General features: G+C 63.0%; 212 protein-coding genes (2 of these 212 cut by a window edge). 103 read left to right on the forward strand and 109 right to left on the reverse strand.

Going from position 1 to position 226,482, the window contains the following annotated elements:
• The 3 genes in view from ABDB84_RS01620 to ABDB84_RS01630 are tightly spaced (at most 28 nt apart) and all read left to right on the forward strand, a layout consistent with a single transcriptional unit that may run on beyond the window.
• Positions 1 to 293, forward strand: the 3' portion of a protein-coding gene (locus ABDB84_RS01620; protein ID WP_345917923.1) for a NusG domain II-containing protein. It extends 91 nt beyond the left edge of the window; the window shows 293 of its 384 coding nt (coding positions 92–384); its start codon lies beyond the left edge, outside the window; its stop codon occupies positions 291 to 293.
• Between the two features lie 2 nt (positions 294 to 295).
• The gene (locus ABDB84_RS01625; RefSeq protein ID WP_345917924.1) at positions 296 to 829 is read left to right on the forward strand and encodes a Gx transporter family protein; all 534 of its coding nucleotides are present in this window, start codon (positions 296 to 298) and stop codon (positions 827 to 829) included.
• A 28-nt stretch (positions 830 to 857) separates the two neighbouring features.
• Complete coding sequence (locus ABDB84_RS01630; RefSeq protein WP_345917925.1) at positions 858 to 1,472, forward strand: flavin prenyltransferase UbiX; 615 nt, start codon at positions 858 to 860, stop codon at positions 1,470 to 1,472.
• Between the two features lie 71 nt (positions 1,473 to 1,543).
• Here the strand turns inward: ABDB84_RS01630 and ABDB84_RS01635 are convergent, their stop codons facing one another.
• Positions 1,544 to 2,461 carry a hypothetical protein gene (locus tag ABDB84_RS01635; RefSeq protein ID WP_345917926.1) on the reverse strand — a complete coding sequence of 306 codons (918 nt, stop codon included), beginning with the start codon at positions 2,459 to 2,461 and terminating at the stop codon, positions 1,544 to 1,546.
• A gap of 315 nt (positions 2,462 to 2,776) precedes the next feature.
• On the opposite strand from ABDB84_RS01635, the gene ABDB84_RS01640 reads away from it, so the two are divergent.
• Positions 2,777 to 4,396: an ABC-F family ATPase gene (locus tag ABDB84_RS01640; protein WP_345917927.1), complete on the forward strand. Its 1,620-nt coding sequence runs from the start codon at positions 2,777 to 2,779 to the stop codon at positions 4,394 to 4,396.
• Positions 4,397 to 4,479: 83 nt separating this feature from the next.
• On the opposite strand, the gene ABDB84_RS01645 is transcribed toward ABDB84_RS01640, so the two are convergent.
• Positions 4,480 to 6,348 (reverse strand): glycosyl hydrolase family 28 protein, encoded by a 1,869-nt coding sequence (locus ABDB84_RS01645; RefSeq protein ID WP_345917928.1) that lies wholly within the window; start codon positions 6,346 to 6,348, stop codon positions 4,480 to 4,482.
• Between the two features lie 127 nt (positions 6,349 to 6,475).
• On the opposite strand from ABDB84_RS01645, the gene ABDB84_RS01650 reads away from it, so the two are divergent.
• The 4 genes from ABDB84_RS01650 (at position 6,476) to ABDB84_RS01665 (ending at position 16,726) form a co-directional block, all read left to right on the forward strand.
• Positions 6,476 to 7,186: a class I SAM-dependent methyltransferase gene (locus ABDB84_RS01650; protein WP_345917929.1), complete on the forward strand. Its 711-nt coding sequence runs from the start codon at positions 6,476 to 6,478 to the stop codon at positions 7,184 to 7,186.
• A gap of 54 nt (positions 7,187 to 7,240) precedes the next feature.
• A complete protein-coding gene (locus tag ABDB84_RS01655) occupies positions 7,241 to 13,165 on the forward strand; it encodes an alpha-2-macroglobulin family protein (protein WP_345917930.1) in 5,925 nt (1,974 codons plus the stop codon).
• Positions 13,166 to 13,183: 18 nt separating this feature from the next.
• Entirely contained in the window at positions 13,184 to 15,346 is a 2,163-nt protein-coding gene (pbpC, locus tag ABDB84_RS01660; protein WP_345917931.1) for a penicillin-binding protein 1C, read from the forward strand.
• Between the two features lie 129 nt (positions 15,347 to 15,475).
• On the forward strand, positions 15,476 to 16,726 hold the full coding sequence (locus ABDB84_RS01665) for a TIGR03862 family flavoprotein (protein WP_345917932.1): 1,251 nt from the start codon (positions 15,476 to 15,478) through the stop codon (positions 16,724 to 16,726).
• A gap of 5 nt (positions 16,727 to 16,731) precedes the next feature.
• Here the strand turns inward: ABDB84_RS01665 and ABDB84_RS01670 are convergent, their stop codons facing one another.
• Positions 16,732 to 17,316, reverse strand: coding sequence for a DUF3568 family protein (locus ABDB84_RS01670; RefSeq protein WP_345917933.1), 585 nt, complete (start codon positions 17,314 to 17,316; stop codon positions 16,732 to 16,734).
• Positions 17,317 to 17,613: 297 nt separating this feature from the next.
• Between ABDB84_RS01670 and ABDB84_RS01675 the strand changes: the two genes are divergently transcribed.
• The 5 genes from ABDB84_RS01675 to ABDB84_RS01695 all read left to right on the forward strand — a co-directional run bounded on the left by ABDB84_RS01675 (position 17,614) and on the right by ABDB84_RS01695 (position 21,825).
• Positions 17,614 to 17,952, forward strand: a complete 339-nt coding sequence (locus ABDB84_RS01675; protein WP_345917934.1) for an ArsR/SmtB family transcription factor — start codon at positions 17,614 to 17,616, stop codon at positions 17,950 to 17,952.
• On the forward strand, positions 17,949 to 18,467 hold the full coding sequence (locus tag ABDB84_RS01680) for an ArsI/CadI family heavy metal resistance metalloenzyme (protein WP_345917935.1): 519 nt from the start codon (positions 17,949 to 17,951) through the stop codon (positions 18,465 to 18,467). Before ABDB84_RS01675 ends, ABDB84_RS01680 begins: the two co-directional genes overlap by 4 nt.
• Before the next feature lie 21 nt (positions 18,468 to 18,488).
• On the forward strand, positions 18,489 to 18,992 hold the full coding sequence (locus ABDB84_RS01685) for an arsenate reductase ArsC (RefSeq protein ID WP_345917936.1): 504 nt from the start codon (positions 18,489 to 18,491) through the stop codon (positions 18,990 to 18,992).
• The gene (arsB, locus tag ABDB84_RS01690; protein ID WP_345917937.1) at positions 18,989 to 20,056 is read left to right on the forward strand and encodes an ACR3 family arsenite efflux transporter; all 1,068 of its coding nucleotides are present in this window, start codon (positions 18,989 to 18,991) and stop codon (positions 20,054 to 20,056) included. The genes ABDB84_RS01685 and arsB overlap by 4 nt, the downstream gene beginning before the upstream one ends.
• 158 nt (positions 20,057 to 20,214) lie before the next feature.
• Positions 20,215 to 21,825, forward strand: coding sequence for an EAL domain-containing protein (locus tag ABDB84_RS01695; RefSeq protein ID WP_345917938.1), 1,611 nt, complete (start codon positions 20,215 to 20,217; stop codon positions 21,823 to 21,825).
• A gap of 3 nt (positions 21,826 to 21,828) precedes the next feature.
• On the opposite strand, the gene ABDB84_RS01700 is transcribed toward ABDB84_RS01695, so the two are convergent.
• Positions 21,829 to 22,401 carry a GNAT family N-acetyltransferase gene (locus ABDB84_RS01700; RefSeq protein WP_345917939.1) on the reverse strand — a complete coding sequence of 191 codons (573 nt, stop codon included), beginning with the start codon at positions 22,399 to 22,401 and terminating at the stop codon, positions 21,829 to 21,831.
• 174 nt (positions 22,402 to 22,575) lie between these two features.
• Here ABDB84_RS01700 and metX point away from each other — a divergent pair, with 174 nt between their 5' ends.
• From metX to ABDB84_RS01715, 3 genes are read left to right on the forward strand one after another with little or no spacing between them, the layout of a single operon-like run.
• The gene (gene metX / locus ABDB84_RS01705; RefSeq protein WP_345917940.1) at positions 22,576 to 23,718 is read left to right on the forward strand and encodes a homoserine O-succinyltransferase MetX; all 1,143 of its coding nucleotides are present in this window, start codon (positions 22,576 to 22,578) and stop codon (positions 23,716 to 23,718) included.
• Between the two features lie 3 nt (positions 23,719 to 23,721).
• Positions 23,722 to 24,321 carry a methionine biosynthesis protein MetW gene (gene metW / locus ABDB84_RS01710; protein ID WP_345917941.1) on the forward strand — a complete coding sequence of 200 codons (600 nt, stop codon included), beginning with the start codon at positions 23,722 to 23,724 and terminating at the stop codon, positions 24,319 to 24,321.
• Positions 24,322 to 24,333: 12 nt separating this feature from the next.
• A complete protein-coding gene (locus tag ABDB84_RS01715) occupies positions 24,334 to 24,780 on the forward strand; it encodes a hypothetical protein (protein ID WP_345917942.1) in 447 nt (148 codons plus the stop codon).
• A 355-nt stretch (positions 24,781 to 25,135) separates the two neighbouring features.
• Here ABDB84_RS01715 and ABDB84_RS01720 read toward each other — a convergent pair whose 3' ends face one another.
• Both ABDB84_RS01720 and relB read right to left on the reverse strand, forming a co-directional pair.
• A complete protein-coding gene (locus ABDB84_RS01720; RefSeq protein WP_345917943.1) occupies positions 25,136 to 25,405 on the reverse strand; it encodes a type II toxin-antitoxin system RelE family toxin in 270 nt (89 codons plus the stop codon).
• The gene (gene relB / locus ABDB84_RS01725; RefSeq protein WP_345917944.1) at positions 25,389 to 25,616 is read right to left on the reverse strand and encodes a type II toxin-antitoxin system RelB family antitoxin; all 228 of its coding nucleotides are present in this window, start codon (positions 25,614 to 25,616) and stop codon (positions 25,389 to 25,391) included. The genes ABDB84_RS01720 and relB overlap by 17 nt, the downstream gene beginning before the upstream one ends.
• Before the next feature lie 406 nt (positions 25,617 to 26,022).
• On the opposite strand from relB, the gene ABDB84_RS01730 reads away from it, so the two are divergent.
• The 3 genes from ABDB84_RS01730 to ABDB84_RS01740 are packed head-to-tail and all read left to right on the forward strand — an operon-like array spanning position 26,023 to position 26,838.
• Positions 26,023 to 26,268, forward strand: coding sequence for an addiction module protein (locus ABDB84_RS01730; RefSeq protein WP_345917945.1), 246 nt, complete (start codon positions 26,023 to 26,025; stop codon positions 26,266 to 26,268).
• The gene (locus ABDB84_RS01735; protein ID WP_345917946.1) at positions 26,265 to 26,555 is read left to right on the forward strand and encodes a type II toxin-antitoxin system RelE/ParE family toxin; all 291 of its coding nucleotides are present in this window, start codon (positions 26,265 to 26,267) and stop codon (positions 26,553 to 26,555) included. Before ABDB84_RS01730 ends, ABDB84_RS01735 begins: the two co-directional genes overlap by 4 nt.
• 40 nt (positions 26,556 to 26,595) lie before the next feature.
• Positions 26,596 to 26,838, forward strand: a complete 243-nt coding sequence (locus ABDB84_RS01740; RefSeq protein WP_345917947.1) for an addiction module protein — start codon at positions 26,596 to 26,598, stop codon at positions 26,836 to 26,838.
• A 1,323-nt stretch (positions 26,839 to 28,161) separates the two neighbouring features.
• On the opposite strand, the gene ABDB84_RS01745 is transcribed toward ABDB84_RS01740, so the two are convergent.
• Positions 28,162 to 33,033: an AAA family ATPase gene (locus tag ABDB84_RS01745; RefSeq protein ID WP_345917948.1), complete on the reverse strand. Its 4,872-nt coding sequence runs from the start codon at positions 33,031 to 33,033 to the stop codon at positions 28,162 to 28,164.
• Positions 33,034 to 33,725: 692 nt separating this feature from the next.
• Between ABDB84_RS01745 and ABDB84_RS01750 the strand changes: the two genes are divergently transcribed.
• Genes ABDB84_RS01750 through ypfH form a run of 6 tightly spaced genes read left to right on the forward strand, consistent with a single transcriptional unit; the run spans position 33,726 to position 38,281 of the window.
• Complete coding sequence (locus ABDB84_RS01750; RefSeq protein WP_345917949.1) at positions 33,726 to 34,544, forward strand: DUF3025 domain-containing protein; 819 nt, start codon at positions 33,726 to 33,728, stop codon at positions 34,542 to 34,544.
• A 39-nt stretch (positions 34,545 to 34,583) separates the two neighbouring features.
• Positions 34,584 to 35,864 (forward strand): AmpG family muropeptide MFS transporter, encoded by a 1,281-nt coding sequence (locus ABDB84_RS01755; RefSeq protein ID WP_345917950.1) that lies wholly within the window; start codon positions 34,584 to 34,586, stop codon positions 35,862 to 35,864.
• Positions 35,861 to 36,340 carry a RidA family protein gene (locus tag ABDB84_RS01760; protein ID WP_345917951.1) on the forward strand — a complete coding sequence of 160 codons (480 nt, stop codon included), beginning with the start codon at positions 35,861 to 35,863 and terminating at the stop codon, positions 36,338 to 36,340. Before ABDB84_RS01755 ends, ABDB84_RS01760 begins: the two co-directional genes overlap by 4 nt.
• A gap of 11 nt (positions 36,341 to 36,351) precedes the next feature.
• Positions 36,352 to 37,077 carry a uracil-DNA glycosylase family protein gene (locus ABDB84_RS01765; RefSeq protein WP_345917952.1) on the forward strand — a complete coding sequence of 242 codons (726 nt, stop codon included), beginning with the start codon at positions 36,352 to 36,354 and terminating at the stop codon, positions 37,075 to 37,077.
• Positions 37,078 to 37,081: 4 nt separating this feature from the next.
• Positions 37,082 to 37,627, forward strand: a complete 546-nt coding sequence (locus ABDB84_RS01770) for an NUDIX hydrolase (RefSeq protein ID WP_345917953.1) — start codon at positions 37,082 to 37,084, stop codon at positions 37,625 to 37,627.
• A gap of 27 nt (positions 37,628 to 37,654) precedes the next feature.
• Positions 37,655 to 38,281 carry an esterase gene (gene ypfH, locus ABDB84_RS01775; protein ID WP_345917954.1) on the forward strand — a complete coding sequence of 209 codons (627 nt, stop codon included), beginning with the start codon at positions 37,655 to 37,657 and terminating at the stop codon, positions 38,279 to 38,281.
• Between the two features lie 132 nt (positions 38,282 to 38,413).
• Here ypfH and ABDB84_RS01780 read toward each other — a convergent pair whose 3' ends face one another.
• Positions 38,414 to 39,400 (reverse strand): LLM class flavin-dependent oxidoreductase, encoded by a 987-nt coding sequence (locus ABDB84_RS01780; RefSeq protein ID WP_345917955.1) that lies wholly within the window; start codon positions 39,398 to 39,400, stop codon positions 38,414 to 38,416.
• A gap of 215 nt (positions 39,401 to 39,615) precedes the next feature.
• Between ABDB84_RS01780 and ABDB84_RS01785 the strand changes: the two genes are divergently transcribed.
• On the forward strand, positions 39,616 to 40,887 hold the full coding sequence (locus tag ABDB84_RS01785) for an O-acetylhomoserine aminocarboxypropyltransferase/cysteine synthase family protein (protein WP_345917956.1): 1,272 nt from the start codon (positions 39,616 to 39,618) through the stop codon (positions 40,885 to 40,887).
• Positions 40,888 to 40,954: 67 nt separating this feature from the next.
• Here ABDB84_RS01785 and ABDB84_RS01790 read toward each other — a convergent pair whose 3' ends face one another.
• The 4 genes from ABDB84_RS01790 to ABDB84_RS01805 all read right to left on the reverse strand — a co-directional run bounded on the left by ABDB84_RS01790 (position 40,955) and on the right by ABDB84_RS01805 (position 45,233).
• Positions 40,955 to 42,442, reverse strand: a complete 1,488-nt coding sequence (locus ABDB84_RS01790) for an MFS transporter (RefSeq protein WP_345917957.1) — start codon at positions 42,440 to 42,442, stop codon at positions 40,955 to 40,957.
• A gap of 73 nt (positions 42,443 to 42,515) precedes the next feature.
• Positions 42,516 to 43,022, reverse strand: coding sequence for a ferritin-like domain-containing protein (locus ABDB84_RS01795; protein ID WP_345917958.1), 507 nt, complete (start codon positions 43,020 to 43,022; stop codon positions 42,516 to 42,518).
• Positions 43,023 to 43,097: 75 nt separating this feature from the next.
• On the reverse strand, positions 43,098 to 43,775 hold the full coding sequence (locus ABDB84_RS01800; protein WP_345917959.1) for a type 1 glutamine amidotransferase domain-containing protein: 678 nt from the start codon (positions 43,773 to 43,775) through the stop codon (positions 43,098 to 43,100).
• Between the two features lie 39 nt (positions 43,776 to 43,814).
• Complete coding sequence (locus tag ABDB84_RS01805; protein ID WP_345917960.1) at positions 43,815 to 45,233, reverse strand: coniferyl aldehyde dehydrogenase; 1,419 nt, start codon at positions 45,231 to 45,233, stop codon at positions 43,815 to 43,817.
• A gap of 265 nt (positions 45,234 to 45,498) precedes the next feature.
• Between ABDB84_RS01805 and ABDB84_RS01810 the strand changes: the two genes are divergently transcribed.
• The 3 genes from ABDB84_RS01810 to ABDB84_RS01820 all read left to right on the forward strand — a co-directional run bounded on the left by ABDB84_RS01810 (position 45,499) and on the right by ABDB84_RS01820 (position 48,604).
• Entirely contained in the window at positions 45,499 to 46,383 is an 885-nt protein-coding gene (locus tag ABDB84_RS01810) for a LysR family transcriptional regulator (protein ID WP_345917961.1), read from the forward strand.
• Between the two features lie 240 nt (positions 46,384 to 46,623).
• Positions 46,624 to 47,100, forward strand: a complete 477-nt coding sequence (locus ABDB84_RS01815; RefSeq protein WP_345917962.1) for a hypothetical protein — start codon at positions 46,624 to 46,626, stop codon at positions 47,098 to 47,100.
• A 109-nt stretch (positions 47,101 to 47,209) separates the two neighbouring features.
• Positions 47,210 to 48,604, forward strand: a complete 1,395-nt coding sequence (locus ABDB84_RS01820; protein WP_345917963.1) for an esterase-like activity of phytase family protein — start codon at positions 47,210 to 47,212, stop codon at positions 48,602 to 48,604.
• Between the two features lie 51 nt (positions 48,605 to 48,655).
• Here ABDB84_RS01820 and ABDB84_RS01825 read toward each other — a convergent pair whose 3' ends face one another.
• From ABDB84_RS01825 to ABDB84_RS01845, 5 genes are all read right to left on the reverse strand, one after another.
• Positions 48,656 to 49,129: a nuclear transport factor 2 family protein gene (locus ABDB84_RS01825; RefSeq protein ID WP_345917964.1), complete on the reverse strand. Its 474-nt coding sequence runs from the start codon at positions 49,127 to 49,129 to the stop codon at positions 48,656 to 48,658.
• A 445-nt stretch (positions 49,130 to 49,574) separates the two neighbouring features.
• Entirely contained in the window at positions 49,575 to 50,018 is a 444-nt protein-coding gene (gene cynS, locus ABDB84_RS01830; protein ID WP_345917965.1) for a cyanase, read from the reverse strand.
• 30 nt (positions 50,019 to 50,048) lie between these two features.
• On the reverse strand, positions 50,049 to 50,903 hold the full coding sequence (locus ABDB84_RS01835) for an ABC transporter ATP-binding protein (protein WP_345917966.1): 855 nt from the start codon (positions 50,901 to 50,903) through the stop codon (positions 50,049 to 50,051).
• A 26-nt stretch (positions 50,904 to 50,929) separates the two neighbouring features.
• Positions 50,930 to 51,769, reverse strand: coding sequence for a nitrate ABC transporter permease (gene ntrB, locus ABDB84_RS01840; RefSeq protein ID WP_345917967.1), 840 nt, complete (start codon positions 51,767 to 51,769; stop codon positions 50,930 to 50,932).
• 72 nt (positions 51,770 to 51,841) lie between these two features.
• Positions 51,842 to 53,218, reverse strand: a complete 1,377-nt coding sequence (locus ABDB84_RS01845) for a CmpA/NrtA family ABC transporter substrate-binding protein (protein WP_345917968.1) — start codon at positions 53,216 to 53,218, stop codon at positions 51,842 to 51,844.
• A gap of 192 nt (positions 53,219 to 53,410) precedes the next feature.
• Here ABDB84_RS01845 and ABDB84_RS01850 point away from each other — a divergent pair, with 192 nt between their 5' ends.
• The 4 genes from ABDB84_RS01850 to ABDB84_RS01865 all read left to right on the forward strand — a co-directional run bounded on the left by ABDB84_RS01850 (position 53,411) and on the right by ABDB84_RS01865 (position 57,475).
• Positions 53,411 to 55,168, forward strand: coding sequence for a DUF4037 domain-containing protein (locus ABDB84_RS01850; RefSeq protein WP_345917969.1), 1,758 nt, complete (start codon positions 53,411 to 53,413; stop codon positions 55,166 to 55,168).
• Complete coding sequence (locus ABDB84_RS01855; protein WP_345917970.1) at positions 55,165 to 55,785, forward strand: DUF4125 family protein; 621 nt, start codon at positions 55,165 to 55,167, stop codon at positions 55,783 to 55,785. Before ABDB84_RS01850 ends, ABDB84_RS01855 begins: the two co-directional genes overlap by 4 nt.
• 59 nt (positions 55,786 to 55,844) lie before the next feature.
• Positions 55,845 to 56,081 carry a DUF1653 domain-containing protein gene (locus tag ABDB84_RS01860; RefSeq protein WP_345917971.1) on the forward strand — a complete coding sequence of 79 codons (237 nt, stop codon included), beginning with the start codon at positions 55,845 to 55,847 and terminating at the stop codon, positions 56,079 to 56,081.
• 437 nt (positions 56,082 to 56,518) lie between these two features.
• A complete protein-coding gene (locus ABDB84_RS01865) occupies positions 56,519 to 57,475 on the forward strand; it encodes a class I SAM-dependent DNA methyltransferase (RefSeq protein WP_345917972.1) in 957 nt (318 codons plus the stop codon).
• Between the two features lie 12 nt (positions 57,476 to 57,487).
• Here the strand turns inward: ABDB84_RS01865 and ABDB84_RS01870 are convergent, their stop codons facing one another.
• From ABDB84_RS01870 to ABDB84_RS01880, 3 genes are read right to left on the reverse strand one after another with little or no spacing between them, the layout of a single operon-like run.
• Complete coding sequence (locus tag ABDB84_RS01870; protein ID WP_345917973.1) at positions 57,488 to 58,129, reverse strand: response regulator; 642 nt, start codon at positions 58,127 to 58,129, stop codon at positions 57,488 to 57,490.
• Positions 58,126 to 59,289, reverse strand: a complete 1,164-nt coding sequence (locus tag ABDB84_RS01875; RefSeq protein ID WP_345917974.1) for a PAS domain-containing sensor histidine kinase — start codon at positions 59,287 to 59,289, stop codon at positions 58,126 to 58,128. The genes ABDB84_RS01870 and ABDB84_RS01875 overlap by 4 nt, the downstream gene beginning before the upstream one ends.
• 13 nt (positions 59,290 to 59,302) lie before the next feature.
• Positions 59,303 to 60,907, reverse strand: a complete 1,605-nt coding sequence (locus ABDB84_RS01880) for a gamma-glutamyltransferase family protein (protein WP_345917975.1) — start codon at positions 60,905 to 60,907, stop codon at positions 59,303 to 59,305.
• Positions 60,908 to 60,964: 57 nt separating this feature from the next.
• On the opposite strand from ABDB84_RS01880, the gene ABDB84_RS01885 reads away from it, so the two are divergent.
• Genes ABDB84_RS01885 through ABDB84_RS01895 form a run of 3 tightly spaced genes read left to right on the forward strand, consistent with a single transcriptional unit; the run spans position 60,965 to position 63,547 of the window.
• Positions 60,965 to 61,378, forward strand: a complete 414-nt coding sequence (locus ABDB84_RS01885) for a nuclear transport factor 2 family protein (RefSeq protein WP_345917976.1) — start codon at positions 60,965 to 60,967, stop codon at positions 61,376 to 61,378.
• On the forward strand, positions 61,375 to 62,280 hold the full coding sequence (locus ABDB84_RS01890) for a polysaccharide deacetylase family protein (protein WP_345917977.1): 906 nt from the start codon (positions 61,375 to 61,377) through the stop codon (positions 62,278 to 62,280). Before ABDB84_RS01885 ends, ABDB84_RS01890 begins: the two co-directional genes overlap by 4 nt.
• Positions 62,281 to 62,296: 16 nt before the next feature.
• A complete protein-coding gene (locus tag ABDB84_RS01895; protein ID WP_345917978.1) occupies positions 62,297 to 63,547 on the forward strand; it encodes a nucleoside recognition domain-containing protein in 1,251 nt (416 codons plus the stop codon).
• 3 nt (positions 63,548 to 63,550) lie between these two features.
• On the opposite strand, the gene ABDB84_RS01900 is transcribed toward ABDB84_RS01895, so the two are convergent.
• On the reverse strand, positions 63,551 to 64,036 hold the full coding sequence (locus ABDB84_RS01900) for a hypothetical protein (protein ID WP_345917979.1): 486 nt from the start codon (positions 64,034 to 64,036) through the stop codon (positions 63,551 to 63,553).
• A gap of 166 nt (positions 64,037 to 64,202) precedes the next feature.
• Between ABDB84_RS01900 and ABDB84_RS01905 the strand changes: the two genes are divergently transcribed.
• From ABDB84_RS01905 to ABDB84_RS01915, 3 genes are all read left to right on the forward strand, one after another.
• Positions 64,203 to 64,529, forward strand: coding sequence for a hypothetical protein (locus ABDB84_RS01905; RefSeq protein WP_345917980.1), 327 nt, complete (start codon positions 64,203 to 64,205; stop codon positions 64,527 to 64,529).
• A 132-nt stretch (positions 64,530 to 64,661) separates the two neighbouring features.
• Positions 64,662 to 65,498: a hypothetical protein gene (locus ABDB84_RS01910; RefSeq protein ID WP_345917981.1), complete on the forward strand. Its 837-nt coding sequence runs from the start codon at positions 64,662 to 64,664 to the stop codon at positions 65,496 to 65,498.
• A gap of 2 nt (positions 65,499 to 65,500) precedes the next feature.
• Positions 65,501 to 66,319, forward strand: a complete 819-nt coding sequence (locus tag ABDB84_RS01915; RefSeq protein WP_345917982.1) for a peptidoglycan recognition protein family protein — start codon at positions 65,501 to 65,503, stop codon at positions 66,317 to 66,319.
• Between the two features lie 69 nt (positions 66,320 to 66,388).
• On the opposite strand, the gene ABDB84_RS01920 is transcribed toward ABDB84_RS01915, so the two are convergent.
• The 4 genes from ABDB84_RS01920 to ABDB84_RS01935 all read right to left on the reverse strand — a co-directional run bounded on the left by ABDB84_RS01920 (position 66,389) and on the right by ABDB84_RS01935 (position 72,942).
• On the reverse strand, positions 66,389 to 68,734 hold the full coding sequence (locus ABDB84_RS01920) for a pectate lyase family protein (RefSeq protein WP_345917983.1): 2,346 nt from the start codon (positions 68,732 to 68,734) through the stop codon (positions 66,389 to 66,391).
• Positions 68,735 to 68,897: 163 nt separating this feature from the next.
• Complete coding sequence (gene murB, locus ABDB84_RS01925) at positions 68,898 to 69,932, reverse strand: UDP-N-acetylmuramate dehydrogenase (protein WP_345917984.1); 1,035 nt, start codon at positions 69,930 to 69,932, stop codon at positions 68,898 to 68,900.
• 2 nt (positions 69,933 to 69,934) lie between these two features.
• Positions 69,935 to 70,897: a complex I NDUFA9 subunit family protein gene (locus tag ABDB84_RS01930; protein ID WP_345917985.1), complete on the reverse strand. Its 963-nt coding sequence runs from the start codon at positions 70,895 to 70,897 to the stop codon at positions 69,935 to 69,937.
• A gap of 74 nt (positions 70,898 to 70,971) precedes the next feature.
• A complete protein-coding gene (locus ABDB84_RS01935; protein WP_345917986.1) occupies positions 70,972 to 72,942 on the reverse strand; it encodes a lytic transglycosylase domain-containing protein in 1,971 nt (656 codons plus the stop codon).
• A 71-nt stretch (positions 72,943 to 73,013) separates the two neighbouring features.
• On the opposite strand from ABDB84_RS01935, the gene ABDB84_RS01940 reads away from it, so the two are divergent.
• On the forward strand, positions 73,014 to 73,589 hold the full coding sequence (locus tag ABDB84_RS01940; protein ID WP_345917987.1) for a 5-formyltetrahydrofolate cyclo-ligase: 576 nt from the start codon (positions 73,014 to 73,016) through the stop codon (positions 73,587 to 73,589).
• 80 nt (positions 73,590 to 73,669) lie between these two features.
• On the opposite strand, the gene ABDB84_RS01945 is transcribed toward ABDB84_RS01940, so the two are convergent.
• Both ABDB84_RS01945 and ABDB84_RS01950 read right to left on the reverse strand, forming a co-directional pair.
• Positions 73,670 to 74,833 (reverse strand): porin, encoded by a 1,164-nt coding sequence (locus tag ABDB84_RS01945; RefSeq protein WP_345917988.1) that lies wholly within the window; start codon positions 74,831 to 74,833, stop codon positions 73,670 to 73,672.
• Positions 74,834 to 75,118: 285 nt separating this feature from the next.
• Entirely contained in the window at positions 75,119 to 76,240 is a 1,122-nt protein-coding gene (locus ABDB84_RS01950; protein WP_345917989.1) for an AraC family transcriptional regulator, read from the reverse strand.
• 202 nt (positions 76,241 to 76,442) lie between these two features.
• On the opposite strand from ABDB84_RS01950, the gene ABDB84_RS01955 reads away from it, so the two are divergent.
• On the forward strand, positions 76,443 to 78,677 hold the full coding sequence (locus ABDB84_RS01955) for an alpha,alpha-trehalose-phosphate synthase (UDP-forming) (protein WP_345917990.1): 2,235 nt from the start codon (positions 76,443 to 76,445) through the stop codon (positions 78,675 to 78,677).
• A gap of 1 nt (position 78,678) precedes the next feature.
• A complete protein-coding gene (otsB, locus tag ABDB84_RS01960) occupies positions 78,679 to 79,449 on the forward strand; it encodes a trehalose-phosphatase (protein ID WP_345917991.1) in 771 nt (256 codons plus the stop codon).
• 19 nt (positions 79,450 to 79,468) lie between these two features.
• Here the strand turns inward: otsB and ilvA are convergent, their stop codons facing one another.
• From ilvA to ABDB84_RS01980, 4 genes are all read right to left on the reverse strand, one after another.
• The gene (gene ilvA / locus ABDB84_RS01965; RefSeq protein WP_345917992.1) at positions 79,469 to 81,001 is read right to left on the reverse strand and encodes a threonine ammonia-lyase, biosynthetic; all 1,533 of its coding nucleotides are present in this window, start codon (positions 80,999 to 81,001) and stop codon (positions 79,469 to 79,471) included.
• 161 nt (positions 81,002 to 81,162) lie between these two features.
• Entirely contained in the window at positions 81,163 to 82,644 is a 1,482-nt protein-coding gene (amt, locus tag ABDB84_RS01970) for an ammonium transporter (RefSeq protein WP_345917993.1), read from the reverse strand.
• A 20-nt stretch (positions 82,645 to 82,664) separates the two neighbouring features.
• Complete coding sequence (gene glnK / locus ABDB84_RS01975) at positions 82,665 to 83,003, reverse strand: P-II family nitrogen regulator (RefSeq protein WP_345917994.1); 339 nt, start codon at positions 83,001 to 83,003, stop codon at positions 82,665 to 82,667.
• A gap of 55 nt (positions 83,004 to 83,058) precedes the next feature.
• Positions 83,059 to 83,826, reverse strand: a complete 768-nt coding sequence (locus ABDB84_RS01980; RefSeq protein ID WP_345917995.1) for a TorF family putative porin — start codon at positions 83,824 to 83,826, stop codon at positions 83,059 to 83,061.
• Between the two features lie 272 nt (positions 83,827 to 84,098).
• Here ABDB84_RS01980 and ABDB84_RS01985 point away from each other — a divergent pair, with 272 nt between their 5' ends.
• From ABDB84_RS01985 to ABDB84_RS01995, 3 genes are all read left to right on the forward strand, one after another.
• Entirely contained in the window at positions 84,099 to 84,335 is a 237-nt protein-coding gene (locus tag ABDB84_RS01985; RefSeq protein ID WP_345917996.1) for an accessory factor UbiK family protein, read from the forward strand.
• 82 nt (positions 84,336 to 84,417) lie between these two features.
• On the forward strand, positions 84,418 to 85,914 hold the full coding sequence (locus ABDB84_RS01990; RefSeq protein ID WP_345917997.1) for a YifB family Mg chelatase-like AAA ATPase: 1,497 nt from the start codon (positions 84,418 to 84,420) through the stop codon (positions 85,912 to 85,914).
• 86 nt (positions 85,915 to 86,000) lie between these two features.
• Positions 86,001 to 86,402: a hypothetical protein gene (locus ABDB84_RS01995; RefSeq protein WP_345917998.1), complete on the forward strand. Its 402-nt coding sequence runs from the start codon at positions 86,001 to 86,003 to the stop codon at positions 86,400 to 86,402.
• A gap of 5 nt (positions 86,403 to 86,407) precedes the next feature.
• Here the strand turns inward: ABDB84_RS01995 and ABDB84_RS02000 are convergent, their stop codons facing one another.
• The gene (locus tag ABDB84_RS02000) at positions 86,408 to 87,208 is read right to left on the reverse strand and encodes an alpha/beta hydrolase (protein WP_345917999.1); all 801 of its coding nucleotides are present in this window, start codon (positions 87,206 to 87,208) and stop codon (positions 86,408 to 86,410) included.
• Positions 87,209 to 87,228: 20 nt separating this feature from the next.
• Positions 87,229 to 88,149, reverse strand: coding sequence for a TRAP transporter substrate-binding protein DctP (gene dctP, locus ABDB84_RS02005; RefSeq protein ID WP_345918000.1), 921 nt, complete (start codon positions 88,147 to 88,149; stop codon positions 87,229 to 87,231).
• Positions 88,150 to 88,403: 254 nt separating this feature from the next.
• On the opposite strand from dctP, the gene ABDB84_RS02010 reads away from it, so the two are divergent.
• The gene (locus tag ABDB84_RS02010) at positions 88,404 to 88,751 is read left to right on the forward strand and encodes an FKBP-type peptidyl-prolyl cis-trans isomerase (protein ID WP_345918001.1); all 348 of its coding nucleotides are present in this window, start codon (positions 88,404 to 88,406) and stop codon (positions 88,749 to 88,751) included.
• A gap of 1 nt (position 88,752) precedes the next feature.
• Positions 88,753 to 89,235, forward strand: coding sequence for a Cys-tRNA(Pro) deacylase (gene ybaK / locus ABDB84_RS02015; RefSeq protein ID WP_345918002.1), 483 nt, complete (start codon positions 88,753 to 88,755; stop codon positions 89,233 to 89,235).
• Positions 89,236 to 89,255: 20 nt separating this feature from the next.
• Here ybaK and zwf read toward each other — a convergent pair whose 3' ends face one another.
• Both zwf and ABDB84_RS02025 read right to left on the reverse strand, forming a co-directional pair.
• Entirely contained in the window at positions 89,256 to 90,740 is a 1,485-nt protein-coding gene (gene zwf / locus ABDB84_RS02020) for a glucose-6-phosphate dehydrogenase (protein WP_345918003.1), read from the reverse strand.
• 128 nt (positions 90,741 to 90,868) lie between these two features.
• Positions 90,869 to 92,860, reverse strand: coding sequence for a UvrD-helicase domain-containing protein (locus ABDB84_RS02025; protein ID WP_345918004.1), 1,992 nt, complete (start codon positions 92,858 to 92,860; stop codon positions 90,869 to 90,871).
• A 111-nt stretch (positions 92,861 to 92,971) separates the two neighbouring features.
• On the opposite strand from ABDB84_RS02025, the gene ABDB84_RS02030 reads away from it, so the two are divergent.
• From ABDB84_RS02030 to ABDB84_RS02040, 3 genes are all read left to right on the forward strand, one after another.
• A complete protein-coding gene (locus ABDB84_RS02030) occupies positions 92,972 to 94,312 on the forward strand; it encodes a sensor domain-containing phosphodiesterase (protein ID WP_345918005.1) in 1,341 nt (446 codons plus the stop codon).
• Between the two features lie 226 nt (positions 94,313 to 94,538).
• On the forward strand, positions 94,539 to 95,465 hold the full coding sequence (ttcA, locus tag ABDB84_RS02035; protein WP_345918006.1) for a tRNA 2-thiocytidine(32) synthetase TtcA: 927 nt from the start codon (positions 94,539 to 94,541) through the stop codon (positions 95,463 to 95,465).
• Positions 95,466 to 96,461, forward strand: coding sequence for an FHA domain-containing protein (locus ABDB84_RS02040; RefSeq protein ID WP_345918007.1), 996 nt, complete (start codon positions 95,466 to 95,468; stop codon positions 96,459 to 96,461).
• A 52-nt stretch (positions 96,462 to 96,513) separates the two neighbouring features.
• Here ABDB84_RS02040 and hprK read toward each other — a convergent pair whose 3' ends face one another.
• From hprK to recA, 7 genes are all read right to left on the reverse strand, one after another.
• On the reverse strand, positions 96,514 to 97,458 hold the full coding sequence (gene hprK / locus ABDB84_RS02045; protein WP_345918008.1) for an HPr(Ser) kinase/phosphatase: 945 nt from the start codon (positions 97,456 to 97,458) through the stop codon (positions 96,514 to 96,516).
• Complete coding sequence (locus ABDB84_RS02050) at positions 97,427 to 97,912, reverse strand: PTS sugar transporter subunit IIA (RefSeq protein ID WP_345918009.1); 486 nt, start codon at positions 97,910 to 97,912, stop codon at positions 97,427 to 97,429. Before ABDB84_RS02050 ends, hprK begins: the two co-directional genes overlap by 32 nt.
• A 206-nt stretch (positions 97,913 to 98,118) precedes the next feature.
• Complete coding sequence (gene hpf / locus ABDB84_RS02055; protein WP_345918010.1) at positions 98,119 to 98,448, reverse strand: ribosome hibernation-promoting factor, HPF/YfiA family; 330 nt, start codon at positions 98,446 to 98,448, stop codon at positions 98,119 to 98,121.
• Between the two features lie 11 nt (positions 98,449 to 98,459).
• Positions 98,460 to 99,962 carry an RNA polymerase factor sigma-54 gene (locus ABDB84_RS02060; protein ID WP_345918011.1) on the reverse strand — a complete coding sequence of 501 codons (1,503 nt, stop codon included), beginning with the start codon at positions 99,960 to 99,962 and terminating at the stop codon, positions 98,460 to 98,462.
• A 17-nt stretch (positions 99,963 to 99,979) separates the two neighbouring features.
• Positions 99,980 to 100,702: an LPS export ABC transporter ATP-binding protein gene (gene lptB, locus ABDB84_RS02065; protein ID WP_345918012.1), complete on the reverse strand. Its 723-nt coding sequence runs from the start codon at positions 100,700 to 100,702 to the stop codon at positions 99,980 to 99,982.
• Complete coding sequence (gene recX / locus ABDB84_RS02070) at positions 100,683 to 101,150, reverse strand: recombination regulator RecX (protein ID WP_345918013.1); 468 nt, start codon at positions 101,148 to 101,150, stop codon at positions 100,683 to 100,685. Before recX ends, lptB begins: the two co-directional genes overlap by 20 nt.
• Before the next feature lie 12 nt (positions 101,151 to 101,162).
• Entirely contained in the window at positions 101,163 to 102,176 is a 1,014-nt protein-coding gene (gene recA, locus ABDB84_RS02075) for a recombinase RecA (RefSeq protein WP_345918014.1), read from the reverse strand.
• Positions 102,177 to 102,457: 281 nt separating this feature from the next.
• On the opposite strand from recA, the gene ABDB84_RS02080 reads away from it, so the two are divergent.
• The 15 genes from ABDB84_RS02080 (at position 102,458) to ABDB84_RS02150 (ending at position 118,163) form a co-directional block, all read left to right on the forward strand.
• The gene (locus ABDB84_RS02080; protein WP_345918015.1) at positions 102,458 to 103,717 is read left to right on the forward strand and encodes an efflux RND transporter periplasmic adaptor subunit; all 1,260 of its coding nucleotides are present in this window, start codon (positions 102,458 to 102,460) and stop codon (positions 103,715 to 103,717) included.
• Positions 103,714 to 106,812, forward strand: a complete 3,099-nt coding sequence (locus ABDB84_RS02085) for an efflux RND transporter permease subunit (RefSeq protein WP_345918016.1) — start codon at positions 103,714 to 103,716, stop codon at positions 106,810 to 106,812. The genes ABDB84_RS02080 and ABDB84_RS02085 overlap by 4 nt, the downstream gene beginning before the upstream one ends.
• Positions 106,813 to 106,822: 10 nt before the next feature.
• Positions 106,823 to 107,965: a glycosyltransferase family 9 protein gene (locus tag ABDB84_RS02090; RefSeq protein ID WP_345918017.1), complete on the forward strand. Its 1,143-nt coding sequence runs from the start codon at positions 106,823 to 106,825 to the stop codon at positions 107,963 to 107,965.
• A gap of 180 nt (positions 107,966 to 108,145) precedes the next feature.
• On the forward strand, positions 108,146 to 108,499 hold the full coding sequence (locus ABDB84_RS02095; RefSeq protein WP_345918018.1) for an ATP synthase subunit I: 354 nt from the start codon (positions 108,146 to 108,148) through the stop codon (positions 108,497 to 108,499).
• Position 108,500: 1 nt separating this feature from the next.
• Positions 108,501 to 109,376, forward strand: a complete 876-nt coding sequence (atpB, locus tag ABDB84_RS02100; RefSeq protein ID WP_345918019.1) for a F0F1 ATP synthase subunit A — start codon at positions 108,501 to 108,503, stop codon at positions 109,374 to 109,376.
• Between the two features lie 91 nt (positions 109,377 to 109,467).
• Complete coding sequence (gene atpE / locus ABDB84_RS02105) at positions 109,468 to 109,716, forward strand: F0F1 ATP synthase subunit C (RefSeq protein WP_345918020.1); 249 nt, start codon at positions 109,468 to 109,470, stop codon at positions 109,714 to 109,716.
• Between the two features lie 42 nt (positions 109,717 to 109,758).
• The gene (locus ABDB84_RS02110) at positions 109,759 to 110,232 is read left to right on the forward strand and encodes a F0F1 ATP synthase subunit B (protein ID WP_345918021.1); all 474 of its coding nucleotides are present in this window, start codon (positions 109,759 to 109,761) and stop codon (positions 110,230 to 110,232) included.
• Positions 110,233 to 110,769 carry a F0F1 ATP synthase subunit delta gene (locus ABDB84_RS02115; protein ID WP_345918022.1) on the forward strand — a complete coding sequence of 179 codons (537 nt, stop codon included), beginning with the start codon at positions 110,233 to 110,235 and terminating at the stop codon, positions 110,767 to 110,769.
• Positions 110,770 to 110,780: 11 nt separating this feature from the next.
• Positions 110,781 to 112,319 carry a F0F1 ATP synthase subunit alpha gene (atpA, locus tag ABDB84_RS02120; protein WP_345918023.1) on the forward strand — a complete coding sequence of 513 codons (1,539 nt, stop codon included), beginning with the start codon at positions 110,781 to 110,783 and terminating at the stop codon, positions 112,317 to 112,319.
• A gap of 18 nt (positions 112,320 to 112,337) precedes the next feature.
• Entirely contained in the window at positions 112,338 to 113,207 is an 870-nt protein-coding gene (gene atpG, locus ABDB84_RS02125; RefSeq protein ID WP_345918024.1) for a F0F1 ATP synthase subunit gamma, read from the forward strand.
• Between the two features lie 23 nt (positions 113,208 to 113,230).
• Entirely contained in the window at positions 113,231 to 114,655 is a 1,425-nt protein-coding gene (gene atpD / locus ABDB84_RS02130) for a F0F1 ATP synthase subunit beta (protein WP_345918025.1), read from the forward strand.
• Positions 114,656 to 114,776: 121 nt separating this feature from the next.
• Positions 114,777 to 115,202, forward strand: a complete 426-nt coding sequence (locus ABDB84_RS02135; RefSeq protein WP_345918026.1) for a F0F1 ATP synthase subunit epsilon — start codon at positions 114,777 to 114,779, stop codon at positions 115,200 to 115,202.
• Between the two features lie 342 nt (positions 115,203 to 115,544).
• Positions 115,545 to 116,519, forward strand: coding sequence for an ABC transporter substrate-binding protein (locus ABDB84_RS02140; protein ID WP_345918027.1), 975 nt, complete (start codon positions 115,545 to 115,547; stop codon positions 116,517 to 116,519).
• Positions 116,520 to 116,605: 86 nt separating this feature from the next.
• Complete coding sequence (locus tag ABDB84_RS02145; protein WP_345918028.1) at positions 116,606 to 117,385, forward strand: ABC transporter ATP-binding protein; 780 nt, start codon at positions 116,606 to 116,608, stop codon at positions 117,383 to 117,385.
• 1 nt (position 117,386) lies between these two features.
• Positions 117,387 to 118,163, forward strand: coding sequence for an ABC transporter permease (locus ABDB84_RS02150; protein ID WP_345918029.1), 777 nt, complete (start codon positions 117,387 to 117,389; stop codon positions 118,161 to 118,163).
• A gap of 82 nt (positions 118,164 to 118,245) precedes the next feature.
• On the opposite strand, the gene guaD is transcribed toward ABDB84_RS02150, so the two are convergent.
• The 9 genes from guaD to ABDB84_RS02195 all read right to left on the reverse strand — a co-directional run bounded on the left by guaD (position 118,246) and on the right by ABDB84_RS02195 (position 130,208).
• A complete protein-coding gene (gene guaD / locus ABDB84_RS02155) occupies positions 118,246 to 119,574 on the reverse strand; it encodes a guanine deaminase (RefSeq protein WP_345918030.1) in 1,329 nt (442 codons plus the stop codon).
• 49 nt (positions 119,575 to 119,623) lie between these two features.
• Complete coding sequence (locus ABDB84_RS02160) at positions 119,624 to 120,985, reverse strand: 8-oxoguanine deaminase (protein WP_345918031.1); 1,362 nt, start codon at positions 120,983 to 120,985, stop codon at positions 119,624 to 119,626.
• A gap of 102 nt (positions 120,986 to 121,087) precedes the next feature.
• Positions 121,088 to 122,014: an ABC transporter permease gene (locus ABDB84_RS02165; RefSeq protein ID WP_345918032.1), complete on the reverse strand. Its 927-nt coding sequence runs from the start codon at positions 122,012 to 122,014 to the stop codon at positions 121,088 to 121,090.
• The gene (locus tag ABDB84_RS02170) at positions 122,011 to 123,054 is read right to left on the reverse strand and encodes an ABC transporter permease (RefSeq protein ID WP_428715059.1); all 1,044 of its coding nucleotides are present in this window, start codon (positions 123,052 to 123,054) and stop codon (positions 122,011 to 122,013) included. The genes ABDB84_RS02165 and ABDB84_RS02170 overlap by 4 nt, the downstream gene beginning before the upstream one ends.
• Positions 123,055 to 123,151: 97 nt before the next feature.
• Positions 123,152 to 124,702, reverse strand: a complete 1,551-nt coding sequence (locus tag ABDB84_RS02175; RefSeq protein ID WP_345918034.1) for an ABC transporter ATP-binding protein — start codon at positions 124,700 to 124,702, stop codon at positions 123,152 to 123,154.
• Entirely contained in the window at positions 124,680 to 125,819 is a 1,140-nt protein-coding gene (gene xdhC / locus ABDB84_RS02180) for a xanthine dehydrogenase accessory protein XdhC (protein WP_345918035.1), read from the reverse strand. The genes ABDB84_RS02175 and xdhC overlap by 23 nt, the downstream gene beginning before the upstream one ends.
• The gene (gene xdhB / locus ABDB84_RS02185; protein WP_345918036.1) at positions 125,819 to 128,146 is read right to left on the reverse strand and encodes a xanthine dehydrogenase molybdopterin binding subunit; all 2,328 of its coding nucleotides are present in this window, start codon (positions 128,144 to 128,146) and stop codon (positions 125,819 to 125,821) included. Before xdhB ends, xdhC begins: the two co-directional genes overlap by 1 nt.
• Positions 128,143 to 129,600 (reverse strand): xanthine dehydrogenase small subunit, encoded by a 1,458-nt coding sequence (gene xdhA, locus ABDB84_RS02190; protein WP_345918037.1) that lies wholly within the window; start codon positions 129,598 to 129,600, stop codon positions 128,143 to 128,145. Before xdhA ends, xdhB begins: the two co-directional genes overlap by 4 nt.
• Positions 129,601 to 129,716: 116 nt before the next feature.
• On the reverse strand, positions 129,717 to 130,208 hold the full coding sequence (locus tag ABDB84_RS02195) for a nucleoside deaminase (protein ID WP_345918038.1): 492 nt from the start codon (positions 130,206 to 130,208) through the stop codon (positions 129,717 to 129,719).
• Positions 130,209 to 130,439: 231 nt separating this feature from the next.
• On the opposite strand from ABDB84_RS02195, the gene ABDB84_RS02200 reads away from it, so the two are divergent.
• The 3 genes from ABDB84_RS02200 to ABDB84_RS02210 all read left to right on the forward strand — a co-directional run bounded on the left by ABDB84_RS02200 (position 130,440) and on the right by ABDB84_RS02210 (position 134,865).
• Positions 130,440 to 131,462 carry a BMP family ABC transporter substrate-binding protein gene (locus ABDB84_RS02200; RefSeq protein ID WP_345918039.1) on the forward strand — a complete coding sequence of 341 codons (1,023 nt, stop codon included), beginning with the start codon at positions 130,440 to 130,442 and terminating at the stop codon, positions 131,460 to 131,462.
• 190 nt (positions 131,463 to 131,652) lie between these two features.
• Positions 131,653 to 132,660, forward strand: coding sequence for an adenosine deaminase (locus tag ABDB84_RS02205; RefSeq protein ID WP_345918040.1), 1,008 nt, complete (start codon positions 131,653 to 131,655; stop codon positions 132,658 to 132,660).
• A 78-nt stretch (positions 132,661 to 132,738) separates the two neighbouring features.
• Positions 132,739 to 134,865, forward strand: a complete 2,127-nt coding sequence (locus tag ABDB84_RS02210; RefSeq protein WP_345918041.1) for a hypothetical protein — start codon at positions 132,739 to 132,741, stop codon at positions 134,863 to 134,865.
• Between the two features lie 44 nt (positions 134,866 to 134,909).
• On the opposite strand, the gene ABDB84_RS02215 is transcribed toward ABDB84_RS02210, so the two are convergent.
• Complete coding sequence (locus ABDB84_RS02215) at positions 134,910 to 135,818, reverse strand: LysR family transcriptional regulator (RefSeq protein WP_345918042.1); 909 nt, start codon at positions 135,816 to 135,818, stop codon at positions 134,910 to 134,912.
• Between the two features lie 130 nt (positions 135,819 to 135,948).
• On the opposite strand from ABDB84_RS02215, the gene ABDB84_RS02220 reads away from it, so the two are divergent.
• On the forward strand, positions 135,949 to 136,917 hold the full coding sequence (locus ABDB84_RS02220) for a sodium-dependent bicarbonate transport family permease (protein WP_345918043.1): 969 nt from the start codon (positions 135,949 to 135,951) through the stop codon (positions 136,915 to 136,917).
• Here the strand turns inward: ABDB84_RS02220 and ABDB84_RS02225 are convergent.
• The 8 genes from ABDB84_RS02225 to ABDB84_RS02260 all read right to left on the reverse strand — a co-directional run bounded on the left by ABDB84_RS02225 (position 136,914) and on the right by ABDB84_RS02260 (position 145,432).
• A complete protein-coding gene (locus tag ABDB84_RS02225) occupies positions 136,914 to 137,864 on the reverse strand; it encodes a PDR/VanB family oxidoreductase (protein ID WP_345918044.1) in 951 nt (316 codons plus the stop codon). The two genes, ABDB84_RS02220 and ABDB84_RS02225, sit on opposite strands and share 4 nt — an antisense overlap.
• Positions 137,861 to 139,288 carry an amidohydrolase family protein gene (locus ABDB84_RS02230; RefSeq protein WP_345918045.1) on the reverse strand — a complete coding sequence of 476 codons (1,428 nt, stop codon included), beginning with the start codon at positions 139,286 to 139,288 and terminating at the stop codon, positions 137,861 to 137,863. The genes ABDB84_RS02225 and ABDB84_RS02230 overlap by 4 nt, the downstream gene beginning before the upstream one ends.
• Positions 139,289 to 139,495: 207 nt before the next feature.
• Entirely contained in the window at positions 139,496 to 140,290 is a 795-nt protein-coding gene (locus ABDB84_RS02235; protein WP_345918046.1) for an ABC transporter permease, read from the reverse strand.
• Positions 140,291 to 140,300: 10 nt separating this feature from the next.
• The gene (locus ABDB84_RS02240; RefSeq protein WP_345918047.1) at positions 140,301 to 141,128 is read right to left on the reverse strand and encodes an ABC transporter ATP-binding protein; all 828 of its coding nucleotides are present in this window, start codon (positions 141,126 to 141,128) and stop codon (positions 140,301 to 140,303) included.
• Positions 141,129 to 141,140: 12 nt separating this feature from the next.
• Complete coding sequence (locus ABDB84_RS02245) at positions 141,141 to 142,160, reverse strand: aromatic ring-hydroxylating dioxygenase subunit alpha (RefSeq protein WP_345918048.1); 1,020 nt, start codon at positions 142,158 to 142,160, stop codon at positions 141,141 to 141,143.
• 128 nt (positions 142,161 to 142,288) lie between these two features.
• Positions 142,289 to 143,335 (reverse strand): aromatic ring-hydroxylating dioxygenase subunit alpha, encoded by a 1,047-nt coding sequence (locus ABDB84_RS02250; protein ID WP_345918049.1) that lies wholly within the window; start codon positions 143,333 to 143,335, stop codon positions 142,289 to 142,291.
• Positions 143,336 to 143,441: 106 nt separating this feature from the next.
• Complete coding sequence (locus tag ABDB84_RS02255) at positions 143,442 to 144,419, reverse strand: isopenicillin N synthase family dioxygenase (protein ID WP_345918050.1); 978 nt, start codon at positions 144,417 to 144,419, stop codon at positions 143,442 to 143,444.
• A gap of 26 nt (positions 144,420 to 144,445) precedes the next feature.
• On the reverse strand, positions 144,446 to 145,432 hold the full coding sequence (locus ABDB84_RS02260) for an ABC transporter substrate-binding protein (protein WP_345918051.1): 987 nt from the start codon (positions 145,430 to 145,432) through the stop codon (positions 144,446 to 144,448).
• Between the two features lie 446 nt (positions 145,433 to 145,878).
• Between ABDB84_RS02260 and ABDB84_RS02265 the strand changes: the two genes are divergently transcribed.
• Positions 145,879 to 146,511, forward strand: coding sequence for a flavin reductase family protein (locus ABDB84_RS02265; protein ID WP_345918052.1), 633 nt, complete (start codon positions 145,879 to 145,881; stop codon positions 146,509 to 146,511).
• 72 nt (positions 146,512 to 146,583) lie between these two features.
• Here ABDB84_RS02265 and ABDB84_RS02270 read toward each other — a convergent pair whose 3' ends face one another.
• Positions 146,584 to 147,450: a hypothetical protein gene (locus ABDB84_RS02270; RefSeq protein ID WP_345918053.1), complete on the reverse strand. Its 867-nt coding sequence runs from the start codon at positions 147,448 to 147,450 to the stop codon at positions 146,584 to 146,586.
• Positions 147,451 to 147,949: 499 nt separating this feature from the next.
• Complete coding sequence (locus tag ABDB84_RS02275; RefSeq protein WP_345918054.1) at positions 147,950 to 148,735, reverse strand: SDR family NAD(P)-dependent oxidoreductase; 786 nt, start codon at positions 148,733 to 148,735, stop codon at positions 147,950 to 147,952.
• Between the two features lie 131 nt (positions 148,736 to 148,866).
• On the opposite strand from ABDB84_RS02275, the gene ABDB84_RS02280 reads away from it, so the two are divergent.
• On the forward strand, positions 148,867 to 149,778 hold the full coding sequence (locus tag ABDB84_RS02280) for a LysR family transcriptional regulator (RefSeq protein WP_345918055.1): 912 nt from the start codon (positions 148,867 to 148,869) through the stop codon (positions 149,776 to 149,778).
• On the opposite strand, the gene ABDB84_RS02285 is transcribed toward ABDB84_RS02280, so the two are convergent.
• The 6 genes from ABDB84_RS02285 to alc form a co-directional block, all read right to left on the reverse strand.
• Entirely contained in the window at positions 149,775 to 150,527 is a 753-nt protein-coding gene (locus tag ABDB84_RS02285; RefSeq protein WP_345918056.1) for a SprT-like domain-containing protein, read from the reverse strand. The two genes, ABDB84_RS02280 and ABDB84_RS02285, sit on opposite strands and share 4 nt — an antisense overlap.
• A 130-nt stretch (positions 150,528 to 150,657) precedes the next feature.
• Positions 150,658 to 152,229, reverse strand: coding sequence for a hypothetical protein (locus ABDB84_RS02290; RefSeq protein WP_345918057.1), 1,572 nt, complete (start codon positions 152,227 to 152,229; stop codon positions 150,658 to 150,660).
• Positions 152,230 to 152,303: 74 nt separating this feature from the next.
• A complete protein-coding gene (locus ABDB84_RS02295) occupies positions 152,304 to 152,972 on the reverse strand; it encodes a cysteine hydrolase family protein (RefSeq protein WP_345918058.1) in 669 nt (222 codons plus the stop codon).
• Positions 152,973 to 153,193: 221 nt separating this feature from the next.
• On the reverse strand, positions 153,194 to 153,829 hold the full coding sequence (trhA, locus tag ABDB84_RS02300) for a PAQR family membrane homeostasis protein TrhA (RefSeq protein ID WP_345918059.1): 636 nt from the start codon (positions 153,827 to 153,829) through the stop codon (positions 153,194 to 153,196).
• A gap of 82 nt (positions 153,830 to 153,911) precedes the next feature.
• Positions 153,912 to 154,409 carry an ureidoglycolate lyase gene (locus tag ABDB84_RS02305; protein WP_345918060.1) on the reverse strand — a complete coding sequence of 166 codons (498 nt, stop codon included), beginning with the start codon at positions 154,407 to 154,409 and terminating at the stop codon, positions 153,912 to 153,914.
• Position 154,410: 1 nt separating this feature from the next.
• The gene (alc, locus tag ABDB84_RS02310) at positions 154,411 to 155,418 is read right to left on the reverse strand and encodes an allantoicase (RefSeq protein WP_345918061.1); all 1,008 of its coding nucleotides are present in this window, start codon (positions 155,416 to 155,418) and stop codon (positions 154,411 to 154,413) included.
• A gap of 200 nt (positions 155,419 to 155,618) precedes the next feature.
• Between alc and ABDB84_RS02315 the strand changes: the two genes are divergently transcribed.
• From ABDB84_RS02315 to ABDB84_RS02330, 4 genes are all read left to right on the forward strand, one after another.
• Positions 155,619 to 156,152, forward strand: coding sequence for a hypothetical protein (locus ABDB84_RS02315; protein ID WP_345918062.1), 534 nt, complete (start codon positions 155,619 to 155,621; stop codon positions 156,150 to 156,152).
• A gap of 5 nt (positions 156,153 to 156,157) precedes the next feature.
• On the forward strand, positions 156,158 to 156,961 hold the full coding sequence (locus tag ABDB84_RS02320) for a response regulator (protein WP_345918063.1): 804 nt from the start codon (positions 156,158 to 156,160) through the stop codon (positions 156,959 to 156,961).
• On the forward strand, positions 156,958 to 158,250 hold the full coding sequence (locus tag ABDB84_RS02325; protein WP_345918064.1) for a HAMP domain-containing sensor histidine kinase: 1,293 nt from the start codon (positions 156,958 to 156,960) through the stop codon (positions 158,248 to 158,250). The genes ABDB84_RS02320 and ABDB84_RS02325 overlap by 4 nt, the downstream gene beginning before the upstream one ends.
• A 141-nt stretch (positions 158,251 to 158,391) precedes the next feature.
• Positions 158,392 to 160,338 carry a PhoX family protein gene (locus ABDB84_RS02330; protein WP_345918065.1) on the forward strand — a complete coding sequence of 649 codons (1,947 nt, stop codon included), beginning with the start codon at positions 158,392 to 158,394 and terminating at the stop codon, positions 160,336 to 160,338.
• Positions 160,339 to 160,504: 166 nt separating this feature from the next.
• Here ABDB84_RS02330 and fusA read toward each other — a convergent pair whose 3' ends face one another.
• The 4 genes from fusA to ABDB84_RS02350 all read right to left on the reverse strand — a co-directional run bounded on the left by fusA (position 160,505) and on the right by ABDB84_RS02350 (position 166,157).
• On the reverse strand, positions 160,505 to 162,634 hold the full coding sequence (gene fusA / locus ABDB84_RS02335) for an elongation factor G (protein WP_345918066.1): 2,130 nt from the start codon (positions 162,632 to 162,634) through the stop codon (positions 160,505 to 160,507).
• A 346-nt stretch (positions 162,635 to 162,980) separates the two neighbouring features.
• Positions 162,981 to 163,742, reverse strand: a complete 762-nt coding sequence (locus ABDB84_RS02340) for an ABC transporter permease (RefSeq protein ID WP_345918067.1) — start codon at positions 163,740 to 163,742, stop codon at positions 162,981 to 162,983.
• Entirely contained in the window at positions 163,739 to 164,665 is a 927-nt protein-coding gene (locus ABDB84_RS02345) for an ABC transporter ATP-binding protein (RefSeq protein WP_345918068.1), read from the reverse strand. The genes ABDB84_RS02340 and ABDB84_RS02345 overlap by 4 nt, the downstream gene beginning before the upstream one ends.
• A 193-nt stretch (positions 164,666 to 164,858) precedes the next feature.
• Complete coding sequence (locus ABDB84_RS02350) at positions 164,859 to 166,157, reverse strand: MFS transporter (protein WP_345918069.1); 1,299 nt, start codon at positions 166,155 to 166,157, stop codon at positions 164,859 to 164,861.
• A gap of 129 nt (positions 166,158 to 166,286) precedes the next feature.
• Between ABDB84_RS02350 and ABDB84_RS02355 the strand changes: the two genes are divergently transcribed.
• Together ABDB84_RS02355 and ABDB84_RS02360 are read left to right on the forward strand one after the other, a co-directional pair.
• Positions 166,287 to 166,949, forward strand: coding sequence for a TetR/AcrR family transcriptional regulator (locus ABDB84_RS02355; RefSeq protein ID WP_345918070.1), 663 nt, complete (start codon positions 166,287 to 166,289; stop codon positions 166,947 to 166,949).
• On the forward strand, positions 166,946 to 167,353 hold the full coding sequence (locus ABDB84_RS02360; RefSeq protein WP_345918071.1) for a VOC family protein: 408 nt from the start codon (positions 166,946 to 166,948) through the stop codon (positions 167,351 to 167,353). The genes ABDB84_RS02355 and ABDB84_RS02360 overlap by 4 nt, the downstream gene beginning before the upstream one ends.
• Before the next feature lie 9 nt (positions 167,354 to 167,362).
• Here the strand turns inward: ABDB84_RS02360 and ABDB84_RS02365 are convergent, their stop codons facing one another.
• Genes ABDB84_RS02365 through ABDB84_RS02380 form a run of 4 tightly spaced genes read right to left on the reverse strand, consistent with a single transcriptional unit; the run spans position 167,363 to position 171,943 of the window.
• On the reverse strand, positions 167,363 to 168,280 hold the full coding sequence (locus tag ABDB84_RS02365; RefSeq protein ID WP_345918072.1) for an ABC transporter permease: 918 nt from the start codon (positions 168,278 to 168,280) through the stop codon (positions 167,363 to 167,365).
• Positions 168,277 to 169,371: an ABC transporter permease gene (locus ABDB84_RS02370; RefSeq protein ID WP_345918073.1), complete on the reverse strand. Its 1,095-nt coding sequence runs from the start codon at positions 169,369 to 169,371 to the stop codon at positions 168,277 to 168,279. Before ABDB84_RS02370 ends, ABDB84_RS02365 begins: the two co-directional genes overlap by 4 nt.
• Positions 169,368 to 170,939, reverse strand: a complete 1,572-nt coding sequence (locus ABDB84_RS02375) for an ABC transporter ATP-binding protein (protein WP_345918074.1) — start codon at positions 170,937 to 170,939, stop codon at positions 169,368 to 169,370. Before ABDB84_RS02375 ends, ABDB84_RS02370 begins: the two co-directional genes overlap by 4 nt.
• Positions 170,940 to 170,965: 26 nt before the next feature.
• A complete protein-coding gene (locus ABDB84_RS02380; RefSeq protein ID WP_345918075.1) occupies positions 170,966 to 171,943 on the reverse strand; it encodes a BMP family protein in 978 nt (325 codons plus the stop codon).
• A 270-nt stretch (positions 171,944 to 172,213) separates the two neighbouring features.
• Here ABDB84_RS02380 and ABDB84_RS02385 point away from each other — a divergent pair, with 270 nt between their 5' ends.
• From ABDB84_RS02385 to ABDB84_RS02420, 8 genes are all read left to right on the forward strand, one after another.
• Positions 172,214 to 172,996, forward strand: coding sequence for a cysteine hydrolase family protein (locus tag ABDB84_RS02385; RefSeq protein WP_345918076.1), 783 nt, complete (start codon positions 172,214 to 172,216; stop codon positions 172,994 to 172,996).
• Positions 172,993 to 174,183 (forward strand): amidase, encoded by a 1,191-nt coding sequence (locus ABDB84_RS02390; RefSeq protein ID WP_345918077.1) that lies wholly within the window; start codon positions 172,993 to 172,995, stop codon positions 174,181 to 174,183. Before ABDB84_RS02385 ends, ABDB84_RS02390 begins: the two co-directional genes overlap by 4 nt.
• Positions 174,170 to 174,901: a TetR/AcrR family transcriptional regulator gene (locus ABDB84_RS02395; protein ID WP_345918078.1), complete on the forward strand. Its 732-nt coding sequence runs from the start codon at positions 174,170 to 174,172 to the stop codon at positions 174,899 to 174,901. Before ABDB84_RS02390 ends, ABDB84_RS02395 begins: the two co-directional genes overlap by 14 nt.
• 69 nt (positions 174,902 to 174,970) lie before the next feature.
• Positions 174,971 to 175,393: a DUF1924 domain-containing protein gene (locus ABDB84_RS02400; RefSeq protein ID WP_345918079.1), complete on the forward strand. Its 423-nt coding sequence runs from the start codon at positions 174,971 to 174,973 to the stop codon at positions 175,391 to 175,393.
• 10 nt (positions 175,394 to 175,403) lie between these two features.
• Positions 175,404 to 175,865 carry a diheme cytochrome c gene (locus ABDB84_RS02405; RefSeq protein ID WP_345918080.1) on the forward strand — a complete coding sequence of 154 codons (462 nt, stop codon included), beginning with the start codon at positions 175,404 to 175,406 and terminating at the stop codon, positions 175,863 to 175,865.
• An 11-nt stretch (positions 175,866 to 175,876) separates the two neighbouring features.
• Positions 175,877 to 176,557: a cytochrome b/b6 domain-containing protein gene (locus ABDB84_RS02410; RefSeq protein ID WP_345918081.1), complete on the forward strand. Its 681-nt coding sequence runs from the start codon at positions 175,877 to 175,879 to the stop codon at positions 176,555 to 176,557.
• 55 nt (positions 176,558 to 176,612) lie between these two features.
• Positions 176,613 to 177,296, forward strand: coding sequence for a response regulator (locus tag ABDB84_RS02415; protein WP_345918082.1), 684 nt, complete (start codon positions 176,613 to 176,615; stop codon positions 177,294 to 177,296).
• Positions 177,289 to 178,650 carry an ATP-binding protein gene (locus tag ABDB84_RS02420; RefSeq protein ID WP_345918083.1) on the forward strand — a complete coding sequence of 454 codons (1,362 nt, stop codon included), beginning with the start codon at positions 177,289 to 177,291 and terminating at the stop codon, positions 178,648 to 178,650. Before ABDB84_RS02415 ends, ABDB84_RS02420 begins: the two co-directional genes overlap by 8 nt.
• Here the strand turns inward: ABDB84_RS02420 and ABDB84_RS02425 are convergent.
• The 6 genes from ABDB84_RS02425 to ABDB84_RS02450 form a co-directional block, all read right to left on the reverse strand.
• Complete coding sequence (locus tag ABDB84_RS02425) at positions 178,647 to 179,381, reverse strand: amino acid ABC transporter ATP-binding protein (protein WP_345918084.1); 735 nt, start codon at positions 179,379 to 179,381, stop codon at positions 178,647 to 178,649. The two genes, ABDB84_RS02420 and ABDB84_RS02425, sit on opposite strands and share 4 nt — an antisense overlap.
• Positions 179,356 to 180,024, reverse strand: coding sequence for an amino acid ABC transporter permease (locus ABDB84_RS02430; RefSeq protein ID WP_428715060.1), 669 nt, complete (start codon positions 180,022 to 180,024; stop codon positions 179,356 to 179,358). Before ABDB84_RS02430 ends, ABDB84_RS02425 begins: the two co-directional genes overlap by 26 nt.
• A complete protein-coding gene (locus ABDB84_RS02435; protein ID WP_345918085.1) occupies positions 180,021 to 180,692 on the reverse strand; it encodes an amino acid ABC transporter permease in 672 nt (223 codons plus the stop codon). Before ABDB84_RS02435 ends, ABDB84_RS02430 begins: the two co-directional genes overlap by 4 nt.
• A 59-nt stretch (positions 180,693 to 180,751) precedes the next feature.
• Positions 180,752 to 181,543 (reverse strand): transporter substrate-binding domain-containing protein, encoded by a 792-nt coding sequence (locus tag ABDB84_RS02440; protein ID WP_345918086.1) that lies wholly within the window; start codon positions 181,541 to 181,543, stop codon positions 180,752 to 180,754.
• Between the two features lie 20 nt (positions 181,544 to 181,563).
• On the reverse strand, positions 181,564 to 182,301 hold the full coding sequence (locus tag ABDB84_RS02445) for a FadR/GntR family transcriptional regulator (RefSeq protein ID WP_345918087.1): 738 nt from the start codon (positions 182,299 to 182,301) through the stop codon (positions 181,564 to 181,566).
• Positions 182,302 to 182,514: 213 nt separating this feature from the next.
• Positions 182,515 to 183,366, reverse strand: coding sequence for a sulfurtransferase (locus ABDB84_RS02450; protein ID WP_345918088.1), 852 nt, complete (start codon positions 183,364 to 183,366; stop codon positions 182,515 to 182,517).
• Positions 183,367 to 183,519: 153 nt separating this feature from the next.
• Between ABDB84_RS02450 and ABDB84_RS02455 the strand changes: the two genes are divergently transcribed.
• Positions 183,520 to 183,873, forward strand: a complete 354-nt coding sequence (locus ABDB84_RS02455) for a FlxA-like family protein (protein WP_345918089.1) — start codon at positions 183,520 to 183,522, stop codon at positions 183,871 to 183,873.
• 113 nt (positions 183,874 to 183,986) lie between these two features.
• Complete coding sequence (locus tag ABDB84_RS02460) at positions 183,987 to 184,604, forward strand: phosphatase PAP2 family protein (protein ID WP_345918090.1); 618 nt, start codon at positions 183,987 to 183,989, stop codon at positions 184,602 to 184,604.
• Between the two features lie 7 nt (positions 184,605 to 184,611).
• Here ABDB84_RS02460 and ABDB84_RS02465 read toward each other — a convergent pair whose 3' ends face one another.
• Together ABDB84_RS02465 and ABDB84_RS02470 are read right to left on the reverse strand one after the other, a co-directional pair.
• Positions 184,612 to 185,925, reverse strand: a complete 1,314-nt coding sequence (locus ABDB84_RS02465) for a sensor histidine kinase (protein ID WP_345918091.1) — start codon at positions 185,923 to 185,925, stop codon at positions 184,612 to 184,614.
• Positions 185,922 to 186,608: a response regulator transcription factor gene (locus ABDB84_RS02470; RefSeq protein WP_345918092.1), complete on the reverse strand. Its 687-nt coding sequence runs from the start codon at positions 186,606 to 186,608 to the stop codon at positions 185,922 to 185,924. The genes ABDB84_RS02465 and ABDB84_RS02470 overlap by 4 nt, the downstream gene beginning before the upstream one ends.
• A 192-nt stretch (positions 186,609 to 186,800) precedes the next feature.
• Between ABDB84_RS02470 and ABDB84_RS02475 the strand changes: the two genes are divergently transcribed.
• From ABDB84_RS02475 to ABDB84_RS02485, 3 genes are read left to right on the forward strand one after another with little or no spacing between them, the layout of a single operon-like run.
• A complete protein-coding gene (locus ABDB84_RS02475; RefSeq protein ID WP_345918093.1) occupies positions 186,801 to 188,009 on the forward strand; it encodes an efflux RND transporter periplasmic adaptor subunit in 1,209 nt (402 codons plus the stop codon).
• 15 nt (positions 188,010 to 188,024) lie between these two features.
• The gene (locus tag ABDB84_RS02480; RefSeq protein WP_345918094.1) at positions 188,025 to 189,986 is read left to right on the forward strand and encodes a MacB family efflux pump subunit; all 1,962 of its coding nucleotides are present in this window, start codon (positions 188,025 to 188,027) and stop codon (positions 189,984 to 189,986) included.
• Positions 189,987 to 189,988: 2 nt separating this feature from the next.
• Complete coding sequence (locus ABDB84_RS02485) at positions 189,989 to 191,380, forward strand: efflux transporter outer membrane subunit (RefSeq protein WP_345918095.1); 1,392 nt, start codon at positions 189,989 to 189,991, stop codon at positions 191,378 to 191,380.
• A gap of 3 nt (positions 191,381 to 191,383) precedes the next feature.
• Here ABDB84_RS02485 and puuE read toward each other — a convergent pair whose 3' ends face one another.
• The 9 genes from puuE to ABDB84_RS02530 form a co-directional block, all read right to left on the reverse strand.
• Entirely contained in the window at positions 191,384 to 192,313 is a 930-nt protein-coding gene (gene puuE, locus ABDB84_RS02490; protein ID WP_345918096.1) for an allantoinase PuuE, read from the reverse strand.
• A 66-nt stretch (positions 192,314 to 192,379) separates the two neighbouring features.
• Positions 192,380 to 193,567 (reverse strand): urate hydroxylase PuuD, encoded by a 1,188-nt coding sequence (locus ABDB84_RS02495; RefSeq protein WP_345918097.1) that lies wholly within the window; start codon positions 193,565 to 193,567, stop codon positions 192,380 to 192,382.
• A gap of 148 nt (positions 193,568 to 193,715) precedes the next feature.
• Positions 193,716 to 194,063: a hydroxyisourate hydrolase gene (uraH, locus tag ABDB84_RS02500; protein ID WP_345918098.1), complete on the reverse strand. Its 348-nt coding sequence runs from the start codon at positions 194,061 to 194,063 to the stop codon at positions 193,716 to 193,718.
• A 95-nt stretch (positions 194,064 to 194,158) separates the two neighbouring features.
• On the reverse strand, positions 194,159 to 194,881 hold the full coding sequence (locus ABDB84_RS02505; RefSeq protein ID WP_345918099.1) for an aspartate/glutamate racemase family protein: 723 nt from the start codon (positions 194,879 to 194,881) through the stop codon (positions 194,159 to 194,161).
• A 6-nt stretch (positions 194,882 to 194,887) separates the two neighbouring features.
• On the reverse strand, positions 194,888 to 195,583 hold the full coding sequence (locus ABDB84_RS02510) for a GntR family transcriptional regulator (protein WP_345918100.1): 696 nt from the start codon (positions 195,581 to 195,583) through the stop codon (positions 194,888 to 194,890).
• Entirely contained in the window at positions 195,580 to 196,470 is an 891-nt protein-coding gene (locus tag ABDB84_RS02515) for an ABC transporter permease (RefSeq protein ID WP_345918101.1), read from the reverse strand. The genes ABDB84_RS02510 and ABDB84_RS02515 overlap by 4 nt, the downstream gene beginning before the upstream one ends.
• On the reverse strand, positions 196,470 to 197,363 hold the full coding sequence (locus ABDB84_RS02520) for an ABC transporter permease (RefSeq protein WP_345918102.1): 894 nt from the start codon (positions 197,361 to 197,363) through the stop codon (positions 196,470 to 196,472). Before ABDB84_RS02520 ends, ABDB84_RS02515 begins: the two co-directional genes overlap by 1 nt.
• A 75-nt stretch (positions 197,364 to 197,438) precedes the next feature.
• Positions 197,439 to 198,728 (reverse strand): ABC transporter substrate-binding protein, encoded by a 1,290-nt coding sequence (locus ABDB84_RS02525; RefSeq protein WP_345918103.1) that lies wholly within the window; start codon positions 198,726 to 198,728, stop codon positions 197,439 to 197,441.
• A 76-nt stretch (positions 198,729 to 198,804) separates the two neighbouring features.
• Entirely contained in the window at positions 198,805 to 199,788 is a 984-nt protein-coding gene (locus ABDB84_RS02530) for an ABC transporter ATP-binding protein (protein WP_345918104.1), read from the reverse strand.
• Positions 199,789 to 200,107: 319 nt separating this feature from the next.
• On the opposite strand from ABDB84_RS02530, the gene uraD reads away from it, so the two are divergent.
• The gene (gene uraD / locus ABDB84_RS02535; RefSeq protein ID WP_345918105.1) at positions 200,108 to 200,620 is read left to right on the forward strand and encodes a 2-oxo-4-hydroxy-4-carboxy-5-ureidoimidazoline decarboxylase; all 513 of its coding nucleotides are present in this window, start codon (positions 200,108 to 200,110) and stop codon (positions 200,618 to 200,620) included.
• Between the two features lie 33 nt (positions 200,621 to 200,653).
• Here the strand turns inward: uraD and ABDB84_RS02540 are convergent, their stop codons facing one another.
• The 4 genes from ABDB84_RS02540 to ubiE form a co-directional block, all read right to left on the reverse strand.
• Complete coding sequence (locus ABDB84_RS02540) at positions 200,654 to 201,643, reverse strand: LysR substrate-binding domain-containing protein (RefSeq protein ID WP_345918106.1); 990 nt, start codon at positions 201,641 to 201,643, stop codon at positions 200,654 to 200,656.
• A 48-nt stretch (positions 201,644 to 201,691) separates the two neighbouring features.
• Positions 201,692 to 202,267 carry a ubiquinone biosynthesis accessory factor UbiJ gene (locus ABDB84_RS02545; RefSeq protein ID WP_345918107.1) on the reverse strand — a complete coding sequence of 192 codons (576 nt, stop codon included), beginning with the start codon at positions 202,265 to 202,267 and terminating at the stop codon, positions 201,692 to 201,694.
• A 65-nt stretch (positions 202,268 to 202,332) separates the two neighbouring features.
• On the reverse strand, positions 202,333 to 203,202 hold the full coding sequence (locus ABDB84_RS02550) for a Tim44 domain-containing protein (protein ID WP_345918108.1): 870 nt from the start codon (positions 203,200 to 203,202) through the stop codon (positions 202,333 to 202,335).
• A 116-nt stretch (positions 203,203 to 203,318) separates the two neighbouring features.
• Positions 203,319 to 204,056, reverse strand: a complete 738-nt coding sequence (gene ubiE, locus ABDB84_RS02555) for a bifunctional demethylmenaquinone methyltransferase/2-methoxy-6-polyprenyl-1,4-benzoquinol methylase UbiE (protein ID WP_345918109.1) — start codon at positions 204,054 to 204,056, stop codon at positions 203,319 to 203,321.
• Positions 204,057 to 204,165: 109 nt separating this feature from the next.
• On the opposite strand from ubiE, the gene ABDB84_RS02560 reads away from it, so the two are divergent.
• Positions 204,166 to 204,474 (forward strand): hypothetical protein, encoded by a 309-nt coding sequence (locus ABDB84_RS02560; protein ID WP_345918110.1) that lies wholly within the window; start codon positions 204,166 to 204,168, stop codon positions 204,472 to 204,474.
• Positions 204,475 to 204,530: 56 nt separating this feature from the next.
• Here ABDB84_RS02560 and pta read toward each other — a convergent pair whose 3' ends face one another.
• Positions 204,531 to 206,576, reverse strand: coding sequence for a phosphate acetyltransferase (gene pta, locus ABDB84_RS02565; protein WP_345918111.1), 2,046 nt, complete (start codon positions 206,574 to 206,576; stop codon positions 204,531 to 204,533).
• A 307-nt stretch (positions 206,577 to 206,883) separates the two neighbouring features.
• Here pta and ABDB84_RS02570 point away from each other — a divergent pair, with 307 nt between their 5' ends.
• The gene (locus tag ABDB84_RS02570; protein WP_345918112.1) at positions 206,884 to 208,920 is read left to right on the forward strand and encodes a fused MFS/spermidine synthase; all 2,037 of its coding nucleotides are present in this window, start codon (positions 206,884 to 206,886) and stop codon (positions 208,918 to 208,920) included.
• Positions 208,921 to 208,954: 34 nt separating this feature from the next.
• Here the strand turns inward: ABDB84_RS02570 and ABDB84_RS02575 are convergent, their stop codons facing one another.
• Positions 208,955 to 209,608 carry a hypothetical protein gene (locus tag ABDB84_RS02575; RefSeq protein ID WP_345918113.1) on the reverse strand — a complete coding sequence of 218 codons (654 nt, stop codon included), beginning with the start codon at positions 209,606 to 209,608 and terminating at the stop codon, positions 208,955 to 208,957.
• A 75-nt stretch (positions 209,609 to 209,683) separates the two neighbouring features.
• On the opposite strand from ABDB84_RS02575, the gene ABDB84_RS02580 reads away from it, so the two are divergent.
• Positions 209,684 to 210,358 carry a ParA family protein gene (locus ABDB84_RS02580; RefSeq protein ID WP_345918114.1) on the forward strand — a complete coding sequence of 225 codons (675 nt, stop codon included), beginning with the start codon at positions 209,684 to 209,686 and terminating at the stop codon, positions 210,356 to 210,358.
• Between the two features lie 4 nt (positions 210,359 to 210,362).
• Here the strand turns inward: ABDB84_RS02580 and ABDB84_RS02585 are convergent, their stop codons facing one another.
• From ABDB84_RS02585 to ABDB84_RS02630, 10 genes are all read right to left on the reverse strand, one after another.
• A complete protein-coding gene (locus ABDB84_RS02585) occupies positions 210,363 to 210,575 on the reverse strand; it encodes a DUF3820 family protein (protein ID WP_345918115.1) in 213 nt (70 codons plus the stop codon).
• Positions 210,556 to 212,511 (reverse strand): B12-binding domain-containing radical SAM protein, encoded by a 1,956-nt coding sequence (locus ABDB84_RS02590; protein ID WP_345918116.1) that lies wholly within the window; start codon positions 212,509 to 212,511, stop codon positions 210,556 to 210,558. The genes ABDB84_RS02585 and ABDB84_RS02590 overlap by 20 nt, the downstream gene beginning before the upstream one ends.
• A gap of 125 nt (positions 212,512 to 212,636) precedes the next feature.
• Positions 212,637 to 213,617, reverse strand: coding sequence for a bile acid:sodium symporter family protein (locus ABDB84_RS02595; protein WP_345918117.1), 981 nt, complete (start codon positions 213,615 to 213,617; stop codon positions 212,637 to 212,639).
• Between the two features lie 83 nt (positions 213,618 to 213,700).
• Entirely contained in the window at positions 213,701 to 214,558 is an 858-nt protein-coding gene (gene modD / locus ABDB84_RS02600; protein ID WP_345918118.1) for a ModD protein, read from the reverse strand.
• 72 nt (positions 214,559 to 214,630) lie between these two features.
• Positions 214,631 to 215,113, reverse strand: coding sequence for an SRPBCC family protein (locus ABDB84_RS02605; RefSeq protein ID WP_345918119.1), 483 nt, complete (start codon positions 215,111 to 215,113; stop codon positions 214,631 to 214,633).
• A gap of 67 nt (positions 215,114 to 215,180) precedes the next feature.
• A complete protein-coding gene (locus ABDB84_RS02610; protein WP_345918120.1) occupies positions 215,181 to 216,608 on the reverse strand; it encodes a DHA2 family efflux MFS transporter permease subunit in 1,428 nt (475 codons plus the stop codon).
• Positions 216,609 to 216,894: 286 nt separating this feature from the next.
• Positions 216,895 to 217,326, reverse strand: a complete 432-nt coding sequence (locus ABDB84_RS02615) for a VOC family protein (protein ID WP_345918121.1) — start codon at positions 217,324 to 217,326, stop codon at positions 216,895 to 216,897.
• A 34-nt stretch (positions 217,327 to 217,360) separates the two neighbouring features.
• Positions 217,361 to 217,768, reverse strand: a complete 408-nt coding sequence (locus tag ABDB84_RS02620; RefSeq protein ID WP_345918122.1) for an SRPBCC domain-containing protein — start codon at positions 217,766 to 217,768, stop codon at positions 217,361 to 217,363.
• A 63-nt stretch (positions 217,769 to 217,831) separates the two neighbouring features.
• Positions 217,832 to 218,179: a GFA family protein gene (locus tag ABDB84_RS02625; RefSeq protein ID WP_461168460.1), complete on the reverse strand. Its 348-nt coding sequence runs from the start codon at positions 218,177 to 218,179 to the stop codon at positions 217,832 to 217,834.
• A 328-nt stretch (positions 218,180 to 218,507) separates the two neighbouring features.
• The gene (locus ABDB84_RS02630; RefSeq protein ID WP_345918124.1) at positions 218,508 to 218,846 is read right to left on the reverse strand and encodes an ArsR/SmtB family transcription factor; all 339 of its coding nucleotides are present in this window, start codon (positions 218,844 to 218,846) and stop codon (positions 218,508 to 218,510) included.
• Positions 218,847 to 218,977: 131 nt separating this feature from the next.
• Here ABDB84_RS02630 and ABDB84_RS02635 point away from each other — a divergent pair, with 131 nt between their 5' ends.
• The 9 genes from ABDB84_RS02635 to zigA all read left to right on the forward strand — a co-directional run.
• Positions 218,978 to 219,406: a Fur family transcriptional regulator gene (locus ABDB84_RS02635; protein WP_345918125.1), complete on the forward strand. Its 429-nt coding sequence runs from the start codon at positions 218,978 to 218,980 to the stop codon at positions 219,404 to 219,406.
• A 66-nt stretch (positions 219,407 to 219,472) separates the two neighbouring features.
• Positions 219,473 to 220,288: a ZIP family metal transporter gene (locus ABDB84_RS02640; RefSeq protein WP_345918126.1), complete on the forward strand. Its 816-nt coding sequence runs from the start codon at positions 219,473 to 219,475 to the stop codon at positions 220,286 to 220,288.
• Between the two features lie 11 nt (positions 220,289 to 220,299).
• Positions 220,300 to 221,376: a CobW family GTP-binding protein gene (locus ABDB84_RS02645; protein ID WP_345918127.1), complete on the forward strand. Its 1,077-nt coding sequence runs from the start codon at positions 220,300 to 220,302 to the stop codon at positions 221,374 to 221,376.
• Positions 221,377 to 221,398: 22 nt separating this feature from the next.
• Positions 221,399 to 221,944 carry a DUF2796 domain-containing protein gene (locus ABDB84_RS02650; protein WP_345918128.1) on the forward strand — a complete coding sequence of 182 codons (546 nt, stop codon included), beginning with the start codon at positions 221,399 to 221,401 and terminating at the stop codon, positions 221,942 to 221,944.
• A gap of 4 nt (positions 221,945 to 221,948) precedes the next feature.
• Complete coding sequence (locus ABDB84_RS02655) at positions 221,949 to 222,677, forward strand: ATP-binding cassette domain-containing protein (RefSeq protein ID WP_345918129.1); 729 nt, start codon at positions 221,949 to 221,951, stop codon at positions 222,675 to 222,677.
• The gene (locus tag ABDB84_RS02660) at positions 222,674 to 223,936 is read left to right on the forward strand and encodes an ABC transporter permease (protein ID WP_345918130.1); all 1,263 of its coding nucleotides are present in this window, start codon (positions 222,674 to 222,676) and stop codon (positions 223,934 to 223,936) included. The genes ABDB84_RS02655 and ABDB84_RS02660 overlap by 4 nt, the downstream gene beginning before the upstream one ends.
• A 298-nt stretch (positions 223,937 to 224,234) precedes the next feature.
• Complete coding sequence (locus ABDB84_RS02665) at positions 224,235 to 224,834, forward strand: DUF3299 domain-containing protein (RefSeq protein ID WP_345918131.1); 600 nt, start codon at positions 224,235 to 224,237, stop codon at positions 224,832 to 224,834.
• 101 nt (positions 224,835 to 224,935) lie between these two features.
• A complete protein-coding gene (locus ABDB84_RS02670) occupies positions 224,936 to 225,982 on the forward strand; it encodes a CobW family GTP-binding protein (protein ID WP_345918132.1) in 1,047 nt (348 codons plus the stop codon).
• Positions 225,983 to 225,993: 11 nt separating this feature from the next.
• Positions 225,994 to 226,482, forward strand: partial view of a zinc metallochaperone GTPase ZigA gene (zigA, locus tag ABDB84_RS02675; protein WP_345918133.1) — the 5' portion only. The gene runs 744 nt beyond the window's last position; 489 of the gene's 1,233 nt are visible here — the first part of the coding sequence; the start codon lies at positions 225,994 to 225,996; its stop codon lies beyond the right edge, outside the window.

Raw genomic sequence — 226,482 nt, forward strand, 5'->3', positions numbered from 1 at the left:
ACTTCTGGTCGAGCGAGCGGCCCAGCCTGGTGGTGGTGCGCGCCAAGGGCAAGACGGTTGCCAGCTTGCCGCTTGATCGCGCCGCCAAGCTTGAAGTCCGCGGCCCGCTGGGTATCACCCATGTCGAGGTCGAACCCGGCCGCGCCCGCGTGGCTGCCGATCCGGGCCCGCGCCAGTACTGCGTCAAGCAAGGCTGGCTGACACGCGCCGGCGCCATCGCCATCTGCGCGCCGAATGAAGTGAGCGTCGCCCTCGAAGGCGGGCAGAGTCGCTACGACTCGATGAGCTACTGAAGATGAAACTCAGCGCCAATGCCGCCGATTACCGCGTCGCGCGTTTTGCCACCGCCGCCATCGTGCTGGCCGTCGCCGAGGCAGCCATTCCGACGCCCTTGCCGGGCCTCAAGCCAGGTCTGGCCAATATCGTCGTACTCATCGTGCTGCTGCGCCATGGCTGGCGCGAAGCGGCCTGGGTCGCCGTGCTGCGCGTGCTGATCGCCAATCTGCTGCTGGGCCAGCTGCTGGCGCCGGGCTTCTTCCTCAGCGCCGCCGGCAGCGCCGCCAGCCTGTTGATGCTGATGCTCGCGCAGCGCCTGCCACCACGCTGGTTCGGCGCCGTCAGCCTGAGCCTGCTGGCCGCCTTTGCCCACATCGGCGCGCAGCTGGTGCTGGCGCGCCTGTGGCTGGTGCCGCATGAGGGCATCTGGCTGCTCAGCCCGGTCTTTGCCAGCGCCGCCCTGGTCTTTGGCAGCATCAATGGTCTGATCACCGCGCGGCTGCTGCGCGAGTTGCCGCCGCCCGAGCCCACCGAGCCGGCCGCACTCGGCTAGCATCCGCGCCATCACAGCAGGAGTCATCATGCGCAAAACCATCGCCGTCGCCCTCACCGGCGCCTCCGGCATGCCTTACGGCATCCGCCTCATCGAATGCCTGCTCGCCGCCGGTTGTCGGGTGCAATTGCTGTATTCGCAAGTGGCGCAGATCGTCGCGCGGCAGGAGATGGATCTCGCTTTGCCAGCCCGCGCCAGCGAAGCTGAAGCCTGGTTCTCGGCGCAATTCAAGGCCGAACCCGGTCAGCTGCAGGTGTATGGGCGCGAAGAATGGTTCGCGCCCGTGGCGTCCGGCTCCAATCCGCCCGATGCGATGGTGGTCTGCCCCTGCAGCATGGGCAGCCTGGCCTCGATTGCGGCCGGACTGTCGTCCAACCTCATCGAGCGCGCCGCCGATGTCTGCCTCAAAGAGCGCCGCCCGCTGATCCTGGTGCCGCGCGAAACGCCCTTCTCCACCCTGCATCTGGAGAACATGCTGCGCCTCTCGCGCATGGGCGTCGTCATCCTGCCGCCCAACCCCGGCTTCTACCAGCACCCGCAAAGCATTGCCGAGATGGTCGACTTCGTCGTCGCACGCATCATGGATCAGCTGGCGGTGCCACATGAGTTGATGCGGAGATGGGGCGAGTCTGCAAGCAACTAGTCGCAAGCTCAGTGTCGTCGGAAGGCAAAAAAAAGCCCCGTCATGCTGACGGGGCTTTTCCACTAGATCACTTATTGAACACGCTGGATCTGCGTGATGTTGATGCCACCCGAAGCGTTGCCACCATTAGAAATATCATTCTCGCGACTATAGAAAATCTTCACATGGGTCTGAGTGTGCCCAGCGACGCCAGAATAGCTGATGGTGTCACCATTGGCCGAAGCGGCTGTCGTGCTAATACCAGCATCCTTGGCAACCAACACGATGTTATCGCTACCCACCAGAGCTACCTTACCCAAAGTCGCAGTACCCGAAGTCTGCTTGTAACTCACAGTCACCGTGAAGGCAGTGCCTGACGTCACCGGAACCGCAATGTAGGTACGCACCGTACCTGCGGTCGTACCAGCAGTCACCAAAGATCCAACTGCACCGAGCGTCGCCGGATTCGTCGTAAAAAAGGAGCCATTCGTGTTCCAGATGCTGCTGCTCGTCGCATTATTGGTCGAGCCTGCAGGACGATAACGCAACACAGCGGATGTGGTGCTGTTGAAGAAAATCAGGTTATCAACAGTTTTCTCAGTGGCGATCTGGGCGATCGAATTGTCTCCGGTCGCCGTGTAAGTAGCTGAAAAGAAGCTGCTCGCATTTTGGTAGGCTGTGTCACTAAAGCCCCAGGTCGTCGTCACTGCAGCGGCGGAGGAAGCTGCCGACGACGCAGTAGAAGAGGCTGCGGAAGATGCCGCCGACGAAGCAACGGACGAGGCCGCTGAGGACGCCACTGAAGAAGCAGCAGACGAAGCGACCGAAGAAGCCACAGATGAAGCGGCAGACGAGGCCGCCGAAGAGGCTACGGACGATGCAGCCGAGGACGTGCTGCTGCTGGCAGCAGCCGTAGTGGTGGTCGTGGGGTTGTCATCGCTGCCACCGCAAGCGGCGACGATGAGGCTGAACAGCAGCGCGCTGGCTGCCGCTTTCACGGAATGATGCATCTTTGTCTCCTTGCGAGAGGCGGCCTGGGGCTGCGCTCTCCTGTCTCATTTATACGCGGCTGATCGCCGTGCTCTTTTGCCCTTGCCTGTATGACAGCACAAGGATCTGCCGTCATGCTACTGAAAATCATGCGCGACGAGAACAGTTTTTGTTACCGGTATCGTAATTTTTTTGAACTAAGTCACCAGGCACCCTGAAAAGCGCTCATGCGGCACTGCAAACATCTGAGCTATCGGGCTTTTTTGCTCTGCGGTAAAATGCCGGCCTAGCTCGCCCCGGCGGTTCCGGGGCTCAGGTTTTTTCGGGATTCCGCCGTGCTTATCGCCAATAACATCACCATGCAGTTCGGGGCCAAGCCCCTGTTTGAAAACGTTTCGGTCAAATTCGGCGATGGCAATCGCTACGGCCTGATCGGCGCCAATGGCGCGGGTAAATCCACCTTCATGAAGATCATCGCCGGCGTGCTGGAGCCTTCGGCCGGCAATATCGCGCTGGACTCCGGCGAGCGCATGGCCTTCCTGCGCCAGGACCAGTTCGGCCATGAAGAGAAGCGCGTCATCGACGTGGTGATGCAGGGCCATGCCGAGATGTGGTCGGCGATGATCGAGAAGGACGCCATCTACGCCAACCCCGAGGCGACTGAAGACGACTACATGCACGCCGCCGAACTCGAAGGCAAATTCGCCGAGTACGACGGCTACACGGCCGAAGCGCGCGCCGGCGAGCTGCTGCTGGGCGTGGGCATTCCCACCGCGCAACACACCGGCCCGATGAGCGAGATCGCGCCGGGCTGGAAGCTGCGCGTGCTGCTCTGTCAGGCGCTGTTCGCGAATCCCGAAATCCTGCTGCTCGACGAGCCGACCAACAACCTCGACATCAACACCATCCGCTGGCTGGAAAACGTGCTCAACGGCCGCAACAGCACGATGATCATCATCAGCCATGACCGTCACTTCCTGAACCAGGTGTGTACGCACATGGCCGACCTGGATTACGGCCGCATCCAGATTTACCCCGGCAACTACGACGACTACATGGAAGCGGCGCAGCAGGCGCGCGAACAGCAAGCCAAGGACAATGCCCGCGCCAAGGAAAAGGTCGCCGAGCTGCAGGAGTTCGTGCGCCGCTTCTCGGCCAACAAGTCCAAGGCGCGCCAGGCAACCAGCCGCGCCAAGCAGATCGAGAAGATCAAGATCGAGGACTTCAAGCCTTCGAGCCGCCAATACCCGTGGATCCGCTTCGATTACGACGAGAAGGAAAAGCTGCACCGCCAGGCCGTCGAGATCGAGAACCTCACGTTCGGTTATGAAGCCGACAAGCCCGTCATCCAGAAGCTCACGCTGAGCATCGACGCGGGCGACAAGGTGGCCATCATCGGTGAGAACGGCGTCGGCAAGACCACCCTGCTCAAGCTGCTGATGGGCCAGCTCACGCCGCAGAAGGGCACGATCAAGTGGGCCGAGAAAGCCAAGCTTGGCTACTACGCGCAAGACCACTCGGACGATTTCGCCAGTGACGAGAGCCTGACCGACTGGATCTCGGGCTATGTGCGCGAAGGCGGTTACGACGGCGACGACGCGGTGACGCTGATCCGCGGCACCCTGGGCCGCCTGCTGTTCAAGGGCGACGAGGTGAAGAAGTCGGTCAAGGTGATCTCGGGCGGCGAGCAAGGCCGCATGCTGTTCGGCCGCCTGATGCTGCAGCGCAAGAATGTGCTGCTGCTCGATGAGCCGACCAACCACCTGGACATGGAATCGATCGAGTCGCTCAACACCGGCGTCGCAGATTTCTCCGGCACGCTGTTGTTCGTCTCGCATGACCGCGAGTTCGTCTCGTCCATTGCCACGCGCATCATCGAAATCAAGACCGATGGCACGATTGTCGATTACCGCGGCAACTACGAGGAATACCTGTCCAGCCAGGGCCTCGAATAAGCACTAATGCAGTCAAGCCGGGCCGCCAGCGACGCATCCGCGATGCGCCTGGCGGCCTTTGTTTTGCTGGCCGCGCAGCGCCCTCAGCGCGGGGCCGGCTGCAGGCGGATGTCCTGCATGCGCGTGCCCGGCGCATGGCTGAGCTCCCAGGGCTGTCCTCCGCCCCGCCAGGCGCGGAAGGTCACGCCGCTGAGCAAGCCATTGCGCAAGCCATCAATCCTGATCGGCGCAGCGCCAATCAGCAGCAAGTCCTCGAACGCCACGTTCTCGTGGTAAATGCGGTTCTTCACATCACCCAGCACCAGGATGGCGTTGAAGTCCACCGTCTTCAACACGCCCCCTTGCATCACTGGCGTGGGCTGCCAGCGCGCTGAATACTCGACGCTGTTGCGCTGCACGCTGAAGTCTTCAAAGTGGCCAGTCTGGCGTGCGGGCGCGTAATCGATCAGCGCGTTCGGATCGGAATACTCGGTGGTCAGCACAAAGGGCTCGCGCTGCAGGTCGCGATGCGCGTTGTCGCGATAGAGCACGCGCCGTGCGCCGCCGCCATTGAGGTTATTGGTCTTGGCGCGCAAGCCGCTCCAGGTGAGATTGATCACATTGTCTTCGGCCACCACGTCTTCGATCCAGGCGCCGGTATGGCTGCCCAGCACCACGGCGCCATGCCCCTTGCGCATGAAGTTGTTGAAGATCCAGGCATCGCGCTGTGGCGGCTGCTGCTCGGCCGCCAGGCCGGTGCCCGCAGCAAAGTTCACGCAATCGTCTCCGGTATCGAAGAAACTGTTGAAAACCATCACGTGGGCGCTGTTGCCAAATTCCACGCCATCGCCATTGTTGACGTCGAAGGTCTGCACGCTGAGCCCGTTGACGGTCGCATTCTCGCTCTCCAGCACCATCACGCCGTGAAAAGCGGGATTCATCAAGGTGAGGCCAGCGATGTAGAGATTCTCTACGCCGCGCAAAGTGATCAGGCTGGAGCGGTACTGGCCATAGGCGGTGCCTGCCGCCACGCCATTCTTCACGGCGGCGGCGACCTGGTCGGCCGCGAGGATGCCATCGTCCAGCACCTTGCGATTATTGCTGGCGACATAGACCGGCAAGCTGATCCCGGCCTCGCCGATGATGCTGGCCGGCTCGGCACGCTTGAAGCCATTGCCGTCAATGCGGCCACGGCCAAGGATGCGGATGTTGCGGAAGCTACCGGCACTGCGCGCATGCTCATCGAGCGCGTTGATCAGCGAAGGCGGGCGCCGCGTCGTCGAATACTCATACAGCGTGTAACCACGCGCCAGCGGGTAATCGGCGGCCGATTCCGAGCCGAGCAAGGTGCCGCCTTCGGCCACTTCCAGCGTCATATTGCTTTTGAGGAAGATCGCACCGCTCTTGAACACGCCGGCCGGCACCCGCACCGTGCCGCCCTGCGGGCAGGCATTGATGGTGTCCTGGATGGCGCCGGTATTGAGCGTCTTGCCGTCGCCGACCGCGCCGTGCTGGCGGATGTCGCAGACCGGCGCAAGCGCTGGCGTGGTGAGCTGCAGGCGCGGGCTGTGCGCGGAATAACGGCCATCGCGCAGCACCGCACGCACCGTGAAGCTGTAGCGCGTGCGCGGTTTGAGTCCGCTGACATTGAAGACATGCGGTTGCACGCGCACATGCACGCCCTCGCGATCTTCGGCATAGAAGGCATCGACCCAGGGTTGCGCTGGCGAGGACTGGCGCGCATTCTCCTGCGCGCTGCCGAGCAGCTTGCCATTCATGAACACCTGGTAATCCTTGATCTCGGCATAGCCTTCGGGCTTGCTCCAGACCAGCACACCGCTGTGCGCATCAAAGGATTGCGGCGGCGCCAACAGCTTCGCCGGTACATAGCCTGCCGCCCACGCCGCCGGCATCAACAGCGCCAGCAGGAAGCCGCAAGGCAAACCGAATTTCCATCGCAGCACAGATGTCATGTCTCACTCCCAGGGCGACTCGATGCCGCCTCGATCAGATCTGCCTCAAAGGCAATGCGCACAGATTGTGCCACGGCGGCGGGCCTGCATTATCCTTCCTGTCCCGCGAAACGGAACCTTCCTTCTCATGAACAAGCTGATTTCGCCTTTTGTCGAAGAAACCCGCTTCGGCAACTGGTTCCTCCGCTCCGGCATCTGGAAAGAGCATGTCATCACGCGTGCGCTGGACTTGCTGCAGCCGATGCTGCCGCAGCCTGAACGCCGCTTCGCGCGCATTCTCGACATCGGCTGCGGCTTCGGCCATTCCTTCGCCCTGCTTGCCGAGCGCTTCCGCCCGGACGAGATTGTCGCCCTCGATGCCGACCCCGAACTCGAACAACGCGCCAGCGCAGCCGCCGCCCGCTGCGCCTGCAAGGTTCGCCTGTACGCCGCCAATGCCGCCCGCATCGATCTGCCGGACCAGAGCTTCGACATGGTGTTCTGCCACCAGAGCTTCCACCACATCATCGAGCAGGAAGCGGCGATGGCCGAATTCTTCCGCGTGCTCAAACCCGGTGGCGTGCTGCTGTTTGCCGAATCGACGCGGCGCTACATCCACTCGCTGATCATCCGCACCCTGTTCCGCCACCCGATGGACGTGCAGAAAAGCGCCGAGGAATACATCGCGATCATCCGCCAGGCCGGTTTCGAGCTACCCGCGTCGCGCATCAACTTCCCCTACCTGTGGTGGAGCCGTGAAGATCTCGGCTTCTTCGAGACCATCGGCCTGCTCAAGCCACCCCCCATTGGCCAGCGCGAAGAAACCCTGGTCAATGCCGTTTGCATCAAGCCCGCTTAAGGCCGTAACATCCATGGGCTAGAAGCTTCCTGTCACGGCAGACCCGGGGATTCCATGAAACTGCGCAGCGCAGCACACCTTGCCCTCACACTTGTCCTCGCCTGCGCCGGTCTCTGCCAGGCCCAATCCACCGCAAGTGCTCGCGTCGAAGCCTTTGCACCGCAAGGCGAGATCAAGGATGTGCGCCAGGTCACGGCGCGCTTCTCGGCACCCATGGTGGCGTTTGGTGATCCGCGCCTGCCGCCGCCCTTCGACATCCAGTGCGCCACGCCAGGCAGCGGCCACTGGGTCGATGCGCGCAACTGGGTGTATGACTTCGAGCGCGACCTGCCCGGCGGCCAGCAATGCAGCTTCAGCACGCGCAAAGCGCTGCAGACCCAGGCCGGCCAGCCGCTGGCGCCCGCCAGCTTCAGCTTCAACACCGGTGGCCCGGGCATTCGCGCCAGCTGGCCGGAAGAAGGCAGCGAATTCATCGATGAACAACAGGTCTTCATGCTCGGCCTCGACGCGCCGGCCGATCTGGCCAGCGTGCGAGAGCGCGCCTATTGCAGCATTGCCGGCATCGGCGAGCGCGTAGCGCTGCAGCTTATCGAGGGGGCGGAACGCAGCAAGCTGCTTGCCGAACAGGCCGGGCGTGCGCAGCAGTTCTTCGCCGTGCTCGGCAAGGGTGGCGCGCAGGGGCTGCTGGCGGTCAAGGATGATCGCCTGAAAGACGCGCCACTGCTGCTCGCCCGCTGCGCACGCACCCTGCCCGCGGGCGCCGAGCTGAAGCTGGTGTGGGACGCCGGCATCCGCAGCGCCGGCAGTGGCATCGCCACACGCCAACAACAAACCCTGCCGTTTCGCGTGCGACCGGCGTTCGAGATCAAGCAAAGCTGCGAACGCGTCAAGCCCGATGCCGGCTGCGTGCCGGTGCTGCCGATCACGCTGAATTTTTCAGCCCCCGTCGAGGCCGCCCTCGCCGCCCGCATCGAGCTGCTCAAGGCCGATGGCAAAACCGTGCGACCGACACTCGACGCACAGGCCAAGGCGGTGGAGAGCGTGCGCTTCAACGGCCCGTTCAGCGCGCACAGCGAGGTACGCATCAAGCTGCCGGCAGGCTTCCGCGACGACGCTGGCCGCAGCGCCGACAACGCGGCGGATTTTCCACTGTCAGTACGCATCGACGACGACCCGCCCTTGCTGAAGTTCGGCGCCCATTTCGGCATCCTCGAAGCGGGCGCGCAGGCGGCCCTGCCGGTCAGCGTGCGCAATGTCGAGGCCAGCCTCAAGCATCTGCCGCAGCCGCCAGCCAAGACCTCAGCCGGCCCCGGCACGCTGGCGCGCATCGATACCGACAGTGACGAGAACATCGCCCGCTGGCTCGCCCGCGTCTGGCTGCCGCCGCACGACAACGAAGTCACCCAGAGCGCCTTCCTGAAGCAGCATCAGCGCTATCCGCGCGAAGGCGAAATCTCCCTGCTGTCTGGCACACGGCCGGACAAGAGCTTCAAAGCCACGCCGCTGAGCCTGCCGCGCATTGAAGGCGAACGCACGCTGGAGCTGGTCGGCATTCCGCTACCCAAGCCCGGCTTTTACGTCGTCGAATTCGCCAGCAATCGCCTGGGCGCCGCCCTGCATAACGAAGCCAAACCCTACTACGTCTATTCCAGTGCGCTGGTCACCCGGATGGCCGTGCACTTCAAGCACGGTCGCGAATCTTCGCTGGCCTGGGTGACCACGCTGGACAACGCGCGTCCCGTCGCCAATGCCCGCGTCAGCGTGAATACCTGCGAAGGCCAGCCGCTGTGGAGCGGCAACACCGATGCCAACGGAATCGCCCGCATCGATGCCCAGCTGGAGCCCGGCAACAACTGGCGCTGTCAGGGCCTGCTGGTGGTGGCGCGCAAGGACGGCGACGTCTCCTTCATGCGCAGCAGCTGGAACCAGGGCATTTCGACCTGGGAATTCAATCTCGGCGGCGGCGCCAGCGCCACGCCCATCGCCACCCATACCGTACTCGACCGGCCGCTGTTCCGCGCTGGTGAAACCGTCTCGATGAAGCACTTCGTGCGCCTGCGCACCGGCCAGGGCTTTGCCGAGCCGCCCACGCCGGGCGGCACGGTGATCATCAGCCACGAAGGCAGCGGCCAGCGCTATGAAGTCCCCGCCCGCTGGCAGGCCGGCAACGGCACGTCGAGCTGGAGCATCCCCAAGGAAGCCAAGCTCGGCACCTACACCATCAGCCTGCGCGTCGATGGCCAGCAGCAGGAATCAGGCCGCCTGCGCGTCGAGCAATACCGCGTGCCGCTGATGAAGGCGGTGCTCAAGACGCCCACCACGCCTGCCGTGCGCGCCCGCCGCATCGACATCGACGCGCAGCTCTCCTATCTGGCGGGCGGCGTGGCCGCCGGCGCGCCGGTCCGGGTCCGCAGTCGCCTGCTGCCCTACCCGCAGCAGTTCCCGGCGTACGAGGACTTCAGCTTCGGCGGCAAGATTCCGCAGGAAGGCCTGTCGGCAATCGAGCCATATCGCTACGACCCCTCGGGCGACGAGGAAACGCCCAGCGAAGCCACAGCGGCCGGTGGCAGCGTGGGCGGCTATGCGGCGCGCAGTCGCAATCTGAGCCTCGATGGCAATGGCGGTGCGCGGCTCAGCTTTGACGGCATTCCGCAATCAGACGAGCCACGCGCCCTCGAAGTCGAAATGGAGTACAGCGATCCGAACGGCCAGCTGCTCACCGCCGCCACGCGTGCCCTGGTACTGCCTTCGGCCGTGGTGCTGGGCCTGCGCCGTGAGGGCTGGTATGCCACGCGGGAGCATCTGTCGTTCCGCGTCCTGGCGCTGGACCCGCGCGGCAAGCTGCGCATCGGCCAGAAAGTCAGCGTGGAAGCCTATTCGCGCAAAACCTATGCATATCGCAAACGCCTGCTCGGCGGCTTTTACGCCTACGAAGAGACCGCCGAGGTCAAGCGCCTGGGCGAAGTCTGCAGCGGCAAGACCGATCAGCGCGGCATGCTGCTATGTGATGGCCCCGCGCCCGACAGCGGCAACCTGATTCTGCTGGCGCGCAGTCAGGACGAACAGGGCCATGCCGCCATCGCCAGCACCGAGCTCTACGTGGCGGGCGAAGAGAACTGGTTCCCCGCCTCGCAGAGCGATCGCATCGACGTGCTGCCGGACAAGCGCAGCTACCAGCCCGGCGAAACCGCGCACTTCGAGGTGCGCATGCCATTCCGCGAGGCCACCGCCCTGGTCACCGTCGAGCGCGAAGGCGTGCTCGCCGCGATGGTCTTGCCGATCAGCGCCAGCAAGCCGATGGTCGACGTGCCGATCAAGGCCAGCTACGGGCCCAATGCCTATGTTTCGGTCATGGTCGTGCGCGGCCGCGTCGATCCCGAAGTGCCGGGCCGCTTCGCCTGGCTGCGCCAGATGGTCTATCGCATCGGCATGTTCCTCGGCCTGGTGAAAGAAATGCCACAGGAGCGCGATACGCGACCGACGGCCCTCGTCGATCTCAGCAAACCGGCGTTCCGCCTGGGCATGGCGCAGATCAAGGTCGGCTGGCAGCAATACGCGCTGCAGCTCAAGGTGGAGGCCGACCGCGAGCACTACACGGCACGCGAACATGCGCGCGTGAAGATCAGCGTGGCCGATGCCTATGGCAAACCCGCCGCCAACGCTGAAGTAGCCATTGCTGCGGTCGACGAAGGTCTGCTGGCGCTGGCCGCGCCGACATCCTGGGAACTGCTGGACGCCATGATGCAGCGCCGCCCGGCCGAGGTGCAGACCTCAACCGCGCAATCGCAGGTGATCGGCAAGCGCCACTTCGGCAAGAAAGCCGCCGCGCCCGGCGGTGGTGGTGGCGAAGGCGCCAATGCGCGCGAGCTGTTCGACACCCTGCTGCTGTGGCGCCCCGCCGTGCAGCTCGATGCGCGTGGCGAAGCCTATATCGACGTGCCGCTGAACGACTCGCTGACATCTTTCCGCATCGCGGCCATCGCCCATGCCGGCACGATGCAGTTCGGCACCGCCAGCACACGCATCCGCAGCACGCAGGAAGTCATGCTGTTCGCCGGCCTGCCGCCCTTCGTGCGCGAGGGCGACCAGTTCGCCGCCATGCTCACCGTGCGCAATGGTGCGGATCGCGCCTTGACGCTGGATGTCAGCGCCAGTGCCGATGCCGGCAGCGGCGCCAAAGCGGTCGGCAGCCAGCGCATCAGCCTCAAGGCCGGCGAAGCCAGCACTCTGAGCTTCCCGGCCAACGCGCCCTTCGACGCCAGACAACTCAAGTGGCTCTTTGCCGCTCAGGAAATCAGCCAGGGCAAACCCGGCGCGAGCGATGCACTCAAGTTCACGCAGAACATTGGTGCGGCCTATCCCGTGCGCCTCTACCAGCAGACGCTCGAACAGCTCGAAGCCGGCAAGCCGCTGAGCTTTCCCGTGCAGCGCCCGGCCGGCGCCGTGCCGGGCCGTGGTGGCATCGACGTGCGCCTGGCCAACTCCTTGGGTGGCGAACTCAGCGGGCTGCGCGAATGGATGCAGCGCTATCCCTACAGCTGCCTGGAGCAACGCGCCTCGGTCGCCATCGCGCTGGAAGACGAGTCGCGCTGGCAGGCAACGATGAACAGCCTGCCCAATTACCTCGACCGCGACGGCCTCGCCCGCTACTTCGCGATGGACGCCCTGCAAGGCGATGACACGCTCACCAGCTATCTGCTAAGCATCAGCCATGAAGCGGGCTGGCGCGTCCCCGATGCGCCGCGCGAGCGCATGCTCAAGGGCCTCGAAGACTTCGTCGCCGGCCGCATCCAGCGCTACGGCAACTTGCAGACCGCTGACCTGGTGCTGCGCAAGCTCGCCGCCATCGACGCCCTCGCCCGCTACGGCCGTGCACGCGCCGAGATGCTGCAGCCGCTGGAGATCGCACCCAATCTGTGGCCCAGCTCCGGCCTCATCGACTGGGTGTCGCTGCTGACGCGCATGAAAGACATCCCCGAGCGCGAACGCAAGCTCGACGAAGCGCGCCAGATCCTGCGCTCACGCCTGACGTTTACCGGCACGACGATGAATTTCTCGACCGAGAAGAGCGACTACCTGTGGTGGCTGATGGTCTCGCCCGACCTCAATGCCGTGCGCATGCTGCGCCTGATCGCCGACGAGCCCGGCTTCAGCGCCGCCGACGCCGGCCGCCTGGCACGCGGCGCCCTCGGGCGTCAGCAGCAGGGGCGCTGGCAGACAACCGTGGCCAACGCCTGGGGCGTCATCGCGCTGCGCCACTTCCGGCAGCGCTTCGAGCGCGACGCAGTGGCCGGCAACACGCAGCTGAGCCTTGGCGACACGCAGCAAAACCTCGACTGGCGCACGGCGCAAACGCGTGACAGCGGCGACCCGACACAAGGCACAGCGCTTGGCGAAGGCCTCGCCGCGCACTTCGACTGGCCCGGCGCGGGCGCCGCACGTCCTGCCGCCACCCTGGCGCTGCAACACCAGGGCAGCGGCAAGCCCTGGGCCTTCATCGCCTCACGCGCCAGTCTACCGCTCGACAAACCGCTATTCGCCGGCTACCGCATCAAGCGCACGATCAGCCCCATCGAACAGAAAAAGGCCGGCCTCTGGCAGCGCGGCGACAGCTACCGCGTGACGCTGGAGATCGACGCCCAAGCCGACATGAGCTGGGTGGTGGTCAATGATCCGGTGCCGGCCGGCGCAACCGTGCTTGGCAGCGGCCTCGGCGGCGATTCGGCGCAGCTTGCCTCGACGGCCACATCCGCCAACCCGCAAAGCTGGCAAGGCCCGGCGTTTGAGGAGCGCGCCTTCGATGGCTTCCGCGCCTATTACCGCTACCTGCCCAAGGGCAAGCTCCGCCTGGAATACAGCGTGCGCCTCAACAACCCCGGCCACTTCGAAATGCCCGCCACACGCGTCGAAGCGATGTACGCGCCGGAGATCTTCGGCGAGCTGCCGGTGGCGAAGATGGAAGTCAAGGCGGCGCCATGACGCCTACACACTACGCGCATGTGGCGCCCGTCTAGAACGCTGACACGGCGCGTCCTCCCCGGCATTGCGCTGGGCGGCCTGCTCCTGCTGGCGCTGCGGGTGCTCACTGCGCCGGTGCCGGATTTCGCGCAGGTGCGTGCCGACACGCCCAGCTCGGAAGCGACACTGCGCGACCGTCATGGCGCGGTGATCGAGCGCCTGCGCCTGGACAGGACGCGGCGCATGCTGGACTGGGTGCCGCTCGATGCGATCTCGCCGCAGCTGCTGCGTGCCGTGGTGGCCTCGGAAGACCGACGTTTCTGGTGGCATCCGGGCATCGACCCGATTGGCATCGGCTCGGCGCTCATCGACAATCTGCACCGGCAGCGGCCACGCGGCGCGAGCACGATCAGCATGCAGCTGGCCGGCTTGCTGGCCGAGCCGCCGCTGCCGCGGAACTGGCGCGGCAAGCTGCAGCAAATGCGCATGGCCTTGGCGCTGGAGTTGCGCTGGAGCAAGCGCGAGATTCTCGAAGCCTGGCTCAACCGCCTGCCCTTCCGTGGCGAGCTGGTCGGCATTGACGCCGCGGCGCGCGGCTTGCTCGCCAAGGGGCCGGACGGGCTCGATGCAGCGGATGCCGCCGTGCTCGCCGCGCTGATTCGCGCGCCCTCGGCAAACCGTGCCACGCTGGCGCGCCGCGCGTGCGCCAGCTTGCGTGCGCTGCAAGCCGATGCGGCCTGTGCGCAGAGCGATTACCTGGCGCTCGGCTTGCCCGCACGCCCCTATCCGCTGCCCGGCGTGGACGACGCGCCGCATCTGGCGCGGCGCCTGCTGCGCAAGAGCGGCGAAGTGCTGCAAACGAGTGTAGACGGCGCGCTACAGCGCTTTGCCAGCGAGAGCTTGCGCACGCATCTGGCCGAGCTGGCCGAGCGCAATGTCGAAGATGGCGCGGTGATCGTGCTCGACAATCGCAGCGGCGAAGTGCTGGCCTACGTCGGCTCCAGCGGCGAGCTCAGCGGCGCAGCGGCGGTCGATGGCGTGGCGGCGCAGCGCCAGCCGGGCTCGACGCTCAAGCCCCTGCTCTATGGCCTGGCCATTGACCGCGACCTGCTCAGCGCCAGCTCGGTGCTCGATGATTCGCCCCTGGCCTTGAACACGCCATCCGGCCTCTATATCCCGCAGGATTACGACCGCGATTTTCGCGGCGCGGTGAGTCTGCGCACGGCGCTGGGCGCCTCGCTCAATGTGCCGGCGGTGCGCGCGCTGAGCCTGCTCGGCGTGCCGCGTTTCTTAAGCGGACTGCGCGAGTTCGGTCTCGTCAGCATGCAGCGCGATGCCGACCACTACGGCTTTGGCCTGGCGCTGGGCGCTGCCGAAACCAATCTGCTGGAGCTCGCCAACGCCTACCGTGCGCTGGCCAATGGCGGGCGCTGGAGCGCACCGCGCTTCACGCCGGCCGCTGCCGATACGCAGCCCGCACAGCGCCAGGTGCTGGGCGCCGCGGCCAGTTTCATCATTGCCGACATCCTCGCCGACCCGGTGGCGCGTGCGCCGACCTTCGGCTTTTCCAGCCCGCTGTCCACGCATGGCTGGGCGGCAGTGAAGACCGGCACCAGCAAGGGCATGCGTGACAACTGGGCGATTGGCTTCACTGATCGCTATACCGTCGGCGTGTGGGTCGGCAATTTCTCCGGCGCCGCGATGTGGGATGTCTCGGGCATCACCGGCGCTGCACCGGTCTGGCGCGACATTGTCGAACACCTGCATGCCGGCCAGGCCTCACGGGCGCCGCGCCCGCCTGCGGGTGTGCAGCAGCGTCAGGTGATTTTCCAGCCGGCCATCGAGGCGACGCGGCAGGAGTGGTTCAGCGCCGCGCAAGCCGGCGTCGGGCCGCTACAGGTGCGCCTGCTCGATGAGGCGCGGGCGCAGCTGATCATGCCGCCCGACGCGGCAACCATAGCGCCGGATCCTGACATTCCGCAAGCGCGCCAGTCCCTGCTGCTGCAGGCGAGCGGCGCCGGCAAGCTGTGTTTGTTCCTCGACAATAAAGCGGTGGCGCCTTGCGGTACCCTGCAGCAGATGCAAGCCCTGCCCGCGCCGGGCCGCCACCAGCTGGAACTGCGCGATCGCCACGGCCATGTGCTCGATGTACATCGTTTCGAGGTCCGCGCCCTGCAAACAGCAGCCGCCGCCACCCGATAGCCTGGCACAATGGTTCAGCTTGCCAACCATGCCCGCATTCAATACGCTCTGAACTTCCCGGCGTCTTGATCCCGACTGCGGGTTCCCGCTCCGTTCTCCACCGCACGCGCCATCCCGCGCGCTTTCGTGATGACACATCCTCCTGCCCGTATCGCCGTGATCGGTGGTGGCCCTGCCGGCCTGATGGCTGCTGAGGTGCTCGCCAGCGCCGGGCACGCCGTCGAAGTCTTTGACGCCATGCCTTCGCTGGGCCGCAAATTCCTGATGGCCGGCAAGGGCGGCATGAACATCACCCACTCGGAAGCGACCGAAGCCTTCATCGCCCGCTACGCCGAGCGCTCCGCCCGCCTCGCGCCGATGCTGCAGCGCTTCGGCCCCGGCGCGCTGCGCGACTGGATTCACGGTCTGGGCATCGAGACCTTCATCGGCAGCTCTGGCCGCGTCTTCCCGACCGACATGAAAGCGGCGCCCCTGCTGCGCGCCTGGCTGCACCGCCTGCGCGAGCAGGGCGTGAAGTTCCATGTGCGCCATCGCTGGAACGGGGGTCTCGAACCGACCGCGCAGGGCCAGCGCGCACTGCGCTTCCTCAGCCCGAGTGGCGAAATCTCCTTTGTTGCCGATGCAGTGGTGCTGGCACTCGGCGGCGGCAGCTGGCAAAGGCTGGGTTCGGACGGCGCCTGGGTGCCCTGGCTGGCCGCGCGCGGCGTCGCCATCAGCCCCTTGCGGCCGGCCAACTGCGGCTTCAACGTGGCCTGGAGCGCGCACCTGCGCACACGCCATGCTGGCGAAGCGCTCAAGGCGGTGATGGCGCGCTGCGTCGATACCAGCGGCCTCACCTACAGCCGCCAGGGCGATTGCGTGATCAGCGATTACGGCATCGAGGGTGGGCTGATCTATTCGCTCTCGGCGGTACTGCGCGAATCGATTGCCGAACAGGGTCAGGCCACGCTGAGTCTGGACTTGCAGCCCGACCGCGACCTCGCCTGGCTGAGCCGCGAAATCGCCCATCCGCGTGGCGCGCGCTCGCTGTCCAGCCATCTGCATAGCCGCATCGGCCTGCACGGCCTCAAGGCAACCTTGCTGCGCGAATGTCTGGCGCCGGAAGTCTTCCAGGACCCGGCGCGCCTGGCGGCCGGCATCAAGGCCCTGCCGATCAGCCTGCTCTCGGCGCGGCCGCTGGACGAGGCGATCAGCAGCGCTGGCGGCGTGCGTTTTGAGTCACTGGATGAGGGCCTGATGCTCAGCCCGCTACCGGGCGTGTTCTGCGCCGGCGAAATGCTCGACTGGGAAGCGCCCACCGGCGGCTACCTGCTCACCGCCTGCTTTGCCAGCGGACACACCGCCGGGCACGGCGCACTGGCGTATCTGCAGCAGCGCTGAGCGGATCAGATCGTACGCTTGCGCTTGCTGCTGGTCGGCGTCGCCTTGCGACTGGGCGGAGCCGGTTCGCTGCTGGGGCTGCTGTACTGCACCGGCACTAAAGCGTCTTCACGCGTGGCCAGCTCGACCGGCGCCGACTCCACGCTGAGCATGGCGCGCTCGATCTGCACCACGATCTCCTGGGCGGTCGCGCCGTCGAGCAGGAACAGGTTCTTGCGCGCCGTCACACTGACCCGCGTCAGCGTCGGCGAGAGGGATTCGAGCTCCAGGCTCAGATCCATGTCACTGAGCCGCGCCCGCGTCAGCTGGCCTTTGTCGAGCGGCACCTGCTCATCGACTTGCAGCAGCAGTTTTTTCGCCGCGATCTGCGTGGCGCTGGCGACCTTGTCCATCGGCGCGCTGAAGGTGCGCGAAGCAGTGCCATTGATCTGATGCGAAAAGCCGGCGCCCGCGCCGGCGCCGGCCAGACTCACCGCCAGCGCCGCGCAACCGCTGCACAGCAGTGGCGCGAGCAGGCACAGGCCCAGCGTAAGCACACGCCGCAGAGCGGCAAAGGAAGCAGGACGGGAAGCGGGCGTGCTGGGCGACATGAGAACACCTGTTTTGAAGACTTGCGCGAGACTTCGCGCCTGACTCCTTCAAGCAGTGCGCATGCCCGCCCGTGCCGCGCCAGACGCTGCCTGACAGATGCGCGCAGCCGCCGTGCGAACGGTCGCCACGCGGGCAGCAACGGTCAGCCGCGAACATCCACCGCCGATACGCGGCCTGCCAAGCAGCTCGCCCCCTGCCCGAATACGTCAGCCCGCTGGCCAGATTGGGCAGCACACCGGCGGCACGATCTGGCCAAGCGGCTTGACAGCGCCAATCATTTCGATAATCATTGAAATATGGAAACGAACACCGCCGTCAGCGCGCTCGCCGCGCTCGCCCAAGCCTCTCGCCTGCAGATCTTCCGTGCCCTGGTGCAAGCCGGCAGCGCCGGGCTGGCGGCTGGGCGGATCAGCGAGCTGACCGGCATCGCACCCTCCTCGCTGTCCTTCCACCTCAAGGAACTGAGCCATGCGGCGCTGGTGACATCGGTACAGAGCGGCCGCTTCGTGATCTACAGCGCCAACTTCAGCGCCATGAACGCGCTGCTCGCCTTCCTCACCGAAAACTGCTGCGGCGGCGCGCCCTGCGGCCCGGCCGTGCCGAGCTGCTGCCCTCCCGGAGATACCCCCACATGAAACGCATGCATATCCACATTGCTGTCGCTGATCTGCCGCAGAGCATCGCCTTTTACTCCGCGCTGTTCGCGGCGCAGCCCAGCGTCAGCAAACCCGATTACGCCAAGTGGATGCTCGACGATCCCCGCGTGAACTTCGCCATCTCACAACGCGGCGTAGCACCGGGACTCGACCATCTGGGCATCCAGGTGGAATCCGCCGAAGAACTGGCCGAGCTGCAGACGCGCCAGACACAGCTGGACGCCCCACAGCTGAGCCAGACCGGCACCGCCTGCTGCTACGCACAGTCGGACAAGCACTGGATCCGCGATCCACAAGGCATCGCCTGGGAGAGTTTCCACACCCTGGCCGATGTACCGATGTTTGGTGCCGAGCAAGTAGCCGCCGGCAGCGCCTGCTGCGCCCCGACGCCGGTGAGCGTGAGCCTGGGCATGCCGACCCGCAAGAAAAGCGTAGCAAGCGACAGCAACAATGGAGCCCCCGACAGCACTGCCAAGCCCGGCAGCTGTTGCTGACACTTTTGGAGAACCCGCACGATGAATGACAAGACATGGAACGTACTGGTGCTGTGCACCGGCAACTCGGCGCGCAGCGTGATGGCTGAAGCGCTGTTCAACATCCTCGGCAAGGGGCGCTTCCGCGCCTTCAGCGCCGGCAGCCACCCGAACGGTCGCGTCAATCCCTTTGCCATCGAGAAACTGGAGAGCATCGGCTACGACGTGAGCGGCCTGCGCAGCAAGAGCTGGGACGAATTCGCCACGCCCGACGCGCCGCAAATGGATTTTGTGATCACCGTCTGCGACAACGCCGCCGGCGAAGTCTGCCCGATCTGGCCCGGCGTGCCGATGACTGCGCACTGGGGCTTTGAAGATCCCGGCGTGAGCGGCAGCGACGAAGAAAAACGCGCCTCCTTCCACAAGGTATTCGAGCAGATCCGCAACCGCGTCGCGCTGTTCGCCGCCTTGCCGCTGGATACGCTGGACCGACTGGCGATCAAGCACGAGATGGACAAAATCGGCCACACCCCGGTCCAATCATGAGCGCGCCGACTTCCAGCATCGCAGCGATGAGCGTTTTCGAGCGTTATCTGAGCCTCTGGGTGCTGCTCTGCATCCTCGTCGGCATCGCACTCGGCCAGCTCTTCCCGGCGGCCTTCCAGGCCATCGGCGGGCTGGAAGTCGCACGGGTCAATGTGCCGGTCGGTCTGCTGATCTGGGTGATGATCATCCCGATGCTGATCAAGATCGACTTTGCCGCGCTGCATCAGGTCAAGGCGCACTGGCGCGGCATCGGCATTACCCTGTTCGTGAACTGGGCCGTCAAGCCTTTCTCGATGGCCTTGCTCGGCTGGATCTTCGTGCGCCACGTCTTCGCGCCCTGGCTGCCGGCCGACCAGCTCGACAGCTACATCGCCGGCCTGATCCTGCTGGCCGCCGCGCCCTGCACGGCGATGGTCTTCGTGTGGAGCCGGCTGACCCAAGGCGACCCCTACTTCACGCTGTCGCAAGTGGCGCTCAACGACACCATCATGGTGTTCGCCTTCGCGCCCCTGGTTGGCCTGCTGCTGGGCATCTCGGCGATCAGCGTGCCATGGGCCACGCTGGTCAGTTCGGTGGCGCTCTACATCGTCATCCCGCTGCTGCTCGCCCAGTGGCTGCGCAAGCGCCTGCTGCGCGGCGGCCCCGCCCACTTCGAAGCGGTGCTCGCGCGCAGCGGACCGTGGTCGATCAGCGCCCTGCTGCTGACCCTGGTGCTGCTGTTCGCGTTTCAGGGCGAAGCCATCCTCAGCCAGCCGCTGGTCATCGCCATGCTGGCCGTGCCGATCCTGCTGCAAGTGGTGTTCAACGCCGGCCTGGCTTACTGGCTCAACCGCGCAGCGGGTGAGCAGCACCAGATCGCCTGCCCCTCGGCGCTGATCGGCGCCAGCAACTTCTTCGAGCTGGCGGTGGCGGCAGCGATCAGCTTGTTCGGCTTCCAGTCCGGCGCCGCGCTGGCCACCGTGGTCGGCGTGCTGATCGAAGTACCGCTGATGCTGGTCGTGGTGCGCTGTGTGCTACGCAGCCGCAGCTGGTATGAAGCGGGACGCCGCCAGCATGTTGTCTAGCACAAACGCTGCACTGCCCGATTCGCATACGCCACATGTCGGCGCCTCAATTCTGCAGGGCGAAACATATGTTATAAAAGCCGGATGAACGATCACTGAGCCAGACGCGGTGCAAGGCGTCGTTCCTAGGCCTCTTATAACTGCCCGAGACGCTGCGTTTGAATATCCTCACCGAATTCCTTGCCAAGCTGCCCACCCCGCTGGACTGGCCCTACTCACTGTTGTTCATTGCGCTGGCATTCCTGCTGATCCATGTGGCGCACAGCTTGTTTGCCGCCGCAGCGGTATCAATGGAACCCGGCGAGCGCAGCGCCAGCGCCGCACGTTATGGATCCGCCGTTGGATGCATGTGCTGGGCGCTGGACCTCGCCGGCCTGTTCCTCAACCCGCAGTTGCCCAAGCAGATCACGCTGCACTACGTGCTGTTCGCCCTGATCGTGATGAACATCAGCACGCGCCTGACCATGCCTCCGCTGATCGCCACCCACTCACCCAGGCGGGTAGTACTGCAAGCCTCACTGATCCTCGCTATCGGCATGACGCTCGGGCATCTGCTGCTGGCCTCATCCTTCGGCACGCTACCCAGTTCCCTGCAAACGCTACCGACGCTGGGCGCCATCGCGCTGGCCACCGGGGTGTGCGCGGTGCTGTCCCTGCGCCACCGTAACGCACGCCTGCGTGCACAGACAGCCTCGCCAATCACCCTGCCGTTCTACGTCAAGCTGGCAGCGGCGTGCTGCATTCTCTATCTGCATACCTGCCTGGTCGCCATCACCGGTATCCAGGGCACACATCAAGACATCACCACCAGCAGCCTGTTGTCGATTGCCGCCCTGCTGAGCCTGGCGGTCTACGTATCGCTTGATCATCTGATGCTGATGCGCCGGGACTGCGCACGCAACCAGCAGATGAACAGCTCGCTGGCGCTGATGCACACCATGCATCCCGAACCAAACTCGCACGCCCAGCAGCGCATTTCACTGATTGCCGAGCGCCTGCCCAGCCTGCTCAACGCGCAGAGCCTGCAGCTGCACTTCCAGCCGATCCAGTCGATCGGAGCAGGCGCCACATCGGTACGCCTCGAAGCCCTGCTACGCGTCCATACACTGGATCTGGGCCGGGTCAGCCCGGAGAGTTTTTTCATCGCCTGCGACCGCATGCAGCTGGCCACACGTGCCGACCGCATCATCATCGAACAAGCGCTGAGCCTCTCGCGACCCTGGTCGGCGCATGCGCACTGCAAGGGCATCTCGGTCAACGTCGGGCCGCAAACCCTGCTCGAAGCCTGCTTTGCCGACTGGCTGGCGAGCCGCTACGAGCGTAACGACTGGCCGACCGACTGGCTGCAGCTGGAACTCACCGAGCACGCCATGATCGCCAAGCCCAAGGCCATCGCCAGCGCCATCCAGCGCCTCGCCGCGCAGGGTGTGCCGGTGGTGATGGATGACTTCGGCGCCGGCTATTCCTCGCTGGGCCTGCTCGTCGAACTGCCGATCACCGGCATCAAATGCGACCGCGCCTTCGTCAGCACCTTGCAGCAAGACCCGGCACGCCAGGCGCTGCTGCAGCACATCTGCAACATGGCGCATGCGCTGGAGCTCTCGGTGACGGTTGAAGGCGTGGAGACGGAACACGATCTGGCGCTGATCCGCAGCCTGGGCGCCGATGCGATCCAGGGCTATGTGCTGGCCAAACCGATGTCTTCCGCCGACATGGACCTCTGGCTGTCGCACTCACCCCGGCAGGCCCTTACTTGGGCGGCCGCCTGAGGCTCAAAAGCACTTCTGCAGGAACACCGCCTGCCCCACTGCCGGGTCCAGCGCGTAGCCAACGAAGCCGAAACGGCGGTACGCCGCCTGCGCCGCCGTATTACCGCTGAGCACTTCCAGCGTCAGCTTGCAGCAGCCGCGCTCACGCGCCAGCGTCTCGGCCGCCGCCAGCAGGCGATGACTGATGCCCTGGCCGCGCCAGTCGCGATGCACCACGATGTCATGCACATTGAGCAGCGGGCGCGCAGCAAACGTCGAAAAGCCCTCGAAGCAATTGATCAGGCCCACCGGCGTAGCGCCAGCCAGCGCCAGAAAAGCGAAGTAGTCGCTGCGCGCGCGCAGCGCCGCCGGCAGACGCGCCATCGCCTCGGCAGACAAGGGCGCACCGCCACCCATCGGATCGCGCGCGTAGTGGTCGAGCAGACTCAGCAGCGCCGCTTCATGCGCCGGCTGCTGCAGCGCGAGGGAAAGAATCTGGATCATGCCCGCATTGTAAAACGCCGCCACCAGGCGCGGAAAACCACGCCGGCACGCCGCGCAGCAGCGAGCAGGCACGCCTTGGACCAGATCAAACAAGCGGCGCGCCAGCCACGGCTTGGTTTGACATTCGCCGCCCCAAGCGCTAACTTGGGCCTGCGCCCATTTGACTCAGCTTGCTGGCGCTTTATAAATCAGGCTAAAGCGAGCGGGAGCAGTCGATACAGCAGCCCGGTCGCGCAGCCGCCGACTGGGCTTTTGTTTTTCCGGATCATGAACGCAACCACTGCTTCTCCTGCGGGCACTGTTGGTATCGTCGCCCCGCAGCGCGCGCAATTCGACACGCCGCTGGCCCTGCGCAGCGGCGGCAGCTTGCCCGCCTACCAACTCGTCTTTGAGACCTACGGCACGCTCAATGCCGACGCCAGCAATGCCGTGCTGGTCTGCCATGCGCTGTCGGGCTCGCACCACGTCGCCGGCGTCTATGCCGATCAGCCCAAGAGCCGTGGCTGGTGGGACAACCTCGTCGGCCCCGGCAAACCGCTCGATACCCACAAATTCTTCGTCATCGGCGTCAACAACCTCGGCGGCTGTTACGGCAGCACCGGGCCGATGTCAATCAACCCGGCGACTGGCAAGCCCTGGGGCTCGGCCTTCCCCTTCGTCACCGTCGAAGACTGGGTCGATTCGCAAGCGCGCCTGGCCGACCAGCTCGGCATCCGCCAGTTCGCCGCCGTGCTCGGCGGCAGCCTCGGCGGCATGCAGGCGCTGGACTGGACCCTGCGCTACCCGGATCGCGTACGTCACGGCATGGTCATCGCCGCCGCGCCCAAGCTGTCGACCGAGAACATCGCCTTCAACGAAGTCGCCCGTCAGGCGATCCTCAGCGATCCGCAATTTCACGGCGGCGACTACTATGAACATGGCATCGTGCCAACCAATGGCCTGCGCCTAGCGCGCATGCTCGGCCACATCACCTATCTGTCAGACGACGCGATGGGCGAGAAATTCGGCCGCCGCCTGCGCCACGGCGAGCACAAGTTCCACTTCGACGTGGACTTCGAGATCGAATCCTATCTGCATTACCAGGGCGACAAATTCGCCGGCTTCTTCGACGCCAACACCTACCTGCTGACCACCAAAGCGCTCGACTACTTCGACCCGGCCTACAGCTTCGACGGCGACCTGCGCGCCGCCTTCGCACGCGCCAAGGCCAAGTTCTTCATCGCCTCCTTCACCACCGACTGGCGCTTCTCGCCAGCGCGCTCGCGCGAACTGGTATTCGCCCTGCTGCACAACGGTCTGGACGTCAGCTATGCCGAACTCGAAAGCACCGCCGGCCACGACTCCTTCCTGCTCGACGACCCGCACTACCACGCGGCGATGCGCGCCTACTTCGCCGACATCGAGGTCTGAACCATGGTGAACCTGACCCACGACAGCCGCTTCGACTACAACATCATCACCCGCTGGATCAGCGCCGGCGAGCGCGTGCTCGACCTCGGCTGCGGCGACGGCCAGCTGCTCGCCCACCTCGCCAGCGAGCGCCAGGTCAAAGGCTATGGCATCGAACGCGACGTGCAACACGTTATCAACTGCATCGCCAATGGCATCAACGTGCTGCAGATCGACCTCGAACAAGGCCTCGCCGGCTTCGAAGACGCGCAGTTCGACCACGTCATCATGAGCCTCTCGCTGCAGGCCGTGCACAATACCGATGGCATCCTCAGCGAAATGCTGCGCGTCGGCCGCGAAGCCGTCGTCAGCTTCCCCAACTTCGGCTACTGGCGCCACCGCGTCTCGATTGCCGAAGGCCACATGCCGGTCTCCGACATCCTGCCCTACGAGTGGTACAACACCCCCAACGTCCGCTTCTTCACCATGGCCGACTTCGAACTGCTATGCCAGAAACGCGGCATCAAAGTCCTCGAACGCGTCGCCTTCGACGAAGACCGCGAAATCACCACCGACCCGAACAACTACGCGAGCGTGGCGATTTATCGGCTGGGGCGGGGTTGAACGCGCATCAGCATGAGCGCCGTAAAATTCGACGACCTGCTCAGCGGCTTTGAATTCTCCAGCGCAGACGGAGGCGAGGAATACTGCGCCTACGTGTGCCGAGCAAGCGGCAAAATCTGGCTCGAATCAGACCCTCTGCTGGGAGACGATTTCGGCGATGAGCTCAATGATCAAGCACTGCCCGAAGACCTTCACGATACCGCGCTTTACGTCCCCATTCCACATAAACGCGAGCTTGATCTTGGCCGAGCGCTGGTGATGCGTTTTGTCGCTGAGAAGCTCCCCGCGCAATCTGCTGCGGTCCGCGCCCTGTTCCAGAAACGCGGCGCCTACTCAGCCTTCAAATCACTGCTTGAACGGCACCACGCACTACAAACCTGGTTCGACTACGAAAAGGCAGAAACAGAATTGGCATTGCGCAACTGGTGCATGGAGAACGACATACCACTGTCAGACTGATCACGGCCTGCCCGCGACGCCTGCGCAGGTTCTCCGCAAAGGCTTGCTCCAGGTGAATCAGTTCGGGCTGAGGCGGGAAATAGCTTCAGTGCTGCCGAGTGGAAAGGGCAATTTGAGTCGCCCTGATCGTCTGCGTAGCGCATCGCGTTGTAGCGCCCTCTCTCTCACCCCGGATACTGAACCCTCGCGCGCTAAGTTGGCTGCAAGGCGCTTCATGTGATTTTCCTGCGCGTAGGCGCGGCGTTCAACGCGCCTACAACCGGCAAGTCGAAGAAGACCGTCATGCGCATGTAAAGCCTCGTGTCTTGTCCCAAGACGCACTCCCGAAGCAGCGTCTGCCCAAATCGGTCAATCTTCAGCGATACACCTCGCGGCGGTGACCGACCTCAATGACGAGAATGAGCAGCCTGCCGTCCTGAATCTCGCACAGGATGCGGTAATCCCCCACCCGGTAGCGCCAGTATTCGCCCAGTTGCGGCCCGGTGAGCGCCTTTCCGGTGCTGCGCGGGTCTTCCAGCGTGGCAAGACGCTGGCGCAAAAAATTCGTGATGCGCTTTGCCTCAGCTTTATCCAGTTTGCCGAGCTGTTTGACGGCGCTTGCCGTCAGCTCAATCTGCCAGACCAAGCTGGCGCTCCGCGTCATCCAGGCTCATGACAGGCTCTTCCCCCTTGCGCACACGCTCCATAGTGGCCGCAGCAAGGTAAAAATCCTCCAAGTCTTCCAGCCCCCGTGCGACCAGCTCGCGCAGGTAAAACGCTTTGGTACGGCCAGTCTGGCTGGCGAGATAGTCCAGCCTTTGTTCGGTGGCGGGGTCGAGGCGGATGGAGGTGGCCATGGTTTTGCTCCGTATGGATACGTGTATTCAGTGTATTCAGTGTATTCACACAGAGCAAGGAGCTGTCACGCCAAGCCGTGCTTTCCGCAGCGGTGGATGTGTAAAACCGCAGATCAGCCCTCCACCACCATGCCACCACCGCCCCCAACAACTATGCGAGCGTGGCGATTTATCGCTTGGGGCGGGGCTGAGGTGCATCAGCATGAGCGCCGTAAAATTCGACCATCCACGCAATGGATTCCTATTTCCCAACGGTGTTTGCGATGAATACTGCGCCAGCGTGTTTCCGCTCTCCGCAAAGGCTTGCTCCAGTGCTGCAGGACGGCAAGGGCCATTGACTCACGCGCTTCGGGCATAGTCGGACTGCTATGATGCAGCGTAAAGGACCGTATTGAAGGAGCCCACGATGAGCCTGCCCGTGCAAACACTGTTGGCCGAAGCCCAGCACCTGCCGCGCCATGAGCTTGACGAGCTGATTTCCGGCCTGCTCGCGCGACGCGATGCGGATGACACACCGGAAGCCGTTGCGGCAGCGTGGGACGAAGAGATTGCCCGCCGACTCACTGAAATTGATCGCGGTGAGGTGGAGTGGATTCCCGGCGAACAGGTTTTCGCCGAGATCAACGGACTGCTAGGCAAAGCCGGCAAATGATCCGCTGGCATCCCCGCGCACGCGAAGAGTTCCGGGAAGCCATCGACTACCTGATCACAGAAGCCAGCCAGGCCATCGCCGGGGATTTCGCGGCGTGTGTGCAAGCGAGCTTACAACTTATCGAACGCCATCCCTCCATCGGCACGCCCCTCGCAGGCAAGGCACGGCGCCTCACCGTGCGCCACTTTACTTACGCCTTGATCTACCGCGTGCATGACGATGGCCTCCAGATTGTGGCACTAGCCCACCAACACCGCCGCCCGGGATATTGGGCGAAGCGGCGTTGATTCGCTACGATGAAATCCGTGTCTCTGCAAAGGATCACTCATGCCCGCCCCCCATCTTGAAGCCATCGAAACGACGCTCATGCAGCTCCCGCATCAGGATCGTGTGCATCTGGCCGAACGCCTGCTCGCCAGTCTCGACGAAGAAGATGAAATTCTCGCCGAGTGGGCTGCTGAGGCAGAGCACCGCGCCGATGCTTACGAGCGTGGCGAAGTGGAAGCGATCAGCCTTGAAGATGCGATGGCCCAACTACGCGCCGGACAGTCCGGAAACGCTGCGGCATGAAGCGGATGCGACTTGCCACAGAAATCGTAAGCTGCAATAGGCGAAGGGCATTGCACCGAAATCCATCGCCCAGCATGTGAGCCCAGCCCAGCCGGATTGACAGAAAGACCACCGGGAGACCAGATACGCAGCGTGCTCGGCATCGGTCAGGATTGGCGGCGCGAAATCCGGTGCAATGCCCTTCGGTTATTGCAACCTACGGACCTTTAAGTGATCAGCTGACGATCAGGCTGCAGCGGTCCGACGCATTGCACCCTGGCCGGGTGCTTTGCATCCGCATCACTAGGATAGCGGCCGATTGATCAACTCTGGCGCCTTAGCCGAAGCGGTCAGTCAGCACAAAGCGAATTAATGACGACTTTCGACCCGGAGCGGTCACTCGGGAAATCGAGAAGCGGGCATTCAGGAGTAGCGCAGATTAGCCACAGGCGTAACCCGCGCAGAACAAGTGCGATCCGCCAGTGAAAGAGGTTGTCAGCAAAGGTCAATGACGCGCCCTATAAGGCTAGGTCGCGACTAGGCTTGGCGCAGGCCAGCTGACGCCCAACGCCGCAAGCAACGTCCCTCCGGGAATTAGATATCGGAGCGCATCGTACGTTAGGCCAACATGAGGGTTTTTAGGCTCCAGCAGTTGAATTGCGCGATCAAACTCCCATTGCAGCCGAGGCAAATCCGCTGCAGCAATCGCCGCATCAAGAGCGCGCGACTGAGGAAGAACAACCGTCTCATAATGGCTCTCTCGGATCTCCCTGAGTTCGCCTCTGTTGAGCCCACAAACCTCGATTGTTTCGTTCCCAAGAAGACTTCCATTTCGAGGTCGCGCCCACCAATTGCGGACTGCGCCGGCGCGGTCAATGCTTTTGTACACGAACTCTATATGCTCCACGGGATTGAGTGCCGAACTCGGATCAATTAATAGAGGACGCTCCTTTCCCGGCGGCAAGCGCTCAGGCATGAGCGATTGGCAGCCAGCATCAAGCGGAAACTTCGTATTCTTATGCGTGCGATTGCAGCTTGGGCATGCGAACAAAAGGTTATCCCAGTTGAACGCCAACCACCAATATCCATGATTACTAGCGCATCCAGGTCGCCGATCAGCTGCAGCCTTCGGTCTGTAGTGTTCGACATCGTTATACCCTTCTGGAATACGAGCCTCGCAATAGCAGCACTTGTAGTGTTGCGCCCTCCAAAGTTCCTTGGCAACAATACGATAGCCATCGACTTCCTTTGATGTAGGGTCGCGTCCAAGCGCGCGAAGCGCAGTCAACTGAGCGACGCGCACGACCGCTAGTTTCGCTGGCTCAGGACCCCGTTGGACTCTAATCATGTGCCACCACCGGAGCCCTCCCTCTTGCCCTTCCTGCGCGCTGCAGGTCTATTCGGTGGCAACTCATCCTGATATCTCGGGACCACGTCCCATCCTGGGTCGATCCCGGCAGCTGCCAGTGTTCGCCTGACATCCTCAAGTTCAGCTTCTTCCGCGTCACTTCGCATTGCATATCCCGAAAGATAGCCGAAACGCTGCAGTAGCCTTCCGAACTGATTTGGAAAAATTTCGGATATGCCAAAATACTTCTGATAGATTTGACCGCCGGTTAGCAGCATTGGAGTATCTATTCCCGCAGTCGCACTGACCGTCCCGGAACTTCGGTCCAAAATCCATACCTCCTCAGCCTTTGCGCCGACCAACGTCAGTGGGTTGTGCGTCGTCACTACAAAAGACATCTTCGGCAGAAGGGCTTTAGTGCGAGAAATTATCTCGATCTGCCAACGAGGGTGAAGGTGAAGATCAATCTCATCGATGAGAACCAATCCGCGCATTTCAGCTAAGAAGTTCTCGCCTATCTCCAATTCATTCCGTTCAGCTAGCGTGATCCATCGGGCCACCAAATCCAGAAACCATCCGGCGTTAGTCAAGTAGCCATCACTCAGGCAACCAAATGGAATTTTGGCACCACCACTCTCAGATACGATTACTCGCTGGTTATATACCTCTATTGATTCCAAATTCATCAGCTTCTTCATCGCGCTGATGACATTTTCAAATATCGTCTTACTCTTCGTATTCTTAGTCGTATCACCCTCCAGTGCGATTAGCCATGTCTCGGCTTGGATGAGATCAGCACCTTCGTCAAAGAGCGTCGCAATTTCAGGCCCATCATCATCATTCAAGTTGACCTGCCGCGCCGTCCCGCCAAGCGCTGATCCACGGCGACATCCGTACGCAAATATCGGGAAAAGGCGCGGCCGATCTTGCTCTGGCAACTGTGTAATACTGATAGATGTGTTCGGTCGAATCAACGTCCGGTGTTCCACCCCATCTCCGAGGCTTACTACGATCTGGGAACTTAAAACGGACTCTTGGCCCTTCGCCGGAATTCGCTGCCACGATCCGCTAAACGCTCCCTTAGGCCAGATTGAAGGGTGCTTGACACTTCGCAGCGCTAACGCGAGGCTCCGCAGCAATGTAGTCTTGCCGGACCCATTTGGGCCGATGATTACTATCCATTGGCCCGTACCTTCGCTTGGCGGGGTTAAGTCGAGAGCGAGTTTTTCAATCCCACCGATGTCTTGAACTTCAAGTCTGCTTATACGTACGGGATTTGTCGGAATGCCGCCTTCCAATTTGGCTTGCAAAGGCAGGCTTGGATATGGCAATGGCAGCGCAAGTTTGTCCCAGGTTGTCCGAGAATCAAGGTCGGAAGTACGCTTCTGAAGGGCATCACGGATTTCCTTGATTGCGTAATGCGCCTCAGTATGACTCGCACCTAGAGTCGCGTAGATTTCGCTCAGGAGAGAATTAATTCGACTACGAGGTAGGCTGCTAATTTTCAGAGCGCCGAGTAGATTTGACCATATATTCGGATCGCTCTCGGAAGCAGCCAATACATCTGCGAGCAATTCAGAATCTTGCGACGAAGGATGCGATCCCGCAAAGCACCGCAATATCGCAATGTCGCCACGGGCAGCTGGAGTCATCGCGACGGTAACATCCACTTCAGATACGGCCTCGCGGGCTTTTTCTAGCAGCGCTCCCTCCTGGAAGCGATAGTGGTCGGCATAAATTCCGACAGTGTGCGCAGCAAGCTTCAGTAGTACTGGATGATTTGGAATCAAAAGTAGCGAACTGAAGATGCCCTCAGCGTCGAGAAGCCACAGATGACTCGATTTCGCGTCGCACAAATCAAGCAAAGACTTCCATTCTTGGGCCGTCATCGCCTTCGGACGCGGTACCAGTAGCGAGGCGGCGCCAGGAGCAGACTCGACCCAGGATTTAGGATTCAGACCGACGCGATTGGCTTTGATCGGAAGACCGCGCCAGATGACCAAGCAAATTTCGGCAAGTCGCTGCCTCAAAGCGGATGACTGACTCTTTAAGTAGAGTTCATTGGCGCGATGAAGCACTTCAACCGGCTGAGCCTTTTTAGATCGCGGACCAAAGTGACCAATGAGGAACCAACCGGCTACGGCAAAGAGTGGCGGACCAACTGCAATAGATTCCAAAGTCCAGGGCACTGCTTCCTCAACGACACCGAGAACTGAAACGATGTCCAGGCGGTCTTTCCATTGGCGTTCAGCCTTAGCCCAGTCCTTTTCATCTCCCAGTAGACCACTTCGGATCATGTCCGCTTGCTTCAGAAAATCTGCGGGCTCGTCGGCACAACTTATGCACGCAGCAAGTGGCCAGGAGGCTTGCCATTTCAATCGCGTCCAATAGTCCATCGGACACTTCGCCAGTTCTTCGACTGCTGTTATCAGATTTGCGGCGGTTGGCGTGCAGTCAAATTTTGCTGCGGCAATCCATGCCCGCCACGAATCAGATACGGGAATGCCGTAGTCCGGAGGGGTACTATCACTTATCAAAGCGCGACTGTTGGCGATAGGAATGAAGCCAATGCGGTTTCGATGGCGCCAACTCGCATGGGAGCCGTAGGCTGACGTCAGCCATGAAGTCCAGGTGCTAGGGGTGTTACGGTCGACACGTTGTGGTTGCGCATCGAGAAAGATGTCCGGTCGTACCTCATGCGCAATGGACTCCAAGCTTCTGCTGATCCATTCGCCCAGCGGTACATGCGAACGTGCCAAGGCCTCAAACAATGTCTGAGAAGCAGAATCAGGGGACCAGTATCGACCTCCCAGTTCAATTGCCCACGTTTCGTTTCGGTTCGTCGCATCAACTATGCAGGCCCATGCTGATGCTCGACAGAATGAAGCATCAGGAGTCGACGAGCCGAGTCCTCGGTCGATTGCCAGGCGGAGGACGGGATACGTATCTTCGTTGGCGGCGCGCACCAATCTGATGTGTTCCTGTCCCGGTGGAAGCGCTAAGAGTCCCACAGCCTTTGCCATGAGGGCCCGCGCACGCTTGGGCTGCGAGAGGGCAGCTCCCTCTTCAAGGGTTTCTAGTGCTAGGAGGGACCCTGCGCGTGAAGCCCGTGACAGTTCATCTGACTTGTCCTCATCAAGACTGCCGCATATCCGATCTGCCAACGTATCGCGCAGTGGCGAGCCTTCACTAAACAGCCGACTTGAGATAAACAGCGCGACATTTCTAAACATCGGCGCTTTGGATACCTGGTAAAGCCTTGCTTCAATCTCGGAGTCTCGGCCAGCCGTAAGTGCCCAGGCAGCCATGAACTCTTGAAGTGAACGAATCTCAAACCCAAACTTCCCCGGCTCCGGTTCAACAAGAAAGACCAGTCTATTCTCGGCGGCAGATGCTATCTCGTGGACTAGCTCGTTGCGCTGTTCTTTTGCTACCTCGTCTTCGGCTAGTACCTCAGATATCACCTCTTCAAGTCTCGCCTTTGTCATTCGTGCAGCGGCGCCGCCATCTCGCTCGGCCTCAACTTGAAGAAGTAGCGCAACTCGTGCATGAATGCGTTCAATGTGTGAACGATGTTCAGCCAGAAGTGCGGATGCGTAAGTGCCTCGTTCAATCTCGCGGTCGAACGTGTAGGCGAAGTACCTAGAGAAGAGATTCCACCGTTCCCTTGGGGCCCTTCCAAGTTGCTGCACTAGGGCAGTGAGAATGGTGACCTGCAGGGGTGTGGTGAGAAGTCTCTCTGTTGCTGGCTCAGCCGCTGCCTCATGAATCTGGCGAAGTGCTTTGGCCTGTTGGTCTGCACCGGAGATCTTTGCTTGTATGAGCTTCTTTGCATATTCAAGGGCTTCATCACGCGTCAATGGTGCCAAGAAAACCTTCTGAAACTTCACGCCCACCTGCGATAGCTCGTCGGCATAACCCTGAGGTCTAGTTGTGGCTAGGATTTGTGAAGAGGCGGACCTTTCGGAGAGTGCAGTCAGGAGCTCGCGCGCAGCCACAACAATTCGCATGCGATCCTGTGTAGCTCCGACTTCATCAAACCCGTCAAGGACGAGTAGTGAAGGCAGCACGCAGACAAGGCTAAACAGCTTCGCTGCGTCAAGTCCTACTTCTCTTGCACTTGGTAGATCTGCCAGAAATTGCAGAAGGCTTGGGGTGTGGCCAGGCATCTTGGTTAGCGTCGAACTGGCCGCCCATGCAGCGAAGTCGGGCAAAGTGACTTGCAAGGGGAGTAGTGGGCCGTTTGGCAGCCCGAGCTTGTTCGCGTCTTTCTTGCTCTTTGATTCCTTGACAGAGGGAATGAACGAGTTGACTAGTTCCCGCTGTACCGTCGTAAGCTCGTTTGCAGCCGGATGAATTAGCGCAGCTCTATGGAGCTGGCAAGCAAGCTGCCCAAGAGTTGATTTCCCTTGGCCTGGTCCTCCTATAAGTAGTGTCGCCCCCCAGCGAGACCGTAGATGTTCGTGTTCAATGGCGCTATCAAATAGCTCAGCGTTTTTCTCCTCATCCTCTTCCTTTTCCTTCTTTGCGTGCGACGCGGCGCCCAAATCGGACCGCGCCTTGAAGGTGTTTCGGAGATCCAGTGGGCCCGCGGCGAGCATGCTAGACAGGAAGAGAGTTCTATCCTCTCTTTGCATCGAGGCACTTGCGTTGGATGCAATAGGCAGGTCCACGAAGACTTGACGCAGCGGAACCTGAGTGTTTGTATGACCGCCCTGTCCAAGCTTTGCATACTCTTGGGCGACGAGCTGGTCCGCAAGCCAAATTCGAATCGCGCGAAGGTCGTCTGCCGAGATTTCTGCCTTGGCCGCCGCTTTAGCTAAAACGTCGGAACCAGTTGGAGGCGTGCTTCTTGTTTTCGTGCTCATCTATTGGGTCCTAAGGATAGGAATTTCAACCGCATGGCGCCAAGTATAGTGTCTCGACCCCGCTCGTAGGTCTCATGAAACCCCCTTGAATCGCCACCGGCCCGCTAAGTCCGCCACGAAATGGGCTACTCGATCGCGTAATTTCCGATACGTCGCACACTTCGAGCGCAAGACTAACCGGCAGCATGTATGAATCGCCGCTTCGCCCTATCACCTCGAGCGATCACCAACCAACACGCTGATCGACATTACAGTCCGATGCGGATTGCGCGACACCGCGTACGGCGTACTCTGAACAATCCGGCGCAATTCGCTTCGCTCATTGTTCCCTGCGGCGCCCTACGAATGCCCGCTTCCGGTTCGTACCAACGACGGTCTGCTCATGGCCGGCACCAGCCATTCTAGCCCCCTGGCATCAACATCAACCAAGGCGAAACAACACAAAATTAATTCCTAAGCTGCATAACGGCTCAACGCGAAAGGCAACCGCAATGGCCGCGTGGGACAAAATGTCGCGGGTCGGCCAACACTCCCCAACCGTAAAACCCGCCGTTGAAGTAAAGCGCGGTTCTAAGACTCGCGGATTGCGCTTCCGCAAAAGGGCTGTCAGGATCAGCGCCTGTCTCGCCCCACTCCGAATCGCCAAAGCGACGCTCGCTGCGGCCCCAAGATTGCCTCACAGCCCTCCCGCCATGCATCCCTTCACCGCATCGCTCGATCTGCGCAAACCCTGGCTCGCCGCCATCTCCGAAGCCGCCGGGGCAGTTCTGGCGCAGGACGACTGGCGCGCGGCCTTGCAGGCGCGGTGTGCGGCGCTAGGGCTTGTGAATCATCGTGGTTTGGCGCTCGCCTTTGCCTCACAAGACGAATTGCCCGAAGGCGTGGCGTATGAATCTTTCATCAGTGACACGGGGCGGGTGCCGACGCGTGACAATCTGCATGATCTCTTCAATGCGCTGGTGTGGTTGAGTTTTCCGCGCACGAAGTGCCAGCTCAATGCCTTGCAGGCGGCGCAGATTGCGCAGGCGGGTGTGGGGGCGGTGCGCGGGCGGACGCGCGATGCGATTACCTTGTTCGATGAGAACGCGGCGCTGCTGGTGCTGCGCGATGTGCCGGCGGGGCGGGCGCTGGTGGAGGCGCTGCGGGCGCATGCCTGGCCGCAGTTCTTCGTCGAGGGGCGTGCAGCGCTGGCTGAGCATGCCGAGGTGTGGCTGTTCGGTCATGCCTTGATGGAGAAACTTTGCGCGCCCTACAAGGGCATTACCGCGCATGCCTGGGTGCTGATGGCGCCGGAGGAATTCTTTGCCCTCGCGCATGCGGCGCGGCGCGCCTGGCTGGACCAGCAGCTGGCCGCCGAGTTGGCGCGGCGCACGCCTGCGCAGCTGACGCCAGCCTGCTTTACGCCGCTGCCGGTGCTGGGCTGGCCGGGCTGGTGGCCGGGGCAGGACGCGGCCTTTTACGCCGATGCGACGGTGTTCCGCCCGCCGCGCGCACGTCGAAATCCTGCCTGAGCTGCGGTCAGCGTGGCCGTTCGCTGCGATAATCGCGGCATGACCACGCCCTCCAATGCATCCTTGCTCGCCGCCCTGCGCTCACCACGCCTGGCGATCTGCATCTTCACCGGCTTCTCTTCAGGGCTGCCGCTGTACCTGATCCTGCAGCTCTTGCCGGCCTGGCTGAAGACCGAGGGGCTGAGCCTGAAGGCGATTGGCGCGTTTGCGCTGATCCAGTTCCCTTACACCTGGAAATTCCTCTGGTCGCCCTTCATCGACCGCTTTGCCCTGCCCTGGCTGGGGCGGCGGCGTGGCTGGATGGCGCTGTGCCATGTCTGCCTGCTGGCGGTGATCGCCTGGCTGGGCACGCTGTCGCCGAAGAATGATCTGGGCCTGGTGGTGGCGCTGACGGTGCTGATGGCCTTTTTGTCGGCGAGCCTGGATATCGTGCTCGATGCCTTCCGCCGTGAATTGCTCAGCGATGCCGAGCTGGGCCTGGGCAGCGCAATTCACGTCAATGCCTACAAGCTCGCCGGCCTGGTGCCGGGCTCGCTGGCACTGATTCTGGCCGATCATCTGGCCTGGTCGCAGGTGTTTGTGGTGACCGCGCTGTTCATGCTGCCGGGGCTGATCATGACCCTGGTGGTGCGCGAGCCGGGCACGGCGATCCGCGCACCGCGCACGCTGCGCGAGGCGGTGGTCGAGCCCTTCCGCGAATTCATCACCCGCAATGGCTGGCGCGAGGCAGTGTGGGTGCTGGCCTTCATCCTCTGCTACAAGATCGGCGATTACCTGTGCACGGCGCTGGCCTCGCCCTTCTATCTGGAAATGGGTTTCTCCAAGACCGAGATCGGTCTGGTGGCGAAGAACGCCGGCCTGTGGCCCAACGTCATCGGCGGCTTGCTTGGCGGGCTGTGGATGATGCGTACCGGCATCAATCGCGCGCTGTGGCTGTTTGGCGCGATCCAGATGCTGTCCATCCTCGGCTTTGCCTGGCTGGCCTGGCTCGGCCCGGGCGAGACCGACAGCACGCGGCTCGCCGTGCTGGCCTTCGTGATCGGCTTTGAAGCGCTGGGCGTGGGCCTCGGCACCGCCGCCTCGGTCGCCTTCATCGCGCGCAGCACGCATCCGGCATACGCCGCCACGCAGCTGGCGCTGTGCACCAGCCTGATGGCGGTGCCGCGCACCCTGCTCGGCGCCAGCGTGGGCTGGCTGGTGGACTGGCTGGGCTGGTTCGACTTTTTCCTGCTCTGCTTCGCCCTCGCCTTTCCGGGCATGCTGCTCCTTTTACGCGTCGCCCCCTGGGGGGATGACCCCAAGTCGGAATTCAGCTCATGAGCAATACTTCGCGCGACGCCCTCTTTGAAAAAACTGCAGCTGCGCTGGGTTACAGCTTCGATGGCGAGCTGCTGGTCGGTGGCAAGTACGTGCCGCTGCTCGCGCATGGCAAGGAGCTCTACATCAGCGGCCAGATTCCGCGCGTGGGCAACACCATCGTCGTGACCGGCAGCGTCGGCGCCAACATCGATCTGGCGCAGGGCCAGCTGGCTGCGAAGATCTGCGTGATGCGCGCGCTGGCGCTGCTGCGTCGCCAGCTCGGCAGCCTTGACCAGGTCGCGAAGATTTTGCGCATCACGGTCTTCGTGCATAGCGCGGCCGACTTCACGCAGCAAAGCGAAGTGGCCGATGGCGCCTCCGAAATACTGCACGCGATTTTTGCCGAAGCGGGTGTGCACACGCGCACCTCGGTCGGCGTAAGCCAGCTCCCCAAGAACGCGGCGGTCGAGCTCGACATGATCGCCGTCTCACTCTGAACCAGAACACCATGACTCTTGCAGACCAGCTCATCACCATCGCACGCAAACTCTCGGCCGAAGTCGAGGCCATGCAGTTTGCTGCGCCGATCACGCATACCTACAACCCGCTCGCCTACGCCTGGGCGCCGCACGAGGAATACCTGCGTCGCTTTGGCAACAGCCCGAAGCGCGTGATTTTCGTCGGCATGAATCCCGGCCCCTTCGGCATGGTGCAAGTTGGCGTGCCTTTCGGTGAAGTGGCTGCCGTGCGTGACTGGATGGGCATCGTGGCAGAGGTGAAAAAGCCCGCCGCGCAGAATCCCAAGCGCCCCATCGAAGGCTTCGAGTGCGAACGCAGCGAGGTGAGCGGCCGACGTCTGTGGGGCCTGTTCTCGCAGCGCTTCGGCACCGCCGAGCAATTCTTCGCGCAACACTTTGTCGCCAACTATTGCCCGCTCGCTTTCTTCGAAGAAGGCCGCAACGCCACGCCCGACAAGCTGCCTGTCGCCGAACAGGCCCCACTGCTCGCCGTATGCGATGCGCATTTGCGTAGCATGGTCGAGATTTTGAAAGCCGAGTGGGTGATCGGTGTCGGTGCCTGGGCCGAGGAACGCGCCAAACTGGCTTGCGCAGGACTGCCTGTGAAGTTCGGCCGCGTGCTGCACCCCAGCCCCGCGAGTCCGGCGGCCAATCGCGGCTGGTCAGAAGCGGCGACCAAGCAAATGCTCGCACAAGGCGTCTGGCAGGAAGGCTAGAGCGATGAAGTTCAATAACCGCGCGAACGAATGTGTGACGACCAGCGACGGTCGCGAGATCTGGGTGTCGCGCAGCGTCACGACGGCGGTGTGCATCCTGCTCGAATGCAAGGGGCAGCCTTATATCCTCGTCAATCAGCGCGGCACCGGCGTGCCCGACTTTGCCGGCTACTGGAATCTGCCCTGCGGCTACCTCGACTACGACGAAACCACCGCTGAGGCAGCGATGCGCGAAGTCTGGGAAGAATGCGGTGTGAATACGCTGGAGCTGCTCAAGATCGCCCACTGCGAATTCTTCAGCTATCCCTGGGACATCAATTCAACACCGCATGGCAAGCGCCAGAACGTGACGATTCATCACGGCCTGTACGCCAAGCTGGAGGCGCTGCCCGCCGTGAGCAATGCGCACAACGAGCCGAACGAAACGGCCGACATCCGCTGGTTGCCCTTGGCCGAGCTGGACACGCTGAGCTTCGCCTTCAACCACCGCCAGCGCATCGCGGACTTCCTCGCCCATCTCGCGAAAGTCAGCGGTGTCTCTTATGCGTAAAGCACAACACGTCAACAGGAGTGCTGCATGAACGAAGCACTGATCATCCAGCAGCCTGCCGGACAAGCGCAGCAACTGTTCCTGCTGTTCCACGGCGTGGGCGCCACGCCCGAGGGGCTGGTGCCGCTGGGGCAGGCGCTGGCGGCGGCGTATCCGCACGCCTTCGTCGCCTGCGTGCGTGCGCCGCATGTCTCGGATCTGGGGCGCGGCTTTCAGTGGTTTTCGGTCGCTGGCATCAGCGAAGAAAACCGCCCGCCGCGCATCGCCGAAGGCATGCCGCTGTTTGTCGCCACGGTGCAGCACTGGCAGCAGCTGAGCGGGGTTGCGCCGGCGCAGACGACCCTGCTCGGCTTCTCGCAAGGCGCGATCATGTCGCTGGAAGCGAGCCAGCTGAGCACGCCGCCGGCTGCGCGCATCGTGGCCTTGTCGGGACGCTTTGCCGAGCCTGCACGTCGTGCATCAGAGGGTATGCGCTGGCACCTCATTCATGGCGAGCAAGACGGTGTCATGCCTTACAGCTTCGCCCAGGCCGCGCAGGCGCAACTGCAGGCGCTGGGTGCCAAGGTGACGCTGGACCTGATTCCCGGGCTCGGCCACAGCATCGATCAGCGTGTGCTCGATGCGCTGCTGGCGCGCCTCGCGAGCGCAGATTGATCTTTGTGAAGCACACAGCGTTCGGGCCGAATGCCGCGCAGCGGTGTATCGAGGCCTGCGCACATTCCGGCCAGCCCCTCGATACAGTCGCTGCGCGACCACTCGGGGCGAACGGCTGAAGCAGGCCCATGCTTACAAACCCCGGCTTGCCTCGGCAGCGATCTCGAAGGAGCGCAGACGCGCATCGTGGTCGAACATCGCACAGGTGAGCATCACTTCATCTGCGCCGGTCTGCGCGATGAAGTCCGCCAGCGCGCTGCGCACCATGTCGCCGGTACCGCTGACCGAGCATTGGCGCGATGACTCCAGCATGGCGCGATACGGTGGCGGCAGCTGCTTCATGTAGTCCTTCACCGGCGGCGGCAAGCGCGTCGGATGGCCACTGCGCAGATTGACGAAAGCTTGCTGCATCGAGGTGGCCAAGAGCTCTGCTTCGTCGACATCGTCCGCCGCAAAAACGCTGTAGGCGAGCATGACATACGGCTTATCCAGGCGCTTCGAGGGGCGGAACTGTGCGCGGTAGAGCGCGATGGCTTCCATCATCTGCGCCGGCGCAAAGTGCGATGCAAAGGCGTAGGGCAAACCGAGCGCCGCCGCCAGCTGCGCACCGAACAGGCTGGAGCCGAGAATCCACACCGGCACATCGAGCCCCTCACCGGGCACGGCACGTACGGTCTGACTGGGCAGGGCGGGCTCGAAGTATTGCAGCAGCTCGACCACATCCTGCGGGAAGGCATCGCCACTGCTGAGGCTGCGGCGCATGGCGCGCGCGGTCGCCTGGTCCGAGCCCGGCGCGCGGCCCAGGCCCAGATCGATACGCCCCGGAAACAGCGAGGCCAAAGTGCCGAACTGCTCGGCAATCACCAGCGGCGAATGATTGGGCAGCATCACGCCGCCCGCGCCGACACGAATCCTTGAAGTACCCGCTGCGACATGGCCGATGACCACCGCGGTGGCCGCACTGGCAATGCCGGGCATGCTGTGATGCTCGGCCAGCCAGTAACGCGTGTAGCCCCAGCGCTCGGCGTGTTGTGCGAGGTCCAGGGTATTGCGCAGGGACTGGGCGGCATCGCTGCCTTCAGTGACGGGGGATAGATCAAGTACGGAGAAGGCAGTCATCTTGGGCAGGTGGGGCCATCGGCAGGAACATCAAGTCTTTGTAGCAGCTCTGCAGAAAATGTTCCGCAAACATGTCTTGACCCATCGCAAACCTTGCATACAAGCCAGCAAGATTTTGTCGCTAAGCATATCGCCTTTGCTTCGAAGCGCGGCCGCAAGGCTCGCTTATACTCGCCGCCTGATCACAATCCGAATAACCTGAATCAGGAGGCACTATGAAATTCGAAACCCTCGCCGTCCATGCGGGCTATACGCCTGATCCGACCACACATGCCGTGGCCGTGCCGATCTATCAGACCGTCGCCTACTCGTTCGACGATACCCAGCACGGCGCCGACCTGTTCGACCTGAAGGTGCCAGGCAATATCTACACCCGCATCATGAACCCGACGCAGAACGTGCTCGAACAGCGCGTAGCCGCGCTCGAAGGCGGGCTCGCTGCGCTGGCGCTGGCCTCGGGCCAGGCCGCGATCACCTATTCGATCCTGACCATTGCCGAAGCCGGTGACAACATCGTCTCCTCGGCCACACTCTACGGCGGCACCTACAACCTGTTTGCCCACACCCTGCCGCAGTACGGCATCAATGTGCGCTTTGCCGATTACCGCGATCCTTCGTCCTTCGACGCACTGATCGACGACAAGACCAAGGCCATCTTTGCCGAGACCATCGGCAATCCGCTCGGCAACATCACCGACATCGAAGTGCTGGCCGAAATCGCACATCGCCATGGTATTCCGCTGATCGTCGACAACACCGTCGCGACACCCTATCTGCTGCGCCCCATCGAGTTCGGCGCCGACATCGTGGTGCACTCGCTGACCAAGTACCTCGGCGGCCACGGCACCAGCCTGGGCGGCGCCATCGTCGACTCCGGCAAGTTCCCCTGGGCCGAGCACAAGGCGCGCTTCCGCCGCCTCAACGAGCCGGATGTGTCGTACCACGGCGTGGTCTACACCGAAGCCCTCGGACCGGCAGCCTACATCGGCCGCGCACGTGTGGTGCCGCTGCGCAACACCGGCGCGGCGATCAGCCCCTTCAATGCCTTCCAGATCCTGCAAGGCATTGAAACGGTCGGCCTGCGTGTGGACCGCATCACCGAAAACACCATCAAGGTCGCGCGCTTCCTGCAAAAGCACGCCAAGGTCAACTGGGTCAATTACGCAGGCCTTGAGGATCACCGCGATCACGCGCTGGCGCAGAAGTACCTCGGCGGCAAGCCCTCCGGCATCCTCACCTTCGGCGTGCAAGGTGGCCGTGAAGGCGGCGCGCGCTTCCAGGACGCGCTCAAGCTGTTCACGCGCCTGGTGAACATCGGCGACAGCAAGTCCCTCGCCACCCATCCGGCATCGACCACGCACCGCCAGCTGGGCCCGGACGAGCTGGTCAAGGCCGGCGTCACCGAGGACACGGTGCGTCTGTCGATTGGTATCGAGCATATCGACGACCTGCTGGCGGATCTGGAACAGGCACTCGCCGCGGTGTGATGAAGGACGCGGGCGGGTCGCGCAAGGCGCCCCAGCCCGCACAGCATGACTGCTGGGACAGACGGCACTAGCGCAGCCGCTTCTGCCTCAGCACAAGCAAGACTGCCAGCACGCAGATGAATGCCAGAATGACAAGCGACTCCTGTCCGACACGGATCGTCATCTGCGCCTGCAATGCATGGCCGGAACTCGCATCGAGCGGCGCTTGGCCAAAGCTGCCCCGGCACTCCAGCAGATTCTCCTTGCAACGGCTGATGCTGATCAGCCAATACTGACTGAGCAAGCCTGCAGAGAATGAACTGGAGATCAGACGCACGATGTTCTTCAGCGCGTAGGCATGCGAAAAATCTTCGTGCGGTACTTCGGTGTAAGTCAGCCCCGCGATCTGGATCACGCCGAGAATCGGGAACAAAGCCTTGAGCGCCATCGGGCCCAGCAGGCTTTGCCAGGACGCCTGATGGCCGACAGCAAAACATAACCAGAGCAGGCCCGCACCCGCGCAGCTGAAGCCCAGCGCAATCAATCGCCTGCGATCACCGAGTTTGGAGGCGAAACGGAAGGACAGCGGCAGGCACAGCACGGTTACTGCAGCGGAGAAGGACTGCAAGGCGCCAGTCGTCGCCAGTCCGAGGCCCAGGGCCTGATCGAACAGGCGTGGATAAAGGTAGCTGGTCGCGCCATTGACGAGGTAGTACAGGCCGTAGAAACCGAGGCCTACCAGATAGCGCCGTCCGCCCAGCACGCTCAGCCGCAACAGTGGATCAGGGTGCCGGTGCGAACGCCAGGCGGCGAAGCCAAGACAGGCCAGCGCCAGGCTGATGACAAACAGTTGTCGCGCATCGAAGCGGCTTACTTCCAGCCCCTCCAAGCCATGCAGCAAGAGCATCATGCCGAGGGCGAAGCTCAAGCTCATCGGCCAGTCGAGCGAACCCAGGGAGCGCGGCGTGTGGCGCTCGGCACGCAGCCGCCACAGCACGAGCAGCAACACAAGGCACGCGAAAGTCGCTTGCAGCAGGAAGCTGGCGCGCCAGCCATAGGCTTGCACCAGCACCGCAGTCAGCCAGGGCAGCGGTGCTACCCCGCCCAGCAGACCGATGATATAGGCGCGCAGCCGAGGCGGGCGCTCGGCCTGCGGCGTGACCAGTTGCAGGTAGACGCGGGACATCGTGAACAGCCCGCCACCGCCGATACCCTGCACAAGACGGGCGGGGATCATCAGCCAGAGGGTGCTGCTCATCGCTGCCAGCACGGCCCCCAGCAAGTAGAGCGCAATGCCACAGGCCATCAGATTGCGATAGTGCCAACGCCGGCTGGCGCGCTCGATCAAAGGCAGGGTGGCGATCCCGGCGCCGGCATAGATGGTCAGCAGCCAGAGGAATTGCGCAGGCGTCGCGCGCAGCCCGGCCTGGATGTCTTCAGCCGCCAGCAACACGCTGAGCGATGACCAGAAGTCCACCGCGGTGACCAGGCCCAGCACATAGCCCAGGCCGCGCGGCAAATGCGCCGCGGGCAAGGGCTGATGCGATATCGAGTCGGCTACGTGTGCGCTGGGCATCGTGGGCGCTTTCATCTCGGGTTTGATCAATTTGCGTGGCGGAAAAATTGCCTGAGCCGGAGGCGCGATGCGCTCAGGCCGCGGCAGCCGCGCTGCTGCCGACGCGCAGGGATAGATACAGCGCTTCGCCCATGCGATCAAGCAAGCTCAGCTCGTTCCTGAGCCAGGAGAGGTGCGCTTCTTCGCCCACCAGGACGTCCTCGATGAGCCTGCGTGTGCTGGCATCGCGTTGCGCGGCCAGCACTTCAACCGCAGCATTGAGCACGGGAAGGCCCGCCTCCTGAACCTGCAGATCGGCCTCCAGAATCTCCCGCAGCGTGTGGCCGATAGTCGGCTGCGCAAGCTTGAAGGAAGGCACGCCGCCGATGTCCAGCAGGCGGTCGGTGAGCGTCTTCAGCGTCAGCGGTTCGTCGCTGATGTGCGCCTGCATCTGGCTGGCCAGGCTGGCCAGACCAAGGGCATTGATCATCGCGAGATGTGTTTGATGCTGGACGCTCGCCGTCCAGAAGGCGCCGATCAACTCGTTGAGAAGTTGCTGGACGGGCGTCGGTACAGTGTCGCTTGTATCGGTACGGTTCATGTGAATGTTCTCGTTTGCGTTGTGAGCTAGACATACTGCAGAGGCGCGCACACGGCGCGGCCTCTGCAGGCCGGGTCAAGCCAGCAGTGCGAGCAGCGCTTGCGCCACCGCTTCGGAACTGGCGGGGTTCTGCCCGGTCACCAGCTTCTGGTCGGTGACGATGTAGGGCGCCCAGTCCGGACCCTTTTCGTAGAGGCCGCCCAGCGCCTTGAATTCATCTTCGATCAGGAAAGGCACGACGGCGCTGAGTTCGACGGCATCTTCTTCACTATTGGTGAAGCCGGTGACGCGGCGGCCCTTGATCAGCGGCTCGCCATTGGCAGCCTTGACGTGACGCAGTGCAGCCGGCGCGTGGCACACCAGACCAACCGGCTTGCCGGCGCGCTCGAAGCTTTCGATCAGCGCAATCGACACGGCCGACTCGGCCAGATCCCACATCGGGCCGTGACCACCAGGATAGAAGACGGTGTCATAGTCTGCGGCCTGGATGGTGTCGAGCTTGAGGGTGCTGGCCAGGCGCTGCTGGGCGACCGGATCGGCCTTGAAGCGATGCGTCAGCTCGGTCTGGAATTCCGGTAGATCGCTCTTCGGGTCGAGCGGCGGCTGGCCGCCGGCCGGCGAGGCGAGGACGATCTCGGCGCCCGCATCGAGGAAGGTGTAATACGGCGCAGCAAACTCTTCCAGCCAGAAGCCGGTCTTCTTGCCGGTGTTGCCCAGTTGATCGTGGGAGGTCAGTACCATCAGAACTTTCATGATTTTTCCTTGAGTTGTAATCAGATATCGCGAGTCGAATCAAGCCGACAGTGCAGCTTCGAGCTTGGGCAGTTTGTCGGCGTAAGGCGCGCGCAGACGCAGATTGGAGGCGCCGTCCGGGCTTTGCACGACCACCGCCTTGTTGTGGGTGAAACGCATGAAGCCGTGGATGCCGTGGTAGGCACCGATACCGGACGCCCCCACCCCGCCGAACGGCAGCGTCTCAATCGACACATGACTCATGATGTCGTTGATCACCAGCGCGCCCGAGGTCGTGCGTGCGGAAAATTGCTGCTGCGCCTGCGGCGTGTTGCCGAAGTAGTAGGCCGCCAGCGGACGCGGGTGTGCGTTGATGTAGGCAATCGCTTCTTCATCTGTGCTGCAGACCATTACCGGCAAGAGCGGGCCGAAGATTTCTTCCTGCATGATCTTCATCTCGTCCGTCACGTTCAGCACCAGATGCGGCGCGATCTTGCGCGACACCGGGTCGTAGTCCGGCTCGCCCAGCGGCGCCAGGCTGATGACGCGGGCTCCGCGCTGCTGTGCATCGTCCAGCAGGCCGAGCAAGCGCTCGTAATGCCGCGGGGTAATGATCGAGGTGTAGTCCGGATTGCCCTGGATCGAGGGGAAGGCCTTGCTCATGAAGTCATGCGCGGCCGAGACCAGTTCGATTTGTCGCGCCGCGGGGATCATCATGTAATCCGGCGCCAGACAGATCTGCCCGGCATTGAAGGTCTTGACCGTCAGCGTGCGTGCCACCGCTACCGCGATGTCCGCATCCTGGCTGACGAAGACCGGCGACTTGCCGCCCAGCTCCAGCGTCACCGGCACCAGGTTTTCAGCCGCAGCGCGCATCACATGGCGACCGACCGTGGTGCTGCCGGTAAACACCAGATGGTCAAACGGCAGACCGCTGAAGGCGGCGCCGATAGCGGCATCGCCGAGCACCACGCCCAGTTCCATCGGGTCGAAGTAACGTGCGATCAGCTCGGCCAGCAATTCGGAGGTGCGCGGCGTCAGCTCCGAGGGCTTGAGCAAGGCGGCATTGCCGGCAGCCAAAACGCCGGCGAGCGGACCGAAGGCGAGATTGATGGGGAAGTTCCACGGGCTGATGATGCCGACCACACCCAGGGGCTGGCGTTCGATCCGCGCGATCACGCCGGGCGCCGGTTCGGCCAGGGTTTCCGTCTGCATCCACTCCTGCACGTGTGCCGCCGAGTAGCTGAGCATGTTCAGCGTCGTCGCGATGTCAGCCGCCAGGGACTGATACACGCTGCGCTGGCCGAAATCCGCGTTCATCGCCTGCACCAGCTCATCGCGATGCTCGCGCAGCAAACGCGCGGCGCGCAGCAGGCGATCCTGGCGCAGGGCGGCATCGGCCGGCCCGGCCGCAGTGTGACGCTGCTGCATGGCCTTGAGAATGGACTTCAGATCTTCAACTTGTTGCTGGGTACTCATGTTTTTCTTCTCCGCTGAAAATGTGTGATCAGACTTGTCTGTCGGGGGAGTGAATCAATGCACGCTCAGTCGTGGGCGATACCGCGTCGTCCGGGGCGCCACGCGCGGCGCTGGGGACAGCAAGGCGGCCTTCTCCGCCAGGTGTTTCCACGCTGATGTGCTCGAAACAGCATTGCTGCATGGCCAGTGCATCTTAGGAGAAGGGGCGGCTTGCCCGCCAACTAGGCTATTTGGGGGCTGCCATAAATAATGTTATGGTCAGGCCATGTCACTCATCCGCCTGCGCACCTTCATCGAGGTCTACCGCCAGCGCTCGATCAGCGCCGCGGCGCGCAACCTCAATCTGACCCAACCGGCCGTCTCGCAGCACATTGCGGGGCTGGAAGTCGCCATCGGGCGGCCGCTGTTCGAGCGCCAGGTGCGCGGCGTCAGCCCGACCACGGCAGCGGATGAGCTGGCCTCCGACATCGGTAACAAGCTCGACGAAGTCGAAGCCGCCATGTCATCGGCGCGCTCACGCTCGGCCGAACTGGCCGGCGCCCTGCAGATCATCGGCCATGCGGACTTTCTGGCCGAGGTCGTATCCGCGCATCTACTCCCCTTGCTGGAAGTCGGCATCCGCGTGCGCTTGCAGACGGGAAGCAGTGATTTCGTCTGCCAGATGGTCATCGAAGGGCTCTGCGACCTCGGCATCACCGCCTTTCCGAGCAGCGACAAACGCCTGCACTGCGAACTGATCCGCAGCGAGCGTGTCCTCGCCGTCGCAGCGCCTGGCGTGGTCGAGCGCATCAGCAAAGCAGCCTCGCTCGAACAAGCGCTGAGCAAAGAACCCCTGCTCGCCTACAACCTCGAAATCCCCCTGATTGACGCCTGGGCTGCCAAGAACAAGCTGAACCTGGGCCCGCTGGTGCCCGCCCTGATCGGCCAGGACCTGCGCGCCTTGCGCAGCTTGCTGTGCCGTGGCTTCGGCTGGACCGTGATGCCCGAGTATCTGTGCACCGATCACATCAAACGCGGCGAACTGCAGGAAATCGCCGCCCCGTCCGGCCCAGGCCAGCTCAGCTACTACCTCGTATGGACGCCCAGCGCGCTCCGGCAAGCACGCGTCGCCCATGCCCGGCAGGCGCTGCTGTGGCATTTGAAAGCGTGACGGGCATCGCTCGTCAAAATGCTCGCGATCTCGGAGCCCATTGCGACTCTTTGATTCCGCTGACGGCAGACTGAGGCAAACACACCCCCTATTGCCCTTCCGTCCGTACGCTTGAAAGGCGAATGCCGACACACCGCAGGTATGCTCTCCGCAAATCAGTCAGCACATGCGGGGAATCCAAACGTGCGACAAAAATGACATCCACCTCGAACACACAACATCAGAGCCATCGAGACCCCAATGAAAATCGCCATCCGCATCGTCATCTTCTTCGCTGTACTCGCCATCGGCATGGCCCTCGGCGTCGCGCTAATCTTCAACAGAATGCTGGAACGTGAGCGCGCCTTCGATGGTATGGAACTTGAGTACTACACAAGCTTCGAGTCGCTGCTGATGCGCAAGGGTACGGAGGCGACGCAGGAGGCCACGCTACGCGCGCATCTGGCGCTGATGGAGAAACGCCAGGACCATGCGGGCTTTTTGCTCAAGAGCAATCAGAGCAATCTGTTAGCCAGCGACGCTGCGTTGAGCTACGCGCGCCTGTCAAACCTGGCAGCACGGCGGAATGCCAATGATGAAGCCAAGCAACTGCTCGACAAGGCCGTCTCGTACTGCCCGCAAATGGGCTGGGTAGAGTGCAATGCCACGCAGATCACCAGAGCGGTCGATGAACTCAAGCAAATCGATGCCTCCAGCTTTGTCCTGCAAGCTCGCTAGTCGCGGCCCTTTCACCACGACTCGATAGCTGAGGCCAGATAAGGCCCGCCTTCACGCCCCTGTCACGCCAGACAATTAGGCTGCGCGTTTTTGCAACGCGGAGTCTTTCATGTCAGCTGTCCCGTTTTCTCTGGCGCGTCTGCGCCCCGTTTGTCTGTCGCTGGCTCTGGCCGGCTTGATGCATGTCGCCCAGGCGCAGCAAGCCGTCAGCGCCGTGCTGGCAGGCCACGCCGCCCTGCCCACAGATAGCACGGTCAGCGCCCCCAAGGACGCTGGCGCCTTCTTTGCAACAGCCGGCAAGTTTGCAAATGCCGCGCGCCAGCGCAATGAAAAGCTGGGCAGCGAGCTGTCTTACACCAATGTCGGTGGCTCCAAGCCGCGCGCCACGGGCGGCGCGCTGCCGGTCAAGGGTCAGGCGGTGCAGGGTTTCTCGGGCATCGTCTCGCTGGATCGCGAGAATTACCTGGTCATCAGCGATAACGGCTTTGGCAACAAGATCAATTCGCAAGATGCGCTGTTGATGGTGCATGCGATGCATGTGGACTGGAAGAGCGGCAAGGTGACGCGCAAGAACACCAGCTTCCTGCACGATCCGGATCGCAAGGTGCCCTTCGCCATCCAGAACGAAGCCCAGGCGCAGCGCTATCTGACCGGCGTGGATTTCGACATCGAGTCGATCCAGAAAGTCGGCAATGAACTGTGGGTCGGCGACGAGTTCGGCCCCTACCTGCTGCGCACCGACCTCAAGGGCAAGGTGCTCGGCGTGGTCGAAACCGTGGTCGAGGGCAAGAGCTATCGCTCACCGGACCACTACCTGCTCGGCCGCCTGCCCAATCTGCCCAATGAGGCCATGCCGCAGTGGGAGGTGAAGCGCTCCGGCGGCTTCGAGCCGATGGCCAAGTCGCCCGATGGCAAGAAACTCTACCCGGCCTTCGAATGGCCGCTGTACGACGCGCAGACCAAGGACTTCGAGAAGTTCAACGGCAAACCCTATACGCATATTCTGGAATTCGACGTGGCGAGCCAGCGCTACAGCGGCAAGCAATGGAAGTACGCCTTCGAAGAGGCCGGCAATGTGATGGCCGACTTCCAGATGCTCGACGCAACGACCGGACTTGTCATCGAGCGTGACGACGCTTCGGAAGGCGTGGCGCCGGCCTGCCCCGGCGAAGAGCGCACGGACTGCTTCACACGCCCGGCGAAATTCAAGCGCGTCTACAAGATCGACCTGTCGAACGTCGATGCCAATGGCTTTGTGCGCAAGGTGGCTTACATCGATCTGCTGAAGATCGCCAATCCGCAGCGCCTGGCCAAGCGCGGCCCGAACGAGGAAGTGTTCAGCCTGCCGCATCTGGGCCCTGAGGGTCTGGCGATTGTCGATGCGCATCACATCGTGGTGGTGAACGACAACAACTATCCGGGCTCGTCTGGCCGCACCCTGGGCAAGCCGGATGATGACGAGATCACCCTGCTCGACATCCAGGCTTTGATCGACGCGAAGTAAGCTGGCCCGCGCTGCCTGCCCTGGCGACTTTCGTTTCGCCAGGGCAGCGGCTCACAAGCCGAGCTCGCTCAAGCCCGGATGATCATCGGGCCGTCGGCCCTGTGGCCAGTGGAACAGGCGCTCGTCTGCGCTGATCGGCAGATCGTTGATGCTGGCGATGCGCCGGCGCATCAGGCCCAGTTCATCGAACTCCCAGTTCTCGTTGCCGTAGGCGCGGAACCAGCGGCCGGCATCGTCATGCCATTCGTAGGCGAATCGCGCGGCAATGCGATTGTCCTGCCAGGCCCAGACTTCCTTGATCAGCCGGTACTCCAGCTCGCGCGCCCATTTACGCGTGAGAAATTCAACTATCGCCTCGCGCCCGCGCAGAAACTCGGCACGGTTGCGCCACACGCTGTCAGCCGTGTAGGCCAGCGACACCTTCACGGGATCGCGTGAGTTCCAGGCGTCTTCGGCCATGCGCGCTTTTTGCACGGCGGTTTCGAAAGTGAAGGGCGGCAGCGGAGGACGGGCGGAAGTGTTCATCAAGGCAGCCTTTTGGTTTTGAAAATGGAGGGTAAAACCCGAACCACGGGGCAACTACGGTTTTGTTAGAGCGTGTGCAGTTTTTAAACGATGGACTTTCGACGCAAAGGGCGCAAAGAAAGACAGAGAAGGTCCGCAAAGGGAAAAGAGAATCGATTTTCTTTGCGGAGCTCTGCTTTTTTGTGCTGCCCTTCTTGCCAAAACACTGGCAAAAAATGCAATTTGCCTAAATTAACTACTATAGGGACCAAGACCCTAAATAACGTTCAGTTAGGCTATGTACATGTTTGATGCGCTGGCTTTCGATGCAAAGGACGCAAAGTAAAACGATTTTTGGGTTTCCTTTGTGGGCCTTATGTCTTTCTTCGCGCCCTTTGCGTCAAAAATCCGTCGTCCCAAAACTGAATATTTCTTAACTGAGCAGCATGAGGCCAAGGCCCCGTGTTTAGTAAGTCTTGTACGGAAGAAACTTCCCGCTCATGGTGATGCTCACGCGGTCACCCATCGGATTCGGCTCGCGCTGCAGATCCATCTTGAAGTCGATGGCGCTCATGATGCCGTCGCCAAACTCTTCATGGATCAGCTCCTTGAAGGTGGTGCCATACACATTGACCAGTTCGTAGAAACGGTAGATCAGCGGATCGGTCGGCACGGAGGTCGGCAAGGAACCCTTGTAAGGCACGACCTGCAGCAGGTTGATGGCCTCCTCGGGCAGCTCGAACAGCGCGCCGACTTTTTGCGCCTGTTCTTCGGTAAGCGTCATCTGACCGAGCAGCGCGGCGGTGGTCCATTCCTTGGACAAGCCGATGACTTCAGCGACTTGCGACCACTTGAGTTTCTTCTGGATCTTCTTCGAGACGATGAGTTCGGTGACGTCGTAGCGGTTCATGGTGTAGCTCCTTGCTGGCTAAGGTGGAATTCAGTTGGTGAGGCAGGCGGGCAGCTGTTGCGCCGCGGCGAGACCCGGGCGCACCAGCAGCGGCTCGGCCGGCGGCAAGCCGGCGTACTGCTGCGAACGACTGACGAGAAAATCAACGAGGTGATTGCGAATCGGGTAGTACTGCGGATCATGATGCAGGCCGGCGCGCGTTCGTGTGCGCGGCAGGGTGTTGACGACGATCTCGGCGATGCGCGCACGCGGCCCGTTGCTCATCAGCAGGATCTTGTCGGCGAGCAGGATGGCTTCGTCCACGTCATGCGTGATCATGAACACGGTCTGCTGCGTGGCCTGCACGATCTTCAGGAGTTCGTCCTGGATGGTGCCGCGCGTGAGCGCGTCGAGCGCACCGAAGGGCTCGTCGAGCAGCAGCATCTTGGGCTGGATGGCGAAAGCGCGCGCAATGCCGACGCGCTGCTTCATGCCACCGGAGAGTTCGGCAGGTTTCTTCTTCAGCGCCGCACCCAGGCCGACCATTTCAAGAAACTGTGTCGCATGCGCTTCGATCTCGCTGCGCGACTTGTCTGGCCAGCGCGAGCGCACGGCAAAGCAGACGTTCTCCAGCACGCTGAACCAGGGCATCAGTGCGTGGCTCTGGAACACCACGCCACGATCGAGGCCCGGGCCGACGACCTCACGGCCATCGACGATCAAGGTACCGGCCGAGGGCGCCTCCAGCCCGGCCAGCGCATTGAGAATGGTGGTCTTGCCGCAGCCCGAGTGGCCGATGACGACAACGAATTCGCCACGCTCGATGCCGAAGCTGACGCCTTCGAACACCGGCTCGGCGCCGCGCACGTAGGTCTTGGAGAGTTGATCGACTTGCAGGTAAGGCATGTGAGCGTTCCGTATGAATGGGCGCCCTACTCGGCGTAGGTGACGAACTTTTGCAGCGCTGCGAAAATGCGGTCGAGCAGCATGCCGACCACGCCAATCATGACAATCGCAAAGATCACATTCGGCAGCGCGAGGTTGTTCCACTCGTTCCACACGAAGTAGCCGATGCCTGTGCCGCCGACCAGCATCTCGGCCGCAACGATCACCAGCCAGGCAATGCCCATCGAGATGCGCGCGCCAGTAACGATGGTCGGCGCGGCGGCCGGCAGGATCACCGTCAGTGCCAGACGCACCGGCTTGACCTCCAGGGTGCGTGCCACATTGAGCCAGTCGCGCCGCACACCGGCCACACCGAAGGCGGTGTTGATGAGCATCGGCCACAGCGAGCAGATGAAGATCACGAAGATGCCGGAGACATTGCTGTCCTTGATGGTGTAGAGCGCCAGCGGCATCCAGGCCAGCGGCGAAATAGGCTTGAGCACCTGGATGAAGGGATCAAGCGCGCGATAGAGCAAGGGCGACATGCCGATGGCGAACCCAAGCGGAATCGCCACCAGCGCAGCCAGCAGAAAGCCGACGGCGACGCGCGCCAGCGAGTGGCCCAGCTGGATGGCAATGCCCTTGTCGTTAGGGCCGTGATCGTAGAACGGGTCGGCCAGATAGTTGACGATGGCACGCCCCACTTCGGCCGGCGGCGGAAAGCCGGTCTGCTTGGCCGAGGCCTTGCCCAGCAGCGCCGCGTATTCGTCATTGGCCGCGCTCTGCGCGCTGGGCGCCTTGGGCAGGGTCGCCAGATGCCACACGCCAATGCAGAAGACGAAGATCAGCACGGACAGCAGGGCGGATTTCCAGGTGTCGGGTTTCATGTTTTTAACGGCTTATGTTCGGTGCGCGGGTTTTTGATTCCCCTCTCCCGTTTCACGGGAGAGGGAACATCGTCACGTCCGCTTGATCGCAAAGCTCTCCAGATACGCCTCCGGCTTCATCGGGTCGAACTCCTTGCCGAGCACCTTGAACTTGGCGTAGTTGTCCTTGGGCGCGGCGATGCCGACTTCGGCCATGCGCTTCCTCGCATCGGTGAGCAGGTACACCTTTTCGGCGATGTCCTTGTACTGCACCTCGCCCTTCACATAGCCCCAGCGCTTCATCTGGGTGAGGATCCACACTGCCATCGAATACCAGGGGAAGGGGTCGAAGTCGGCGCGTGTCGGCACGTTCTGCACCTGGCCCAGACCATCGGCGAAGCGGCCGGTGAGCACCTGCTCCAGCACCGTCTTGGGCTGGTTGAGGTAATTGGCGGGCGACAGCACCTCGGCCATGATCGGCCGGTTCTTCGGATCGCGCGCCATCTTCGAGGCCGTCAGCACGGCGCGATACAGCGCGGCAAAGGTGTTGGGGTTCTGCTTGACGAACTCGGCCGGCGCAGCGAAGGAACAACAGGGGTGACCATCCCAGATATCTTTCGACAAAATGTGGATGAAGCCCACTTCGTCATACACCGCGCGCTGGTTGAAGGGGTCCGGGCCGAGGAAGCCGTCGATATTGCCGGCACGCAGATTGGCCACCATCTCGGGCGGTGGCACGACGCGGATCTGGATGTCCTTGTCCGGGTCCAGACCATGCTCGGCAACGTAGTAGCGCAGCAGGAAGTTGTGCATCGAGTAGTCGAAGGGCACGGCGAACTTGAAGCCCTTCCACAGCTTCGGATCGCGCTTGTCCTTGTGCTTCATCGCCAGCGTGATGGCCTGGCCATTGGTGTTCTGGATTGTCGCCACATTCACCGCCAGCGGGTTCGAGCCCACACCCAGCGACATCGCGATGGGCATCGGCGCCAGCATGTGCGAGGCGTCGTATTCCTTGTTGATGACCTTGTCGCGGATCAGCGCCCAGCTTGCCGTTTTGACCACCTGCACATCCAGGCCTTGGGCGCGATAGAAGCCCAGCGGATCAGCCATCACGATGGGGCTGGAACAGGTGATCGGGATGAAGCCGATCTTCAGGCTGGTCTTCTCCAGCGGCGCTTTCTCGGCGGCCATGGCCTCCAGCGCGCCAAACGGGAATACTGAGGAAATCGCCGCCAGCGCCGTCGAACGGCCGACGGCCTGCAAGAAGCGGCGGCGTTTGGCATCGTCTGGAAACACAGCGCGCATCACCGCCGACTCGATGACGCGCTGGTTCATTGCCTCATCCGAAGCGTCGGCCGCCAGATCGAGCGCGGCGGCGTCATGCTCGGCCTGCGAATGGTGGCGGCCGCAGCTGCAGCTGCCGGCGCCAAGCTGGTTGCGATGATCGAATGGATCCTTGAATGCAGACATGTCAGCGTCCTCTCCTGAAAGCTTGAGCAAGCTTAGGGTGCAGGCCGCCGGGCGGCTATCAAGACGGCGATGATTGTCGTGTAGTGGAATCACTACAGCGCCGGGCGCACAAGCTGCACAAGCCTTGATCCAGTACGCAATCGGCACATGCAGCGCCTGCTAGGCTGGGCTTGGATCAAGAGAGGATGAGTCATGAATGTGCAGGACACGCTGCAGACCCTTGACGGTCTGTTCCGGCGCGGCGAGTACGACAAGGTCGAGCCCTTCATGCTGGAGCATCTGGCACGCGCCGAGGCTGAGGGCGACAAGGGCTCGGCGCTCAGCATCCTCAACGAGCTGATGGGCTATTACCGCAGCCAGAGCCGTTTTCGCGATGCGCTCGCGCTGGGCGACAAGGCGCTGGGCCTGCTCGATGCGATGGGCCTCAAGGGCAGCATCCACTACGCCACGACCCTGCTCAATATCGCCACCGCCTACCGCGCAGACGGTCAGACGCGCAAGGCGATCAGCTTGTTTGAAGAGGTCGGCCAGCGCTTTCTCGCCTTGCAGGTACAGGACACCTACCTGGTCGCCTCGCTGTACAACAATCTCGCCCTGGCCTGGCAGGAAGCCGGCGACCATGCCAAGGCCATCGCCTTCCTCGATGCGGCCTTGCCGCTGATCCGCACGCGCCAGGGTGGCGAGGTCGACGTCGCGGTGTCGCTGACCAATCTGGCACTCTCACGCACCCGCCTGGGCCAGCTTGCCGAGTCGCGCGCCGCCTTGCAGGAAGCGCTGCGGCTATTCGAATCGCAAACCCGCATCAGTGGTCACTACAGCGCAGCGCTGGCCGCCTTCGCCGAACTCAACTACAAGGAAGGGCGGCTGCAGGAAGCCGTTGCCTTGTACGAGCGAGCGCTGGCCGAGATCGTGCCACGCTTTGGCAAGAACACGCAGTACGCGATCACCCTGGAGAGTCTGGCACTGGCGCTCGACCGTCTTGATCCGGCGCGCAGCGCAGCCCTGCTGGCCGAGGCGCGGCAGATCCTGCATGTCGAGAAGGCCGAGCCGGCAGCGATGTCGGGGCTGGAGCTGGCACGCAGCTATTACCAGGCGGTGCGCGGCGAATTGCTGGCCAGCTTCGCGCCGGTGGCCCAGCGCATTGCCTTTGGCCTGGTCGGCCATGGTTCGGAATGCTTCGGCTTTGACGACGCCTTGTCGCGTGACCACGACTTCGGCCCCGGCTTCTGCATCTGGCTCACTGACGAAGATTACGCGCTGTTCGGCGCACGCCTGCAAACCGAGTACGCCCAGCTGCCACGCGAATTCGCCGGCTTCGCGGCGCGCCAGGTCAGCCCGCGCAGCGAGCAGCGCGTCGGCGTGTTCCGCATCAGTGATTTCTACGCGCAGTTTCTCGGCGCACCCAACTTGCCTGTCAGCGATGCCGACTGGCTGCAGATTCCAGAAGAGCTGCTGGCTTGCGCCTGCAATGGCGAAGTGTTTGCCGACCCGCTGGGCGAATTCAGCCGCTTGCGTGCACAGCTGCAGGCTTACTACCCGGATGGCATCATCCGCCGCAAGCTCGCGCAGGCCGTCGCCAAGATGGCGCAAAGCGGCCAATACAATCTGCCGCGCGCCCTGCAACGCGGCGAGCTGGTCACGGCGCAGCTGGCGCGTGCCGAGTTCATGCGCCATGCCTGTTGCGCTGCGTTTGTCCTCAACCGTCGTTACGCACCGGTTTACAAATGGCTGCATCGCGGCCTGCGCACGCTGCCCAAGCTAGGCGATCTGCATGGCGTGCTCGATGCACTGGCGCGCGCACCAATCGACGCCAGCCAGGAACTCGTCGCGCAGATCTGCCAGACGGTGCTGGACGAACTGATCGCGCAAGACTTCAGCACAGCCGGCGACAGCTTTCTCGAAACGCATGTCGACACCATTCTCGGACGCAAGCGGAGCAGCCCAGCATGAACATCATTGAAGCCATCATCAGCCTTGAGTGGCAGGCCTTCGACGCGGTGCAGAACGAAGGCGGCCGCGCCAGCTGTCAGGACGATCACGAAACCTTCGAGATCATGCGCAAGAGCCAGTTCCTGTGCTGGGACGAAGCCACGCAACTGGCCTATCTGGACGATCTGCAACGCGCCAAGCGCGCCGGCCGCAACCTCGTGCAGGAAAAATACGCACGCATGATGGCCTCCACCGCGCCCGCGCGCTATGCCGAATTCGCCCACCTGCTGCCGGTGCTGGAGGCCGCACAAATTGCACGCATCGAAGCCGTCGTCGCCGTCGAAGTAGCCTGGCGCGAAGCCTTCGCACGCGAGTATCCGCACATGTCGGACAAGGCGCGCCTGATCCGCACGACGCAGGACACGCCCTACTCCACATCGTTCGAAACCTATCTGCGCGGCGAGCTCTACACCTACTCGCCGAACACGCTAGTTCTCTACTGCAAGCTGGTCGACCGCTACCGCAGCGAAGACCGCAACCTCAGCACCGAGACCATGGAGCACACCGCCCGCCTCTACGGCTACACCAGCCTGGCCGCCGCCGAGCGCAAGCTGGAAGCCGGCTCGCAAGCGGTGTAGAGGCCACGTCCGCCGCACTGCGCGCTACCATGGCAAGCTGCCAATATCAGGAAGCCAGCATGAGCAGCGACGACCTCGCCCCCCTGCCCAGCATCGCGCCGGGCCGCTACCGCCACTACAAGGGCGGCGAATACGAAGTGCTGGGCGTCGTCCGCCACAGCGAGAGCCTTGAGCCAATGGTGCTCTACCGCCCGCTCTATAACGACAGCGGCAGCTGGGTGCGCCCCTTTGCGATGTTTCTCGAAGAGCTGGAGATCGACGGCCAGCGCGTGCCGCGCTTCGCGCCCCTGGGCTAGGGCGTGTTCGCAGTAGGCGAGGGGATTGCGTTGAGGACTATGGCTTGCGGGACAAGGCGTGCGACGCGGTGCGGGGTGGCTCCCACGCACAAGGAGCGCAACGCAGTAGCGCAGGCCATAGTCCTCAACCCGAAGGGCTCGGACGAAATGGGCGCATGGCTGCGTTGCGGCGACTCGCCAGGAGACTACCCTGCCAGCGTCGCCGCGCCTTGCCCTGCACCCATTGCGTGCGAGCGCAAGCCCTCGCCTACTGCGAACACGCCCTAGGACCGCGCATGCCGCCAAATTAAGGTTCAAATACGCATCTACTTCCGCAAGGACAAGGCTCAGCCAAGACAGATAATGGCAAGCACGGCCTTGGTACTTCGGGCTCAGTGAGCAACGCGCCCCAAGCCCGCGTGAGGGCGCTCCGCCGCAAACCTCTCAGACAAGCTGCCATGTCAAACACACCGGTCAAAACTGAAGCCGAGATCTACACACTGTGCCAGCAGGTGCTGTCTGGCAGCGTCAATATCAGCGCGCTGATCAATGTCCTGATCAACGACTTGCGCAGCACCCTCAGCGAAGACCGGGCTCTGGTGCCGGCGATGAAGCGTCGCGTGGCGGTCCATCTGGGCGTGGAGGACTTCGATGAACTGCTGATCCCCTTGCTGGCCAGCATCGCGGACGACAATCTCAGATACCAGTACGCCAACCACTTCGCCGCCATCGCGCTCCACACCGGAGAACACGCGCTGGCCCTGCGCTATTTCGCGCTGGCGCTCAGCCCTGAGCGTCGCACCGAACACACCGAGTCGGTCGCCATCGTCGCCGCCGAGCAGGAAAGTTACGATGACAACGCCTTGCACATCGATCTGGCGGTCCGCGTGGTCGTCTCTGCCGCGCCGGAGCTCGCCCGCCTGCACCAGCGCGGCAAGCTGCGCATCCTCGACCTGTGCTGCGGCACCGGACTCAGCGCCCTGCCGCTGATCGGCTTTGGCGACCATATCGAAGGCGTGGACCTCGATGTCAGCGGCGTCCGCCGCGCCGGCCGCGAAGTCCTCTACGCGCAGCTGCACGAGGGCGATGCCATCGGCGTGCTGCAAAATCTGTCAGGCCCCTTCGACCTGATCCAGTGCATCGGCGCGATCTACCATTTCCCGCAAGCGGACTGGCTGTTTGAACAGGCCGAGCGCCTGCTCGCCCCCGGCGGCCTGCTGCTGTTCAACAACTGGCCCTGCCCCGACAGCGCTGACACCCTGGTCACCTGCAGCGGCAACCTCCGCCACTGCCACAGCGAGCGCTACCTCAACCAGCTCGCCCAGCGCCATCAACTGATCCCCGCCGGCAAGACCTGGCACACCATCTACGGCAACCTGCCGAACTGGTTCATGAAGTACAGCAAGGCAAGCTAAGGCGGAGTCGACTCACACCAGCTGATGCCGCAGCGCGTAGTTCGCCAGCTCGATGTTGTTGGCCAGCTGCAGCTTTTGCAGGATGCGTGCGCGGTAGGTGCTGATGGTGTTGGCGGAGAGCGAGAGCTGGCGCCCGATGTCGTTGATGGCGTGACCCTGGGCGAGCAGCTGCAGCACCTGGAACTCGCGGTTGGAGAGCGCTTCGTGCGGCGCGCGCGCATGGTCGCGGCGGATGTCCTGCGTCATCAGCTCGGCGATCTCGGGCGTAACATAGGTGCCGCCTTCCGCCGCGCGCACAATGGCGGCGAGCAAGATGTCGGGCGCACAGCCTTTGTTGAGGTAGCCATTGGCACCGCTGCGGATCGCGCGCAGTGCGAATTGCGATTCCGGATAGACCGACAGCATGATCACACCGATGCGCGGAAATTCGCTGCGCACGCTGCCCAGCACATCGAGCCCGTCGCGATCACCGAGCGCGATGTCGAGCAGCACCACGTCGATACGGCCAGCGCGCAGGCTGCGCAGTGCGGCAGGGCCGTCAGCGGCTTCCTCGATCTGGCCGATACGCGCATCTTCGGCGAGGATCTGGCGCAGGCCGCGGCGGATGATCATGTGGTCATCGACCAGCAGGATATTGATGCCTGCGGCGCTCATGCGAAGACTCCACCGAGGATGAGCTTCACCGTGGTGCCAGCGCCGGGCGCGCTGTCGATGAGGAGTTCAGCGCCGAGTGCGCGGGCCCGCTCGTGCATGCCGAGCAGGCCGAAGCTGGTGGCTTGCGTGGGGATCTGCATGCCGCGCCCGTTGTCACGCACGCTGAGCACCAGGCGATCGGCCTCGGCGCTGGCCTGCAGCAGCACTTCACTGGCCTCGGCATGGCGGGCGATATTGGTCAGCACTTCCTGCACGATGCGGTAGAGCGCAACTTCAGCCTCGCGCCCCAGGCGACAACGCTCGACGAGGCTGGCGCAACGGTATTCGCACTGCAGACCGCTGCGCGTGCGAAAGTCCTGCAGCAACCATTCCAGCGCCGCCCACAGGCCCAGATGTTCGAGCACGCCAGGGCGCAAATCGGTGAGGATGCGGCGCAACGCCTCCATTGCCGTACCGGCAATATCGAGCATGCCCTCTACCTTGCCACGCAGCGCCGGCTGCTCACTCAGGCGCTGGCCCAGCCAGTTGAGTTCGAGCTGCAAGGCGGTGAGCGAGGCGCCCAGATCGTCGTGAATGTCGCGCGCGATGTGGCGCCGCTCCTCCTCGCGCACACGCTCCAGATGGGACGACAGCGCCTGCAGCGCGCTGTGCGACTGCTGCAGCTGGGCATGGGCGGCAGACAAATCTGCGGTGCGCTGAATCACGCGCTGCTCCAGCTCATCGTGCGCACGCTGCAAGGCGCGCTCGGCCGCCTTGCGTACGCTGATGTCATTGAAGGTCACAACCGCACCAACGACCTTGTCGCCATCGAGTATCGGATAGCTGGCGTATTCGGCCGGGAAGGATGAGCCATCGCGCCGCCACAGCACTTCGTCCTCGACGCGCACGCCCTGGCCTTGCTGGTAAGCGCGGAAGATGCGGCAGTCCTGCACCGGCATCAGCTGACCATCGGCATGCGAGTGGTGCATCAGGTAGTGCATGTTGCGGCCGAGTACTTCGTCCGGGCTGAAACCCAGCATCGCCGCGCCTGCCTGGTTGATGAAGATGCAGCGCCCGCGCAAGTCGATGCCGTAGATGCCCTCGCCGGTCGATTCGAGCAGGGCTTCAAGCTGGCGGCGCCAGGCGTGGTGGTGCGAGAGGTCGTGGAGATTGGCGAACATTTCGCCATCCTACTCAGGCCGCGACGGCACCGCCATCGGCACGCGGATCATGGGCACCAAGCATGCTGCCATCAGCAGCGAGGCTCACTGCGCCGGCGTGGCCCATGCTGTCCTCGAATTCGCCGAGCACTTGCACGGCGTGGCCTGCTGCGCGCAGCTGCTCGACCAGGGCCGGGTCGAAACGGGATTCGAGCTTGAGCGTCGTCGAGTCCTCGCCCCAGGTGCGCCCGAGCAGCCAGCGCGGCGCGCTGATCGCCGCCTGCAAGTCCTGCCCGCCCAGCACATGGCGCGTGAACACCGCCGCCTGGGTTTGCGGCTGACCCTCGCCACCCATGGTGCCGTAGGCGATGACACGACCGTCCTTGAGCTGGGCCAGCGCCGGGTTGAGGGTGTGAAAAGGCAGGCGCCCGCCCGCCAGCTGATTCGGCCCGGCCTGCAAGCTGAAACTGGCGCCACGGTTCTGCCATTGCACGCCGGATTCGGCCAGCACCAGACCACTGCCGAATTCCCAATACACGCTCTGGATGTAGCTCACCACGCGCCCCTGCGCATCGGCCGCGCCCATCCAGATGGTGTCGCCGGGCTGGGCGATCTCGGGCCAGGGCGCGGCGCGCAGCAGGTCGATTTGCGCCGCCTCGTGGGCCAGCGAGCCCGGCGCGAGGAAAGCCGCCGGATCGGCGCGCATGCAGGCCGGGTCACCGACATGCGCGTTACGCCAGCGAAAGGCGCGCTTGGTCGCTTCGACGAGGCCGTGCACATGGTCGAAGCCCTCGTCACTCACCACACCCAGCTGCTCGAAGATGCCGAGGATCGCCAGCGCACTGACGCCCTGGGTCGGCGGCGGATGGTTGAAAACGCGGCCGACGGCCAGATCGACCGACAAGGGCGAGAGCGCCTGTGCGCAGAAGGCTTCGAAGTCGGCCAGACGCAGCGGGCTGCCGACAGCGGCCAGATCGGCCGCCATGCTGCGCGCCAGATCGCCACGGTAGAAATCATCGAAGCCCGCGCGCTGCAGCTGCTCCAGGCTGGCGGCCAGACGTGGCTGCACTTGCAGCTCGCCCAGCTGCGGCAAATGGCCCTCGGCATGGCGCGGCGCAAAGCATTCGGCAAAGCCCGGCACAGCCTGCAGCTCATGCCACTTGGCCGCCGTCAGCGCAGCTTGCGAGCGCGTCACCGCAACGCCTGCACGCGCGTAGAGAACGGCGTCGTGCAGCAGCATCGCGCGGGGCAAGGCACTGCCCCACTGGGCGGCGTGCTGCAAGGCGAGATCCCAGCCGGCCAGCGCACCCGCGACAGTCAGCGCCGCACGCGGGCCGCGGGTCGGGATCTGCGTGTCGCCCTGCGCGGCGTAGAACTCGGGCGTGGCCAAGGCTGCGGCCGGGCCGCAGGCGCGGATCGCAACAGGCGGCTTGCCGGGTTCGGCAATCAGCCAGAAGCCATCGCCACCAATACCGTTCATATGCGGATAGACGACGGCAATCGTTGCCGCCGCCGCTACCATTGCTTCCACGGCATTGCCGCCTTCGCGCAGCACCGCCGCGCCGGTTTCGGCAGCAAGCTGGTGTGGCGCACAAAGCATGCCTTTGCGGCCACGCTGCGCGGTGTTGGCGGCGGGCATCAGCAAGCCCCGGGCGCTGTGATGACAGATTGATAACTGGCCATTGGAGAGACTCCCGTGAATGATGGTGTGGATATAAGCAAGGACCCTGCCGCGCGGGTCGAGGAATTCCTGCGCCTGATCATGATCCCTGATCCGGATGCGGCGCGCCGCTTTGTCGCGCCGAACGTCGATATCCACTTTACCGGCGCGCGTGCCATGTCCGACATCGCCGAATGCAGCGCGTTCAACGCCACGCGCTACGCCTGGGTGAAGAAGCGCATCGAGCGCAGCGAGGTGGTGGTTGGTAGCGATGCCCGCTCCGCCGTGGTCTACAACCTGGGCACGCTCTACGGCGCCTGGCCGGATGGCACGCCCTTCGAGGGCAATCGCTACGTGGATCGCTACGAATTGCGCGACGGCCTGATCGTGAAAATGGACGTCTGGAACGACAGTGCCGAATGGCTGCTGCTGCGCGCAGGTCTGGTATGAGTGGTCCTGCGCACGACAAGCTGCCCGAGCACGGCCGCTTCGACTACTCGGCGATCACCCAGCGCCCTGATTACTGCTGGCCCAATGGCGCGCGGCTGGCGGTCTATATCGGCTTCAACATCGAGCACTTTGCCTTTGGCAGCGGCCTCGGGGCGAAGATCGGCCCGAGTTCGCCCGAGCCCGATGTACTCAATTACAGCTGGCGCGAATACGGCAATCGCGTCGGCGTATGGCGCTGCCTGGAGCTCTTCGATCAGCTCGCGCTGCCGACCGGCGCGCTGATCAATACCGCACTCTATGATCACTGCCCGGAAGTCGTCGCCGCGCTGCTGGCACGCGGTGACGAGCTGATCGCCCACGGCCACAGCAATGCCATGCGCCACAGCGATCTGGACCAAACCGGCGAAGCCGCCCTGCTCGCCGCCTGCCGCGCACGCATTGCCGAGGAAAGCGGGCAAACGCCGCAGGGCTGGCTGTCGCCGTGGATTGCCGAGAGCTTGGCCACGCCCGACCTGCTCGCCGAAGCGGGCTACGCCTACACGCTCAACTGGTGTCACGACGATCAGCCGATTGCCCTACGCACGCGTAGCGGCAAGCCGCTGTGGGCGATTCCCTACCCGCAGGAAGTCAATGACATTCCAATGATTGTCGCGCGCCAGATGGACGGCAAAGATTTCGCCGAGCTCATCATCGACAACTTCGAGGAGATGCGCGAGCAGGCGCAGCGCCAGCCGCTGGTGATGGGCATTGCGCTGCATCCTTACCTCGTCGGCCAGCCCTATCGCCTGCGCCACCTGCGCCGCGCGCTCACGCAGATTGCCGCTGCGCGCGATGCCGGCGAAATCTGGCTATGCACGCCGGGCGCAATCTGCGCGCACATGCAATCGTTAACGCCGGGCTGAGAGGTACACTGCCAGCATGGTCCTCAATTTCATCTGGCTGTTCTTCTTTTTCGGCGCCTTCGCCAGCTGCCTCTACCAGTGGCTGGTGCTGGGCGATGCGGGAGTCTTCAACAAGGTCGTGCAGGACGCCTTTGCGATGTCGAAAACCTCGTTCGAGATCGGCCTGGGCCTCACCGGCATCCTCGCCTTCTGGCTGGGCATCATGAAAATCGGCGAACGCGCCGGCGCCGTGCAGATGCTCGCGCGCCTCGTCGATCCGCTGTTCCGCCGCCTGTTTCCGGGTATTCCGGCCGGCCACCCGGCCAGCGGCGAGATGCTGATGAACATCAGCGCCAATATGCTGGGGCTCGATAACGCCGCAACGCCGATGGGCCTCAAGGCGATGCAATCGTTGCACGCGCTGCACGTCGAAAACGGCGGCGCGGCCGACACCGCTTCGGACGCGCAGATCCTATTCCTGGTGCTCAATGCCAGCGGCCTGACCCTGATCCCGGTGAGCATCATGACCTACCGCGCCCAGCTCGGCGCCGCCAACCCGGCCGATGTTTTCCTGCCGATCTTGCTGGCGACTTTTTTCGCCACACTGGTCGGCCTCATCGCAACGAGCTTCTTCCAGAAGATCGAGCTGCGCCATCCGGTGGTGATTGCCTGGTTGGTCGGGCTGAGCACCGCCGTGCTCGGCAGCCTGTGGTATTTCGCGCGCCTGGGCGCGGCGGCGCTGAGCCAGCAGAGCGCGCTGATCAGCGGCATCGTGCTGCTCGGGCTGATCTTGGGCTTCATGGCGCTCGCTGTGTGGCGGCGCCTGAATGCCTTCGAGACCTTCATCGAAGGCGCGCGAGAAGGATTTGCCACCGCCATCAATGTGGTGCCGTATCTGGTGGCCATGCTGGTCGGCATCGCCGTGTTCCGCGCCAGCGGCGCGATGGATCTGATCATGCAAGGCCTGGGCGCCCTGCTCGTCGCCTGCGGCCTATCGGCCGACGTGGTGCCGGCCTTGCCGACCGCGCTGATGAAGCCGCTGTCGGGCAGCGGCGCGCGCGGCATGATGATCGACGCGATGAACACTTATGGCGTGGACAGCTTTGCCGGGCGCCTGAGCTGCCTGCTGCAAGGCGCGACCGACACCACCTTCTACATCGTCGCGGTGTACTTCGGCGCCGTCGGCGTGCGCAAGACGCGCCACACCGTCACCTGCTGCCTGATTGCCGATGTGGCCGGCGTGATCGCCGCCATCGCCATGGCCTACCTGTTCTTCCCGCCAAGCTAAGCTTCAGCCCGCAGCAATCATGCGACCGCAGAAGCCGCGCTGGCGGCGCAGGAAGAACAAAGTCGCGCGGCCGAAAATGCGCACCGCGAGGTAGTAGAGCAAGCTGGCCGAGAATTCGTCGCGCAGCAGGATCTCCTGAAAGATGCGGTCGGCCGTGACACGGTCGACGGGCAAGCCGGTGTCGAGAAACTGGTACAGCGCGTCATGCACCAGCGAGGCGTAATAGGCGCGCGGCAGCTGCGTGACGGGGCTGATGCCGCCATCGGGCATGCCGATGACGCGGCCGAAGAGGCGCAGCTTGGGCGTGCAGCCATCCCAGGCGTAGCCCTTGAGCACACGCAGCGTGCCGTCCGCATCGAGTTCCAGCCAGCGCCGGCCGAAGCCGTCCTCGAATGCGCAGGCGCGAAAATCGGCGGGCAGATGCGGGCGGATGTTGAGGGCGTAATCCGCCGGCAAGACGTAGATCCACTTCACGAACAAAGGCTGCATGAGGACTCCCTGCTTGCGCGCGGCGCTCGATGCGGCGCCTGTGCTGTCTGCACGCCATGCTAAAACGCTTTGGCGCGCCAGGCACGATTTTGTCGCGTGCCGCCCGAACGGGCAGCGCACGGAGCGCGCGGTACGGATCGCTATAATCCCTGTTATGGACCACGCCTTGCACAGCCCTCAGCTTCGTCAAGACTCGCGCCGCCTGCGCCTGCTGGCGGGCTTTGTGCTGTGTGTAGTGATCGCCACCCTGGTCAGCGCCCTCAACGAACGCGACCCCGACCCCGCCAACATCCCGGCCACGCCCAAGCCTGAAGGCACTGCACCTGCGACGCTCGCCGTGCAGCTGGGTGATCGCAATATCGCGCGCCTGCAACGCCGGGAAGGCAAGGAGTCCCTCGCCACCGACACGCAGCTCAGTGACACGGCCCTGGCACTCGACATCCCGCCCACGCATCACACTCCGAGCGGCGTCCGCCCCCGCCGCGAGCACTGATCAAAAAGCTGCCCTGAAGTACAGCTGGGTACTTTGTGCTTGGCATTTGCCACCTGCAAGCTTATCGTTTTCCCGCTACACAGCAGATCAGACCTGAACATGATCGGGCGCGACGCCCACGGGGAGAGAACTTTGGCAAACATCAGAGTGGGCTTGCTCGCCTTGCTGGCGCTCGCCGCCGGCTTGTCCTTTGCACAACAGGCCAATCTGCTGCTCAGCTGGCTCTTGCTGCTGGCGCTGATCATCGGCGTCGCCGCAACGGCCGGTCAGGCCATCACCGGCCTGTGGCGCGGCGCCCTGATCGATGATCGCAACGTCATGTCGCTGTCACGCATGCAGCTCCTGCTGTGGACCTGCGTGGTGCTCTCCGGTTACATGACCTATGCGCTGGCGCGCATCATCCAGGGCCTGGAACATCCGCTGGACATCGCGCTGGAACCGAGTCTGTGGGCGCTGATGGGGATCAGCACCGGCAGCCTGGTTGGCTCGCCACTGATCCTCGAAGGCAAGAAGCGCATCGCCGCCAGCCTGCAACAACTCGAAGCGAGCAAGGCTGCGCTGGGCGAGCAACAAGAGGCCGATCCGGAAGACTTCACCCATCAGGGACAGCTGGCAACCAATCGCAGCATCAGCAGCGCACGCTGGTCGGACATGATCACTGGCGAAGAGCTCGATACCGCGCCGCACCTCGACATCGCACGGCTGCAAATGCTGTTCTTCACCCTGATCAGCGTGGCGAGCTTTGCCGTCGGACTCGGTCATTTCTTCCTCGTCAACGCACCCGGCATATACGGGGCACAGGCACTATTCCCCAGCCCGGACGAGAGCCTGGTCGCGCTGATCGGCATCAGCCACGGTGGCTACCTCACGGCCAAGGCCGTGCGCCGCAGCCCGGCCACCCCGAGCCTGGACAGCAAACCCGCTGAAGCGACTGCTGTTGAAGACGAACACGTTCAAGCGGTGGGCTGATCATGGCGAGCGAATTTCCGCAGAAATACAGCATCAGTGCCGACTATCTGCCGGCAGGCAGCAAGCGCCGCTCGGGTTTGCCGATGCGGCCGACGGTCAAATTCATCGTCGCGCACGACACCGGCAATCCGGGCTCGACGGCAGCCGGCAATGTCAGTTACTACAAACGCAGCTGCAACGACGAGAGCGCCTCGGCGCACATCTTCGTCGATGATCGCAGCATCATCGAATGCATCCCGGCGCTGACCGCTGCGCCCGAAAAAGCCTGGCATGTGCTCTACAAGCTGGAGACGGACAACCATCTCTACGGTTACAACGCCAACGATGCGGCGGTTGGCGTCGAATACTGCTTCGGGCCGAATATCGATGCCGACGAAGCCTACCGCCGCTATGTGTGGGTAATGGCCAATATCTGCGCGCGCTTCGATCTGGACCCGGCCACCGCCATCGTCGGCCACTTCTTCCTCGACCCCGCGCGCAAGAGCGACCCGGTCACCGGCCTGGCGCGCAGCCGCCGCACCTACGAGCAACTGCTGCGCGACGTGGTGACCGAATTCAAACAAGGCACGGCGGGCGGCGACACACATGGCGCACCAGCTCCGGTGTCGCAAACAGGCCAGCTGACGGCAAACACCACGCTCAATGTGCGCAAGGGCGCGCCCAATCGCCTCGCCCCGCTCGCTGATGTGGTGCGCGCCGGCCAGACGCTCAACTACGTGGGCTGGACCGAACAGGGGGAAGCCGTCAACGGCAACCCGAAGTGGTACCTCACAGCCGAGGGCAACTACTTCTGGTCCGGCGCCGTGCGCACGTTGGGCTGAGCCAACACGGCGCGTAAAAAAAGGCGGTGATCCTGCGATCACCGCCTTTTTATTGGTGCCGCCCGGCGCTTAGCTGCAGCTGAACGTGAAGCTGTTGATGAACACCGAGGTACTCGACTCGGTACGCAGCATGATGAAGGAGCCGGTGCTACCGCTCCAGGCTGCGTCGTTGAGCGTCCAGTTGATATTCGTGGTGCCCGCAACGATGTTCGTCGCCGGAGCGGCAAAAACGCGAGAGCCTGAACCATGCGGCGAAGCGCTTGAGCTGGTCGTGTTGTTGTCGACATAGACCTGGAAGTTGCCAGTCCCGGTCCCAGCCGCCGAAGCATTGATGACCAGGGAGCAAGACTTGCCGATCACGTTGAAGATGCCGCCCGGTGTGGAGCTCGCCGTGGTGGCATTGGTGCTCGTATCCGAGGCCAGCGCACCGATCACCAAGCGTCCGCCGGTCAGCGTGAGCACCCCGCTGCTGACCGTCGCCGTGCCGCTGACCTTGATGTAGGCCGGCTTGCTGGCATCGCTCGGCAAGCTCGCGTAGCTGGTGGTGAACAAGGTCGCATCGGTCGCGCTGTCGAAGGTCTCGGACCAGCTGGTGCTCAGCGTGCTGCCGCTGGAGGCGCTCGAAGATGTGCTGCTACTCGTGCTGCTGCTCGCACTTGAAGTGCTGCTGGCCGCACTGCTCGCGGCGCTGCTACTCACGCTGCTGGCGACGCTGGAACTGCTGCTCGACGAAGTGCTGTTGTACACCGAGTCGCGGTTCGTGCCAGCCGTATTGAACAGGCCGATCTTGCCCGGCCCGCTATTGGCGCGGATGGTGGCATAGGCAACATCGGCGGACACCGCCGTATAGCTGTAGGGCGGCAGCCAGGCGTCGGCAGTGGCCGGCGCGGCCAGGGTCTCGCTGGCGCAGCTCAGATCGATGCTGATCGGCCCCGTGAAGACCGTCGCCCAGGCTTTGCCGTTGTCATCCTTGTCGCTGATGAACAGATGCGTGCCAAGGCTGCGGTAGCCCAGCGCACTCTTGGTGGTGCCACCCGACACCAGCTTGCCGCAGACTTCTTTGGGCTTGAGGCCGGTAAAGCTGTAGTAGTTGCTCTCCAGAATCACATTGGACATGTAGCGCACATCGGTGCCGCTCTCGTATTTGAGGTCGGCATTGCTGGTCGTCGTGCTGCCTTCAATGTAATTGTTGAACAAGTGCGCCTGACCGAAGCGGATCAGCGGCAGACGCGAACTGGTCCCTGCCCACCACATGCCGGTGAAAGTGGTGTGCAGGCGCCCCTGGTCACTCCAGGCACGGCCCGAGTCACCGTTGCCAACCAGCGTCGTCTTGTGGTGCTTCTCGATATAGCTATTGGACAGGGTCACGTAGTCCGAGCCGCGCACGATGTCGATGGCGCCATCATGACGGGTATCGCTGGCCAGCGAATCCGGCGTGTCGCCATCGCTGATCGAGATGTGATCGACCCACAGGTTCTGCGTGCGCGAGATGGTCACGCCATCAGCATAGGCATTGGCCGAATCCTCGGGATTGACGTCCCAGGGCGTGTCGATGCGCAGATTGCGGATGATCACGTTGCGCGTCCAGGTCGGGTACTGGTCACCGTCCTTGCCGGCCTTGATCCAGTTCTCGAAATCCACCTGCGGATCGCTGCCGCCATTGGTCAGCTCGCCACCGATCAGTATCGTGGTGCCGGTAATGCGCGCCGGGTTGCCACTGGCATCGTTGATGCCGACCAGGGTGGTGTTCGACGGAATGCTGATCGAGCCGCCCATCTTCTGGTCGAGGTAGCTCGTGTATTCCTCGAAGATGGTGTTGTTGTTGCGCCAGCGCATGTCGATGTGGCCGACGACGCGGATGATCTTCGGTGCGAGCCCGGCCGCGTTGATCGCCGCCACCAGCTGCTGACCGTTATAAACGGTGTAGATATGGTCGCGCGTAGCGTTGCGTCCGCCGGTTACGACGACCTTGCCATGCGTGATCGTGCTCGCCGTGCCGCTGGTGCGCGTATAGCTGTGCCAGCCGGTATCCGGCGCAACATCGCATTCGAGGGCACTGAGCGCGCCGCCGGTGGGATCGCTGGTGGCAAATTGCCAGGTCGGCAGCACCGGTGCCTTGAGGTAGTTCTTCGGATCATGCAGGCCGGAGACCAGCACCGGCGCGGAGTAATCGCGTATGCCGTAGAGCGCGGTCTGCAAGGGGGTTGCAGCGCCGGTGAGCGTCTGTGCGTCGGTGCCGCTCAGGCTGATCGCCGGGCAGGTGCTGCTTGCCACAGTCAAACTTGATGAAGCGCTGGAGGCCGAACTGCTTGCCACCGCACTGCTGCTGTCAGTACTCCCGCTATTGCCACCACAGGCCACCAGAATACCGGTGGCCAGCGCGACGGCCGCCATCCCTGCGTAACGCACGTGCATCGTTGTGTCTCCTCGCCGATTCGTCAGCTGCTTGGTGCAGCTACGTATTCACCCTGCCGGTGGCGGGCTTTGTTTTGTCCGGCAACTATATAGACTTTTCAATACGCCGTACGCATGCGCGTCAAATGTTTTATGTGCCGCAGCGCAGCAGATCGGGGGAGGTTCAGACGCGCGCCAACAGTACCGGCTCGCGCTCCAGCGTGACACCGAATTTGCTGTGCACGGCTTCGATCACCAGGCGCTGCAGGCGCAGCACATCATCCCCCGTGGCACCGCCATGGTTGACCAGCACCAAGGCCTGGCGTTCGTACATGCCGACCGGCCCGAGGCGCTGACCTTTCCAGCCGGCCTGCTCGATCAGCCAACCGGCCGCCAGCTTGACACTGCCGTCCTGCTGCGGGTGATGTGGCAGCTGCGGCCATTGCGCCAGCAAGCGCTGGAACTGCTCGGCGCTGACCACCGGATTCTTGAAGAAGCTACCAGCATTGGGCAGCAGCGCCGGATCGGGCAGCTTGCGCGTGCGGATCGCCGTCACCACGCGCTCAATATCCTGTGCGCTGGGTGAGTCGATCTGCTGCAAGGCCAGCTCGCGCGCCACATCGGCATAGCCGGTCACTGGCTGCCAGGCCTTGGGCAGGCGGAAGCTGACCGAGGTGATGACGAAGCGGCCACTGGCCTCGGGCTGCTTGAACAAGCTGTCACGATAGGCGAACTGGCAGCTGGCTTTGTCGAAACTCAGCACATGACCGCTTTTCAGATCGACCGCTTCGAGCGAGAAGAAACGATCCGCCACCTCGACACCATAAGCGCCGATGTTCTGGATCGGCGCGGCGCCGACGGTACCGGGAATCAGCGACAGGTTCTCCAGCCCGCCCCAGCCTTGCGCCACGGTCCAGCTGACGAAGTCCTGCCAGCGCTCGCCAGCCCCGGCGCGCACGATCCAGGCGTCATCGAGCTCGTCGACGAGAACTCGCCCCGGTACGCGAACATGTAGCACAAAGGCATCCAGATCGCCTTGCAGCACCACATTGCTGCCCCCGCCGAGCACCACCACGCGCTGCCCGGCCAGATCACCGCGCTGAACCAGCTTGATCAGCTGCTCGGCCGAATGGATTTCGGCATAGCGCGCGGCGCGTGCGGGCAGGCGCAGGGTGTTGAGATCGGTCAGCGGCGTATTTTCGAAAATCGGCAGATACATGGTCAGTTGCGGCGCGCCCCCTGGCGCAAGCGGTTGAAACGGCCGCGCACCGCCGTCGGCGCGCCGAGCCACTGCGGCGCCACCTGCTCCAGCACGGTGGGCTGCAGGCCAAAGGGCAGCGCAGCGCCGCTGGCGAAGTTATCACGACGCATCGAGAGCACATTGTCGCGGCTCATCAGGGGGCCGGGCAGGCACTCCAGACAAGCGGCCTGCAGCATGGCCAAGGGCTCGGGCAGCGGCACCACGAGGCTGCAGCGCCCGCTCAGGCGCGCCACATAGCGCACCAGCTCAGCCAAGGTGTAACGGCGCGGACCGGCGAGCTCCAGCACCTCGCCAATGCCCTCATGCTTGAACAGGGCGTGGCAGATAGCCTCGACCACATCATCGACGAACACCGGCTGGAAACCTGCCTGCGCGCCGCCAAGCGGAAACACCGGCGCGAATGGCAGCAGGCGGGCAAACAGATTGAGGAACTGGTCGTGCGGCCCGAACACCACCGAGGGGCGGAAAATGGTCCAGTCCAGATCGACGCCAGCGGTGCGGATCACTGCTTCGCCAGCCGCCTTGGACCGCTGGTAGGCCGAGGGCGCGCCAGCATCGGCACCGAGGGCGCTGATGTGGATCAGGCGCTTGAGTCCTGCTGCGCGCGCGGCGGCGACCAGCTGGCGCGGCAGCTCGACATGGGCGCGGGCGAAAGCCGGGCCGTAGGGATCACCGGCCGGCGAGTGCAGCACGCCGACCAGATTGACCAGCGCATCGGCGCGGGCGCACACGGCGGTCAGCTGCGCGGCGTCCAGCACATCGGCTTCGATCAATTCCACCTGGGGCAAGAGACGCAACTCGGCAGCGTGTCGCGCATGACGGGTGAGGATCAGTACCCGCACATCGAGACTCGCCAGGCGCTGCGCGAGCCGTGAGCCGATGAAACCACTGCCACCCACCAGAACTACCGTACGCACTGTCATGCTTGCCGCCTTGTCTGCTCAAACTTGCTGAAAACCTGCTCCGGGCGCGCCGCGAAAACGCGCTGCGCCGGCCCTCAAGGCAGGGGGTCGCCCGCCGGCTCGCCGGTGCTGGCCGGGATGCTGCCCATGAAGCGCGTCAGCGACATCGGGCGGCCATCCAGCAATACAGCATAGGCAATCGTATTGGCCAGCACCTTCTTGACGTAATCACGGGTCTCGGTGATCGGAATCGTTTCGGCATAGATCGCCGCTTCCAGCGGCCGCGTGTCACGCCAGCGGCGCGCACGCCCCGGCCCCGCATTGTAGGCCGCGGTAGCCATCACCGGCGAATTGGAAAGACTATCGAGCACGTTGCGCAGATAGGCCGCACCCAGCTGCACGTTCAAGCCGGTCTCGGCCAGATCGCGCTGGGCATAGTCGCTCACGCCGATCTGCCGCGCCACCATGCGTCCGGTCGCCGGCATGATCTGCATCAGGCCTTGCGCGCCAACCGAGGAGCGTGCGGTAATCACGAAGCGACTCTCTTGCCGCGTCAAACCATACAGCCAGTGCAGATCGAGCTGGCGCACGCGCGCCTCGCGTGCAAACACATCGTAGTAAGGTGCCAGGTAACGCAGGCTGTAATCGTGCTGGCTGCGCGTGCGGTCTGCGGCGGCGATGGCGCGGTCGTAGTAACCGAGGCGGCGCGCAAACTCGGCGCAGGCCAGCAGCCAGCGGTCATCGCCATTGCGCAGCGCCCAGGCCCATTCGCGCTGGCCCTCGGTGCGCATGTTCAAGCGCAACAGCGCAGCCGCACGTTGCACGTCACCAGTCGCTTCGACACGCTGCATCTCCTGCACACTGGGTGGCTGTGCCGGCTGCGGCCACAGTAAACTGCGCCCCAGCGCTTCGGCGGCCAGGATGCCGTAGAAATTCGGCTGGCCAGCGTGGCGCTCGTAGAGTGCCTGCGCTTCGGCCGTACGCCCCTGTACCTGCAGCGCGCGAGCGCGCCAGTAAGTCCATTCGGGCAGCCCTCGCTGCGCCTCGCCCATGCGCTCGATGCTCGCCTGCACGCCGGCCCAGTCGCCAACGCGCAGCGCCGCACGGACCTGCCAGGCCGCCTGCTCATCACTCATCGGCAAGCGCGGGCTGAGCGCGCGGGCACGCGCAAACCAGTCATTGGCGTCGGGCAGCAAGGCAATCGCCGCGCCCCAGCCGATCTGCGCCAGCGCGTAGGCACGCTCGGCGGCACTGTAGCGGCTGTCGTCGAGCTGGCGCCAGCGCGCCATCGCCGTGCGCGGATCGCCACGCATGCGCGCCAGCGCGGCCAGTACCAGCTCGCGTGCGCCACGACTGCCGCCATTCTGCGCGGCGGCACTGGCCAGGTAACGATCCGGGTTCTCGAACACGCGTCCCAGGCCGATGGCGTCCGGCGCGTCATCCAGCAGGGGCAGCATCTGCCGTGCACCGGTGAGACGGTTGGCCTCGACCAGACGACGCAGTCGCCAGTCGCCGTCCTCGCGGCTGCGCCGGCCGCTTTCGAGCAGGGATTGCAGCGGCGCCATGCAGCTCTCGGGCGTATCCATCAGGCTCAGCCATTGCGCATCGAGTGCCTGCAAGGCCGTTGCCGCCGTCAGATTGCCGGCGCGGATGGCGAAGCACTGCAGCTCGATATCCGGTTGCTGCAGCTTGGCGTATTCCTCATTGAAGGCGCTCCACGGACCTTCGCGGCCAATGCGCTTGAGCCAGTCGCTGCGCAGACGCTCGGCCAGATAGCTGCCGTCATTAGCGTCGAGCCAGGCGCGCATCGCCGGCAGCTGCGTGGCATCGAGGCCGCGCGCCAAGCGCGCCGCATGCAGCCAGTAGCCGATGTAGGGCTCCAGCGGATGCGTCGAGGGCGTCGCCAGCAGTTGTTCCAGGCGCGCCGCATCGCCGCGCGTGGCCGCATCGCGCGCAGTCAGGATGCGCCGATCCGCCAGATCGACCGGATCCACGTCGGCACGGGCCATGCCGCTGAGCGCCACGCAGGACAGCAGCAGCCAGACGCGGCACAAAGCCTTTCCCATCACGTAACATCTTCCCGCCACAACCCTCTTCCTCACGGCAAATCATCTGAAATCGCGTCGGAGCATAGCACGTGCAAACTTCATATCCGGACCGCAAAGCCCTGCGCGAAGCACTGATCCGCGCGCGCGAGGCGCTGCCGCCCGCCGAGCATGCCGCACGCGAAGCCAACCTGCTTGCCCGACTGCAGGCGCTGCTGGAGACGCGCAGCGAGCGCACCCTCGGCTTCTGCTGGCCACATCGCCGTGAAGCAGATGTGCGCAGCGCCGTGCTGCACTGGCTGGCCGGCGCCAGCGAGCGCCAGGCCGCGCTGCCAGTGGTGGTCGCCCGCCAGCAGCCGCTGCAGTTCCGCGCCTGGTCGGCCGACGCGGAGATGGTCCAGGGCGACTACGACATCCCGATCCCGGCCAGCGGCCCCTGGCTGCAGCCGCAGATCCTGCTGATCCCGCTCAATGGCTTTGATGCGCGCGGCTACCGCCTCGGCTATGGCGGCGGCTATTTCGACCGCACGCTCGCCGAACTGCAGCCCGCGCCAGTGACGATTGGCTATGGCTTCGAACTTGGGCGTTTGACACGTATCGATGAAAACGAGTTCGATCAGCCGCTCGACTGGATTGTCACTGAACAGGCATGCATGCGCATAGCCTGAGCCAGCGCGAATTCAGAAAAAAGGCCCGCACAAGGCGGGCCCAAATTACTACATGAGGGAAATCTGCGAGCGCTGCTGGCTCAGAACTCCTTGACGATACCGACGCGGGTCAGCGCAGCATCAGACTTGGAGATGTTGCCGATGAAGCCGGTGGCCGTACCGTCGTACTTGCCGCCGGAGATCGTGCCCTGGTTGCGCTCGAAGCTGGTCTTGCTGCGAGCGACATACACGAAGGTGTTCTTGGTCAGGAAGTACGACGCGCCCGCCATCCAGGCCTTACCGCTGTTGCGATTGGCGCCGAGGTCATTGAGGTGCGAGATTGCCAGACCCAGCTCCAGCTTGCTGTTCCAGTTGTAAGCGGCCACGAAGTTGGTGTTCTTTTCCTGGAAGGCGCCACCTTCAACCGCGTTGTAACCGCGGTAGGTATTGAACGAAGCCGCTAGCTTGAGGCCGGTCAGCGGCTTCACATTCACAAAGGTGTGGGTCCAGATCATGCCGTTGCGGGCCGCAGCAACCGAAGTGCTCTGACGCTGGTTGTAGTCCGAACCCAGGCTGAACATGTTGCCGACTTTCAGTTCCAGACCAGCGGCACGGACATCACCCGCACTGACGCTAGAAACATTGCTGGTACCGGAAGCACGACCATCACCAATCGCGTAGGTTGTGTGGAACAGCGCGGTCACCGGGCCAACCGTGATCGGGTTGGTGAACAGCGTGGTGTTACGGCTGGTCAGCGAGGATTCACGCAGTTGCGAAACGCCGAACTTGACGATTTCCAGATCCTTCGGAGCGATCATGTAGGGCTTTTCGGTCACGCCAAAATATTGTTGCCCACCCAAGTTACCCACGCCCCACAACGCATTGATGATCGGCGAGCGCAGAATCAGAACGCGCTTGTCCGAGGTCGTCAGACCGGTCTTGCCTTGCTCGTAGCCACCCGAGAAACGCAGATCCATATTGACTTCAGCCGACATCCCCGAACCCAGATCTTCCTTGGCAACGAAGGTGACGCGGGAAGAGGTCGCCGAACCGTCAGTCATCGTTTCAGTGGTGCCGCCGCCGTTAGCGCCGCCAGCAGCCGAATCGGCAGCCGTGGTGCGAGCGAATTGGTAACCCACATCAACCTTACCGCCGATGGTGACGGAAGTTTGTGCGAAAGCGGCGCCAGACAGCAGGCCACCGACCAGCAGGGCCAGGCATTTGATTTGCAGCGGTGCGGAGTGCTGAAGAGAATTCTTGATCACGGGTAGTTCCTCCTATTATTAAAGGCCCCCGCCGATCACGTCCATTGACTGCTGAGTGCAATAGGACCTGAGAAAAATGTGACCGTTTGTGCGCGGGGTCAGCGCATTTGTACAAACATGGACGCCCCCCCTCAATTTCATTTTCCCCGCGCGTTGTTTGTGTTTTTTCAACACAAATGCAAAATGCATTCTCCTCAAAAACAAAATGGGGAAAGACGGAATCAAAACGCATGCTCAGCCCGCGGCACGCTCAACTTCGCACGCTGCGGCGCACAATTGTGTTCTTCAAATCGTCTCACCGACCTGCCCCTTGAGAAACTCGCCAGGCGTACAGCCAAGCTCACGCTTGAACACCACGTGCATGTATTGCTGGGTACGGAAGCCACAGCGTTCAGCGACCTCGGCAACGCTCAAGTGGCGATTGCTGAGCAGCTGCTTGGCCAGCGCAAGGCGCGTCTGCAGGATCTCATCATGGATCGTACGGCCAAGCCTGGCCTCAAAAGAGCGTTCGAGCGCCGAGCGTGACATGCCCACGTGATGCGCCACCTGCTCGGCCTTGATCCCTTCGCCCACGTGCGCAGCGATATAAGCGATGGCCTTGTTAAGCATATCGGCGATCCGCGTATGGCGACTGGTTTTGGCCAGTTGCAAACCACTCGGCTGGACCGCAACACAGCGCTCGGACAAAGCCTGCTGACGCATGCGGCGATGCAGCAATTCAGCGGCCTTGCGCCCGATCTCGCGCGCCCCCTGGATAACCGATGAAATAGGGGTCGGCGTCAGGGCGTCGACCAAGGGGTCATTGTCGATGCCCACGATGGTCAGATCGTCGGGCACTTCGCGCTGCAAACTGTTGCATACGTGCAACAAATCCCGTGCGGTCGAATCATTGACCGCCACGATGCCGGTTCTCGGCGGCAAGTTGGCGACCCAGTCGTGCAGCATGCGCCGCTCGTCCTCGTCGCTGGCCGCATCCGCCGCATAGACGACAGGATCAATCGCCACCGAGGCCGCCTGCTGCACAAACGCCGCCAGGCGCTCACGCGCCCACACGCGCCCGGCGTACTTGGACTTGCCACAGAAGGCCAGCTGGCGTACCCCGACATCGTGCAGATGACACAGCGCCAGGGCGATGAGCGCAGCGTTATCGGAACACACCAGCGGAACGCCGACGGGGCAAGGCGTGCTCGCAGCACTGCCCACGCACACCAGCATGCGCCCCGCAGCCACACCAGCCAGCGCCTCGGCATGTGCATCGGCATCGACGATCAAGGCCGGCATCACCGCACCCGGCGCAATATCCCGTTCCAGGCTCAGGATCCAGTTCAGACTGCGTTCGCGCACATACGCGCCGACACCGGCGATGATCTCGCGATGAAAAGTCTGGCTAGTACCCAGAACCAACATGACCTGAGGGGCCTCCAAGCGTCTCGCTCCCATTTTATTATCCCGTGCATTCGATGATGACCGAGCGTGGAGTGTAGTAGCAGCCTGCCGCTTGCGCCACGCAGCCGGACACACCGGGCAGTGCAGCGAGCTTTTTGGCGGCGGATCTGCCAAGCTTGCCGCGCACATCGCGCCCCCTCGGTCCCGCTCCTGACTCCTTGCCATGCGATTTCTCAAACTGCAGCTGCGTTTCCTGGTGCCGCTGATCATCACCCTGATCATCGGCAGTGTTGTGGTACTCGGCGTCATGGACCGCCTCGCGCTGCGCTGGTTTTCGCGCGATCTGCACATGCGCGGCTCTCTGCTGGCCAGTGCTTTTTCCGACTCCATCGCCGACTCGCTGGCAACCGGGCAGCGCTACCGGCTTGAGCACCTGTTCGAGCGCACGGTCAAGGACGAGCGCCTGGTTGCCGTCGCCTTGTGCTTGCCGGCTGATGTGCTGGGCTTGCACAGCAGTGCCTACCCTGCTGAACTGAGCTGCAAGCAGGCCACCGTCATCGCTGCGCAAACCGACCCCTCCTGGCAGTCCGAGAGCGGGCCTGTGCATATCGGCGTGTATCCGGTCAGCTCCGATAGCGGGCTACTGGGCAAGCTGGTACTGCTGCATGATCTGAAGTTCGTCGAGCGCCGCACCGGTGACGCGCGCCGTCAGCTGTTGATGTTCGTGCTGGGACTAGGCTTTGCCATCCTGCTGATCACCATGGTGGTGGCACAGATGAGCTGGCGCGGCTGGATTTCCAGCGTGCGTGGCATTCTCCACCGCGACGGTCACGATGCGCTGCCAGGCTCCACGCGGCGCGAACTCGAACCCTTCATTGCCGATCTGCGCCTGCGCCTGCGTGACCTCGAAGATGAATACCGCCTCGCCCAGGGCAGCGATGCACGCTGGACGGCCGAGCGCCTGCGCACCCTGCTGCGCACACAACTGAGCGGCGATGAAATCATCGTCGTCTCCAATCGCGAGCCCTATATCCACGAATGGCAGGGCGAACAAACCATCGTCCGCCGCCCGGCAAGCGGCCTGGTCACCGCCGTGGAGCCGGTGATGCGCGCCTGCTCTGGCACCTGGATCGCACACGGCAGCGGCAGCGCCGACCGCGAGTTCGTCGATGCGCATGACCGTCTGATGCTGCCACCCGGGCACAAGGATTACGCACTGCGCCGCATCTGGCTGTCCGACGAAGAAGTGCGCGGCTACTACAATGGTTTTGCCAATGAAGGGCTGTGGCCGCTATGCCATATGGTTCACATCCGGCCAACTTTCCGCGAGTCGGATTGGGAGACCTACCGCGCGGTGAACCGGCGCTTCGCCGATGCCGTGGTGGCCGAAGCACACAGCGAAGATCCGGTCATTCTCGTACAGGACTACCACTTCGCGCTGCTGCCAGCGATGATCCGCGAGCGTCTGCCGCGGGCAACGATTCTCGCTTTCTGGCACATCCCCTGGCCCAATCCCGAATCCTTCGGCATCTGCCCCTGGCGACGCGAAATCCTGCAAGGCATGCTGGGCAGCACCATCCTCGGCTTCCAGACACGCAACCACAGCCAGAACTTCATCGAGACCGTCGACCGCTATCTCGAAGCACGCGTCGAACACGAACACTCGACGATCTCCTTCCGTGGCGAGACCAGCTTCGTCGAAAGCTATCCTATTTCGATCGAGTGGCCGGGCTCTGCCGCCAGCGCCGACTGGCCCAGCCCTCAGAACTGTCGCGATGAAGTCTTCAGCCAGCTGGGGCTGCGCGCCGGACAACGCATCATTCTCGGCGTGGACCGCTTCGATTACACCAAGGGCATCATCGAGCGCCTGCAAGCCTTTGAACACCTGCTGCAGCACAATCCACAGTGGATTGGCGAAGTCAGCCTGCTGCAGATCGCCGCGCCCACGCGCAGCGCGCTGGCTGACTATCAAGGACTACACGCCAAAGTGCATGACATGGTTGCAGCGCTGAATGCGCGCTTCGGTCGCGCAGGCTACACGCCCGTCATCCTGCAGAATGTGCAGCATGATCAGCGCTGGCTGGCCAGGCTCTACCGCGCCGCCGCCGTCTGCGTGGTCAGCAGCCTGCACGACGGCATGAATCTGGTCAGCAAGGAATTTGTCGCAGCGCGCGATGATGAACAAGGCGTCCTGATCCTGAGCCGTTTCACGGGCGCTGCACGCGAACTCAGCGAAGCGCTGCTGGTCAATCCATACCACGTCGAAGATGTGGCGCAGGCCATGCAGCGTGCGCTACTGATGCCAGCCGACGAACAGCGCGAGCGTCTGGCCAGCATGCGCATGACCGTGCAGGAATTCAATGTCTTCCGCTGGGCGGGCCACATTCTCTCGGACGCCAGCCGCTGGCGCCTGCGCGAGCGGATCGAGGCGCGCGTGCGCCGGCGCCGGGAGGACTGAGGTGGAACACATTCTCTCCGCCCAGGGTCTGCAGGTGCTACGCAACTACATGCAACAACGCCCGCTGCTGGCTTTCGACTTCGACGGCACCCTGGCCCCCATCGTCGCCAAACCCGCCGAGGCGAGCATTCCCTCCGCATCACTGAGCACGCTTCAGCAGCTAAGCGAGCGCTGCGCAGTCGCCATCCTGACCGGCCGCAGCATCCGCGACGCGCAATCCAGGCTGGGTTTCGAACCGCGCGGAATTGTCGGTCAGCACGGCGCGGAGTCGCTGGTCGAAGGTGAATATCGTGTCGTCGGCGCCTCCCAGGCGCTGGCCGGGCTGCGTCAAAAGATTGCCGAACATGCCGATGAACTGCGCGCAGCGGGCGTCAGCGTCGAGGACAAGCAGCAATCCTTCGCGCTGCATTACCGACAGGCGGACGATCATCCGCGCGCGCGCCAGTGCATTGCCCGCCTGCTGCAGGACTTGCCCGCGCAGCTGCAACAATCGGCGGGCAAGTGCGTGGTCAATATCGTCGCTGGCGACTCGCCGGACAAAGCCGGCGCCTTGTCCGCCCTGCTCGATCGCCTGCAGCTGGCCACGGTGATCTTCCTCGGCGACGACGAAAATGACGAGCCAGTGTTCCGCTACGCGATGACGCGCAGCCACTGCCTGTCGATCAAGGTCGGTGCCCATGAAGCGAGCTCAGCGCAGTATTACCTGCACGACGATAGCGAAGTGCAGACCCTGTTGATGCACATGCTGCAAGCGCTGGCGCCGCACGCCTGAGTCCCGGTGCGGCCAGGTTTCAGCCGCCCAGGAACAGCTTGTAGGCCATGCTTGAAGTCTCTTCCACCCAGTCATAGCCGAGGCGCTGCAAGAAGCCATCAAAGGCCTCGGCGTCTTGCGGCGGCACCTGGATGCCCACCAGCACACGGCCAAAATCTGCACCGTGGTTGCGGTAGTGGAACAGGCTGATGTTCCAGCCCGAGTGCAGATTCTCAAGGAATTTAAACAGCGCGCCCGGCCGCTCGGGGAAGACGAAGCGGTACAAGCGCTCATTGGTCGCCAGCGTGGCGCGACCACCGACCATGTGGCGGATGTGCGACTTGGCCATCTCGTCGTCAGTCAGGTCGATTGCCGGCAAGCCTTGCTGCCCAAGCGCCGCAACTAGCTCGCTCGCCTCGTGGCGCGCGCGGATGGCCAGGCCGACGAAGACATGCGCCTGATGGGCATCGCTGAAGCGATAGTTGAATTCGGTGATGTTGCGCCCGCCAAGCTGAGCGCAGAAGGCCTTGAAGCTGCCCGGTTGCTCGGGAATGGTGACGGCCAGGATCGCTTCACGCTGCTCGCCCAGCTCGGCGCGCTCGGCGACAAAACGCAGGCGATCAAAGTTCATGTTGGCGCCGCTGGCGACCGCCACCACTTCCAGCCCCTGCGCCTGCTCGCGCTTGAGCCAGGCCTTGGCGCCGGCCACGGCGAGCGCACCGGCAGGTTCCAGAATCGAGCGGGTATCTTCGAAGACATCCTTGATCGCCGCACAGATTGCATCGTTGTCGACGCAGATGATCTCGTCGACATATCTCTGGCATAGCCGGAAGGTTTCCTCGCCAACCAGCTTGACTGCCGCACCGTCGGCAAACAGGCCGACCTGGGCAAGCTGCACGCGCCGGCCTGCCGCCATCGACTGCGCCATGGCATCGGCATCGACGGCTTCCACGCCGATCAGTCGCGTCTGCGGCCGCAGGCGCTTGATGTAGGCCGCCACGCCGGCGAGCAAGCCACCGCCGCCCACGCAGCAGAAGACGACATCGATATGCCGCGGATGCTGACGCAGGATCTCCATGCCGATGGTGCCCTGCCCGGCGATCACATCCGGATCGTCAAAGGGATGCACGAAGCACAGTCCCTGCTCGGCCTCCAGGGTACGAGCATGAGCATAGGCTTCGTCGTAGGACTCGCCATGCAGCACCACCTCGGCGCCACGTGCGCGCACCGCATCGACCTTGATCGAAGGTGTCGCCAGCGGCATCACGATCACCGCACGCATACCCAGCTTCTGCGCCGACAAGGCCACGCCCTGCGCGTGGTTGCCTGCCGATGCGCAGATCACCCCGCGTGCAGCCTGCTCGCGGGAGAGCTTGACCATCTTGTTGTAGGCGCCGCGCAGCTTGAAGGAGAACACCGGCTGCAAGTCTTCGCGCTTGAAATAGATGCGGTTGCCGGTGCGTTGCGAGAGATTGCTGGCCAGGTCCAGCGGCGTCTCGATGGCCGCCTCATACACCTGGGCATTGAGGATGCGTTCGAGGTAGTCGTCGCTGGGGCAGACTGTTTGGGGCATGGCATCAGGAAGTGAAAAGACAAGAGCCTCGATTATCGCCCCGAAGTCGCGACAAGACTCAAGCGGAGCATGGCCTCAGCAGGCAAATGCGCCCGCACGTAGACAAAAAAGGGCGCCCCGAAGGGCGCCCGAAGAATCCGCTTGCGCAGACCCTGATCACATCAATAGTGGTAGGCCGACTCACCGTGGCTGGTGACATCCAGACCTTCACGTTCTTCATCTTCCGGCACACGCAGGCCGATGAAGATATCCACGATCTTGTAGGCGATGAACGCCACAACACCCGACCAGACAATGGTCACACCCACGCCAGTGGCTTGGATGATGACTTGCGAGGTGATCGAGTAATCAGGCGCCACGGCATTGGTGACGTAGTCCCAGATGCCCGAACCGCCCAGCGAAGGCGCAGCAAACACACCCGTCAGCAGCGCGCCGAGGATACCGCCCACGCCGTGCACACCGAACACGTCGAGTGCGTCATCAGCACCGAGCAGACGCTTCAGGCCATTGACACCCCACAGGCAGACGACACCTGCCAGCAGACCGATGACGATGCCACCGACCACACCGACGAAGCCAGCAGCCGGGGTGATGGCCACCAGACCTGCCACAGCACCCGAAGCGGCACCCAGCAGCGAAGGCTTGCCCTTGATCAGCCATTCAGCCAGCAGCCAGGACAGCGCAGCCGCCGCAGTAGCAACCCAGGTATTGACGAAGGCCAGACCTGCCACGCCGTTGGCTTCGAGTGCCGAACCCGCATTGAAACCAAACCAACCCACCCACAGCAGGGAGGCGCCGATCAGCGTCAGCGTCAGGCTATGCGGAGCGAAGGACTCCTTGCCCAGACCCACGCGCTTGCCAACCAGGAAGGCACCGACCAGACCCGCAACAGCGGCGTTGATGTGCACCACGGTACCGCCGGCGAAGTCGAGCGCGCCCTTCTGGAACAGGTAACCCGCCGTCGCGCCAGCTGCCGAAGCTGCATCAGCCGAGGTGTAGGCATCCGGACCCGCCCAGTACCAGACCATGTGCGCCATCGGCAGGTAGGAGAAGGTGAACCAGATCACCGAGAACACCAGCACGGCCGAGAACTTGATGCGTTCTGCGAAGGCGCCGAGGATCAGGGCCACGGTAATGGCAGCAAAGGCGCCCTGGAAGGCCACGTAGATCAGCTCGGAGATGCCGACACCCTTGGTGAAGGTTGCCGCGATCGAATCCGGCGTCACGCCAGCCAGGAACAGCTTGCTCAGCCCACCGAAGAATTCATTGCCCTCGGTGAACGCCAGCGAGTAGCCATAGACCACCCACAGCACGCTGATCAGCGAGAACACAACGAAGACCTGGATCAGCACCGAGAGCGCATTCTTGGTACGCACCAAACCGCCGTAGAACAGCGCCAGACCCGGCACCGACATCAGGATGACCAGCGCCGTGGCAACGATCAGCCAAGCATTGTCACCCTTGTTGATCGTGACGACCGGTGCCGCAGCAGCGGGTGCCGATGCATCAGCAGCAGCAGGAGCCTCTGCAGCCGGTGCGGCCACCGAAGCGGCCTCAGCGGGTGCACTCGCGTCCTCGGCAAAAGCGCCGCCGGACAGCGTGACAGCAAGCGCTGTCAGCACAATGGCGAAGAGTTTTTTCATTTTCTCGTCTCTCTCAAAAATTACAGAGCATCGCCGCCGGTTTCACCGGTACGGATGCGGATAGCTTGTTGAAGATCGAAAACAAAGATCTTGCCGTCGCCAATCTTGCCGGTGTTGGCGGCCTTCTCGATGGCCTCGATGACCTGATCGAGCAGGTCGTCCGAGATCGCCACTTCGATTTTCACCTTGGGCAGGAAATCAACCACATATTCCGCGCCGCGATACAGCTCGGTGTGGCCCTTTTGACGACCGAAACCCTTGACTTCGGTGACGGTCACGCCCTGCACGCCGATGGCCGAAAGTGCTTCACGCACTTCGTCGAGCTTGAAGGGTTTGATGATGGCTGTTACGAATTTCATGGCAGCTCCTTGTGCAGACGCGACATCGGAGATGCCGCGCCTGGTTAAATGAAAATCAGAAGGTCTTGCCGACCGTGGCCACGATACGGTCCGAACCCAGATCGCGGTTCAGCACGCTGCGATAGAAGTCGCCGGTAGAAGCCCGGGCGCTGGTACCGATGTAAGCCAGACCGACCGCCCAACCCTTCACATCCTTGGTCACGCCAGCCTTCCAGTCGTTGTAGGAAGCACCCGGGAAGTTGGCCACCAGCTGACGGCCGACGTGCAGGTTCAGCGTGAAGCCACCGCCCAGATCCGGATTGGCCGACAGGTCAAAGTACTGGCTGCCTTCGGACTTCTTCAGCGAACCATTCAGCTGGGTCGATTGAGCACCGAACAGGTTGGTCAGCGAGTAGGAATACTTGAACGTTGCGAACTCATAGCTGGCAGCGCCATAAACCTCCAGCGTGTCAGGACTGGCGAAACCAGTAGGGTAAGTACCCGGGTAGTAGTACTTCAGAACGCCGAAGTCCAGGCCAACCGGACCGACCGGAAACTTGATACCGCCGTAGAAGTCCCATTCCATCGGAGCGCTTACACCCGGCGCGGAGTCGGAGAGCCAGCTGATGCTGGAGGCCCAGGTGCCCGCGTAGAGGCCGAAAGGACCCGCATAATCAAGACCGCCCTGCACGGCCGGCTTGCGGTTGGTTTGAGCGATGCCGCGATAAACGTACTCTGATGCGATGGTGAAGTTGCCGGTCACCGGAGACGGTGCATCTTCAGCGAAAGCCGGGGCAACGCTCAGGACAGCCAGCACGGATGCAGCGATCAGGGTAAGGCGCATTTAGTCACTCCTTGAAAATTGAACAGTAAAAAGGCACGACCACTAAGCGGGATTCGTGCCAATACTTTTCAAGCAGCACAAGGCACGGTATTCATGGGCTTTTTTCCTTGCAAGCGCGAGACTGGTGCATCGAGCCACGAGCCTGCACGACGCCGATGCACGCATCTGGTGCATTCAATCATAGCCTGTGTGGTAAGTGCTGCACACTGCACAGGCTTTACCCAAAAAGCAGATTCGGTACACACTGTCTGCCTCGTTCCGGAGATTCCATCATGATCAATACCAAGCTACTCGACGAATTCGGCAACCGTTTTTCGGAACTGCTGTCCCACAGCCCCGCACGCGACATGGAAAAGAACGCCCGCGCCTTGTTTGCGAGCCTTGTATCGCGCCTGGATCTGGTCTCGCGGGAAGACTTCGAACTGCAGCGCGAAGCCCTGCAACGCACCCGCGAACAACTTAGCCAGCTCGAAGCGCGCATTGCCGAGCTCGAAGCACGCAAGAGCTGAGCAGCGCATCCAGGCCGGCGGCCGTCTTGTCCTGAAGGGCAGGCCTGCCAGCTGAAAGATGCCGCTTTGCTAGGCTTGCGGCATGACACTGGCCCTGATCAAAAGTCGGGCGCTCGCCGGCATGGACGCGCCTGAAGTCACCGTCGAAGTCCATCTGGGCAGCGGCTTGCCCTGTGTTTCACTGGTAGGCCTGCCCGACACCGAGGTCAAGGAAGCACGTGATCGCGTGCGTGCTGCCCTCGCCACCTGCCAGTTCGAATTCCCCAACCGGCGCATCACCGTCAACCTCGCCCCCGCTGACCTGCCCAAGGAGAGCGGGCGTTTCGACTTGCCGATTGCCGTCGGCATTCTCGCCGCCAGCGATCAAGTCAAGAATGCCCAGCTGGCCGACTATGAAATGGTTGGCGAACTCTCGCTCAGCGGCGAGCTACGACCGGTGCGTGGCGCCCTGGCAATGGCCTGGCGCGCCGCCCGCTCGGGACGCCGGCTGATCCTGCCCGCTGACAATGCAGCCGAGGCCGCGCTGGTGAAGAACGTGCAGATCCTGCCCGCGCGCAGCTTGCTCGAAGTGGTGGCCCACCTGAACGGCTTGTCCGAGCTACGGGCGTTCAGCGCTGCAGCGCAGGGCTGCGAGCCGCACTACCCCGACCTGGCCGATGTGCGCGGTCAGGCGCCGGCGCGGCGCATGCTGGAGGTCGCCGCAGCAGGCATGCATTCAGCCCTGCTCTACGGCCCGCCGGGCACCGGCAAATCGATGCTGGCCAGCCGCCTGCCCGGCTTGCTGCCACTGCTGGACGAAGAACAGGCGCTCGAAGCGGCGGCCCTGCAATCGCTGGATGGGCCATTCGATACGGCACGCTGGCGGCAGCGCCCATTCCGCGCGCCGCACCATTCGGCCAGCCCGGCTGCGCTCAGCGGCGGCGGCGCCAATCCACGCCCTGGCGAGATCTCGCTGGCCCACCATGGCGTGCTGTTTCTCGATGAGCTGCCCGAATTCGACCGCCGTGTGCTGGAAACCCTGCGCGAACCGCTGGAAACCGGCCACATCACCATCTCGCGCGCGGCACAGCGGGTGGACTTCCCGGCGCGCTTCCAGCTGATCGCCGCAATGAATCCCTGCCCCTGCGGCTACCTGGGTCACCCGCAACGCGCCTGTCGCTGCACGCCGGACCAGATTGCACGCTACCTCGGCAAGCTCTCCGGGCCGCTGCTGGATCGCATCGATCTGACGCTGGAAGTCGGCGCACTCGATGCCGCCAGTCTGCAGCACGCGCCCGCCGGTGAAACGACGGCGGCGGTGCGCCAGCGCGTCATCGCCGCCCATGCCCGGCAACACGCACGCCAGGGCTGCAGCAACGCGCACCTCGATAGCGCGGGCGTCATGCACCATTGTGTGGCAGACGAGCGTGCGCTCAAACTGCTTGCCCAAGCCACCGACAAACTCGGGCTCTCGGCGCGCGCCTACCACCGCTGCCTCAAAGTGGCGCGCACGATTGCCGATCTGGCCGATGCGCCGCAGATTGGCGCGCCACACCTCGCCGAAGCCCTGCAATACCGTCGCGCCCTGTCCGCGCGCTGATTGGCCTGCGCTGCAGCATCTGCAACAGATTGCCTGTAAACTGCGCCGCAATCAGCATTCAAATCCGCACTCAGACCGGGGCCTTCATGTCATCCACTGCATCCTCACACCAGTCGGGCAAGATTCTCCTCTTTGGCCTGGCCGCCCTGCTCCTGCTCATCGCACTCTGCGCAGCGTACCTGTGGGTGGTGCTGAACTGGAGCTACTCGGATGGCGAGCGCGCCGGCTACGTGCAGAAGCTCTCGCGCAAGGGCTGGCTGTGCAAGACCTGGGAGGGGGAGCTGGCGATGGTCAATCTGCCGGGTCAGCCGGCCGAGGTTTTCCCATTCTCCGTACGTGACGATGCGGTCGCCGAGCAGATCAACCAGCTGGTCGGCAAGCGCGTCGCGCTGCACTACGACCAGCACATCGGCATTCCCAGCAGCTGCTTTGGCGAAACCAGCTACTTCGTCAACAACGTGCGGGCGGTTGAAACGCCCGCCAATTAAAGCAGCTACAGCCCCTCGGCGAGCAGCCAGTCGGCAATCCGCTGAGCGGGTTGCTGCCAGGTCTCTTCGAGCATCATGCCGTGGCCCATGGCAGGCAGGATCTGCACCGGCAAGTCATAGATGCGGGCGGTGCGCTCGACCTCGGCGGCCGGCACCAGACGATCCTCGGCCGCGCCGAGAATCAGCATTGGCGGGCGCTGCATGCTCGCCAGGCGCGGCAGGTTGAACAGCGTCATGTCCCACAGCACGCGCATCGATTCGGGCTGGCAGCGTTCAAACACGTCTTTCAGGCGCTGCGGCGAGACGGGCTGGTGGAACAGGGCTTCACGCAGGGTTTCCAGATGGGGCGAGCCGCCGCCCATGATCTTGTTGAGCTCCATCAGCAAACGCGGCTTTTGCATCATCAGTCCCAGCGTCGCGCTGAACAGGCCGTCCGGCGGTACCGAGGCGAGCAGCACGGCAGCGCTGGCGCGGTGTTGCTCCAGATACTTCTGCACCACCATGCCGCCCATCGAATGGCCGATCAGCACTGGCGGCGCAGGCAGCTGCGCGACCACCCGCGCCACATCGGCGACGTAATCATCGAGCGAGAAGGCGTCGAGCGTGGCATGGCCATCGCTGCCGCCATGGCCAGACAGCGACAGCGCCCACACCGGCCAGCCGCGTGCAGCAAAAAACGGCATGAAGTGCTCTTGCCACACCCAGGCGCCGACATAAGCACCATGGATGAAGAGGATAGGCGTACGTGCAGCGCCCTGTGCCGGCAGGCTCAGCAGTTCAAGTTCAGGGGGCTCGCGAAATGCCATGGGGCGCAGCCTGTCCCGTGCTAGTTGCTGGTCATGATGCGCAGCATCAGCTCGGTCGCCTGCTGGTTCTTGACGACCGGTGCGTAGGTGTCTTTCATGCGCGCCACGAAGTTGTCCGAGCCTTTGAGCGTGCTGAACTTCACACCATCTCGCTTTTCAAGGCGGGCGCGCACCGTGCTCTCCAGCTGGGCGCGCTGCTGGCGCATGTAGAGCGCCGACTTGACCGCGTCCTGCCGCGCCAGCGCCTTGTCCGCCTCGCTCAGCGCGGCCCAGCGCTGCGTCGACACGACCAGCGCTTCAGGCAACACATTGTGGTGACTGAAGACGAAATACGGCGCGTACTTGTAATGCTCGGAGAGCTCGTAAGAGATGAGGTCGTTCTCGGCAGCGTCGAGTTCGCCGTTCTTGAGTGCATCAGCGACCTTGTCGAAAGCGATGGTGCTGGGCTCGCCATGCAGGGACTTGACCATATTGATCATCGTCTCGCGGTTGGCCACGCGCATGCGCAGCTTGTCAAAATCGGTCGAATAGCGCAGCGCCTTGTTGCGCGAATAGAAGGAACGCGAGCCGCCGTTATACCAGGCCAGCACGATGAAGCCTTTGCTGGCCAGCTGCTTCTCCAGCCCTTTGCCGATGTCGCCATCGAGCACGCGCAGCATGTGTTCCTGGTCGCGGAACAGGAAGGGCAGCGACAGCACCTCCATCTCGGACACCGCATCGGTCAGCGCAGCATTGCTCAGCACCGCAAAATCCAGCTCACCTTGTTTGAATTTGGGCAGGATGTCTTTCTGCGCGCCCAGATCCTGGCGCCACAGCACCTTGCCTTCAAAACGCCCCTGGGTGTCCTGTTTGAACAGCTCGAAGAAACGCACCAAACCCTGATGATTGGGATAGTCCGCGTTCTCCAGTACCCAGCCTTTGAGCGGCACAGGTGCCGCCACGGCGCACTGCATCGCGAGTAAGAGGCCAATGACCCAAAGTCTTCGCATAGTGATGTGTCTCCAGAGTCCCTGCCAGAGAGATCCATGAAATATTAAAAGCCCGGCAATTTTGCGCTGCTTGCTATGAACATGACAATGCACGATTGTGTGCCCTAAGTGGCAGGATTTGCGAAAATCCCGTCCAGCGGCTCGCGTCGCGCAATTCCGCGCCACGCGTCAGTACCGTCTGGATGTATCTCACGTTAGGAAAACTCATGGCAGACCCCATCACCACGGCCAGCGGCCTCATCATCGAAGACCTGATCGTCGGTAACGGCGCCGAAGCGCAAGCCGGCCAGCACGTCATCGTGCACTACACCGGCTGGCTGACCGATGGCAGCAAGTTCGATTCGAGCAAGGACCGCAACGATCCTTTCTCCTTCCCGCTCGGCGGCCGTCGCGTCATTGCCGGCTGGGACGAAGGCGTGCAAGGCATGAAGATCGGCGGCACCCGCAAGCTGACCATTCCGCCGCAACTGGGCTATGGCGCACGCGGCGCCGGCGGCGTGATCCCGCCGAATGCCACCCTGGTGTTCGAAGTGGAACTGCTCGATATCGCCTGACATGGCGCAGGAGAAGACTCCGGTCACCGCAGCCGTCCGCGTGCTGCGCCAGCACAAGGCCGAGTACAGCGACCACCTTTACGCCTATGAGGAAAAAGGTGGCACCGCTGTGAGCAGCCGCGAGCTGGGCGTCGATGAGCATGCGGTGATCAAGACCCTGATCATGGAAGACGAGCAGCACCGTCCGCTGATCGTGCTGATGCACGGTGACCGCGAGGTATCGACCAAGAACCTCGCGCGTCATCTGGGCGTCAAGACGATCAGCCCCTGCGCCCCGGCCACGGCAGACCGTCACTCGGGCTACCAGGTCGGCGGCACCAGCCCCTTCGGCACGCGCAAGGCGATGCCGGTCTATATGCAGGCGAGCATCGCCGCGCTGCCGAAGATCTACATCAATGGCGGCAAGCGCGGCTATCTGGTCGGTCTGTCACCGCAAGTGGTGATCGACATTCTCAAGCCCGAGCTGGTGGACGCGGCGGCCTGAGCCGCGCGGCCACCGGCCGCTTACTCGGAATCTTCGAACCAGGTGCGGCCGTCGCGCTCGATCAGCGCCACGGCGGCCGACGGCCCCCAGGTGCCGGCGGCATAGCCGTGCACGCGCTGGTCGTTATTGGCCCAGGCGGCATAGATCGGATCAACCCACTGCCAGGCCGCCGCCACTTCGTCGGAACGCATGAACAGGGTCTGATTGCCGCGAATCACGTCCATCAGCAGACGTTCGTAAGCGTCCGGATTGGCCACACCGAAAGTCTCGGCAAAGCTCATGTCGAGCGGAATGCGGCGCAAGCGCATGCCGCCGGGGCCCGGGTCCTTGATGGTCACTTCCAGAGTCACGCCTTCGTCCGGCTGCAGCCGGAGGATCAGGCGGTTCTGGCTGACGCGTCCAGCGGTCGCATCGAAAATGTTGTGCGAGATCGGGCGGAAGTTCACCACGATCTCCGAAGTGCGCTTGGTCAGGCGCTTGCCGGTGCGCAGGAAGAACGGCACCCCCGCCCAGCGCCAGTTGGCGATCTCGGCACGAATGGCGACGAAGGTCTCGGTCTTGCTGTCCTCGCCCAGCTCGTCGAGATAGCCGGCTGCCGGCTTGCCGCCAGCCGAACCTGCGCGGTACTGGGCGCGCACCGTCATCTGTTCGGCATTGCGGTCATCGATGCGCTTCAAAGCCTTGAGCACCTTGAGCTTTTCGTCGCGCACGGCGTCGGCTTCAAAGGCATCTGGCGGTTCCATGGCGGTCAGACAGAGCAACTGCATGATGTGGTTCTGCAGCATGTCGCGCATCGCGCCCGAGGTGTTGTAGTAACCACTGCGGTCGCCGACGCCGATGTCTTCGGCCACGGTGATCTGCACATGGTCGATGTGGGTGCTGTTCCACAGCGGCTCGAACAGGCGGTTGGCAAAGCGCAGCGCCATCAGGTTCTGCACCGTCTCCTTGCCCAGGTAATGGTCGATGCGGAATACTTGGCTTTCGGCGAACACCTCGGCCACCGCGTCATTGACGGCACGAGCGCTGGCGCCATCCTTGCCGAGCGGCTTTTCAAGCACCACGCGGCTCTCCGGCGTGACCAGGCCGAACTGGCGGATGCGCTGCGAGAGCGGCGCGAAAAGATCCGGCGAGACGGCAAAGTAGAAGGCGCGCACGCGCTCCGAACCACTGTTCAGCAAGCTGGCCAGATCGCCCCAGCCGGCCTCGCTGGAGGCATCAGCCGGCAGGTAATGGATGCGTGCGACGAAGCGGTCGACCGCTTCGGGCGTCTTGTCGGCGGTCTTGACGAATTGGTCCAGCGCGGCGCGCACCACGTCGACATAGGCTTCGCGCGAGAGCGGGCGGCGCGACACGCCGATGATCCGCGCATCGTCCGGAATCTGTCCGGCAGCATCACGATGGAACAGCGCGGGGAGCAGTTTGCGGGCGGCCAGATCGCCGGTACCGCCGAAAACAACGAGGTCGAAAGGACTGACTTGGATGGTGCGCGAGGAGGATGAACTCATGCCGGACTCCGGAAACACTGAAGGGTGCACCGGCAGTCTAACCCTTCAATGCGTCCAGCGACCAGTTCGCCGGTCAACATGGCCGCCATGCGGATCCCTGAATGTCGGCGCGTCGCGGGCGGATGCTGTCAGGTCTTCGGCGGGGTGCTGAACATGGCCTGCAGCTTGGCCAGCTTGGCCAGTGCATCTTCCTGCGACACCGGCTCGGCCTTCTTGCCGCCGCTGTGCTTGAGCCCATCGCCAAGCTCGGCGATGAAGCGCGACGGCTCGACGGTGCGGATCTCCTTGCCGGACTTGCGCCGCTCGCAATAACTGATGGTCAGACTGCGCTGCGCGCGGGTCACGCCGACATACATCAGGCGGCGTTCTTCCTCGATGGTGTCCGTGTCGATGCTGCTCTGGTGCGGCAACATGCCCTCCTCGACGCCGACCAGGAACACATGCGGGAACTCCAGCCCCTTGGAGGCATGCAAGGTAGCCAGCTGCACCGCATCCGTCGCCTCGTCTCCCTTGTTGAGCATCGAGATGAGGGCCACGGTCTGCGCCAGTTCGAGCAGGTTCTTGCCGTCAGCCTCGCCCTTCTTGCCCAGCCATTCGACGAAGTCGCGCACGTTCGACCATTTGCTCTCCGCCTCGCGCAGCTCGCAGCTCTCGAAGAGGTGCGCCTCGTAGCCGATGGCGCGCAGCAGGTCTTCAAGCACCTGCGCGGCCGGCTCACGCAAGGCGCGATATTCAAGCTTGTTGATGAAGTTGCAGAACTCGCGCACGCTCTCCAACTGGCGGCTGGCCACATGCTCGCCGGCGCCTTCCTCAAAAGCCGCGGTGAACAGCCCGATGTGGCGCTGCCCGGCATAGCTGCCCAGCGCTTCCAGGGTCGCCGCGCCGATGCCGCGACGCGGCGTGGTGATCGAGCGGATGAAGGCCAGATCATCATCGGCATTGAGCATCAGGCGCAGGTAGCTGGTGATGTCCTTGATCTCGGCGCGATCAAAGAAGCTCTGCCCGCCCGAGATCACATAGGGAATCTTGTGATTGCGTAATTGCTGCTCGAACAAGCGCGCCTGGTGGTTGCCGCGATAAAGAATGGCGTAATCGGCGAAATTGGCGCGATGCTCGAAGCGATGGCTGGAGATCTTCATCGCCACCATCTCGGCCTCCTGCTCGGCGTCACGCGCGGCCACGATGTGGATCGCCTCGCCCATGCCGTGCTCGGACCACAGCTTTTTCTCGAACAGCTTGTCGTTGTTGGCGATCAGGGTATTGGCCGCATTGAGGATGCGGTTGGAGGAACGGTAGTTCTGTTCCAGCTTGATCAGCTTGAGCTTGGGGTAATCGGTTTGCAGGGCGTACAGATTCTTCACGTCGGCGCCGCGCCAGGCATAGATCGCCTGGTCGTCGTCGCCCACCGCAGTGAAGGCGCCACGCACGCCGGCCAGCTGCTTGAGCAGCTTGTACTGCGCGCCATTGGTGTCCTGGTATTCGTCGATCAGCAGATAGCGCAAGCGGTTCTGCCAGCGCTCCAGCGCCTCTGGATGCTCGTCGAACAGGCGTACCGGCAGCGCGATCAGATCATCGAAATCCACCGCCTGGTAGGCGCGCAGGGTCTTTTCGTAAGCCGGGTAGAGCTTGGCGGCCAGCGCCGTGGACTCGTCGGTAACCAGCTTGACGGCCTCGTCCGGCGTGATCAGCGCGTTCTTCCACGAGGAAATCGCCCACTGCACGGCCTTGACCACGCCCTTGTCCTTGTTGCCGGCGACATCGGCGACGATCTGCATCACGTCCGAGGAATCGAGAATCGAGAACTGCGGCTTGAGCCCGGCAAGCTTCGCCTCCTGACGCACGATGCGCACCCCCAAAGCGTGAAAGGTGCACACCGTCAGCCCCTTGGCCTGACCGCCTTCGAGCAGCTTGCCGACGCGCTCTTCCATTTCGCGCGCAGCCTTGTTGGTGAAGGTGATGGCGGCGATATTGCGCGCCTCCATGCCGCATTCACGCACCATGTAGGCGATCTTGCTGGTGATCACGCGGGTCTTGCCGCTGCCGGCACCAGCCAGCACCAGGCAGGGGCCGTCCAGGTACATCGCCGCTTCGCGCTGAGGGGGATTGAGTTTTGACAACATGTTGTGGGTTTATCGGATTCCGATGGTAAGGGGAAACAATTAATTCTCCGCTTGGCCTCAAGTTTGGACTAATACTTCCGATCTAGGGGTTAACACGAAGCCCGACCCAGCATGATGAACCATCCACAGACCCCGCCATTTCTCCCGCAGGAACTACTCGACGCCCTGCCGGAGGCCACCCTGAACAATGGCCGCATGGGTCTGCGCTGGCGCGATCTGGAGCTCTCCAGCGTGTTCCAGCCCATCGTCAGCTTCTGCCACAGTCGCGTCATCGGCCATGAAGGCCTGGTTCGCGTGCACGACAAGACCGGCACGACGATCAGCCCGCTGGACTTCTTCAAGATGGCCGAAGCGGCCAATGAGCTGCTCGCTGCCGACCGCGATTGTCGCCTGATGCACGCCTGGAATGCACGCAACAGTTCTGGCTACATCTTCTTCAACCTGCATCCGGCGATGTTCGGTCGCCTCGACCCGGACAACAGCCGCCACATCGTCACCACGCTGACTACGGCCCTGGGCGCCGAGCCACATCGCGCGATGATCGAGGTGGTCGAGGAAGCGGTCACCGATCTGGTCCGTCTCGAAGAAGGCGCGGCCGCCTTGCGCGCGCTGGGCGTCGGCCTGGCGCTCGATGATTTCGGCGCCGGCCATTCCAATTTCGACCGTGTCTGGCGCATCCAGCCCGACGTGGTCAAGCTCGACCGCTCCTTTGCGCTGCGCATCGTGCACGATCAATCTGCGCGGCGCATGTTGCCACGCCTGGTGAGCATGCTGCACGAGACCGGCGCCCTGGTCCTGCTCGAAGGGGTCGAAACCCTGGAGCAGGCGCTGATCGCCATGGATGCCGACATCGACTTCGGTCAGGGCTGGTTCTTTGCCCGCCCCAGCATTGACCCGCTGTCCGATTCCGAGCCGATCCGCCCGGCACTGGAGAGCCTGTGGGAGCGCTACCAGCAATTCAACGCCGAACAGCGCCAGGTGCACCACGAACGCATCGCCCCGTACCTCAATGCCATCGGCTACGCCAGCGCCCTGCTGTCGAGCGGTAACCGGGTTGAGGATGTGGCGCCGGCCTTCTTTGACAGCCTGCCCGCCGCCGAATGCTTCTACCTGCTCGATGCCGACGGCCGTCAGGTGGGCGTCAACGTCAGTTCCGGCAGCCAGCGCGGCAAGCAGGTGCTGCGCGAACTCGGCGCCATGCCCGGCGCACGCTGGTCCTGTCGCTCCTACTTCCGGCGCGCCATGCAACACCCCGGCAAACCGCAGGTCACCCGCCCCTATGTCTCGATGAGCAGCGGCAAAACCTGTCTGACGGTCTCGGCCCACGTACGCATCCACGGGGCCGACCACGTCATCTGCGGAGACGTCGACTGGGAGCTTTTGATGGGTGACCGCAATGAGTTGCCTCATCAGCAGAGCAGCGCTCAAGAAGCTGCCCAGCGCCGCCGTTGATAAGCATATGGGGTAATCGCGCCGGGCTTTGATCTGCCGACGCGCCGAGCAGCATTTTGCCTCCCGTCCGAAAAAACCGCGCTACAGCCGAGAAAAGCGAAGAAATGCAGCGAGCCGTGACAAAATCCTGACCAGGCGAACACGCAGCACCGACAAATTCGCCTGGTGCATTGCAACAACCTATAATAAAAGCGCCGTTCGTCCGAATTCAAACTTCCCGCACACCATGGAAACCGTGCTCGCCACTCCTGCCACGCCCACGCCTGCTGACGCCTTGTCCAATACCGCCGTCCGCCTGCAAAAGCGCCTGACGCGCGCAGTGGGGCAAGCCATTGCCGATTACAACATGATCGAAGAGGGCGATACCGTCCTGGTGTGTTGCTCCGGCGGCAAAGACTCCTACGCCATGCTGACCGTGCTGATGGCCCTGCGTGAGCGCGCACCGGTGAATTTCCGCCTGATCGCCATGAATCTCGATCAGAAGCAGCCCGGCTTTCCTGCCGAGGTGCTGCCGCGCTATTTCGAATCCATCGGCGTCGACTATCACATCGCCACCGAAGACACCTATTCCATCGTGACGGACAAGATTCCGGCGGGCAAAACCACCTGTTCGCTGTGTTCGCGCCTGCGTCGCGGCATCATCTACCGTGTCGCGCGCGAGCTCGGTGCCAACAAGATCGCGCTGGGCCACCACCGCGAAGACATGATCGAGACCCTGTTCCTCAACATGTTCTTCGGCGGCAAACTCAAGGCGATGCCTCCCAAGCTCAGCAGCGACAATGGCGAGCACATCGTCATCCGCCCGATGGCGTATTGCGCCGAGGCCGATATCGCCAAATTCGCACGCGCCATGGATTACCCGATCATTCCCTGCAACCTCTGTGGTTCGCAGGAAAACGCCCAGCGCAAACAGATCAAGGCCATGCTGCAGGAATGGGACAAAGTCCACCCCGGACGCATCGAATCGATCAGCACTGCCCTTCAGAACGTAGTGCCAAGCCATCTTGCCGATGGCATGCTCTACGACTTCAAGGGCCTGCAACGCGGCCTCACCGAGTCCGGTGGTGATCTGTTGTTTGATGAAGCCGAGCCGACGACATCACCTGTCGGCGCCGAAACTGCTGTGCGCTGGATGGACTGGAAGGCGCAGTAAATGAGCGTGGAGCCTGACAACATGATGCGCGAAGCGATTGCCGAAGCCAGCTTGCTGGTCGCCGAAGTCACCGGCGCCGGCAGCTTGTCCGAAAAACTGGGCGCTGCCGAGGGCGCACGCGCAGTCGAACGCGCTCTGGCACGCGCTGAGCGCTCGGTCCATGCCTACCAAGGCAGCCGTGTCGGCGATACCACCGGCCGCCTGGCCGCCTCCTTCGCACGTGGCGATGGCGCCGCCCTGGCCGCCAACGACATGATCAAGCGCATCAACCAGCTGCCACCAGTGTCCGGCATCAGCCTGTCGGTGCGCGTCGTGCTCCATACCGGACGCTGCCTGGCCGACGGCAGCATTGATCCCGAAAGCATCGCGCAGTCCTTCAATCTGCTGTCCTTCGCCACGCCGGGCAAGATCCTGGTGTCGAACGAAGCAGTCGGCAAACTCTCTGAAGGCATGCGTGCCAACCTCGTCAGCGCCCCACAGATGTCGGTACACACCGGCACTCAGGACGTACCCTTGCTGGAACTGCAATCAGGCAATCTGATCGCCGGCCACTCCCAGGGCCCGCTGACGGTGCCGCCGCCGCAGCCGACCATCATGCCATCCGCCACGCCGCTGCCGCCACGCAGCGCAAGTGCCGCTGAAGGTTTGGCGCAAACGCGCCTGCTGCTGCGCTATCACGGTGCCAGCCTGCTGGTCTCCGAATTCAAGACCAGCCTGATGGCGGGCCGTGAAGAGAGCAATGATCTGGTCATTTCGGATCGCCGCGCCTCACGCCAGCATGCCCGCATCGAATGGCGCGACGGCCGCTTCCTCTTGGTCGACCACAGCACCAATGGCACCTATCTGCTGGACGATCATGGCGTCGAGATCCTGTTGCGCCATGGCGAGTGCGAACTGCCGCCGCACGGCCGCATCGGCTGCGGCTACTCGCCTCTGGAAGCAGGCTGTGAGCCGATGGTGTTCGACATTGGCGAACGCCAGCAATCTGCCGCCTGAAATCGCCCGCACGACATGAAAAAGCCCGTCACCTGAACGGGCTTTTTCATGTCTAGCCGCGCTCGAATGGGTCCTGCTGTTCGAGCGCCCGCTGCTGGCGATCGACAAACTCCTGCGTCGAATCGATGCCACGCAGCTGCAGGATGGTGTTGCGCACCGCGGCCTCCAGCAGGACCGCCAGATTGCGGCCGGCGGCCACCGGCAGCACGATGCGCTTGACGCCCACGCCCAGCACATCCTGCTCTTCGTCCTCCAGCGAGAGGCGCAAAGGCTCGTCCTGCCCCATACGGCGCTGCAGGTGCACCATGAGGCGCAGACGCATCTTGCGCCGGCAAGCCGTCTCGCCAAAGATCGTGCGGATGTTGAGAATGCCCAGGCCGCGCACTTCAAGGAAGTCCTTGAGCATTTCCGGGCAACGCCCTTCGAGCACACCCGAGGCAATGCGCGAAATCTCGACGACGTCATCGGCCACCAGGCCGTGGCCACGCGAGATCAGCTCCAGCGCCAGCTCCGACTTGCCAGCGCCCGAGTCACCGGTGATCAGCACGCCCAGCCCCAGCACATCCATGAACACGCCGTGCAGGGACACGCGCTCGGCCAGGCGCCGCGCCAAGAAAGAGCGCAGTACTTCGATGACGCGCGCAGACTCCAGCGGCGAGGCCAGCACCGGCACGCCGATGTCCTCGCAGTTGCGGCGGATGATATCCGGCACCTCGCAATCGTCGGCGACGATGATGGCCGGCGGCGGCGCGGCGAGGATCGCCAGCAGATGATGTTCAAGCCTGTCCCGCGCCTGCTTGCGTGCCCAGGCGAACTCGGTTTCACCGATCACCTGCAGGCGTGTGGGATGGATCAGATTAAGGTGCCCGACCAGATCGGCCGCCCACACGCGATCGTCGTGGACGGTGATGTAGGAATCCAGGCGCCCGGCGACGTGGCGCAGGCGCAGAGCTTCCCGATTGGCCTCAAACAGCTGGGCGACGCTGGTTCGCCGCATGCGGATCCCATTGCACAAAGAGTTGGTGGAGTGCGGCTGCATCGGGCGCGCTTGCCAGCGCTTCGCGGAAATCGCGGTCGCTGAACATGGTGGCCAGTTCGGAGAGCAGCTGCAAATGACTTTCGTTGGCCTGCTCGGGCACCAGCATGACGAAGATCAGGCCGACCGGCTTGCCGTCGGGCGCGTCAAAGGGAATCGGCTGGGCCATGCGCACGAAGGCGCCCAGAGGCTCCTTGAGTCCCTTGATGCGGCCATGAGGAATCGCAACACCCTGGCCGAGGCCAGTGGAACAGAGCTTTTCGCGCTGCAAGAGCGCATCACCAACGCGCTTGGCGGCGATGCCGGCGCGCGTTTCAAACATCCGGGCAGCGGCTGTGAACACAGCGGCTTTGTCAGACACCGGACTGTCGAGCACAACACTGTCCGGGATCAGGATCTTGGAAATCAGATTCATGGGGCGAGGTCGGCCACGTGCGCTGCGCAAAAATACGAAGTGTGATCAAACCCGATACGCCATGCCTTGGGAGCGATTGTTAAGCCCGCATGACGCCGCTTTGACGCGCAGATTATATGCCTGGGATTTTCGGCTGGTCGAGAATATCTTTCCCGCTGCGCGGAAAAGTTTGCAGCCCCTCCGCGCGCGGCGGAGGGGCGCGGGAATCAGCTCTCTACAGCGGGCTGATGGTACTTGACGGCCTCACGGCCATGATCGGAGGTCTTTTCCTTGTGCTTGACGACTTGCCGGTCAAGCTTGTCGGTCACACTGTCGATGGCGGCGTAGAGGTCTTCGTCAACGCTTTCAACGAAGATCGTGCGGCCACGTACATGCACCGTCACTTCCGCTTTCTGCCTGAGCTTGTCCACAGAGAGGATCACGTGGGTGGCCGTGACATGCTCAAAGTGGCGAATCACCTTGTCCAGCTTGGCTGTGACGTAATCGCGAATGGACTCGGTCAATTCGAGATGATGGCCGGTGATATTGAGATTCATGAAGTGCTCCTTCAGATCGACTTGCGCTGACTGACCGGCGGGATATTGAGCGACTCACGGTATTTCGCAATCGTTCTGCGAGCCACCACAATGCCCTGCTGGCCCAACATTTCAGCAATCTTGGCGTCAGACAGCGGTTTTTTGCTGTCCTCACCTGCCACCATCTGACGAATCAGCGCGCGAATCGCCGTGGCGGAGCAGGCACCACCCGTGTCGGTAGACACATGACTGCCGAAAAAATACTTCAATTCAAAAATCCCGCGCGTTGACGCCAGGTACTTCTGCGTCGTCACGCGTGACACCGTCGATTCATGCAGTTCCAGCTCTTCGGCAATCTCGCGCAAGGTCAAGGGGCGCATGGCGACCTCGCCGTGATCGAAGAATTGCCTTTGTCTCTCCACGATAGCTTGTGACACGCGCAATATCGTGTCAAATCGTTGCTGAACGTTTTTGATCATCCATTTCGCTTCTTGCAGCTGCGTCGACAGCGATCCGTTGATGCCGCGGTTCTGTTGAAGAATATCGGCATAGACCCGATGAATCCTGAGCCTCGGCATCGCTTCGGGGTTCAGATTAGCGGTCCAGGCGCCACGGAATTTGCGCACGATCACATCCGGCACGATATAGCGCGCGTCCAGCGGCGCGAAGGCCGCGCCCGGATGCGGGTTGAGGCTACAGATGAGTTCGTGCGCGGCACGCAGCTGGTCGTCGTCACAGGACAGGCGGCGGCGGATCTTGACGAAATCGCGCGCACCCAGCAGTTCAAGACATTGTTCAACGATGTCGATGGCCAACTCGCGGGTCGGCGTCTTTTCGCGCGCCTTGAGCTGCAGCGCCAGGCACTCCTGCAAGCTGCGCGCGCCGATGCCGACCGGGTCGAAGTGCTGGACGTGGCGCAAGGCGGTGACCAGTTCTTCGAGCTCGACTTCCCACTCTTCGGGAATCAGCGGCAGCAGCTCTTCCAGCCCTTGCAGAAGCATGCCGTCTTCTTCGAGCGCCTCGATGATCAGGCGGACCAGGGCGCGGTCGCGATCCGGCAGGGGCATCAGCGCAAGCTGGCCTTCCAGATGGTCGCGCAGCGAGGTGGTCGCAGCCTGGAATTCCTGGAAGTCGGAGTCGTCGTCACCATCGTTGTTGCGCGTACCACTCGCTTCCGAACGCCACTCGGCGGCTTCGCCGATGTCGTCATCCGAGACCGAATCATAGGCTTCGGTGATGGTGTCGGGCATTTCGACCGTGGTCGCCGGCTCGAAATCCTGATCGCCATTGGCCAGATGCTCGCTGGTCTCGAAGGCCGCCGCAACGGCTTCGGCGGTCGGCATTTCGAGCACCGCCGGCGCGTCCCCGCCTTCCTCATCCGCACCTTCGCGTTCAAGCAAGGGGTTTTCGAGCAGCATGCGCTCGATCTCGACATTGAGTTCCAGCGTGGAGAGCTGCAACAGCTTGATCGATTGCTGAAGCTGCGGCGTCAGCGCGAGTTGCTGGGAAAGGCGGAGCTGGAGTGAGGGCTTCATCGGGTGCGTATCAACAACTACAGTCGGAAATGTTCGCCGAGATAAATCTGGCGCACCTGGTTATTTTGCACAATTTCCTGCGGCCGGCCACCGGCCAGCACCTCGCCGGCATTGATGATCCAGGCGTGGTCACAGATCCCCAATGTCTCACGCACATTGTGGTCGGTAATCAGCACACCGATGCCACGCGCCTTGAGAAAACCGATGATCTTCTGGATGTCGATCACGGCAATCGGGTCCACGCCGGCAAAGGGTTCGTCGAGGAGAATCAGTTTGGGTTGCGAGGCCAGCGCACGGGCGATCTCCACCCGCCGCCGCTCGCCGCCGGACAATGCGATGGAGTCGGCGTTCTTCAGATGGCCGATGTTCAGCTCGTGCAGCAGGGAATCGAGGCGCGCCTCCTGCTCCTTGCGCGAGAGCTTTTGCAGCTCCAGCACGGCGAGGATGTTCTCGGCCACGGTGAGCTTGCGGAAAACCGAGTTTTCCTGCGGCAAATAAGACAAACCCATCTGTGCACGGCGGTGCATGGGCAGATGGGTGATTTCGGTGGCGTCCAGATAGATATGGCCGCCGTCGGCCTTGACCAGGCCGACGATGGTGTAGAAGCAAGTCGTCTTGCCCGCACCATTGGGACCCAGCAAGCCTACCACCTCGCCGCTGCCGACCTGGAAGGACACGTCCTTCACCACGGTACGCGATTTGTACCGTTTGCGTACGCTCTCAACCCTCAGCAGACTCATCAACAGGATCTCTCAACAACGTGCGGACAATGTCCGCGGAAAAACCACGCGATTGCAGGAAGCGGGCTTGTCTGGCCCACTCCTTTGCATCGCCGGGCACCTGCCCGAACTTTTTCTGCCAGACGCCACGCGCACGGCTGAGCTCATCGTGCTCGAGCACTTCATCGAGCGCGGCGCGCACCTGCTCGCCGGCAACGCCACGCTCCTCAAGCTCGCGGCGGATGCGTGCAGCGCCCAGACGCGCCGCCTTGCTCCGTACATAGCTTTCGGCAAAGCGCTGATCCGACTGAAGCCCGGTCTCGGACATGCGTTCAAGCACGGCGTCGACATCGTCGCCCTCACTGGCTCGGGCCTCCAGCTTGCGTCTGAGTTCCAGGCGCGAATGCTCGCGCGTGGCCAGCAGACGCAAGGCTGTCGATTTGAGCGATTGGGCGGCGGGCTTCTTCACTGCGCAAAACTTTTACTCGCCCTTGACCTGCATGGCGGCCACACCAACGGCTTCGCGGATCTTGTTCTCGATCTCGCGGGCCACCTCGGGGTGTTCGCGCAGGAATTCGCGGGCGTTGTCCTTGCCCTGGCCGATCTTCTCGCCGTTGTAGGCGTACCAGGCGCCGGACTTGTCGACGAATTTGTGCTCGACGCCCATGTCGACGATTTCGCCTTCGCGCGAGATGCCTTCGCCGTAGAGGATGTCGAAATGCGCTTCCTTGAACGGCGGCGAAACCTTGTTCTTGACCACCTTGACCTTGGTTTCCGAACCGACGACTTCGTCGCCCTTCTTGATCGTGCCGGTACGGCGGATATCCAGACGCACCGAGGCGTAGAACTTCAGCGCATTACCGCCGGTGGTGGTTTCCGGGCTGCCAAACATCACGCCGATCTTCATGCGGATCTGGTTGATGAAGATGACCAGAGTGTTGGTGCGCTTGATGTTGGCGGTCAGCTTGCGCAGCGCTTGCGACATCAGGCGCGCTTGCAAACCGGGCAGCTGGTCGCCCATCTCGCCCTCGATTTCGGCGCGCGGCGTCAGCGCGGCGACCGAGTCGATGACCACCAGATCGACGCCGCCGGAACGCACCAGCATGTCGGCGATTTCCAGTGCCTGCTCGCCGGTGTCCGGTTGCGAAATCAACAGTTCGCCAACATTGACCCCCAGCTTTTGCGCATAGGTGATGTCCAGCGCGTGTTCGGCATCGATGAAGGCCGCTGTGCCGCCCAGCTTTTGCAGCTCGGCCGTGACCTGCAGGGTCAGGGTCGTTTTACCGGAAGATTCCGGACCGTAGATTTCCACCACGCGTCCGCGCGGCAAGCCACCAATGCCCAAGGCGATGTCCAGACCCAGCGAGCCGGTCGATACGGCCTGGATGTCAGAGACGACCTCACCATCGCCCAGGCGCATGATGGAGCCCTTGCCGAATTGTTTCTCGATCTGCGCCAATGCAGCGTTCAATGCCTTTGCCTTGTTGTCGTCCATGCAAGCTCCTGGTTCGTGTCGCGTTGAGTCGACCAAATTATGGCACAGAGCTTGCGTGCTGGCCGCAGCAATCTTGCACCTCTCAACTTACATGCCAAGGCCACATGGCAAAGCCATCCCGCCCTGCCCCGCTCGTGCCGCGAAGCCTGTCTTCATTGTGATAACTTGCATCCGGCAACATATTTTCGTGTCGTCTTGAAAGAAATCACTGATAGATTGGCGAGCTGTTGAAAACGGACCGATCAACATGGCGGCGCTACGGCAACGTTGCGCTGGAAACGATGCTGCACATAACAAAAATCAGCACAGCGCTGATCCTCGGCAGCCTGCTGGCCGCCTGCCACCCCAAAGAAGCTTCCAAAGAGACGGGTAACAAGGAACACAGCACGGCGAGCGCAGCCGGAAGCAGCGCCAATGCCAGCGCCGCCCGGCCGCAGCCAGTCACCACAGTGCTCTCGCGCATCGATACCGTGCCCATCGTGCTGTCTGCGCAGGGCAATGTGTTATCGCTTGACGAAGTCGATATCCGTCCGCAGAAAACCGGCATGATCAGCAAGATCCACTTCACCGAAGGCGACGAGGTCAAGCGCGGTCAATTGCTGTTCTCGCTCGATGATCGCGAAGATCAGGCCAATGTCAAAAAGGCCGAGGCCACCCTGGCTGGCACGCAGTCGCAGATCGTCATCGCGCAACGCGAACTGACGCGCAACACCGATCTGTTCAATCAGAAGTTCGTCTCCAGCGCGACGGTGGACACCTCGCGCAGCAAGCTCGAAACCTTGCAATCGACACTCGACCAGAACAAGGCAGCGCTGGATCAGGCGCGTGCGGTACTGTCCTACTCATCCATCCGCGCGCCCTTCAACGGTCGTGCCGGTCGCATCGACGTGCGCCCGGGGTCGCTGGTGCTGGCCAACACGACCATCTCCCTGGTCAAGATCACGCGCATGGACCCGATCGGCGTCAGCTTCAATCTTGCCGAGCGCGACCTGGTCCGCTTGCGTGCCGCCCAGCGCAATGGGCCGGTCAGCGTCCAGGTCGACGTGCCCGGCCAGCGCGACGAAGCGGTCAAGGGCAAGGTCGTCTTCATCGAGAGCACGGTCGACAAGGTCTCCGGCACCATCGGTGTGAAAGCCGAAATAGACAATGCCCAGCGCAAGCTGTGGCCAGGGCAATACGTCACCGTCCGCGTCAATGCGGGCCAGATCAACGACGCCCTGGTGTTGCCGCCGCAAGCCATTGTGAACGGCCCGAACAACCGCTTTGTCTACATCGTCAAACCCGACATGACGGTCGCCCAGCAGCCCATCGAGCTGGTGCGCATCGCCGGCCGCAACGCCATCGTCACCGGCATCGAGCCGAACCAGAAGGTGGTGCTTGAAGGCGCATCGAATCTGCGCCCGGGCAGCACGGTCGTCGAAGTACCGGCGGGCGGCCGCAATGGCAAGGGCGGCAAGGCTGAACAGTCGGCCCCCGCGTCCGAGTCGGCACCTCAGGCGGGCGAGAAGAATGGCGCCAAAGCTGCGGGTAGCACACAATGAAACTGGCCGAACACGCGATTGACCGGCCCGTCGCGACAACCCTGTTGTGGCTGGCGATCATCCTCGGCGGTTTCGCGGCGGTATTCCGCCTGCCGATTGCCGCCCTGCCCTCGTTCAACCAGCCGACCATCAACGTCAACGCGCAGCTCTCCGGCGCCAGCCCGGAGACCATGGCCTCCTCGGTGGCGATGATTCTGGAGCGACAGTTCTCGACCATCTCGGGGCTGCGCACGATGACCTCCAGCAATACGCTGGGCAGCACCAATCTGACCCTGGAATTCGAGCCCTCTCGCAATATCGATGCGGCCGCGGTGGACGTGCAGGCGGCGCTGTTCCGCGCATCACGCCAGCTGCCAACCGAAATGACGACGCAGCCGACCTATCGCAAGGTCAATCCGGCTGACGATCCGATCCTGTTCATCTCGATCAGCTCGCCCTCGATGTCGCTGGACCAGCTCAATGCCTTCGCCGACAACATCATCTCGCCGACCCTGTCGACACTCGATGGCGTCGCCCAGGTCAGCATCAACGGCCAGAAACGCTTTTCGGTGCGCGTCAAAGCCGATCCGGAAAAGCTCGCCGCGCATGATCTGACGCTCGCCGAAGTGGCCAGCGCACTCAAGGCGACCAATGCCAATACGCCGGTCGGCACCCTGGAAGGCCCGCGCCAGACCCTGATCATCAACGCCAATGATTCGCTCAAGTCGGCGGCCGAATTCTCGCGTGCGGTAATCGCCAGCAAGAACGGCATCTCCATCCGCCTCTCCGATATCGCCCAGGTCGAGGACAGCGTCGAGAACCTGCGCAATGCCAGCTGGGTCGATGGCGAACGCGCCATCACCTTGTCGGTACAGCGCCAACCGGACGCCAACACCGTCGCCGTGGTCAATGCCGTCAAGGCGGCACTGCCCGGTCTGCGCGAGCAACTACCGGCCTCGGTCGAGATCAAACCACTCAATGACCGTGCCGTCGCCATCAGCGACTCGATCCATGACGTGGCGCTGACCATGGGCCTGACCATCGGCCTGGTGGTGCTGGTGATCCTGCTGTTCCTGCGCCGGCTGTCGGCAACCCTGATTCCCTCGGTCTCGGTGCCAGCCTCACTGCTGGCCACTTTCGGCGTAATGCTGTGGGCCGGCTACTCGCTCAACAATATCTCCCTGATGGGCTTGACGATTGCCGTGGGCCTGGTCGTCGATGATGCCATCGTCGTGCTGGAGAACATCGTCCGCTACGTCGAGCAAGGCATCAAGCCTTATCAGGCGGCAGTGCGCGGCGCACGGGAAGTGGGCTTCACGGTAATCTCGATCTCGATCTCGCTGGTTGCGGTGTTCATCCCGATCTTCTTCATGCCGGGCACCATCGGCCTGTTGTTCCACGAGTTTGCGGCCGTCGTCTCGATTTCCATTCTCGTCTCGGCAGCCGTAGCACTGACCCTGATCCCGATGCTGGCGGCACGCTTTGTCTCGCATCATGACGAGAGCAAACCCGACCCGCTGTGGAGCCGGCTCTTCGAGCGCGGCTTCAACGCCGTGCTGTCAGCCTATCGCCGCACGCTGATGGCTTCGCTCAAGCTGCGCTGGCTGATGCTGCTGATCGCTGCCGCCACCTTCGCCGGCACAGCGGTGCTCTACATCACGCTGCCCAAGGGCTTCTTTCCGGAAGAAGACATTGGCCAGGTGCGGGTGAACATCCAGGCCAGCGCCGACATCTCCTGGCAAGCCATGCGCGAGGTGCACGAAAAGGTGCAGGCGCGCGTGCTCAAGAGCGACTACGTGGCGCAGTCGGTCTCCAACTCCGGCGGCGGTTTCGGCGCATCCAATAATCGCAGCTCGATGTTCCTCACCCTCAAGCCACAGAACCAGCGCCCGCCGATGAAGGACGTACTGGAGAGCTTGCGCAAAGCCACCAGCGGTATCCCTGGCGTGCAAGTCACCTTCACTGCAATCCAGAATTTGCGCATCGGCGGCCGCAGTTCGAATGCGCGCTTCCAATACACCCTGCAATCGGTGGACTTCGACAAGCTCAGCGACTGGGCCGATCGGCTGCAGCGCAAAATGCGCGAATCGCCCTTGCTCAAGGACATCAATAGCGATGCTGATCGGCGTGGCCTGCAAGCACGCGTCGTGGTTGACCGCGACCGCGCGCAGAACATGGGCGTGGACATGCAGACCATCCGCGAGGCGTTCTACAGCGCTTTCGGTGAACGTCAGGCCGCCAGCATCTACCTGCCCGAAGACACCTTCTACGTCATCCTGCAGCTGAGCGACGAAGTGCGCGCCAATGAAACGGGCCTGGAACGCATCAAGGTACGCGCCAAGAACGGCACCCTCGTACCGCTTTCTGCGGTCGCCACGGTTGAGCGCCGCGCCGTCAATACTGCCGTCAACCACCAGGGGCAATTGCCTGCGGTGACCCTGTCATTCAACCTTGCGCCGAATGTCACGCTGTCACAAGCCATCGACGAAGTGCGCGCGCTCAAGGCCTCGCTCAACATGCCGCAGGGCGTGTTCGGCGACTTCGCTGGCGACGCTGCGGTCTACCAGTCCTCGCAAGGCACCCAACTGTGGCTGATCCTGGTCGCGATTGCGGTCATCTACGTGGTGCTCGGTGTGCTGTATGAAAGCTGGATTCATCCGATCACCATTCTGGCCGGCATCCCCTCGGCCGCCGTTGGTGCCCTGCTGGCGCTGAAGCTCGTCGGTCTGGAGCTCTCCTTCATCGCGCTGATCGGCATCCTGCTACTCATCGGCATCGTCAAGAAAAACGCCATCATGATGATCGACTTTGCACTCGAAGCTGAGCGCAAACACGGACGCTCACCGCGTGAGGCCATTGTCGAAGCCTGCACGCTGCGCTTCCGTCCGATCATCATGACCACGCTTGCCGCTGTGATGGGTGCGCTGCCGATTGCACTGGGTCTGGGCGCGGGCGCCGAACTGCGCCAACCGCTGGGCGTTGCCGTGGTCGGTGGTCTGTTGTTCTCGCAGCTGATCACGCTATACATCACCCCTGCCCTGTATCTTTCCTTCGACTGGCTACAGCACAAGCTGGGAATCGGGCAGGCGCCCGGTCACCATCGCGTGCGTCACTGAGCCGCAGCACATGAGCCAGACGCAAGTCCAGGCCTTGTTGCAGCAAGTCCAGCTCGACGCCGCGCTGGACCTGCTGAATGAATGGCTGCAGCGCGAGCCCCAGTCAACACTCGCGCTGCAGTACCAAGGCCTCACCCGGCTCTGGCTGGGCGATGCCGTGGCAGCCGAAGCCAGCTTTCGCGCCGCACTCGCCCTCGATCCCACGCTGCCGCGCAACCAGGCCAATCTGGGCATCAGCCTGCTCGCCCAGCAGCGTTATGCCGAAGGCCTGCCGCTTTACGAAGCACGCGATCAGGTCGACGGCCCGCGCTTTCCGGGGCTGACGGCGCAGCGCCGTTGGCAAGGTGAAGCACTGGCCGGGCGGCGCCTGCTACTGGTGCGGGAACAGGGCTTTGGCGACCAGATCCAGTTCATCCGCTTCGCAGCCGAACTCAAAGCATTGAGCGCTGGCGCCGTCATCGCCTCCGTCTCGCCGGGCCTGGGCAGCCTGCTCGCCAGCGCGCCCGGAGTGGACGCGCTGAGCGAAGGCGACATCCCCAGCGAGGCCTACGATCTGTGGTGCCCGCTGATGTCCCTGCCCTGCCTGCTGGGCATCGCTGCACCGCCTGCGCCAGCCCGCCTGCCCTATCTGCACGCACCCGCCGCGCAGCACCAGCACTGGCAACAGCGCATCGATGCATGGGCTGGTGACAAGCCACGCATCGGCGTCGTTTGGGCCGGCAGCGCGCAGAGCGCAATCGACACCCGCCGCACCCTGCCTGCCGCACTGATGCTGGAAATCCTGCACGCGCGCGGCCAGGCCGTGGCCTTTTCACTGCAACTGGGAGACGCAGCGCTGACGCTGATCGATCAGCAAATCGCCGCCGGCCTGATTCCCCTGTTCGATTTGCTGCAGGATTTTGCCGATACCGCCGCAGTCATCGAACAGCTTGACCTGGTGATCAGCGTCGATACCGCTGTCGCCCACCTCGCTGCTGCGCTGGGCAAGCCCGTCTGGCTGCTGCTGCCGGTTGGCGCGGACTGGCGCTGGGGACAAAGCGGCGAGCAAACGCCGTGGTATCCGAGCATGCGCATCTTCCGGCAAACACAGTACGGCAACTGGCGCGACGTCGCACTCAGCGTCGCCGGCGAGCTGCAACGCGGTCTCGCCTGATCGTCCACGCCCCACTTTTGCACCGACACGGCATCTATTCGCCCAAGCCTTCCCTGTTGCGGTGCAGGACGATTGACGTGCCCTGCGCCCTCCTTTAAGATCGCCCGGTCTTTGACAGCACGCAAACTTTGCCTTGCTGATAAAAAAATGAAGGCAAATTTGCAAAGGCACCAGCCTGCGATGTTCACGCCCTTCCTCAAGCCTGTAGCGCTCCAGATTGCAGCCATGCTGCTCGGTGCGGCGCTGGGAGCGGTGCTGTTCGGTAGTCGCGGCGCTTTGAGTGCCCTGCTCGGAGGACTTTCGATCACGCTGCCGACGGCCTTTTTTGCCTGGCGCCTGATTCAGGTAGCACGGCGCCCCGGCGCCTCGCATGTGAATGCCTTCTTTATTGGCGAGGCCATAAAGATCGCTTCCGTTGCTGGAATCCTTGTCCTTGTGCGGCTTTTGTTTCCCGAAGCGCACTGGGGCGCAGTCGTGATGGGTTTGATCATCACGCTGCAAGCGAATTTTTTTGCATTATTGGTGAAACATTGACATGGCAACTGAAGCTGCAGCGCACGCCCCAAGTGCGAGTGAATACATCGTCCACCATCTGACCCACTTCAACACGCTGGGCGAAAAACAGTCCGTTATCGTGGACTGGAATACCGTCAATATTGACACCCTGTTCTACTCGATCACCCTTGGCGTCGTCGGCATGCTGCTGCTGTGGCTGGCTGCGCGCAAGGCGACTTCGGGCGTGCCCGGCCGCTTCCAGGCTGCAGTCGAACTGCTGGTTGAAATGGTCGCCGACCAGGCCAAGGGTCTTATTCACAGCCCCGAATCGCGCAAGCTCGTTTCTCCGCTGGCACTGACCGTCTTCGTCTGGGTGTTCCTGATGAACGCCATGGACTTCCTGCCGCTCGACGTGATCCCCAATATCTGGGCCAGCATCTACGGTTCGATGGGCCACGACCCACACCACGCCTATATGCGCGTCGTGCCGACCGCTGACCTCAACGGCACCCTCGGCCTGTCGATTGGCGTGCTGCTGGTCTGCCTGTTCTACAACGTCAAGATCAAGGGCGTCAGCGGCTGGGTGCATGAGCTCTTCACCGCGCCGTTTGGCAGCCATCCGGTGCTCTACCCGGTCAATTTCGCGATGCAGATCATCGAATTCCTCGCCAAGACCGTCTCGCACGGCATGCGGCTGTTCGGCAACATGTTCGCCGGCGAACTGCTGTTCATGCTGATCGCCCTGATGGGTGCCGCCTGGACCGGCTGGAACGCCACCAGCATCTCGCTGTGGATCGGTCAGGTGCTGGCCGGTTCGGTGTGGGCGATCTTCCACATCCTGATCGTGCTGCTGCAAGCCTTCATCTTCATGATGCTGACCCTCGTCTATGTCGGTCAGGCGCATGAAAGCCACTAAGGGTCTTCTGGCACAAACCGGTTTCTAGTTTCACGTTTTATTTTCAACCCCGCTTTTCAAAGCTCATTCATTTCAACCAATAGGAGTAGTCATGGAACACGTTCTCGGCCTCGTCGCACTGGCTTGCGGTCTGATCATCGGTCTCGGCGCAATCGGTGCCTGTATCGGCATTGGCCTGATGGGTGGCAAGTATCTGGAAGCAGCTGCACGCCAACCTGAACTGATGAACACCCTGCAAACCAAGATGTTCCTGCTGGCCGGTCTGATCGACGCTGCATTCCTGATCGGTGTCGGTATCGCCATGCTGTTCGCCTTCGCCAGCCCGTTCGTCCTGAGCTGATCCGGCCCGACTCTCCATCCAACTTAAGACGGGAGTTAAGCCGTGAATCTGAACGCAACGCTATGGGCTCAGCTCGTCGTGTTCGCGGTGCTGGTCGGTTTCACGATGAAATTCGTGTGGCCCCCCATCATCAAGGCACTCGACGAACGCGCCAGCAAGATAGCTGACGGGCTCGCTGCTGCAGACAAGGCCAAGACCGATCTCGCACTCGCCGAGAAGAAGGTCGTTGAAGAATTGCGCAAGGCGCGTGAATCCGGCGCAGAAGTGCGCAGCGGTGCTGAAAAGCAAGCTGCCCTGCTGCTCGAAGAAGCGCGTGCCGAAGCGAACCGTATCGTTGCCGCAGCACGCGAGGCCGCTCAGGCCGAAGCCAGTGCTGAAGCACAACGGATCAAGGAAGCACTGCGTGACCAGGTCGCCCAATTGGCGGTCGCGGGCGCAGAACGCATCCTGCGCAAGGAAATCAACGCCCAGGTCCATGCCGAGCTGCTCGCAAACCTGAAACAGGAACTCATCTAAATGGCCGAGAACGTCACCCTTGCGCGTCCGTACGCCGAGGCGGTGTTCGCCCTGGCGCGCGACGCCGGTACGCTGGACACATGGTCCGGCGTGCTGTCGCGTCTGGCGCAGGTGGCGGCCGATGCGGATGTACGCGATTGCCTCGCCAACCCGAGCCTGTCGCCGGAACGTCTGGTACAGCTGCTGGCCGAATCGGCCGGTGGCGCACTGGGCGCCGAACAGCAAGCCTTCGTCGCGCTGCTCGTGCAAAACGAACGCGCTGCGCTGCTGCCGGAAATCAGCACGATGTTCCACCAGCTCAAGAACGTGCACGAAGGTGTGCGTGACGCTGTCGTGACCTCGGCATTTCCGCTCGATGCAGCCGCACAGGCCCAGCTGGTCGGCGACCTGCAATCCCGTTTCGGTACCCGCCTGAACGTATCGGTGGCGGTCGATCCTGAACTCATCGGTGGTGTACGCATCGCCGTCGGGGACGCCGTGATCGACGCTTCGGTGCGCGGCAAGCTCGCCGCTATGGCCGCAGCCCTACAGAATTAGGAGCATTCAAAATGCAACTCAATCCCTCTGAAATCAGCGATCTCATCAAGAGCCGCATTCAGAACCTGCAACTGGCTGCAACGTCCCGCAATGAGGGTACGGTGGTGTCGGTGACTGACGGTATCGTCCGTATCCACGGCCTGACCGAAGTCATGCAGGGCGAAATGCTGGAATTTCCCGGCAACACTTTCGGCCTCGCGCTGAACCTCGAACGTGATTCCGTCGGCGCCGTGGTGCTGGGTGAATACGAGCACATCTCGGAAGGCGATACGGTCAAGACCACCGGCCGCATTCTCGAAGTGCCGGTCGGCCCCGAACTGCTCGGCCGCGTCGTCAATGCACTGGGCCAGCCGATCGACGGCAAGGGTCCGATCAATGCCGCGATGACTGACAAGATCGAAAAGGTTGCGCCGGGCGTGATCGCACGTCGCTCCGTGTCGCAGCCGGTGCAAACCGGTCTGAAGTCGATCGACTCGATGGTGCCGGTCGGCCGTGGCCAGCGCGAGCTGATCATCGGTGACCGCCAAACCGGTAAGACTGCAGTTGCAGTCGACGCGATCATCAACCAGAAGGGTCAGAACATGACCTGCATCTACGTGGCTATCGGTCAGAAGGCATCGACCATCGCCAACGTGGTACGCAAGCTGGAAGAGCACGGCGCACTGTCCTACACCATCATCGTTGCTGCTTCGGCTTCTGATTCGGCCGCGATGCAGTTCATCGCACCGTACGCCGGTTGCACGATGGGCGAATACTTCCGTGACCGCGGTCAGGACGCGCTGGTGGTCTATGACGACTTGACCAAGCAAGCTTGGGCTTACCGTCAGATCTCCCTGCTGCTACGCCGTCCGCCGGGCCGTGAAGCTTACCCGGGCGACGTGTTCTACCTGCACAGCCGCCTGCTCGAACGCGCCGCACGCGTCAATGAAGAGTACGTCGAGAAGTTCACCAATGGTGAAGTCAAGGGCAAGACCGGTTCGCTGACCGCTCTGCCGGTGATCGAAACGCAAGCTGGTGACGTGTCTGCCTTCGTGCCGACCAACGTGATCTCGATTACCGACGGCCAGATCTTCCTGGAAACCGACCTCTTCAACGCCGGTATCCGCCCCGCTATCAACGCCGGTATCTCGGTGTCGCGCGTCGGTGGTGCTGCACAGACCAAGGTCATCAAGAAGCTCGGCGGCGGTGTCCGTCTGGCACTGGCCCAGTACCGCGAACTGGCGGCTTTTGCCCAATTCGCCTCGGACCTCGACGAAGCAACGCGCAAGCAGCTCGAACGTGGCCGTCTGGTGACCGAGCTGATGAAGCAGGCGCAGTACGCACCGCTGTCCGTCGCGGAAATGGCCATCACCCTCTTCTCGGTGAACAAGGGTTATTTCGACGGCGTCGAGATCAAGCGCGTGCTGGCCTTTGAATCGGCCCTGCACCAGTTCGTGAAGTCCAGCAACGCCGCGCTGGTCGACAAGATCGAGACTTCCAAGGATCTGGATGCGGAGGCAGAGAAGGAACTGACCGCCGCTGTCGAGTCTTTCAAGAAGAGCTGGGTCTAAGGCGCGGGAGACATCGACATGGCAAGCGGAAAGGAAATCCGTACCAAGATCAAGAGCGTGCAAAACACGAAGAAGATCACCAAGGCCATGGAGATGGTTGCTGCTTCGAAGATGCGCAAGGCACAGGATCGCATGCGGGCGGCTCGCCCGTATGCTGAAAAGATCCGTCGCCTTGCCGCCAATCTCTCGCAAGCCTCGATCATCGACTACAAGCATCCGTTCCTGACCGAGCGTGCTTCCGTCACGCGCGTCGGCCTGATCCTCGTCACGACTGACAAGGGTCTGTGTGGTGGTCTCAACACCAACGCGCTGCGTCTGGCTGTCAACAACATGCGTGACTGGCAAGCCGCTGGTGTCACCGATGTGCAGGTTGCCGCCATCGGCAACAAGGGCCTCGGTTTCATGCAGCGCATGGGCGCCAAGGTGGTGTCCAACGCCGTCGGTCTGGGCGATACGCCGCACATGGAAAAGCTGATCGGCCCGGTCAAGGTGCTGATCGATGCCTATCTTGCAGGCGAGCTGGACAGGGTTTATCTGGTCTACACCGACTTCATCAACACGATGAGGCAGGAAGCAAAGCTGGAACAACTGCTGCCGCTCACCGGTGAGCGCATGGGTGCGTCTTCGGAAAGCTGGGACTACATCTACGAGCCGGATCCGCAGATCGTCATCGACGAATTGCTGGTGCGTTACGTCGAAGCGCTGGTCTACCAGGCCGTCGCCGAAAACATGGCTTCGGAACAGTCTGCCCGCATGGTGGCCATGAAGGCCGCTTCGGACAACGCCGGTACGGTTATCAAGGAATTGCAGCTGGTCTACAACAAGACCCGTCAAGCCGCGATCACGAAAGAAATTTCGGAAATCGTCAGCGGCGCAGCAGCAGTCTAGTTTATAAAATTGGGGAAATGACAATGAGTCAAGGATCCGTTGTTCAGTGTATCGGCGCCGTGGTGGACATCCAGTTCCCGCGCGATGCGATGCCGAAGATTTACGAAGCATTGAAGCTCGATGCCTCGGAAGAAAACGCGCTGGTCGAAAAAGGTCTGACCTTTGAAGTCCAGCAACAGCTCGGCGACGGCGTCGTGCGTACCATTGCCATGGGCTCCTCCGACGGCATCCGCCGCGGCATGAAGGTCAATGGCACGGGCGCCGGCATCTCGGTGCCGGTCGGTCACGGCACGCTGGGCCGCATCATGGATGTGCTGGGTCGTCCGATCGACGAACTGGGCCCCATCGAAGGCGACGAAGTGCGTGAAATCCACCAGGCTGCACCGAAGTTCGACGAGCTGTCGCCTTCGGTCGACCTGCTCGAAACCGGCATCAAGGTGATCGACCTGGTCTGCCCGTTCGCCAAGGGCGGTAAGGTCGGCCTGTTCGGCGGCGCCGGCGTGGGCAAGACGGTGAACATGCTGGAACTCATCAACAACATCGCCAAGCAGCACAGCGGTTTGTCGGTGTTCGCTGGTGTGGGTGAGCGTACCCGTGAAGGGAACGACTTCTATCACGAAATGGCAGAAGCCGGCGTCATCCAGCTCGACAACATGAAAGAGTCGAAGGTGGCGATGGTCTTCGGTCAGATGAACGAGCCCCCGGGCAACCGTCTGCGCGTGGCGCTGACCGGTCTGACCATGGCCGAGAAGTTCCGTGACGAAGGCCGTGACATCCTGTTCTTCGTCGACAACATCTACCGTTACACCCTGGCCGGTACCGAAGTGTCCGCGCTGCTGGGCCGTATGCCTTCCGCCGTGGGTTACCAACCGACGCTGGCTGAAGAAATGGGCAAGCTGCAAGAGCGCATCACCTCGACCAAGGTTGGCTCGATCACCTCGATCCAGGCCGTGTATGTGCCTGCCGATGACTTGACCGACCCCTCGCCTGCAACGACCTTCCTGCACTTGGACTCGACCGTCGTGCTGTCGCGTGACATCGCCGCCCTGGGTATCTACCCGGCCGTGGATCCGCTCGACTCGACGAGCCGCCAGCTTGATCCGCTGGTTGTGGGTGAAGAGCACTACAGCGTGGCCCGTGGCGTGCAGCAAACCCTGCAACGCTACAAGGAACTGCGCGACATCATCGCCATTCTGGGCATGGACGAGCTCGCACCGGAAGACAAGCTGATCGTGGCGCGCGCGCGCAAGATCCAGCGCTTCCTGTCGCAGCCCTTCCACGTTGCAGAAGTGTTCACGGGTTCGCCGGGCAAGTACGTGCCGCTCAAGGAAACCATCCGTGGCTTCAAGGGCATCGTGGCCGGTGAATACGACCACCTGCCGGAACAAGCCTTCTACATGGTTGGCGGCATCGACGAAGCCGTCGAAAAAGCGAAGACGCTGCAGTGAGGGATAAGGGGCTAGGGGCTAGAGGCGAGGGTTAAATTTGCGGCCGACAAAGTCGGCCGCTTACTAAACCCTAGTCCGGAGTCCCGAGTCCCTAGTCCCTCACTCCGAAAGGAGTAACAAAATGGCAATGACCGTACACGTCGACGTCGTCAGCGCGGAAGAGCAACTCTTCTCCGGGCTGGCTGAAATCGTGTCGCTGCCGGGCGAGTCGGGCGAACTGGGCATCCTGCCCGGCCACACGCCGCTGCTCACCCGCATCAAGCCGGGTACCGTGCGCATCAAGCTGCCCAATGTCGCCGAAGAAGAAGTGATCTTCGTCGCCGGTGGTCTGCTTGAGATTCAGCCCGGTCTGGTGACGGTGCTGGCCGACACGGCAATTCGCGGCAAGGATCTGGACGAAGCCAAGGCACTCGATGCCAAGCGTCGCGCCGAAGAACTGCTGGCCAATCGCGAAGGCAGTATCGATCTGGCCAAGGCACAGGCCGAACTGGCTGCCGCCATCGGTCAGCTCTCGGCAATCGAAAAGCTGCGCGCACTCAAGCACTGAGGCGCAAAGTACTGCTCACAACAAAGGCGTCCTGCGAGGCGCCTTTGTCTTTTTTAGAGTTCCGAAATGAGGCATAAGCATTATTCGATTTGTCTCAGCCGGTGCCCACTCAAGCTGCCATAGTGCAGCCCTATGCTTCATACAGGGGCCATTTTCGCTCTGGTCAGACCAGACATTCCCCGATTTAGCGCATTCCTGCCGTCCCCTCCCCCCATCCACGCCCCAAAGCCGTGGCACGCGGATTGCTGCTAGGACTCATCTTTGTTCAACCAGGGGAGTCCCATGTTCAAGCCCGGCAGACGTGCGCTGTGTTCCGCAATCGGTGGTGTGATTTTTGGATTGATGTGTTCGGTCCCTGCACAAGCGCAGGAACTGACCAAGCTGAAATTCACGCTTGACTGGCGTTTCGAAGGCCCGTCAGCGCCTTTCCTGCTTGCCAAGGCCAAGGGTTATTTCGCCGCCGAAGGTCTGGATGTCACCGTCGATGCAGGCACCGGCTCCGGTGCAGCGGTGACCCGCGTAGCGACCGGCGCCTATGAAATGGGCTTTGCCGACTTCAATGCGCTGGTCGAATACGACGCGCAAAACCCCGGCTCCAAGCTGCAAGCGGTCTACATGGTCTACAACTTCAGCCCGGCGGCCGTCGTCTCGCTGAAGAAGTCCAACATCACCAAGCCGCTTGATCTGGTCGGCAAGACGCTCGCCGCGCCGGTCTTCGATGCCGGCCGCAAGGCGTTCCCCGCCTTCGCCAAGTCCAACAAGCTCGATCCGGCCAGCGTGAAGTGGCAGTCGGTTGATCCGGCACTGCGCGAAACCCTGCTGGCGCGCGGCGAAGTGGATGCCATCACCGGCTTCTCCTTCACCAGCATCCTCAGCCTGGAAGCGCGCGGCGTGAAGGAATCGGACCTCAACGTGATGCTCTACAACGATTACGCTGTCGAGCTGTATGGCAATGCCATCATCGCTTCGCCCAAGCTGATCGCTGAAAAGCCCAAGGCCGTTGAAGGCTTCCTGCGTGCCTACAACAAGGCGCTCAAGGAAACCATCGCCAATCCGGACGCTGCCGCGACCTACGTCAAGGCGGCCGATGCACTGGCTGATCTGGCGCTGGAAACGCGCCGTCTGAAGATGGCGATCAACTCGGTCATCGCCACCCCGGAAGCCAAGGCCAACGGTCTGGGCGGCATCACCGACGACCGCATGCAACGCTCCATCGCGGAAACCGCTGCAGCGTACAACCTCAAGTCCGTACCCAGTGGTAAAGAGCTTTTCAATTCGACTTTCCTGCCTGCCAAGGCAGATCGTCTGATCAAGTAAAAAAAGTTCTGCGCAGTGCGGAGGGGCGCAGAACATGCGCCCTCCGCCGTTCAACGCCAGCACACTGGCCGCTAGCAGGAGCCCCCATGAGTTTTGTACGTTTCGAAGATGTCAGCCTCGCCTATTCCGAGGGCGGCAACCTCGCCATTCAGGACATCAACCTGGAAGTGCGCGAGGGCGAATTTGTCTCCGTCGTCGGCCCTTCGGGCTGCGGCAAATCGACGCTGATGAAGCTGATCTCGGGCCTGCGCCCGCCCTCCAACGGCTATGTCTATGTCAATGGTCGCCAGGTTGGCGGCCCGCTCAACATCATCGGCATGGCCTTCCAGGCGTCCAACTTGCTGCCCTGGCGCACGACGCTGCAAAACGTCATGCTGCCGATGGAAATCGTCGAACCCTACCGCAGCCAGCGCAAGCAAAAACGCGCTGAGTTCGAGGAAATGGCGCGCGCCCAGCTGGCCCGCGTCGGCCTCGCTGGTTATGAAGACAAGTTCCCCTGGGAGCTCTCCGGCGGCATGCAGCAACGCGCCTCGATCTGCCGCGCGCTGATCCACAAGCCGCGCCTCTTGATGCTCGACGAGCCCTTCGGCGCGCTCGACGCCTTCACCCGCGAGGAGCTGTGGTGCATGCTGCGCGATCTGTGGCAGCAGCAGCCTTTCACCGTCATCCTGGTCACCCACGATTTACGCGAAGCGGTGTTCCTCGCCGACACCGTTTATGTCATGAGCAAGCGCCCGGGGCGCATCCTCGTCAAACGCGAGATCGACCTGCCGCGTCCGCGCGATCTTGAAATCACCTACACCGATGCCTTCGCCTCGCACGTCCACGTGCTGCGCGAAGCCATTGGCCGCGTCCGGGAGAGCTGAAATGCATTTATCGCAAAAGACCCTCGGCCGTCTGGCGCCCTGGCTGCTGAGCTTGTTCCTGCTAATCATCTGGGAAGCTGTGTGTCGCGGCTTTGAAATCAAGCCCTTCCTGTTCCCGGCGCCCAGTCTGGTGTGGACCACCGGCGTGGAGCTGGCCAAGCCGATTTTCGAGCACTCCATCCATACCTTCCTCACCACCATGGCGGGCTTTGCCATCGCCGTCGTGGTCGGTGGCCTGCTGGGCATGATTGTTGGCTCATCTCCCATCGTCTATCGCGCGCTCTACCCGATGCTGGTGGGCTTCAACAGCGTGCCCAAAGTGGCGTTCGTACCGGTGCTGGTGGTGTGGTTCGGCATCGGCACGATTCCGGCCATCATCACCGCCTTCCTGATCTCCTTCTTCCCGGTGGTGGTGAACGTGGCGACCGGCTTGTCGACCCTGGAGCCGGAACTTGAAGACGTGCTGCGCTCCCTCGGCGCCTCGCGCCTGGACATCCTGTTCAAGGTCGGCCTGCCGCGCTCGATGCCCTACTTCTTTGCCTCGCTCAAGGTCGCCATCACACTGGCCTTCGTCGGCTCGGTGATTTCGGAGACGGTCGCCTCCAATCTGGGGATCGGCTACCTGATGATGAGCGCCAGCGCGTCGATGAACATGCCCCTGGTGTTCGCCGGTCTGGTCGTCATCGGCGCCATGGGTGTGGTGATGTACGAACTCTTCGCCTGGCTCGAACGCCGCATCACTGGCTGGGCCGTGCGCGGACAGAACGCGCCGGGCTGATCCGGACACATCACGCCTCGCAAAAAAACAAGGCCCGCCGGACAGATCCAGTCCGGCGGGCCTTGTCTTTGCGCGGGTGAAATCAGCTCAGCGCTTTGTGCACGCACTCGCCCAGCACATGCGTGGCATGCACGCTGCGATCATCGCCCAGCGCCATCAGTGCGAACAGGCGCTCGTCGATGCGCGTGGTGTATTCGGCGCGGAATTGCAGCTCGGCCGGGCTCTGCAAGCTCAGCACCACGAAGTCCGCTTCCTTGCCCTCGGCAAAATTGCCGATGCGGTCTTCCAGCGCCAGCGCTTTGGCACCGCCGAGCGTCGCCAGATACCAAGCGCGCCAGGGCGACAGCACCTGGCCGAGCGACTGGCCGACTTCGTAGGCGGCGCCCAGGGTGCGTAGCAGGGACAAGCTGGTGCCGCCGCCGACATCGCTGGCCAGACCGACCTTGACGCCTGCGGCGGTGCTGGCCGGGTAATCGAACAAGCCGCTGCCGAGAAAGCGGTTGGAGGTCGGACAGAAGGCAATCGCCGATTCGGTTTCGGCCATGCGCGCGCGTTCGGCCTCGCTCATGTGGATGCCGTGACCGTAAATCGCGCCACGGCCGAGCATGCCGAAGCGGTCGTAGACGTCGAGATAGCCCTTGCTGTCGGGGAAGAGCTGCTGCACGAAACGGATCTCGTCGAGGTTCTCGGAGAGGTGCGTCTGCAAGTGCATGTCCGGCCGGCTGCGGAACAGCTCGCCGGCCACCTGCAGCTGCTCGGGCGTCGAGGTGATCGCGAAGCGCGGCGTCACGCTGTAGCGCAGTCGGTCCTTGCCGTGCCAGCGCTCGATCAGGGCGCTGCAGTCCTCCAGGCTGGTCGCGGCCGTGTCGCGCAAGCCGGTCGGGCAATTACGATCCATCATCACCTTGCCGCACAGCATGCGCAGCTTGCGCGCCTGGGCGGCACGGAAAAACGCATCGACCGAATGCGCATGCACGGTGCCATACACCGAGGCGGTGGTGGTGCCATTGGCGAGCAGGCGGTCGAGGAAGAAAGATGCCGTGGCATCGGCGACGCGCGGATCGGCGAAGCTCTCCTCGGCCGGGAAGGTGTGTTCGTTGAGCCAGTCCAGCAACTGGCGGCCGAAAGCGCCCATGACGCGCATCTGCGGGTAGTGCACATGGGTGTCGATGAGGCCGGGCATGATCAGCTTGCCGTGGTAGTCGAACAGGCGCGCGGTGTAGCGCGTGGTGTTCGGCAGATCGCGCAGCACCGCGTCCCAGGTGCCGCAGCGCCGGATCAAGCCGTTTTCGATCAGCAGGGCACCGTCTTCGAAATACTGCCAGCAGGCTGGATCGTCGCCCTCGCCCGGATCGGCGAGAAAGTGCAGGACCGGCCCGCGAACCAGGATGCTGTGATTTTGGGGATTCATGAGAGATACCTCCTGAGCCGTGCCTTGATCACCCGGCACGGCGAACAATCTAGTGAGCGGCGTTGGCCAGGCTACGCGCCAGCGCATTATGCCGTTGCAGCACGGCGGGAAGATCGAGGGTGCCCAAGTGGCCATCGCGCACCACCACGCGGCCATTGATGATCGACCAGTTCACGCGCAAGGAGGCGCAGAACACCAGCGCCGCCACCGCGTCATGCACGGCGCCGCCAGCCATAGCCACGTCGTCAAGCTTGAAAGCCACGCAATCAGCGCTCATGCCCGGCGCCAGCGCGCCGATGTCGTCCCGCCCGAGCACGCGTGCGCCGCCCAGCGTAGCGATCTCCAGCGCATCGCGCGCACTCAGCGCCGCCGGACCGAAGCCGACGCGCGCCAGCAGCATTGCCTGACGCGCCTCGCCGAGCATGTGCGCGCCATCGTTCGAGGCCGAACCATCGACGCCGAGCCCCACCGGCACGCCGGCCTTGCGCATCGCCGGTACTGGCGCGATGCCGGACGCCAGGCGCATATTGGAGCACGGGCAGTGCGCCACGCCGGTACCGGTGCGCGCGAACAAGGCGATGCCGGCTTCGTCGAGCTGCACGCAGTGCGCATGCCAGACATCGTGGCCGGTCCAGCCCAGCGATTCGGCGTATTCAGCAGGCGTCATGCCGAACTGCTCGCGACTGTAGGCGATGTCCTTGAAGTTCTCCGCCAGGTGGGTGTGCAGGCGCACGCCGTAACTGCGCGCCAGCTGTGCCGATTCGCGCATCAAGTCGCGGCTGACCGAGAACGGCGAACAAGGCGCGACGGCAATCTGCAGCATGCTGTGGCGCGAGGCATCGTGATACTGCTCGATGAGGCGGCGTGTGTCGCGCAGAATGTCCGCCTCCTGCTCGACCACCCGATCCGGCGGCAAACCGCCCTGCGACTGCCCCACGCTCATGCTGCCGCGGCTGGCCGTGAAGCGCATGCCGATTTGCTGCGCGGCTTCGATGCTGTCATCGAGGCGGCAGCCGTTCGGGTAGATGTAGAGATGGTCCGACGAGGTGGTACAGCCCGAGAGGATCAGCTCGGCCATCGCGGTGAGCGTGGACACGCGGATCATCTCCGGCGTCAGCCCGGCCCAGATCGGGTACAGCGCGGAGAGCCAGTCGAACAGCTCGGCGTCCTGCGCGGCGGGAATCGCCCGCGTCAGGCTCTGATACATATGGTGATGCGTATTGATCAGGCCGGGCAGCAAGACGTGACCGGCCATATCGATGACTTCGTCGGCCTCGGCCGGCAGATCCGGCGTAGTGCCGACAAGCTCGATCACGCCATCACGGATGAACAGACCGCCGCCGGCGATCTCGCGGCGCGTGGCGTCCATGGTGACCAGCACATCGGCATTTTTCAACAACAGGGTAGACATGAAGAAGGAGCTCAGCTGTTTGGACAACTCGTGACAAGTCAGGATAGGACATTTTCAGCCCTACCCTGACTCAAGGGAAATACGGACAGAACCTGTGTGCGATCAGCCGCCCGCGATGAAGGACTTGCCCAGCGAAGCCGGCAGATTCAGCTGCAGCAGCTTGCGATCACGCGAGATCAGCACCAGCACGACAATGGTCGCGATATACGGCAGCGCCGACAGGAAGTGCGAAGAGATCGGAATACCGAGGCCTTGCGCGTGCAGCTGCAGAATCGTCACGCCACCGAAGAGGTAGGCGCCGAGCATCAGACGGCCCGGCTTCCAGGTCGCGAAGACCACCAGAGCCACGGCAATCCAGCCGCGACCGGCAGTCATGTTCTGCACCCACAGCGGCGTGTAGACCACCGACAGGTAGGCGCCGGCGATGCCCGCCATGGCGCCACCAAACAGCACCGCACCGTAGCGGATCGCCATCACTGGATAACCGATGGCATGCGCCGATTCGGGCGACTCGCCGACCGCTCGCAGCACCAGGCCGATCCGCGTCTTGGCCAGCACCCAGGACAAGACCGCAAAGGTCGCGAAGGAGAGATAGACGACGATGTCCTGGTGGAACAGCACCGGCCCGATCACCGGAATATCGGAGAGGATGGGAATCGCCAGCGGCTTCACCCCCGGCAGGCTGTAGCTGACGAAGCTCTGGCCGATGAAGGCCGACAAACCGACGCCGAAAATCGTCGTCGCCAGACCCGAAGCCGCCTGATTGGCCCCCAGCGAAAGGGTGAGGATGGCAAACGGCAGCGCGGCCAGGGCGCCCGCCAGCGCGCCGATGGAAAGCCCCACCACCAGATTGCCATCAGTCGCCACCGCCGCAGCAAAGGCCGCAATGGCACCGATCAGCATCATGCCCTCGACGCCCAGATTGATGACGCCGCTTTTCTCGGCCACCAGCTCGCCCAGACCTGCGAACACCAGCGGAGTGGCGGCACCCAGGGTGCCGACCAGAATCGGAGTGATGTGCTCGATCATGCTGCCACCTTGTTCAGTTGAACGACTTTGCGTCGTTTGATGCGGTAATTGACGAAGGCATCGGCACCGAGCAGGAAAAACAGCAACATGCCCTGGAACAGCCCGGTGATCGCCGAGGGCAACTGCAGCGAGACCTGGCCGGCGTCACCGCCGATATAGATCATCGCCATCAGGAAACCCGACAGCACGATGCCCAGCGGATGCAAACGGCCGACCCATGCCACGATGATGGCCGCATAGCCGTAGCCGGGCGACAGCGACAAGGTCAGCTGACCAATCGGCCCCGCCACCTCGCCCGCACCGGCGATACCGGCGGTCAGGCCCGAGATGATGAGGCTCAGCCACACCGCCTTGCGTGCCGAGAAACCGGCATAGCGCGCCGCAGCCGGCGCCTGCCCGCCGACCGCCAGCTGGAAGGCGGTGAAACTGCGCGAGACGAAGATCTGGAAAATCACCACCGCCGCAATCGTGATGTACACCGAGGTATTGATGCGCAAGCCCTCGAACAGCGGCGTAAACAAGGCGGCATCACCGAACATGATCGACTGCGGGAAATTGGAGCCGCCCGGATCGCGCCAGGGCACGCTGACCAGCCAGGACAAAAAGAAGGTCGCGACATAGGTGAGCATCAAGGTGGTCAGCGTCTCCTCGGCATTGAAGTGTGTCTTCAGCCAGGCCGGCAGCGCGCCCCACAGACCACCGCCGAGGGCACCGGCCAGCACCATCGCCGGCAGAACCCACCATGCCGTGCTGCCATCGGTCCAGATCGCCACCGCACTGGCGAAGATCGCGCCCATCAGCAGCTGACCTTCAGCGCCGATGTTGTAGATGCGCGCCCGGAAGCCCAGCGCCAGACCTTGCGCGATGAGGATCAGCGGCGATGCCTTGAGCACCAGCTCGCTCCAGCCATTGCTGGTCTCCAGCGGTTCAATGAAGAACACGTAGAACGCCTTGGGCGGACTGACGCCAAGGCTCCAGAAAAGCACGGCGCCGACCACCAGCGTGAGACAGATCGCAATCGGCGGAGCGGCCCATTGCATGAGCTTCGAGGGCGTCGCGCGGGGTTCTAGAAGTTGCATGATGAATGGGCTTTTGTAAGGACGTTGAACGATGCGGACAAGGCGAGGACAGGGGCGCTCATGCCGCCTCCTGCTCGGTGTTGCGGACCATCAGCAAGCCGATGCGCTCGACGTCGGTCTGCTCCTTGGGCACGGCTTCCGACAGCCGCCCGCCGGCCAGCACGGCGATGCGGTCGCTGATCTCGAACAGCTCGTCGAGCTCTTCGGAAATCACCAGCACGCCAACACCGCTGCGCGAAATATCGAGAATCGTCTGGCGCAGGAAGGCCGAGGCACCGACATCCACGCCCCAGGTTGGCTGGGCGATGACCATCACCTTGGGCGCCTGCATGATCTCGCGACCGACGATGAACTTCTGCAGATTGCCGCCGGACAGGCTGCGCGCCACCGACTGCTCGCCATTGCAGCGCACGTCGAAGCGCTCGATGCAGCGCTTGGCAAAGTCGCGCGCGGCGGCAAAGTCGAGCAGGGTGTATTTGCGCATCTCCGGCTGGCGGTGCGCAGTGAGCATCGCGTTCCACGACAAAGGCATGTTCGGCACGGCGCCGCGCCCCAGGCGTTCCTCGGGCACAAAGCCCAGGCCCTTGTCGCGGCGCTGGCCGGCATTGAGTTGGCCGACATCGACGCCATCGAGCAGGATCGCGCCCTTGCCCACCGTCTGTTCGCCCGACAGGGCGGCCAGCAGCTCGGCCTGGCCATTGCCCGAAATGCCGGCAATACCGACCACTTCGCCGCGCGCCACGCGCAGATTCACATCCTTGAGCGAGACGCCAAAGGGGTCCGGCGACTCCAGCGAGAGATTGCGCACCTCCAGCGAGGTGCCGACGCTACCGGTGTATTCCGGCGCCACGCAGACCGGCAGATCGCGCCCGATCATCATCCGCGCCATGCTCGCCGGGGACTCCTCGGCCGGCTTGCAGTGGCCGGTGACGCGGCCACCGCGCATCACCGTGGCGCTGTCGCAGAGTTCCTGGATCTCGTGCAGCTTGTGGCTGATGTAGAGCAGGGACACGCCTTCGCTAGCGAGCTGGCGCAAGGTTTCGAAGAGCTTCCTGACGGCTTGCGGCGTGAGCACCGAAGTCGGCTCATCGAGGATCAAGAGCTGCGGGTCCTGCAACAGGCAGCGCACGATTTCGACGCGCTGACGCTCGCCCACCGACAGACTATGCACCAGACGGTGCGGGTCCAGCGGCAGACCGTATTTCTCGGAGACGATCTTGACGCGCTCGGCGAGCGCAGCCAGATCGAAGGGTTCATCAAGCGCCAGCGCGATGTTCTCGGTGACCGTCAGCGTCTCGAACAGCGAGAAATGCTGGAACACCATACCGATACCCAGCTTGCGTGCCGCGGCCGGATTAGGGATGACGATCTGGCGGCCATTCCACTGGATTTCGCCTTCATCTGCCTGGATCGAACCATAGATGACCTTCATCAGGGTGCTCTTGCCCGCCCCGTTTTCGCCCAGCACGGCATGAATCTCACCTGGCATCACCGTCAGGCTGACATCGGCATTGGCCACCACACCCGGATAACGCTTGGTGATATTGGACAAGGACAAGCGCGGCTCGCCCGGCGGAGCCGGATGATTATGCGGCGGGGGTATCAGCATCGACGTTCACCTCGGATGGAATGGAAGCTTGTGCCTCACGCACTTGCAAGAGTTGCGCCACCACCGCGATGGCCAGCACCTGCGGCGACTTGTCGCGGATGCCGGGCACACCGATCGGACAACACATGCGCGCGGTATCGAGCCCGAGCGCCTGCAGGCGATGCTCGAAACGCGCACGCTTGGTTTTTGAACCGATGAGGCCGAACCAGGCAAAATCGTCGCGGCGCAGGATCTGCTCGCACAAGGCCAGGTCCAGGGCATGGCTATGCGTGAGCACAAGGAAAAAACTGCCCGGCGGCGCCGAGGCAACGGCTTCCTCCGGCGCGTCGCTGACGATGCATTCAACCTTATCACGGGCGCGGCCAAACAGATCGTCACGCGGATCAACCCAGCGAATCTGCGCATCGAGTGTTGCCAGCAGCTCGACAACGGCGGCGCCGACATGGCCGGCACCGAAGATTGTGATGGGGAAAGGCGTGGCTTGAAGGATATGCGAGAGTCGCCATATTTCAGGCATTGCCCCTCTCCCGGTGCTTTGCACCACCCTCCCCCGAGGGGGAGGGCACGGCAACGCCTTGCAGCCATTCGGACCAGTACCTAATTGCGTGAAGCTGTTTGCAGTCCCCTCCCCCTCGGGGGAGGGTGGCCCGTCAGGGCCGGGAGAGGGGAAAGGGATCATGTCGAGACAAGCCCCCTGACTCCACTGCCCCGCATTCAGGCTACTCCAATGAGACTGTGCATCCAACGACACAAGCGTGCGCTGCAAGCCTATGCCACGTTCAAGCTGCTGCACGCGCTCATACCATTCAACACGTGACGCCTGTCCAATCCGCTCGAACACCAGCCACACCACGCCACCGCAGCACTGACCCAGACTCGCGCCGAGCGACAAACGCTGCATCGCAGGCGTGGCGGAAGGCTGCAGCAGCATCGCCCGTGCCTGCGCCATCGCCTCCCATTCCAGATGGCCGCCGCCGATGGTATCGACCGTGCCATGGAGCGTCACCAGCATGCTCGTGCCCGCTTCGCGCGGTGCCGAACCCTGGGTTGCGGCCACCGTGACGAGCACCACATCGCCCTGCGCGAGTTGCTCGGGCAGGGCACGCCACCAGGGCATCAGGCCAGACCTCCGATAGCGCGCAGCATCGCCTCGGCCGTCGCCGGCGCATTGAGCGGCGCAGCGCTGCCGCGTGCCGCCGAGCAGGCGTCGCGCAGTGCGAAGAACACGGCGAAAGCCAGCATCAAGGGCGGTTCGCCGACAGCCTTGGAGCGATGAATGCTGTCTTCGACATTGGCATTGTCGAACAGCTTCACATTGAGGATCGCCGGGCAATCACTGGCCGCCGGAATCTTGTAGGTCGAGGGCGCGTGGGTCATGTTGCGCCCCTTCTGCGAACCATCGGGGCGGAACCACAGCTCCTCGCTGGTCAGCCAGCCCATGCCCTGAATGAAGCCACCTTCGATCTGGCCGATGTCGATATCCGGATTGATGGACTTGCCTACGTCATGCAGGATATCAACACGCAGCACACTCGACTCACCAGTCAGCGTATCCACCGCCACCTCGGCACAGGCCGCGCCGTAAGCGTAGTAGAAGAACGGCTTGCCCTGCATGGTGTCCTTGTTCCAGTGGATTTTCGGCGTGGCGTAAAAGCCGGCATCCCACAGCTGCACGCGGGCGCGGTAAGCAGCAATCACCACCTCGCCAAAGGCCTGCTGGATATCGCCAGAGATCAGCTTGCCATCGGCAAACACCACGCTCTCCGCCGCCACGCCGTGCTGCTGGGCGAAGAAGGCCGCCAGGCGCGCCTTGATCTTCAGCGCCGCATCCTGCGAGGCCTTGCCGTTCAGATCGGTGCCGCTCGACGCGGCGGTGGCCGAGGTATTCGGCACGCGGCTGGTGTCGGTCGCCGCCATGCGCACGGCATCCGCCGGCAAGCCGAACTCGTTGGCGACGATCTGGCGGATCTTGGTGTAGAGCCCCTGCCCCATCTCGGTCCCGCCTTGCGTGACCATCACTGTGCCATCGGCATACACATGAACCACCGAACCGGCCTGGTTGTACATCGTGGCATTGAAAGAGATGCCGAACTTCAGCGGGGTCAGTGCGATGCCGCGCTTGACCACCGGGCTGCTGGCATTGAAGGCCGCAACCGCAGCACGACGCGCCCGGTAATCGCTGCTCGCGACCAGCTCTTCAACCAGGGCCGGTGCCACGTTGTCTTCAATCTTCGTGCCGTAGGGCGTGGTGATGCGTGCGTCGCCACTCGACGGGCCGTAGAAATTCACACGCCGCACATCGAGCGGATCGACTCCAAGGAAGCGCGCAATGTCATCGATGATGTACTCGATGGCGAACATGCCTTGCGGGCCGCCGAAACCCCGGAACGCGGTGTTCGACACGGTATGCGTCTTGCAGCGCAGATTCCGCACATCGACCGAATCGAGGTAGTAGCAATTGTCGAAGTGGCACAGCGCGCGGTCATTCACCGGACCGGAGAGGTCGGCGGAGAAACCGCAGCGCGAAGCCATCAGCAGCTTGAGGCCCAGAATCTGCCCCGTAGCATCGAAGCCGACCTCCCACTCGAATTCAAAATCGTGGCGCTTGCCGGTGATGCTCATATCATCATCGCGATCGAGCCGCAGCTTGACCGGGCGGCCAGTTTTCCAGGCGGCCAGCGCGGCGGCACAGGCGATTTGCGCCGATTGCGATTCCTTGCCGCCGAAGGCGCCGCCCATGCGCCGGCATTCAACGCTGACCTGGTGGCTGTGCCAGCCGAACATGTGCGCGACGGCGTGCTGCATCTCGGTCGGATGCTGGGTCGAGCTGTAGACGTGCATGCTGTCCTGCTCGCCGGGGCGCGCGTAAGCGATCTGCCCTTCGAGATAGAAATGCTCCTGGCCACCGTGCGCTGCGCGTCCGCTCAAACGATGCGGGGCGGCCGCCAGCACAGCCTGCGTGTCGGGGCCGCGCTGCATGTGCACCGGCGGCAAGACCCAGGATTCGGCCGCAGCGGCTTCTGCAGCGGTGAGGAAAGCCGGCAGCGTCTCGTATTCAACGATTGCCTTGCGCGCCGCACGCCGCGCCGCCTCGTGCGTCTCGGCGACGACCAGAAACATCGCCTGGCCATAGAACTGCACCAGGCCATCGGCCAGGATCGGATCGTCGTGGATGATCGGGCCAACGTCATTGAGTCCCGGAATATCCTTGGCCGTCAGCACAGCGACCACGCCGGGCGCCTTGCGTACCGGCTCCAGATCCAGCTTGGTGATGCGCCCATGGGCACAGGTGGACATGCCGAAAGCCGCGTGCAGGGTGCCCTGGATTTCGAGCATGTCGTCGATGTAGGTGGCGCGCCCGGCCACATGCAGCGGGCCGCTCTCGTGCCCCAGCGACTGCCCGACAGCGGGCAGCGCGGGTGCAGTGGATTCCATGCGTTTCATGCTGTTACCTCCTGCGCACGCAAAACCCCGGCGCCGGAGTGATCCAGCCACCAGCGCCACAACAGATTCTGCGCAACCTGCATGCGATACGCCGCCGTGGCGCGCATATCGTCGAGCGGCTGATAGTCCTGCGCCAGCGCCTGCATGGCTGCGCGCACCGTCGCCGCATCCAGCAGCTTGCCCTGCAGCGCCGCCTCGGCCTGCGCCGCGCGCTTGGGCGTGGCCGCCATGCCGCCGTAGGCGATGCGCGCCTCTGTCACCACGCCCGCCGTATCGATGCTCAGGGCGATGGCCGCACAGACGGCGGAGATGTCCTGATCCATGCGCTTGGAGACTTTCCAGGTACGGAAGTGCGTGCCTTCGCGGCGCAGAGGAATGCGCAGCGCTCGGACGAACTCGCCCGGCTCGCGCGCCGTTTTCTGGTAAGCCAGGTAGAAGTCTTCGAGCGGCATTTCGCGAACGCGCTCGCCCTTCTGCAGAATGATGCGCGTGCCGACGGCGATCAGGCCGGGCATCGAGTCGCCGATCGGCGAACCATTGGCGACATTGCCACCGAGCGTGCCGGCATTGCGGATCGGCGTCGATGCGAAGCGCTGCGCCAGCTCGGTCCACGCCGGCTCGTCAGTCACCAGTGCAGCAAAGGCATCGCTGAGGCTGACGCCGGCGCCAATCACCAGGGCATCGGCCTCGCGCTGGATGCTCTTCAGTTCGGCAACGGCGCCCAGATAGATGATGTTGCCCAGCTCACGCAGCTGCTTGGTCACCCACAGGCCAACGTCGGTCGAGCCGGCAAGGATGCGCGCGCCGGGCAGCGCCTCGCAGCGCTGCGCCAATTCAGCCAGGCTGCGCGGGGCGTAGAAGTGCTGACCAGCGAATTCGTACTCCAGCGATGACAGGGCGGCCAGCTCGTCCAGCGCAGCGCGCAGCGGCGAGCGGTCGATCTTGACCACCGGTTTGTCCCAGGCCGCGCGGGCAGCATCGACGATGGGGCGATAGCCCGTGCAGCGGCACAGATTGCCCGACAGGCATTGATTGACTTCATCGCGCGTCGGCGCGGCCTCACGTTTTTCGTAGTCGGCCCACAGCGACATCACGATGCCCGGCGTACAGAAACCACATTGCGAACCGTGGTGTTCAACCATCGCCTGCTGCACCGGGTGCAGGGCTTCGGCAGTGGCCAGATCTTCGATGGCGAACAGCGCCTTGCCGTCGAGCGTCGGCAGGAACTGGATACAGCTATTGACGGCTTCGAGCCGCACGCCGCCGGGGGCGGCATCGTCACGCGTACCGATCACCACGGTACAGGCGCCGCAGTCACCCTCGCCGCAGCCTTCCTTGGTACCCACACAATGTTCGTCTTCGCGCAGCCATTGCAGCACCGTGCGCTGCGGCGACAGGCCGCTGGCCTGCACGATGCGGCCGCGATGCCAGAACTGGATGGGGCGTTGCGTCATGGCATTCCTCTCAGATTTGATCCGAATCAAACTAGCACGCCCTATGCCGGAGCTGGCACGCTCCCGGCAATAGAGTTTATGCCTCGGACCTCAGTTTAAATAAAAGCTTGCTGCGCCTAAACCGGCGTCCAGAAACCCTGATGGGCGACGGCGGCCTCGTCTTCGAGCAGGGGGCCGAAGACTTCAATCGGGCGCTGACCGCGCGTGAACACTTCGCGACAGGGCAGCGACAGGGTCGGGTTCTCCGGATCGTTGCCGGTCACGCCAAGCAGATTGACTTCCGACATGCCGTACACCACGCGGCCGATGCCACACCAGTAGATCGCCCCGGCACACATCGCACAGGGCTCGGCATTGGTGTAGAGCGTACTCTGCGCCAGCTCGGCCGGCGTCAGGCGCCGTGCAGCCTGCGCTGCGGCGACGCGTTCGGCATGGCGCGTCGGGTCGCCCTGTGGCAGGCGCGAATCATTGAAGCACTCAACGACGATCTGCCCATCCGGCCCGACCACCAGTGCCGCAAAGGGGTGACGCCCCTGCACACGACTCTCCATCGCCAGTGCGAAACTGTGGCGCAACCAGTGCAAATCCTTTTCTTCAAGCACGGACATGACTATTCTCCCAAGCTAAGATTGTTACCATGTTGCCCGCATTCGGTGCATCCCGCACTTATATGTCTCATCAGTACCCAGCGATGGAATCGCCGGGCGCTGAGGATTACAGTCTGACCATCGATCACCCGTAGGGCCGTGTCGCGGCCCTGCTTCACGAAGGAGAGCAAGATGTCTTCAATGTTGCAAAAATGTGCGCGTATGGCGGCCCTGACCGTCTCGATGCTTGCCATGACGATGGCAAACGCGGCAGACCCGGTCAAAGCTGCTTTCGTGTACATCGGCCCGACCGGCGACCACGGCTGGACCTACGCACATGATCAGGGCCGCAAGGCGACCGAAGCGGCACTGGCCGGCAAGGTCACTACCGTTGGCGTCGAAAACGTACCGGAAACGGCCGATGCCGAGCGCGTCATCCGCGACCTGGCCTCGAAGGGCAACAAGATCATCTTCGCCACCTCCTTCGGCTACATGAACGCCATGGAAAAGGTTGCCAAGAGCTTCCCCAAGGTCGCCTTCATGCACGCCACCGGCTACAAGATGGGCAAGAACCTCGGCATCTACGATGTGCGCACCTATGAAGGCGCCTACATGCTGGGTGTGGTCGCCGGCAAGATGAGCAAGAGCGGCAAGCTCGGCGTGGTCGGCTCCTTCCCGATCCCCGAAGTGATCCGCAACATCGACGCCTTCACCATCGGCGCACGCAGCGTCAATCCCAAGATCACCACCAAGGTCATCTGGGTGAGCACCTGGTTCGATCCGGGCAAGGAACGTGAAGCCGCGCTGACCCTGATCTCGCAAGGCGCCGACGTGCTGATGCAGAACACCGACTCGCCCGCCGTCGTGCAAGCCGCGCAGGAAAAAGGCATCTACGCCTTCGGCTGGGATTCGGACATGAGCAAGTTCGGCGGCAAGGCACAGCTGGCTGCTTCGGTGCTCAACTGGAGCGTCATCTACAATCAGGAAATCAGCAAGGTTGTCGATGGCAGCTGGAAGCCCTCGGCGATCTGGTACGGCGTCAAGGAAGGTGCCGTCAATATCGACAACTTCGGCCCCTCGACCCCGGCCGATGTGAAGAAGCTGGCTGAAGAGCGCCGCGATGCGATCAAGGCTGGCAAGCTGCACCCCTTCACCGGCCCGCTCAAGGACAACACCGGCAAGGAAATCGTCGCCGCCGGCAAGACGCCGAGCGATGCTGATCTGGGCAAGTGGAATGTCTACGTCGAAGGCGTAGAGGGCACCATCCCCAAGTGAACACGCCATGAAGCGGGCTGCGCGGGTCGCCAGCTGTGTTGCCTCGCTCGCCGTGCCCAAGCACTGCTCTGCGCGAGGCGCCTTGCCGGCAACCCGCTCGCTCCGCTTCCTGACATGTTCAAGTCCTGTGATATAAATTCAAGAACGTCATTCTTTTCAGAATGACGTTTTTCATTTGTGGAGAAGGAATATGGACATCCTGCAACGCGCACTCAGCTGCCCCAAGGCTGAACTTCACCTGCACATCGAAGGCTCGCTGGAACCCGAGCTGGCCTTTGCGCTGGCCCAGCGCAACCGCATCGACTTCCCCTTCGCCAGCGTCGAGGCGCTGCGTGCAGCTTACGACTTCAGCAATCTGCAGTCCTTCCTCGATCTGTACTACGCCTGTGCCGATGTCCTGCGCAGCGAGGAAGACTTCCACGATCTCATGCTGGCCTATCTGCGCCGCGCGGCGGCCGACGGTGTCAGCCATGCCGAGATCATGTTCGATCCGCAAACCCATACCGCGCGCGGCATCGCCATGGGCACCGTGATCAAGGGCCTGTGTGCCGGCATCGACGCGGCACGTGCCGAGTCGGGCATCAGCGCTACGCTGATTCTCAGCTTCCTGCGCCACCTCAGCGAGGAAGAGGCTTTCGCCACTCTGCGCGAAGCCGAACCCTATCTGCAGCACGTTGCGGCTTTCGGTCTCGACTCCTCGGAGATGGGCCACCCGCCCTCGAAGTTCGAGCGCGTCTTCGCCGCCTGTCGCGCACTGGGCAAACCCGTCGTCGCCCACGCTGGCGAAGAGGGTCCGCCAGCCTACATTTATGAAGCGCTGGACCTGCTCAAAGTCAGCCGTATCGACCATGGCGTGCGCTGTACTGAAGACGCCGCCCTGGTCGCGCGCCTCGCGCAAGAACAAATGCCGCTCACCGTCTGCCCGCTCTCCAATGTGCGGCTCTGTGTATTCAAGGAGATGCGTCAGCACAGCCTGCCGGCGATGCTTGCTGCGGATCTGTGCGTGACGATCAACAGCGACGACCCGGCCTATTTCGGCGGTTACCTCGGCAACAATATTCGCGCGGTGCAGGAAGCCTTCAACTTCGACGCGGCCACCTGGGCACGCATCTTCCGCAACAGCTTCCAGGCCAGCTTCATCAGCGCAGCAGACAAAGCTGCGTGGTGCGCCAAGGTGGACGCGCACATGCTCGGCTAAGTAGGGCAGGAGCAGTGCAATACCTGCGTAACCTGAGCGGCGGAAAATTGGGCGATACCATTGCCCCTCCGCACAGCCATGCTACGTACAAGTATTCCGGCGCGCACAGCGCGCCTGCTCCTCTCCCTCAGCTTCCTTGCCGTACTCGCCGCCTGTAGCGGCAATTCTGCCGACACCACAACAGCCAGCGCACCTGCAGCCACGACCAGCGGCACGGTTGTCGGCAGCTACTTCCAGAATGCCCGCGTCTGTCTGGACAGCAATAACAACGGCGTCTGTGACAGCGGCGAAGTCAGCACACGCAGTGACAATGCCGGCAAGTACACGCTCAGCGGCAGTGGCGCGGTGGTTGCCGAGATCGGCACGGATGCACGCGAATACGAGCCCAGCACCGGCATCAGCATACCCGTCAGCAGCAAGATCGTGCTGCGTGCGCCCGCCACTGCGCCGCAAATCATCAGCCTGCATTCGACCGCCGTGGTCGCCGAGATGGAGCGCAACAGCCTGAGCTACAGCGCTGCGCTGCAGAAGGTCGCGCTCGCTGTCGGCGTCCCGGCCAGCAAGCTGCTCAGTGACTTCAATAGCGAGTCCGACAGCAGCATCAAAGCCGCACTCAAGGAAGCCTCGGACGACGGCCTCAAGCGCATCGCCGCCAATCTGGCCGCCGGCAGCAGCGTGATCGACGCGACCGATACCGCCGCGCAGGTCGACCGTTACTACCAGACCAAGGCGCCCTATCGCCCGCAGCAGGACATCAGCAGCTACGAAGCCGCGCCCAGCGGCTACAGCCCGATCTTCACGCAGATGATCGCGCGCCACGGCTCGCGTGGCTTGTCCAGCCTGAAATATGATCTGGCGGTCTACAACATGTGGAAGCAGGCGCAGACCGACGGCGCACTGACCACGCTCGGTGCCAAGCTCGGCCCCGACGTGCTGAGCATCATGAAAGCCAACTTCCTGCTCGGCTATGGCGTCAGCGGCATCAGCACGCCGGGCTATGGCAATGAAACCCAGGTCGGCATCAAGGAACACACCCAGCTGGCCGTGCGTGCCCTGCAGCGCAATGCAGCGTACTGGTCGGGTGTGGCCAGCTCCGCGTCCAGCTCGGCACGCCAGATCGTCACCGTGACTTCGGGTGTGGATCGCGCTGTCGATAGCGGCAACTTCTTCATCCAGTCGCTCAAGGCAACACAGCCGGCGCTCGGCAGCCTCGTCTACTACCCGCCGGCGCCCTCGCCTTACCCGGACACCGGCACGGCAGTCGCCCAGGCGGCCGGCACCAATCGCTTCCTGCTCTACTTCCACAAGCTGGTCAAAGCCACTGACCGGGTCAGCGTGACGACCGACCCGCTCTACCAGACCTATCAGGACAGCCAGAGCTACCAGAGCTACAAGTCCAGCGATGCCGATCTGCTGGCCAAGCAGGCCGCCATCCTGAGCACGGCCAAGGCCAAGGCCGCCGGCCGTGCCGTGTTGGAGCGCCTGTTTACCAGCGCCTTTGTCGACAAGATCGAGAACGGCACTTACAGCTTCAGCAATACCGGCAGCTTCACCTACAGCAGCAGCGACGGCAAGTTCAGCAGCACGCTCAGCGGTGACGGCAAGACGGTGATCAACTCGGCCGCCAGCGCCGGCTCCCTGCTCTACGAACTGTATGTCATCGCGCCGGCCATGCGCAGCGAAGCGGGCGTCGACTTCACGCCCTACATGCCGATCGAGCAAGCCAAGTTCTTCGCCTTCACCAACGATGCCTCCGACTTCTACGACAAGGGTCCGGGCATGACGGAGAAAGGCAGCGTCACCTACAAGATGGCGCAGGTGCTGGTCGACGACATGTTCAACGAGGTCGATGCGATCGCCAAGGGCGATCTCTCGCACGCTGCCAAGTTCCGCTTCGCGCATGCCGAGATCATGATTCCCTTCGCCTCGATCATGGAACTCAAGGGCGTGCTGCAGCAAGTGCCCAAGGCCTCCGACTACAGCTACGAGACCAATACCTGGCGCGGCGAATACGTCTCGCGCATGGCCGCCAATATGCAGTGGGATGTCTATCGCAACGCCAGCGGCAAGCTGATCGTCAAGATGCTCTACGACGAGAAGGAAACCGACTTCAAGGCCGCCTGCGACAGCGCCAAGCTCGCCGGCACCCAGCATTTCTATGAGTACGACAAGCTGATGAGCTGCTACGGCCACGTCGCCAAGTAAGCCCGCCTCCACGCGGCCCGCAGCCTCGGCGCTGCGGGCCGCGCTCACTTGGGCGTGCGCCCGCGTCCCTCGGGCGGCGCCGGCAGCAGACGCTGCACCAGCGGATGCATCACGTGCTTGTCGGCGCTGATGCCGTAGAAGTACTCCTCCACCCCCGTGCAAGTTCCGACCCAGCGCACGCCGTAGCGGCTGAGCAGCTCGTCATGCACCATCTCGGCGGCGGGAAACACGCCCATGCCATTGGCGCCGAAGGTTTTCAGCAGCGCGCTGTCTTCAAACTCGCCCACTACATGCGGACGAATGCCCTGCCGCTCGAACCACTGATCGAGCCGCAAGCGCAGCGCGGCCTGCGCGCTGGGTAGCAGCACCGCGACCTTGGCCAGCGACTGCGGGAATCCCTCGCAAGCGGCGGCAAACAGATTGTCCGGCGCATACCAGGCCACCGCGGAATGCCCCAGGGCATGACCGTAGAGTTTGAGATTGCGATTGGGCGGCGCCGGCCGGTCGGTGATCACCAGATCGAGCCGGTGCAGGGCCAGATCGGCCAGCAATTCGTCGAAGGCATTTTGCTGGCAGCGCAGCTGCAGATTTGGCGTCTGCAAGACGCTTTGCATCAACCGATGCACGACCAGCTTGGGCAGGCTGTCCGAGATGCCCACCGCCAGCCGCATCGACGGCGCGGTGCCGGCATTGCGCACGATGTCCGGCAAGGCCTCACCCAGCTGGAAGATTTGCTCGGCCTGCTGCAACGCAGCCTGCCCGGCCTCGGTCAGCGCCAGCTTGCGGCCGGCCGGCTTGAACAGCGCAAAACCCAGCTCGCGCTCCAGCTCCTTGACCTGGGTGCTCACCGTCTGCACCGCCATGCCCAGGCGCTCGGCGCCGCGCGCCACGCCACCCTCCTTGGCAACCACCCAGAAGTAGTACAGATGACGGTAATTGAAGTCGCGGCTCATGCTTCGTATTTACAGAAGTAACTGTTCAATATTGTCTGCTTTTACAGAAGCTTCGCAAAGCCTAAATTGCACACCATGAACAGCCGCGCCCGCACCGGGCGGGCATCACAATGAATCGGGGCGCCTCACCATGCAAAGCATTCTGGATCCATCCATCCTGTTCTTCGTGTTCGGCATCTGTGCCGGCTTCGTCCGCTCCAACCTCGAGATTCCGCCGCAGATCTCGCGCTTCCTGTCGCTCTACCTGCTGATGGCGCTGGGCCTCAAGGGCGGCTTTGCGCTGGCCAAGTCCGGGCTCACCGCAGACATCGCACTCACCCTCGGCTTCGCCTTGCTGCTGGCCCTGCTGGTGCCCGCCCTCGGCTACCTGCTGCTCAAGCGCTTTCTCTCCGGCTACGACGCCGCTGCCATCGCGGCGACCTACGGCTCGGTCAGCGCAGTGAGCTTCATCACCACGATCCAGTTTCTCGACAATGCCGGCATCGCTTTCGGCGGACACATGGCCGCCGCGATGGCCTTGATGGAATCGCCGGCGATCCTGATGGCAGTCCTGCTGGCCAACCTGGTGCGGCGCGGCGACGGTACCGCCAATGCCAGCAACACCCACTCGCTGCGCGCCGTGCTGCACGAATCCTTCACCGACGGTGCGCAACTGCTGCTGCTCGGCTCGATGCTGGTCGGCATCGTCAGCGGCGCGACTGGCGAAGTGGCGATGCACCCCTTCTCGGTCGATCTGTTCAAAGGCATGCTGGCCTTCTTCCTGCTCGACATGGGCCTGCTGGCCTCGCGCAGCATGGGCCAGCTGCGTGGCAAGTCGCCCTGGCTGCTGGCCTACGCGCTGGGCGCCCCCCTGGTCCATGCCAGCCTGGCGCTGGGCCTGGCAGTGCTCGGCGGGCTGTCGGTGGGCAATACCACCCTGCTGATGGTGCTGGCCGCCAGCGCGTCCTACATCGCGGTGCCGGCGGTGGTGCGCGAGGCGATTCCGGAAGCCAATCCCTCGCTGTACTTCAGCATGTCGCTGGGGCTGACCTTCCCGTTCAACATCCTGATCGGCATCCCGCTCTACGCCTCGATTGCGCAGAGCGTGCTCGGTCGCTAGCGATCAAGCACCAGCCGCGGGCCCTGGCAGCGCGAGACGCAGGGCAGCATGATCTTGCCGCCGGCCCGCTCCTCATCGCTCAGATAGGCATCGAGATGTTCGGGCTGGCCTTCGATGACATCGCTGAGGCAGGCGCCGCAAACGCCCTGCTCGCAGCTGGTCGGAATATCGACGCCACACTCACGTGCGACCTGGATGATGGGCACGCCAGAGGGCACATCGGCTTCGACGCCGCTGCGTGCGAAAACGATGTGAAAGCGGCCATCGCCGCTGCCTGGGGCAGCCGGCGCAGCGGCAAAGCGCTCACTGCGCAGCTGTTCGGCGGGCACGCCGGCTGCGCTCAGCGCCGCCTCCACCGCGGCCATGAACGGCGCCGGGCCGCAGGTATAAAAAGTCGTCCGCGAGTCATCAGCATGCGGGCGGATGATCTCGGCCAGCGCCTCCGCCGTCTGCGCCGGCTCGAAGCCGCTGTAGAGCCGCGCTTCGACGCCGAGCTGATCGACAAAGGCCGCCTGCGCCGCGCTGCGCACGAAGTAATGCAGCTCGCACGCTGCCATGCCGCGCAGTGCATTGAACATCGCGTAGAGCGGTGTGATGCCGATGCCGCCGGCCAGCAGCACATGGCGCTGCGCGCTGGCATCGAGTTCGAACAGCGTACGCGGCGCGCTGATCTGCAGCGTGTCGCCGACGCGCAAGGCGTGCATGGCGCGGGAGCCGCCGCGTGACTGCGGCTCCAGCTTGACGGCGATGCGGTAGCCGTTGCGCTCGCGCAGGTGATTGCACAGCGAATAAGCGCGCTGCAGCCCCGCCACGCCGACCATCACATGCGCACCCGGCGACCAGGCCGGCAAGCTTGAACCATCGGTGCTGACCAGCTCGAAGCTGCGGATGTCCTCGGCCTCGATACGGATGCTGCGGATTTTCACCGTGATCATCTCTGGGCTCATGCCGCCTCCGCGCGGGCAATCAGCGCACGCGTCGCCACGCGCGCCTGCGCGGCGAGCTCGACCATATCCAGATCGGGTATCGCGCCCTCGCGCACGATCTCGCGTCCGCCCACCAGCAGGCTGCGCAGATGCGCGCTGCCGCCGCAGGCCACCGGCGCAATGGCGACATCGTGCAGACCGAAGTAGCGCGGATTGCGACTCAGGTCGTAGATCGCAATATCCGCCGCCTGGCCCAGCTGCAGGCTGCCGATGTCGGGCAGGCCGAGCACCGCCGCGCCACCCGCCGTGCCCCAGCGCACCACATCTTCGACGCTGGCCCAGTCGGCGCCCTGTTCGCCAAGGCCGCCGCGATACTGGGCGAGCGCTGCTTCACCGCCCTTGGCGCGCTGCATCAGCCAGGCGGCGTGGGTTTCCGAGATCATGTCGGCCGCTTCATTGGAAGCCGCGCCGTCCACGCCAATCGAAATCGGCACGCCGGCCGCCTCCAGCGCGCGCACCGGCGCAATGCCGCTACCCAGGCGACCATTGCTTTGCGGACAGTGGGCGATGCCGGTACGCGTCTGGCCGAGCAAGGCGATTTCATCGGCATCGAGTTTGACCAGATGCGCAAACCAGACGTCATCACCGAGCCAGCCGATGCTCTCGCAGAAACGCACCGGGCTGAGGCCGTGCATGGCTTGCGTGCTGTCCTGATAGCCCACCGTTTCGGAGAGATGCGAATGCAGGCGCAGACCCAGCCGGCGCGCCAGTGCGGCGGCTTCGCGCAATTCCTCTGGACGCATCGAATACGGCGGCGTGGTCGGCGCCATCACCACACGGCGCATGGCGTCCGGCGCCGGATCGTGGAACTGCCTGGCCAGGCGCTCCATGTCCGTCATGTAGGCGTGCATCGATTCCGGGCGCAGCGCTTGCGGCAACTCGGCTTCGAGCTGCCGCGTCAGCGTCGCGCCGCCACGACACAGCACGAAGCGCAGGCCAAGCTTTTCCGCCTCTTCAAACAGGATCGCCGAGCTGTCGTAGTCCTGACCGGGGTAATACAGATAGTTGTGATCGGCCACCGTGGCGCAACCGGAGAGCGCCAGTTCGATCAAGCCGATGCGCGCCGCGAGGCGGAAGCTGCCGGCATCGAAGCCAGCGCGGAAGCGATACGGTGTGGCCGCCAGCCAGGGCGTCAGCGTCGCGTTGATGCCTTGCGGCTCTCCCTTGAGCAGCGCCTGGAACAGGTGGTGATGGGTATTGACCCAGGCCGGGTAGATCACGCAGTCGGTGGCGTCGAGCACGCGTTCGCCCGCTTGCGCGGTGAGGCGGCCGATGGCGGCGATGCGCCCCTCGACAATGCGGATATCGGGGCCAGGGTGACGCGCCGCCTCGCCGGCAAGGCCGGTGAGGATGGCAGCGGCGTTCTGGATAAGTAGAGTGGTCATGTGGTCTTCAATTTTTTGTTGCGAACGAAGCGCTTGGCAAGCGCGGTGCTGCACTCAGCATCGCCCCTCTCCCGCCCTCCGGGCACCCTCCCCCGAGGGGGAGGGAACAGCTAAGCCTGAGTGCGGAGCTTGCCGTCCCTCTCCGTGAGGAGAGGGTGGCCGTAAGGCCGGGTGAGGCGGAATCGCTCAACGTGGACTGGCGCGTGATCAAGCCAATTCGCTTTCGTGCCAATGCCGCAAACTCAGGCGCGTCAGCCAGGCCATGCAGCTGAACAGGCCGACACCGGTGGCGGCAATCAACAGCAGTGCGGCGAACATCAGCGGGATGTTGAGCTGGAAGCCCGCTTGCAGGATCTGGTAGGCCAGGCCCGCGCCGGTGCCGCCCGTGCCAGCCACGAACTCGGCCACCACTGCACCGATCAGCGCCAGCCCGCAGGAGATGCGCAGCCCGCCGAAGAAGTACGGCAATGCACTTGGAATGCGCAGGCGCACCAGGGTTTGCCAGCGCGTGGCGCGGTTGAGCTTGAACAGATTGAGCAGGCCCGGATTGACGCTGCGCAGGCCCAGCACCGTGTTGGAGATGATCGGGAACAAGGCCACCAGGGTCGCGCAGACGACCAGGGCGGGCGTCGGTGATTTGACCCAGATGATGATCAGCGGCGCGATGGCCACCACCGGCGTCACCTGCAGCAAGATGGCATACGGGAACAGGCTGGCCTCGATGATGCGACTTTGCACCAGCAGAAAAGCAATCATCACCCCTAGCAGCACCGCACACAGAAATGCCAGCAGGGTGATCTTCAGCGTCACCAGCAAGGCGCCAAACAGCGAACCGAAATTGGCGACCAGGGTCTGCACGATGTTGAGCGGCGTCGGCACCAGGTAAGCCGGCACCTTGAAGGCCACGCAGATCAGCTGCCAGCTGCCCAGCAAGACGATGCCTACCAAGAGCGGCGCGACGATGCGCACCACGCGCGGGTCCTTGAGCAGTTCTTTTCTCATCACAGCCTCCTCAATCGTGTTCCACATTGGCGCGTGTCAGCAGATCCGACAGCACCTGGCAGTAGTGCAGGAACTCCGGCGAAACGCGGAAGCTCTCATCGCGCACCGCCGGCCCCTGGATATCCACCTCGCCGATCACCCGACCGGGTCGCGCGCCCATCACTACCACCTTGCTCGACAGGAACACCGCCTCGTAGATGCTGTGGGTGACGAAGACCACGGTCAGGTCGCGACTCGCCCACAGCGCGCGCAAGTCGGCATCAAGCTTGTTGCGCGTGAATTCGTCGAGGGCGCCGAAGGGCTCGTCCATCAGCAGCAGATTGGGGTCCATCGCCAGCGCACGCGCAATCGACACGCGCATCTGCATGCCGCCCGAGAGCTCACGCGGGTAGGACTTGTGGAACTTCGACAAGCCCACCAGTTCGAGTGCCTGGGCCACCCGCGCTTCACGCTTCTCCGCGCCGGCTTTGCACAGGTCCAGCGGCAGGCGCACATTGCTGGCCACATCCGCCCAGGGCATCAGCGTCGCTTCCTGGAACACCATCGCCATGCTGCGATCCTGCCGGTAGTCGGGCATGCGCGGCTCGTTCCACCAGCGCAGGTGGCCAGCGCTGGGTGTCTCCAGCCCGGCAAACATGCGCAGCAAGGTGCTCTTGCCGCAGCCCGAGGGACCGAGCAGCGACACAAACTCGCCGCGCTGGATGCGCAGGCGCACATCGTCCAGCGCATGCGTGCCATTGGGGTAGGTCTTGTCGACGCGATTGGCAAACAGCACGGTATCCGCATCGGGACTGATCGTGCTCTCCACAGACTCGATTTCCTGATATTGCATGAGCATGTTCACCTCTGGTCAGCGACGGAACACTTCGACTTCGCCGTGCGCAGTCAATAGATCCATCAGCTGCTTGCGGATCATCAGGCCTGGCTTGTCGGACGGCATGTGGAATTCGACGCGGCGACGTGTATCGATGCAGGCGTCGGGGTCGGTGGCTTCGAGGATCTCGCGGTCCTCGGCGGTGATCGCCTCGTCCCAGTCGATCAGCTCCTGCGTGCTGCAAGCTTCTTCGCTGTCGTTGCGGTAGAGCCATTGCACGAGAATCATGTTCTCGTCGTCAATCGGCGTCGCGCAGTTGTAGATGATGTGGTCAATGCCGCTGGCCGGATAGGTGCAGCCAAAGCGCCGGCAGAACGGCAGGTAGTAGCGGTTGATGAGGTGACGATGGGTAATCGGCTCGGTCGTGCCAGTGACGCGGAAGCTCGCCTCCGGATTGCGGATCGGCACCGTGGTTTCGGCCTCGAAACCGTAATCGGTGTCACGGAACTCGTAAGGCGCAGGCGTCGGCTGATCGAGAATGCCGAAGTTGGCCTTGTGAACGAAGGAGAAGTGCGAGTTGTCGAAGCTGTTCTCCATCATGCGCACGGGGCTGGTCTTCCACTGCTGGTAGAACTGGAAGATGCGCCGGTAGCCGGGCGCGCCGTCTTCAGGAAAGTGTGGAATGTCGCGCAGCGGCTCTTCGAGCGCCACCCAGACGTAACCGTATTGTTCCTTGCAGTGAAAGGCCTTGACCTTGGCACCCGGCGGAATCGCCGTCCCCGGACTCTGCGGAATCTTCACGCAAGCGCCGGAGCAATCGTAAGTCCAGCCGTGGTAACCGCAAACGATATTGCCGTCTTCGACGAAGCCTTTGGAGAGCTGCGCCGTGCGATGGCAACAGCGATCTTGCAGCGCGGCAGGCGTGCCGTCAGCCTGCTTCCAGAGCACCAGCTTTTCGCCGAGCAAGGTGAAAGGTTTGGGGCCGTCGTCGAGTGATGTCATCGGCATCAGCGCGTACCAGAAACGACGCAGGACGGGTTGTTGTGTAACCAGCATGTTGGGAACTCCTCTTTCTACTTCACCAGCCGGCGTGCCAATACGGTCGCCTTCGCCGGTTCGGGCACTGAAGTCTCAGCGCCGCAGTTTCGTTACTCCCCTCTCCCGCATGCGGGAGAGGGTGGCCGCTAGGCCGGGAGAGGGCTGCGTTGGATCGCGATCACGCGATGCACTTCGCTCTCGCCATGCTCCTTCAACAGCGCCAGCAAGCGCCGACGCATGATCAGGCCCGGCTGATCCGCCGCCATGTTCTGCTCGACACGGCGCGTCACATCCACCGGCGCATCGGGATCGACGGTTTCGAGAATCTCCTTATCTTCCGCAATCACGCGCAAATCCCATTCGTTGAGTTCCGCCGCCGAGCAATCAGCCTCGCTGTCATTGCGGTAGAGCCATTGCAGGATCTGGATGTGCTCATCGTCAATCGGCGTGGCGCAGGTGATGATGTTGTGCTGCAAGCCATTCGGATACTCCAGCCCCAGCTTGCGGTTGAACGGCAAATGCCATTGATTGCGGAAATGGCGGCGCGTGGTCGGCTCAGTGGTGCCGGTGATACGCTGCGAGGCCGGCGGATTGTTGATCACCAGATGCGTCTCCGCCTCGAAGCCATAGTCGGTTTCGCGCAGCTCGAAGAACTCCGGCTTCTGCGCCTTGAACTGACCAAAAGTGCCCTTGTGCACGAAGGCGAAGTGCGCGGCGTCGAAGGAGTTCTCCATCAAGCGCAGGGCGCCGGTATTCCAGCGCACATCGAACTGCTGCACGCAGCGATAGGCCGCGTCATCGTGCTCGGGGATGTCGAAGATCGGCTTGAGCGGATCTTCCAGCGCGACCCACACATAGCCGTATTTCTCCTGGCAGTGATAGGCCTGCACACGTGCGCCGGACGGAATCGCCGTATCCGGACTTTGCGGAATCTTGACGCAGGCGCCCGTGCAATCGTATTGCCAGCCGTGATAGCCACAGGCGATGTTGTCGCCATCGACAAAGCCCTTGGAGAGCTTGGCTGTACGATGGCAGCAGCGGTCGCGTACCGCTGCGGGGCTGCCATCGCTTTTCTGCCAGATCACGATTTGCTCGCCGAGCAGGGTGAAAGGCTGCGGACCGCTGGCAATTTTCGCCATGGGCATCACGGCGTACCAGAAGCGGCGCAGAACAGATTGCTGTGTGACCAGCATGATGTACTCCCCAACTACGTCCGCCACAGCGGACGTCTGCAGCCGGCGTGCCAACACGGTCGCCTTCGCTGCGGCGGTGCGCGCCCGGCGCACCGTCTTGCTCGCGCTAGGCCGCCGCGGCCTCGCGTGTCTTGCGATACATCAGGTCGAAATGCTCACCTGCCGTGCGCGCCGGGATCACCGGCCGGCCAGGCGCGGGCAGGAACTCGGGCAGGCATTCGATACGCGCGTAGTAATTGAGATCCTGAAAGAACGGTACCGAGTAACGATGCCGATCCGGCGAACGATTGAGCACGCGGTGCGCATTGGAGTGATACGCCCCATTGGTCCACACCGGCATCATGTCGCCCAGATTGACGATGAAGGCGCCCCGCATGGGTTCGGCGAGCAACCACTCGCCGCTGGCCGCCTGCACTTCGAGGCCACCGGTATCGTCCTGCAGCAGGATCGTGAAAGTGCCCCAGTCGGTATGCGCGCCACAGCCGATCTGGTTGTCACGCGCCCTGGCCGGCTGCGGCGGATAGTGCAGGAAGCGCAAGCTCGCCATCGGATCGATCAGCAGATCGGCAAAGTGCTGTTCATCCATGCCGGCAGCGACGGCAAAGATCGCCATCAGGGTTTCGGACAGATCCGACACGGCTTGCCGATACGCTTCGCACACCGAGCGAAAACCTGGCAGGCGGAGCTCATCAGGCCAGACATTGCCGCCGTAGTTGGGCAGGCGGGCGCGCACCAGCGGATGATCGTCCGCCATCGGCGCGCCCATCAGGAAGGACTCCTTGATGTCCGGCGGCGAATCAACATCCAGCGCCTGCGCGCCCAGCGGCTCGTAGCCGCGCCGCGCTTCGTTGACGCCGAGACTGCGCTTGTACGCATCAGGCATATCAAAGAAGCGCTGCGCCTGCTGCAAGGCGCTATCCAGCTGCGCCTGCGGCACGCCATGGCCGACCAGGTAGAAGAAGCCGATCTCGCGACAGATGCGATCGAAACGCTGCGCAACGCCCGCCTTGTCGCTGCCGTCGAGCCAGGGGCCGATGTCCAGCACCGGCGTCAGGCTGCGCTGGGGCGCAATGTACTGAACCATGATGAGTCTCCGTCAAACCACTACGCTCAAGGAGCGATCTTCAGGTCTTTGACGAACTGCGTCGTGTAAGCCTTCTTCCATTCCGTTTCGGGCTTGAGCAGGCCGGCCGAAACCATGAACTTGTAGGTCTGCTCCCAGCGCGCATCGGTCATGATGCCGGCACCGAGCTTGGCGGCGTCGCCGCCGTCGAAGACATGCAGTTCCTTCATGCGCTTGACGCCGAAGGCGATCTGCTCGTCATCCATCTTGGGGTTGTCTTTCTTGATCAGCTCGTTGCCGGCCGTCGGGTCGGCAAGGTAGCTCTTCCAGCCCTCAATCGAGGCCTTCACAAAGCGCGCGACAACATCAGGTTTCTCGGCCACCGTCTTCTGCATCGTCACGATGGTCGTGCCATAGGGCGGGTAGCCTTCATCAGCGAACAGGAAGAAGTTCACCTTGACGCCGTTCTTCATCGCCTGGAAGGGCTCGGACGAGGGATAAGCTTGCTGCACAACATTGGTGTCTGCAAAGAAGGGCTGCAGGTTGAAGGTGTAGGCACGCACCTGGGCATCGGTATAACCATACTTGGCCTTCACCCAGGGCAGCCAGGTCGCATGCGCGGTGCTGGCGGCGAGAATCGTCTTGCCCTTCAGATCGGCAAGACTCTTCACGCCCTCGTGCGTCATCATGCCTTGCAGGTCCTTCTGGAAGGAGGTGGCGACGGTGGTGACCGGAATGCCTTTCTCGACCGAGCTGAGCACCTGCAGGTCGTAACCCATGATGAAGTCAGCCTGCCCTGCCGTCAGCAGCTGCATGCCATTGACTTGCGGCCCACCCATCTTGACCGTGACATCCAGGCCGTACTTCTTGTAGATGCCCTTGGCGACGGCTTGATAGAAGCCACCGTGCTCGGCCTGCGCGTACCAGGAGGTGAGAAAGGTGATTTTTTCCTGAGCGGCCACCGGGCCGGCCAGACAGGCAAGTGCTACGGTACCCAGAATGAGTTTCAGGCTGTTCTTGATGCTGCGTGACATGTCGGTTCTCCGTTGAGAAGTTTTGCAAGCTTTACCTTGCAGGGAACCGGAACACGCAGGGGGTTTGTCGCAGAAGTCTTGTGTTGCTCTTGTGGCACATCAAGCCCAGCCCCCGTTGTGTTCCGTAACGAACACAAGCGCTCTTGCGAGCACACAGCGCACGGTTTCCCTAGCGCTGCCGGAGCAATGACCCGTTGCAATGAATTGGCTTCACCGCAATTGCCAGCTTCTACTCCACGGTGAATACATAGCAACGCACGTGCCAACTACACACGCCATTGGCGTGCATTGATGAAAATCAAATGTTTACAATTTTCTGGCTGTCGAGCGACGCATTGCTGTGCCGCCCTCAGTGCATCTTTGTGATGCAGGCTGCGCGATGGCGATGCATCGCTGCGTGCAAACTGACTACACTGGCCGCATTCTCCATACCCTGCGCCGACACCATGGATGTGAATTTTGCCGAGCTGAGCGAGTACCAGCGCTACAAACTGATGGCCAGCCTGATCGTGCCGCGACCGATTGCATTGGTCACCAGCCTCAACGCGGAAGGCGTGATCAATGCAGCACCTTTCAGCATGTTCAACATGCTTGGCGAAGAGCCGCCACTACTGATGATCAGCGTCAATCGCAAACATGATGGCGGACTCAAGGACACCGCCAACAACATCCTGCGCTCGGGCGAGTTCGTCGTACATATTGCGGACGAGGCGATTGCCGAGAAGATGCACCGCTGTGGCGACGCCCTGCCCTCGGAGATCAGCGAATTGGGCCACGCCGGCTTCAGCGCTGTCCCCTCAAGCGCCGTCGCGCCACCACGCATCGCGGAAGCGCCGGTCGCCTTTGAATGCCGGCTGTGGAAGCTGCTGGAGACAGAAAGCCGCCAAATCTTTATCGGTGAAGTGCTATGGCTGCATGCACGTGAGGGGCTGATCGACAGCGAAACCTGGCGTGTTCGCCTGCAAGACTTCTTCCCCGTTGGTCGATTCGGCGCCAGCTTTTATACAGGCACGCGTGACCGCTTTGTGATTGGCGACGAGAGCGGCACGGCCCGCACGACGCCCATCGACGAAATCTAGATCGCACAACACTCGGGCAAAAAAAAGCGACCTCAACCGAGGTCGCCTTTCTACAGCAGATTCGCGAACTGCTTAGAAGTGGTACTCAGCGCGAATCATCGGCGTCTTGGCCAGAGCGCCGGAATCACCAGGCGCCTTGTGGTCATTGCCGAACTTGTTGTTCCAGTACTGGTACTCGAAGCCCACGCGCAGCGTGTTCTTGGGCAGGCCGGTAATCGGTGCGACGTCGTACATGATCTGCGCATCGATATTGGTTTCCGGACGGGTACCACCGCCGAACTCGTTCTTGCCCTTGCTGGCGATGAAGTTCATGAAGCCTTCAAACGACAGTGCCACCGGACCGACGCTGAACGGGATACCCCAGGCGGCATTGAGCATCGGGTGCACATCGTAGGAGTAGCGAGAGGTCTGCACACCGCTGAACTTGTTGTACGGCGCGTTGCTCTCCCACAGTGCCAGCACGCTGACATTCAGGAAGCCGGGCACCTTGACCATCACCGTCGGACCCGCGACGAGCATACGCTTCTTGGAGTTATAGCCAGCATCGACCTTGCTGTTGGCATCAAAACCCACCGTTGCACCGAAGCTGCTGAACGGACCAAAAGCCAGACTCTTGCCTGCGACCTTGGAGAAATCGATGGTGTTGCGATAGACCGCATAGAATTCCTGCGCGCCAGATCCACTAGCAGGCGCCGAAGGATCCTTGCTGTCAGAGATCAGCAGGTCGATGTTGAAGAAGTTGCTGCCGTACTTGTAGCCACTGACGTGACCGAAATTGATGATGCTCTTGGAAATGTCCCGAGCACCGAACGGTTCGGCGAACTTGCTGCCGTAGCGATAGCCGATATAAGTGTCGCTCCAGTCGGCGGACTGGGCCACCAGGGGACACAGCGCCATCAGGCATGCCACCGCAAGACTCTTCGTTTTAAATTCGCTCATGACCAAAAACCCCCTTAATCCATTCAATCGCGCCGGCGAATTCCGGCTTGCGAACTGATTCTAGGGAGACTGACCCAAGGGACTGGCAATATCACTTATGTCTCATCACACATGACGTAAGTGCTCGCTTACGAATACGCAGAACGCGCACAAAATGTGAGCAAAACAAGCTTTCCCGGCAAGCCCGAAATTTCGCCAGAACCTTGACAGGCGCGCCTCTGCGGCCATTACCCGAAGGCATGCACAAAAAGACCGCCTGGCATGTGCGCTATTGGTGCCTGCGCGCGAGACGCCAACAATGAACACTATCAGTCTTGCGATATGGCCTTGTTGCAACAAGCACACACCCTCCGCTCACAAAGCGCCTCCAAGTCAGCCACATTGCGCATCGGTGGCTAGCATCAAACGTGAGAATATAACCAAGGCATAAACCTAGTAGCGCGCAATCTGCCAGCGTCAATGTCAGGCTGCGCGCCTTCCTGCGTGCGACAGCTCAGCTTCAGAGGAAGATACCGCCGGACACCTCGATACGCTGTCCGTTGACCCAGCGATTGTCCTCAGACAGCAGCGCCGAAATCGCACCGCCAATGTCATCCGGCAAGCCAACCCTGCCCAGTGCGGTGAGTGAAGCAATCATGCTGTTCATCTGTGCGTTGTCTCGCACCTGACCGCCACCAAAATCGGTTTCGATCGCGCCCGGCGCCACAACGTTAACGGTAATACCACGCGCACCCAGTTCTTTAGCCATGTAATGCGACAGCACTTCAATCGCGCCCTTCATTGACGCATAGGCTGCAAAGCCGGGGAAGGCAAAGCGTGTCAGCCCGCTGGAAATATTGACGATACGTCCGCCATCCGCGATCAGGGGCAGCAGCGCCTGCGTCAGGAAAAAAGTGCCTTTGAGGTGGATGTTCACCAGCTCGTCAAATTGCGCTTCAGTCGTGTCTGCAATGCCTCCGTAGATGCCAATGCCTGCGTTGTTGACCAGATGGTCAAATTTTTCACGCTGCCAATGCGTTGCGAGCGCTGCTTGCACTTGCGCCGCGAAATCGCCAAAGCTCTTGCTGTTTCCCACGTCCAGTTGCAAAGCGAGCGCCTTGCCACCCAGCGCGGCGATTTCAGTCACAACAGCCTCGGCCTCGGCCTGCTGGCTTCGGTACGTGATGATCACGTCGACGCCCTTACGCGCCAGATGCAATGCAGTGTTCTTGCCTAAGCCACGGCTGCCGCCCGTAACGATTGCAATTTTTTTCGTGGTGATTTGCTGCGTCGTGCTGGTGCTCATGTTCAGCTCCTGGAAATGAACTCGTGGCGCAGTCTGACTGCGAGGTGAGTCCATTCTATTGAGCAACAAAATCGCGATAAACAGCCAATTCTTGGCTACACTGTTTTCAAATACTGAACAGTAGAGGCGATATGAACCGCATCGAGGCCATGCAGATCTACCTGCGCGTCGCAGAATTAGCCAGCTTCACACAAGCCGCGGATAGCATGGGCCTGCCTAAAGCCAGCGTCTCGATGGCGATACAACAACTTGAAGGTGAGTTAGGTACGCGACTGCTGCATCGCACGACACGGCGTGTGCAGATGACGCAGGACGGACAGGTGTTCTATGAACGCAGCAAGGACTTGCTGGCAGACATGGATGAGCTGCAAGGCTTGTTCCGCGACGAGCAGGCCTCGCTCAAGGGGCGCTTGCGCGTCGATATGCCCATCGCTGTCGCGCGCGACATCGTGATCCCGCAGTTGCCGGAATTCCTGCACGCACACCCTGAACTTGAAATCGAGTTGTCGAGCACAGACCGCCGCGTCGACCTCGTGCGCGAAGGATTCGACTGCGTATTGCGTGTCGGCGCCCTGGGTGACTCCAGTCTCGTCGCGCGTCCGCTCGGTCACTACCAACTGTGCAACTACGCCAGCCCGGCCTACCTCGCCCGTTTCGGTACACCGCTGAGCCCCGACGATCTCAAGAACCACCGCTTGATCCACTATGTCACCACACTCGGCGCGCGCGACCCCGGCTTCGAATACGTTGATCCCTCGGACGCCAAGCGCAGCGTCTTCCTGGCCATGCCCGGAGCACTGACGGTCAATAACTCTGATGCATATTATGGCGCCTGCATTGCGGGACTCGGCATCATTCAAACACCAACGCTCGCCACCAGCGCAGCGTGGGCCCGTGGTGAGCTGATCGACATACTGCCCGACTATCGTGCTGCACCCATGCCCGTCTCGCTGCTCTACGCCAACCGCCGCCACCTGCCCAAGCGCGTACAAGCTTTCATGAACTGGTTGTCAGCCTTGATGCAAGCGCATTTGCAGAGCTAGCCCTCGCTCATCGGCACATGACAATCGCCGCAGCTGAGCGAGACCTCCGGCCCCGTCCAGGCGCGCGCCTTGCACTGCGGGCAGACCTGGCGGATGCGCAGCTTCTCGGCGCTCGGCGGGCGCGGCGCCGGGGCCGCCACCGGCAGCGGTACGCCGGCGGTTGCGGCGCGCTCGACCGGGATCGCATCGACCACATCGCTGACAAAGGCCTGCCCGCTACTCACCAGTTCGGCGCGCTTGCTGGCCATCACCTCCGGCGCCACCGGCAGACGACTATCGAGCCAGGGCAGGCGGATGCCCAGGGTTTTCAGTTCGGCACAGGCACGCAGGAAAGGGCCGTCGGGAATGATGAAGTCATTCATGCTGCGGCCGGTGCGCTTGCCGCCGGGCAGGCCGGTGTCGCTGGGCATCAGACCCAGCGCTTCCATCTTGTCGGCCCATTCCTTGTTGTGCGGCATCGACGCCGAGGGCGTGCCAAAGTGGTTCTGCCAGTGATGCACCATCTCGTGCACCACGGTCGCCATCACTTCTTCGATGGATTGCAGGGCGAAATAGCCGGGGTTGATGCCCAGCTCGTCGATGTGCTGGCCCTCGGCGCTGACGAAGCGGTCTTTCTGCATGTAGCCGTAGGTGCGGCTGGCTGAGCGCAAGGTGATCAGGCATTGCGGCAACTTGCCATCGAACAGTGTGCGATTGAAGTGATCGAAGGCGGTTTGCAGCGCGGAGTAGAGTTCAAGCGTAGGCGTCATGCTGCGATTATCCCGCAAGCTGGCCGCAACCGGCAGCACCCGTCGCAGCACCCGACGCAGCACCTGGCTGCACGCAGAAAAAAGGGCAGGCTTTCGCCTGCCCCGCGCCTTTTTACTGCGTACTGCTCGTTCAGGCGGGCGCTGCGTGCCCGCCGTGTTCCACTTCTGCGGCCGGACTGGCCGAGACTGCCGCGAACTTCGCGCAACCCGCCAGCACACCGGCAACCACCAGATAACTCAAGGCCATCACCGGGCTTTGCGCCACACCAATGGCTTCGCCATGCATGAAACCGAAGAAGGTCAGTAGCGCCGCAGCCAGTGCAAAGCCCGCCGCCTTCATGAAATTGCGGTCGATGACGCAGACGCCGATGGCACCGAGCATCAGGCCGCCGAGAATGGCGCCACCGCCCATCACTTCGAGGCCGTGGTAGAGCACGCCGACTTGCCCCAGCTTGTCCAGACCCACCGCGGCAGCATTGGTTCCGGCTGCGCCCAGTGCATTGTCGATCATCAGCTTGCCCCAGGCTGCCAGGTGCGGGGTCAGCGCCAGGATGATCGCCGGTGCGTGGCTCTTAGGCGTTTCCTGGAAGGCTTGCGCGCCGATCAGCATGCCGATGTAGAGCAGGATCGGCGAGATGGCGACCACCGGAATCAGCGCCATCATCAGCGCGATGATGCCGAACCAGGCCAGCAGGATGACCACCACGCCCGTCGCGGCGGAATAGCCGATACGCCCGCCCATCGCCTTCCATCCTGGATGCCCGATGTACACCGCATTGATGAAGGGATTGCCCATGCAGCAGCCGATCAGGCTGATCACGCCATCGGCGCTCAGCACGCGGGTGGTCGGGAAACTGTCACCGGCGACGGCGGCGGATTCCACATTGTCCATTGCCTCCACCAGATCGTAGATGCCGAAAGGAATCGCGGTGACGAGGATCACGCCAAGGAACTCGAAGCCCGAGAACACATGACCGATGGCCGGCAGCGGCACCGAGAAGCCGAAGCTCGAAAATGCTTGCACGACATTGCCGCTGCTCATGCCGCCGTAGTTGAGGCCGAGCGCCGTCGAACCCCAGGCGATCAGGCTGCCGACAGCAATCGCCACCAGCCCTGCAGGAATGCCTTTGTAATAGCGCACCCCACCGAACCAGCTGATCACGATGATCGCGAAGCAGACGATGCCGATCAGCGGGGTGATGAACATCTCCTCCGCCGGCCGCATCGAGATGAAGGCAATCGACACACCGGCCAGCGTGCCCAGCAGCGCTGCACGCGGCGTGATCTTGCGGATCAGCGGGGCAACGAAGCCGCCCAGCATCAGCACGAAGCTCTGCACGAAAACCCAGGTCAGGCCGGCTTCCCAGCCCTTGACCGGGTCACCCGTCTTGAGCGCAATCGGCAACATGATCACGAAGACCACCACGAACATATGCGGCACGCTGATGCCCGAGGGCAACGCACAGATGTCGCTGCGCCCGGTCTTCTTCGCCAGCTGGTAGGCGAGATAGGCGTAGTAGAAAGTGGACAGGCACATCATCAGGCCCACGGCGGGCAGGATGCGGCCAAAGACGATGTCATCGGGCATTTTCAGCACGAAGCGCAACAGGCCGGTGAGCACCAGCATGTTGACCAGGATATTGGTGCCAAAGCCAAACAGCGCGTTCCAGTCCCCAGGCGTCCATAGCTTGGGTTTAAACATTGCATCACTCATCGCAGCTCTCCCTGTTGAAGCCCCCGCATCTGGCGTGCGGATGCCCGTGTTGATCCCTGTCCTCAGCCCAGCGCGGCGCAAATCCTCCCGGCGTCCGACACCCAGCCAAAGATCCCGCCCTGCGCACTGATCATGCGCAGGCCCATCTCATGAAACTCCGGAAAGTAGGAGGCGCAGCAGTCGCCCGGCACGATGCAGCGATAGCCGCGGTCATTCGCCTCGCGCACCGTGGTGTGCACGCAGACTTCGGTGGTGACGCCGCAGACGATCAGCGCTTCGATGTCGCGATTGCGCAGGATGTTGAGCAGGTCGGTGGCGTAGAAAGCGCCCTTGCCCGGCTTGTCGATGACCGGCTCGCCAGGCAGTGGATAGAGTTCGGGGATGATGTCCTGACCCGGCTCGCCACGGATCAGGATGCGGCCCATCGGCCCGCTGTCGCCGATGCGCTTGCTCGGCGCGCCGCGTTCGATCTTGGCGCGCGGCGCATCCGCCAGATCCGGACGATGCCCTTCACGGGTATGGATGACCAGCATCTGCCGACGCCGTGCGGCATCCAGCAGCGCCTTGATCGGCTCGACAGCTGCCTGCAGCAGGGACACATCATTGCCCAGCGACTCGCCAAAGCCACCCGGCAGCAGGAAATCGCGCTGCATGTCGATCACGATCAGCGCAGTGCGAGCGGGGTCGACGCTTATCGGATCCGGCTTGGCGTCGATCAAAACAGTGGCCATCAAGCTCTCCAGCATTGCGGCAAAACACCGCCGGAGAGATCAAAGCAAATCTCGAACCACTTGCATACAAGAATGTCGACAAGCCAGCACAGGCCGCGCCACCCGCCGTGTAGCGCCCTGCGCGTCGGCTTTTTTAGCGGCAGCGGACACGCTGTCGACTGCTCAGCGCTGGTGCGGCGAGCCTGCCGCTGCACGAAAGCGGCACATGCCGCCGGCAGGGTTCAGGCGGCGTAGCCGAGCACGGCGAAGAAATGGCAGGCCGTACCAGCGATCACAAAGCAATGCCAGATGGCGTGGGCGTAGCGGATGCGTGAATCGAGCACGAAGAACACCACGCCGGCCGAATACGCCAGCCCACCAGCCACCAGCAGGGCAATGCCCGGCATGGCGACATGGCGTACCAGCGGCACCGCCGCGATCAGCACCAACCAGCCCATGGCCAGATAAAGCCCGGTCGACAGCCACTGGCTGCCCAGGCGATTGAAGGCCTTGAGGGTGATGCCGAATACCGCCAGCGCCCAGACGATGCCGAACAGGGTCCAGCCCCAGGGGCCACCCAGCGCGCCCAGCGCAAAAGGCGTGTAGCTGCCGGCGATGAAGATGTAGATCGCGCCATGATCGAGCTTCATGAACACGCGCTTGGCGCGACCGGCGGGCAGGGCGTGATAGATCGTCGAGCTGGTGTAGAGCAGCAGCATGCTGGCGGCGAACACGCAGGCACCGACGATATTGGCCGCACTCAAGGCGCTGCTCGCCACAATCAGGAAGGGCACGGCAATCAGCGCGGCGAGCAGGCCGAGCCCGTGACTGACGCTATTGGCGATCTCCTCGCCCAGGGTCTGGCTGCGTTCGATCATCGGCAACATCTCCTTCTCCGCTGCAAAGCCGGTTCGACCCCGGCGCGGCCGGCAACGTTCCGCAGCCGTGCGCGCGCCACGCTCAATACGCAGGAATGTGGGCCAGCGGATCGAGCGTCACTTCGTCGCAGTTGTCCCCGGGCCCGCTGCGGTCGAGCACCAGAAAATCACTGACCGCCTGCAAGGCCAGCAAGGGATGATGCCAGGTGCCCGGCGCATAGTTCACGCCCTGCCCTGCCTCGGCGAGGAAGCAGCGCAAGGTATGCGCGGTCGGCGCCTCACCCGGCGGCGCCACCACCACCAGATAAGGCCGAGCGCCCAGCGGCATGAAGGCCTGCGAAGCACGCGGATGGCGCTCCATCATGCTCACCGTAAAGGGCAGCGCACGCGGCAGGCCACGGAAGATGCTGACGATGACACGCCCGTCCGCGCCCGGCTCCAGCCGCGCCAGATCGTGGAAACGCTCGGTGTTGCCGCCATTGATGGTGAAGTGGCGCACTGCATCGCTGGCTTCGATGACGTCGCCAAAAGGCGCGAAGGCCTCTGCCGTGAGGACTTCGACGGCAAGCTCGACACTCATCTCAGCTCCCGGCAACCTTGCCAAAGAGGCGCAGTCGGCTGACCCCGCCGTCCGGGAAGATGTTGAAGCGCACGTGCGTCACCGGCCCCAGCGCAGCGAGCTGGTCGAAGCTGAGGATGGCATCGGCGGCAAGCTTTTGCGACGGCAGCAGCTCGGGCCAGAACATGCTCTGGGTGATCAGCGACTGCTCGGTGCCACCGTTCATACGCGCTGCCTGCAGCGAGCAGGCGTCGGGGAAATTGCCCTTGAAGAAAGCCGTGTCGACTTCGACACGCTCGATCACGCCCGGCGCGGCCAGCGCGATGATGCACCAGTCGTTGCCCGGCTCACGGCGGCGGCGGGTCTCCCAGCCATCACCCATGTTGACGCCACGCCCCGGCAGCAGCAGGGTGCCGGCCAGGCCGAAGTGTTCATTGTTGGCAGCGACCACGTAGGCGCCGTTGATGGCGGCCGCCAGATCCAGCTCGGCCCCGGCAATCGTCGTATCGCTGCTCGGCCGGCCATGCACGCGCAGACGAGCCACGCCGCCATCGGGATAGATCGACAGACGCACATGGGTCCAGGTTTCGGTGCTGGAGACCGCGTGATAGTGGTGCGCATTGCCATTGAGGCTCACCGCCGGCAACAGCGGCGTCCAACGCGCCTCGGCGCCCGGCACATCCTTGGTGCTGTGGCAGGCTTCGAGCGAAGCGCCCGGCGGGTAGTTGCCGGTGAAGTGGCGGGTATCGATGTCCACGCCGAAGATGCGTCCCGGGCGGGCCAGCTTGACCACGCACCAGTCGTTGCCGGGGCCGCGCTTGCGGCGCGACTCCCAGCCATCCATCCACTTGCCGTGGTCGTCGTACTTGCCGACGATGAACACCGGTTCCTCCGGCGAGAGCAGACGATCCTTGGGGGCAAAGAACTCGTCGCTAGCCTCCACCGCACGCGCGCCCAGGCGCGGATCGGCAAGATTGGTATAGCGACGGGTGAAATCAGGGGCGTTGGGGTCGAGAGCGACAACGGCCATTTTATGTACTCCTAGCTGGCAATGGGTGGAGCATAGCGCGGCAGGCCGCCGGCGTGCGCAATGAGTGATATGCCCCAATCCGTATTGTCAGCGCGCGCAAAACACTGCGCACTTCATATTTCTTTACACAGCCGAAAAACGCCGGCAAGCCACAGCGCCCAAGATGGACAGCATGCCAATCCAGGCTGAGCAAGGAATGCATGATGAGCGAACAGCACACACCGCCCGCTACGCCCATAACCGAGCAGCCCGAACGCACCCCCGGCACGCGGCGCTGCCGTCGCGGCCCGCGCCGCTGGATCAAGCTGGGTTTGATCCTGGCACTGATCGGCGGCCTCGCACTGTGGCATCAGCAGACGCATCGCGGGCACTTCTTTGCCCACGCAGCCAGTACGCCCGCGGCCCTGCAGGCACAGCTCGAAGACTTCAGCACTCGCGCACTCGACACGGTGGACGCCAGCCCCGCGCAGCGCGTGCAGGTCGGCGGCATCACCCGCAACATGCTCGAAGAGCTGCAACCGCTGATCGCCGCCCACCGCGCCGCGCAAGCTTCGCTGGTAGCCGCGTTGGGCGCTGAACACATCGACCCCGCCTTGCTTGAACAACTGCGCAGCCAGATGATGCAGCAAGCCGACGCCGGCTCACGCAGCCTCACGCGCAGCCTCGGCGAGCTGGGTCAGGTGCTGAGTGCCGCCCAGCGTCGCGAACTGCTCGCCCACTGGCGCGCGGACTGAGCCTCATGACAGCACCGCACACCGCCCTGCGAGCGCAAGCGATGACTGGATTACCATGGCCGGACGAGAACCCCTCGCAAGCAACCGGAACCCATCCCATCATGGCCGAACGCCTGCTGATGATCGACGACGATGTGCCGCTGGCCAGGATGGTCGGCGAGTATCTGGGTGCCCGCGCCTTGCCGGTCACCCATGCTGCCACTCTGCGCGAGGGCGAACAGCGCCTGCGTGAGGAGCGCTTCGACGCGCTGATTCTCGACGCCATGCTGCCCGACGGCGATGGCTTCGACCTCTGCCGCCAGCTGCGCGAACGCAGCAGCGTGCCCATCCTGATGCTCACGGCGCGCGGCGAGGAGGTCGACAAGGTGGTCGGGCTGGAACTGGGCGCCGACGACTACCTCGCCAAACCCTTCAGCCCGCGCGAATTGCTGGCGCGCCTGCGCGCCTTGTTGCGGCGCGCACAGGCGCACGGCCCGACACCGCAGGAGCCAGCCTGTCTGCGCTTCGGGCGTCTGGAGATCGACCCGGCGGCCCTGGTCGCACGCCTCGATGGCGTGGCCTGCGAACTGACGGCACACCAGTTCTCCCTGCTCTGGGCGCTGGCCACCCACCCGGGCCGCGTATTGTCACGCGAAGCCCTGCTGGAGCTGGCACGCGGCGACACCCTGGAAGCCTTCGACCGCTCAATCGATGTGCATATCTCGCGCATCCGCGCCGCGATTGAAGACGATGCCCGGCATCCGCAACGCATTCTCACCGTACGCGGCGCGGGATACGTCTTCGCGCAAAAACAGGATGACATGGCATGAGCCGGCTGCGCGCATTCCGCCGCTGGCATGAACACCACCACTTCGTGCGCCATCCGCTCTATCGCCAGATTTTCTTCAGCGTGATGGCCGTCGTATTGCTGGTGTGCTGTATCGCAGCGCTGATCTTCTCGCATCTGGATGATCCGGATGAGTCACACATCAGCAGCCACCTCGTCCCCTTGTTGACCCGCCTGCTGCCCGCGCATGAAAGCGCTGCCGCACAAGGCGCCACACTCGCCAACCTCGCCGCCCTGGTGCACGGCAGCGCGGCACTGTATGACGCCCGCGGTGCGCGCATCGCACAGTCTGGCCCTCCCTTGCCGACGCAATTGAATGCTGACGTGAAAAGCAGTCAGCATCGATTCGAGCACCTGCTGCCCTTGCCCGACGGACGTCTGCTGCTCTTGCGCTGGGGAGCCCCCCGTTCAAGCATTGCCTTGTGGATCGCTGCGTTTGCCCTGCTCATTGCCCTCGGCACCTGGCCGGTCGCGCGGCGCCTGACGCGGCGCCTGGAACGTCTGCAGAGACAGGCCGATGCCTGGGGTGAGGGCAAGCTGGCGACCCGCATGAGCATCGATGGTCGCGATGAAGTGGCCGAGCTGGCGCGCCGCTTCAACCAGGCTGCCGAGCGCATCGAAAGCCTCGTCAACAGCCAGCGCGCCATGCTGGCCGCCGCCTCGCACGAACTCCGCTCACCGCTGGCGCGCATCCGCATGGCCATGGATCTGCTTGAGGAATCGGCCAGCAGCACCGGCCAGGGCCGGCCTGATCTGCACCGACAAGTTGCCCACGACATCGCCGAGCTGGATGCCTTGATCGGCGATCTGCTGCTGGCCAGCCGCCTGGCCGATGACAGCCCGCGTCTGGAACGGGTGCAGCTCGACCTGCTCGGCCTGGCAGCAGAGGAAGCCGCGCGCAGCGGTGCGCAGGTCAGCGGTGAAGCGATCTGTGTGCAGGCCGATCAGCGCCTGCTGCGTCACCTCATCCGCAACCTGCTCGACAATGCAGCCCGCTACGCCCCGGCCAGCAGCGTCGAGCTGGAAGTCAGGCGCAGCACCGCCGAACAGATCAGCCTGCGCGTGCTCGACCGTGGTCCGGGCATCCCGGAAGCGGAGCGCGAGCGGATCTTCGAACCCTTCTACCGCCTGGCCGGCAGTGCCGAGCGAGGCGAAGGCAGCGGCTATGGCCTCGCCCTGGTGCGCCGCATTGCGCGCCTGCACGGCGGCGATGTGCGTTGCCTGGCACGCCCAGGTGGCGGCGCCTGCTTCGAACTGAGCCTGCCCGCCTGAGTCATTCTCTCTCTCTCTGCATTTGCTGCACGCCAGCGCTATACCGCTGTCACATTCGGCAGGCAGCATGGCTCGCTCAAGATCCGACCGTGCCGCCCGAAGCAATGCTTCGCTCAGCGGCCTACCTAGAGAGAGAAGCCCATGGAACATAATCAATCACGCCGCGCCGCCCTGAAATTCATCACCGGTGCGCCCTTGCTTCCACTGGCCGGTGTCGGCAGTGCCGCCACCCTGCTCAGCGCCTGTGCCGGTGACGGCACGGAAGCAGCCGCCAGCAGTAGCGCACCGACCATCAGCTCGGTCGCCTTCACCTCGATGGATGCGCCCAGCCTGGCCGTGCCGGCAGAGATGGCGACCACCACGGTGAAATCCACCCTCGTGGTGAGCTATAGCAATGGCAGCAAGCAAAGCTACGCGCTGAAGTACCAGCCCTTCTTCGTCACCGGCGATCTGGTGTCTGACGGCAAGGGCGGCACCATCCTCGCTGGCGGCTACTACGACATCAACAACAAGCCGATCATGGACAACTCGGTCGCCGGCAAGGAGCGCCAGTTCTACTCGGACAGCCCGGACGGTTCCTCGCTGCTGACCCTGCCCAAGCCGACGGTCACTGGCGTCAAGGGCAATACGGTCTTCGCCGTGGTGCAATTCGAATACACCACACGTGACCAGAGCCTGGCCTCGATGTACGGCCTGCTGCCCTCGCCCATCGCCGTGCTGACCCTGGACCAGGACCCGGCCACCGGCAATCTGAGCCTGGTGAAGTACCACAATGTCGACACTTCCTCGGTCAACGGGCTGTGGATCACCTGCGGCGCCAGCCTGTCGCCCTGGGGCACCCATCTGTCGAGCGAAGAATACGAGCCGGACGCGCAGTTCATCTCCAGCAACACGATGTTCCAGGCCTTCAGCAAGAACCTGTTCGGCGACGCCAGCAAGGCCAACCCCTACCACTACGGCCATCTGCCGGAAGTGACGGTGAATCCGGACGGCACGGGCTCGATCAAGAAGCACTTCTGCATGGGCCGCATCTCGCATGAGCTGATCCAGGTGATGCCTGACAACCGCACCGTGCTGATGGGTGACGACTACACCAATGGCGGCCTGTTCATGTTCGTGGCCGACCGCGAGACCGACCTCTCCTCCGGCACGCTCTACGTCGCCAAGGTTGGCGCCGGCTTCTCCATCGACCCGGCGGCTGCAGCGGCCCCGCTCAGCTGGATCAAGCTTGGCAGCGCCACCAGCGCTGAAATCCAGAACCTCGCCAATACGCTCAAACCCAGCGACATCCTCACTTCGGTGAAGACCGATCCGGCTGACAGTAGCTACACCAAGATGTATCTGGACGGCGCGGCACACTGGGTCAAGCTCAAGACCGGCATGGAAAAGGCCGCCGCCTTCCTCGAAACCCACCGCTACGCCAATCTGATGGGCGGCACCATGTCCTTCACCAAGATGGAAGGCACCACGCTCAACATCAAGGACAAGATCGCCTACTCGGCGCTGCAGAACATGCAGTCGGCAATGGTCAAGGGCAATGCCGCCAACAATGCCGCGCTGGGTATCGCCATCGACAAGGCGGTGGTCGCCGGCGGCGTGCTGGCGCACAAACTGGGCGGCGGCCAGAAGGACACCAGCGGCACTGCCATCAACAGCGAGTGGGTGCCGATGCAGACCAGCTGCCTGCTGATCGGCGAAGACCTCGCCACGGCCGACGCACTGGGCAATACCGCCAACCCCGACAAGATCGGCTGCCCGGACAACCTCAAGTTCTCCGAAAAGCTGCGCACCCTGTTCATCGGCGAAGACAGCAGCACCCACGTCAATAACTTCCTGTGGGCCTACAACGTCGACACCAAGGTGCTCTCGCGCATCATGTCGATCCCCGCGGGCGGCGAGTCGACCGGCCTGCACGCAGTCGATGAAGTCAACGGCTGGACCTACATCATGAGCAACTTCCAGCACGCGGGTGACTGGGGCTCGATCCACAGCAAGGTGCAGGCGACGCTGGACCCGCTGATCCGCGCCAACTACAAGGATCGCTTCGGCGCGGCCGTCGGCTACCTGACCGGCATGCCCAAGGCCTAAACCACCAGGCTCGACACAGCAGCACACAAACGGGGCCTGATGGCCCCGTTTTCACGTCCGCCATCACCCCTCAGCAAGCCTGACAGGCCAAGAAAAACGGCCGCCACGCTTGCGCGTGACGGCCGTTTGATCGCTCGCAGTCGCCCCGCAGGGCGAACTGAAAAGCTTACTTGGTTTCCTTTTCGATCAGCTTGGCCACCATACCTGCCGGCACTTCATCGTAATGGTCGAATTCCATCGTGAAGGTGCCACGGCCGCTGGTCGCGGAACGCAGGAAGTTGATGTAGCCGAACATTTCAGCCAGCGGCACATAGCCTTGCACGAAGGCGCTCGGGCCCTTCTGGCCTTGGTCGATCACCTGACCACGACGACGGTTGATGTCGCCGATGACGTCGCCGAGGTACTCGGACTCGGTCACCACTTCGATCTTCATCGTCGGTTCCAGCAGCTTCGGCTTGCTCATCTTGTGTGCTTCGCGGAAGCAGCCCTTGCCGGCGATTTCGAAGGCCAGTGCCGACGAGTCAACATCGTGGAACTTGCCATCGACGAGGCGAGCCTTGAAGTCGACGACTTCGTAGCCAGCGACCTGACCGAACTTCGATTCGGTGCGGATGGCGTGCTCGACGGCCGGGATGTATTCGCGCGGCACGCGACCACCGGTGACTTCGTCGGAGAACTCGATGCCGCTACCAACCGGCAGCGGTTCGAAGATCATCTTCACTTCAGCGAACTGACCCGAACCACCGGATTGCTTCTTGTGCGTGTAGATGTGCTCGACCGGACCACCGAAAGCTTCACGGAAGCTGACCTTCGGCTTGCCCATGTTGGCTTCGACGCCCAGCTCGGTACGCATACGGTCGATGGTGATTTCAAGGTGCAGCTCGCCCATGCCGCGCAGCACGGTCTGGCCGGTTTCCTTGTCCACTTCGAGGCGCAGCGAGGGGTCAGCCTTGGCCATCTTGTAGAGAGCGGTGGACATCTTGTCGATGTCGCCACGGGTCTTCGGTTCGACCGACACGCTGATCACCGGATCCGGGAAGCGCATACGTTCGAGCAGTTGCGGGTGAGCCGGATCGGACAGCGTGTCACCGGTTTCCGTATCCTTCATCGAGACCAGCGCGCAGATGTCGCCAGCGCGTGCTTCTTCGATGTCCTTCATGACGTTGGCCTGCACTTCAACGATACGGCCGATACGTTCCTTCTTGTCACGCGTGACGTTGAGCAGGGTGTCGCCCTTCTTGATCACGCCCGAATAGACGCGGATGAAGGTCAGCGTGCCGAACTGGTCGTTGATCACCTTGAAGGCCAGAGCGCGCGCCGGTGCGTCGTCGGTCACTTCCTGCGTGCCGATCGAGTTACCGTCCGGGTCCACCATCGAGATGCCGCCGTTCTCGCCCGGGTAGGGCATGTAATCGACAACGGCGTCGAGCAGGTGTTGCACACCCTTGTTCTTGAACGAGGAGCCGCAGAACACGGGAACGGTCTTGCCCGACACGGTGCCTTTGCGGATCAGCTGCTTGAGCTGGGCCGGATCGTATTCGCCGGTTTCCACGAAGTTCATGAATGCGTCGTCGTCGAGGGCCAGCGCGGTTTCCAGCGCTTCCTGACGCAGCTCGGGCAGGCGGTCGATCCAGTCGTTGTCAGCCGAGGCAGCGAAGTTGAAGCGCTCGCGCAGCGACTCCAGCGGCACGGTTTCCCACGGGCTGTCCTTGTCTTCTTCCTTCCAGATGTAGGCCTGGTTGTGGATCAGGTCGGCCATACCGCAGAACTCGTTGGAGCTGCCCAGCGGCACTTGGCAGAGGATCACGTTGGCGCCCAGGCGCTCCTTGATGCCCTTCACACAGTGGGCGAAGTTGGCGCCCATGCGGTCCATCTTGTTCACGTAGCACATACGCGGAACGTTGTACTGGTTGGCCAGACGCCAGTTCGTTTCGGTCTGCGGCTCAACACCTGCCACACCGTCGAACACGACGACTGCGCCGTCGAGCACGCGCAGGCTGCGGTTCACTTCGATCGTGAAGTCCACGTGCCCCGGGGTGTCGATCACGTTGATCTGATAACCCTTCCACTCGGTCGACACGGCCGCGCTCTGAATCGTGATGCCGCGCTTGCGTTCCTGTTCCAGGTAGTCGGTCGTCGTGCTGGCCTTACCGTCCTTGGTGTCATGCACGTCGACGATCTGGTGCTTCTTGCCGGTGTAGTAGAGCACGCGCTCGGTGGTCGTGGTCTTGCCAGCGTCGATGTGCGCGATGATCCCGATGTTGCGATAAAGACTGAGAGCCTTCTGCCTTGCCATGGTGATGCCTTTCCAGATCTGGTTTGTATTGCTGCGATGGGGGTTGCCTTGAAATTGCCTGGGCGTGCATTGCTGCTGGATGGTGGCAACACTGCCCACACCCGCCCACCGCCGATCAATTCTTCATGCGAGGTCCGCCAATGTAGCGCGGCTTTGCATACGAGGCGATGACAACTTGTATTTTGTCCGGCAAATGGCTCTCTCGCTCAGCCAAAGCCTGGCCAAAAGCCATTCGCCTCCACGCTTTTACCCCGATACATGGCCAAAACGGCGGAATCGGCCGAGTCGGGGGCGCGTAATTATGCGCCAGATCAGGGGTTTATTGCACTCAAAATTTTCTATACGCTCAATTTTTGAGCTTGTAACCGCTGCGGAACATCCACGTCACCACCGCCATGGCCGCCAGCAGGAAGACCAGGGTGACGCCCAGACTGATGCCTACGCTGACATCGCCGACGCCGAAAAAGCTCCAGCGAAAGCCGCTGATCAGGTACACCACCGGGTTGAACAGGCTGATTTTCTGCCACAGCGGCGGCAACATATCGATGGAGTAGAAGCTGCCGCCCAGAAAGGTCAGCGGCGTGATGATCAGCATCGGCACCAGCTGCAGCTTCTCGAAACCATCGGCCCAGATGCCGATGATGAAGCCCAGCAAGCTGAAGGTGACCGCCGTCAGCAGCAGGAACAGCAGCATCCACACCGGATGCACGATGTGCAGCGGCACGAACAGCGCCGCCGTCGCTAGGATGGTGAGCCCGAGGATGATCGATTTGCTCGCCGCCGCGCCGACATAGGCCAGCACCGCCTCGAAACCCGAGACCGGCGCCGAGAGCAGCTCGTAGATGGTGCCGCTGAATTTCGGAAAGTAGATGCCGAACGAGGCATTGGAAATGCTCTGCGTGAGCAGGGACAGCATGATTAGCCCCGGCACGATGAAGGCGCCGTAGCTCACTTCGCCTACGGTCTGGATGCGCGAACCGATGGCCGCGCCAAAGACCACGAAGTACAGCGAGGTGGAAATCACCGGCGAGACAATGCTCTGCACCAGAGTGCGCCGCGTGCGCGCCATTTCGAAACGGTAGATCGCGCGGATGGCGTGGATGTTCATGCGGCCTCCCGCAACAGGCTGACAAAGATGTCTTCGAGCGAGCTCTGCGAGGTCTGCAGATCCTTGTAGGCCACACCGGCGGCGGCAAGATCAGCCAGCACGCTGGCGATGCGGCTGCCGTCGTCCTTGGCGTCGTAGGTGTAGATCAGCTCATGCCCGTCCGCCGACAAGGCCAGATTCCAGCCCGCCAGCGCGGGCGGAATCGCCGCCAGCCGCGCCGGCAGCTGCAGCGTCATCTGCTTCTTGCCGAGCTTGCGCATCAGTTCGATCTTGTCTTCGACGAGGATGATCTCGCCGCGATTGATCACGCCGATGCGGTCGGCCATCTCCTCGGCTTCCTCGATGTAATGCGTGGTCAGGATGATGGTCACGCCGCTTTGCTGCAGGCGCCGCACCAGCGCCCACATATCCTGGCGCAAGCTGACATCGACGCCCGCCGTCGGCTCGTCGAGGAACAGCACCTGCGGCTCGTGCGACAGCGCCTTGGCAATCAGCAGACGGCGCTTCATGCCGCCAGACAAAGCCATGATCCGGCTGTCTTTCTTCTCCCACAGCGAGAGGTCACGCAGGATTTGCTCCAGGTACTCGGGCCGTGGCGCCTTGCCGAACAGGCCGCGCGAAAACGTCACCGCGCCCCACACGGTCTCGAAGGCATCGGTGGTCAGCTCCTGCGGCACCAGGCCGATCAGGGCGCGCGCTGCGCGGTAGTCGCGCACGATGTCGTGGCCGCCAACCGTCACGCTGCCCGTACTAGGCCGCACCAGACCACAGACACTGCCGATCAGGGTCGTCTTGCCGGCACCATTGGGACCCAGCAGCGCAAAGATTTCGCCCTTGCGGATGTCGAGATCAACACGCTTGAGCGCCTGGAAACCGCTGTCGTAAGTTTTGGACAGATCGCGGATGGAGAGAATGGCTTGCATGTGCGGCACCTTAACCGATGCGCGATGAGGAAGCCAGCACGCACCCGACATCAGCTCAACAAGCGGCACTGTACCGCTCAAGCCTGATGGACAGATACGCCAACGCAGCATCAAGCGCCGCCGGACAGCCGCAACACAAGGCGATATGCGCCTTGAATTGCGGTTACGCATTGTCCGCGCCAATCCGCTCCTGTCAGCTTGCGACAACAGGCGACGCCAACGGGCCGCGCCGATGAATACGCAACACCGTCACCGCCGCGGCTAGACAGAGACCGCCGGAGATCATCGTCGCCACGGTGTAGCTGCCCAGGCTGTTGCGCAGCACACCGGCGAGCAGTGCGGCGAAGGCGGCGCCGAGCTGGTGGCCGGCGACGATCCAGCCGAAGACGATGGGCGCGTCGCGTGAGCCGAACACATCGTTGGTGAGGCGCACGGTCGGCGGCACGGTGGCGATCCAGTCCAGTCCGTAGAACAGCGCGAACACCGGCAAGCCGAAGTAACTCAGGCCGAAGGCATACGGCAGATAGATCAGCGCCAGGCCGCGCAGGCCGTAGTACCAGAACAGCAGCACGCGGTTGTTGAAGCGGTCGGAGAGCCAGCCTGACAAGGTGGTGCCGACTAGGTCGAGCGCGCCCATCGCGGCGAGGATACTGGCGCCTTTGACCGGATCGAGCCCGTAATCGCCACACATGGCAATGAAGTGGGTGCCGATGTAGCCATTGGTACTCGCCCCACAGACGAAGAAGCTGAAGAACAGCAGCCAGAAATCTCGTTGCTTGACGGCGCGGCCCAGCGCACCAAAAGCGATGGCGAGCAGGTTCTTGCGCGCTTCGGGCGGCGCCAGCGGCGCATCGTCCGGCTCGCCGTACAGAGGCAGGCCCAGATCGGCCGGGCGTTCAGGCAGAAACAGGAAGGCGACCAGCACAACCACGGCGATGGCCGCCGCGACAATCAGCACCACCGGCCGCCAGCCGTGCTGGGCGACGATGCTGGCCATCGTGGGCAGAAAGATCAGCTGGCCAGTGGCCGTGCTCGCTGTCAATATGCCCATCGCCAGGCCGCGCCGCGCCTTGAACCAGCGGCTGACCACCGTCGCCCCGAGCGTCATCGCCGTGGCGCCGGTCGAACAGCCGACGATCACGCCCCACAGCACGGACATCTGCCAGCTCTGCTGCATGAAGTTCGACAGGGCCACCGCCGTCGCCAGCAGACTCAGCGCGCAGAGCACGGTGCGGCGCAGGCCGAAGCGCTCCATGGCCGCAGCGGCAAATGGCCCCATCAGGCCGAACAGCGCAAGATTGATCGACAGCGCCAGGGAGATGCTGGAACGCGTCCAGCCGAAATCCTGCTCCAGCGGCACCATCATGATGCTCGGCGTGGCGCGCGTGGCGGCGGTGATGAGCATGACCAGAAAGCTCACGGCCACAGCGACCCAGGCGTAGTGAAAGCGCTTATCGATGCGCGTGCGTGCCCACATGGCAATGATCTGCATACTGGCTTCTCCCTGTTAAGCCCTTTTGTTACCGATCAGTAACATTGCTTGTCATGCTATGTACCGGGCAGTAACATGTCAAGCAGAAACCAGCCCCAAGCTTTCAGCATAGTCTTCAAGCCTGCCATCATGCCTGCCCCCAAACGCAAGCCTCAAGCCACCGCCACCGCTGATCCACAGCCCGCACCGGTGCGCGTCGTCCATCGCGCCGCTGAAGCGCAGGCGCAGATTCTCGCTGCGGTGGATGAGCTGTTTTATCGTGAAGGTGCGCGCGCGGTTGGCGTTGATGCTGTCGTCAAACGGGCAGGCGTCAACAAGATGAGCCTGTATCGGCAGTTCGAGTCGAAAGATGCCTTGCTGCTGCATTACCTCGCTGGCCGCGAGCAGAAATTCTGGGCTTACTTTGAAGCCAGCCTCGCCAAGCATCCGGGCCAGCCACGTGAGCAGCTGCTGCAGTTTTTCATCGATCTGTCGGCGCGCGCCAGCCAGCACGACTATCGCGGCTGCCCCTTCGTCAATTTCGCGGTCGAGTTTCCCGATCCGGCGCACCCGGCGCGTCTCGCCGTCGCGGCCAACAAGTCGCGCCTGATCGCACGCCTGCAGGAACTGGCGCGACACACTGAAGCCGCCGATGCCGAGGCACTCGCCAACGGGCTGGCGCTGCTGATCGAAGGCGCCTACGCTGCAAGCCAGACTTACACACCCGGCCACGCCCTGATCAAAGCCCTGCCTCAGGTCGCGAAATGCATGCTCGACGCCGCTTGCGGCCCGCCCACTGAAAGCCCGCCATGATCAAGATCAGCGCCATCGACCACATCGTCTTACGCGTCGTCGATGTCGAGGCGATGATCGCCTTCTACACCACGGTGCTCGGCTGCAGCCTAGAACGCAGCGAGCCCGAGCAAGGCCTCTACCAGCTGCGCGCCGGCTCGGCCTTGATCGATCTAGTGGCGGTGCATCTGCCGCTCGGCCAGCAAGGTGGCTGCGCGCCGGGCAAGGAGGGGCGCAATCTCGATCACTTCTGCTTGCGCATTGAAAGCTGCGACGAAGCAAGCTTGCGTGCCCACCTGCGCAACCTGGGCGTCGAAGCCGGCCCCAGCACCCAGCGCTACGGCGCAGAAGGACGCGGACCGTCGATCTACATCGGCGATCCGGAAGGCAACATCATCGAGTTCAAGGGGCCGGTGAAAAGCTGAGCGGATAGATCAGCGCACGAAGGGAATCGTCAGCGCCGCCGGCGCCGTCTGCCGCCCGACCAGGCCGCCGACGGCGAGCAAGGCGAGCAGATAGGGCAGCATGATCAGCAAAGCGCTGGGCACTTCGATGCCCATGGCCGGCAGCTGGAACTGCAGCGCCGTCGCTGCGCCGAACAGCAGGCAGGCCAGCAGCGTGCGGCCAATCTTCCAGTTGCCGAAGATCACCGCCGCAATCGCCAGATAGCCGGTGCCATTGGTCATCCCTTCGGTGAAGGTGTGGATGTCGCCAATCGACAGGAAGCAGCCAGCCAGTGCCGACATCATCCCGGTAAACAGCACGGCGCCGTAGCGCAGGGTATTGACCGACAAACCCGATTTGTCGACCGCCCGCGGTGCGCTGCCCGCCGAATGCAGGGCCAGCCCCAGCGCGGTGTAGCGCATCACCCAGGCCAGCACGGCAATCAGCGCCAGACCCAGATACAGCAACCAGGCTTGCTGGAACACCTGGTCGCCGAAGATCGGAATATCACCCAGGCCCGGCGGAGCCCATTTGTCCAGACCGGGAATCTCGGCACGCGAACGGCCGCCGAAAATCTCGCGATAAGCCAGGGTCGTGGCGCCCAGCACCAGGATATTGATGCCGATGCCGGTGACGATCTGGTTGGCGCGCAGCGTGATGCTCAGCACCGCCTGCAGCAGCGCCACCGGGATCACCGCCACCACACCGATGAGCAGGCCCAGCATCGGCGAACCGGTCGCCCAGGCGCCCACCGCGCCGGCAAAAGCGCCGGTGAGCATCATGCCCTCGACACTCATATTGAGTACGCCGGTACGCTCGCTGAGCAGTTCGCCACTGGCCGAGAGCATCAAGGGCGCGGCCAGACGGATGGTGGAACCTATAAAGACTGCCGCCATTTCGACACTCATCGTTCGACCTCCCAACGCTGCATGCTGAGCGCGGCACCGGCCAGGATGACGATGATCAGGCCCTGTATCACCACCACCAAAGCAGTCGGCACCGCAGCCACCATTTCCATGTTGATGCCGCCGGAGCGCAGGAAGCCGAACAGCAGCGCCCCCGCAATCACCCCGACGACCGACCCGCGTGCCAGCAAGCCCACCACCAGCCCGTCGAAGCCGTAGCCCGAGGAAAAACCGGCTTTGAGTGAATATTGTTCGCCTTGCAACATGCAGGCGCCGGCCAAGCCCCCAAGGGCTCCTGCAGCAAATAACACGCCAACCACCGAGGCGCTGATCGCGATCCCGGCACGACGAGCCGCCAGCGGGTTGAGCCCGACCGCACGCAAGCGCAGGCCGAACACCGTCTTGTTGAGCACCAGCGCCACCACGATGGCGAGCGCAAAGCCAAACAGCAAGCCACTGTGCAGGGGCATGCTGTAGTCATCGGTGAGCAGCGGGAGCTTGGTCGGATCGGGAATTTCCAGTGATTCCGGCAGGGTATTGGAGTGCGTCATTGGCTGCCGCAATAGCGCCACCGACTGCACGCTGCCGTACACCATCCATACCGCAATGAATGACAACAGCAGGGTCGCGATCACCTCATTGGTGCCTGCGCGCGCCTTGAGCACCCCGGCGAGGCCTCCCCACAGGCCGCCGGCCAGGCTCGCCGCAAGCAGCGGCAGCAGAAATGCGAGGCCGAACGGCAAGTCGCTGACATGGCCATACAAACTCACCGCCGTCGCTACGATGCCGCCGATGGCAATCTGCCCTTCGCCGCCGACATTGGTCAGATTGGCGCGGTCGGCCAGCACGAAGCCCAGGCCCACCAAGGCGAACACCAGACTGCGGTTGATCGAGGCTGCAATCGCATACGGCGAACCCCAGGCGCCTTCGGCGAAGGCAGCCACGGCATCGCCAATCGGCACGCCGATCAGATGCACCAGCAGCAGGCCGATCAGCAGCGCCGCGGCCACTGCGAGGAAGGCGATCCACATCGCCGGACGTGCCTTCAGGAAAGCCAGCAGCGCGGCAGGCTGCTTGATGAGCAGCGTACTCATGCTGCCTGCCCCGCCATCCACGCACCAATGCGCGCCCGCTCGCCAGGCTCGGCGGTGCAGCTGCCAACAATGCGCCCGCGATACAGCACGACCACACGGTCGGCCACCTTGAGCAATTCATCAAGTTCCGAAGAAATCAGCAACACGCCAACCCCCTGTGCGCAGACTGCGCGAATGTGTTCATAGACCGCCTCCACGGCGCCGACATCCAGCCCCCGCGTCGGCTGCGCCGCCAGCAGGAAGCTCAGCCCGTCGAGGGTCAGTTCGCGCGCCAGCACAGCTTTTTGTTGATTGCCGCCGGACAGCCCAGCAAACGAGACATCGGGGCTGGCGGCGCGCACGTCAAAGCGCTGCATCAATTCCAGCGCCGCCGCGCGCATGCGTTTGCGGTCCAGCAAGCCGTAACGGCTGAAACGATGCAGGCGGTCGAGGAACAGGTTTTCAGCCACGCTCATGCCGCTCACGCAGCCCACGGCATGGCGGTCCTCGGGCACTACACCGACACCGGCGGCGGTGATCTGCCGGGGTGAGCGCCCGGTCAGCTCGCGCCCCTTGACGAACAAGCGCCCCTGACTGGCCGGCCGCATGCCGGAAATGACTGCCGCCAGCTCGCTCTGGCCATTGCCCTCGACGCCGGCCACAGCGACGATCTCGCCCGGCTCGACGATGAGGGTGAAGTTATCGAGACGGGTCACGCCATCGGCATCCTTGACCGACACGCCGTCGATCATCAAAGCCGGTTCGGCGCGCGGCTGACCTGCAGCTTCGCGCTGATAGCTCGGCGCCGCAGGACTTGTCCTGGCTTCGCCGCTGCGCTGGATCATCGCCTGCACCAGCGCATCGAGATCCGCCGCCGGCTGCTCGGAGCGCGCCGCGACGCGACCACCACGCAAGACCGTGGCGCGCTGCGCAACCTTCTGGATCTCGGCCAGCTTGTGCGTCACCAACACCACGCCGCAGCCCTCGGCGGCCACACGCTGGCAAACCTCCAGCAAGGCTGCGATCTCGTCAGGCAACAGCACCGCCGTCGGTTCATCGAGCACCAGCAGGCGCGGTTCGCGCATCAGGCATTTGATGATCTCGACACGCTGCCGCTCGCCGACCGACAGATCACTGATGCGCAGCCAGGGATCGATCTGCAAACCGAAGCGCTGTGACAGCGCCTGCACGCGCTCGGCGCACTCGCTACGACGCAGCACACCACGCGCCTGACCGAGCAGAAGATTGTCGACCACGCTCAGATCCGGCACCAGGCTGAAGTGCTGGTGCACCATCGCCACCTGCATGCTCAAAGCATCGGCAGGGCCGGACGGCCGGTAGTCAGCGCCAGCGAGCTGCATGCTGCCGCTGTCCGCCTGGTAGACACCGAAAATGAGATTGCACAGGGTGGACTTGCCCGCGCCGTTCTCCCCAAGCAAGCAATGGATTTCGCCCGCGGCAATCTCCAGCGAGACGTCTTCGAGCGCCTGCAGGCTGCCGAAGCGCTTGCTCATGCCCTGCAGACGTAGCAGCGCCGGCGGCGCTGCTACGGGCGGCGGAGCTTGTCCGACTTCCGGAAGGATGAACATCTTCAAGACTCCGTCGCGATGGGAACTCAGCCTTCGAGCACCTTGATCTTGCCTTCAAGAATGTCCTTCTTGATCTGCTCAAGCTTGCTCTTCATCTCCGGCGTCGCGCCACACACCTTCATGTCGGATGCCGCCGGCCCCATCGCCAGACCGAAGGGCTTGTAACCCGCCGCCCATTTGCCGGCCACCAGTTCCTTGATCGCGTACTGCACCTGGAAACCCACGCCGGTGATGCTGTAAGCGATGTACAGCGGATCGCTGCCGCAGCGGTCGGTGTAGCTGCCAATGATGTGGGTGCCCTTTTCCTTGGCGGCCTGCTCCATGCCACGCAAGCCGAGGTTGAGGATGTGGTAATGCACGTCGGCGCCCTGTGCGATGGCGGCCAGGGTTGCTTCCTTGGACTTGGCGACATTGTCGAAGTCACCGGTGTAGTTCTCGAAGTATTTGATCTTCGGATTGATGTAGGCCGCGCCCTTGCCGAACTCCTTGCCAGCGTTGACGATGGACGGAATCTCCATGCCGCCGACATAGCTCACAGCGCCCGTCTTCGACAGCATGGCCGCCGCCGCACCAGCGACGAAGGCAATTTCGGCCTGCTTGACGTCGTAACCGGCGACGTTCGGCAAACCATCACCCTTGCTGCCGCCTACGATGGAGAACTTGGTCTTCGGGAAGCGCTTGGCGATCTTCATCACCGCCGCCTGGGTCTGGCCACCCACGCCGATCACCAGCTGATTTTTGCCAGCGAGGTTGGTGAGCGCCTGCTCCATGTCGGCGTAGTTGATGTTCTCGATCATCTGCACCTTGATCTTGGCGCCGAATTCCTTCTGCGCGGCAGTCAGGCCATCGAAACCCGATTCCATCCAGCCCTTGTCCGACTTGGAGCCGGGAATCAAGACACCGACGGTCAGCGGATCAGCCGCCTGCGCGCCCTGGGCCAGCAAGGTACAGCCGAGCGCAGCCAGGATCAGCGAAGCACGGCGCGAAGAAGAGAAGTGAAACATTGGCATTCCTTTCGCTTGTGGGGTGAGACAACTTGTAATTAATCAGTTACTACATTCGACAGGGCCGTGAATGCAATAAGGGTGCCAAAGCGCGCAAATATGCAATGCGTCGCGCGGCAGACCAATGGGCATGCGCCTTGTGTGAATCGCACAGTTTTTTTGATGTCTCTGAACCCGCCGCGAGAGACACCCAGCTTGGGGCGCCACAGCACCGCCGACGTGCATGGCGTGCCCCAAGAGAAGCGGCAACACCGCAATGGAGATCGCAAGATGAGTACACAGGACAGCCCGACCGCAGGCCAGCTTGGCATCAGCCCCAGCTACCACTGGAAGGCCGATGAACAGGTGGTGGACATGGCCATGCCGCTGCCGGCGCCGCGAGCGCTGCGCATCAATGCGGCACCTCAGGATGTGGTGATCGACTTGCAGCGCTCGGCGATCATCGTCATCGACATGCAGAACGACTTCTGCACGCAGGATGGCTGGGTGGATGCCATCGGCGGCGACTACCGCGCCGACCGTGCGCCAATTGAGCCGCTGCAGAAGCTGTTGCCAGCGCTGCGTGCGGCACAGGTACCGGTGATCTGGGTGAATTGGGGCAACCGGCCGGACCTGGCCAATATGCCGCCCAACCAGATTCATCTCTACAAACCCAAGGGCAGCGGCATCGGTCTGGGCGATCCGCTGCCCGCCAATGGCGCGCCCGTGCTGCAGAAGGACTCCTGGGCGGCTGCCGTGGTCGACGAACTCGCGCCGCTACCCGGCGACATCTGCGTCGACAAATACCGCATCAGCGGTTTCTGGGACACGCCGCTCGACAGCATCCTGCGCAATCTGGGCGTGCGCTCGATTCTCTTCGCTGGCGTCAATACCGATCAGTGCGTGCTGCATTCGCTGACCGATGCGAATTTTCTCGGCTATGGCTGCATCCTCGTCGAAGACTGCTGCGCCACCAGCTCGCCGGCCTTCTGTACAGAAGCGACGATCTGGAACGTCAAGAAGTGCTTCGGCTTCGTCACCGATTCAACTCGCCTGCTGGATGCGCTCAAATGACGGTGCGCGATGATTTCGGCGCCTTCATGCCCGGCCCGCGTTGCGAGCGTGCGCCCACCTCAAGTGGCGCGCTCGATGGCCTGAGCTTCGCCGTCAAGGATCTGATCGACATCGGCGGCAGCGTCACGGGGGGCGGCAATCCGGACTGGGCCGCCAGCCACGCGCCTGCACCAAAGGACGCCGAATCCGTGCGCAGGCTGCGTGCTGCGGGAGCGCGCCTGGTCGGCAAGACGATCAGCGACGAACTGGCCTTCAGCCTCGAAGGTGACAATGCGCACTACGGCACGCCACGCAATCCGCGCGCCACGCACTGCCTGCCCGGTGGCTCGTCCAGCGGCTCGGCCGTCGCCGTCGCCGCCGAGCTGGCCGACTTCGCACTGGGCACCGACACCGGTGGATCGGTGCGTGTGCCCGCCTCATTCTGTGGCCTCTATGGCATGCGCCCGACGCACGGCCGCGTCTCGCTCGACGGGGTGATTCCCTTTGCGCCGAGTTTTGATACGGTAGGCTGGTTTGCGCGCGATGCGAGCACGCTGGCGCGCGTCGGCGCCGTGCTGCTCGACGCGCCGCAAGCGCCGCAGGCGCTGCAACTGCATATCGCCAGCGACGCCTTCGCGCTGCTTGATCCGGCCTGTGCCAGCCACTTGCTGAGCCTCGCGGCCCAGCTGGGCGCAAGCGAAACCATCGAGATTTTCGGCGGGCGCGATGCCGACTGGCTGCGCGCTTACCAGATTTTACAAGGCGCAGAAATCCGCGACAGCCTGGGAGAATGGACCGCCACTTACACGCCGCAGTTCGGCCCAAACATTGCACCGCGCTTTGCGGGGTTGGCGGCGATCGAAGCGGATGAAGTGGCGCACTGGCAGCGCTGGCGCGTCGCACAAGCCGCGCGCCTGTCTCAACTATTGCTGCCGGGTCATGCCGTGCTCGTCCCCAGTTCGCCCTGCCCGGCACTACCCTTGCACAGCGATGGCGAGGCCCTCACACAGTTCTACACGCGTGCGCTGACACTGGGCAGCATCGCCGGTCACGCCGGCCTGCCGCAAATATCGCTGCCATTAGGTAATATTGCGGGCCTGCCGCTGGGTCTGTCGATCATCGGCGCAGCGGGCAGCGATGAATCCCTGATGGCATACTGCAGCCTGCACGCCACCGGCCAGCTCAAGAGACGAGATGCCCAAAACTGAGAAACCCGCTGCAAATACAAAAGCTGTCGCGAAAAAGGCAGACAAGCCTGCTGCGCGCGTGCGGCGCGACCCCGCCAAGACGCGCGCCAGCATCCTGCGCGCAGCGATTGCGGAATTCGCCGCCAAGGGTTTCAGCGGCGCGCGCACCGACACCATCGCACGCCGCGCCAAGACCAATATCCGCATGCTCTACCACTACTTCGGCGGCAAGGATGCGCTGTATGTCTGCGTGCTGGAGGAAGTGCTGGCGCAACTGCGCCACGAGGAATTGCAGCTCGACTTCGACGATGTCGATCCACTCGATGGCATCCTGTCGATGTTCGACTTCATCGACAACCACTTTCTCAAACACCCCGAGCTGCAGCAGCTGCTGGCCTTCGAAAACCTCAACCGCGCGCAGCACCTCAAGCGCTCGACGCGCATTCCACAGATGGCTTCACCGGTGCTCGAACTCCTGCGCAAGCTGCTCAAGCGCGGCGAAGCCAACAAGACTTTCCGACGCGGCATCGACCCACTGCACCTCTACGTCACCATGGTCAGCGTGGTCGACTACGGCAAGTCACACGGCTTCACGCTCTCGCACATCTTCCGCGAAGACCTGTTCACCAGCAGCTGGCAAGCGGATCATCGCGAACAGATGCACCAGATCCTGATCAGCTTCCTGATGCCACCGGCAACGCCCGCCAAGCGCGTCAAACGCGTCAAACGCAAAGCCTGACCCTCCTGCCCTTAAGGCGGCGTTAAGGCGCAGCCTGCATGCTGTGTTCGACCTACTCAGGAGCACAGCATGTCATCACTTGTCAGCGCAGTCCTGCGCACCGCTTGCATGGTGTCCGTACTGGCCAGTGCCATTTCGCCGGCACTGGCCGAAACCCCGCAGCAGATTCTCTCCAGCTACGAAACCGCTGCCCGCAGCCAGACGCCGGCATTCGCTGCGTCCGCCGCGCGCGGCGGCGTGTTCTTCCGCAACAAGCACGGCCATGACTGGTCGTGCTCCAGCTGCCATACCGATAATCCCGCCGCCACGGGCCAACATATCGTCACCGGCAAAACCATCCAGCCGATGGCCGTGGCGGCCAATGCCGAGCGCCTGACGCAGCCGGCCAAGGTTGAGAAGTGGATCACGCGCAATTGCAAGGATGTTGTCGGGCGCGAATGCACGCCCGGCGAAAAGGCCGACGTCGTGGTTTTCCTGATCAACAGCCGCTAAGGACATCAGCATGCATGCCACAACATTCGCTGCGCTGATTGCCGCACTACTCGTATCTGTGTCTGCGCGTGCCGAAGGCGGTAGCCGCGCGCCACTCAATCCACAGTTCCAGCAGGAATGCGGTAGCTGCCACGTGGCCTTTCCGCCGCGCCTGCTCGACGCCAGCGCCTGGCATCAGCTGATGACGAGCCTCAACAAACATTTCGGCAACGATGCCAGCCTCGACGCCCAGACGCGCAGCAGCATTGAAAGCTATCTGCAGCACAACGCCGCCACACGCGAGCGCCTGACGCCCGCTGGCAAGCCGACCCAACGCATCACCGAGACAGCCTGGTTTAAACGCGAGCATGACGAAGTTGGCGCCGCCGTATGGCAGCGCGCCAGCATCAAGCAAGCCAGCAATTGCGCGGCCTGCCACAGCCAGGCTGAGCAAGGCCGCTTCAACGAACACCAGATCCACATTCCCCGTTAAGGAGTCACTCCATGAGCACAGAAACATCGCGCATCCACGTCTGGGATTTACCCACGCGCGTCTTCCATTGGTCCCTCGCGCTATCCTTCACCGGCGCCTATCTCACTTCGGAAGGTGAGCACTGGCGCGCGGTCCACGTCATGTTCGGCTACACCCTGCTGGGGCTGATTGTCTTTCGTGTGCTATGGGGCCTGATCGGCACACGTCATGCACGCTTCGCTTCCTTCGTGACCGGCCCGGCGCGCATCAAAAGCTATCTGCAATCGCTGCGCAAGAATCAGCCCGAACATCACGCCGGCCACAACCCGGCAGGCGCGCTGGCGATTGTGCTGATGCTCGTCGGCGGTCTCGCCACCGTCACGCTGGGGCTGCTCGCCTACAACGATATTGGCCCGGAATGGATCGGCGATGTGCACGCGGTCATCGCCAATTGCATGCTCGCCCTGGTCGGCGTACATATTGCCGGCGTAGTGCTCAGCAGCTACCTGCATCGCGAGAATCTTGCCCGCGCCATGCTTACCGGATACAAGCGCGGCACCGCTGGCGAGGGCATCCGTGGCACCCGGCGTGCCGTCGGTGTGTTGCTGCTGCTGGCCGTGCTGGGTTTCTGGGTCGGCTATGCCTGGACGCAGCCGGGCGTACTACAGGCCTTTACCACGGCACAGTCCGACAGCGGTGATGACGACGATTGAAACCTGCTGCATGACCATCTGCTAAGGTGTGTACGACAATCGGAACCGGACATTCATGCGCATTCTGCTGGTTGAAGATCATCCACTACTTGGTGACGCCGTTCAGGTCAGCTTGCGGCAGGCCGGCTACAGCGTCGACTGGGTGCAGGACGGCGTCGCCGCCGACAGCGCACTGTGCAGCGAGGAATTCGCGGCCCTCGTGCTCGATCTGGGTTTGCCGCGACGCAGCGGGCTGGAGGTGCTGCAAGGCCTGCGCAGCCGTGGCGCGTGCATTCCCGTGATCATCCTCACAGCACGTGACAGCGTCGATGATCGCATTCGCGGTCTCGACTGCGGCGCCGACGATTACCTCGTCAAACCTTTCGACATGGGCGAGCTGGCGGCACGCCTGCGTGCCCTGCTGCGGCGCAGTGCCGGTGGTGCCAGCGCAGCCTTGCACGCGGGCAGCGTATGCCTGGATCCGGCCACGCGCAGCGTCACGCAAGGCGGGCAAGAGGTCAGCTTGTCCGCGCGCGAGTTCTCACGCCTCCACGCACTGCTACTCAATGCCGGCCGCGTGATGAGCAAAGCGCAACTCGAACAGCAGCTTTACGCCTGGGGCGACGAAGTGGAGAGCAACACCATCGAAGTCTTTGTTCATCACCTGCGGCGCAAGCTTGGCGCAGGCTGCATCCGCACCATCCGCGGCGTGGGCTATCTGCTGCCGCGCGATACAGCCGCGACTGACAGCCATGCTTGATTCGCTCAAACGCCGCATCGTCCTGCTCTGCGTACTGGCGCTAGGCGTGATCTGGCTGGGCACGCTGGCCGTCAGCTATCAGGACGCAAGCGCCGAGATGCGCCAGCTGCTCGATGCGCATCTGGCGCAGGCGGTCTCGCTGCTGACGGTGCAATCGGGCGTCGAGCTCGACGAAGTCGACACCGACCATGCACCCGAGCTGCACAAGTACGCGCGCAGTGTCAGCTTCCAGATCTGGCGGCATGGAGAAACACTGGGCGTGCATTCGGCCAATGCACCTGACGAACAGCTTGGCACGCCTGCAGAAGGCTTTTCCGAGCGCAACATTGGCGGCGTGCGCTGGCGCGTATTCAGCGCCTGGGACAGAGAGCACGAAAACCTGATCCAGGTGGGCGAACAGATCGCCACACGTGACCATCTGCTGCGCGAGATGATCGAGCACCTGCTCAAGCCCATGCTGATAGCCCTACCCTTGCTGGCGCTGCTGCTGTGGCTGGCCGTGCGGCTCGGGCTGCGCCCGCTTGATCACGTGACAGCGGACATCGCACGTCGTGATCCGCAACAGCTCGACGCCGTCGAACTGCACGGAGCGCCGACCGAAGTGCGCCCGCTGCTCTCGCAGCTCAATCTGCTGTTTGCGCGCATTGCCGAATCCCTGGCTAACACGCAGCGCTTCACCGCAGATGCGGCTCACGAGCTGCGGACCCCCTTGGCGGCGATCCGCGCGCAAGCGCAGGTCGCTTCGCTCAGCACCGACACCAACCAGCAGCAGCACGCGCTGCGGCAAGTGGTGCAAGGCAGTGACCAGGCAACGCGCCTCATCGAGCAATTGCTGACGCTGGCCCGCCTTGATGCCGATGCGACACCAGTGCTGGAAGAGACGGCAATACGCGCACTGCTTGCCGAATCCATCGCCGACATCGCCGCGACGGCCATCGCCAAGGATGGCGAGATTGCGCTGGAAGACGGCGAGGAGTTCACTCTTTGCGTACAGCCGGGCTTGATCCGCATCCTGCTGCGCAACCTGCTCGACAACGCGATCCGCTATAGCCCGCCGGGCAGCGAGATCAGCGTCTGCGTGCATGCCGAAGACATGCAGCTGCTGATTGATGTGTGTGACAGCGGCCCGGGCATACCGCCCGATCAGCGCGAACGCGTGTTCGACCGCTTTCATCGCGTGCTTGGCAGCGGTCAATCCGGCAGCGGATTGGGCCTTTCCATCGCACAAAGCATTGCGCAGCTGCACGGCGGACAGATCAGCCTGCATGCTGGCCCTCAAGGACGTGGCCTGTTGGTGCGCACGCACTTGCCGCGACGCCCCCGGACAGCGGAGCGTCGCGCAAGCAGCAGTTAATTCACCGCAGCAATGAAGCTCTGCAGCTCAGGCGTTTTGGGATTGGCGAACAGCTCTTTCGGATCGCCGCTCTCATGCACCTTGCCCTGGTACATGAACACCAGCTTGTTGCCGACATCACGCGCAAAGCGCATCTCGTGCGTCACCATGATCAGGGTCATACCTTCGGCGGCCAGCTGCTTGACCACCGCCAGCACTTCGTTGACCAGCTCGGGGTCGAGCGCCGAGGTGATCTCGTCACAGAGCAGCACTTTGGGTTGCATCGCCAGCGCACGGGCAATCGCCACCCGCTGTTGCTGACCACCGGAGAGCTGATCGGGGAAGGCGTCGAACTTCTCGGCCAGGCCGACCTTGAGCAGCATCGCACGCGCAATCGCCTCGCAATCGGCAGGCGCAGTCTTCTTCACCACCTGTGGCGCCAGCATGACGTTCTGGCCAACCGTCAGATGCGGGAACAGGTTGAACTGCTGGAAGATCATGCCGACCTTCTGGCGCAGTGCGCGCAGATCGGTCTGGCCGGCGCGCAAGCGCTCGCCGTCGACTTCGATGAGACCATCGTCGATGGTTTCCAGCCCGTTGATCGAGCGCAGCAAGGTGCTCTTGCCCGAGCCGCTGCGACCGATGATGGCCACCACGTCGCCCTGCTGGATACGCAGATCGATCCCCTTGAGGACGTGGTTGTTGCCGAAATGCTTATGAACCGCGTCAATGCGAACCAGGGGCGTTGGCATGATGGAATTTCCTTTCGAGACTTGCCGCATAGAGCGACAGCGGATAGCAGAGAATGAAGTAACCCAGCGCCACCAGGCCATAGACCAGGAAGGGTTTGAAGGTTGCGTTGGAGAGCATCGAACCGGTCTTGGTCAGCTCGGCAAAACCGATGATCGAGGTCACCGCCGTGCCCTTGACCACCTGCACCGAGAAGCCCACCGTCGGCGCCACCGCGATGCGCAGCGCCTGCGGCAGGACCACGTAGCGCATCTGCTCCACCCAGGTCATGGCCAGGCTGGCCGAGGCCTCCCACTGGCCTTTCGGAATCGCTTCGACACAACCGCGCCAGATTTCGGCCAGGTAGGCGCTGGTGAACAGCGTCAGCCCCAGGGCCGCAGCAAGCCAGGGCGGCACATCGATGCCGAGCAAGGCGATGCCGAAGAAGATCAGGAACAGCTGCAGCAGCAAGGGCGTGCCCTGAAACAGCTCGATGTAGCCACGCATGCTCTTACGCAGCCAGGGCTTGTGGCTGATCCGTGCGGCCAGCACCAGCAGCCCGGCGATCCCGCCCAGCACGAAAGCCGTCAGCGACAAACCGATGGTCCATGCAGCGCCTGTGCCGAGGTTGCGGATGATGTCCCACAGCGTGAATTCATTCATCATTTGGCGACCCTCCGGGCAACAAAGCGATCACCCAAGCGGTTGAGCAGCCAGCGCACGCCGAAAGCCAGAAACAGGTACATGATGGCCACGGTGATATAGGTCTCGAAGGCGCGGAAGTTGCGCGACTGGATGAAGTTCGCGGCAAAGGTGAGTTCTTCGGCCGAGATCTGCGAACACACCGAGGAGCCGAGCATGACAATGACAATCTGGCTGGTCAGCGCCGGCCAAACCTTTTGCAGCGACGGCCGCAGCACGATATGGAAGAACACCTGCCGGCGCGTCATCGCCAGCGATGCAGCCGCTTCGAGCTGACCACGCGGCACGGCCTGGATGCCGGCGCGGATGATCTCGGTGGAATAAGCGCCCAGATTGACCACCATGGCAATGATCGCCGCCGTCCACTCATCGAGCTTGACGCCCAGGGCAGGCAAGCCGAAAAAGATGAAGAACAGCTGGACGAGGAAAGGCGTGTTGCGGATCAGCTCCACATACACCCCGAACAAGGTATTGAACGGCTTCAGCCGCCAGGCCCGCGACACCGCGCCGCAGACCCCCAGGCTGACGCCGAGGCTGGCACCCACGGCGGTCAGGCCAAGGGTGTGCACCGCGCCGCTCAGGAGCTGGCCGGAATACGGCAAGACTGCCGCGAAATCGAAGTGATAAGCCATGCCGGCTCCTTCATGAAGACACAGGGGCGCCTGCCGCAGCAGGCGCTCGGAGTGCTGGCTTACAGATCAGCCGGCAGCGGGTTGTGCAGCCACTTCTTGGCGATTTCGTTGAGCGCGCCACTCTTCTTGGCCTTGGCGATGGACTCGTTGACCTTCTCCAGCAGCGCGGCTTCACCCTTGTTGACGCCGACATAACAGGGCGAGTTCTTGATCAGGAACTTCGGTGTCAGCGGACGCAGACGAGTCAGCTCGTTGAGCGAGGCAGCGACCACATTGCCGGTTGCCGCCAGCTGGGTCTGACCGGAGAGATAGGCCGAGATGGTCGAGTTGTTGTCTTCGAAGCGCTTGATGACGGCCGTCGGCGGCGCGATCTTGCTCAGCTCCAGATCTTCGACCGAACCACGCGTCACGGCGATGGTCTTGCCGGCGAGATCCGCCGCCGCCGCCACCTTGACGTCAGCCGGTCCGAACACGCCGTTGTAGAAAGGTGCGTAGGCCGCCGAGAAGTCGATCACCTTTTCGCGGTCCGGATTCTTGCCCAGGCTGGAGATGACGATGTCAGCCTTGCCGGTGGTGACGAAGGGGATGCGGTTGGCGCTGGAAACCGGAATCAGCTCCAGCTTGACGCCCAGATCCTTGGCGATCAGCGCGCCCATGTCGATGTCGTAGCCCTTGGGCTTCATGTCGCTGCCCACCGTACCGAAGGGCGGGAAATCCTGCGGCACGGCCACGCGCAGCACGCCGGCCTTCTTGACGTCAGCCAGCACATCGGCTTGCGCCACGCTGGCGCCGAGCATGGCCAGGCTCAGCGCGGCAATTGCAGAAAAACGGAAAAGATGACGACGGTTCATGGTCAGGCTCCTGTGAAAACTCATGCAGTAAGGGGGGTAATCGAAATGTGCGGCGCGCTGCCCGGAGCCGAAGACTCCAGCAAGGGGAGTTCCAGCTTCAGACCGACGCGCGCCGCGGCGCTGGCAATATGCAGACGCATCAAACGATGGGCGGCTGCGGTGTCGTGGGCGATGACCGCCTCCAGCACGGCGCGATGCTCATGCGCAGGCATCCATTCGCTGTCCGGATCGGCAAAGGGCAGGCGCAGGCTGTGTGCGATGGGCGCTTCGAGCGAGTGAATGACGCTGGCCAGCATGGCATTGCCGGCAATCTCGGCAATCGCCAGATGGAAGGCCAGGTCCGCCTCCGAGGCGGCGAGCAGATCCGGGCGGCGCAGCGCTTCTTCCATCGCCTGCTGGATCTCGCTCAGGCGCTGCAGATCAGCTGCTTGCGCAGATTGCGCGGCCAGCGCTGCTGCGCCGGGCTCGACGATGGCGCGAAACTGGAAGACGACCTGTGGATCGTCGAACATCGGCGAGTTGGGTAGTTCGGCCGTGGCGCGCCCGGCGCCGTCGGTGACGAAAACGCCCTTGCCCGGCTGGATGTGCAGCATGCCTAGCGCCTCCAGCGTGGACACGGCCTCACGCAGGGCGCTGCGGCTGATGCCCAGCGAGGCGGCGAGCGCGCGCTGACCCGGCAGCATCGCGCCACGGGCGAACTGTCCTTCCTGGATCTGGCGTTGCAAAGCGCGGGCAGCAGTGCTGGAAATTTTCGGCATCTTCAAGCGGTCAGGCGGTCCACTGGTTGGACCGGTCAGACCAGCTAGAGCATCAGCTATGCCAGAACTTCAAAAATCCGCCGAAAATACTTCTAAGCCATTGCTGTAAAAGGCTTTGCGTTTCCCACATGAACACCGCAACACGCGCCACCCAAAGCGTCCGCAAGCACCATGCGCACTATCCGGGTGCAAGAATGCAGCCGCGCAAGGCGCTCAATCACGCGCTACTGGGCGCGCTGCATCGCTGCTCCACTCGCTCCATGAACCGGGGTAGAGCGCTGCACCGGAAAGGCCCGCCACCTCCATCGCCAGCAGGTTGTGGCAAGCCGTGACCCCCGAGCCACACTGGCCGATGACCGCTTCAGGTGCATAGTCGCCCAGCACCGCCAGCCATTCACTGCGCAACTGGGCGGGCGGCTTGAACAGGCCGTCTGCCGCCAGATTGTCTTTGAAGAAGCGGTTGCGCGCCCCGGGAATGTGCCCGGCCTGCGCGTCGAGGGTTTCGTTTTCGCCACGGAAGCGATCCGGCGCACGCGCATCGACCACCAGCTCTGCGGCGGCGTGCAGATTGGCCAGCACCTCACTGACCGAGCGCGTCCTGACCAGGGGCGCCCGACGCTGGAACGATGCCGGGGCAAGGTCCGCGGCAGGCCCCGCCTGCAGCGCACCGCCCGCCGCCAGCCAGGCTTGCCAGCCGCCATCGAGCACGCTCACCGCTTCATGACCGAGCCAGCGCAGCATCCACCACAAGCGTGCGGCATACATGCCGCCTTGCGCATCGTAGGCGATCACATGGGTCTCCGTGGCTATGCCTTGCGCAGCCAGACGCGCGACAAACAGATCAGGATCAGGCAGCGGGTGGCGGCCATTGCGCCCTGTTTTGGGTCCGGAGAGATCTTCATCCAGATGCAGGAAGCGCGCGCCGGGAATATGCCCGGCCAGATACGCCGCACGCCCGGCCTCGGGCGCCTGCAGATCGTGGCGCACATCCACCAAGCAGTACTGCGCTGAAGGCAGCGCCTGCAAGGCCGCCACGGACAACAAGGGACTGACTGAACTTTGCATGACAGACCTCACCAATGGAAAAACTATGCAACGCCGCTGCTTTTACCCAACTTTACGCCGGGCTCACACAAATTCACGCTGCGCGCGTCGTTGACGCAAACATCAACACAGTACTCGCCCCGGCCGCCGGACAATTCTAAATGGAGTCAGCTCATGGTTACCTCAGTCTCTTCAAGTACCAGCAGTAGCAGTATCAGCGCCAGCAGTAGCAGCGACAGCAGCAGCCAGATCAAGACCCTGGAAAAACAGCTCAAAACCTTGAAAAAGGAACTGTCCGACCTCGAAAAAGAGGAAACCAGCGAGGCCAATACGAAAAAGGCCGAAGCGCTGCAAAAGCAGATCGATGCCATCCAGGCGCAGATTGCACAGCTCAGGGAGCAGGAAGCGCAAGCCCGTGCCCAGGCGCAACAACGTGCTGCGCAAGAAAAGGTGGCCGAAAAGCAGACTGCCAGCAAGAGCGCCAACAACACCTCGGCGCTGGGCAACTACGTCGACGAACTGGCCTGAGATCGGTGCGCAGCCATCGATACGGGCGGCAAAGCGCTTCACAAGCGCACAGCTGCCCTGTAGGCTGATGGCCATTCTGTTGACCGGGCGCCGTGCTGGCGTGCGCCAGCCACGTGACACCGAGCTTCATCGACTTCCTGCACTTCGATTATCTGAGCTGGCTCACCGACATGGGTGAGAGCGGCATGATCGTACCGCTCAGCTGCGCGCTGTTGATCGTGCTCTGGCGCGTCGAATCAGCGCGCGCAGCCTGGCTGTTCGGGCGCAGCATGCTGATGGCAACGCTGGGCATCATCGCACTCAAACTGTTTTTCATGTGTGTGGGCGAGCGCCTGGGCAGCAGCATCGTCTCGCCCAGTGGCCATGCCTGCATGTCGAGCAGCTTTTACGGTCTGTGTGCCTGCCTGTTCTGGGCGCGCCAGCGCAATGTCCTGGGCATGCTCGGCATACTGGGCGCCGCCGCGCTGATCGTGGCCATCGCCGTATCGCGCGTGCAGATCGAGGCCCATTCCGTGCCCGAGGTCCTGCTCGGCAGCGGACTCGGGCTGCTGTCCGTAGCCCTCTTCGCCTTCGCCTATCTGCGCCAACCACCGGCACCGCTGCGCCAGGCCGGCGTCATGCTGTTCCTGCTGCCGGTGTGCCTGCTCAGCTACGGTTTGAGTTTTCCGGGCGAAGAACTGTTGCGCAGCGCCGTACCCTGGTTGCGCAGCAATCTGTGTTGCACGAGCTAAGTGCCGTTCAAGCACTGAGCGCCGCAGCTTGCGAACGCCCCGCGCAGGGCAGACGTACACAGACGCTGAGGCCACCGCTATCGCCATTGCGCGCGCTGACGCGGCCGCCATGGGCGATGATCGCGCGGCGCACGATGGACAAGCCCAGGCCAAAGCCGGTGCTACCACTCTCACCACGCACAAAGGGCTCGAAAATGTGCTCCAGCACATCAGGCGCCACCCCGGGCCCTTGGTCACTGACCTCCAGCACCAGCTCGTCAGCCGCTGCATCCATAGTCAAATCGACGCGCACGCATTGCGCGGCCGAGGAAAAGCGCAGGGCATTGCGCAGCAGATTGTCGAGTGAGCGACGCATCAGCTCGGTGCTACCACGCAGGATTGGCCATTCCTGTGTGATGCCATTGTCTTCCAAATTGGTCGCAATCTGCACACCCGAGCGCAGCGCCTCGAAGCGCGCATCGCTGATCACATGCAGAACCAGGCCTGCCAGATCGAAGTAATCGTCCAGCACCGGTGCGCCGCTTTCAATACGCGACAAAGCCAGCAGGCTGCCAACCAGCTCGTCCAGGCGATGAGCCTCTGCCTCGATGCGCGCCAGCGTCTCTTCGACGCGCTGCGGCTGGCTGCGTGCCAGCTCGGCTGCCACATGCAGACGCGCCAGCGGCGAACGCAGCTCATGTGAGACATCGTGCAGCAGCTGCTCGCGCGACCTGACCAGCTGCTCCAGCTGCGTCGCCATGCTGTCAAAGTCAGCGGCCAGATCAGCGATCTCGTCACGCCGTCCGCCCATGCCCGGCTGCAGACGTGTCGCAAACTCGCCCTTGGCCAGACGCGCAAAGCCTGCGCGCAGCACCTGTACCGGCCGCGTCAGATGCCAGGCCAGCGCAGCGCTGAACAGCAAGCCGAATACCGCGCAGAGCCACAGCATCGGCGGCGGGAAATCGAACGGCCCCGGCAATGGACCCAGCATTTCACGAATGTCGGGCTGATACTGCAGACGCTGGCGGCTGCCGTCCGGCAAGCTCACCTCGCGTGCAAAGGCCCTCGCCGGCAAGGCCTGTGACAGCGGCACGCGCTGCAACTGCGCACGACGCGTCGCCGGCCAGGTTTGCAACAGCGCCTGCAGGCCAGCCTCGCCGCCAAAGTGCAAGGCACTACTCGCGGCATCGAGCACATAGCCCGCCTGCAACTGCTCCAGCCGTGATTCACGCGGCTTGTGCGGCGCATCGATGAAGATCAGCAGCAGCCATACGCCCTCGGTAATCAACAGGAAGGTCAGCCAGAAGGCAAAAAGAATCTTCCAGAACAGGCGCCGCTTCATGTGCTCAGCTCCAGCCGGTAGCCGATACCGCGCACCGTCTCGATCTGCACTGCCGTGGCACCGGCCGCCTGCAGCTTCAGGCGCAGATTGCTGACGTGCACATCGATGCTGCGGTCATAGGCTTCGCGCTTGCGCCGCAATACCTGCTCGCACAGCTCGTCCTTGCTCAGCACCCGTCCAGCGGCGCGCAGCAACAACTCCAGCAGCTGAAATTCCGATGCGGTGAGTTCCACGTTTTGCCCGCCCCAGCTGACGCGATGCTGCGCGCTGTGCAGACTGAGCAGGCCCAACACCAGCTCATCGGGCGGCGGCGCGTCCTGGCTGCGCGAGCGCCGCAATACGGCGCGCAAACGCGCCAGCAACTCACGCGGATAGCAGGGCTTGGGCAGGTAATCATCGGCGCCCATTTCCAGTCCCAGCACGCGTTCGACGTTGTCGCCTTTGGCAGTGAGCATGATCACCGGCAGGTAGGCACTGGAGCGGCGCAGGGTACGCAAGACATCCAGCCCGCTCATGCGCGGCAGCATCACATCGAGGATCACCGCAGCGAAGCGTCCGGACAGCGCTGCCTCGACGCCGCGCTCGCCCGTCAGCGCGACGCTTACGCGAAACCCTTCAGACTCAAGGTATTCCTTGAGCATCTCGCCGAGCCCTACGTCATCGTCGACCAGCAAAATCTCCATCAGCTCTCCCCCTGATCTGCCGCTGTCGCGCGGTTTTGCTGCTACGCGCAGCTGCGCAATTTTGCATGGTCCTTACATCCTGAGCGCAGGCTTTACGTTTTCTTTACATGTTCCTTTCCCGTCCTTAACCGCAGAAGCTTGCGCAACCGATCAGAATGAAGGCTGTCCATACCTTGCTGCCTGGCCTTGAGAATGAAGCTCCCTCGCAAGAAAGTCCTGCTTTTCGGCGGCCTCGCCGCGTTGCTCGCCCTTGTCGGCGCGCTGCTTTACCGCACGGTCTTTGCACCGCCACCGCCGCCACCCTATGTCACCGCTACGGTCAGCCGCAGCGATATCGAGGATTCGGTGATTGCCACCGGCACCATCCAGTCCTATCGCCAGGTCAATGTCGGTGCACAGGCGTCCGGCCAGATCAAATCGCTCAAGGTCGCGCTGGGCGATACCGTCAAGCAGGGCCAGCTGGTGGCCGAGATCGATTCGCTGACCCAGCAGAACTCCCTGCGCAATGCCGAGGCCGCCTTGCAGAACAGCGAGGCACAGCTAGGTGCCAAGCAGGCACTTCTACGCCAGTACGAGCTGGCGCTCAAGCGCCAGAGCGAGATGCTCGCCGCCAATGCCAGCACACGCGAAGCCTACGAAGAGGCCGAAGCCAACCTGGCGACCACGCAGGCCGATATTGCCGCGCTCAAAGCGCAGATCACCCAGGCCAAGATCACGGTCGATACCGCCCGCCTGACCCTGGGCTATACGCGCATCACCGCGCCGATGGATGGCACGGTGGTCGCCATCATCAACAAGGAAGGGCAGACGGTAAACGCCAGCCAGAGCACGCCAACGATCATCATTCTGGCGCGCATGGACAAGGTCACCGTCAAGGCCGAAATCAGCGAGGCCGACGTACCGCGCGTCAAGCCAGGCCAGGCGGTGTATTTCAGCATCCTGGGAGATCCGCAGACACGCTATCGCAGCACCATTCGCGCCATCGAGCCGGCGCCCTCTTCGATCAGCGACTCCGCCAGCACCAGTACAACCACGACCACCACCAGCACCTCGTCGACGGCCATTTACTACAACGGCCTGCTCGATGTGCCCAACCCCGACGGCACCTTGCGCATCTCGATGACTACCGAGGTCCACATCGTGCTGGCGCAAGCCAAAGGGGTCTTGAGCATTCCGGCCACCGCACTGGGCGAACGTGACGCTCAGGGTGCTTACACGGTCAGCGTGGTGGATCGCGAAGGCCGCGCGCAGCCGCGCAAAGTGCACATTGGCCTCAACAACAAGCTTAGCGCCGAAGTGCTCGATGGCTTGCAGGAAGGCGAACGCATCGTGCTGAGCGAAGGCAGTACCACGCTGAGCACCAGCAGCACGCGGCGGCCCGGCCCGCCGCCGATGATGTAAGCAGGCACCGCGTCCATGACCGCACTGCTTGAACTGCGCGACGTCTGTCGCGACTACCCGGCCGGCGAACAGCGCCTGCGCGTGCTCGATCACGTCAATCTGCGCATCGACGCGGGCGAGATGGTGGCTATCGTCGGCGCCTCCGGCTCGGGCAAGTCGACGCTGATGAACATCCTCGGCTGCCTGGACCGACCGAGCGAAGGCAGCTATCGCGTCGCTGGCCGCGAAACCGGACAGCTGCTGGCCGACGAGCTGGCCGAGCTGCGTCGCGAGCACTTCGGCTTCATCTTCCAGCGCTACCACCTGCTGCCCGACCTCGATGCCGTCGGCAATACCGAAGTCCCCGCCATCTACGCCGGCAAGGCGCGGGACGCGCGTCAGCAGCGCGCCCGCGCGCTGCTCGAACGGCTCGGCATGGGCGAGCGCCTGCGCCACCGCCCAGGCCAGCTCTCCGGCGGCCAGCAACAGCGCGTCAGTATCGCCCGAGCCCTGATGAATGGTGGCCAGGTGATCCTCGCCGACGAGCCCTCCGGCGCGCTGGACAGTCACAGCGGCCTGGAAGTGATGAAGCTGCTCGGCGAACTGCATGCCGAAGGCCACACCGTCATCATCGTCACCCACGACATGCAGGTCGCCGCGCATGCCAAACGGATCATCGAGATCCGCGACGGACGCATCATCGCCGACCGGAGCAGCGCAGCGGACGACACAGCCGCATCGCAACCCCCTGCGCAAGACTTCAAGGCGGCCGCGCCTGCTGCAGCGAACTGGCAGGCGACGCGCGATCGCCTGGGTGAAGCATTGCGCATGTCGGTGCTGGCGCTGGTCAGCCATCGCCTGCGCAGCTTCCTGACCATGCTCGGCATCATCATCGGCATTGCCTCGGTGGTCTCGGTGGTGGCGCTTGGACAAGGCACGCGCGAGCGCATCCTCAAGGACATCTCGGCGATGGGCACCAACACCATCGATGTCTATCCCGGCAATGACTTCGGCGATCAGCGCTCCGGCGCGGTGCGCACCCTGGTGCCCAGCGATGCCCAGGCGCTGGCCGAGCAAGCCTATGTCGACAGCGTCACGCCTAGTGTGTCGAGCACTCTGGTGGCGCGCTATGGCAACGTCGCGGCGAGTGCTCAGGTCAGCGGCGTCGGCACGCAATACTTCCGCGTGCGCGGCCTCAAGATGGCCGAGGGCAGCGCCTTTGACACGCGCAGCGAGCAGAGTCTGGCGCAGGAGGTGGTGATCGACGACAACACGCGCAGCAAGCTGTTCGGCAAGCAACAACGCGTGCTCGGTGAAATCATCCTGCTCGGCAAGGTACCGATGCGCGTGATTGGTGTCACCAAGAAGCAGGAAAGCGGCTTCGGCAACAACAGCAGTCTCAACATCTGGACGCCCTACACCACGGCAATGGGTCGCCTTACCGGCCAGGCCTATCTGAAGAGCATTACCGTGCGGGTGCGCGACGGCGTATCCACGTCAGCCGCCGAGCAGGGCATCATCAAGCTGCTGAGCCTGCGTCACGGTCGCAAGGATGTATTTACCTTCAATTCCGACAGCATACGTCAGACGATCGAAAAAACAACCGCAGCCATGACCCTGCTGGTCTCGCTGATCGCCGTGATCTCGCTCGTGGTCGGCGGTATCGGCGTGATGAACATCATGCTTGTTTCAGTGACCGAGCGCACCGGCGAGATTGGCGTACGCATGGCCGTCGGCGCACGGCAGAGCGACATCATGCAGCAGTTCCTGATCGAGGCCGTGCTGGTCTGCCTGGCCGGCGGTATGCTGGGCGTCGCGCTGGCAGGCTGTGTCGGCGTGCTGGTCAGCAAAGTCAGCACAGACTTCAGCATGGTCTATTCGGCCTGGTCGATCATCGCCGCCTTCGCCTGCTCCACCCTGATTGGCCTGGTCTTCGGCTTCATGCCGGCGCGCAATGCCGCGCGGCTCAACCCGATCGATGCCTTGTCACGAGAATGAACATGACGCTTCGCCCCCTTCCGCTGGCCCTGTTACTGGCCTTGAGCCTGAGTGCCTGCACGACACTCGGCATCCACAGCAGCTACACCACGCCGGCCGCCCAGATCGCGCCGCAGTGGCAATACGCCAAAGATGCGCCCTCAGGCAATGCCGTCGCCGTCACGCAAGCCTGGTGGCAAGCCTTTGGCGATCCGGCGCTGAATGCCCTGATCCAGCAAAGCCTGGCGCGCAACAATGATCTGGCCGCCGCCACGCTGAAACTGCAGCGCGCGCGCCTGCAAGCCGGGCTCAGCGCCGAAGCACTCACGCCGACGCTCAGTGGCAGCCTGGGCACATCGACCCAGAGCTCGCTGCGCGAGCAGGGCAGCACCAGCCGCAGCGCCAGCGCACAGCTGCAAGCGGCCTGGGAAATCGATCTGTGGAACAAGCTTGGCAGCCAGCGCGACGCCAGCAACTGGGAAGCACAGGCCAGCGCGCAGGACCGCGAGAGCACGGCGCTGTCGCTGAGCGGCAGCATGGCGCGCCTGTACTGGCAGCAAGCCTATCTTGCCGAACGCATCCGCCATAGCGAGGACAGCGTCGCCTATGCCCAGCGCACGCTGGATCTGGTGCGCAGCAAACAAACCGCCGGCGCCGCATCGGGGCTGGATACCTTGCAGGCCGAACAAAGCCTGGCCAGCCAGCAAGCGTCCCACACCCAGCTGATACAACAGCGCAATGAAGCACTTAACTCATTGGCCCTGCTGCTCGACGGTGACGCGCCCGTCGCGCCCCTGCCTGCGCAATTGCCGCAAAGTGCCCTGCCTGCCGTGGACGCCGGTCTGCCGGCCAGCCTGCTCGCCAATCGGCCTGATCTGCGCGCTGCCGAGCTGCGCTTGCGCAGTACCCTGGCGACCGCCGACGCCACGCGCGCCAGTCTCTACCCGGCACTGACCCTGACCGGTACGCTGGGCAGCAGCAGCGATACGCTGCGACACGTGATGGAAAATCCGCTCGGTAGCCTGGCCAGCAATCTGAGCCTGCCTTTTCTGCAATGGACCACGACCCAGCTGAACATCAAGGTCGCCCAAGCTGACTATGACATTGCCGTGGTCAATTTCCGCCAGACGCTCTACACCGCGCTGGGAGACGTCAACAATGCCTTGTCGGCGCGCCAGCAGTACGCCGCGCAGGCGCAAGCGCTGCAAACCTCACTCAAGGCAGCGCGTGAAATCGAACGGCTCTATGAAGTGCGCTACCGCGCCGGTGGTGCAACTCTGCAGTCCTGGCTGGACGCGCAGGAAACGCGCCGCACGGCCGAGAACGCGCTGGCCGAGAACCATTACAACCGGCTGAGCAATCATGTCAGCCTGGTGCTGGCCCTCGGCGGCAGTGCGACTCTCGATGCGCCCTGAAACTCAGCGCAGCACGGGCGCCGGAAAGTGCTCGTGCCAGTGACGGGCGATGTCCACACGGCGGCATACCCATACACGGTCATGCCGCTCGATGTAGTCGAGGAATTTCTGCAGTGCGCGCAAGCGCCCCGGACGACCGAGCAGGCGGCAGTGCATGCCGATGCTGAGCATCTTTGGTGACTCTTCGCCCTCGGCGTACAGCACATCGAAACTGTCGCGCAGATAGGTGAAGAAATCCTCGCCTTGCGAATAGCCTTGCGGCAGGCTGAAGCGCATGTCATTGACGTCAAGCGTATAGGGTACGATCAGCTGCTGTGCCATGAAGCCGTCGCTCTTTTGCACGGGCAACCAGAACGGCAGGTCATCACCGTAGTAATCGCTGTCGTAGAGGAAGCCGCCGTAGTCGGCCACCAGGCGATGCGTATTCGGTGAGTCACGTCCGGTGTACCAACCCAGCGCACGTTCGCCGGTGAGGCGCTCGATGATTTCCATCCCGATGCGCATGTGTTCGCGCTCGGTCGCCTCGTCGATGTTCTGGTAGTGAATCCAGCGCCAGCCATGGCAGGCGATTTCGTGGCCGAGTTCCTTGAACGCCGCGGTCAGCTCGGGATGCCGCTCAAGCGCCATCGATACACCGAACACGGTCAGCGGCAGGCCACGCTTTTCGAACTCGCGCAGCAGGCGCCACACGCCGACACGCGAGCCATATTCGTAGATCGACTCCATTGACATGTGGCGATCGGCGAAGGCTGGCGGATTGAACATCTCGGAGAGGAACTGCTCGCTGCCAGCGTCGCCATGCAGCACGCTGTTTTCGCCGCCCTCCTCGTAGTTGAGGACGAATTGCACGGCGATCCTCGCCTTGCCCGGCCAGTTGGCATGCGGCGGATTGCGACCATAACCGATGAGGTCGCGCGGATAATTTTTGTCCATTTTCTCGAGCCCTTGTGAGACCGGCGTCATGCTGCGCGCACGACGCCTCAAGCGGGCAACCTTATCTTATTTAGCACCCGCGAGATACCAGGCGCCGATCTTGGCGCGCTCCTCGTCGGTCATGCCGGTAACGTTGCCCAGCGGCATGTTCTTGAGCTGTACCGAGCGCTCGTACACGCGCTGGGCGAACTGCTTGACGCGCTCCGGCGTATCGAGTTTCACGCCAGCTTGCGCCACCGGCATGATGCTCGGCTTGTCGGCGTGGCAAGCGCTACAGCGCGCCTGCGCGATGGCCGCAATCTCCGTCAGGCTGGGCGCAGCTTGGGTGCTATCAACCTGCTGATGCTTCGGCGCAATCCACACCAGCACGGCGAGAATGATCGCCATGCCCACAATCGGGAACTCCCAGCGATAGACGCCCTTGTGACGCAGATTGAAAAAGTGACGGATCAGCACACTGCCGAGCATGATCAGCATCAGCACCAGCCAGGCATGCGGATGGTTGTAGGTGCTGGCGTAGTGGTTGCTGATCATCGCGAACAGCACCGGCAGGGTCAGGTAGTTGTTGTGGTAGCTGCGCTGCTTGGCGCGCTTGCCCCAGATCGGGTCAACCTCACCACCGAGCTTCATCGTCGCCACCTGCTTGCGCTGCGCCGGGATGATCCAGAAGAACACATTGGCGCTCATCGTCGTGGCGATCATCGCGCCGACATGGATGTAGGCCGCTCGGCCGGACAGCAGATGGGTCAGCACATAGGCCACCACCGTCACAAAGGCCACGTAGATGATTGCAAACAGCAACTGGCTGCGTTCGATCAGCACCCGTGCGAGCTGGTCGTAGACCACCCAGCCAATCACCAGCGTACCCAGGCCGATGCCGACCGACTGCAAGGGCGTGATCGCCGAGATGCTCGGGTCGACCATGTAGGTCGATGCCTGAAAGTAATACAGCACCGAGATCAGCAGGAAGCCGGTAATCCAGGTGGAATACGAAGGCCAGAAGAAAAAGTGCAGGTCCTCCGGCAGCGTCTTGGGCGCATTGGTGTATTTCTGCGGATTGTAGAAACCGCCGCCGTGCATGGCCCACATTTCACCGCCGACGCCCGCTTCCTTGAGCTTGGGGTCGGTTGGCGGTTTGAGGCTGTTGTCCAGATAGACGAAGTAGAACGAAGCGCCGATCCAGGCGATGCCGACGATCAGATGCAACCAACGCAGCAGCATGCTGACGGCGTCGATAAGGTAAGAAGTATCCACGTGTGACTCCCTTGAAACAGGCCCCGCTTGGTGTGTTGGGGGCCCACACGACCCGGCTCAACCCGATTTCGTCGTGTCTTGTGTGAAGCACGCATCGCGCCCGCGCCTGCGCGCGCCGATGCCTGCTTCAAATACCTGTGTCCTGCGCTCAGCTGCCGCGGTAGGTGCTGTAACTCCAGGGCGAAACCAGCAGCGGTACGTGGTAGTGCGCGGTGGCATCGGCAATGCCGAAGTCCAGCGTCACCACGTCGAGGAAGGGCGGCTCCGACTGCGTCGTGCCGCGCGCGCCAAAATAGTCCGCCACCTCGAAGCGCAAGGAATACTTGCCGGGCAACATCTGATCGGCCTGCAGCAAAGGGGCATCGCAGCGGCCATCGGCATTGGTGCGGCCACTCACGATGGGGCTCGACTCGCCGGCACGATAGAGGGCAAAGCCCATATTGGCGGCCGGACAGCCGTTAGCGGTATCGAGCACATGTGTAGTCAGGCGGCCCATAGCTTTTCTTGCTCCAGATTGCGTGATTCGATTATAGGGACGCTACCCGCTCAGCAGTTGAATAGAGCCTATCGCAGGCCGGGCATAGTGAGCCCCTATCCGCGCAAAAACTCGCGCAAAACATCAGAGACGCCGCTGTACTGCGCGCCGTCGCGATCTGCGTCCGCACATCCTGCAGCAGCACTGGCTTGCAAGGCACGCGCCGCAGCACTGACGCTGTCGACCACCGCCAAACCAAGCTCTTCAGCCAATACATCCCCCAGCCCCGCCAACGCGGCGCCGCCGAGCACGATGGCATCGACAGGCTGGGCCTCCATGATCTGCAGGCACAGTTCGCCCAACACCTGCCGTGCGTAATCCGGTCGCGCAGCGAGCTCGGCACCGGACGCCGGCACGATGCGGATATCGGCCAGCTGCGCGGCCAGGCCGGCAGCCTGGGCGCGGCGCTGCAGGATCGCCGGCCAGCGCTGTCCGCCGGTGACGATGGCAAAGCGCCCGTAGCGGGCGGCCTCCTGCATCGCCGCTTCGGCCAGGCCGATCACCGGCACGCCGGCCAACTCGCGCAGCGCTTCGATGCCCGGATCACCAAAGCAGCCAATCAATACCGCATCGCATTGCCCGGCATGCGGTGCGAAGGCATCGAGACAGGCGTGCGCAGAAATGGCGTAGCTGGCCTCCGACGCAATGTAATCGGCACCGAAACGCGCCGTCGCGCGCAGCAACTGCCAATCGGCAGGCAGATGCGAGGCGATGTGATCACTGAGGATCTGCGTGACCTTGTCTGAGGTATTCGGATTGATGATCAGTGCGCGTGGCATCGTCGGTTAGGGCGCGAACAGGGTTTCGAGATCCGCACTGTCCGGTTCGTCGCTGACGAAGTGCAGGTTGCGTTCGAGTTGGGCGAGATGGCGCTTCATCAGCGATTTGGCGCTGCGCACATCGCCCGCATTCATCGCCGCCAGCAACTCGGTGTGCGCCTCGCAGCCACAACCGGGCGCATGCGCGGGTGCGCTTTCGTAAGTCATGAGGATCAGCGAGGTGCGCGAGATCAGCTCACGCAGCATCTTCTCCAGCGTGCGATTGGCGGCGATGGCCGCAATCGTCAGATGAAAATCGCCGGACAGACGAATCGCCACACGCCGCTTGCCGGCGCGGCGTGCGGACTCCTCATCGCTGATGAGACGTGAGAGGGTCGCAAAATCACGCGGCTGAGCGCGACTCATGCAGGCCTCGACAATACTCGGCTCGATCAGCTGGCGCGCACCGAACACTTCATGCGCTTCTTCAGGCGTGGGGCAACTCACTGAGGCGCCGCGATTGTGGGTGAGCACCACCAGCTGCTCGGCGGCCAAGCGGATCAGCACCTGACGGATGCGCGTGCGCGAGACGCCGAAGGCGCGGCCAAGCTTCTCCTCGACCAGCTTGGTGCCGGGCGCCAGACGATGATCAAGCACGGCATCGACGATGCGATCATAAATGTCCGCATCGCTGATCGGCGCCTCGGCGAGCGACTCGCTCATGTCGCCTGCAGCTTTCTGCCGCGCGCACGGCGGCGCACCAGGGCCATGATGCCAATGGCAAGCCCCACGACCAAAAAGGAGATTGCCGTGGTCAGCGTTCCCAGCGCGTAGATCACCGGCGTGGTGACTGTGGTGGTGAGGCCTTGCAATTCCAGCGGCAAGGTATTGAGGTCGCCGATGGCTTGCGAGGAGCGCGCGATTTCATCCCAGGACAAGGTGAAGCCGAACATGCCGACGCCCACCACCGAGGGCGCGATCAAGGGCAGCACGACGTGACGAAAGCTCTGCCAGGGCGTGGCGCCCAGATCGAGCGCGGCCTCTTCATACGCGCTGTTAAAACGATTGAACACCGCAAACATGACCAGCAGGCCAAACGGGAGTGTCCAAGTCAGCTGCGCGCCCAGTGCCGAGGTGTAAAGCCCCATGGTGGTGGTGAAGCTCTCACTCATGCCGGTCCAGCCGGCCCAGTCAAAGAGGAACTTGAGCGCCGTGTCGAGCAGACGGAAGGACAAACCCACGCCCAGCGAGACGATGATGGACGGCATGATCAGACTCGCCACCGCAACATAGAACAGCACATTGGCACCACGCATGCGTTTTCGGAAAGCCAGCGCTGCGCTGACCGAGAGCAGCACGGTCAGCGCGGTGACGAGCAGCCCCAGCTTGAGCGAGCGCATGAAGGCCGCGCCTATATCGACGACGCCGACGCCTTCCATCAACTTGGAGAACCAGTGCAACGACACCCCACGCATCGGGAAGGTCAAACCGCCCTCCGGCCCCTGGAAGCTGAGAATGAAGATGGTGATCGTCGGACCGTAAAGAAATAACAGGAACAAGGCGAAAAAAGCTGCCAGGGCATAGAAGCTGAAACCGCGTTTATCGTTCATCACAGCTCCTTGCGGATATCGACCAGACGCGTCAGCGCCCAGATGATCATCAACACGACCAGCAACAGGATTACCGCATTGGCCGCCGCCAGCGGAAACTGCAGATAGCTGGTCTGTACCTGGATGATCTTGCCCACCGAGGCGATCTGCTGCCCGCCCATCACGCCGATGGTGACAAAGTCCCCCATGACGATGGTGATGACGAAGATCGAACCGATGATGATGCCGGTACGTGACAAGGGCACGATCACATTCCACAGCGTCTGCCAGGGCGTGGCGCCGGCATCCAGCGCCGCCTCCAGCAGGGAACGGTCGATACGCATCATCGAATTGAAGATCGGCACGATCATGAAAATCGTGAACAGGTGGATGAAGGCCAATACCACCGAGAACGACGAGAACAACAGCCAGTCCTGCGGCTGCGACACCAGATGCGTATGCATCAGGAAATCATTGATCAGGCCATTGCGTCCCAGCAAGGGCACCCACGAGATCATGCGGATGACATTGGAGGTCCAGAACGGAATCGTGCACAGCAGGAACAGCACCGTCTGCATTGCCGTCGTGCGCACATGGAAGGCGAGGAAGTACGCCACCGTGAAGCCGATCACGAGGGTGAAAAACCAGGCCAGGAAGCAGAATTTCAGCGTCGAATAATAGGTTTTTAAGGTGACGCAGAGATCCGATGCATTGCTGCAGCCTTCGAAGATGGCCAGATAGTTCTTCGGCGTGAAGGCCGGAATCATCTCGTATTCAGTGGCATCCCAGAAACTCACCGCGACGATCAGCACCAGGGGCAGGATGAAGAACAGCACGAACACCAGCGCATAAGGCCCGGCCTGCAGCCAGGCTGGCGCACCACGGGAGAGCAGTTTTTTCAGGCTTGCAGACATGCACTTGTTCCGGTTTTCATCACGCACACGGCAGTCTGCATGGCGATCATCGCCATGCAGACTGCATTACTCAGCTCAGGCTGCGACGAACTCGTTCCACTTCTTGACCATGTACTCGTTCTCGTCCATCACCGCGTTCCAGCAAGCGATGCCGCCCATGCGCTGCTCGTACGAGCCACCATCCCGCACCGAGCCGGCCTTGGCCAGCAGCTCGCCATTGGGCGACTTGATGTCCTTGGTCGCCGCCTTGCCTTCCATCCAGTACGCCCACTCATAGGCCTCCATCTGCGCCTTGGCGGTCTCCAGCACCGCACTGTAGTAGCCCTGGCGGTTGAGGTAGGCACCCGCCCAGCCATCGAGGAACCAGTTGATGAATTCATACACCGCGTCGGCCTTCTTGCCGCTGACCGTCTTGGGCACGCCAAAGCCTGCCGCCCAGGCGCGATAGCCTTCCTTGAGCGGCTGGAAGGTACAGGGGATGCCCTTGGTACGCACCGCGGTCACGGCTGGCGACCACATCGACTGGATCACCACCTCACCGGAGGCCATCAGGTTCACCGATTCGTTGAAGTCCTTCCACAGCGCGCGGAACTGGCCGGCCTTCTTGGCTTCGATCAGGGTCTTGATGGTCAGGTCGATCTCGGCCTTGGTCATGTTGCCCTTGTCGGCGTATTTGTGGATGCCCATGGCTTCGACCACCATCGCAGCGTCCATGATGCCGATCGAAGGGATATTCAGAATGGCGGCCTTGCCCTTGAATTCAGGGTTGAGCAGCTCTTTCCAGGAGTCGATCGGGCGCTTGATCAGGTCGGGACGAATGCCCAGCGTGTCGGCGTTGTAGACCGTCGGAATGAGGGTCATGAATTGCGTCGGCGTGGCAGAGAACTTCTTGGCGCCCGGCCCTTCGACGAACATGACTTTCTTTGGCGCAGTCCCTTGGTCACCGACTTTCTTGCCCGCCACTTCACCCTTGGTGAACAGCGTGGTGATCTTGTCGGCGTTCTTGATCCGCTTGGTGTCGATGGCCAGCAGATTGCCCGTCGGCAGGATCTTCTTCAGCGAGAAGAATTCGGTATCGATCAGGTCGAAGGAATTCGGCGCCGTCACGGCGCGCTTGGTCACTTCATCAGTCGTCACCGGGATGTACTGGATCTCGATGCCGGTATCCGCCTTGAATTTCTCGGCAATCGCCTTGTCTTGATTGACGGCGGTACCCAGATAGCGCAGAACAAGCTTTTCGCTCGCCTTCACATAAGGGAAGCCGGTGATTGCCACGGCTGCAGCACCCGCCTTGAGCAGGGTGCGACGGCTTGCGTCGTGCGCCTGCCCGGTCTTGCTGGACGAATCCGAATCATGCTCTGCCATAGTACTCTCCATCTGTCGTTAAGAAGCGGCGGCCTCTGCATGATGCAAACGCTGCCTGGAAATCCATGCTGATGTACTAGCTGGCGAGTGCGTGCGCATCCTGCGCGCGCCAGCTGACCTGCAATTGCCGCCCCAGCTCGCAGGGCATGTTGTAGAACTCGGCCTCCGGCACCATCACCGACAGCTCATCACTCAGTTCGCTGAACAAGGAAACCAGCACATAACTGCCTTGGTATTCGACGGCACGCACCGTCGCCGGCAGCGACTGATCGGCAATCGGTGCGTCCGCCAGACGCATGTGGTCCGAGCGCACAGCAATCATCTGATCACCCAGACGCAGGATGTTGTGGCCGCCCATGAAGCGGGCAACGAATTCCGACACCGGCGCATTGAACAGATCGTGCGGCGTCGCCACCTGCTCGATGCGGCCGTGGTTCATCACCACAACCTGGTCGGCCAGCGCCATCGCCTCTTCCTGCGAGTGTGTGACGTGCACGAAAGTGAATCCGAGCTCCAGCTGCCAGCGTTTGAGCTCGGCACGCATGCGGATGCGCAGGAAAGGGTCGAGCGCCGACAGCGGTTCGTCGAGCAAGAGCACCTGCGGTTCGGTAATGAGCGCGCGCGCCAGCGCCACACGCTGCTGCTGGCCGCCCGATAGCTCGGCGGGCTTGCGCTGTGCGTAGCGCGCCATATCAACGCGTTCGAGCAGATCCAGCGCACGCTGCAGACGCTCGGCCTTGGCCACGCCGCGCATCTTGAGGCTGAAGGCGACGTTCTCCTGCGCCGTCAGATGCGGAAACAGGGCGTAGCTCTGAAACATCATCGCCGTTCCGCGCGCAGCGGCCGGCAAGACGGTGATATTGCGGTTACCGAGCAGGATGTCGCCATCACTGGCTTCCTCGTGGCCGGCGATCATGCGCAGGGTCGAGGTCTTGCCACAGCCGGACGGCCCCAGCAGACAACAGTAACTTCCCGCCGGGATGTTCAGATCGATGGCGTCGACTGCGGTGACATCACCGTAGCGTTTGCTGAGCTTGATGAGCTCAAGATTTCCCGACATAGGTCCCCCGGAGAAAATACTTGTCGTCCTGCGACTCGGGCAAGCCAAGCACCGTCCATGCCATGCGAAAAAACGCTGGGATCAAGATCGGACAAGCGCACCCAGCTCAGCTTTGCATACAATTTTTAGAAAAAATGCACACATAGTGTGCAGAGCGTAGCCCTGCATGACTCTTTATGAGGCACGACCACAACGCGCTGCGATGCATCAATATGCTTGCCGTCTGAATGGAGATATAAGAGCGTCTGTCTATGCGCCCAAGCCGCGATTGCCTAAGCTCTACGCAAACATCGAGGCAGCCGCCAATGGAGAGTTACGCATGATTTCCGCCCACGCCCTGTCGCAACTGCCACAGCAAGAATTCGTGGCCGCGCTGGAAGGCATCTTTGAACACTCGCCGTGGGTAGCCGAACGCGCCTGGCAGCGCGCACCTTTCGCGAATCGCGCGGCCCTGCTGGCCGCACTCGCCGAGAGCATGTACAGCGCGAGCCAGGCCGAGCAGCTGCAGCTCATCTGCGCCCACCCAGAACTGGCGGGCAAAGCCGCTGTGCGTGGCGAACTGACGGCGGAATCAAGCCGCGAACAAAGCGGTGCGCGCCTGGACGCCTGCTCACCCGAAGAGTTCGCGCGCCTGCAGACGCTCAATGCCGATTACCGCAGCAAGTTCGGCTTCCCGTTCATCCTGGCGGTACGCGGCTACGACCGCGCGCAGATCATCGAGCGCTTTGCCGAGCGCCTGGGCAATACGCCGGCCGATGAGTTTCAGGAAGCGCTGCGCCAGATCGAGCGCATCGCTGCGCTGCGCCTCGCCGAACGCGTCAGCGAGAGCTGAGGCGCCGGAAGAAGCGCAGCACTCAGGAGCAGATCAGACCGCCATCGGCATGCCGTGCAGACGCAGCGGCAAGCTCGGTGCGGCGTGCGCCGGCTTGCTGGAATGCTGGCGCGCCACAGACACGATCTGCTCGCGGAACCAGCGCGCTTCCTCGGCGTGGTGGGTACGGTCGTGCCACAACAGATAGAAGTTCATCGGCGGGAAATCGATCGGCGAGCGCGCGATGGCCAGCGGCAGCAGGCGGGCGTAGTGCTCGGCCAGCATGCGCGGGCTGGTAAAGATCATGTCTGATTCCAGCAGCATATAAGGCGCGAGATTGAAGTACGGCACCCAGGCCACGATATTGCGCTTGAGGCGCTCGCGCGCCAGATGCATGTCGATGACGCCACGGCGGCCGACACAGTAGGGCGTCGGCGCGACGTGCTCGGCCTCGATGTAGTGCTTCATGGTCAGCGGCCGGTCAACCAACGGGTGATCGGCGCGCATCAGACACACCACCTCATCCTCAAAGAGCGGCGAGATGCGCAGCTGCTCGGGCGGTTGCGGCCAGTTGCCGATGATCACATCGAGCTCGCCACTCTCCAGCGCCGTGGTGAAGTCCTGATCCGGGCCGAGCGAATGGAAAATGACCTGGGACAGCGGCGCAATGCGGCGCATCCGCGCCACGATGCGGCCGAGCAGCTTGGGCGTCAGGTAATCGGGCGTGGCGATGTTGAAGACGCGGCGCGTAGTGGCCGGATCGAAGCGCGTCTGATGGACGACGATGCTCTCGATATTGGCCAGCGCCTGCTTGACCGGCTCCAGCAGCGAGGCGCCCCGCTCGGTCGGCGTCATGCCGTTCTTGCTGCGCACCAGCAGCGGATCACCGGTCAGCTCGCGCAGACGGCGCAGGGCCGTGCTCACGGCCGGCTGCGACTGGTTCAGGCGCCGCGCCGCACGCGAGACGCTGCACTCGATCAACAGTGCGTGCAGCACCCTGAGTAGATGAACGTCCACCGACTCCCAGCTTGGGGTGTGTGACATGGCTTGCTCCCTGAAGTGATGAGCTTCATAAAGCAAAACGTATTCCCGTTATAGTTTTTCCGCACGTTGCGCCAGCTTGTGCAGCGCGTCCTGGACTTCCTGCAGTGACTCGGTGAACGCCGCGAACTCGGCTCTCGCCACCGTCGGCGCTCGGGTTTCCGCCGCATATTCGCGCAGATTCTGCTCCAGACGGCGGGCGCCATCCTGCGCATTGTTGAGCAGCTGTTCAAGACCCCGCTCGGCACGATGCGCCAAAGCCTGCCCCATCACGGGGCTCAGCGCGCCACCGATGTCCGGACGCAGGTGCCGCGCAATCCGTGCAATCGTCTCGGCAAAACCGGCATCGCCTTCGATGCGGGCCTGACTGAGCAGCTCCGCGCTGCTGGCAGGCAAGCTGCTCAGGGCCGCTGCGGGCAGTTCGATGCGCACATCCGGCTGTGCATCCGCTTCCAGAGGATCAAGCTCACCGCTGGCGCTCACCCGCATACGCAGCGTGATGCTCGCGAGCCGGACTTCAGCTGCTTTACCCGCATGTTCGCCCAAGGCCTTGCGTGCCCAGTCGGCGGAACGCAGCAGATGGTTGATGGGGCGCAGGGCTGCGCCTTGAAGAAAAGAGATCGGCATGACGCCACTTTAACAAAAGAAAACCCCCGCACGCGGCGGGGGTTTGATCTATCGGCAGCGCGCGATCACAGCACTTGCTGGATACCGGCCAAGGTCCAGCCGTGGGCACCATCACGCGGCTTGCTCAGATGCCAGACTTCGTCGAAGGGCGCCGGCGGGGCACCTGCCTCTTCGCGCAGCGAGCCGTAGAAGCGCACCGTCGTGATATAGCGATTGGCTTCTTCGACGACTTCGATCACATCGGCTTCAAGCACCACGACATCGGTCTTCTGCGTGGCACCGCGCCGCGAGTCGATATCAAGCTTGATCTCGGCAAACATCTCGGGCGTCGTGAACTCACGGATGTCTTCAAGATTGCCGGCATCGTTGGCGGCCTGCAGACGAATGAAGTTCACCTTGGCCTGACGCGTGAAAGCAGGCACATCAAAATCTGCCGGGATATTGGGTGCTTGTCCCGTTGCCGCAGCGGCATAGGCGCCACCACCAGCAGCCTGCGGCGCAGCTTCATACTGTGCCGGCGCCTGTTGTTGCCAGGCCGGACCAGCAGCCGTCGCAGGTTGCGGCGTACGCGGCTTCAGGAAACGACGCAGCAGGGCAAAGACGATCACGCCACCAATGACCAGCAGCAGCAGATTGGCAAAGTCCGCACCGAGACCCAGATGCGACATCAGCGCAGCCAGACCGATACCGGCAGCCAGACCGGCGAGCGGACCTGCCCAGCGACGCCAGCCGCTTTGTTGGGGAGCCGGAGCCGCCGCAGGCGCAGCCGCCGGTTGACGTTGCTGGTAGCTGGGCGGCATGGCCTGGCGCTGCGGAATCGAGCGCTGCATGCCAGTCGAGCCACCGCCACCGAGGCGTTTGGCTTCAGCGGTCTCGATCGAGATACCGACGGCACTGAAAACAAGGAAAACAGCGAGCAAGGCGCGCTTGAACATGAGAGTCTCCGTAAAGCGGCCGATTGGCCACATGTCTGTTAGATGCGGCCGCAGCCACAAAGTTCAAGTCGCAGCGTGATAGCCTTAACTGAGCCTTGACTGCGCCTGAACTGCGCTCAGAGTTTGTAGCCGCGATGCAGGGCGACAGCGCCTGCAGCGAGGTTGAAATACTCGGTGCGCGCCAAGCCAGCGTCGGCCAGCATCTGCTTGAGGGTTTCCTGATCCGGGTGCATGCGGATCGACTCGGCGAGGTACTTGTAGCTCTCGGCGTCACCCGCAACCTTCTGGCCCAGCCAGGGCAGGACCTTGAAGGAGTATAGGTCATAGGCCTTCGAGAGCGGCTCCCAGATCTTCGAGAACTCCAGCACCAGCAGACGGCCGCCGGGACGCAGCACACGGCGCATCTCGGCCAGTGCGACATCCTTGTGCGTCATGTTGCGCAGACCGAAAGCGACGGTAACGAGGTCGAAATGATTGTCGGGGAAAGGCAGCTTTTCCGCATCGCACTGCGCGACCGGCAGCAGGAAGCCCTTGTCGGTCGTGCGGTCGCGGCCAACGGTGAGCATCGCATTGTTGATGTCGGTGAGCCACACCTGGCCGGAGCGACCGACTTTCTTGGCGAAGGCCAGCGACAGGTCGGCCGTGCCGCCAGCGATGTCAAGCACGCGCTCGCCTTCGCGCACATTGGCGATCTGGATCGTGAACGCCTTCCACAGGCGGTGCATGCCGCCCGACATCAGATCGTTCATGATGTCGTACTTGCTGGCGACGGAGGAAAACACGCCGGCGACGCGACGTGCCTTCTCGGTTTCAGGCACGGTCTCGAAACCAAAGTGGGTGTTGTGCTCGCTCATGTGGGCATACTCGATTCTGAAGGCGTAGGCGCCTATTCTAGCCGAGCCGGGCAACTTTACAGCGCGGCCCCGGTCCTAAACGATACCTGCCATCAATGAGGAGCATGCAATGTCACGCATCGCACTAAGCACACTGCTGGCCTTGCTCGTCGTGAGCAACAGCGCCCAGGCCGACGTCGGCGAAAAAGCTCATGAGGCCAAGGAAGCCACGGTGGAGGCCGCGAAAAAAACCGGCTCCGCTGTGAGCGAAGCGGCCAGCGCTGCGGTATCCACCGCCAAGGAAGTCGGCCACAAAACCGCCGAGGTTGCCGTCAAGGTCTATCACGGCGCCAAGAAGGTGACCAAGGAAGCCATCGGCGTGGCGGCCGAGAAAACCAAGGAAGTTGCCGGCAAGGTCGAAGAGTCGGTCAAGAAATAAGGCTGACGCACCGTCCTCGATCACTCCGGCGGACGGTGCGTTGCCAAACTCTTGGCTCAGGCCTTCATGGCGTCGGCCTGGATCGCGGTCAGTGCAATGGTGAACACGATGTCGTCGACCAGTGCGCCACGCGAGAGATCATTGACCGGCTTGCGCAGGCCTTGCAGCATCGGACCGACGGAGACCACGTTGGCACTGCGCTGCACCGCCTTGTAGGTGGTGTTGCCGGTGTTCAGATCGGGGAACACAAAGACCGTGGCCTGGCCTGCGACCTTGGAGCCGGGCGCTTTTTGCTGGCCGACTTCCATCACCGATGCGGCGTCGTACTGCAGCGGGCCGTCGAGCAGCAGCTCGGGCGCCTTTTCCTTGGCAATCGCCGTGGCTTCAGCAACCTTGACCACGTCAGCGCCCGCACCGGAAGTGCCGGTCGAGTAGCTGATCATCGCCACGCGCGGTTCGACGCCGAAGGCTTTGGCAGAATGCGCGCTTTGCAGGGCGATCTCGGCCAGCTCGGCGGCGGTCGGATCGGGGTTGATCGCGCAGTCGCCATAGACCAGCACTTGATCAGGCATCAGCATGAAGAACACCGATGAGACGATGCTCGAACCCGGCGCCGTCTTGATCAGCTGCAGCGCGGGACGCACGGTATTGGCCGTGGTGTGCACCGCACCCGAAACCAGACCATCGACGTCGTCCTGCGCCAGCATCATGGTGCCGAGCACCACGGTGTCCTGCAGCTGCTCACGCGCCTGACCGGGAGTGAGGCCCTTGCTCTTGCGCAGGTTAACCATCGGCTCGATATAGTTCTCGCGCACCGCATCCGGCTCGATGATTTCGAGGCCGGCAGGCAGGCTCACGCCTTGCGCCTTGGCGACAGCCTCGATGGCGTCGCGTTTGCCCAGCAGCACGCAGCGAGCAATGCCTTTCTCGGTACAGATGGCGGCCGCGCGGATGGTACGGGGCTCGTCGCCCTCGGGCAGCACGATGCGCTTGTTGGCCGCGCGTGCTTTCTGGATCAGCTTGTAACGGAAAGCGGGCGGCGACATGCGCGTCGACGCGGGCACCTTGACGCTGGCCATCATCACTTCCGTGGTGATGCCTTCGGCCACGGCCTGCAGCACAGCCGACATGCGATCGAGGTCGTCCTCGGCCACGGCGGCCGGAATGCGGCTGATATTGGTGGCGGTGACGAAGGTATCGGTATCCACGCGCAGGATCGGCAAACCATTATCGAACGCACGTGCGGCCAGTTCCAGGATGCGCGGATCGATTTCGGTGGAATGGGTCAGTACCAGACCGGCCAGCTCGACGCCCTTGCTGGCGGCCAGCGCCGTGGCGAGCATCACGTCGTTGCGATCGCCGGAGCTGATGATCAGCGCACAGGCGCGCAGACGTTCAAGCAGTTCGACGGCGGAACGGCCGGCGACCACGGTTTCACGCACGCGGCGGGTGGCCATCTCGCCTTCGACCAGCACTTGCGCGCCGAGGTGACGCACGATGTCCAGGGTCCGCGGCGCCAGCAAGGCCGGGTCATGCTTGACCACACCCCACAGCGGCACTTCACCGAGCGCCTGGCGGGCACGCGCCTGATCGAAATCGGGCAGCGCCTTGTTGAGAATGGCGCCACCGATATGGCAGCCGACTTGTTCGAGGCGGTGGGCGGTCTGCACCACCTGCTCCAGCACATCGCTCTCCTGCGCGTTGGCGACGAGGATCAGCTCGCCCTGCAGGCTGCGCACCACTTCAGCATTGATACGCGGCGTAAAAGGGTGGCTGGCATCGGTGTGCAAGCCTTCGACGACCAGCACATCATTGCCGTCTGCGGCGCGCAGACAGAGGCTGACGATTTCTTCGAGCAGCTCCGGCTCGCGCCCTGCGGCGAGACGTTCGGAGGCTTGTTCCAGGGTCAGCGCGGCGGGCACATCGATACGACAGATCTCGCGTGCGAAATGCACCGAGCGCTCGTTGTCCGAATCGTCCTGTGCCAAAGGCTTGACGAAACCTACGCGCAGGCCCTCGCGCTGCAGCGCAAGCACCACGCCCAGCGCAACCGAGGTCAAGCCAACATTCTGGCGGGTAGGGGTAAGACAAAAAATCTGCATGATTCCGGGCCCTTCTGAGAGCGCCCAAAGGGCGCGGGAAAACGCGGGTAAACGCTTATGCCATCGCATGCTAGCCGCTCTTGCTGCACCTGCGTAAAGAGAGTGGCAATCATTTGATCTTAGCCAGATTAACGGCCACTATCGATCCGACTGCAATCGAATGCCGTCGGCAATCGCCCTACATGCACCAAAGCGATATGCGCGGTATGTGCCTGGCGCAGCTGCGCCAACTGGCGATGTCGGTAACAATCGGCCTGCAGCAGCCTTGTCCACGCCCTCACCGAGACCTCCGCGCAGACGCCAGCCCATGACCACTGCAAGCTCGAAATTCGTCTTCGCTGGCACCATCTTCACCAGCGCCTTCGCCCTGTTCCTGGTCCAACCCATCATCGCCAAGCAGATCCTGCCCTGGTTTGGCGGCTCGGCCGCCGTGTGGGCAATCTGCATGGTGTTCTTCCAGATCGTATTGCTGGCCGGTTACGCTTATGCGGACGCGCTCACCCAGCGCCTCGCGCCGCGCTGGCAGGTGCTGCTGCACGGCCTGCTGCTGGCCGCCAGCCTCACTTTCCTGCCGATCATCGCCGCGGCGCACTGGAAGCCTGGCGGCGATGAAGATCCGACCTGGCTGATCATCCGCCTGCTGCTGGGCACTATCGGCCTGCCTTATTTCATGTTGTCGACAACCGGTCCGCTGATCCAGGCCTGGGTGTCGCGCAGCCTGATCGGCAGCCATGTCTATCGTTACTTCTCGCTGTCCAACCTGGCCTCGCTGATCGCGCTGATCTGCTACCCCTTCCTGATCGAGCGCCACAGCGCCCTGCTCGCCCAGGCCTGGGGCTGGTCCCTCGCCTATGCCGCCTTCGCCGTGCTCTGCGCGGCCTCCGCCATCTATTTCCTGCGCAACGACCACCAGCTGCCACCGCCCGCGCACCAGCGCGAGCATGTCGCAGAAGGTGACTGGGACCCGCGCCTGCGCGACTACCTGCTGTGGCTGGCCCCGGCAGCCTTGGGCTCCTGGTTGCTACTGGCGATCACCAATCACATCACGCAGAACGTCGCCGCGATTCCCTTCCTGTGGCTACTGCCGCTGACGCTCTACCTGCTGAGCTTCGTGCTCTGCTTCGAGAGTGACCGCTGGTACCGCCGCGCACTGTTCCTGCCCGCCGCCGCGATCCTGCTCGCGCTATGCGCCTATGGTCTGCAGGATGGCAGCGTAGGACGTGATATCCGCGTCGCCATCCCGCTGTACGCTGGCGGCCTGTTTTTCTTCTGCATGTTCCTGCATGGCGAGCTGGCCCGGCTGCGCCCCGGCCCGCGTCACCTGACGCGCTTCTACCTGATGGTCTCGCTCGGCGGCGCGCTGGGTGGTATCAGCGTCGGCCTGATCGCGCCGCGCGTGCTGCCGGCGTATTACGAACTAGGCATCGGCTGCGTGCTGTGCGCCCTGCTCGCCGTGCTGGTGTTGAAAGACAGCCTTTTGCCACGCATCGTCGCGGCCTTGCTGGCGCTGTGCTGCGCCTGGTTCCTGTATCTGCAGATTGATGACGACTTCACCGGCAGCCGCCGCATCGCGCGCAACTTCTACGGCACCCTGATCACCCTCGACGCGCATCGCGACAATCCGCTCGATGATGTGCGCCAGCTCTACCATGGCTCGATCAAGCATGGCGAGCAGTTCCTCGCCGCTGCGCGCCGCCGCGAACCCACCGCTTACTACGGACCCAGCGCCGGCGTCGGCCTGGCCATCGCCAATACTGATCCGCAGCACAAGAAAGTCGGCGTGATCGGACTGGGCGCCGGCACCCTCGCCGTCTATGGGCAACCCGGTGACACCTATCGCATGTACGAGCTCAACCCGGATGTCATCGCGCTGGCGCAAAGCGAGTTCAGTTTCATGGCCGACAGCCGCGCCCACATCGACACCGTACTCGGCGATGCACGCCTCTCACTGGAACGCGAGGCGCCGCAAAACTTCGACGTGCTGGCCGTCGACGCCTTCTCCGGCGACTCGATTCCGGTGCACCTGATCACCACCCAGGCGATGGATGTCTATCTGCGCCACATGAAACCCGATGGCATCATCGCCTTCCATGTCACCAACCGCTTCCTGCGCCTGGCGCCGGTGCTGGCCAATATCGCCGCCGCCAAGGGCCTCGGCGTCGCGCTGATTCACGATGAGAACGACAACCCGGCCCTGCGCAATACCGACTGGGTGCTGGTGACGCGCGATCCGGCCGTCCTGCAGCGCGAGGTCTTCAGCAAGGCGAGCAGCCCGATCCAGCCGATCACAGGGCTGGGCGTGTGGAGCGATGATTTCAACAACCTGTTCCAGGTCTTGAAGTAATCAGCACCACAGCGCCCCAACCCGCAGACTGTTTTTACCTAGAAGGACGCCCGGTCTTGATGCGTTCGACAGCGTCAAGCGCCTTGAGCAGGCTACGGTCACTCATCGCCGACAACGCAGCCAGACCCGCACGCAGCAACTCGCTCTTCTTGATTTCACGGCCGGTCGCCAAGGCACGCAGCTTGAGCGCATTGATCAGCTCGTAATCGGCCTCGGGAAAAGTGAAGCTGTCACGAACCAGCTTGGGCGCCTTGGACACCGGTGCTTTCACTTCCTGCTTCTTGGCCTTGCTCGGCTTGGCGGGCTTGGCAGCAACGACTTCTGCCTTGCTTGCCGACTTCTTGGCAGCTTTCGGCTCCGCCTTGGCTTTCACCGCCGGAACCGCTTTGGCGGCCGGCTTGGTCGCGCGCTTGGCAGCGGGCTTGGCGACGGCGTCGACGACCGGCGCCTCGGCAAGCACGGCAGGCTTGCTGGCAACGACGGCTTTCTTGGCGGCGGGCTTCACCGTCTTGCTGGCAGGTGCCGGCTTGGCTGGCGTTGCCGGCTCAGCCACTTTGGCCTTGGTCACTGCCGGCTTGGCGGGTTTGCTCGGTTTGCTGGCCTTGGGCGCAGCTTGCGCGGGCGCAGTCGGCTCGACGACAAGCTCTGGTGAAGTAGCTTGCTCCGGAGTGGGAGTCGTATTGGTCATGACATTTATCCTTTGTGTTTTTAATGGTATAAACCGTATAAACCATTTCAACAAAAAAATCTACAAAGGAAGCCGATGCGCAAGATCATGGTCGCCAATCCCAAAGGCGGCAGCGGCAAATCCAGCCTCGCGATTCATCTGGCCAGCTGGTTTGCGCAGAACGGAAATCCGGTTTGTCTGGGCGATCTGGACCGCCAGCAATCGAGTCGTCAGTGGCTTGCGCAAAGACCTCTCTCACTCCGCCCGATCAAGCCTTGGGATATTGACGAAACCCTGCAAGAGCCCGCACCTGCAGGCTGCGCCATCGCCATCATCGACACCCCTGCCGGACTGCATGGCAAATCACTCAAGCGCTTGCTGGCCGAGGTCGACCGCGTTGTCGTGCCGGTCACACCTTCGCGTTTCGACATGCTCGCCAGTAGCGATTTCTTCGACGAACTCGCGCAGATCAAGGCCGTACGCAAGGAGCGCGTCGGTGTGGCCATTGTTGGTATGCGCGTAGATTTGCGCACGCAGGCTTCGCAACAACTGCTTGAGTTTCTGCAGCAATTCGAGCTACCACTGGTGACATGCATTCGCCATGCACAGCGTTACGTGCAAGCTGTTGAATCCGGCAGCACCCTGTTCGACAGTAATGAAACGGCAGCACAAGACAGACGGCAATGGCAACCCTTGCTGGAGTGGCTGCAAAAGCCTTGCAGCACCGCGCAGCGCCTTGCAACGCCCGAGATCAGACGCGTGCAGCGCTAAGGTATCAAGGCCGACGCAAAGGCTGTAGCAGACCCTTTAGATTGTTGTGATCCAGCTCGTACATCAGCGTCAGCAGCCGGCCGATCTCGCCTTTCGGAAAGCCCTCGCGCGCAAACCAGCCAAGATAATTGGCAGGTAGGTCAGCGATGATCACACCCTTGTGCTTGCCAAAGGGCATCTGCCGCACCAGCAGCAATTCAAGGTCTTGCGGATTCATGGACTGAGCGCAGTGCGCGCCGGATAAAGTTCTTCGGCACCGTCGTGCGCGGCACGCGCATGTCGAACCAGTTGCGCACGTCATCATCGAGCAAGATGCCGTGCATGAAGTTGTAGAGCGCCTTGTTGAGGCAGCGACCCAGCGCATCGTGATCGACACCACTCGGATCGATGAAGCCAACGTCATTCTTGGCAAAGCTCACCGGTGGCAAAGGCTGCAGACGCACACCGTACTCTTCTGGATTGAGGCCGACCGGCGAGTGCACGGTGCACACGAAGCGATGGAAGAAGCCGGACTGGATGCAGCCGGCAGCAAAGAGCTGGCGTACGTATTCGAGCGCGTCGACGGTGTCCTGCACGCTCTGCGTCGGAAAGCCGTACATCAGATAGGCATGCACGAGGATGCCGGCCTCGCTGAAGGCATGTGTGACGCGCGCCACCTGATCAACCGAGACGCCCTTCTTCATCAGCTTGAGCAGGCGGTCCGAGGCGACTTCCAGGCCGCCGGAAATGGCAATGCAGCCGCTCTGTGCCATCAGCTGGCACAGCTCGGGCGTGAAGGATTTTTCGAAGCGGATATTGCCCCACCACGAAATCGCCAGATTGCGCCGCAACAGCTCTTCGGCGAGCGCGCGCAGCGCTTTGGGCGGCGCCGCTTCGTCGACGAAATGAAAGCCGGTCTGGCCGGTCTCGGCAATGATCGCCTCGATGCGGTCCACCAGGGTGCTGGCCGCCACGCCGTCGTAGCGCGCGATGTAATCGAGGCTCACATCGCAGAAGCTGCACTTCTTCCAGTAACAGCCATGCGCCACGGTGAGCTTGTTCCAGCGCCCGTCCGACCACAGCCGGTGCATGGGATTGAGCATGTCGAGCAGGGACAGGTATTGCTCCAGCGGCAAACCGTCCCAGGTCGGCGTGCCGACTTCGGCGAAAGGCACATCGGGTTCGCCGATGTGGATGTAGCGCACCGCGCCCTTGTCCGCATCACGGAGGAAGGTGCGCACCAGACGCTCCTTGGAGCGCTTGCCGCGAATGTGGTCAATCAGCGCCAGCAAGGGCCGCTCGCCATCGTCCAGACAGACGTAGTCAAAGTAGTCGAAGACGCGCGGCTCACGGAGTTCGCGCAGCTCGGTATTGACGAAGCCACCGCCCAGCACGGTGATGACATGCGGGTGATGCTGCTTGATGCTCTGAGCCATGCGGAACGCCGCGTACACCGCGCCGGGAAACGGTACCGACAGCAGCACCAGCTGTGGCGCGTGCGTGCTGATCGTGCTCAGCGTGAGCTCATGCAGCGTGCGATCCACCAGATTCTGTGGCGCTGCCAGGGCCTGCGCCAGCGGCTCGAAGGTCGGCTGGCTCTGCGCCAGCGATTCGGCATAGCGCACGAATTCGAAGCGCGGGTCGATGGCCTCGCGCAGCACGTCGGAGAGATCGTTGAGGTAGAGCGTCGCCAGATGGCGTGCGCGGTCCTGCGCGCCGAGTGCGCCAAAGGCCCAGGCCAGCGGATCGCCGCCGTCCGGATCATCGGGATCGACATAGGCTTCGAGTGACGCAAAGCGCGCGCCTTCGGGCAGGAAGTTGCGACTGCAGATGCGATGCGCCAGCGTCGAATCACGGCCCTGCAAAAACGCAATCAGCGGCGTAATGGTGGCGCAGTAGCGCTCGAACTGCGCGACAAAACTTTGCACCTGGGCGCTGCGCCGGGCCTGCGGCAAAGCCTCGATCTCGTCACGGATGGCTTGCAAGCCGGCCACACTGAACAAGCGCAATACCAGCGCCAGGGCCAGATCGGCTTGCAGCGCATCGATGCCGCGCGAGCGCAGGAAGCCGGTGAGATACGCCGTCGAGGGATACGGCGTGTTCAGCTGCGTCATCGGCGGGATGAGCGAGAGCACGCGCAGCGGCGCGTCGGCAGAGGCCAACCTGGCGCTCATGCCAGGCCTTGGGCAGCGGGATGGAGACGGGTCATACGGAATCGGCGCGAAAACGGATGGCGCCAAGCATACCGTGCCTCACCCCCGCAGTGGCGAGGATGAGGCCGGTCGCGCAGCAGGCAGTTTCAATCCGCGCGCTTGGCGTAGCGCTGCGCGAGGATGGAGCAGACGAAGAGCTGCAACTGGTGATAGAACATGATCGGCAGCACGATCACGCCCAGCGCCGGATGCGTACCGAACAGCAGCTTGGCCATCGGCACGCCGGAGGCCATGGTCTTCTTCGAGCCGCAAAACACCGCCGTGATCTCGTCTTCCGCGTCAAAACCGGCGCGCTGCGCGGCCCACTTGGTCAAGCGCAGCACAACGAACAGGAAAATTGCGGCGCCGACAATGGTGTAAGCGATGAGACCAAAGCCGTGCTTGCTCCACAGGCCGTCCGTCACCGAGTCGCTGAAGGTGGAGAACACCAGCAGCAGGATCACGCCACGGTCGATCAGATTGGTGTACTTCTTGTAGCGCGCAAACCACTTGCCCCACAGCGGGCGCAGCAGCTGACCGATGATGAAGGGCAGCATCAACAGCCGTGCGATGTTGAGCATGGCCTCGCCCAGCGACAGGCTGCCGCCCTGCGAGCCCACCAGCAAACTGACCAGCAGCGGCGTCAGGAAGATGCCCAGCAGAGTCGACAGCGTGGCATTGAAGATCGCCGCCGGCACATTGCCACGCGCCATGCTGGTCATCGCAACCGAGGACGAGATGGTCGAGGGCAGGGCCGCGAGGTAGAAGAAGCCGAGCATCAGATCGTTCGGCAGAAAGCGGCCCAGCGCAAAATTGAGCCCCACCCACAGCAGCGGGAAAACGATGAAGGTGAAAGCCTGCACCAGCACGTGGAGACGCCAGCGCGCAATACCCTTGATCAGGCTCTCGGTCGACAGGCCGATGCCGTGCAGGAAGAAGATGATGAAGATACCGTAGTCGGCCAGCTGATCCGCGTGAATGAGGCCACCCGCCCGACCGATTTGTGGGGCCAGCGAAGCGAGCACCACGCAGAGGATCATGCCGATCAGGAACCAGTCCTTGGCAAGTCGTTTAAGTTGTTCCAGCACCTACAAAGCTCCAGCAGAAAATGAATCTGCCTCCATGCTAATGCCTGACAACCTCCCTGCCCACTAAACAACGCAAATAAGCCTCAGCTGGCGAGCCGGGGAATAAGCGTCACCGCCACATCACGCGGCTTGGCAAAATACGGCGCGCTGCTGACCAGAATCTCGGCGCCGGCGCGCGCGTAAGCCTCGGCATTGCCGGCGTTGACGCCGCCAGCAGCGGCCAGGCGCGCGCGATGTGTCGCCGGCAGACGCTGACGGATCTCGGCCAGCGCTTCGGGCGTGAGCTTCTCCAGCTGCAGGATGTCGGCGCCGGCCTCGGCCCAGCGCAAGGCATCTTCGGCGCTGGCCACCTCGACGACGACAGCCCGCTCCGGCCAGCGCTGGCGCATGCGGGCAATGCTCGCTGCGGGTGACTCTTCCCCCAGAAAGGCGCGGTGCTCAGGGAACACCAGCAAGGTTTCCGAGAGACTCAGGCGATGCGGGGTGGCGCCGGCACACAGCACGGCCTTCATCGCCGCCGCCTTGGTGCCCGGAAAGTGCTTGCGCGTGCACACCAGGCCCACCGCCGCATTGCCACGCCGTGCCGCCGCGAGAATCTCCGCCGTGCTGCTGGCAATCCCCGAGAGGTACTCCATCAAGGTTTGCGCTGTCTTCCAGACCTGGTGCAAGGCGGCTGCATCCCCTTCAAGCCGCAGGATCTCCGCGCCGGCCGCCAGGGCCGTGCCGCTGGCGACACAGGGCGCCACGGCGTGCAGGCCGCGCAAAGCGCCCATGCGCTGCGCTTCCTCGCTGCCACACACGACCATGTCGTAGCGCGCACGAAAGATCATCTCACCGCGCAGATCGCCGATGCCCAGCGCAAAACTCGTCGCATCGCCGCAGGGCGCATCGTCCTGCAGGAGAGATTCCAGATAGGCATCGGGCAGCAGATAGGGATTCATGGCGCACGCTTGCTACGAGTGGAGGCAGGCAACAGTATCGCGCCAGCTTGCTCCGCCGGCTACTGCATCCAGTCAAAGTTCGCTGGATTGCTGCAACACGCGTTCAAGCACATCCAGCACATGCGACCAGCCGGGGCCGAAACCCGCGTCGGTGGTGTCCTTGCGCGCAGCCTCGGACGCCAAGCTGGCGCGGATATCGAGCCGCGTCTGCGCGCCCAGCTCGGTAAAACTGACGGTCACCCACGAATACGGTGGAATCCCGCAACCGCAGGCATGGCGATCATCGCTCATGCCCCGATAGACGATGCGCTCCGGCGCCACGATTTCCTCGTAGATGCCTTCACAGGGCTGCCGTGAGCCGTCCGGCGCCATCATGTCGATGCGGAACATGCCGCCGACGCGCAGATCAAGCTGACACGCCAATCGCGTGAATCCGACCGGCAACCACCATTGCCCGATGTGCTCCGGCTCGGTCCAGACTTTGAACACAAGGCTGCGCGGCGCATCAAGGATGCGCGTAATGAGGATCTCGTAATCGGTCGCGGGTGCAGTCATGGCAGTTTCCCTGTGGACGTGAATGGCAGCCGCCCTCGACACGGCTCGCCAATGTTAACGAAAATCGCTAGTTCCCCGTGGCAGCTTCGGGGCGCAACAGCAATGCGAGTGCAGCGGCAAGCGCGGCAAACATGGCTCCCAGCAGGAAGGCGGCGTTGTAGCCAGCGGTGAGTGCCTCAAGGCGGGCCATCGTGCCCGCAAGCAAAGCAGCTGTGCGCGACGACGCTACACTGGCAAGCACCGCCAGACCCAGTGCGCCCCCCATCATGAAAGCCGTATTGACCATGCCCGAGGCGAGACCAGATTCGTGCGGCGACACCTCGCTCATCGCCTCCAGCAGCACTGGATTGAGCGCCATGCCTGCCCCCAGACCAAGCAGCAGCATGGCAGGCAGGACGTGAACAAGGAACTGACCATCGACCGGGGCGACGGCAAACAACGCCAGGCCCAGGGTCACAATGAGCATGCCGCTGGCGATGCAGGCGCGTCTGCCGAAGCGCATCACCATCCTGGCCGACAAGCCCAGCGAAAATACGGCCATCAGCAGGTTGGACGGCAGGAAGGCAAGACCGACCTGCAAGGGGCTGTAGCCGAGCACGAGCTGCATGTAGAGTGCAGACAAAAAGAACCAGGCGAACATCGCAGCCGACCACTGCACGCCGACCAGGCTCGCGATAGTCACGCTGCGCAAGCGGAACAGGCTCAGCGGCATCAAGGGCGTGGCGACGCGCGCTTCAATCACCACGAAGAGCGCCAGCAGCATGACCGACCCCGCAAGCAAACCCAGAGTCTGGGACGACAACCAGCCGGCTTCATTGCCATTGACGATGCCATACACGGCCAGCAACAAAGCCGTGGTGACAGTCAGCGCGCCGAACACATCGAGTGATGGCCGACTTTCAGCCTGGTGATCGGCTGGCAGCAGGCGATACGAGAGCAGCAGCACGGCGATACCCAGCGGCAGATTGACAAGGAAGTTCCAGTGCCAGTCAAACGCATTGGTCAGCACACCGCCAGCCACCACGCCAATCGAGCCGCCACCGGCACAGACAAAGCCGAAGACGCCCATGGCCTTGGCACGCTCGGCCGGCTCGGTAAAAAGATCGATGATCAGCGACAAGGCAACTGCCGACACCACTGCGCCACCGAGGCCCTGCACCGCGCGCGCGATGATCAGGACAGCCTGCGTGCCGGCCAGCCCGCAGCCCAGCGACGACAGCGTAAACAGCGCAATACCAAGCAGGAAGGCGCGCTTGTGACCATAGAGATCACCTAATCGCCCGCCCAGCAAGAGAAAACCGCCGTAGGTAAGCATGTAGGCATTGACCACCCATGCGAGCGCCGACTCGCTGAAAGCAAGGTCTTCACGAATCGATGGCAGGGCGACATTGACGATGGTTGTGTCGAGCACGATCATCAGTTCGCCAAGGCAAAGCAGGATCATGGCCAGCCAGCGCCTGTCGTGCGGGCGCGGGCCCGCTACGGAATTCATCATGCTGAATACTCTCTGTTGCGAGCGCAAAGAATCTGGCGCCGTCTGTTATTTGTTCGCAAGGACGTGCTCAAGGTATGCGTCTTGACGTCCGCACAGACTTCCACTGACGGAAAGCTTGCACGCGGCGTCAGCACGCTGCCAGCAGGACGAAGCCCTCCCGCCGGATAGTGCGTGGTGGCGATAAGCTGCGCGCCAAAAAATGCTAAGTGATAGCGGGATGCTTCCAGCGCCCGACTATCGACCACAGGTACGTGCTGGCGTTCGGCATGATCGCCTCCCCCCGCGCTCACTTCGGCAATTCGTAATTCACCATCCACTGGATTCCAAACTTGTCTGCACACATGCCGAACACGGCGCCCCAGAACATCGGCTGGTAGGGCATCTGGACATGCCCACCCGCCGACAGCGCATCGAACAGACGACGCCCCTCTTCTTCGCTGTCCGGATGCAATGACAGCGACACATTGGAGCCCACGCTGACCGGCGGACACATCGGCGGCACGGCGTCACTCGCCATCAGCGCATTGTTACCGATGGCCATCGAGATGTGCAGGATTTTCTCGCCCAGCTCCGGCGGCAGCTCTCCGCAGCCTTCCATGGGCGGACCATCCTTGTAACGCTGCAGGACACAGAACTCGCCTCCGAAAATGGACTTGTAGAAGTTGAAGGCCTCTTCGGCTGTGCCGGGAAAGTTGAGGTAGGTATTCAGCTTGACCATGCTTCTCTCCAGAGAGTTGGATGGGGGTCGGCGCTCAGCGCGCGGCTTCGACGTGACGCGCGAAGTTGTTCAGGATGGCTTGCCAGCCTTGCTGTTGCTGTTCGATGGAATGCGTATCCTCACTGTCGAAGCTGACGCAAACATTTACGCCTTCCGCAGTCGTCGTGAAGACGACCAGTGCCGTTCGATCACCGAAGGCGTATTCAATCGTCTGATGCACATCCACCCGCGTGTAAGTGCCGGCAAAATCGAAGCCGACGCTGCCGTCCTTGGCTTCCATGCGCGACTTGAAGGCACCGCCAACACGTAGATCGACTTCTGCCAGCGTGGTGTGCCAGTCATCCGATGCGGCATTCCATTGCTTGATGTCCGCCGGCGTGGTGTAAGCCGACCAGACCTTGGCAATGGGCGCGCTGACGGTTTTCTCTACCTGAATTTTCATGAGTCGCCTTCATTGAACTTGAGAGAGTTGAACGAGATCCGCATCCATCGCATACCGACGTCGCTACAGCGACTTTCCATCAAAATGCGTCACGGGAATGCTGTCGAGGCTGATGTCCTCCACGCAGCGCAGATTGATCGCCACCATCTGATTGCCTTGCGGCGAGACGCCTTCACCAAACGGATGCATGCCACATATCTTGCAGAAGTGGTGCTTGATGACATGCTTGTTGAAGGTATAGGTGCTCATGTTTTCGCGCGGGGTGAGCAAGTGCATCTTGTCGGGCGTGATGAACCACATCAGCACGCCTTTGCGAGAGCAGATCGAACAGTTGCACGCATGCGCGCCCGTAATTTCACCTTCTGCTTCAAATGCCACTGCACCGCAGTGACAACTTCCCTTGTATTGCATGGCAATTCTCCGCACGTGTCGGGTTCAACCCGGAAGATTCAGCTCAAACAGACTGACCAGCGCATCCGCATGAAGGTCAGCGCGATAAAGCCGGACGCTGCCTGTTGCCATGGTTTTCGCTGTTGAACGAAATCGAAAGTTGCTGAGGTGCCTGAATTACGCCTGACGGCGCAAGCAGACATTCCGACACCGAGCCTGCCGATTTCACCCGCCCCAGGCGCGCCCAAGTCGGGCGGATCATCGTGCTGCGGTATGGCGGGCTCAACAGCCGTAGCGGTGTCCGCATTCGAGTCGCGCCGGCCGCGGCGACCTTCCTGCAAGGCCGAAATCATTGCCCGGACTCCCTGGCCTGCAACTCGCGCAAATAGCTTTCCAGGCGATCAAGGCGCTGCTCCCACTGCTGGCGATATTGCTCCAGCCAGTCAGTCGCTTCGCGCAAAGGCTCCGGCGTGAGCTTGCACGGCCGCCATTGCGCCTGCCGGCCCTGGCTGACCAGGCCGGCGCGCTGCAGGACCTTGAGGTGCTTGGTGACGGCCGGCAAACTCATCTCGAATGGCGCTGCCAGCTCGGTGACCGTGGTCTCACCCATCGAGAGGCGCGCAAGAATCGCGCGCCGTGTCGGGTCGGCAAGGGCAGCAAATGTTGCGCTGAGCGGGTCCGTCGGCATGCTTGCTCCAGCATTATTTAACCTTTAGGTAAAATAATAAACCCGGGGCCTCATGTCAAGGCGATGAAAGCCTGCTTACAAATGCAACAATGTTGCAGCCGCCACTGCTCTGTGGTCCAATGCGCAGCATCATGACTAGTCACGCTGAACGGATCCGTGCACTCGGCGCCCGTGCCACACCGGCCCGGCTGGCCGTCCTGCGCCTGCTGGAGACGGCTGAGCGCGCACTCAGCCATCACGACATCGAAGCGGCGCTGGCCGGCACCGGCTTTGACCGCGTCACCCTCTACCGGGTGCTCGACTGGATGGTCGAGAATGGTCTGGCCCACCGTCTGACCGACGCGCAACGTGTCTTCCGCTTCAGCCTCGCCGCCAGCAATGCCCCGGCGCACAACAGCCACGCCCACTTTCGCTGCGAAGCCTGCGGCAAGGTGTTCTGCCTCGATCAGGTGCTGGTGCAGGCCCCCGCGCTGCCGCAAGGCTTTTCGGGCAAGTCGGTGGAGCTGTGCATCACCGGGCAGTGCGCACGTTGCGAAGGGCAGGACGCCCAACAAAGCTGAGCCCGTCCTCATCCAGCGCTCAGCCACTTCGTTCGCTAGAACACTGAACGGCAAGGAATCCACCGCATGACCCTTCTGAATATCCTGCTGGCGACCCTGATGGGCGGCGTGCTCAGCGCCGTGGCCGCCGCCTTGGTGATGGCCGGCCTGCCACAGCGCTGGATGCCGCGCCTGGTCGGCTTTGCGACCGGCGTGCTGCTGGCGGTCGCCCTGCTCGACGTGCTGCCGGAAGCCTTCGAATACGATCTGCCGCCGCAGCAACTCTTCACCACCATGCTGCTGGGCCTGCTGAGCTTTTACGGCCTGGAACGCATCTCGGTATGGCGCCACTCGCATGCGGATGAAGAAGGCCACGACCACCACTGCCCGCCGCACGAGCACCAGCATGCCCACGCCCATGGCCATGCCCACCACGGACATGGCCACGGCGTCAGCCGCAATACGGTGATGGCGGTGCTGGTCGGTGGCGGCTTCCACAATTTCGTCGACGGCGTCTTGCTGGCGGCAACTTTCCTGACCAGTCCGGAGCTGGGCTGGCTGACCGCCTTCGCGGTGATCGCCCACGAGATTCCGCACGAAGCGGGCGGCTTTGCGATCGTGCGCGCCGCCGGCTATTCGCGCTGGCGTGCGCTGGCGATGAACGCCTTGTCCAGCCTCAGCGCGGTGATCGGCGGCCTGCTCGGCTACTTCGCGCTGCGCGAGATGCAAACCGCCCTGCCCTACGTGCTGGTGATTGCCGCGTCGAGCTTCCTCTACATCGCCATCTCCGATCTGCTGCCGCTGTTGCGCAGCGAAGGCCATCGCCGCACCTCGATGTGGCAAACCGCGTTCATGCTGATCGGCGTGCTGCTGATTGCCGTCGGCGTGATGTTCGAACACTGAGCGAGCGCCCGATGAGCGACGACAAACGCATCCCCGTAACCCTGCTCACCGGTTTTCTGGGCAGCGGCAAGACCACCCTGCTCAACGCGATCCTGCGCGACCCGGCCATGGCCGGCAGTGCAGTACTGATCAACGAGGTCGGTGAAATCGGCCTGGACCATCTCTTGGTCCAGGAAGTCAGCGAAGAAATCATCCTGCTCGAATCCGGCTGCCTGTGCTGCGCCGTGCGCGGCGATCTGGTCAAGGCCCTGCGCGATCTGTTCATGCGCCGCCTGCGCCGCGAGATTCCGGCGCTCGACCGGGTGATCATCGAGACCAGCGGACTGGCTGATCCGGCGCCGGTGATCCACACCTTGCTGGAAGACTTCTTCATCGCCGAGCGCTTCGTCCTGCAAGGCGTGCTGAGCACCCTGGACGTGCGCAATGTGCATTGGCAAACCGCCCAGCACGGCGAAGCGATGCGCCAGATCGTGATGGCTGACCGCGTGGTGTTCACCAAGTGCGATCTGGCCAGCGAGGCCGAAATCGCACTGGCCGAAGCGCGCGTCGAAGAGATCAATCCCAGCGTCGCCTGCTGGCGCAGCGCGCCCGGTGCACTGCCGCCGGGTTTGCTCAGCGAGCTGGCGCCCTACAGCCCGGCCGCCCGTCCAGCGCAAACCCTGGCCTGGCTGGGCGATGCCCGTGCCGCCGAACAGGCGCGCCTGAAAGCCCGCCGCAGTGCCTTTGGCGGCGCCGCGCCCGCCAGCTTGCACGCGGCCCACAGCGCCAGCGTGCACACCCATGTGCTGCGCTTTGCCGCGCCGCTGGACTGGCAGCGCTTCACCACCGCGCTGGACATGCTGCTGCTCGTCTCCGGCGACGCCATCCTGCGCATCAAGGGGCTGGTCGCCGTGATCGACGAAGACACACCGCGTGTCATACACGTCGTGCAGCATGAGCGCTACCCCAGCCACAACCTGGCGGCCTGGCCCGACGACGATCACAGCACCCGCCTGGTGTTCATCGTCGACGATCTGCCGCGCAGCGTACTCGACACCGTTTTTGCCGCCTTCTGCGATGCCACGCAGGACGCGACCGATGCCCACTGATCTCGCCGGAAAGGACTCCACCATGCGTCGCATTGCCCTGATCTGCACCCTTCTCGCCAGCGGACTGGCCAGCGCCGCACCGGCGCACGTCCATGGCATCGCCCATCTCGACGTCAGCCTCGAAGGCAATGTACTCAACATCAGCATGGAGTCGCCGCTGGACAGCCTGCTCGGCTTCGAACGCGCGCCGCGCGGCAATGCTGAAATCGCCCGCGTGCGCGCCATGGCCTCGGTGCTGCGCGAGGCCGACCGGGTGTTCCTGACGACCCCGGCAGCCGGCTGCAGCCTGAGCAGCGTGCATCTGTCGTCCAGCGCGCTGAGCCCGCAATTGCTCGGCGAAACCGCCAGCAAGCCGGCTGCGGCGGAAGAGCCCGCCGGCCACGCCGATCTGGATGCCGACTTCAGCTTCAAATGCGCCAATCCGGCCGCGCTCAACAGCATCGTGGTGCAGCTCTTCGAGAGCTTCCCGGCGATGAAGAGCATCGACCTGCAGCTGGTCACGCCCAAGCTGCAGAAGGCCGCCAAACTCAGCTCCGGCGCGCGCACCATCAGCTGGTCGGCGAAATAAGCCGATGCGCGCTGCGCCGCCCGCTGAACCTCCCGTCATCGCCCTGCAAGCGCTGCGCTTTGCCTGGCCAGGGCAGGCGCAGGACTGCCTGAATCTGCCGGCCTTCGCGCTGGCCGCAGGTGAAGACCTGTTCCTACATGGCGAAAGCGGCAGCGGCAAGAGCACCTTGCTGGCCTTGCTGGCCGGCGTGCTGCTGCCGCACAGCGGTGCGGTGCGCCTGCTCGGCCAGGATTGGAACGGCCTGTCGGGCGCGCAGCGCGACCGTCTGCGCGTGGCGCATATCGGCTTCATCTTCCAGCAGTTCAATCTGCTGCCCTATCTGAGCGTGCTCGACAACGTCTTGCTGCCCTGCCGCTTCTCGGCCCTGCGCCGCCAGCGCGCCGTGGCCGCAGGCGGCAGCGCCGAACAACAGGCGCATAGCCTGCTGCGCCAGCTCGACCTCGCCCCCGCGCTGTGGACGCGCAGAGCGGCCGAGCTCTCGGTCGGCCAGCAGCAGCGCGTAGCTGCGGCACGTGCGCTGATCGGCCAGCCGGAATTGCTGATCGCCGACGAGCCGACCTCGGCCCTGGATGCCACCCGCCAAGCCGGCTTTCTCGAACTGCTGCGCGCCGAATGCGCGGCCAGCGGCGCCGCCCTGCTCTTCGTCAGCCACGACCAGCGCCTGGCCGCCGGCTTTTCGCGTGTGCTCTCGCTGAGCACACTCAACCAGGCCGCCAGGGAGCTGGCGGCATGAGCGCACTGCTGCGTCTGGCACTCTCCAGTGCCTGGAACCGGCGCATGGCGCTATCCCTGACCCTGCTGTCGATCATGCTTTCGGCATTGTTGCTGCTCGGTGTCGCCCATATCCGCAAGGACGTGCGCGACAGCTTCTCGGCCTCGGTGTCCGGCACCGATCTGGTCGTCGGTCCGCGCGGCAGCGGCTTGTCACTGATGCTCTATACCGTCTTCCACCTGGGCGACGCGACGCAGAACATGGAGTGGAAGTCCTACCTGCATCTGCGCGATCACGCCGCCGTCGCCTGGGCACTGCCCTTGTCGCTGGGCGATTCGCATCGTGGTTTTCCGGTACTGGCCACGCTGCCGGAGTACTTCCAGCGCTTTCACTACGGCGATGCGCAAAGCTTGCGTGTGGCCGCCGGCAAGCCCTTTGCCGATGTCTTCGATGTCACCCTCGGCGCCGAAGTCGCGCGCAGCCTCGGCTACAAGCCGGGCGACAAGATCACCCTGACGCATGGCAGCGGCAGCGCGCTGGGGGCCGAACACGCCGACAAGCCCTTCACCGTCAGCGGCGTGCTGGCGCCCAGCGGCACGCCGGTGGACCGCACGCTGTTCATCAGCCTGGCCGGCATGGAGGCGATCCATCTCGACTGGCAAGCCGGCGCGCCAATGCCCGGCCTGTCGATCCCGGCCGAGTTCGTCAAGAAATTCGACCTCACCCCGAAAACCATTACCGGCGTGATGATCGGCCTGAAGAGCCGCGCCCACGTCTTCGCCATGCAGCGCGAGATTGCCGACTACAAGGACGAAGCGCTGATGGGCGTGATGCCCGGCGTGGCGCTCGACCAGCTGTGGCAAGTGGCGCAGCTGGGCGAGCAGGCGCTGCTGCTGGTATCGATTGCGGTCGCCGCCGTCGGTCTTGCCGGCCTGGTCGCCACCCTGCTCGCCGGGCTGGATGCGCGGCGGCGCGAGCTGGCCATCCTGCGCTCGGTCGGCGCCGGGCCGCGCAGCATCCTCGCCCTGCTGCTCTGCGAGGGCATGCTGATCACCGTGCTCGGCACCCTGCTCGGCTGGCTTGTACTATGTCTGGGCCTGACGCTGGGCGGCCCCTTCTTGCAGGCTAACTACGGCATCGTGACGCAGGCCTTCATCCCCGCCGGGGACGAGCTGTGGCTGCTCGCCGGCATGCTGCTGGCCGGATTGCTGGCCGCTCTGGTGCCCGCCCTGCGTGCTTATCGACTGTCCCTGGCCGACGGCCTGACGCCACGAATCTAGGGCGTGTTCACAGTAGGCGAGGGGATTGCGTTGAGGACTATGGCTTGCGGGACAAGGCGTGCGACGCGGTGCGGGGTCTTGGTGATCAATGAGCCCCCGCACCAGGAGCCTCAGTGGTTACATGCGGCAGTAGCGCAGGCCATAGTCCTCAACCCGAAGGGCTCGGACGAAATGGGCGCATGGCTGCGTTGCGGCGACTCGCCAGGAGACTACCCTGCCAGCGTCGCCGCGCCTTGCCCTGCACCCATTGCGTGCGAGCGCAACCACTCGCCTACTGTGAACACGCCCTAGGGAATCCATGCATAAACGTCAATTCATCAGTCTGCTTGGCGCCTTGCCGGCCTGGGCGCTGGCCGGCAGCGCCGCCGCACCGAGCAGCAATTACAAGGTCGGCGACAAGCTGACGCCGGCCGCACCGGTACTCGTCAATGGCATCCGCCAGCTCAAGTGGGACGACCTCATCCCCAAGAACTGGGACCCCTACGCCGCCTACCGCGGCCTTGATCTGGCCAAGATGCGCGATGGCGATCCGCGCACCCGCGAAGCCATGGACAAGGTGCGCGAAGCCTGGAACAACGCCCCCGTGGTCGACGATCTGAACGGCAACACGGTGCGCATCCCCGGCTTCATGATCCCGATGGACACCAACAAGGACGAGGTGCTGGCCTTCCTGCTGGTGCCGTATTTTGGCGCCTGCATCCACACCCCGCCGCCGCCGGCCAATCAGATCATCGACGTCAAGGCCAAGCCGGCCGTGCGCGGCAGTCGCATGATGGACACCGTGTGGGTCACCGGCAAGCTCAGCACGGTGCGTAGCGACAGCCCCTTTGGCACGGTCGGCTACCGCATCGCGGCCCAGCACGTGGAACCCTACGTCAAAGAAGCTGAACGCAAGTAAGGCCGGCGCGCCGTTCTCCGGCAGCACACGAATGCAACACAATTGCGTTTACTTGGACAGCCTGCGACAATGCAACCCTGTTGCATGTAAAAAGGCTGTCCATGTCGCGCCCGCAAATCCCCGTCACCGTCCTCACCGGCTTTCTCGGTGCCGGCAAGACCACCCTGCTTAACCGCATCCTCTCCGAACCGCATGGCCACCGCATCGCGGTGATCGAGAACGAATTCGGCGAGATCGGCATCGACAACGCCCTGCTCAAACGCCGCTCGGACGAGCAGGTGCTGGTGATGAACAACGGCTGCATCTGCTGCACCGTGCGTGACGATCTGGTGCGCATCCTCGGCGAGCTGGCGGCCAAACGCGCAGCGGGCGAGCTGGACTTCGAACGCGTGCTGATCGAGACCACCGGCCTCGCCGACCCGGCGCCGGTGGCGCAGACCTTTTTCGTCGATCCCGGCGTCGCCGAGCATTACGCACTTGATGCGGTGATCACCGTGGTCGACGCCGTGCATGGCATGGCCCAGCTCGACGCCCACCATGAAGCGCAGGATCAGGTGGGCTTTGCCGACCGCATCCTGCTCTCCAAGACCGATCTGGTCAGCGCCGAACAGCAAGAAGAGCTGAGCACGCGCCTGCACGAAATCAATATCCGCGCACCGATCATCCCGGTGCATTTCGGCAAGACGGATCTGGCGCAGATCCTCGACATCGACGCCTTCAGCCTCGACATCGCCGAAGCGCTGGAGCCTGAATTCCTGCATCACTTCCACCATCATCATCACGACGATGATGTGCAGTCATTCAGCATCCGCCTCAGCGAGCCGCTGTCGCCGATCCGCTTCCGCCTCGGCCTGGGCTCATTGATCGACAAATACAGTGCGCAGCTGCTGCGCTACAAGGGCGTGGTGCATCTGGCCGGCTACGAGCAGCGCGTGATCCTGCAGGGCGTGCACATGCTGATGGCACTCAACCTCGCCGAACCCTGGCTGCCCGATGGCCCGCGCGAATCAGTCCTGGTGTTCATCGGCGAGCGCCTGCCCGAGGCGGAATTCCGCGCCGTCATCGACGCAGCCGTATTGCGCACGGATGCCGAAAGCGATGCCAGCTTCGACGCCGCCATGAAGATCATCGACGAACTGCCGTTCTGAGGACGCCCACCATGCAAAAGCTTCCTGTCACCGTACTGTCCGGCTTTCTCGGCGCGGGCAAAACCACCCTGCTCAAGCACATTCTGGAAAACCGCGAAGGCCGCCGCGTCGCCCTCATCGTCAATGACATGTCGGACGTGAATATCGATGCCGAGCTGGTGCGCCAGGGCGGCGCGACGCTGTCGCGCACCGACGAGAAGATGGTCGAGATGAGCAATGGCTGCATCTGCTGCACCCTGCGCGAAGACCTGCTGATCGAGGTGCGCAAGCTCGCCGAGGAAGGCCGCTTCGACACCCTGGTGATCGAATCGACCGGCATCTCCGAACCGCTGCCGGTCGCCGAAACCTTCACCTTCACCGACGAGCAGGGCCGCAGTCTCTCCGACGTGGCGCGGCTCGATACCATGGTCACCGTGGTCGATTCCTTCAACTTCCTGCGCGACTACCTCAGCCGCGACAATCTGCAGGAGCGTGGTGAGTCCCTCGGCGAGGAAGATGGC

Source organism: Uliginosibacterium sediminicola (assembly GCF_039631295.1).
Lineage (GTDB): Bacteria > Pseudomonadota > Gammaproteobacteria > Burkholderiales > Rhodocyclaceae > Viridibacterium > Viridibacterium sediminicola.

Bases quoted from the DNA above. Each gene is read 5' to 3' on its own strand.
- ABDB84_RS01625 (WP_345917924.1), top strand. From the start codon at position 296: ATGAAACTCAGCGCCAATGCCGCCGATTACCGCGTCGCGCGTTTTGCC.
- ABDB84_RS01630 (WP_345917925.1), top strand. From the start codon at position 858: ATGCGCAAAACCATCGCCGTCGCCCTCACCGGCGCCTCCGGCATGCCT.
- ABDB84_RS01635 (WP_345917926.1), bottom strand. From the start codon at position 2,461: ATGCATCATTCCGTGAAAGCGGCAGCCAGCGCGCTGCTGTTCAGCCTC.
- ABDB84_RS01645 (WP_345917928.1), bottom strand. From the start codon at position 6,348: ATGACATCTGTGCTGCGATGGAAATTCGGTTTGCCTTGCGGCTTCCTG.
- ABDB84_RS01650 (WP_345917929.1), top strand. From the start codon at position 6,476: ATGAACAAGCTGATTTCGCCTTTTGTCGAAGAAACCCGCTTCGGCAAC.
- ABDB84_RS01655 (WP_345917930.1), top strand. From the start codon at position 7,241: ATGAAACTGCGCAGCGCAGCACACCTTGCCCTCACACTTGTCCTCGCC.
- pbpC (WP_345917931.1), top strand. From the start codon at position 13,184: ATGTGGCGCCCGTCTAGAACGCTGACACGGCGCGTCCTCCCCGGCATT.
- ABDB84_RS01665 (WP_345917932.1), top strand. From the start codon at position 15,476: ATGACACATCCTCCTGCCCGTATCGCCGTGATCGGTGGTGGCCCTGCC.
- ABDB84_RS01670 (WP_345917933.1), bottom strand. From the start codon at position 17,316: ATGTCGCCCAGCACGCCCGCTTCCCGTCCTGCTTCCTTTGCCGCTCTG.
- ABDB84_RS01675 (WP_345917934.1), top strand. From the start codon at position 17,614: ATGGAAACGAACACCGCCGTCAGCGCGCTCGCCGCGCTCGCCCAAGCC.
- ABDB84_RS01680 (WP_345917935.1), top strand. From the start codon at position 17,949: ATGAAACGCATGCATATCCACATTGCTGTCGCTGATCTGCCGCAGAGC.
- ABDB84_RS01685 (WP_345917936.1), top strand. From the start codon at position 18,489: ATGAATGACAAGACATGGAACGTACTGGTGCTGTGCACCGGCAACTCG.
- arsB (WP_345917937.1), top strand. From the start codon at position 18,989: ATGAGCGCGCCGACTTCCAGCATCGCAGCGATGAGCGTTTTCGAGCGT.
- metX (WP_345917940.1), top strand. From the start codon at position 22,576: ATGAACGCAACCACTGCTTCTCCTGCGGGCACTGTTGGTATCGTCGCC.
- metW (WP_345917941.1), top strand. From the start codon at position 23,722: ATGGTGAACCTGACCCACGACAGCCGCTTCGACTACAACATCATCACC.
- ABDB84_RS01715 (WP_345917942.1), top strand. From the start codon at position 24,334: ATGAGCGCCGTAAAATTCGACGACCTGCTCAGCGGCTTTGAATTCTCC.
- relB (WP_345917944.1), bottom strand. From the start codon at position 25,616: ATGGCCACCTCCATCCGCCTCGACCCCGCCACCGAACAAAGGCTGGAC.
- ABDB84_RS01730 (WP_345917945.1), top strand. From the start codon at position 26,023: ATGAGCCTGCCCGTGCAAACACTGTTGGCCGAAGCCCAGCACCTGCCG.
- ABDB84_RS01735 (WP_345917946.1), top strand. From the start codon at position 26,265: ATGATCCGCTGGCATCCCCGCGCACGCGAAGAGTTCCGGGAAGCCATC.
- ABDB84_RS01740 (WP_345917947.1), top strand. From the start codon at position 26,596: ATGCCCGCCCCCCATCTTGAAGCCATCGAAACGACGCTCATGCAGCTC.
- ABDB84_RS01745 (WP_345917948.1), bottom strand. From the start codon at position 33,033: ATGAGCACGAAAACAAGAAGCACGCCTCCAACTGGTTCCGACGTTTTA.
- ABDB84_RS01750 (WP_345917949.1), top strand. From the start codon at position 33,726: ATGCATCCCTTCACCGCATCGCTCGATCTGCGCAAACCCTGGCTCGCC.
- ABDB84_RS01755 (WP_345917950.1), top strand. From the start codon at position 34,584: ATGACCACGCCCTCCAATGCATCCTTGCTCGCCGCCCTGCGCTCACCA.
- ABDB84_RS01760 (WP_345917951.1), top strand. From the start codon at position 35,861: ATGAGCAATACTTCGCGCGACGCCCTCTTTGAAAAAACTGCAGCTGCG.
- ABDB84_RS01765 (WP_345917952.1), top strand. From the start codon at position 36,352: ATGACTCTTGCAGACCAGCTCATCACCATCGCACGCAAACTCTCGGCC.
- ABDB84_RS01770 (WP_345917953.1), top strand. From the start codon at position 37,082: ATGAAGTTCAATAACCGCGCGAACGAATGTGTGACGACCAGCGACGGT.
- ypfH (WP_345917954.1), top strand. From the start codon at position 37,655: ATGAACGAAGCACTGATCATCCAGCAGCCTGCCGGACAAGCGCAGCAA.
- ABDB84_RS01780 (WP_345917955.1), bottom strand. From the start codon at position 39,400: ATGACTGCCTTCTCCGTACTTGATCTATCCCCCGTCACTGAAGGCAGC.
- ABDB84_RS01785 (WP_345917956.1), top strand. From the start codon at position 39,616: ATGAAATTCGAAACCCTCGCCGTCCATGCGGGCTATACGCCTGATCCG.
- ABDB84_RS01790 (WP_345917957.1), bottom strand. From the start codon at position 42,442: ATGCCCAGCGCACACGTAGCCGACTCGATATCGCATCAGCCCTTGCCC.
- ABDB84_RS01795 (WP_345917958.1), bottom strand. From the start codon at position 43,022: ATGAACCGTACCGATACAAGCGACACTGTACCGACGCCCGTCCAGCAA.
- ABDB84_RS01800 (WP_345917959.1), bottom strand. From the start codon at position 43,775: ATGAAAGTTCTGATGGTACTGACCTCCCACGATCAACTGGGCAACACC.
- ABDB84_RS01805 (WP_345917960.1), bottom strand. From the start codon at position 45,233: ATGAGTACCCAGCAACAAGTTGAAGATCTGAAGTCCATTCTCAAGGCC.
- ABDB84_RS01810 (WP_345917961.1), top strand. From the start codon at position 45,499: ATGTCACTCATCCGCCTGCGCACCTTCATCGAGGTCTACCGCCAGCGC.
- ABDB84_RS01815 (WP_345917962.1), top strand. From the start codon at position 46,624: ATGAAAATCGCCATCCGCATCGTCATCTTCTTCGCTGTACTCGCCATC.
- ABDB84_RS01820 (WP_345917963.1), top strand. From the start codon at position 47,210: ATGTCAGCTGTCCCGTTTTCTCTGGCGCGTCTGCGCCCCGTTTGTCTG.
- ABDB84_RS01825 (WP_345917964.1), bottom strand. From the start codon at position 49,129: ATGAACACTTCCGCCCGTCCTCCGCTGCCGCCCTTCACTTTCGAAACC.
- cynS (WP_345917965.1), bottom strand. From the start codon at position 50,018: ATGAACCGCTACGACGTCACCGAACTCATCGTCTCGAAGAAGATCCAG.
- ABDB84_RS01835 (WP_345917966.1), bottom strand. From the start codon at position 50,903: ATGCCTTACCTGCAAGTCGATCAACTCTCCAAGACCTACGTGCGCGGC.
- ntrB (WP_345917967.1), bottom strand. From the start codon at position 51,769: ATGAAACCCGACACCTGGAAATCCGCCCTGCTGTCCGTGCTGATCTTC.
- ABDB84_RS01845 (WP_345917968.1), bottom strand. From the start codon at position 53,218: ATGTCTGCATTCAAGGATCCATTCGATCATCGCAACCAGCTTGGCGCC.
- ABDB84_RS01850 (WP_345917969.1), top strand. From the start codon at position 53,411: ATGAATGTGCAGGACACGCTGCAGACCCTTGACGGTCTGTTCCGGCGC.
- ABDB84_RS01855 (WP_345917970.1), top strand. From the start codon at position 55,165: ATGAACATCATTGAAGCCATCATCAGCCTTGAGTGGCAGGCCTTCGAC.
- ABDB84_RS01860 (WP_345917971.1), top strand. From the start codon at position 55,845: ATGAGCAGCGACGACCTCGCCCCCCTGCCCAGCATCGCGCCGGGCCGC.
- ABDB84_RS01865 (WP_345917972.1), top strand. From the start codon at position 56,519: ATGTCAAACACACCGGTCAAAACTGAAGCCGAGATCTACACACTGTGC.
- ABDB84_RS01870 (WP_345917973.1), bottom strand. From the start codon at position 58,129: ATGAGCGCCGCAGGCATCAATATCCTGCTGGTCGATGACCACATGATC.
- ABDB84_RS01875 (WP_345917974.1), bottom strand. From the start codon at position 59,289: ATGTTCGCCAATCTCCACGACCTCTCGCACCACCACGCCTGGCGCCGC.
- ABDB84_RS01880 (WP_345917975.1), bottom strand. From the start codon at position 60,907: ATGCCCGCCGCCAACACCGCGCAGCGTGGCCGCAAAGGCATGCTTTGT.
- ABDB84_RS01890 (WP_345917977.1), top strand. From the start codon at position 61,375: ATGAGTGGTCCTGCGCACGACAAGCTGCCCGAGCACGGCCGCTTCGAC.
- ABDB84_RS01895 (WP_345917978.1), top strand. From the start codon at position 62,297: ATGGTCCTCAATTTCATCTGGCTGTTCTTCTTTTTCGGCGCCTTCGCC.
- ABDB84_RS01900 (WP_345917979.1), bottom strand. From the start codon at position 64,036: ATGCAGCCTTTGTTCGTGAAGTGGATCTACGTCTTGCCGGCGGATTAC.
- ABDB84_RS01915 (WP_345917982.1), top strand. From the start codon at position 65,501: ATGGCGAGCGAATTTCCGCAGAAATACAGCATCAGTGCCGACTATCTG.
- ABDB84_RS01920 (WP_345917983.1), bottom strand. From the start codon at position 68,734: ATGCACGTGCGTTACGCAGGGATGGCGGCCGTCGCGCTGGCCACCGGT.
- murB (WP_345917984.1), bottom strand. From the start codon at position 69,932: ATGTATCTGCCGATTTTCGAAAATACGCCGCTGACCGATCTCAACACC.
- ABDB84_RS01930 (WP_345917985.1), bottom strand. From the start codon at position 70,897: ATGACAGTGCGTACGGTAGTTCTGGTGGGTGGCAGTGGTTTCATCGGC.
- ABDB84_RS01935 (WP_345917986.1), bottom strand. From the start codon at position 72,942: ATGGGAAAGGCTTTGTGCCGCGTCTGGCTGCTGCTGTCCTGCGTGGCG.
- ABDB84_RS01950 (WP_345917989.1), bottom strand. From the start codon at position 76,240: ATGTTGGTTCTGGGTACTAGCCAGACTTTTCATCGCGAGATCATCGCC.
- ABDB84_RS01955 (WP_345917990.1), top strand. From the start codon at position 76,443: ATGCGATTTCTCAAACTGCAGCTGCGTTTCCTGGTGCCGCTGATCATC.
- ilvA (WP_345917992.1), bottom strand. From the start codon at position 81,001: ATGCCCCAAACAGTCTGCCCCAGCGACGACTACCTCGAACGCATCCTC.
- amt (WP_345917993.1), bottom strand. From the start codon at position 82,644: ATGAAAAAACTCTTCGCCATTGTGCTGACAGCGCTTGCTGTCACGCTG.
- glnK (WP_345917994.1), bottom strand. From the start codon at position 83,003: ATGAAATTCGTAACAGCCATCATCAAACCCTTCAAGCTCGACGAAGTG.
- ABDB84_RS01980 (WP_345917995.1), bottom strand. From the start codon at position 83,826: ATGCGCCTTACCCTGATCGCTGCATCCGTGCTGGCTGTCCTGAGCGTT.
- ABDB84_RS01985 (WP_345917996.1), top strand. From the start codon at position 84,099: ATGATCAATACCAAGCTACTCGACGAATTCGGCAACCGTTTTTCGGAA.
- ABDB84_RS01990 (WP_345917997.1), top strand. From the start codon at position 84,418: ATGACACTGGCCCTGATCAAAAGTCGGGCGCTCGCCGGCATGGACGCG.
- ABDB84_RS01995 (WP_345917998.1), top strand. From the start codon at position 86,001: ATGTCATCCACTGCATCCTCACACCAGTCGGGCAAGATTCTCCTCTTT.
- ABDB84_RS02000 (WP_345917999.1), bottom strand. From the start codon at position 87,208: ATGGCATTTCGCGAGCCCCCTGAACTTGAACTGCTGAGCCTGCCGGCA.
- ABDB84_RS02010 (WP_345918001.1), top strand. From the start codon at position 88,404: ATGGCAGACCCCATCACCACGGCCAGCGGCCTCATCATCGAAGACCTG.
- ybaK (WP_345918002.1), top strand. From the start codon at position 88,753: ATGGCGCAGGAGAAGACTCCGGTCACCGCAGCCGTCCGCGTGCTGCGC.
- zwf (WP_345918003.1), bottom strand. From the start codon at position 90,740: ATGAGTTCATCCTCCTCGCGCACCATCCAAGTCAGTCCTTTCGACCTC.
- ABDB84_RS02025 (WP_345918004.1), bottom strand. From the start codon at position 92,860: ATGTTGTCAAAACTCAATCCCCCTCAGCGCGAAGCGGCGATGTACCTG.
- ABDB84_RS02030 (WP_345918005.1), top strand. From the start codon at position 92,972: ATGATGAACCATCCACAGACCCCGCCATTTCTCCCGCAGGAACTACTC.
- ttcA (WP_345918006.1), top strand. From the start codon at position 94,539: ATGGAAACCGTGCTCGCCACTCCTGCCACGCCCACGCCTGCTGACGCC.
- ABDB84_RS02040 (WP_345918007.1), top strand. From the start codon at position 95,466: ATGAGCGTGGAGCCTGACAACATGATGCGCGAAGCGATTGCCGAAGCC.
- hprK (WP_345918008.1), bottom strand. From the start codon at position 97,458: ATGCGGCGAACCAGCGTCGCCCAGCTGTTTGAGGCCAATCGGGAAGCT.
- ABDB84_RS02050 (WP_345918009.1), bottom strand. From the start codon at position 97,912: ATGAATCTGATTTCCAAGATCCTGATCCCGGACAGTGTTGTGCTCGAC.
- hpf (WP_345918010.1), bottom strand. From the start codon at position 98,448: ATGAATCTCAATATCACCGGCCATCATCTCGAATTGACCGAGTCCATT.
- ABDB84_RS02060 (WP_345918011.1), bottom strand. From the start codon at position 99,962: ATGAAGCCCTCACTCCAGCTCCGCCTTTCCCAGCAACTCGCGCTGACG.
- lptB (WP_345918012.1), bottom strand. From the start codon at position 100,702: ATGAGTCTGCTGAGGGTTGAGAGCGTACGCAAACGGTACAAATCGCGT.
- recA (WP_345918014.1), bottom strand. From the start codon at position 102,176: ATGGACGACAACAAGGCAAAGGCATTGAACGCTGCATTGGCGCAGATC.
- ABDB84_RS02080 (WP_345918015.1), top strand. From the start codon at position 102,458: ATGCTGCACATAACAAAAATCAGCACAGCGCTGATCCTCGGCAGCCTG.
- ABDB84_RS02085 (WP_345918016.1), top strand. From the start codon at position 103,714: ATGAAACTGGCCGAACACGCGATTGACCGGCCCGTCGCGACAACCCTG.
- ABDB84_RS02090 (WP_345918017.1), top strand. From the start codon at position 106,823: ATGAGCCAGACGCAAGTCCAGGCCTTGTTGCAGCAAGTCCAGCTCGAC.
- ABDB84_RS02095 (WP_345918018.1), top strand. From the start codon at position 108,146: ATGTTCACGCCCTTCCTCAAGCCTGTAGCGCTCCAGATTGCAGCCATG.
- atpB (WP_345918019.1), top strand. From the start codon at position 108,501: ATGGCAACTGAAGCTGCAGCGCACGCCCCAAGTGCGAGTGAATACATC.
- atpE (WP_345918020.1), top strand. From the start codon at position 109,468: ATGGAACACGTTCTCGGCCTCGTCGCACTGGCTTGCGGTCTGATCATC.
- ABDB84_RS02115 (WP_345918022.1), top strand. From the start codon at position 110,233: ATGGCCGAGAACGTCACCCTTGCGCGTCCGTACGCCGAGGCGGTGTTC.
- atpA (WP_345918023.1), top strand. From the start codon at position 110,781: ATGCAACTCAATCCCTCTGAAATCAGCGATCTCATCAAGAGCCGCATT.
- atpG (WP_345918024.1), top strand. From the start codon at position 112,338: ATGGCAAGCGGAAAGGAAATCCGTACCAAGATCAAGAGCGTGCAAAAC.
- atpD (WP_345918025.1), top strand. From the start codon at position 113,231: ATGAGTCAAGGATCCGTTGTTCAGTGTATCGGCGCCGTGGTGGACATC.
- ABDB84_RS02135 (WP_345918026.1), top strand. From the start codon at position 114,777: ATGGCAATGACCGTACACGTCGACGTCGTCAGCGCGGAAGAGCAACTC.
- ABDB84_RS02140 (WP_345918027.1), top strand. From the start codon at position 115,545: ATGTGTTCGGTCCCTGCACAAGCGCAGGAACTGACCAAGCTGAAATTC.
- ABDB84_RS02145 (WP_345918028.1), top strand. From the start codon at position 116,606: ATGAGTTTTGTACGTTTCGAAGATGTCAGCCTCGCCTATTCCGAGGGC.
- ABDB84_RS02150 (WP_345918029.1), top strand. From the start codon at position 117,387: ATGCATTTATCGCAAAAGACCCTCGGCCGTCTGGCGCCCTGGCTGCTG.
- guaD (WP_345918030.1), bottom strand. From the start codon at position 119,574: ATGAATCCCCAAAATCACAGCATCCTGGTTCGCGGGCCGGTCCTGCAC.
- ABDB84_RS02160 (WP_345918031.1), bottom strand. From the start codon at position 120,985: ATGTCTACCCTGTTGTTGAAAAATGCCGATGTGCTGGTCACCATGGAC.
- ABDB84_RS02165 (WP_345918032.1), bottom strand. From the start codon at position 122,014: ATGATCGAGCACATCACTCCGATTCTGGTCGGCACCCTGGGTGCCGCC.
- ABDB84_RS02170 (WP_428715059.1), bottom strand. From the start codon at position 123,054: ATGCAATGGGCCGCTCCGCCGATTGCGATCTGTCTCACGCTGGTGGTC.
- ABDB84_RS02175 (WP_345918034.1), bottom strand. From the start codon at position 124,702: ATGCTGATACCCCCGCCGCATAATCATCCGGCTCCGCCGGGCGAGCCG.
- xdhC (WP_345918035.1), bottom strand. From the start codon at position 125,819: ATGCCCTGGTGGCGTGCCCTGCCCGAGCAACTCGCGCAGGGCGATGTG.
- xdhB (WP_345918036.1), bottom strand. From the start codon at position 128,146: ATGAAACGCATGGAATCCACTGCACCCGCGCTGCCCGCTGTCGGGCAG.
- xdhA (WP_345918037.1), bottom strand. From the start codon at position 129,600: ATGACGCAACGCCCCATCCAGTTCTGGCATCGCGGCCGCATCGTGCAG.
- ABDB84_RS02195 (WP_345918038.1), bottom strand. From the start codon at position 130,208: ATGTCCGTGCTTGAAGAAAAGGATTTGCACTGGTTGCGCCACAGTTTC.
- ABDB84_RS02200 (WP_345918039.1), top strand. From the start codon at position 130,440: ATGACGATGGCAAACGCGGCAGACCCGGTCAAAGCTGCTTTCGTGTAC.
- ABDB84_RS02205 (WP_345918040.1), top strand. From the start codon at position 131,653: ATGGACATCCTGCAACGCGCACTCAGCTGCCCCAAGGCTGAACTTCAC.
- ABDB84_RS02210 (WP_345918041.1), top strand. From the start codon at position 132,739: ATGCTACGTACAAGTATTCCGGCGCGCACAGCGCGCCTGCTCCTCTCC.
- ABDB84_RS02215 (WP_345918042.1), bottom strand. From the start codon at position 135,818: ATGAGCCGCGACTTCAATTACCGTCATCTGTACTACTTCTGGGTGGTT.
- ABDB84_RS02220 (WP_345918043.1), top strand. From the start codon at position 135,949: ATGCAAAGCATTCTGGATCCATCCATCCTGTTCTTCGTGTTCGGCATC.
- ABDB84_RS02225 (WP_345918044.1), bottom strand. From the start codon at position 137,864: ATGAGCCCAGAGATGATCACGGTGAAAATCCGCAGCATCCGTATCGAG.
- ABDB84_RS02230 (WP_345918045.1), bottom strand. From the start codon at position 139,288: ATGACCACTCTACTTATCCAGAACGCCGCTGCCATCCTCACCGGCCTT.
- ABDB84_RS02235 (WP_345918046.1), bottom strand. From the start codon at position 140,290: ATGAGAAAAGAACTGCTCAAGGACCCGCGCGTGGTGCGCATCGTCGCG.
- ABDB84_RS02240 (WP_345918047.1), bottom strand. From the start codon at position 141,128: ATGCTCATGCAATATCAGGAAATCGAGTCTGTGGAGAGCACGATCAGT.
- ABDB84_RS02245 (WP_345918048.1), bottom strand. From the start codon at position 142,160: ATGCTGGTTACACAACAACCCGTCCTGCGTCGTTTCTGGTACGCGCTG.
- ABDB84_RS02250 (WP_345918049.1), bottom strand. From the start codon at position 143,335: ATGCTGGTCACACAGCAATCTGTTCTGCGCCGCTTCTGGTACGCCGTG.
- ABDB84_RS02255 (WP_345918050.1), bottom strand. From the start codon at position 144,419: ATGGTTCAGTACATTGCGCCCCAGCGCAGCCTGACGCCGGTGCTGGAC.
- ABDB84_RS02260 (WP_345918051.1), bottom strand. From the start codon at position 145,432: ATGTCACGCAGCATCAAGAACAGCCTGAAACTCATTCTGGGTACCGTA.
- ABDB84_RS02265 (WP_345918052.1), top strand. From the start codon at position 145,879: ATGGATGTGAATTTTGCCGAGCTGAGCGAGTACCAGCGCTACAAACTG.
- ABDB84_RS02270 (WP_345918053.1), bottom strand. From the start codon at position 147,450: ATGAGCGAATTTAAAACGAAGAGTCTTGCGGTGGCATGCCTGATGGCG.
- ABDB84_RS02275 (WP_345918054.1), bottom strand. From the start codon at position 148,735: ATGAGCACCAGCACGACGCAGCAAATCACCACGAAAAAAATTGCAATC.
- ABDB84_RS02280 (WP_345918055.1), top strand. From the start codon at position 148,867: ATGAACCGCATCGAGGCCATGCAGATCTACCTGCGCGTCGCAGAATTA.
- ABDB84_RS02285 (WP_345918056.1), bottom strand. From the start codon at position 150,527: ATGACGCCTACGCTTGAACTCTACTCCGCGCTGCAAACCGCCTTCGAT.
- ABDB84_RS02290 (WP_345918057.1), bottom strand. From the start codon at position 152,229: ATGTTTAAACCCAAGCTATGGACGCCTGGGGACTGGAACGCGCTGTTT.
- ABDB84_RS02295 (WP_345918058.1), bottom strand. From the start codon at position 152,972: ATGGCCACTGTTTTGATCGACGCCAAGCCGGATCCGATAAGCGTCGAC.
- trhA (WP_345918059.1), bottom strand. From the start codon at position 153,829: ATGATCGAACGCAGCCAGACCCTGGGCGAGGAGATCGCCAATAGCGTC.
- ABDB84_RS02305 (WP_345918060.1), bottom strand. From the start codon at position 154,409: ATGAGTGTCGAGCTTGCCGTCGAAGTCCTCACGGCAGAGGCCTTCGCG.
- alc (WP_345918061.1), bottom strand. From the start codon at position 155,418: ATGGCCGTTGTCGCTCTCGACCCCAACGCCCCTGATTTCACCCGTCGC.
- ABDB84_RS02315 (WP_345918062.1), top strand. From the start codon at position 155,619: ATGATGAGCGAACAGCACACACCGCCCGCTACGCCCATAACCGAGCAG.
- ABDB84_RS02320 (WP_345918063.1), top strand. From the start codon at position 156,158: ATGACAGCACCGCACACCGCCCTGCGAGCGCAAGCGATGACTGGATTA.
- ABDB84_RS02325 (WP_345918064.1), top strand. From the start codon at position 156,958: ATGAGCCGGCTGCGCGCATTCCGCCGCTGGCATGAACACCACCACTTC.
- ABDB84_RS02330 (WP_345918065.1), top strand. From the start codon at position 158,392: ATGGAACATAATCAATCACGCCGCGCCGCCCTGAAATTCATCACCGGT.
- fusA (WP_345918066.1), bottom strand. From the start codon at position 162,634: ATGGCAAGGCAGAAGGCTCTCAGTCTTTATCGCAACATCGGGATCATC.
- ABDB84_RS02340 (WP_345918067.1), bottom strand. From the start codon at position 163,742: ATGAACATCCACGCCATCCGCGCGATCTACCGTTTCGAAATGGCGCGC.
- ABDB84_RS02345 (WP_345918068.1), bottom strand. From the start codon at position 164,665: ATGCAAGCCATTCTCTCCATCCGCGATCTGTCCAAAACTTACGACAGC.
- ABDB84_RS02350 (WP_345918069.1), bottom strand. From the start codon at position 166,157: ATGCAGATCATTGCCATGTGGGCACGCACGCGCATCGATAAGCGCTTT.
- ABDB84_RS02355 (WP_345918070.1), top strand. From the start codon at position 166,287: ATGCCTGCCCCCAAACGCAAGCCTCAAGCCACCGCCACCGCTGATCCA.
- ABDB84_RS02360 (WP_345918071.1), top strand. From the start codon at position 166,946: ATGATCAAGATCAGCGCCATCGACCACATCGTCTTACGCGTCGTCGAT.
- ABDB84_RS02365 (WP_345918072.1), bottom strand. From the start codon at position 168,280: ATGAGTGTCGAAATGGCGGCAGTCTTTATAGGTTCCACCATCCGTCTG.
- ABDB84_RS02370 (WP_345918073.1), bottom strand. From the start codon at position 169,371: ATGAGTACGCTGCTCATCAAGCAGCCTGCCGCGCTGCTGGCTTTCCTG.
- ABDB84_RS02375 (WP_345918074.1), bottom strand. From the start codon at position 170,939: ATGTTCATCCTTCCGGAAGTCGGACAAGCTCCGCCGCCCGTAGCAGCG.
- ABDB84_RS02380 (WP_345918075.1), bottom strand. From the start codon at position 171,943: ATGTTTCACTTCTCTTCTTCGCGCCGTGCTTCGCTGATCCTGGCTGCG.
- ABDB84_RS02385 (WP_345918076.1), top strand. From the start codon at position 172,214: ATGAGTACACAGGACAGCCCGACCGCAGGCCAGCTTGGCATCAGCCCC.
- ABDB84_RS02390 (WP_345918077.1), top strand. From the start codon at position 172,993: ATGACGGTGCGCGATGATTTCGGCGCCTTCATGCCCGGCCCGCGTTGC.
- ABDB84_RS02395 (WP_345918078.1), top strand. From the start codon at position 174,170: ATGCCCAAAACTGAGAAACCCGCTGCAAATACAAAAGCTGTCGCGAAA.
- ABDB84_RS02400 (WP_345918079.1), top strand. From the start codon at position 174,971: ATGTCATCACTTGTCAGCGCAGTCCTGCGCACCGCTTGCATGGTGTCC.
- ABDB84_RS02405 (WP_345918080.1), top strand. From the start codon at position 175,404: ATGCATGCCACAACATTCGCTGCGCTGATTGCCGCACTACTCGTATCT.
- ABDB84_RS02410 (WP_345918081.1), top strand. From the start codon at position 175,877: ATGAGCACAGAAACATCGCGCATCCACGTCTGGGATTTACCCACGCGC.
- ABDB84_RS02415 (WP_345918082.1), top strand. From the start codon at position 176,613: ATGCGCATTCTGCTGGTTGAAGATCATCCACTACTTGGTGACGCCGTT.
- ABDB84_RS02420 (WP_345918083.1), top strand. From the start codon at position 177,289: ATGCTTGATTCGCTCAAACGCCGCATCGTCCTGCTCTGCGTACTGGCG.
- ABDB84_RS02425 (WP_345918084.1), bottom strand. From the start codon at position 179,381: ATGCCAACGCCCCTGGTTCGCATTGACGCGGTTCATAAGCATTTCGGC.
- ABDB84_RS02430 (WP_428715060.1), bottom strand. From the start codon at position 180,024: ATGATGAATGAATTCACGCTGTGGGACATCATCCGCAACCTCGGCACA.
- ABDB84_RS02435 (WP_345918085.1), bottom strand. From the start codon at position 180,692: ATGGCTTATCACTTCGATTTCGCGGCAGTCTTGCCGTATTCCGGCCAG.
- ABDB84_RS02440 (WP_345918086.1), bottom strand. From the start codon at position 181,543: ATGAACCGTCGTCATCTTTTCCGTTTTTCTGCAATTGCCGCGCTGAGC.
- ABDB84_RS02445 (WP_345918087.1), bottom strand. From the start codon at position 182,301: ATGCCGAAAATTTCCAGCACTGCTGCCCGCGCTTTGCAACGCCAGATC.
- ABDB84_RS02450 (WP_345918088.1), bottom strand. From the start codon at position 183,366: ATGCAAAGTTCAGTCAGTCCCTTGTTGTCCGTGGCGGCCTTGCAGGCG.
- ABDB84_RS02455 (WP_345918089.1), top strand. From the start codon at position 183,520: ATGGTTACCTCAGTCTCTTCAAGTACCAGCAGTAGCAGTATCAGCGCC.
- ABDB84_RS02465 (WP_345918091.1), bottom strand. From the start codon at position 185,925: ATGAAGCGGCGCCTGTTCTGGAAGATTCTTTTTGCCTTCTGGCTGACC.
- ABDB84_RS02470 (WP_345918092.1), bottom strand. From the start codon at position 186,608: ATGGAGATTTTGCTGGTCGACGATGACGTAGGGCTCGGCGAGATGCTC.
- ABDB84_RS02475 (WP_345918093.1), top strand. From the start codon at position 186,801: ATGAAGCTCCCTCGCAAGAAAGTCCTGCTTTTCGGCGGCCTCGCCGCG.
- ABDB84_RS02480 (WP_345918094.1), top strand. From the start codon at position 188,025: ATGACCGCACTGCTTGAACTGCGCGACGTCTGTCGCGACTACCCGGCC.
- ABDB84_RS02485 (WP_345918095.1), top strand. From the start codon at position 189,989: ATGACGCTTCGCCCCCTTCCGCTGGCCCTGTTACTGGCCTTGAGCCTG.
- puuE (WP_345918096.1), bottom strand. From the start codon at position 192,313: ATGGACAAAAATTATCCGCGCGACCTCATCGGTTATGGTCGCAATCCG.
- uraH (WP_345918098.1), bottom strand. From the start codon at position 194,063: ATGGGCCGCCTGACTACACATGTGCTCGATACCGCTAACGGCTGTCCG.
- ABDB84_RS02505 (WP_345918099.1), bottom strand. From the start codon at position 194,881: ATGCCACGCGCACTGATCATCAATCCGAATACCTCAGACAAGGTCACG.
- ABDB84_RS02510 (WP_345918100.1), bottom strand. From the start codon at position 195,583: ATGAGCGAGTCGCTCGCCGAGGCGCCGATCAGCGATGCGGACATTTAT.
- ABDB84_RS02515 (WP_345918101.1), bottom strand. From the start codon at position 196,470: ATGAACGATAAACGCGGTTTCAGCTTCTATGCCCTGGCAGCTTTTTTC.
- ABDB84_RS02520 (WP_345918102.1), bottom strand. From the start codon at position 197,363: ATGTCTGCAAGCCTGAAAAAACTGCTCTCCCGTGGTGCGCCAGCCTGG.
- ABDB84_RS02525 (WP_345918103.1), bottom strand. From the start codon at position 198,728: ATGGCAGAGCATGATTCGGATTCGTCCAGCAAGACCGGGCAGGCGCAC.
- ABDB84_RS02530 (WP_345918104.1), bottom strand. From the start codon at position 199,788: ATGTCGGGAAATCTTGAGCTCATCAAGCTCAGCAAACGCTACGGTGAT.
- uraD (WP_345918105.1), top strand. From the start codon at position 200,108: ATGATTTCCGCCCACGCCCTGTCGCAACTGCCACAGCAAGAATTCGTG.
- ABDB84_RS02540 (WP_345918106.1), bottom strand. From the start codon at position 201,643: ATGTCACACACCCCAAGCTGGGAGTCGGTGGACGTTCATCTACTCAGG.
- ABDB84_RS02545 (WP_345918107.1), bottom strand. From the start codon at position 202,267: ATGCCGATCTCTTTTCTTCAAGGCGCAGCCCTGCGCCCCATCAACCAT.
- ABDB84_RS02550 (WP_345918108.1), bottom strand. From the start codon at position 203,202: ATGTTCAAGCGCGCCTTGCTCGCTGTTTTCCTTGTTTTCAGTGCCGTC.
- ubiE (WP_345918109.1), bottom strand. From the start codon at position 204,056: ATGAGCGAGCACAACACCCACTTTGGTTTCGAGACCGTGCCTGAAACC.
- ABDB84_RS02560 (WP_345918110.1), top strand. From the start codon at position 204,166: ATGTCACGCATCGCACTAAGCACACTGCTGGCCTTGCTCGTCGTGAGC.
- pta (WP_345918111.1), bottom strand. From the start codon at position 206,576: ATGCAGATTTTTTGTCTTACCCCTACCCGCCAGAATGTTGGCTTGACC.
- ABDB84_RS02570 (WP_345918112.1), top strand. From the start codon at position 206,884: ATGACCACTGCAAGCTCGAAATTCGTCTTCGCTGGCACCATCTTCACC.
- ABDB84_RS02575 (WP_345918113.1), bottom strand. From the start codon at position 209,608: ATGACCAATACGACTCCCACTCCGGAGCAAGCTACTTCACCAGAGCTT.
- ABDB84_RS02580 (WP_345918114.1), top strand. From the start codon at position 209,684: ATGCGCAAGATCATGGTCGCCAATCCCAAAGGCGGCAGCGGCAAATCC.
- ABDB84_RS02585 (WP_345918115.1), bottom strand. From the start codon at position 210,575: ATGAATCCGCAAGACCTTGAATTGCTGCTGGTGCGGCAGATGCCCTTT.
- ABDB84_RS02590 (WP_345918116.1), bottom strand. From the start codon at position 212,511: ATGAGCGCCAGGTTGGCCTCTGCCGACGCGCCGCTGCGCGTGCTCTCG.
- modD (WP_345918118.1), bottom strand. From the start codon at position 214,558: ATGAATCCCTATCTGCTGCCCGATGCCTATCTGGAATCTCTCCTGCAG.
- ABDB84_RS02605 (WP_345918119.1), bottom strand. From the start codon at position 215,113: ATGACTGCACCCGCGACCGATTACGAGATCCTCATTACGCGCATCCTT.
- ABDB84_RS02610 (WP_345918120.1), bottom strand. From the start codon at position 216,608: ATGATGAATTCCGTAGCGGGCCCGCGCCCGCACGACAGGCGCTGGCTG.
- ABDB84_RS02615 (WP_345918121.1), bottom strand. From the start codon at position 217,326: ATGGTCAAGCTGAATACCTACCTCAACTTTCCCGGCACAGCCGAAGAG.
- ABDB84_RS02620 (WP_345918122.1), bottom strand. From the start codon at position 217,768: ATGAAAATTCAGGTAGAGAAAACCGTCAGCGCGCCCATTGCCAAGGTC.
- ABDB84_RS02625 (WP_461168460.1), bottom strand. From the start codon at position 218,179: ATGCAATACAAGGGAAGTTGTCACTGCGGTGCAGTGGCATTTGAAGCA.
- ABDB84_RS02630 (WP_345918124.1), bottom strand. From the start codon at position 218,846: ATGCCGACGGACCCGCTCAGCGCAACATTTGCTGCCCTTGCCGACCCG.
- ABDB84_RS02635 (WP_345918125.1), top strand. From the start codon at position 218,978: ATGACTAGTCACGCTGAACGGATCCGTGCACTCGGCGCCCGTGCCACA.
- ABDB84_RS02640 (WP_345918126.1), top strand. From the start codon at position 219,473: ATGACCCTTCTGAATATCCTGCTGGCGACCCTGATGGGCGGCGTGCTC.
- ABDB84_RS02645 (WP_345918127.1), top strand. From the start codon at position 220,300: ATGAGCGACGACAAACGCATCCCCGTAACCCTGCTCACCGGTTTTCTG.
- ABDB84_RS02650 (WP_345918128.1), top strand. From the start codon at position 221,399: ATGCGTCGCATTGCCCTGATCTGCACCCTTCTCGCCAGCGGACTGGCC.
- ABDB84_RS02655 (WP_345918129.1), top strand. From the start codon at position 221,949: ATGCGCGCTGCGCCGCCCGCTGAACCTCCCGTCATCGCCCTGCAAGCG.
- ABDB84_RS02660 (WP_345918130.1), top strand. From the start codon at position 222,674: ATGAGCGCACTGCTGCGTCTGGCACTCTCCAGTGCCTGGAACCGGCGC.
- ABDB84_RS02665 (WP_345918131.1), top strand. From the start codon at position 224,235: ATGCATAAACGTCAATTCATCAGTCTGCTTGGCGCCTTGCCGGCCTGG.
- ABDB84_RS02670 (WP_345918132.1), top strand. From the start codon at position 224,936: ATGTCGCGCCCGCAAATCCCCGTCACCGTCCTCACCGGCTTTCTCGGT.